Source organism: Singulisphaera sp. GP187, assembly GCF_900129635.1.
Classification (GTDB): domain Bacteria; phylum Planctomycetota; class Planctomycetia; order Isosphaerales; family Isosphaeraceae; genus Singulisphaera.
This window is the reverse complement of record NZ_FSRB01000001.1, coordinates 2,095,859-2,326,544: the sequence shown is the minus strand read 5'-3', so window position 1 is coordinate 2,326,544 and position 230,686 is coordinate 2,095,859. Positions and strand designations below refer to the sequence as shown.

General features: G+C 61.8%; 169 protein-coding genes, 1 tRNA gene and 1 pseudogene (2 of these 171 cut by a window edge). 95 read left to right on the top strand and 76 right to left on the bottom strand.

Annotated elements, in window-relative coordinates; translation table 11 throughout:
* From BUS42_RS09070 to BUS42_RS09055, 4 genes are all read left to right on the top strand, one after another.
* Positions 1–177: the 3' end of an HK97-gp10 family putative phage morphogenesis protein gene (locus BUS42_RS09070; protein ID WP_074306629.1), read on the top strand. It extends 240 nt beyond the left edge of the window; 177 of the gene's 417 nt are visible here — the last part of the coding sequence; its start codon lies beyond the left edge, outside the window; it ends in the stop codon at positions 175–177.
* Positions 174–746: a hypothetical protein gene (locus BUS42_RS09065; RefSeq protein WP_254053404.1), complete on the top strand. Its 573-nt coding sequence runs from the start codon at positions 174–176 to the stop codon at positions 744–746. The genes BUS42_RS09070 and BUS42_RS09065 overlap by 4 nt, the downstream gene beginning before the upstream one ends.
* 137 nt (positions 747–883) lie before the next feature.
* A tRNA-Arg gene (locus BUS42_RS09060) sits at positions 884–951 on the top strand.
* Positions 952–1,216: 265 nt separating this feature from the next.
* Positions 1,217–1,699, top strand: coding sequence for a VOC family protein (locus BUS42_RS09055; protein WP_074306628.1), 483 nt, complete (start codon positions 1,217–1,219; stop codon positions 1,697–1,699).
* A gap of 105 nt (positions 1,700–1,804) precedes the next feature.
* On the opposite strand, the gene BUS42_RS09050 is transcribed toward BUS42_RS09055, so the two are convergent.
* The 6 genes from BUS42_RS09050 to BUS42_RS09025 form a co-directional block, all read right to left on the bottom strand.
* Entirely contained in the window at positions 1,805–2,458 is a 654-nt protein-coding gene (locus BUS42_RS09050) for a response regulator (RefSeq protein WP_083670111.1), read from the bottom strand.
* 409 nt (positions 2,459–2,867) lie between these two features.
* On the bottom strand, positions 2,868–4,100 hold the full coding sequence (locus BUS42_RS09045) for a hypothetical protein (RefSeq protein ID WP_143206274.1): 1,233 nt from the start codon (positions 4,098–4,100) through the stop codon (positions 2,868–2,870).
* 471 nt (positions 4,101–4,571) lie between these two features.
* Positions 4,572–5,702, bottom strand: a complete 1,131-nt coding sequence (locus BUS42_RS09040; RefSeq protein ID WP_074306627.1) for an arsenate reductase/protein-tyrosine-phosphatase family protein — start codon at positions 5,700–5,702, stop codon at positions 4,572–4,574.
* A 159-nt stretch (positions 5,703–5,861) separates the two neighbouring features.
* Positions 5,862–6,146, bottom strand: a complete 285-nt coding sequence (locus BUS42_RS09035) for a YbeD family protein (RefSeq protein WP_074306626.1) — start codon at positions 6,144–6,146, stop codon at positions 5,862–5,864.
* Positions 6,147–6,564: 418 nt separating this feature from the next.
* Positions 6,565–7,026 carry a response regulator gene (locus BUS42_RS09030; protein WP_074306625.1) on the bottom strand — a complete coding sequence of 154 codons (462 nt, stop codon included), beginning with the start codon at positions 7,024–7,026 and terminating at the stop codon, positions 6,565–6,567.
* Between the two features lie 50 nt (positions 7,027–7,076).
* A complete protein-coding gene (locus BUS42_RS09025) occupies positions 7,077–8,000 on the bottom strand; it encodes an NAD(P)-dependent oxidoreductase (protein WP_074306624.1) in 924 nt (307 codons plus the stop codon).
* Positions 8,001–8,394: 394 nt separating this feature from the next.
* Here BUS42_RS09025 and BUS42_RS09020 point away from each other — a divergent pair, with 394 nt between their 5' ends.
* Entirely contained in the window at positions 8,395–8,757 is a 363-nt protein-coding gene (locus BUS42_RS09020; protein ID WP_074306623.1) for a rhodanese-like domain-containing protein, read from the top strand.
* 34 nt (positions 8,758–8,791) lie between these two features.
* Here the strand turns inward: BUS42_RS09020 and BUS42_RS09015 are convergent, their stop codons facing one another.
* Positions 8,792–9,484, bottom strand: coding sequence for a 3-keto-disaccharide hydrolase (locus tag BUS42_RS09015; protein ID WP_074306622.1), 693 nt, complete (start codon positions 9,482–9,484; stop codon positions 8,792–8,794).
* Between the two features lie 314 nt (positions 9,485–9,798).
* Between BUS42_RS09015 and BUS42_RS09010 the strand changes: the two genes are divergently transcribed.
* The 5 genes from BUS42_RS09010 (at position 9,799) to BUS42_RS08985 (ending at position 17,064) form a co-directional block, all read left to right on the top strand.
* The gene (locus BUS42_RS09010) at positions 9,799–10,119 is read left to right on the top strand and encodes a hypothetical protein (RefSeq protein WP_074306621.1); all 321 of its coding nucleotides are present in this window, start codon (positions 9,799–9,801) and stop codon (positions 10,117–10,119) included.
* A gap of 69 nt (positions 10,120–10,188) precedes the next feature.
* On the top strand, positions 10,189–11,412 hold the full coding sequence (locus BUS42_RS09005) for an FG-GAP repeat domain-containing protein (protein WP_074306620.1): 1,224 nt from the start codon (positions 10,189–10,191) through the stop codon (positions 11,410–11,412).
* Positions 11,413–11,630: 218 nt separating this feature from the next.
* A complete protein-coding gene (xylA, locus tag BUS42_RS09000) occupies positions 11,631–12,944 on the top strand; it encodes a xylose isomerase (protein WP_074306619.1) in 1,314 nt (437 codons plus the stop codon).
* Between the two features lie 858 nt (positions 12,945–13,802).
* Positions 13,803–14,090: a hypothetical protein gene (locus BUS42_RS08990; protein WP_074306617.1), complete on the top strand. Its 288-nt coding sequence runs from the start codon at positions 13,803–13,805 to the stop codon at positions 14,088–14,090.
* Between the two features lie 313 nt (positions 14,091–14,403).
* Complete coding sequence (locus BUS42_RS08985; RefSeq protein WP_074306616.1) at positions 14,404–17,064, top strand: amidohydrolase family protein; 2,661 nt, start codon at positions 14,404–14,406, stop codon at positions 17,062–17,064.
* A gap of 110 nt (positions 17,065–17,174) precedes the next feature.
* On the opposite strand, the gene BUS42_RS08980 is transcribed toward BUS42_RS08985, so the two are convergent.
* Positions 17,175–18,776, bottom strand: a complete 1,602-nt coding sequence (locus BUS42_RS08980; RefSeq protein ID WP_074306615.1) for an outer membrane beta-barrel protein — start codon at positions 18,774–18,776, stop codon at positions 17,175–17,177.
* A 1,264-nt stretch (positions 18,777–20,040) separates the two neighbouring features.
* Between BUS42_RS08980 and BUS42_RS08975 the strand changes: the two genes are divergently transcribed.
* Positions 20,041–21,156 (top strand): hypothetical protein, encoded by a 1,116-nt coding sequence (locus tag BUS42_RS08975; RefSeq protein ID WP_254053403.1) that lies wholly within the window; start codon positions 20,041–20,043, stop codon positions 21,154–21,156.
* Between the two features lie 27 nt (positions 21,157–21,183).
* Here BUS42_RS08975 and BUS42_RS08970 read toward each other — a convergent pair whose 3' ends face one another.
* On the bottom strand, positions 21,184–21,384 hold the full coding sequence (locus tag BUS42_RS08970) for a hypothetical protein (RefSeq protein ID WP_074306614.1): 201 nt from the start codon (positions 21,382–21,384) through the stop codon (positions 21,184–21,186).
* Between the two features lie 155 nt (positions 21,385–21,539).
* On the opposite strand from BUS42_RS08970, the gene BUS42_RS08965 reads away from it, so the two are divergent.
* From BUS42_RS08965 to aroA, 3 genes are all read left to right on the top strand, one after another.
* Entirely contained in the window at positions 21,540–22,235 is a 696-nt protein-coding gene (locus BUS42_RS08965; protein ID WP_074306613.1) for a YggS family pyridoxal phosphate-dependent enzyme, read from the top strand.
* Positions 22,232–22,537, top strand: coding sequence for a DUF167 domain-containing protein (locus tag BUS42_RS08960; RefSeq protein WP_074306612.1), 306 nt, complete (start codon positions 22,232–22,234; stop codon positions 22,535–22,537). Before BUS42_RS08965 ends, BUS42_RS08960 begins: the two co-directional genes overlap by 4 nt.
* Positions 22,538–22,652: 115 nt before the next feature.
* A complete protein-coding gene (gene aroA / locus BUS42_RS08955) occupies positions 22,653–23,942 on the top strand; it encodes a 3-phosphoshikimate 1-carboxyvinyltransferase (RefSeq protein ID WP_074306611.1) in 1,290 nt (429 codons plus the stop codon).
* Here the strand turns inward: aroA and BUS42_RS08950 are convergent.
* Positions 23,900–25,057 carry a M28 family peptidase gene (locus BUS42_RS08950; RefSeq protein WP_074306610.1) on the bottom strand — a complete coding sequence of 386 codons (1,158 nt, stop codon included), beginning with the start codon at positions 25,055–25,057 and terminating at the stop codon, positions 23,900–23,902. The genes aroA and BUS42_RS08950 overlap by 43 nt on opposite strands.
* 341 nt (positions 25,058–25,398) lie before the next feature.
* On the opposite strand from BUS42_RS08950, the gene aspS reads away from it, so the two are divergent.
* Positions 25,399–27,159 carry an aspartate--tRNA ligase gene (gene aspS / locus BUS42_RS08945; protein WP_074306609.1) on the top strand — a complete coding sequence of 587 codons (1,761 nt, stop codon included), beginning with the start codon at positions 25,399–25,401 and terminating at the stop codon, positions 27,157–27,159.
* Between the two features lie 32 nt (positions 27,160–27,191).
* Here the strand turns inward: aspS and BUS42_RS08940 are convergent, their stop codons facing one another.
* Positions 27,192–28,295: an acyl-CoA dehydrogenase family protein gene (locus BUS42_RS08940; RefSeq protein WP_254053402.1), complete on the bottom strand. Its 1,104-nt coding sequence runs from the start codon at positions 28,293–28,295 to the stop codon at positions 27,192–27,194.
* 63 nt (positions 28,296–28,358) lie between these two features.
* Here BUS42_RS08940 and BUS42_RS08935 point away from each other — a divergent pair, with 63 nt between their 5' ends.
* Positions 28,359–28,991: an NUDIX domain-containing protein gene (locus BUS42_RS08935; RefSeq protein ID WP_074306608.1), complete on the top strand. Its 633-nt coding sequence runs from the start codon at positions 28,359–28,361 to the stop codon at positions 28,989–28,991.
* Between the two features lie 19 nt (positions 28,992–29,010).
* On the opposite strand, the gene BUS42_RS08930 is transcribed toward BUS42_RS08935, so the two are convergent.
* The 5 genes from BUS42_RS08930 to BUS42_RS08910 all read right to left on the bottom strand — a co-directional run bounded on the left by BUS42_RS08930 (position 29,011) and on the right by BUS42_RS08910 (position 39,007).
* Positions 29,011–29,502 (bottom strand): acetolactate synthase, encoded by a 492-nt coding sequence (locus BUS42_RS08930; RefSeq protein ID WP_074310879.1) that lies wholly within the window; start codon positions 29,500–29,502, stop codon positions 29,011–29,013.
* Between the two features lie 281 nt (positions 29,503–29,783).
* On the bottom strand, positions 29,784–32,153 hold the full coding sequence (locus tag BUS42_RS08925; protein ID WP_074306607.1) for a c-type cytochrome domain-containing protein: 2,370 nt from the start codon (positions 32,151–32,153) through the stop codon (positions 29,784–29,786).
* 239 nt (positions 32,154–32,392) lie between these two features.
* Positions 32,393–34,906 (bottom strand): DUF1549 and DUF1553 domain-containing protein, encoded by a 2,514-nt coding sequence (locus BUS42_RS08920; RefSeq protein ID WP_074306606.1) that lies wholly within the window; start codon positions 34,904–34,906, stop codon positions 32,393–32,395.
* Positions 34,907–34,986: 80 nt separating this feature from the next.
* The gene (locus BUS42_RS08915) at positions 34,987–37,437 is read right to left on the bottom strand and encodes a peptidase (RefSeq protein WP_074306605.1); all 2,451 of its coding nucleotides are present in this window, start codon (positions 37,435–37,437) and stop codon (positions 34,987–34,989) included.
* A 262-nt stretch (positions 37,438–37,699) separates the two neighbouring features.
* The gene (locus BUS42_RS08910; RefSeq protein ID WP_074306604.1) at positions 37,700–39,007 is read right to left on the bottom strand and encodes a DUF1501 domain-containing protein; all 1,308 of its coding nucleotides are present in this window, start codon (positions 39,005–39,007) and stop codon (positions 37,700–37,702) included.
* Positions 39,008–39,590: 583 nt separating this feature from the next.
* Here BUS42_RS08910 and BUS42_RS08905 point away from each other — a divergent pair.
* From BUS42_RS08905 to BUS42_RS08885, 4 genes are all read left to right on the top strand, one after another.
* Entirely contained in the window at positions 39,591–41,486 is a 1,896-nt protein-coding gene (locus BUS42_RS08905) for a M1 family metallopeptidase (protein ID WP_254053401.1), read from the top strand.
* A 48-nt stretch (positions 41,487–41,534) separates the two neighbouring features.
* A complete protein-coding gene (locus BUS42_RS08900) occupies positions 41,535–42,563 on the top strand; it encodes a methionine synthase (RefSeq protein ID WP_074306603.1) in 1,029 nt (342 codons plus the stop codon).
* A 912-nt stretch (positions 42,564–43,475) separates the two neighbouring features.
* Positions 43,476–45,233, top strand: coding sequence for a cation:proton antiporter (locus tag BUS42_RS08890; protein WP_074306602.1), 1,758 nt, complete (start codon positions 43,476–43,478; stop codon positions 45,231–45,233).
* Positions 45,234–45,457: 224 nt separating this feature from the next.
* Positions 45,458–46,045, top strand: coding sequence for a DUF3124 domain-containing protein (locus BUS42_RS08885; protein ID WP_074306601.1), 588 nt, complete (start codon positions 45,458–45,460; stop codon positions 46,043–46,045).
* Between the two features lie 66 nt (positions 46,046–46,111).
* Here BUS42_RS08885 and BUS42_RS08880 read toward each other — a convergent pair whose 3' ends face one another.
* Positions 46,112–46,459, bottom strand: a complete 348-nt coding sequence (locus BUS42_RS08880; RefSeq protein WP_074306600.1) for a hypothetical protein — start codon at positions 46,457–46,459, stop codon at positions 46,112–46,114.
* A 157-nt stretch (positions 46,460–46,616) separates the two neighbouring features.
* Here BUS42_RS08880 and BUS42_RS08875 point away from each other — a divergent pair, with 157 nt between their 5' ends.
* From BUS42_RS08875 to BUS42_RS08845, 7 genes are all read left to right on the top strand, one after another.
* Positions 46,617–47,465, top strand: a complete 849-nt coding sequence (locus BUS42_RS08875) for an MBL fold metallo-hydrolase (protein ID WP_254053400.1) — start codon at positions 46,617–46,619, stop codon at positions 47,463–47,465.
* On the top strand, positions 47,462–49,006 hold the full coding sequence (xylB, locus tag BUS42_RS08870; RefSeq protein ID WP_074306599.1) for a xylulokinase: 1,545 nt from the start codon (positions 47,462–47,464) through the stop codon (positions 49,004–49,006). The genes BUS42_RS08875 and xylB overlap by 4 nt, the downstream gene beginning before the upstream one ends.
* A gap of 17 nt (positions 49,007–49,023) precedes the next feature.
* Positions 49,024–51,114: an ArnT family glycosyltransferase gene (locus BUS42_RS08865; RefSeq protein ID WP_074306598.1), complete on the top strand. Its 2,091-nt coding sequence runs from the start codon at positions 49,024–49,026 to the stop codon at positions 51,112–51,114.
* A 93-nt stretch (positions 51,115–51,207) separates the two neighbouring features.
* On the top strand, positions 51,208–52,440 hold the full coding sequence (locus tag BUS42_RS08860) for a hypothetical protein (protein ID WP_074306597.1): 1,233 nt from the start codon (positions 51,208–51,210) through the stop codon (positions 52,438–52,440).
* A gap of 193 nt (positions 52,441–52,633) precedes the next feature.
* Positions 52,634–53,689 carry a sugar phosphate isomerase/epimerase family protein gene (locus BUS42_RS08855; protein WP_074306596.1) on the top strand — a complete coding sequence of 352 codons (1,056 nt, stop codon included), beginning with the start codon at positions 52,634–52,636 and terminating at the stop codon, positions 53,687–53,689.
* A gap of 92 nt (positions 53,690–53,781) precedes the next feature.
* Positions 53,782–54,930 carry a Gfo/Idh/MocA family protein gene (locus BUS42_RS08850; RefSeq protein ID WP_074306595.1) on the top strand — a complete coding sequence of 383 codons (1,149 nt, stop codon included), beginning with the start codon at positions 53,782–53,784 and terminating at the stop codon, positions 54,928–54,930.
* A gap of 269 nt (positions 54,931–55,199) precedes the next feature.
* Positions 55,200–56,048: a sugar phosphate isomerase/epimerase family protein gene (locus BUS42_RS08845; protein ID WP_074306594.1), complete on the top strand. Its 849-nt coding sequence runs from the start codon at positions 55,200–55,202 to the stop codon at positions 56,046–56,048.
* A 69-nt stretch (positions 56,049–56,117) separates the two neighbouring features.
* On the opposite strand, the gene typA is transcribed toward BUS42_RS08845, so the two are convergent.
* The 5 genes from typA to BUS42_RS08820 all read right to left on the bottom strand — a co-directional run bounded on the left by typA (position 56,118) and on the right by BUS42_RS08820 (position 62,068).
* Entirely contained in the window at positions 56,118–57,944 is a 1,827-nt protein-coding gene (gene typA, locus BUS42_RS08840) for a translational GTPase TypA (RefSeq protein WP_074306593.1), read from the bottom strand.
* Between the two features lie 163 nt (positions 57,945–58,107).
* Positions 58,108–59,163, bottom strand: coding sequence for a glycosyltransferase family 2 protein (locus BUS42_RS08835; RefSeq protein ID WP_074306592.1), 1,056 nt, complete (start codon positions 59,161–59,163; stop codon positions 58,108–58,110).
* An 8-nt stretch (positions 59,164–59,171) separates the two neighbouring features.
* Positions 59,172–60,089 carry a sugar phosphate isomerase/epimerase family protein gene (locus BUS42_RS08830; protein WP_074306591.1) on the bottom strand — a complete coding sequence of 306 codons (918 nt, stop codon included), beginning with the start codon at positions 60,087–60,089 and terminating at the stop codon, positions 59,172–59,174.
* Positions 60,090–60,267: 178 nt separating this feature from the next.
* Positions 60,268–61,167: a rhomboid family intramembrane serine protease gene (locus tag BUS42_RS08825; protein WP_074306590.1), complete on the bottom strand. Its 900-nt coding sequence runs from the start codon at positions 61,165–61,167 to the stop codon at positions 60,268–60,270.
* Positions 61,168–61,372: 205 nt separating this feature from the next.
* Positions 61,373–62,068, bottom strand: a complete 696-nt coding sequence (locus tag BUS42_RS08820) for an aspartyl/asparaginyl beta-hydroxylase domain-containing protein (protein ID WP_083670108.1) — start codon at positions 62,066–62,068, stop codon at positions 61,373–61,375.
* Between the two features lie 419 nt (positions 62,069–62,487).
* On the opposite strand from BUS42_RS08820, the gene BUS42_RS08815 reads away from it, so the two are divergent.
* From BUS42_RS08815 to BUS42_RS08805, 3 genes are all read left to right on the top strand, one after another.
* A complete protein-coding gene (locus tag BUS42_RS08815) occupies positions 62,488–64,059 on the top strand; it encodes an amino acid permease (RefSeq protein WP_074306589.1) in 1,572 nt (523 codons plus the stop codon).
* Between the two features lie 33 nt (positions 64,060–64,092).
* Positions 64,093–64,923: a CDP-alcohol phosphatidyltransferase family protein gene (locus BUS42_RS08810; RefSeq protein ID WP_074306588.1), complete on the top strand. Its 831-nt coding sequence runs from the start codon at positions 64,093–64,095 to the stop codon at positions 64,921–64,923.
* A gap of 243 nt (positions 64,924–65,166) precedes the next feature.
* A complete protein-coding gene (locus BUS42_RS08805) occupies positions 65,167–70,008 on the top strand; it encodes a PVC-type heme-binding CxxCH protein (RefSeq protein WP_254053399.1) in 4,842 nt (1,613 codons plus the stop codon).
* Between the two features lie 11 nt (positions 70,009–70,019).
* Here BUS42_RS08805 and BUS42_RS08800 read toward each other — a convergent pair whose 3' ends face one another.
* Positions 70,020–71,480, bottom strand: a complete 1,461-nt coding sequence (locus BUS42_RS08800) for a FecR domain-containing protein (RefSeq protein ID WP_074306587.1) — start codon at positions 71,478–71,480, stop codon at positions 70,020–70,022.
* A complete protein-coding gene (locus BUS42_RS08795) occupies positions 71,477–72,049 on the bottom strand; it encodes a sigma-70 family RNA polymerase sigma factor (protein ID WP_143206273.1) in 573 nt (190 codons plus the stop codon). Before BUS42_RS08795 ends, BUS42_RS08800 begins: the two co-directional genes overlap by 4 nt.
* A gap of 407 nt (positions 72,050–72,456) precedes the next feature.
* Between BUS42_RS08795 and BUS42_RS08790 the strand changes: the two genes are divergently transcribed.
* The 7 genes from BUS42_RS08790 (at position 72,457) to BUS42_RS08755 (ending at position 85,917) form a co-directional block, all read left to right on the top strand.
* Positions 72,457–73,536, top strand: coding sequence for a DUF1559 domain-containing protein (locus BUS42_RS08790; protein WP_074306586.1), 1,080 nt, complete (start codon positions 72,457–72,459; stop codon positions 73,534–73,536).
* A 428-nt stretch (positions 73,537–73,964) separates the two neighbouring features.
* Entirely contained in the window at positions 73,965–76,808 is a 2,844-nt protein-coding gene (locus tag BUS42_RS08785) for a DUF1553 domain-containing protein (protein WP_074306585.1), read from the top strand.
* A 46-nt stretch (positions 76,809–76,854) separates the two neighbouring features.
* Complete coding sequence (locus BUS42_RS08780) at positions 76,855–78,273, top strand: DUF1501 domain-containing protein (protein WP_074306584.1); 1,419 nt, start codon at positions 76,855–76,857, stop codon at positions 78,271–78,273.
* Positions 78,274–78,678: 405 nt separating this feature from the next.
* The gene (locus BUS42_RS08775; protein WP_074306583.1) at positions 78,679–79,596 is read left to right on the top strand and encodes an alpha/beta hydrolase; all 918 of its coding nucleotides are present in this window, start codon (positions 78,679–78,681) and stop codon (positions 79,594–79,596) included.
* A gap of 60 nt (positions 79,597–79,656) precedes the next feature.
* Positions 79,657–81,030 (top strand): 3-keto-disaccharide hydrolase, encoded by a 1,374-nt coding sequence (locus BUS42_RS08770; protein ID WP_074306582.1) that lies wholly within the window; start codon positions 79,657–79,659, stop codon positions 81,028–81,030.
* Positions 81,031–81,253: 223 nt separating this feature from the next.
* Positions 81,254–84,379 carry a PVC-type heme-binding CxxCH protein gene (locus tag BUS42_RS08760; protein ID WP_074306580.1) on the top strand — a complete coding sequence of 1,042 codons (3,126 nt, stop codon included), beginning with the start codon at positions 81,254–81,256 and terminating at the stop codon, positions 84,377–84,379.
* Positions 84,376–85,917, top strand: coding sequence for a hypothetical protein (locus tag BUS42_RS08755; RefSeq protein ID WP_074306579.1), 1,542 nt, complete (start codon positions 84,376–84,378; stop codon positions 85,915–85,917). The genes BUS42_RS08760 and BUS42_RS08755 overlap by 4 nt, the downstream gene beginning before the upstream one ends.
* A gap of 23 nt (positions 85,918–85,940) precedes the next feature.
* Here the strand turns inward: BUS42_RS08755 and BUS42_RS08750 are convergent, their stop codons facing one another.
* From BUS42_RS08750 to BUS42_RS08730, 5 genes are all read right to left on the bottom strand, one after another.
* Complete coding sequence (locus BUS42_RS08750) at positions 85,941–87,374, bottom strand: transglutaminase-like domain-containing protein (protein WP_074306578.1); 1,434 nt, start codon at positions 87,372–87,374, stop codon at positions 85,941–85,943.
* 249 nt (positions 87,375–87,623) lie between these two features.
* Entirely contained in the window at positions 87,624–89,399 is a 1,776-nt protein-coding gene (locus tag BUS42_RS08745; protein WP_074310869.1) for a sulfatase-like hydrolase/transferase, read from the bottom strand.
* Between the two features lie 278 nt (positions 89,400–89,677).
* A complete protein-coding gene (locus tag BUS42_RS08740) occupies positions 89,678–91,120 on the bottom strand; it encodes an arylsulfatase B (protein WP_074306577.1) in 1,443 nt (480 codons plus the stop codon).
* A 247-nt stretch (positions 91,121–91,367) separates the two neighbouring features.
* A complete protein-coding gene (locus tag BUS42_RS08735; protein WP_254053398.1) occupies positions 91,368–92,315 on the bottom strand; it encodes an SGNH/GDSL hydrolase family protein in 948 nt (315 codons plus the stop codon).
* 92 nt (positions 92,316–92,407) lie between these two features.
* Entirely contained in the window at positions 92,408–92,962 is a 555-nt protein-coding gene (locus BUS42_RS08730; RefSeq protein WP_074306575.1) for a gamma carbonic anhydrase family protein, read from the bottom strand.
* A gap of 340 nt (positions 92,963–93,302) precedes the next feature.
* Here BUS42_RS08730 and BUS42_RS08725 point away from each other — a divergent pair, with 340 nt between their 5' ends.
* Positions 93,303–93,596, top strand: coding sequence for a hypothetical protein (locus BUS42_RS08725; protein ID WP_074306574.1), 294 nt, complete (start codon positions 93,303–93,305; stop codon positions 93,594–93,596).
* 36 nt (positions 93,597–93,632) lie between these two features.
* On the opposite strand, the gene BUS42_RS08720 is transcribed toward BUS42_RS08725, so the two are convergent.
* Positions 93,633–94,754, bottom strand: coding sequence for a glucose 1-dehydrogenase (locus tag BUS42_RS08720; protein WP_074306573.1), 1,122 nt, complete (start codon positions 94,752–94,754; stop codon positions 93,633–93,635).
* 301 nt (positions 94,755–95,055) lie between these two features.
* On the bottom strand, positions 95,056–95,415 hold the full coding sequence (locus BUS42_RS08715) for a cupin domain-containing protein (RefSeq protein WP_074310867.1): 360 nt from the start codon (positions 95,413–95,415) through the stop codon (positions 95,056–95,058).
* Positions 95,416–95,676: 261 nt separating this feature from the next.
* Between BUS42_RS08715 and BUS42_RS08710 the strand changes: the two genes are divergently transcribed.
* Positions 95,677–96,180, top strand: a complete 504-nt coding sequence (locus BUS42_RS08710) for a DUF2127 domain-containing protein (protein ID WP_254053396.1) — start codon at positions 95,677–95,679, stop codon at positions 96,178–96,180.
* Here BUS42_RS08710 and BUS42_RS08705 read toward each other — a convergent pair.
* Both BUS42_RS08705 and BUS42_RS08700 read right to left on the bottom strand, forming a co-directional pair.
* Positions 96,166–97,020, bottom strand: a complete 855-nt coding sequence (locus tag BUS42_RS08705) for a YiiX/YebB-like N1pC/P60 family cysteine hydrolase (protein ID WP_254053395.1) — start codon at positions 97,018–97,020, stop codon at positions 96,166–96,168. The genes BUS42_RS08710 and BUS42_RS08705 overlap by 15 nt on opposite strands.
* Positions 97,021–97,261: 241 nt before the next feature.
* Positions 97,262–97,678 carry an STAS domain-containing protein gene (locus tag BUS42_RS08700; RefSeq protein ID WP_074306572.1) on the bottom strand — a complete coding sequence of 139 codons (417 nt, stop codon included), beginning with the start codon at positions 97,676–97,678 and terminating at the stop codon, positions 97,262–97,264.
* Between the two features lie 477 nt (positions 97,679–98,155).
* Here BUS42_RS08700 and BUS42_RS08695 point away from each other — a divergent pair, with 477 nt between their 5' ends.
* Both BUS42_RS08695 and BUS42_RS08690 read left to right on the top strand, forming a co-directional pair.
* The gene (locus BUS42_RS08695; RefSeq protein ID WP_074306571.1) at positions 98,156–99,097 is read left to right on the top strand and encodes an aldo/keto reductase; all 942 of its coding nucleotides are present in this window, start codon (positions 98,156–98,158) and stop codon (positions 99,095–99,097) included.
* Between the two features lie 136 nt (positions 99,098–99,233).
* A complete protein-coding gene (locus tag BUS42_RS08690) occupies positions 99,234–100,520 on the top strand; it encodes an IS4 family transposase (RefSeq protein WP_254053394.1) in 1,287 nt (428 codons plus the stop codon).
* A gap of 203 nt (positions 100,521–100,723) precedes the next feature.
* On the opposite strand, the gene BUS42_RS08685 is transcribed toward BUS42_RS08690, so the two are convergent.
* A complete protein-coding gene (locus tag BUS42_RS08685; protein ID WP_074304734.1) occupies positions 100,724–102,091 on the bottom strand; it encodes a transposase in 1,368 nt (455 codons plus the stop codon).
* Positions 102,092–102,662: 571 nt separating this feature from the next.
* On the opposite strand from BUS42_RS08685, the gene BUS42_RS08680 reads away from it, so the two are divergent.
* From BUS42_RS08680 to BUS42_RS08655, 6 genes are all read left to right on the top strand, one after another.
* Positions 102,663–103,697, top strand: coding sequence for a GlxA family transcriptional regulator (locus BUS42_RS08680; protein ID WP_074306569.1), 1,035 nt, complete (start codon positions 102,663–102,665; stop codon positions 103,695–103,697).
* Positions 103,698–103,826: 129 nt separating this feature from the next.
* The gene (locus BUS42_RS08675; RefSeq protein WP_074306568.1) at positions 103,827–104,468 is read left to right on the top strand and encodes an HD domain-containing protein; all 642 of its coding nucleotides are present in this window, start codon (positions 103,827–103,829) and stop codon (positions 104,466–104,468) included.
* 850 nt (positions 104,469–105,318) lie between these two features.
* On the top strand, positions 105,319–106,716 hold the full coding sequence (locus BUS42_RS08670) for an efflux RND transporter periplasmic adaptor subunit (protein WP_074306567.1): 1,398 nt from the start codon (positions 105,319–105,321) through the stop codon (positions 106,714–106,716).
* A gap of 63 nt (positions 106,717–106,779) precedes the next feature.
* Complete coding sequence (locus BUS42_RS08665) at positions 106,780–110,124, top strand: efflux RND transporter permease subunit (RefSeq protein WP_074306566.1); 3,345 nt, start codon at positions 106,780–106,782, stop codon at positions 110,122–110,124.
* A 187-nt stretch (positions 110,125–110,311) separates the two neighbouring features.
* A complete protein-coding gene (locus BUS42_RS08660; protein ID WP_074306565.1) occupies positions 110,312–110,743 on the top strand; it encodes an Rrf2 family transcriptional regulator in 432 nt (143 codons plus the stop codon).
* 155 nt (positions 110,744–110,898) lie between these two features.
* A complete protein-coding gene (locus BUS42_RS08655) occupies positions 110,899–113,853 on the top strand; it encodes a PVC-type heme-binding CxxCH protein (RefSeq protein ID WP_254053393.1) in 2,955 nt (984 codons plus the stop codon).
* A gap of 147 nt (positions 113,854–114,000) precedes the next feature.
* Here the strand turns inward: BUS42_RS08655 and BUS42_RS08650 are convergent, their stop codons facing one another.
* Together BUS42_RS08650 and BUS42_RS08645 are read right to left on the bottom strand one after the other, a co-directional pair.
* Positions 114,001–115,209 (bottom strand): serine hydrolase domain-containing protein, encoded by a 1,209-nt coding sequence (locus BUS42_RS08650; protein ID WP_074306564.1) that lies wholly within the window; start codon positions 115,207–115,209, stop codon positions 114,001–114,003.
* A 377-nt stretch (positions 115,210–115,586) separates the two neighbouring features.
* Complete coding sequence (locus tag BUS42_RS08645) at positions 115,587–116,024, bottom strand: hypothetical protein (RefSeq protein ID WP_074306563.1); 438 nt, start codon at positions 116,022–116,024, stop codon at positions 115,587–115,589.
* A 296-nt stretch (positions 116,025–116,320) separates the two neighbouring features.
* On the opposite strand from BUS42_RS08645, the gene BUS42_RS08640 reads away from it, so the two are divergent.
* The 4 genes from BUS42_RS08640 to BUS42_RS08625 all read left to right on the top strand — a co-directional run bounded on the left by BUS42_RS08640 (position 116,321) and on the right by BUS42_RS08625 (position 118,670).
* The gene (locus BUS42_RS08640) at positions 116,321–116,878 is read left to right on the top strand and encodes a DNA-3-methyladenine glycosylase I (protein WP_074306562.1); all 558 of its coding nucleotides are present in this window, start codon (positions 116,321–116,323) and stop codon (positions 116,876–116,878) included.
* Between the two features lie 90 nt (positions 116,879–116,968).
* Entirely contained in the window at positions 116,969–117,865 is an 897-nt protein-coding gene (locus BUS42_RS08635) for a DUF3472 domain-containing protein (RefSeq protein WP_074306561.1), read from the top strand.
* Complete coding sequence (locus tag BUS42_RS44920; RefSeq protein ID WP_074306560.1) at positions 117,862–118,302, top strand: SGNH/GDSL hydrolase family protein; 441 nt, start codon at positions 117,862–117,864, stop codon at positions 118,300–118,302. The genes BUS42_RS08635 and BUS42_RS44920 overlap by 4 nt, the downstream gene beginning before the upstream one ends.
* A gap of 125 nt (positions 118,303–118,427) precedes the next feature.
* Positions 118,428–118,670, top strand: coding sequence for a hypothetical protein (locus BUS42_RS08625; RefSeq protein ID WP_074306559.1), 243 nt, complete (start codon positions 118,428–118,430; stop codon positions 118,668–118,670).
* A 202-nt stretch (positions 118,671–118,872) separates the two neighbouring features.
* Here the strand turns inward: BUS42_RS08625 and BUS42_RS08620 are convergent, their stop codons facing one another.
* Positions 118,873–120,603, bottom strand: a complete 1,731-nt coding sequence (locus BUS42_RS08620; protein ID WP_074306558.1) for a TPM domain-containing protein — start codon at positions 120,601–120,603, stop codon at positions 118,873–118,875.
* 275 nt (positions 120,604–120,878) lie between these two features.
* On the opposite strand from BUS42_RS08620, the gene BUS42_RS08615 reads away from it, so the two are divergent.
* From BUS42_RS08615 to BUS42_RS08605, 3 genes are all read left to right on the top strand, one after another.
* Positions 120,879–123,311: a TolC family protein gene (locus tag BUS42_RS08615; RefSeq protein ID WP_074306557.1), complete on the top strand. Its 2,433-nt coding sequence runs from the start codon at positions 120,879–120,881 to the stop codon at positions 123,309–123,311.
* A 22-nt stretch (positions 123,312–123,333) separates the two neighbouring features.
* Positions 123,334–124,836: an efflux RND transporter periplasmic adaptor subunit gene (locus tag BUS42_RS08610; protein ID WP_254053392.1), complete on the top strand. Its 1,503-nt coding sequence runs from the start codon at positions 123,334–123,336 to the stop codon at positions 124,834–124,836.
* Positions 124,837–124,905: 69 nt separating this feature from the next.
* Complete coding sequence (locus BUS42_RS08605) at positions 124,906–126,186, top strand: ABC transporter permease (protein WP_074306556.1); 1,281 nt, start codon at positions 124,906–124,908, stop codon at positions 126,184–126,186.
* Positions 126,187–126,226: 40 nt separating this feature from the next.
* On the opposite strand, the gene BUS42_RS08600 is transcribed toward BUS42_RS08605, so the two are convergent.
* The gene (locus BUS42_RS08600; protein WP_074306555.1) at positions 126,227–127,378 is read right to left on the bottom strand and encodes an AraC family transcriptional regulator; all 1,152 of its coding nucleotides are present in this window, start codon (positions 127,376–127,378) and stop codon (positions 126,227–126,229) included.
* Positions 127,379–127,707: 329 nt separating this feature from the next.
* Here BUS42_RS08600 and BUS42_RS08590 point away from each other — a divergent pair, with 329 nt between their 5' ends.
* From BUS42_RS08590 to lon, 3 genes are all read left to right on the top strand, one after another.
* Positions 127,708–128,178 (top strand): hypothetical protein, encoded by a 471-nt coding sequence (locus tag BUS42_RS08590; RefSeq protein WP_143206272.1) that lies wholly within the window; start codon positions 127,708–127,710, stop codon positions 128,176–128,178.
* Positions 128,179–128,329: 151 nt separating this feature from the next.
* Positions 128,330–129,295: a DUF1559 domain-containing protein gene (locus BUS42_RS08585; protein ID WP_074306552.1), complete on the top strand. Its 966-nt coding sequence runs from the start codon at positions 128,330–128,332 to the stop codon at positions 129,293–129,295.
* Positions 129,296–130,246: 951 nt separating this feature from the next.
* Positions 130,247–132,811: an endopeptidase La gene (lon, locus tag BUS42_RS08575; protein WP_074306550.1), complete on the top strand. Its 2,565-nt coding sequence runs from the start codon at positions 130,247–130,249 to the stop codon at positions 132,809–132,811.
* Between the two features lie 154 nt (positions 132,812–132,965).
* On the opposite strand, the gene BUS42_RS08570 is transcribed toward lon, so the two are convergent.
* Positions 132,966–133,577: a hypothetical protein gene (locus tag BUS42_RS08570; RefSeq protein WP_074306549.1), complete on the bottom strand. Its 612-nt coding sequence runs from the start codon at positions 133,575–133,577 to the stop codon at positions 132,966–132,968.
* Positions 133,578–133,984: 407 nt separating this feature from the next.
* On the opposite strand from BUS42_RS08570, the gene BUS42_RS08565 reads away from it, so the two are divergent.
* Positions 133,985–134,686, top strand: coding sequence for a copper homeostasis protein CutC (locus BUS42_RS08565; protein WP_074306548.1), 702 nt, complete (start codon positions 133,985–133,987; stop codon positions 134,684–134,686).
* Positions 134,687–135,146: 460 nt separating this feature from the next.
* Here BUS42_RS08565 and BUS42_RS08560 read toward each other — a convergent pair whose 3' ends face one another.
* Positions 135,147–135,806, bottom strand: coding sequence for an HAD family hydrolase (locus tag BUS42_RS08560; protein ID WP_074306547.1), 660 nt, complete (start codon positions 135,804–135,806; stop codon positions 135,147–135,149).
* Positions 135,807–135,994: 188 nt separating this feature from the next.
* On the opposite strand from BUS42_RS08560, the gene BUS42_RS08555 reads away from it, so the two are divergent.
* Positions 135,995–137,008 (top strand): sugar phosphate isomerase/epimerase family protein, encoded by a 1,014-nt coding sequence (locus BUS42_RS08555; protein ID WP_074306546.1) that lies wholly within the window; start codon positions 135,995–135,997, stop codon positions 137,006–137,008.
* Between the two features lie 158 nt (positions 137,009–137,166).
* Positions 137,167–137,349, top strand: coding sequence for a hypothetical protein (locus BUS42_RS08550; protein ID WP_074306545.1), 183 nt, complete (start codon positions 137,167–137,169; stop codon positions 137,347–137,349).
* Positions 137,350–137,404: 55 nt separating this feature from the next.
* Here BUS42_RS08550 and BUS42_RS08545 read toward each other — a convergent pair whose 3' ends face one another.
* The 3 genes from BUS42_RS08545 to BUS42_RS08535 all read right to left on the bottom strand — a co-directional run bounded on the left by BUS42_RS08545 (position 137,405) and on the right by BUS42_RS08535 (position 140,987).
* Positions 137,405–138,187 (bottom strand): LuxR C-terminal-related transcriptional regulator, encoded by a 783-nt coding sequence (locus tag BUS42_RS08545; protein WP_074306544.1) that lies wholly within the window; start codon positions 138,185–138,187, stop codon positions 137,405–137,407.
* Between the two features lie 237 nt (positions 138,188–138,424).
* Positions 138,425–139,522: a DSD1 family PLP-dependent enzyme gene (locus BUS42_RS08540; RefSeq protein ID WP_074306543.1), complete on the bottom strand. Its 1,098-nt coding sequence runs from the start codon at positions 139,520–139,522 to the stop codon at positions 138,425–138,427.
* Positions 139,523–139,727: 205 nt separating this feature from the next.
* The gene (locus tag BUS42_RS08535) at positions 139,728–140,987 is read right to left on the bottom strand and encodes a Gfo/Idh/MocA family protein (RefSeq protein ID WP_074306542.1); all 1,260 of its coding nucleotides are present in this window, start codon (positions 140,985–140,987) and stop codon (positions 139,728–139,730) included.
* Positions 140,988–141,359: 372 nt separating this feature from the next.
* On the opposite strand from BUS42_RS08535, the gene BUS42_RS08530 reads away from it, so the two are divergent.
* From BUS42_RS08530 to BUS42_RS08520, 3 genes are all read left to right on the top strand, one after another.
* Complete coding sequence (locus tag BUS42_RS08530; RefSeq protein ID WP_074306541.1) at positions 141,360–143,267, top strand: CocE/NonD family hydrolase; 1,908 nt, start codon at positions 141,360–141,362, stop codon at positions 143,265–143,267.
* Between the two features lie 495 nt (positions 143,268–143,762).
* A complete protein-coding gene (locus BUS42_RS08525) occupies positions 143,763–144,827 on the top strand; it encodes a DUF1559 domain-containing protein (RefSeq protein WP_074310861.1) in 1,065 nt (354 codons plus the stop codon).
* Between the two features lie 112 nt (positions 144,828–144,939).
* Positions 144,940–145,410, top strand: coding sequence for a hypothetical protein (locus tag BUS42_RS08520; RefSeq protein ID WP_254053391.1), 471 nt, complete (start codon positions 144,940–144,942; stop codon positions 145,408–145,410).
* 728 nt (positions 145,411–146,138) lie between these two features.
* Here the strand turns inward: BUS42_RS08520 and BUS42_RS08515 are convergent.
* Positions 146,139–146,390: a hypothetical protein gene (locus tag BUS42_RS08515; RefSeq protein ID WP_074306540.1), complete on the bottom strand. Its 252-nt coding sequence runs from the start codon at positions 146,388–146,390 to the stop codon at positions 146,139–146,141.
* A 997-nt stretch (positions 146,391–147,387) separates the two neighbouring features.
* Between BUS42_RS08515 and BUS42_RS08510 the strand changes: the two genes are divergently transcribed.
* The 5 genes from BUS42_RS08510 (at position 147,388) to BUS42_RS08495 (ending at position 151,071) form a co-directional block, all read left to right on the top strand.
* A complete protein-coding gene (locus BUS42_RS08510; RefSeq protein ID WP_074306539.1) occupies positions 147,388–148,491 on the top strand; it encodes a DUF1559 domain-containing protein in 1,104 nt (367 codons plus the stop codon).
* A gap of 142 nt (positions 148,492–148,633) precedes the next feature.
* Entirely contained in the window at positions 148,634–149,092 is a 459-nt protein-coding gene (locus tag BUS42_RS08505) for a hypothetical protein (RefSeq protein WP_074306538.1), read from the top strand.
* 855 nt (positions 149,093–149,947) lie between these two features.
* Positions 149,948–150,274, top strand: coding sequence for a hypothetical protein (locus BUS42_RS44915; RefSeq protein ID WP_254053390.1), 327 nt, complete (start codon positions 149,948–149,950; stop codon positions 150,272–150,274).
* Positions 150,240–150,488 (top strand): H-X9-DG-CTERM domain-containing protein, encoded by a 249-nt coding sequence (locus BUS42_RS44910; protein ID WP_254053389.1) that lies wholly within the window; start codon positions 150,240–150,242, stop codon positions 150,486–150,488. Before BUS42_RS44915 ends, BUS42_RS44910 begins: the two co-directional genes overlap by 35 nt.
* Positions 150,489–150,636: 148 nt before the next feature.
* Positions 150,637–151,071, top strand: a complete 435-nt coding sequence (locus BUS42_RS08495; protein ID WP_074306537.1) for a hypothetical protein — start codon at positions 150,637–150,639, stop codon at positions 151,069–151,071.
* 22 nt (positions 151,072–151,093) lie between these two features.
* On the opposite strand, the gene BUS42_RS08490 is transcribed toward BUS42_RS08495, so the two are convergent.
* The 3 genes from BUS42_RS08490 to tyrS all read right to left on the bottom strand — a co-directional run bounded on the left by BUS42_RS08490 (position 151,094) and on the right by tyrS (position 154,678).
* Positions 151,094–152,089 (bottom strand): lysophospholipid acyltransferase family protein, encoded by a 996-nt coding sequence (locus tag BUS42_RS08490; protein ID WP_074306536.1) that lies wholly within the window; start codon positions 152,087–152,089, stop codon positions 151,094–151,096.
* Between the two features lie 143 nt (positions 152,090–152,232).
* Entirely contained in the window at positions 152,233–153,297 is a 1,065-nt protein-coding gene (locus BUS42_RS08485) for a Gfo/Idh/MocA family protein (protein WP_074306535.1), read from the bottom strand.
* Positions 153,298–153,454: 157 nt separating this feature from the next.
* On the bottom strand, positions 153,455–154,678 hold the full coding sequence (gene tyrS / locus BUS42_RS08480; RefSeq protein WP_074306534.1) for a tyrosine--tRNA ligase: 1,224 nt from the start codon (positions 154,676–154,678) through the stop codon (positions 153,455–153,457).
* 145 nt (positions 154,679–154,823) lie between these two features.
* Here tyrS and BUS42_RS08475 point away from each other — a divergent pair, with 145 nt between their 5' ends.
* Positions 154,824–156,089 carry a CPBP family intramembrane glutamic endopeptidase gene (locus BUS42_RS08475; protein WP_254053388.1) on the top strand — a complete coding sequence of 422 codons (1,266 nt, stop codon included), beginning with the start codon at positions 154,824–154,826 and terminating at the stop codon, positions 156,087–156,089.
* A gap of 1,212 nt (positions 156,090–157,301) precedes the next feature.
* Here the strand turns inward: BUS42_RS08475 and BUS42_RS08470 are convergent.
* Positions 157,302–162,014, bottom strand: a complete 4,713-nt coding sequence (locus BUS42_RS08470) for a beta strand repeat-containing protein (RefSeq protein WP_074306533.1) — start codon at positions 162,012–162,014, stop codon at positions 157,302–157,304.
* 649 nt (positions 162,015–162,663) lie between these two features.
* Here BUS42_RS08470 and BUS42_RS08465 point away from each other — a divergent pair.
* On the top strand, positions 162,664–165,447 hold the full coding sequence (locus tag BUS42_RS08465; RefSeq protein ID WP_074306532.1) for a PA14 domain-containing protein: 2,784 nt from the start codon (positions 162,664–162,666) through the stop codon (positions 165,445–165,447).
* Positions 165,448–165,518: 71 nt separating this feature from the next.
* Positions 165,519–167,000, top strand: coding sequence for a DUF7133 domain-containing protein (locus BUS42_RS08460; RefSeq protein WP_074306531.1), 1,482 nt, complete (start codon positions 165,519–165,521; stop codon positions 166,998–167,000).
* 19 nt (positions 167,001–167,019) lie between these two features.
* On the opposite strand, the gene BUS42_RS08455 is transcribed toward BUS42_RS08460, so the two are convergent.
* A complete protein-coding gene (locus BUS42_RS08455) occupies positions 167,020–168,084 on the bottom strand; it encodes a serine/threonine-protein kinase (protein WP_074306530.1) in 1,065 nt (354 codons plus the stop codon).
* A gap of 557 nt (positions 168,085–168,641) precedes the next feature.
* Positions 168,642–168,971, bottom strand: a complete 330-nt coding sequence (locus BUS42_RS08450) for a hypothetical protein (protein ID WP_074310855.1) — start codon at positions 168,969–168,971, stop codon at positions 168,642–168,644.
* Positions 168,972–169,450: 479 nt separating this feature from the next.
* Between BUS42_RS08450 and BUS42_RS08445 the strand changes: the two genes are divergently transcribed.
* The 3 genes from BUS42_RS08445 to BUS42_RS08435 all read left to right on the top strand — a co-directional run bounded on the left by BUS42_RS08445 (position 169,451) and on the right by BUS42_RS08435 (position 173,064).
* Positions 169,451–170,953, top strand: a complete 1,503-nt coding sequence (locus BUS42_RS08445; protein WP_074306529.1) for a circularly permuted type 2 ATP-grasp protein — start codon at positions 169,451–169,453, stop codon at positions 170,951–170,953.
* 1 nt (position 170,954) lies between these two features.
* On the top strand, positions 170,955–171,920 hold the full coding sequence (locus BUS42_RS08440) for an alpha-E domain-containing protein (protein ID WP_074306528.1): 966 nt from the start codon (positions 170,955–170,957) through the stop codon (positions 171,918–171,920).
* Between the two features lie 94 nt (positions 171,921–172,014).
* Entirely contained in the window at positions 172,015–173,064 is a 1,050-nt protein-coding gene (locus BUS42_RS08435) for a transglutaminase family protein (protein WP_074306527.1), read from the top strand.
* A gap of 21 nt (positions 173,065–173,085) precedes the next feature.
* Here BUS42_RS08435 and BUS42_RS08430 read toward each other — a convergent pair whose 3' ends face one another.
* Positions 173,086–173,958: a transglutaminase-like domain-containing protein gene (locus tag BUS42_RS08430; protein ID WP_074306526.1), complete on the bottom strand. Its 873-nt coding sequence runs from the start codon at positions 173,956–173,958 to the stop codon at positions 173,086–173,088.
* Between the two features lie 220 nt (positions 173,959–174,178).
* Between BUS42_RS08430 and BUS42_RS08425 the strand changes: the two genes are divergently transcribed.
* Positions 174,179–174,922 (top strand): proteasome-type protease, encoded by a 744-nt coding sequence (locus BUS42_RS08425; RefSeq protein WP_074306525.1) that lies wholly within the window; start codon positions 174,179–174,181, stop codon positions 174,920–174,922.
* Positions 174,923–174,972: 50 nt separating this feature from the next.
* On the opposite strand, the gene BUS42_RS08420 is transcribed toward BUS42_RS08425, so the two are convergent.
* Positions 174,973–176,115 (bottom strand): DUF1349 domain-containing protein, encoded by a 1,143-nt coding sequence (locus BUS42_RS08420; protein WP_074306524.1) that lies wholly within the window; start codon positions 176,113–176,115, stop codon positions 174,973–174,975.
* Between the two features lie 497 nt (positions 176,116–176,612).
* On the opposite strand from BUS42_RS08420, the gene BUS42_RS08415 reads away from it, so the two are divergent.
* Positions 176,613–176,936: a hypothetical protein gene (locus tag BUS42_RS08415; protein ID WP_074306523.1), complete on the top strand. Its 324-nt coding sequence runs from the start codon at positions 176,613–176,615 to the stop codon at positions 176,934–176,936.
* 666 nt (positions 176,937–177,602) lie between these two features.
* On the opposite strand, the gene BUS42_RS08410 is transcribed toward BUS42_RS08415, so the two are convergent.
* Positions 177,603–178,226: a PEP-CTERM sorting domain-containing protein gene (locus BUS42_RS08410; RefSeq protein ID WP_254053386.1), complete on the bottom strand. Its 624-nt coding sequence runs from the start codon at positions 178,224–178,226 to the stop codon at positions 177,603–177,605.
* A 218-nt stretch (positions 178,227–178,444) separates the two neighbouring features.
* A complete protein-coding gene (locus BUS42_RS08405; protein WP_216821018.1) occupies positions 178,445–179,659 on the bottom strand; it encodes a cysteine desulfurase-like protein in 1,215 nt (404 codons plus the stop codon).
* A gap of 383 nt (positions 179,660–180,042) precedes the next feature.
* On the opposite strand from BUS42_RS08405, the gene BUS42_RS08400 reads away from it, so the two are divergent.
* Positions 180,043–181,524, top strand: a complete 1,482-nt coding sequence (locus tag BUS42_RS08400) for an ArnT family glycosyltransferase (RefSeq protein ID WP_074306520.1) — start codon at positions 180,043–180,045, stop codon at positions 181,522–181,524.
* A gap of 90 nt (positions 181,525–181,614) precedes the next feature.
* On the opposite strand, the gene BUS42_RS08395 is transcribed toward BUS42_RS08400, so the two are convergent.
* Positions 181,615–182,412 (bottom strand): inositol monophosphatase family protein, encoded by a 798-nt coding sequence (locus tag BUS42_RS08395; RefSeq protein WP_074310853.1) that lies wholly within the window; start codon positions 182,410–182,412, stop codon positions 181,615–181,617.
* Between the two features lie 125 nt (positions 182,413–182,537).
* Positions 182,538–183,869 carry an MFS transporter gene (locus BUS42_RS08390; RefSeq protein ID WP_074306519.1) on the bottom strand — a complete coding sequence of 444 codons (1,332 nt, stop codon included), beginning with the start codon at positions 183,867–183,869 and terminating at the stop codon, positions 182,538–182,540.
* A gap of 471 nt (positions 183,870–184,340) precedes the next feature.
* Here BUS42_RS08390 and BUS42_RS08385 point away from each other — a divergent pair, with 471 nt between their 5' ends.
* Entirely contained in the window at positions 184,341–185,081 is a 741-nt protein-coding gene (locus BUS42_RS08385; RefSeq protein WP_083670106.1) for a protein-L-isoaspartate(D-aspartate) O-methyltransferase, read from the top strand.
* 67 nt (positions 185,082–185,148) lie between these two features.
* On the opposite strand, the gene BUS42_RS08380 is transcribed toward BUS42_RS08385, so the two are convergent.
* The 3 genes from BUS42_RS08380 to BUS42_RS08370 form a co-directional block, all read right to left on the bottom strand.
* Positions 185,149–186,000, bottom strand: coding sequence for a sulfotransferase domain-containing protein (locus BUS42_RS08380; RefSeq protein WP_254053385.1), 852 nt, complete (start codon positions 185,998–186,000; stop codon positions 185,149–185,151).
* Between the two features lie 282 nt (positions 186,001–186,282).
* Positions 186,283–187,695 carry a nicotinate-nucleotide adenylyltransferase gene (locus tag BUS42_RS08375; RefSeq protein ID WP_074306517.1) on the bottom strand — a complete coding sequence of 471 codons (1,413 nt, stop codon included), beginning with the start codon at positions 187,693–187,695 and terminating at the stop codon, positions 186,283–186,285.
* Positions 187,696–187,987: 292 nt separating this feature from the next.
* Positions 187,988–190,024, bottom strand: coding sequence for a hypothetical protein (locus BUS42_RS08370; RefSeq protein WP_254053384.1), 2,037 nt, complete (start codon positions 190,022–190,024; stop codon positions 187,988–187,990).
* 389 nt (positions 190,025–190,413) lie between these two features.
* Here BUS42_RS08370 and BUS42_RS08365 point away from each other — a divergent pair, with 389 nt between their 5' ends.
* A complete protein-coding gene (locus BUS42_RS08365) occupies positions 190,414–191,427 on the top strand; it encodes a 3'(2'),5'-bisphosphate nucleotidase (RefSeq protein WP_074306515.1) in 1,014 nt (337 codons plus the stop codon).
* 23 nt (positions 191,428–191,450) lie between these two features.
* On the opposite strand, the gene BUS42_RS08360 is transcribed toward BUS42_RS08365, so the two are convergent.
* Entirely contained in the window at positions 191,451–191,852 is a 402-nt protein-coding gene (locus tag BUS42_RS08360; protein ID WP_173878238.1) for a winged helix-turn-helix transcriptional regulator, read from the bottom strand.
* 192 nt (positions 191,853–192,044) lie between these two features.
* On the opposite strand from BUS42_RS08360, the gene BUS42_RS08355 reads away from it, so the two are divergent.
* On the top strand, positions 192,045–193,106 hold the full coding sequence (locus BUS42_RS08355; protein ID WP_074306514.1) for an SDR family oxidoreductase: 1,062 nt from the start codon (positions 192,045–192,047) through the stop codon (positions 193,104–193,106).
* 174 nt (positions 193,107–193,280) lie between these two features.
* Here BUS42_RS08355 and ychF read toward each other — a convergent pair whose 3' ends face one another.
* The gene (gene ychF, locus BUS42_RS08350) at positions 193,281–194,372 is read right to left on the bottom strand and encodes a redox-regulated ATPase YchF (RefSeq protein WP_074306513.1); all 1,092 of its coding nucleotides are present in this window, start codon (positions 194,370–194,372) and stop codon (positions 193,281–193,283) included.
* Positions 194,373–194,926: 554 nt separating this feature from the next.
* Here ychF and BUS42_RS08345 point away from each other — a divergent pair.
* The 3 genes from BUS42_RS08345 to BUS42_RS08335 all read left to right on the top strand — a co-directional run bounded on the left by BUS42_RS08345 (position 194,927) and on the right by BUS42_RS08335 (position 201,025).
* Positions 194,927–197,275 carry a DUF1592 domain-containing protein gene (locus tag BUS42_RS08345; RefSeq protein WP_074306512.1) on the top strand — a complete coding sequence of 783 codons (2,349 nt, stop codon included), beginning with the start codon at positions 194,927–194,929 and terminating at the stop codon, positions 197,273–197,275.
* An 89-nt stretch (positions 197,276–197,364) separates the two neighbouring features.
* Positions 197,365–198,702 carry a DUF1552 domain-containing protein gene (locus tag BUS42_RS08340; RefSeq protein ID WP_074306511.1) on the top strand — a complete coding sequence of 446 codons (1,338 nt, stop codon included), beginning with the start codon at positions 197,365–197,367 and terminating at the stop codon, positions 198,700–198,702.
* A 151-nt stretch (positions 198,703–198,853) separates the two neighbouring features.
* Entirely contained in the window at positions 198,854–201,025 is a 2,172-nt protein-coding gene (locus BUS42_RS08335) for a HEAT repeat domain-containing protein (protein WP_074306510.1), read from the top strand.
* 98 nt (positions 201,026–201,123) lie between these two features.
* On the opposite strand, the gene BUS42_RS08330 is transcribed toward BUS42_RS08335, so the two are convergent.
* From BUS42_RS08330 to BUS42_RS43565, 7 genes are all read right to left on the bottom strand, one after another.
* Entirely contained in the window at positions 201,124–201,324 is a 201-nt protein-coding gene (locus tag BUS42_RS08330) for a hypothetical protein (protein WP_143206271.1), read from the bottom strand.
* Between the two features lie 269 nt (positions 201,325–201,593).
* Positions 201,594–205,091, bottom strand: a complete 3,498-nt coding sequence (locus BUS42_RS41785; protein WP_083670105.1) for a protein kinase domain-containing protein — start codon at positions 205,089–205,091, stop codon at positions 201,594–201,596.
* Between the two features lie 75 nt (positions 205,092–205,166).
* Positions 205,167–205,760: a sigma-70 family RNA polymerase sigma factor gene (locus tag BUS42_RS08315; RefSeq protein WP_074306508.1), complete on the bottom strand. Its 594-nt coding sequence runs from the start codon at positions 205,758–205,760 to the stop codon at positions 205,167–205,169.
* A 380-nt stretch (positions 205,761–206,140) separates the two neighbouring features.
* The gene (locus BUS42_RS08310) at positions 206,141–206,593 is read right to left on the bottom strand and encodes a hypothetical protein (RefSeq protein ID WP_074306507.1); all 453 of its coding nucleotides are present in this window, start codon (positions 206,591–206,593) and stop codon (positions 206,141–206,143) included.
* Between the two features lie 540 nt (positions 206,594–207,133).
* Positions 207,134–207,784, bottom strand: a complete 651-nt coding sequence (locus BUS42_RS08305; RefSeq protein WP_074310845.1) for a class I SAM-dependent methyltransferase — start codon at positions 207,782–207,784, stop codon at positions 207,134–207,136.
* 394 nt (positions 207,785–208,178) lie between these two features.
* Positions 208,179–209,069, bottom strand: a complete 891-nt coding sequence (locus BUS42_RS08300; RefSeq protein ID WP_074306506.1) for a glycosyltransferase family 2 protein — start codon at positions 209,067–209,069, stop codon at positions 208,179–208,181.
* Positions 209,070–209,640: 571 nt separating this feature from the next.
* Complete coding sequence (locus BUS42_RS43565; RefSeq protein WP_159452190.1) at positions 209,641–209,811, bottom strand: hypothetical protein; 171 nt, start codon at positions 209,809–209,811, stop codon at positions 209,641–209,643.
* 123 nt (positions 209,812–209,934) lie between these two features.
* Here BUS42_RS43565 and BUS42_RS46385 point away from each other — a divergent pair, with 123 nt between their 5' ends.
* The 7 genes and pseudogenes from BUS42_RS46385 to BUS42_RS08260 all read left to right on the top strand — a co-directional run.
* The gene (locus tag BUS42_RS46385; protein ID WP_216821017.1) at positions 209,935–210,150 is read left to right on the top strand and encodes an SEC-C metal-binding domain-containing protein; all 216 of its coding nucleotides are present in this window, start codon (positions 209,935–209,937) and stop codon (positions 210,148–210,150) included.
* Positions 210,151–210,613: 463 nt separating this feature from the next.
* Positions 210,614–212,722 (top strand): TerD family protein, encoded by a 2,109-nt coding sequence (locus BUS42_RS08285; RefSeq protein WP_074306504.1) that lies wholly within the window; start codon positions 210,614–210,616, stop codon positions 212,720–212,722.
* Positions 212,723–213,399: 677 nt separating this feature from the next.
* Positions 213,400–214,245, top strand: coding sequence for an ATP-grasp domain-containing protein (locus tag BUS42_RS08280; protein WP_074306503.1), 846 nt, complete (start codon positions 213,400–213,402; stop codon positions 214,243–214,245).
* A complete protein-coding gene (locus tag BUS42_RS08275) occupies positions 214,238–215,152 on the top strand; it encodes a hypothetical protein (protein ID WP_143206270.1) in 915 nt (304 codons plus the stop codon). Before BUS42_RS08280 ends, BUS42_RS08275 begins: the two co-directional genes overlap by 8 nt.
* 31 nt (positions 215,153–215,183) lie before the next feature.
* The gene (locus tag BUS42_RS08270; RefSeq protein WP_254053382.1) at positions 215,184–215,603 is read left to right on the top strand and encodes a hypothetical protein; all 420 of its coding nucleotides are present in this window, start codon (positions 215,184–215,186) and stop codon (positions 215,601–215,603) included.
* A 318-nt stretch (positions 215,604–215,921) separates the two neighbouring features.
* Positions 215,922–217,673: an IS1634 family transposase gene (locus BUS42_RS08265; protein ID WP_083670021.1), complete on the top strand. Its 1,752-nt coding sequence runs from the start codon at positions 215,922–215,924 to the stop codon at positions 217,671–217,673.
* Positions 217,674–217,746: 73 nt separating this feature from the next.
* Positions 217,747–218,241: pseudogene (locus BUS42_RS08260) on the top strand (HEAT repeat domain-containing protein); the annotation flags it as partial.
* Positions 218,242–218,422: 181 nt separating this feature from the next.
* Here the strand turns inward: BUS42_RS08260 and BUS42_RS08255 are convergent.
* Complete coding sequence (locus tag BUS42_RS08255; RefSeq protein WP_074306501.1) at positions 218,423–219,496, bottom strand: hypothetical protein; 1,074 nt, start codon at positions 219,494–219,496, stop codon at positions 218,423–218,425.
* Positions 219,497–219,637, bottom strand: a complete 141-nt coding sequence (locus BUS42_RS43560) for a hypothetical protein (protein ID WP_159452189.1) — start codon at positions 219,635–219,637, stop codon at positions 219,497–219,499.
* A gap of 320 nt (positions 219,638–219,957) precedes the next feature.
* Between BUS42_RS43560 and BUS42_RS44305 the strand changes: the two genes are divergently transcribed.
* Both BUS42_RS44305 and BUS42_RS08245 read left to right on the top strand, forming a co-directional pair.
* Positions 219,958–220,203 carry a hypothetical protein gene (locus tag BUS42_RS44305; protein WP_074306014.1) on the top strand — a complete coding sequence of 82 codons (246 nt, stop codon included), beginning with the start codon at positions 219,958–219,960 and terminating at the stop codon, positions 220,201–220,203.
* Between the two features lie 5 nt (positions 220,204–220,208).
* Entirely contained in the window at positions 220,209–221,165 is a 957-nt protein-coding gene (locus BUS42_RS08245) for an ISAzo13 family transposase (RefSeq protein WP_254053738.1), read from the top strand.
* A 175-nt stretch (positions 221,166–221,340) separates the two neighbouring features.
* Here BUS42_RS08245 and BUS42_RS08240 read toward each other — a convergent pair whose 3' ends face one another.
* Positions 221,341–221,847 carry a hypothetical protein gene (locus tag BUS42_RS08240; protein WP_074310843.1) on the bottom strand — a complete coding sequence of 169 codons (507 nt, stop codon included), beginning with the start codon at positions 221,845–221,847 and terminating at the stop codon, positions 221,341–221,343.
* A gap of 175 nt (positions 221,848–222,022) precedes the next feature.
* The gene (locus tag BUS42_RS08235) at positions 222,023–222,214 is read right to left on the bottom strand and encodes a hypothetical protein (RefSeq protein WP_074306499.1); all 192 of its coding nucleotides are present in this window, start codon (positions 222,212–222,214) and stop codon (positions 222,023–222,025) included.
* Positions 222,215–223,827: 1,613 nt separating this feature from the next.
* Here BUS42_RS08235 and BUS42_RS43555 point away from each other — a divergent pair.
* Entirely contained in the window at positions 223,828–223,992 is a 165-nt protein-coding gene (locus BUS42_RS43555; RefSeq protein WP_159452188.1) for a hypothetical protein, read from the top strand.
* A gap of 317 nt (positions 223,993–224,309) precedes the next feature.
* Here BUS42_RS43555 and BUS42_RS41780 read toward each other — a convergent pair whose 3' ends face one another.
* Positions 224,310–225,380 carry an IS630 family transposase gene (locus BUS42_RS41780; protein ID WP_083670104.1) on the bottom strand — a complete coding sequence of 357 codons (1,071 nt, stop codon included), beginning with the start codon at positions 225,378–225,380 and terminating at the stop codon, positions 224,310–224,312.
* A gap of 362 nt (positions 225,381–225,742) precedes the next feature.
* Here BUS42_RS41780 and BUS42_RS08205 point away from each other — a divergent pair, with 362 nt between their 5' ends.
* Both BUS42_RS08205 and BUS42_RS44905 read left to right on the top strand, forming a co-directional pair.
* A complete protein-coding gene (locus BUS42_RS08205; RefSeq protein WP_074306495.1) occupies positions 225,743–226,036 on the top strand; it encodes a helix-turn-helix domain-containing protein in 294 nt (97 codons plus the stop codon).
* 692 nt (positions 226,037–226,728) lie between these two features.
* The gene (locus BUS42_RS44905; protein ID WP_074306494.1) at positions 226,729–227,589 is read left to right on the top strand and encodes a PEP-CTERM sorting domain-containing protein; all 861 of its coding nucleotides are present in this window, start codon (positions 226,729–226,731) and stop codon (positions 227,587–227,589) included.
* Between the two features lie 431 nt (positions 227,590–228,020).
* Here BUS42_RS44905 and BUS42_RS08195 read toward each other — a convergent pair whose 3' ends face one another.
* The 3 genes from BUS42_RS08195 to BUS42_RS08180 form a co-directional block, all read right to left on the bottom strand.
* The gene (locus tag BUS42_RS08195) at positions 228,021–228,227 is read right to left on the bottom strand and encodes a hypothetical protein (protein WP_074306493.1); all 207 of its coding nucleotides are present in this window, start codon (positions 228,225–228,227) and stop codon (positions 228,021–228,023) included.
* 765 nt (positions 228,228–228,992) lie between these two features.
* The gene (locus BUS42_RS08185; protein WP_074306491.1) at positions 228,993–229,883 is read right to left on the bottom strand and encodes an SDR family oxidoreductase; all 891 of its coding nucleotides are present in this window, start codon (positions 229,881–229,883) and stop codon (positions 228,993–228,995) included.
* Positions 229,883–230,686, bottom strand: partial view of a DUF1501 domain-containing protein gene (locus BUS42_RS08180; protein ID WP_143206269.1) — the 3' portion only. The gene runs 606 nt beyond the window's last position; 804 of the gene's 1,410 nt are visible here — the last part of the coding sequence; the start codon falls outside the window, past its right edge — the gene reads right to left on this strand; it ends in the stop codon at positions 229,883–229,885. Before BUS42_RS08180 ends, BUS42_RS08185 begins: the two co-directional genes overlap by 1 nt.

Sequence of the window (230,686 nt, the reverse complement as noted above, 5' to 3'; positions counted from 1 at the left end):
ATCGGCGACCACAACTTCAAGGGGGCGACATTCTACGGGGGCTTCCAGGAGTTCGGGACGAAGAACATGGAGGGCCGGCACTTCATGGAGAACGCGTTCAGGGCCAAGGCGCCCGAGGCCGTGGCGACGATCATGGACCTGGTGGCCAAGGGCATCGAGCGGGAGGCCAAGGCGTGACAGACCCCGAACTCGCCGCGCTCGAAGCGATCATTGCCGCTCCCCTGGCATGGTCCCCGATTGCCGACCTTGTGGCGGCCGGGCATGCGCTCGAGACATTGGCCGGCTTGCAAGTCCTCGGCCTGGTGGAACCCTGGGGAGCATCCGCCGATTGTGTGTGGACGTTGACCCCATGGGGTGCGACGGTGCTCGAGGTCGTCATCATCGAGCATGGGCCCAACGAGGTGCCGCGCTGGTCGCAACCCTGGAATGCCCCTAGGTTCGTTCGAGTACCGAGGCACCGCCACGAGATGCGTTGGCCTTGGATGGAGGAGTTGCCGTCCCGGGACCTGGGGCCGCTCGACGTGCTCATCCTCGGAGAGGACGCCAAGCCGTTGCTCCTGTTCGGCCGGACCGTCGTGAAAGACAAGCGGATCAAACCCCCTCCTAAGGCGAAGAAGAAAAAGCTTCTCACTCCCGCACAGCGAAGTGAAGCCGCGGTGAGGGGCAACGCAACGCGACGTCAGAGGAGGGCGGAAGCGCGTCGGCAGGCGGGGGAAGCCGCGTTTTCAAGTTCAGATGTTCTATAAGCGGTCGCTTGCGAGAGTCGTTCTAACTGTCGTTCTACGTCTTGATTCTGGGCTAAATCAGTGGTATTATTTGACGTTAGTCGCAACCTCAATTCGCCGCAACCCTTTGACAATTCGCCAGTTGGAGTGACACGAAGACATGGGGATTTGCTGGTATGTCGGTCTTCGGAACCGAAGGTTGTAGGTTCGAGTCCTACCGGGTGTACTGACAAAAAACCCCTGGGAAACCAGGGGTTTTTTATTGGGCTGAGGTTGCTTCTGGTCGTTTGTTCACTGGAAATCCGTGGAGGCACGGCTTTGCTGGGGGCCATATCTGCATGCCGTCATGCGGATAATGCGTTTTTTTTCGAAATAACTGTACAGACGTTGACAGGATTCCGATTCCATGTTTGTAAACACGAATCCGACCCAAAACCTGTTCGTGTGAACAGGAAAGGTTGGGATCTGAAGCCTTCAATCTTGAGGGAACCATGGCTCATCCAATTCCTGCCGGTCATCACGCAATCACTCCGCACTTGGTGGTCAAAGGTGCATCCGAGGCGATCGAGTTTTATAAGAAGGCCTTCGGCGCGGAGGAGTTGGGCCGGATGCCCTTTCCCGGGCCGGACGGGCAGGTGAAGCTTGGGCATGCCGAGCTCAAGATTGGCGACTCGCGGCTGTTCCTGGCGGACGAGTTCCCCGAACATGGAGCGACGGGACCGAACGGGAGTTCGCCCGTGACGATCCACCTCTACGTGACCGACGCCAACGCCGCGTTTGACCGGGCCGTCGCCGCGGGCGCGACCGTGCGGATGCCATTGGCCGACATGTTCTGGGGCGACCGCTACGGCACGCTCGTGGACCCGTTCGGACACAATTGGTCCATTGCCGAGCACCTCGAGGACCTTACGCCCGAGCAGATGCAGGCGCGGATGGCCGCTGCCTTTGGCGGGCAGCCTTGCGGCTCGGAGTAAGGCCGGTTTCCGACGAAGTTGGCGAAACCCGCCGAGCGGGAGGTCAACGAGACGCAACGGTCTCTTGGCCTCTGTCTCGGCGGCGGTGCGGTGTGACGCACGCTTCTATTCGTCGGATGTGATGAGCCCCACCCGGATGGCGTAACGGACTAAGCCGGCGACGTCGTGAATGCCCAACCGTTCCATCAGCAAGGTGCGATGCGACTCGACGGTCTTGATGCTGAGGCCCAGATTTTGGGCAATCGCCTTGGTGGTCTTTCCCTCGGCGACTTGACGGAGCACTTCGAGTTGCCGCTGGGTGAGACCACCGGCGAGCCCCGTTTCCGTGGCGGCCTGCCTGCGATAGTCGGCCACGAGATGTTTGGAGACGGCCGGGCTTAGATAGGTCTCTCCCCGCGCCACGGCGCGCAACGCCAGCCCGAGTTCCTCGGTGTCCGAGTCTTTCAATAAGTAACCCGACGCACCTGCCAGGATGGCGCGACGGACATAAGCCTCGTCATTGTGCATCGTGAGAATGATCACTTTGACCTCGGACTGCTCGTGCTGGAGCCGCGCCGCCACGTCCAACCCACTTAATCCCGGCATGGCGATGTCCATCAGGACGATGTCGGGACGGAGCGTCTCAACCAGTTCGAGCGCCGCGCGGCCATCGGCGGCCTCGGCGATGACCTCGATTCCCTGCTGATCCTCAAGGAGGGCGCGGATGCCGGCCCGGAGGAGATTGTGGTCATCGGCAAGGACGACGCGGATATTGGGCACGGACGATTCTCCGATGGGTTGGTCATCGGCGCATGAGGGCCTCTTTGACGAAAAGCGGATCGAGTCCGATCACCACAGTCCCGTTTTAGGTGACCGATTCAGTTCGAGTGTCGGAAGAATTCGCCTTTTCGGTTTGCAAAAGCCATGGATTTCTCAAACAGCGGATTCACGTTCTTCGATTCGATGACTTCGCCCTCCTGTCAGTCTCCGTCGCCGACTCGCCCAACGCAAGCGATGATTCTGAAACGACTCGAACCATTTGAGTGCGGGTGACAAAGACACGCCTCTCCGAGCTCGAGGTAGGCTGACCGGCCGAAGGGGGGTACAAAACGATGGGCGGGAGATTCTCTCTTGGGTTGCTCCCCACCCGGTTCGATGGGGAGCAGCGGCTTGTCCGGCACGACCAGGACTACTTCAAAAGGATTAGCCCCAGCGCATTGACCTCTTTCCCCGCGCGCCCTTGCAGCCCGACGGGAATGCTGCCGTCGCTCTCCACGTCTTTCGGACTCCCCCCATTTCGATCACCCAGCCACGGTGAGTTGTATGTATCACTCGGGTTGAGGTGGTTATCATCGATCTTCATGAAGACCATCCCGAAGCCATCGACCGTGAGCCCGGTGTGCGTCTTCAAGGCTCCGACCCCGTAGCCCGGCTTGGCGATGGCGGTCGTCAATGGGCTGAGCACTTGCCCGTACACTCCACCCTCGCGAAGGACCTCGCCCGACCGGTAGATCGGCTGCACCGAGCTGATCTTGCGACCACCGAACTTCGTCACATAGCTCACGCGAACCCCGACCAGGACGCCGCCTTTTGAAGCCACGTCGTGAAACCGGTCGCGATCACCGCCGAAGAACGACGTGGGGAGGTCGTCCACCTCATCGCGAGAATAGCCCGTCTTCGACCGTTTCGAGGCGGACCGCCCCAAGATTTTCGGGTTGGTCCGAGGGAGCGACGCCGGGTCGGGAAAGTCGGAGGTGGCGAGTACCATCGCCGATGGCCCCTTTTGCAGGTCAGGCTGCGCGACCTTTCGGATTCCGATGCTCTGCTCGATCAGGGTGGTGAGATTGTCCGTCTTGCCGGTCTTCAGCACGCTCCAGCCTGGATCGGTTTCGTCCAGACTGAGCACCTCGATCTTTGTCACCTTGGAATTCCCGAGCGGCGTGGTCAGCCGGTAGACCACGTGGGCTTTTTGCTCGCCCTCGGGGAGTTGTCCCAACGGCTCGACCTTGCTCGCGGCGTAGTTGAATTGAGGAAATTCGGATTTCCCCTTCACTCGCAGTTTCAATGACTCAATCGTCGCCTCGACAGTCCCACTGAGGAGCATGCCCCAGGTTTCCCCATTCTTTCGGAGGCTAATCACTTTCACGGTATCAATATTCTTGCCGCTGAATGGCAGGTTCGTTCGATAGACGACGTGTTGCAACGCCTTTCCGTCGGGGACGTGGCCAAGCGTCTGCACCGTCATCTTGGCCAGGGCCTCCTTGAGCTCCGGCTTAACTTTCAACTCGTGTCGCACGAACGACGTAAAGAACGCCAAGTCATCGAGCTTCTTTAAGTCATCAGCACTTTTGACGCCCTCGAAGAGCGCAAGGACCTGCGACGATTGCTTGGCCTTGGACGCCGCATCGAGGAGTACCGACATTGTCGATCGAAACTCCCTCAGGGCCTCGGGATGCATCGTCTTGGCCAAGTCTTCGTAACGCTCGGATTTGCTGGCGTCGACGGCCGCGAGCGCCACCTCTTCCGAGGACGGAGCCGCCGCCCTTGCACGGCCGGGGGATGAGCGATGAGACAGGCCATTTCCAGGCACGCGATCCCGACAAACCATCGTCGCTTCATCATCGAAACGCTCCCCGCGCAGGAACCCTGTTTACAGATCTGCAAGCAATGACATGAATCGGCGTTAATCGCCGTCAAATCAAGCGGTTCATTCACGTCATTGAACACGATGCGTGAGACTTTATCCACGAGATTTTGACGGAAATCAACCTGTTCCAACGCGAAGTTCGCGCAAGGGGAACTTCATTGCACGACTCGAACGCGTCGCGGGTCCCTGGTTGTTGGGCCGAGTTTTGGAGGGGGGGGACAAGGGGGAGACGCGTGGTTCGTTGGCTTACAGGCCCAGGTCGTCGAGCAATTGGACCAGGTAGGCCTCGATCATGCGAGCGGTGCGCTGATAGGTTTCGCGATCGGCGCCGACCGGATCGGCGACGTCGTCACCATGAGGATGAAGCAGGCGAGCATGCGGTGCGCACTCGGGGACCTGGTCGAGCAGGGCCTCGAGATGGTCGTTGGTCATGGTCACCAGATAGTCGGCGTGGCGAATCATGTCGGGGGTGAGCTGGCGGCTGGCGTGGTGTTGCAGCGAGCCGCCGCGGGCGCGGACGACTTCGACGGCGTGAGCGGCGGCCGGCATTCCGTTCGAGGTTGCGATCCCCGCGGAAAGGATGACGAAACCACGCTCCTCAAGGTCGTCGATCGAACACCCGAGCCGCTGGGACAATAGGGCCTTACAGATCGCTTCGGCCATGGGGCTGCGGCAGGTGTTTCCTGTGCAGATAAACATGATGATCGTCCCTGCCATGCGGGTCAGGTACGATGCGTCGACAACCCCGGGACGGACGACTCGGTAGCGATCCCCTTCCACGACGACGGATGTCGAGACATTGCCCAGTCGGGTGGGGCCGTCGTCCAGGATCAGGGAGAGCCCGCTGATCGGGTCGAGATCTTCGACCGTCGTCGCGACCCGGCCGCCGGGTCCCACACCTCGGGAGATGACCAGGGGCGCGGGGAGGAGCCGGAGGATTTCGCGAATCAACGGGTGGGCGGGCGAGCGGAGTGCAACCGCGCCATCGGGGAAGATCAGCGGTCGGACGCTTTCGGGAAGGCGCAACGCCAGTCCGCGCGAGTCGGCCTTGGGAAAGATCAAGGTGACCGGCCCTGGCCATGCTCTGCGCGCGAGTCGCCAGCCGAGTGCGCTCAGGCCGGGAACCCAGTCGGCCACTTCGACGGGGCCTTTCAGCAGGAGTGTGAGTGGGACCGGCTCATCGCCCCCCTTGATTTGCCGGAGTCGGGCCACGGCATCGGGTTGCAAGGCGCTGGCGGCCACGCCGTAGACCGTCTCGGTCGAGAGGCCGACGAGCCCCCCTTGGGCCAGGCAAGCCACGGCGCGGTGGACAACGTCGCGCCGATCATCGGCCTGCGCCAGATCAATCCGCTCCGGCTGCGAGGACGACTCGGTCATCGTTTCAAGTGGCTCTGGAGTGACGAGAGCGAGTCCCTTCAGTGGGTTGACTCGCGGCCTTGGGCCTGCTCCTCAGGCTACTCGATGGGCGCGATTGCAACCAGATCAACCCAGGTCGGCGCCCCGAGAAAAATCGTGGCGGAGGCGTGGTGGATCCGATCAGAAGAGGAGCGTTAATCCCTTGAGTTCACCAAGTAAGGCGTAGATCTCGCGCACCTGTTGCGCGGATTGCACGGTCGCGTCGATCGTAATCGCGATGTGTCGGCCCCCTGGCGTCGTCCGGACCGTGTAATCGATTTCCGACGGGCTTGCCAGTTGTAAGCCGACGACTTCGATGACGCGGGCCTCGAAGTTCTCATCGGTGATTCCGATGGCCTTGATCCGGTAGACGCCCGGAAAAAAATGGGTGGATTCCAACAAGTCGAGCGATGGGCGCGTATCCATGGGTCGGCTCCTTCACCCGGTTCACGGGCGGTCAAGACTGGCTCTCCTCAATCGTACGACCCGTGTTGGCATTCGCCAACGCGAAATCGCATACCGGCAGGCGCTGAAGCACCAACGGAAAAAACCCCGCCAGGCTCGAAAGCCCGCCGGGGCGAGGTTGTTTTCTTGGCGTCTTCTTCGGTCCACGCCGCAACGGAAAAAAAAGAAACGGATGCAGGGTGGATCGGAATCGGCCTATTTCTTTCGGTGCCGGATCCTGCTGCGCATGCGGCGCTTCTTCCGTCCGACTTTGCGGCGACCCTTCCCTCGACGGCGGCTGGCCATGCGTTCTCCTCAGGGGCTTCGGCGGACCACTTTCGACCGAACATTTTTCATAGTTCGTCAAAGCTCGACATCATACCCGACTCATCCGCGCGGCTCAAGGTGTTCCCTCGCCGCCTTCGTAACTCGGTGCTTGTGATCGCGTGGTGGGGGGCACGGGGGACTCAGGAACTTCTCGCAGTTTCAAGAGGAGTTCGTTGACATCCAATGGCTTGGTGAAGACCCAATCAATTCCCCATGACGCCTTGTCTCGGAGGTCACGTTCGAGATCCCATCCGGTAATCAGCGCGATCCGGGGGGCTGGAACGAGCTGGCGGGCCCTCAAGGCGACCTCCCGACCGTCGAGGTCGGGAAGTCGTAAATCGGTGAGGACAAAGTCAGGCGGGGGACTCGTCCGTAACGCTTCCAGGGCCGAGGTGCCGTCGATGACCACGTGAACTTCGTAGCCCATCGCGATCAGAAACTTGGACAGGCCTTTGCTCGCGGCGTCATTGTCCTCAACCAAGAGGATGCGTTGCGGGGTCGGTCGGGGCGAATCGCCGGGTTCGGGAGTGCTCACGGAATCGTCACTCCGTTAACGGCGTCGATCGCAACCCAGGGAACGCGTCATCACGACGACGACGACGACTTCCAATCGACGTGAGAAAGCTGGGCCAGCGCCAGCAAAAGAGCATGAGTTCCCTTTCGCCCCAAACCTTGAGCCGCCACGGCGCGGTAGAGCTGTTCGGCCAGGGCGAGGCCGGGGAGCGCCAGGTTCATCCGACGGGATTCGGCCAGCGCGATTCCCATGTCCTTCAAGAAGTGCTCGACGAAGAACCCCGGCTCGAAATTCCCCGCGATCATTCGCGGGCCGAGATTGTTCAGGCTCCACGAGCCGGCCGCGCCGCTGCCCACACTCTGCATGACCTGGTTCAGGTCGAGCCCCGCCTTGTAGCCGTAGAGCAAGGCCTCGCAGACCCCGATCATGTTCGTCGCGATCAGGATCTGGTTGACCATCTTGGTATGCTGGCCAGCGCCCGCGGGCCCTTGGTGAACGATCGTTTTTCCCATGAGCTGGAACAAGGGGTCGAGCCGCTCAACCACCGCTTTCTCGCCACCGATCATGATCGAGAGCCGCGCCTCGCGCGCACCGATGTCTCCCCCTGAGACGGGAGCGTCGACCGAGTGGACCCCGTTGGCCTGGGCCGCTTCAAAAATCTCACGCGCCAGAGCAGGCTCGCTCGTCGTCATGTCGACCAGCACCGTGCCCGCTCGAGAACCGGCCAAGGTCCCCTCCGCCCCCAGCGTGACCTCCCGGACGTCTGCGGGAAATCCGACGATCGTGAAGATGACGTCGGATGACTCCGCGACCTTCTTGGGCGAATCGGCCTCAATCGCGCCTCGGTCCACCAGCGGCTTCGACTTCGACCGGCTCCGGTTGTAAACCGTGGTCGGGTAACCCGCGGCCAGAAGGTGCCCGCACATCGACGAGCCCATCACTCCGGTCCCGATCCAGCCAATCCGCGTCTTCCCTGGTGCGATCTCCAGTGCCATCGTCTACCCCGTACAGTTAAGTCGTTTCCTGATGTCGCCAGACTTCTCCGCTCGATTCAAACCCTACCAAACGAACGATTTCGATGATAGGTGGATACTCGGCCGGAACGGTAGTCCGCGAGCACTCCGAGAACCAGGGCATTTACGGTGATTGTCATGCGATGGCTGAAATCACGAAACATGAAACAACGCTGAATAAATCTGGTCTTCCGGTCGCGGTCGCGGCCCGAGTCGCTTCCCAAGCCCGTTGATCTCCGGGATTCAAGCTCCTGCCCGATTCGGATACAATGCACGGCCCGAAGCGCGAGCGGTTCGGTCTTTTCACTCAGCGTCCGCTGAGACCAGCTCTGCGCCGTTTGAGGATTCCGGCGTCACGAAACGATCTGGACGGCCCATGCCCAATCCCATGTCTGACATCGGTCGTATCGCGGCCGAGGAACTTAAAATTCGGTTCGATCGCGGTGAGCCATTTTTGCTCCTGGACGTACGGGAGCCGGTCGAGCGGGCGTTCTGCGCGATCTCAATTCCGGCGACGGCTCACGATCTGCACGTGCCGATGGGGGAACTCCCCACCCGTCTCGAAGAGATCAAGACGGCTCAAGGGGAGCGGCTCTTGGTCGTTTACTGCCACCTGGGGGTGCGATCCAGGCAAGCCGCCGGTTGGCTGGCGCATCAAGGGCTGTCCGGACTGGTCAACCTCGAAGGCGGGATCGAAGCCTGGTCGGTCGACGTCGACCCGGATGTCCCGCGGTACTGAACCTTGCCACGCGCTCGACTCAACTCACTTCAGGTCAGAGTGGTTTGGCCTTCACCTGGCGGAACTCGATGCGGTAACGCTCTGCTTCGAGGCCGACGAAACCCGTGGGCACTTCGCAATCGTGCCAGTCGAGAGTCACGGCGCCATTGACCCAGAGGCTCATGTCCTTTCCCTTGCAGGTAATCTCAAAGGTATTCCATTCTCCGGCCGGCTTCACCCGGCCATCCCGCACCTGCTTGGAAAGGTTGACCCGCTCGATTTTACCGTGGACCATGGTGTCGCCGAAAATGTAACCCCCTTTGGCGTCGCCCGTCTGGGCCTGGTGCCAGACCTTGGCGTCCGCCGAGTTCCGCACATAGATTCCCGAGTTATACGCCTTCTTGCCCGTGACCACTGGTGTGAACCGCCACTCGACGTGGTAGATAAAGTCCCCCAACTCCCGGTCCCAGCGCACCCAGTCGTGTCCTCCCGTGCCTTCGCACGTCAGGATGCCGGTCAGCGGGTCGAGCTTCCACTGCGATTCGGCGTCGAGTTTGCCTCCGGGGGGAATGGAACCGCGCGTCCAGCCCTTGAGTTCAGGCCCGGCGCCATCGAGTAGGTTGATCCAGCCTTGCGGGTCTTGGTCGAGGGCGCTCGACGTTGGCTCGGGTGCAGCCGCGGTCAGAGCCAACGACAGGCTCACACCGAGGACGGTCAGGATCATTCGGATGCGGAAGACTCGAGGCATCGGAATTCCTTTCGAATGAAGGGTGGCGGCGCGATCGCCAATGCGAAGCGATGAGCGGAGTCTAGCCGAGAGCGAGCGCGGAAGAAATCAACTCACGGACCGCACCGGCGTCCGGTTCGGATCGTCGGGCATTTCGGAGTGGGCTAGCCCGCTCGGGATTGTGCCGACTAGGGATGGGCGAAAGCGATCGGTCCCAGGGGGACGTCGCTTGTGATTGGCTTCTATCTTTGTTACGAACGCGGAGTGCGAAGGCGAAGCTGCTCCGACGTCGGCCGATGAATTTTTGCCGTTCCCCGATGGGATTGAGACTGGACATGATCGAGTTGCTCGCCATTCCTGACTGGCAGACCCCGCCGAGAACCCTTGACGACTGGGTGGCTCAACTCTCGACCCTCGCGGGTCGTGTCGAGGTCTCGCGCGAATCGACCGGTGTTTCCTGGCTGGAAATTGGTTCCTTGCGGTTGCGCGGCTACGCCGTCCTTGACGGCCTGCGCGTCGAGGCGATCAATTTCGAGTTGAACGACCCCGATCCGGGACCGGCCACCCGCGTGATCGAGGCGGCCGCCCAAGCGTTGGGCTTTGAGGTCCATCCCGACGACCCTGATGATGAGTCCGACGACGAAGACGACGATTGATTGATCGATTGATCGAGGTCGATTCCGAGGTCTCGACCCTTGACTGGAATCCTACGAGGAGTGCGATTGATGCCCATGGCCCGTTCTATTCCCGCCCTCATCGCGTGCGTTTCCCTGATGAGCGCCGTCGCCATCGCTGAGGAGCCAACGTTCAAGACGCATACGGTCAATGGTAAGAGCGGCTTCGAGTCAGCGGGGGTCTTCGACGTCGATGGCGATGGGCAATTAGACATCGTCTCGGGAGACACCTGGTATCAGGCGCCGAGTTGGACACCTTCCAAGGTTCGCGAGGTCACTCGCCAGGGGACGTATTATAACGAATTCGCGACGCTGCCGATCGACGTCAACGGTGACAAGAAGATGGATTTCGTGACGTGTGCTTACTTCGGCAAGAACGTCGGATGGGTCGAGAACCCGGGAGCCAAGGGGAAAGATTGGACCTATCACGAAATCGATCTGCCCGGCACCAGCGAGGCGGCGGTCCTGGTTGACCTGAACGGCGACGGCAAGCCCGACGTCTTGCCCAACGTGACCACCCGGGTCGTTTGGTATGAGCTCGAGCAGGCCGCCGCGAAGCCGGTCTGGAAGAAGCGTGACTTCGGGACCGAGGCGGCGGGCCATGGCGTCGGCTCGGGCGATGTCAACGGCGACGGCCGGGTCGATCTCCTCACCCCCAAGGGCTGGTTCGAAGGGCCTTCCGACCCCAAGGCGGAGACCTGGACCTGGCATCCCGAATGGAACCTGGGCGCCACCGGGATCCAGATCTTTGCGCGTGACGTCGACGGCGACGGGCTCTCAGACCTGGTCTACGGCGTGGGTCATGACTACGGTCTCTACTGGATGAAGCAAGCCAAAGGCCCCAACGGCGAGCGAACTTGGGAGAAGCACGCGATCGATAAGTCGATCGCGTCGGTCCACACGCTCCTCTGGGCCGACCTCAACGGCGACGGCCGTGACGAGCTCGTCACCGGCAAACGTGTCTATGCCCATGAAATCGAGCCGGGCGCGACCGATGGCTCCGTCGTGGCCTCGTACGATTTCGATCCCAAGAAGCAGACCTGGGTCAAGCAGGTCCTCTTCCAGGGGGAAGCCGCCAAGAATGCACCTGAAGGCCCCAAGCGGGACGCCTTGAAAGATTTTCCCGCGGGTACGGTGGGCACGGGTCTGCAAATGACCGCCATCGACATCGACCAGGATGGCGATATCGACCTGGTCTGTCCCGGCAAGAGCGGACTCTACCTCCTCGAAAATCTCCGCGGGTCCAAGTCCGCCGTCCGAGGCGAGGCGAACTGATCTTCCGCCGTTGTCGATCGCTCCCAACTCACCAAGTTGCGGGCGATCGTCAGGCTGCTCCTCTCCCCGATCGGGTGCCTTCGGAACGAGTGAGCCCCTCGCTCGTTCCGAAGAACGAATGGGGCGGGGGCTTGTTCGAGCCACTCAGGCTCTCTACATTATCCTGTTGCCCTCAGTTGACACTCTCAAGACCACCAAACGTTGGGTGAGACCAGCCGATGTCCGAGTACTTCCCGGAAGTTCCCAAGATTGTGTACGGGGGCCCGACCTCTCGGAACCCCTTGGAATTCAAGCACTATAATCCGGACGAGGTCGTCGGCGACAAGACGCTGAAGGAGCACCTTCGTTTCTCGGTGGTCTATTGGCATACCTTCAGCAATCCGCTCTCCGACCCGTTTGGTGCGGGGACCGCGGTTCGCCCCTGGGACGACGGCAGCAACTCCGTACCCAACGCCCAGCGCAAGGCCCGCGCGGCGTTCGAGTTCTTCGAGAAGTTGGGCGCTCCCTTCTACGCGTTCCACGACCGCGACGTTGCCCCCGAGGGGAAAACCCTTCGCGAGAGCCATGCCAACCTTGATGAAATCGTCAAGGTTTTCAAAGAGGAACAGGCTCGGACGGGCGTGAAGCTGCTCTGGGGGACCGCCAACCTGTTCAGCAACCCCCGCTACATGCATGGTGCGGCGACGAGTCCGAATCTCGATGCGTTCGCGTACGCCGGGGCCCAGGTCAAGAAGGCGATGGAGGTCACCCACGAGTTGGCCGGTGGTGGATACACCTTCTGGGGGGGGCGCGAGGGCTATTCGACGCTCCTCAACACGGACATGAAGCGGGAGCTCGACCACCTGGCCCGGTTCCTCCACCTGGCGGTCGACTACAAGAAGCAGATCGGTTTCACCGGCACCTTCTACATCGAGCCCAAGCCGAAGGAGCCGACCAAGCATCAGTACGACTCCGACACCGCGGCCTGTCTCAACTTCCTGCGAACCTACGACTTACTGCCGCACTTCAAGCTCAACCTCGAGTCCAACCACGCCACCCTGGCCGGTCACGAGATGATGCACGAGCTCGAGGCGGCCATCGGCGCGGGCGCCCTCGGCTCGATCGACGCCAACACCGGCGACCCCTTGCTGGGCTGGGACACCGACCAGTTCCCGACCAGCATCTACCTGACGACCCAGTGCATGCTCTGCATCCTGGGGATGGGCGGGTTCACGACCGGCGGTGTGAACTTCGACGCCAAGGTTCGCCGTGAGAGCTTTGAGCCGATCGACCTTTTCCACGCCCACATCGGCGGAATGGACGCCTTCGCGCGCGGCCTCAAGGTCGCTCACGCGATCATCGCCGACGGTCGACTGTCGGCGTTCGTCACCGAACGCTATCGGAGCTGGGACAGTGAGTTGGGCCGCCGGATCGAGTCCGGCAACGCCACGTTGACCGAGCTCGAAGCCTACATCCTCCCCAAGGGAGAGGCGAACAAGAATTCCAGCGGCCGGCAAGAGATGCTCGAGAATCTGATCAACGAGTTCATTTGAAGTCAGCTTCCAGCGGTTTACCAATGGGTTGAGCACGCGGTCGCCTCGACATGGCGTTGCCAACCCGCCCATGGGAACGCTCGCCAGCACACTGGTGCCATGATGACCAGCCCCGAAGGGGCGACCGTTCATCGCCCGGGACGCAAGTCCTGGGGAGTTCTCGAACTGATCCGAGACCCTGTAACCTCCATCGCCGCGGCGGACCAACCGTCCTGCCGCGGCGATGGTGGTTGCAAAAATGAACAGGATATGTAGTTTTATTGGATTTCAGGGACTTGCGTCCTTGGCGAGGAATGGTTGCCCCGGACCAATCCAGGGACGCAACCCATGCGTCTGATGTGATTTAGAGTTCGCACATATTGGACGATTGGAAAACCAGGCTGACGACCAAGGCGAACCTGGCGGGTCGTCGAGAACAGGTTCATGTCACGCTCCACCTGGCTTCAGGGCGGCCAGCTTTGTCGGCGGGTTCATCAAGTTCTTCGCCGGTTTCACGCTTTGGGTCTGCGAGTCCTCGCAACCCTTCACAAAACCGAGAGCGTCTTTCGTTTGGGACCTTCCTCGAAAGGCGCGATCGAGATGATCCGTCAAGAGTCGAGTGAGTCAACCGAACGGTTTTTGGTTTGCCCACGATCCGAGCACAACGATCTGTCGCCAACTGATTCGTTTGCCGACTACCTTTGGTCGCAGTAGCAAACCAGGACCCGCAACAGCGGCGTTCCGGACAACATCCACGATTGGATGTGGCTGCTCGCCCGCCAGCGGTGGACCGCGTGTTGAGCCTGGCGAACGAAACGCTCCACAAGGCGCTGCCGAGGTGGAACGACAAGAGGTCGATGCGAACGACAGGACCGTGACATGACCGACGCCGAATCACGATTCCCGATTCCGAGAGGGCCGTTCTTCAGTGATGACGGGCCCTCCGACGGCCTCGTCATGGTTGGTGAATCGCCCTTCCTGAAAGTGCTCGATCGAGAGCGGAACCAGGTCGGCACCGCCTGGCCAGTTGGGGTCATCCCGAGTCGCAAGGGAATGGCCCAACTTTGGTATCTTGAGATTGACGAGATCGGATTGCCCGGAGTCTACGTCTGTCGTCGGCAGACGTTCGTCCGGATCATGGACACGGCTGAGGATGGGCCTGATTGACGGACCTCCTTGACAAGACCCTTGCGCGGCGTTTGACTCGAGCGGGAGGGGTGGAGGGAGGATCCTCGTAACGATTAATCGACATTCAGAGAAGTTTATAATTGCGATTTGACTCCGAGTGGCGCATGACAATACGTTTGGCAATATGCAAAATTGATTGAATTCAAGAGGGGAGCTGATCGCATCACAAGCCAAGCGCCATCCGACGGTAAACCGCTGTAGACTGAATGAACTTGCGTCGAAGCGTCGACATGCCACTTGCCTGTGTCTACGATCGGCGAGTAGGGTGGTGGAACCTCCTCGGAGAATTCCAATGATCCCAGCCGATTCTGTCCGCTTTGCGTGTCTCCTGTTCACGTTCCTCACGACTTCGGTGGTTGCGGGCGAAGCCGATCCGCCGATCGCGCACGAGAAGATTCGCGACTCGGTGCGGCGAGGTTTGGAGATCGTTCAAAAGGCGGCGACCCGGTATCCGCTCCATCGGGACTGTTTCTCGTGTCATCATCAGACCTTGCCGATGCTGGCCATGGTCAAAGCCCGAGCTCACGGCCTGGCGATCGAAGAGGACTTGCTCCACGAACAGGCCGATTTCAGCGTCGAGTCGTTCCGCGAAAAGCTCCAGGAGATGACGCAGGGCAAGGGGGTTGGTGGCGCCGCGATGACGGTGGGCTACGCGCTCTGGGGCTTGTCCCTGGCCGATTGGCCGTGTGACGAAGTCGCCGAGGGGATGGTCGCCTACCTGCTGAAGACACAGAAGCAGGACGGGCACTGGGGGACGGCGGGGCGGAGACCACCGCTCGAAGAGTCGGCGATTACCTGCACCGCGCTGGCGGTCGAGGGTCTCAGTCGCTATGGCGATTTTGATCAGAATCACTCGGTTACCGACGCGATTGCGAAGGCAAAGACGTGGTTGTCCGAGACTCATGTCAAGAACCAGGAGGATCGGAATCTTCGACTGCGCGGACTGCTCCGGGTGAATGCCGATCGCTCGTTGGTCGACCAGGCGCTGAGCGCGGTGTTGGACTCGCAGCGAGCCGACGGCGGCTGGCCCGCGCGAGATGACCTGCCGAGCGATGCTTATGCCACCGGCCAGACCCTGGCCGGTCTCGAGGAGGCCGGACTCAACGTCGCCACCGAGGCCTATCAGCGCGGGCTTCGGTTCCTACTCGATTCCCAGTGCGACGACGGCTCTTGGAAGGTGGAAACCCGGGTCAAACCGATCCAGGTCTACTTCGACAATGGCGACCCCCATGGTAAGCATCAGTTTATCTCGATCCCGGCGACCGCTTGGGCCGTGGTGGCGCTGGCCGTGGCTCTCAAGGCGGAGGAGCCCATTGCTCAGCCGTACGACCTCCTGATTCGCGGCGGTACGATCGTCGATGGCACAGGGAACCCCTGGTACCACGGTGACGTCGCCGTACGGGGCGAGAAGATTGCCGCGCTGGGCCAGATCCCTGCTGACGCCCCCGCGCGCCGAACGATCGACGCCCGGGGCCTGGTCGTGGCGCCCGGCTTTATCGACATGCACTCACACTCCGATCGGCCCTTGTTGGAAGATGGCAACGCTCAGAGCAAGATTCGCCAGGGGGTGACGACGGAAGTCCTCGGCGAAGACAGTTCGGGGGGGCCGTCCAAGGGCAAGCGGGCTCCCGACTCGTTTCGCCGGGAGGGCAAGACGAGGGAATGGACCACCTTGGGAGGCTATTTCGTTGCGCTGGAAGACGGGGGTATCGCCACCAACGTCGCTTCCTACGTTGGGCTGGGCACGCTCCTCGGCTGCGTGATGGGGGATTCACTCGACCGTCCCGACGCCCAGCAACTCGAAGCGGTGAAGGTTCTCCTCGAAGAGGCGATGAACGACGGGGCGTTCGGACTCTCGACGATGCTGGCGGGGCCTCGCGAACTGAATGTCACGACCGACGATCTCGTCGCGCTCTGCAAGGTGGTCCGGCGGTATGGCGGGACCTACTCGTCGCATCTGAGGAATGAGGGAACCACCGTCCTCGACGCGGTGAAGGAAGCGATCGCCGTCGGCGAACGCGCGGGCGTGCCGGTGGACATCATTCATGTGAAGATCGCCGAGCAGACGCTCTGGGGCCGGATGAACGAAATCGTGGGTTTGATCGACGAGGCCAGGCTTCGAGGCGTGAACGTTCAGGCCAATGTTTATCCCTACACACGCGGGAACAATGACCTCGTCACCATCCTTCCACCCTGGGCTCACGAGGGCGGGAAGGTGGAACTGCTCCGACGGCTCAAGGATCCGGACGACCGCCGAAAGATGAAGAACGAGATCCGCAACGGCCGACCCGGCTGGTACAACCACTATACGGCCGTCGGCGGTGACTGGGGGCGAATGCTGATCAGTGCGAGCTTGTCGGAGGCGAACAAGAAGTTCCAGGGGATGACGATGGATCGGATCCTGGCCGAGCGAGGGCAAGGGCAAGGGCAGGCTCCGAATCCGGACCCGATCGACCAGTTTTTTGACTTCCTGGTCGAGGAAAACGGCTCGATCAGCACCATTTATGCCCACCACACCGAGGAAGATATGAACCTGGCGTTGCGCCAGCCTTGGTGCTCGATCGGCTCCGACGGCTCGGCGCTCGCGATCGAGGGCCCGTTGCGGCGAGGAAACCCGCACCCGCGCAATTTCGGGACGTTCCCCCGTGTCCTGGGCGTGTACGTGCGTGACCGGCACCTGCTCACCCTGGAAGACGCGGTTCGCAAGATGACCTCGCTGAACGCCGCGAAGATCGGCATCGTCGACCGCGGCCTGCTTTGCCCTGGTCAGTTCGCCGATATCACGCTGTTCGATGCCACGAAAGTGATCGATAAATCGACGTATCTTGAGCCGTTTCAGTACGGTGAGGGAATCGAGTACGTCATCGTCAATGGCAAGCCGGTCCTCGAGCGAGGCGTGCACAATGGCGCACGCCCCGGGCACGCCCTGCGTCGATCGGCGCGAACCGATTGAGACGTGAGGACCGCGACCGGGGCGAGACGCTCAAGTCTATGGCGAGGATGCGACCGGTCCGACGACGGCATCGTCGTCGAACGCGACGCTCGTTCGCTCGTGGCGATCGATCAGTAGAGCACGATCGCGTCGATCGCGAGCGTAAACTGGCTGCCGCGGGTGCCATCGTTATAGGGAGTGGTGAACTGAGCCCAGTCGTAGCGGGCTTCCGGGCGGAGCCAGAGCCACGGCTTTGGCTTGTAGATCAAGCCGACCGTCTGTTCGTAGAAGTTGTCCGCGAAACCGGTGCGGACGCCATTGTTATCGCGGAAGACTTCCGAGCGCCAAACGCCGGTCAACTTGTCGTTGAAGCCGTAGAGGAACCAGTTGCCGAAGCTCTGCCAACTGGCGTTTTGGTTGGTTCCACTCGGCCCGATCCCTGGGATGTTGTTCTCAAAGCCCTGGTCGGTTTCCATCACCTGGGTCAGTTTGTCGGTCCACTTGTAAGAGAGAACCGAGGTGATCGTCGTCCGCCAGTTATCGGCATAGCCGAGATTGCGCCGGCCGGCGAGGAAGTTCGGCCTTAGGACCCCGGTTTGCCCGGGGAAAGTGATCTGCGGGTTGTTGGGGAAGTTGGGGTACTGGTTTGGCCCGAAGATATAGGAGATCGCGAGGTTGGCTTTGCCGTTCTTGGAGGTCCAGGAAACGCCGCCAAGATAACTCCACTTGTAGTTTTGATTGATCCAGCGGTCCCATCCATTGACCGCACCGTTATAGACGTTGACCCGGTCGGTGAGATGCAGGGTTGACAGCATCCCGAAGTGGGTGAACGGTTGGCCGTAATTGAACATGTAAGGAACGGAGAGCAACGGCCTACCGGTCGCGGGGACCACTTCGTAGCCAAGGATGGTGTAGAACCGGCCTCCCTTGATGTCGATCCCCCCCTTGGTCAGGTAGGGGAGGTGGACCTCGGCATAGAATTGGGCGGGATCATAGCCGGCGAAGTGGTTCAGCCGGAACGAGCTGTCGAACAACCCACGCATGTGGTTGAACTGCCAGTCGTTACCGAAGAGGTTGTCGACGCGAAAGCCGAAGTTGATCTCATCGTTCTGCTCGAGGGGATTCTCGAAGATCAGGTAGTATTGGTTGCCCATCCAGCGATTGGCGAGGAAGTTGGGATTCACGCCGAAGTTCGTGGCGCTACGGGGAACGCCGTTGGCATTCCCCGTATAGCTGTTTTGGATCCAGCCATAAATCTTGACCGGGGAGTCAGCTCGACCCAGGGCGTTCATCAAGAGCTTCGATTTGTCGACCTCCGCCTCTTCGGCCGGCGCGGTTTCCGTGGCCGCCTCGGCTTCGGTCGGCTCGCCGCCTCCCCCTGCGCGTTCGGACTTGGGGAGCGCGACATCGGTCGCGTTGGCGGTGCCACCGGATCCACTCGGCGAATAGGGTTCCGTGAGTGGTCCGCTCTGAGCGGGGGCGGTCGGAGCGGGTGTATCCGGGTGGGGGACCCCATCCGGAAGCTCCTGAAGCGTGGACGCGAACCGCGCGGGGCGTTGGTACCCGCCTGGATAGAGCAGTCGCGGGGTCAGGCCTGGGGCCGGGGCGGTCGCACTCCGGAAGCGGGACGGCGGTGGGATCTGGCGTCCCTCGGTCTGAGCGAGGCTATCGGCCGCAAGGAATCCGCAAATCAGGGCAAAGAATTGAGCCCCGCGGATCAATGGTGATTTCATGGTCATCCTCCTGAATGACTTCGCAACCCACGAATCCTCCGTGGGTTCGCTTTCAGCGCGGGCTTCCCTGAGAGGGGCCCGAGGAGCCTAGCTCCACTCCAATGTCCCGGCCGATGACGTCACGGCGTGTGCAATCGTCGTGATTCCGTTCCTTGACCGATCGGGCGAAGGACTCGAGGTCGAGTCGCTTCGGGAGAGCCGATCATTGCAGGAGGACTAACATCTCGTTGAGTGCACTGGACCATCTGGGGGGAACCGTATGCTTCTTCTCACGACCCACCCCGTGCGAAGCACGACGAAAACGCTTCGGCTCAATTCATGAGGAATGAAGTTGAGCTTCCAGCGGCGTGCGATCGGGTTGGTCCTTGGAAGATACGATCCGACTGATCTGTTTTATCGGCGGCGATCGACGAGGAACTGAGCCATTTCGTCAAGGAAGCGGGAAAATCGGTGAGAGCGAGAAGTTCGGTGGAATGGGTCGACAAGTCATGGCTTCGAAATACTAAGCCGGCCAGATCGCATCAGTCCTCGTCCACCACCTCTCCCATGGCGACTCGGGTGATACTGTCTGGCCGGCTAGTCGGGTCGTGGATTCCCCTCGGGGAAACCCACGGTTGTGAGAAGAGAGAGCGAGCGGGTCGTCGTGCGAAGGCAACCCGCTCGCTCTTTGGCGGTAAGCTCTCTGCTTTAAAAGCCTAAAGCTGTCGCCGGAGGAGTGTCTTGTGAAGCTCCGTCGAAACCACCGAAACTCAAATCAAAAATCATTTTGATTTCACATATCTCGGTTTTTCGTGCTTCGCTTCTGGATTTAGAAGTAATGCAAGAGGTGTGCCAGAGTGTTCTTGAGCTGTTCGTGATTCTCGTGGCAATGCTTTAACCGATGTTGCAGAAATGGGTTGCGACAAAAGAAAATCCTCAGATAATCCCTGCTCGAGGACCAGGATCGCCGAGAGAACCGAAATGATAGCCAGAAAAACGGGCGGTCCTGCCTTTTGAATGTGCAAGGCCGTTGTAGGAGGCCAATCCTCTCGTCGACAGGGCAAGCTGGTAGAATAGAAAAGATCGGAAGACGAGCCGTGGTTTTGAGGAGAGAGCGAGAGTGGGATCTATGGTTCCGGACGCGACCGTTGATGAAGCGACTCATACTTCCGCGGTGTATCAGGACTTATACCGGGTCGCTGCCTCGTCTGGGCAACGAGACCGAGTGGACCGACTTGGTCGTTGGTTGGATCGGGAACTGGATTCGGAGGGAACACCCCGACGCTTGCCGGTTCGCGAGTGGTCCCTCTGCCTGACCTTGCTGGCCGAGACGCGGCAACGGCTCGGAGCGAGTTGGTCGACGGAACTCGACGCCAGGGTCGAAGGCTTTTTCCTCGCGACCTTGCGGTTCATGCGGCCCGATGGTTCCATGATGTTTGGCCCGAACGGGATTGCCGACCCGACCAAGCGGGCGCTGCGGTCGTGGGCCGAGCACCTCTCGGAGCCCGGTTTCAAGACCGTGATCGATTGGTGGTTCCCCGGGCCCGAGGTGATTCATTCGCCTCCCCCGTTGCCCGCGTCGGCCCGGACCGAGCACCCGTTAGCGAGTCTCCGCGCTGACTGGTCAAAGTCGGGGGACCTGATGGCCATTGACCATCGTCCTCGCGGGGCGGAGACCGGTTTCGAGTTCATCGGTCTGGGGCGGACCTGGCTGGGACCACATTGGGCCTCGGGCGTCGATTCGGTGGCCGCCTTGGGGCGCGCGAAGCCAAGTCTCTGGGTCTCCAATTACTCGGTCGACCTCGTGGAATGGTCGTTCCGGGTGGGCAACCTCAGGGTCGACCGCACGGCCCTCTTATTCCGGGGGCGTCGGCTCGCGCTCCTGGCCGATCAAATCGACGGCAAGCCGGGCGTCGGCGCGATGCGGGTCGGTCTGCCCGATGGGATTGACGTGATCCCCGCCGCGGTGAATCGCAGCCTGGCACTCACGGTCGGTGCGCGTGTGGTCTCACCGCGGTTGATCCCGCTCGGCCTTCCCTATCGCTCCTCGGGCGGGGAGCGGGGCACGTTTCAGCGCGAGGGAAACGAGGTCGTCTTGCGTCAGCCGATCGAAGGCAGGCGCGGCTGGCTGCCACTCCTGATCTCCTGGGAGTCGGGACGGAATCGCAAGACGCTCGTCTGGAAACCGTTGACGGTTTCGGAAGGTCCAAAAATCTGTGGGGCCGAAACGGCCGTGGCGTATCGGGTCGCATGGGGACGCGATGAGTCGTTGGTGATTTATCGAAGCCTGGCCCGACCCGTGCCCCGCTCATTTCTGGGCCATAAGACCGCGGCCCGCTTCCTCATTGGCTTTTTTACCAAGGAAGGGAACGTGGAGCCGATCCTCACGGTCCAGGCCTGAACGGGTCCGATCCTCAGCGAAATCCGTTCAAGGTCGCTTGGGGAGCGAGGCGATCTTGGGCAACGAAAGGACGATATAGACCAGGGCGACCACCACCGTCAGGTAACCGGAATGCTGGTGCCGTTTGATCCATTCCGCCTGACCGCTCAGGATCAACTGGCCCATCACTAGTTGCGCAACGATCAAGAGAGCTGATAGAATTCCCAGAATCATCAAAAGCGGTTTCATCGCGATGTGGATCCTCTTCGTAACGTCGCTCGACACCTGGGCGGGTTTGCTGGAGGCTGTGGCGAGTCAACCTAGAATAGTCGATCGGCCAGCCCACTTCGACTGCGAATTGGGGCCAGCCGTTCGCATGGACAGGATTTCAAGACACCCGACCTATGGATACTGCCGTTCTTCGTCACAACCTCGATACGGTTCGCCAGCGAATTGCCGAAGCCGCTCAACGCTCGGGTCGGTCTCCCGACGAGGTCAGGCTGGTTGTGGTGACGAAGCGCCACCCCGTCGAGGTCATTCCTCCGCTCGTGGCTCTTGGGGCGTTGGATCTCGGTGAAAACTATCCGCAGGAACTTTGGGAGAAGGTAAACAGTCTCGGCGATTCGCCGGTGCGCTGGCATCTCATCGGCCATCTCCAGAGCAACAAGGCCAAGAAAACGGTGCCGATGGTGGAGATGATCCACGCGGTCGATTCGCTCCGGTTGCTCCAGACGCTCGATACGCTCGTGGCCGATCCCGAGACCGGTCCGAGCGTTTGCCTGCAGGTCAACACGTCGAACGAACCGGCCAAGCATGGCTGGTCTGTCGACCAGATTCTCGCCGATGCCGAAGCGATCGCCGCGTGTCGGAAGCTGCGCGTGGCCGGCCTGATGACGATGGCCGCACTCGACACGACGAGCGCCACGGCTCGGCCCTCATTCATCATGCTCCGCGAGGTGCGTGAGCGACTCAAGCAGAGAACCGGCCTGAGGCTGGAGCAACTCTCCATGGGGATGTCGAACGACTTCGAGACGGCCATCGAAGAAGGGGCCACGATCGTGCGCGTCGGCTCGGCGATTCTCGAAGGGGTCTTGCCATGATCGAACTGACCGATCACCCGCGCGGGACCGTCCTCCCGGTCCGGGCGCGTCCGGGCGCGCGGAAGAATGCCATCTTGGGCGAACACGCGGGCTCGCTCCGGGTGGCGGTCGCGACGAAACCCGAAGGGGGCAAGGCGAACGTCGCGATCCTCGGCGTACTGGCCCAGGCCCTCGGATTCAAGACGTCGCAGATCGACTTGTTATCCGGGCAAACCTCGCGTGAGAAACGGTTCTTGATCGTCGGCCAGACGATTGACGAAGTTCGCGGCCGGCTCGATGCGTTGACCAAGGAGCAGGTCTGAATCGGGGATCGAACGGACTGAAGGGCCGGAAGTTGGCCCGCCGGACCGACGAGTCTTGGGATCGTTGTCCTACTTTTGAGATCAAACTTTAACGACCGTTGATGGGAATGCGCTGATGACTGAGAACGTTCGAGAACTGACCGTGCAGCCTTGGGTCGGTTCGCCGCCGACTGCGAAAATCCGGGTGCCCGGCTCCAAGAGCCTGACGAACCGGGCCCTCATCGTCGCGGCCATGGCCGACGGTCGGAGCGTCTTGTCGGGAGCCCTCGATTGTGACGACACGCGCGTGATGGTCGACTCGCTGCGCAAGCTCGGGATCGCCGTTGAGCATGACCTGGAAGCAAAGACACTGACGGTGCCGGGATGCGGCAACAAGATCCCCAACCGGGAAATTGATCTCTTTGTCGGGAATTCCGGGACGAGTCTGCGATTTCTCACGGCCATGGTGGCCACGGGGCAGGGGACCTACCGGCTCGACGGCACTCCTCGGATGCGTCAGCGCCCCGTCTCCGATCTCCTGATGGCGCTCAACGGGCTTGGATCCGACGCCAGCAGTGACCTCGGCACGGGCTGCCCTCCGGTGACAGTGCGGGCTCGCGGACTCGACGGGGGAAATGCGTTCGTCCGGGGTGACGTCTCGAGCCAGTTCCTCAGCGGACTGCTGATGGCCTTGCCCTACTCCCGGGAAACGACGACCGTGGAGGTGGACGGGCCGCTGGTCTCCCTCCCCTACGTCACCATGACGATCGAGGTCATGGAGTCGTTTGGCGTGCGGATTGGCAATCGCAAGAACCGCCGATTCGACATCCGCCCCGCGCGTTATACCGGGCGGCCTTACGCGATCGAACCCGATGCTTCGGCCGCGAGTTACTTCTTCGCGCTGGCGGCGGTGACCGGCGGATCGCTCACCCTCGAAGGGCTCGGGAGCGAGAGTATCCAGGGCGACCTCGGCTTCGTCGACATCCTCGAGCACATGGGGTGCAAGGTGGTCCGCGAGCGCGGGGCGACGACCGTGACGGGAGGGTCATTGCGCGGGGTCGACGTCGATATGAACGCGATCAGTGACACGGTCATGACCCTGGCGGTGGTCGCTCTCTTCGCGCAGGGGGTGACGCGAATCCGCAACGTCGCCCACATCCGCCACAAGGAGACCGATCGCATCGCTGCGCTGGCGACCGAGCTCCGGAAATTGGGCGCTCGGGTCGACGAGCATCCCGATGGGCTCGTGATCGATCCGCCGGCCCGACTCACTCCGGCCCGGATCGCGACCTATGACGATCACAGGATGGCCATGTCGTTTGCGATCGCCGGCGTGAAGGCGGAGGGGGTCACGATCCTCGACCCCGATTGTGTGGCGAAAACCTACCCTGGCTTTTGGGATGACCTGGGCACGCTCGCGACCTGAGGTGGTTGGGCCTCCTGCCGAGCCCAGCGCATCGCGACCTCAGTCGCCAGTTGCACGGTGGCCGCGAGGCAGGCCGGCTCAATTCGCGTTCCTTTCCGATCTCCGGCCAGACTGATGGCCGGGATTCGGTTGAGGGCAAACGGCCGATGATCGAGGCAGCAGAACGCCCGCTGACTCACCTGGTAAGGGATCCAGAGGTCCTTGGCGGCCCCCCGCGCGACCTCGAGACCTTTCCCTTTCCCAAGCAACCTCACTGTGGGTCCAAGCCCTGGGGAATCGAGGTTGATGACGAGCGTTGGCTTGGGGGGCCAGCGGCGGCGAATGTCGTCGGCGAGGGCCAGCGCTCCCGGTTGACCCGCCGAACTGCCACCGACCGCCACCAGGCGGATCTCAACCCGGTCGTGTAGCCGCTTTGGGAGCGACTGGGCCAACTCCGCAAGAATCGCGAGCCCCGTCCGATTATCCCCGACCGACGGGCGTTCGGCTCGCAGCCAGTACCGCGCCTGGAAGAGGAGCGAGACCAGAAAAATTCCGGTCGCCGACCACACGGTCCAAACGGGCGAAAGGCCGACGAACACGAGTACGATCAGGCCGACGAGGATCGCGTTGCTGATCCCATCCTCCCAGTTGGCAACCCGCAGTGGGGTGTCGAGATGAGTCAGGATGAAGACTCGGCTGGGCCGATCGCTTGAGCCGGGCCGGTCGGCGATCAGGTTGACCATCCGGGACGGCTCCTTGGCCGATCGCCAGGCCACGAACCGCTCCCGGGCGATCTTCACGCCATGGCGTCCCACCGCCAGCCTCAGCAGGCCCCCGAGCAGGAGGAAGGCCGCGAGGAGCATGCCCGCGCGCGACCTTCGTGGAAGACCCGGAAAGCTCAGTTGAAGGGCCTTCCAAAGAAAATATTCCTCGAACAGGAGCGTCAACAGCAGGATCATCACAAGCGTGGAGAGACGGCACCCCGTCCGCGTCACCGCTCGGCTGACACGCCAGCCCGACGTTTCCAGAGGCCCCGTCAACAGGTCGGCGGCATGGCGTTCACCTTCGCTTCCGGTTCCCCTGGGGAAGTCGAACGTCTTGACCCAGCCCATGGCCCGATCGATGTCGAACTTCATATTCGGAATTTACCTTATCGCTGGGCCGAGAGGACCGGCCGGGTTGCATTCCGTCCATTGTGCTCAGAAGGCGTCTTGCCTCACAAGTTTCTCCTCCGAGTCCGACGCGTTTCATCCGATCCGTCCGTGCGTTTGTGCCGAGCGCTGGGCGCGAACAGCCAAGCGGATGCCCGAGCCTCGGGGTGGGCGATCCATCCAGAGCGCGAACGAACCAAACCTCCGGGACGATTGTCTTAACCTTGGGTTTGCTTGACGGTTTGCGTGAACTCGGGTTACTCTGAAACCCCGATGAAAATGACCGAACTATCCGAACGCACGAGGCGGCCGAAGACGCGACGACCATGCTCAAACGGACACATACTTGCGGTGATTTGACACTCGACCATGTGGGACAGACCGTCACGCTCAACGGCTGGGTCGACTCCTGGCGCGACTTTGGGGGGCTCGTCTTCATCGACGTGCGCGACCGTTACGGGCTGACCCAATGTGTGTTTGAGCCCGAGGTCGGCGCCGAGCTTCAAGCGGCTGCACGCGAGCTCCGCAGCGAATATGTTGTCGCGATCCGCGGCGTGGTCGCTCCTCGACTCGCCGGCAAAGAGAATCCGAACCTCAAGACCGGCGGTCTGGAAGTCCGGGCCAAGGAGCTCGAGGTCCTCAACGCGACGCCGACTCCCCCGTTCGAGATCAAGGGGGCCGAGGCCAACGAAGAGCTTCGCCTCAAGTATCGCTACCTCGACTTGCGTCGACCGGCGATGCAGCAGGTCTTCATCATCCGCCACAAGATGGCCCAGGTGATGCGGAATACGATGACGGCCGGAGGTTTTCTCGAGATCGAGACGCCGATCCTCGGGCGGAGCACTCCCGAAGGGGCGCGTGACTTCCTCGTTCCGAGCCGGGTCCACGCCGGTCATTTCTACGCCTTGCCCCAGTCGCCTCAGCTTTACAAGCAAGTTTTGATGGTGGCCGGGTTCGACCGCTACTTCCAGGTCGCCCGCTGCTTCCGTGACGAAGATCTCCGGGCCAATCGCCAGCCCGAGTTCACTCAGCTCGACATCGAGATGTCATTCGTCGAAGACGAAGACGTGATGACCGCGATGGAGCCGATGGTGGCCTCGTTGGCCCAGGAGTTCACCGGCGAAGCGCCGACGCTCCCCCTGCCTCGGTTCGAGTACCACGACGTGATGGAGCGGTACGGCAACGACCGGCCCGACCTGCGCTACGGGTTAGAACTGAAGGACCTCGCCGACCTCGCGGCCGAGACCGAGTTCAAGGTCTTCCAGCTCGCTCTCGAAAACGGCCAGCGGATCCGCGGGATCTGTGCTCCGGGGGCCGGGCAGAAGTACAGCCGCAAGGACCTTGACGGTCTGACCGAGTACTCCGCCACGTTCGGCACCAAGGGCCTGGTCTGGCTCAAGGTGGAAGAGGCGACCCTGACCGGGCCGACCGCCAAGTTCTTCACGCCGGAAGTGCAAGCGAAACTCCGCGAGCGGTTCGATGCCAAGCCGGGCGACCTGATCTTGATCGTGGCGGATAGTCAGGCCGTCACCAGCCAGGCGCTCACGAACCTGCGAACGCGTCTGGCCACCGAGCTGAAGCTCTACGACCCGAAGTCGTTCCATTACTCGTGGGTCACGCGCTTCCCGTTGCTTCACTGGGACGCCGAGGAAGGGCGTTACGCCGCGGAACACCATCCGTTCACGATGCCCCTGGCCGAAGACCTTCCCTTGCTCGAGACCGACCCGGCTCGGGTGCGCGCTCAGGCCTACGACCTCGTGATCAATGGCGAGGAAGCCGCCGGCGGCACGATCCGCTGCCACGACTCCAAGATCCAATCGAAGATCTTCAGCCTCCTGGGCTTGAGCCCCGAGCAAGCGGAAGAAAAGTTCGGGTTCCTCCTCGGAGCCTTGCGCAATGGAGCTCCGCCCCACGGCGGGATCGCGTTTGGGTTCGATCGGCTCGTGATGCTCTACGCCGGCCTGACCAACATCCGCGATTGCATCGCCTTTCCCAAGACGGCTCGCGGTACCGACCTCATGACGGGCGCACCAGGCGGCGTCGACACCCGGCAATTGCGTGAGTTGAACATCCGCCTGGCTGATTAAATGATCCGGTCGGTCTTTGCTCCCTTTTCCCTTTAAATGGAGCAAAGGCCGGCGAGGTCGCGGATAGCCGCCTGCGCGACGGGGCTCGGGCAGGACCAGACGAGGAAGAACAGGGCCTGACGCGCCCAGCGTTGCGCGGGTTCGCTTCGGAGGAAGCCGGTCCCCTTGCGCGCCGTGAGGTAGGCCTGGGTACTCTTGAGTACCAGGGCATTGGCCTGGGAGCGGATCTGGCCTGGGGTCAACGCGTCGGCCTCTTCACGCGCGGTCTGCATTAGGGCGAACCAGAGTTCGTTCCAGGTGGAGGCCAGGGCGTCGGCAGGCTCATCAAGTTCGCTTCGTGACGAGACCTCGGCGATCAAGGCGTTCAGGGCGGCCCGGGCGAGTCCCAAGGCGAGGGCCGAGGTCTCCAGGCCGCCGGTGCCGGCCGCACCCGGGGTGGCGATCACGTTCGGGGAAGGACCGGCGAGAATCTCGTCGGCCTTGATCTCGACCGCGTGGCAAACGACCTCAGTGGTGCGTGACGCCTGGAGTGCCGCCAAGTCGAAGGCGAGCGGGATCGTGAGGCCGGGTCGATCGGTTGGCAGCGCGATCAGCAACTGCTGCCCGTCTTCCAGGACCGCGCCCGTCACGAGGACGTCCGCGTGTTCCGCCGCGGTCACCCAGGGCATCGTCCCATCCAGCCGGTAGCCACCCCCTGGGCGTGCGACCGCTTTCATCGCCTGTGCTCCGTGCCGGCGCGAGGTCGTCAGTTGCGAGATCCCGACGGTCGTGAACGCGCCTCGGTCGGCGATCGCGCGGATCCAGGCTTCCGCCACGGGGCGGTCGCGAGCGGCCAGCAAGCGGCGCACTCCCGAGTCGTGCTGAGTCAGGATGAACGCGGCGGTCATGCTTCCCTCGGTGACTCTTGCGTATCGCTCGAGAAGTTCCGTGCGCCCGCACTCGTCACCGCCGATACTCTTAGGGAGCGCCCAGCGCGGTGCCCTGGCGTCCGTCAAAAGGCTCCAGAGTGTCTCGGGCCATGTGCCCAACTCGTCCGCCGGCCCATCGGCCTCTGCGAGTTGCGCGACACAGCGCCGCAGACCTTGATCATCGTTGGTTTCGGGCCAAGAAATCAGCTTCGCGGATGGATCGTTCATGAAGGTAGTCTGACGAAATTTCCGTCCGCCGCCAACCACAAAACGACCGGAGACGCGATCTCGATGGCTGCGACATACTGCTATCAATACCCGCGCCCCGCGGTGACCGTCGACTTCGTCGTCTTCACCCTGATTGGGGAAACGCTCAAAGTTCTGCTCATAAAACGCAAGCACGACCCGTTTGCCGGTTCATGGGCCATCCCCGGAGGCTTCCTGGAGATCGATGAACCCATCGAAACCGCCGTGCGCCGCGAATTGCACGAGGAAACGACGCTCGACTACCAGGGGCCGGTTGCTCCGATCGGAGTCTTCGGCGCCCCAGGGCGCGACCCTCGAGGAAGGACGATCAGCCTGGCCTACGCCACGGTCCTCCGGCCGCCCCTTCCTGAAGTGGGTGGTGCCGACGACGCCGCGGAGGCGGGCTGGTTCGAGCTCGGAGCGGCCCTTCCTTTGGCGTTCGATCACGACGCGATCATGGAAGCCGCCTTGGCCTGGCTCAGGCGCGACGTGGTTGAAGGCCAGGCAGGGCTGGCGATTCTTCCCCTTGAGTTCGCCGATCCCGAGGTTCAGAATCTGTTCCGCGCGATCGGCAAAAACGGACGATCGGCAACCGCCTGGCGGAACCGGCTCTTGCGCGAAGAACGTATCCGACCGGTTCCTCGTCGCAAGGGACGGTATCGATCCATCGAGAAATAAACAGGAATTCCCTGCAAAGTCAGGCCGAGAGGTCGGCCTCGCAAATGATCTCGAATCCCATCGCGTGAAGCGCTGTGCCTGCCTGTTCGATACTATCGACGTGCAGCGCCACGGCGCAGCGGCCGTGGGGATGAATAATCAACGGGTAGGCATAGTGAATGTTGATTTCTGCCTGGAGTAACGCCGCGCAGAGGTCGGCTAATGACCCTGGACCCGCGGGAAGCTCGGCCCCAAGCAATTCGTTCTCGGCGAATGCAAGCTTGTGTAAGGCGAGGATCTCGCGGCCTTGCTCGGGATGACTCAGAACGAGCCTGAGAATCGAGCAATCGGCCGAGTCGGAGATGGTGAGTCCGACAATCTTGACCTTGGATCCGTGAAATGCGCGGATCACTTCAAGCAACTGCCCGACCCGGTTCTCCAGGAAGACCGAGAACTGAGTCAGCGAGGGCCAGTTACGACCCTGCATCGTTTCAAAGTCGACTTCGCTGCCGGCACCCTCGCCAAAGCTCATGGCGATCCTCATCAAGTCGTCGGCCGTGACCAAAGCCGAATATGGTTACGTATTCCTCACCGAAGTCTAATGCCGAAAACGACTCCGGTCAATGCCCACGCCCGTCAATCGACCGGAGCCGATCGGGGGATCCGCTTGCCGTTCCGAGGAAGTGACCTGAAAGCAAATCGAGCGGATTTCGCAGCCCGGGGACCCTGCCTTCCCACTGAGACCAGAAGACTGCGGGCAGGTTTGCCCGCAGTCTTACGTGGGAGCGCCAGCGATTTCAGAAACCGATCAAGTCAGGAGCTGGGAGCTGGATTGGTGGCAACGGAGGCGCGGGCGGCTTCCTGAGTTTTCTTTTCGAGGGCGAGCGCATCGCGTTCCGCTTTGAGCGCCGCTACCTTGGCCGCGGCGGCATCACTGGCGGCCTTGCTGTCGGCGAGTGCCTTATCGACGGCCGCCTTCTCGGCGATTACCCGGTCGAGATCCGCCTTGCGGGCGACGGCCACGGCGGTGGCAGCCTGGATCGCGGGCTGGGTAGCGGTTTTGGCCGCGTTGAGTGCCGCCTCGGCGGTCGCACGCTCGGTGATGGCGACCTGCTCAGCCTGCTTGGTGGCCTCGGCCGCGGCATTGGCGGCAGCGACTTGCGCGGTGACTGTCTCCACCCCCTTCAGGGCGGCTGCTTTCTCAAGGCCGGCTCGCTCGAACAGAACCTGGGCGACGGCCTGGCGGATCGTCGAGGTCTCGAATTCCGCGTGAATTTCGGTGGATCGCTTGACCTTTTCGGTGAGTCCGGCAACCACCCCGTCGAACGCGGCTCCGGCCGCCGCCGTTTTCAGGCCCGCTAGGCCCTCGGCAATCGCCTGCTGTTGCGCAGCTTTGGCGACCTTCGCTTTTTCAACTGTCATTCCCGCCGCGGCGAAGGCTTCCTGGGCCAATTTCTCGGCCGCGGTTCGATCGACAACCGCCTTGTCCGCGACCCCCTTGTCATCGGTTGCCTTCTTGGCGGCCGCCTGTGCCGCGGCCAGAGCCACCGCCGCGGCCTGTCTGGCTGCGTCCTTCGCTTTGAACGCTTGGTCGGCAACGTTGACCGGCGCGGATTGCTCGGCGACCGCCTGCTCGGCCGCCTTCAGGGCCTGCTGCGCCGCGGCCAAGGCGACCGCTTTCTCTGTGGGAGCCGCGGTAAGTGGAGCCATTGCTTTCGCGGCCACGTCGGCGGCGGCTTCGGCGGCGGCGAGAGCCTGGATCGTCTGTTCGAGTCGGGTCGCCAGCGCCGCGGGATTGGCCACGAGGTTCGCCCGGCGGACTCCCGTGCCGGCGTCCCAGACGCGGACCTCGCCGGACCAATCTCCGCCGATGACCGCGGTCGAGTCGTGCGTGAACACGGCTTCGAGGGCGAGGTCGTTGAACGCTTCGAGGTCCCGTTGCTTGGCCCCAGCCGGGTCCCAGACGCGGGTCATTCGATCGCGGCCGGTGGTGACGAGGCGTCCGTCCTTGCCGAAGCGGACCGAGGCAACCCCGCCCGGATGCGCCGCGATATTCTTGATGGCGGTTCCCCCCTCCATTTCCCAGAGGCGGACGGTTCCGTCTTCGCTGGCCGAGGCGACGACGTTGGAGTCGAGCCGCCAACTAATGTCGGTGATGGCGAGCGTGTGTGCCCGGAGGTCGTAGAACTCGCGACCGGTGACCGCTTCCCAGACGACAAGTCCGTTATTTCGGTCACCCGAGGCGAGCAAGACACCATCGGGGCTGAATTCCAGGGCAGTGACCCACTCGGTGTGCTTCTTCGACTCGTAGACCAGTTGACCGTCGGCCGTGTTGTAGACGCGAAGGATTTTACTCGGCCCACCCAAGGCGACCAGGCCGTGGTCGGGGCTGATGTCAGCCGCCAGCACGCTGTCGTATTCCTTGCCGATCTCGAAGACCCGCTTGCCCGTCTTGACGTCCCAGGCCACGGCGATGCCCGACTGACCTCCTCGTCCCCCTCCCGCCAGGAGTAATCCGCCGTTGCGGCTGAACTTCAGGACGTGGATCGTCCCCTCCGGAAACGGAATGACACCGACCAAATGGTTGTTCGTGGTCTGGTAGAGGAGTACTTGTTTGTGGCCTCCAACCGCGACGAGCGGAGCCCAAGGACTGCTGGCCATGGCGATGACCGCGTTCGGCTTGGCGGAGACGATGACCGGCTCGGTCGCGAGGTTCTCCGGCATGGCCGGGGGACCGACCGGCTTACCCGCCGAATTCGGGTCGAGCTTGAACTCGAACTTGGGCTTGGCCTTGACCGCGGCCATGCTTCCTGAGGCCTCGAGTGCTCCCCCTTCGATCCAGGCCTTGATCGTCCCGAGCTCGGCGTCCGGGAGTTTGGGGGCGTTCGGTGGCATGTTCGGCTGCTCGCTGTGGGTCACGAGCTGATAGAGCGTGCTCGAGTCGGGGTCGCCCGGTTCAACGACCTTCCCCGAGCCGCCGCCTTGCATCGCGCTGGAGTAGGTCTCGAGATTGAGACCCCCCTTTTGCTTGTCGGCGTTGTGGCACGAGTTGCACCGGTTCTTGAAGATCGCGGAGACCTGGTCCTGGTAAGTGACCTTGGCCTTGGCATCCGCTGCCAGTGAGAGGGAAGGCGCGAGGGCGATGAGGCCGCTCAGGATGATGCCGGTCGTGTTCAGTCGCATGGGTCTCGAACCTCGCCATAAGAGTCGTGCTCGGCCGCTCGAAAGCCTCGCGGCGGTCTTCGTCGGGCCACCCGTGCCGACTCGACAAGAGAATTCGGATCGATACTGTTTGGTCGGGTGGGCACGGCCCACCGGTCTCCGCGCTCGGAAGCCAGGGAGCGATCCGCTCCCCGCTCGCCTGTCCTGGTTTCCAAAAGCAGGTTCCATGGTGGACTGAGTCCACGCCACGGAAGCTTAGCTTAGTGATTGAACAAGAACTCACGGCTATTGAGCAAAGCCCAGAAGATATCTTCCATCGCCTGGGTCTGGTTCGCTCCTTCGCCGAGGACCGGCTGGAGCTTTTCGAGCTCTTCCTTGGTCGGCTTGCGCGAGAAGCAGCGGATGTAGAGCTCGAGGATCCGCTCCTCGGGGAACTTCTTGGTCGAAGCCAGCTTGGGGATGAGTCCCCCCGCGCGGATCTTGGCGTTCACCGTCTCGCCGTTGAGCAAGTGGAGCGCCTGGGAGAGGGTCGGCTCCATCTTGACCTCGCAGGAGCAGACCGTCTCACGGGTCGCGCGACCGAAGGTTGTGAGGAAGTAGGTTGAGCTCTTGCCGTCGGCAATCTGGACGGCCCGCGCACCGAGGGGGAGGCCGCTGAACTTGTCTTTCGTATCGGTGACGGAGCTAATCGTGTCGAGCAGGTTCTCGGCCTTGATCCGTCTCAGGTTGGCGTGGGCGAAATTCAACTCGTCGGTCGCGTTGCTTTCGTTCCGTTGGGTGGATCGCTGGTAGGTTCTCGAGTTGCAGATGTCGCGGACGATCGTCTTGAGGTCGTATTTCGCGTCGGTCAGCCGCTTGCCAAGCGCAGCGAGCAGTTCCGGGTTGGAGGCGGGGTTGCTGACCCGGAAATCGTCGATCGGCTCCACGATCCCAGCGCCCATGAAGTGGGCCCAGACTCGGTTGGCGAACGAGGTGGCGAACCAGGGGTTGTCGGACGATGCGAGCCACTTGGCGAGCACGACACGGCGGTCTTTACCCGCCACGTCGGGCGTTTCGCCCCCCAGGAACTTTGGCTTCATCACGCGGCCGTCGACCGGATGAGTGACCTCACCCGCGCCTGAGTTGAACACGATCGACTCGCGATAGTCCTCGCCGACCTTACGACCGATTTGCGAGAAGAACGAGGCGAACCCGTAGTAGTCATTCTGGGTCCAGCGGTCGAACGGATGGTTGTGGCACTGGGCGCACTGGATTCGCATGCCCATGAAGACTTGCGCGACGTTCTCGGTCAGAAGGAGATTACCCCCCGTTCCGCTATAGAAATTGGTCGCTGGGTTCTTGAACGTGCCACCGTTGGCCCCGAGCAGGCTCTGGACCATCTGGTCCATCGGCATATTCTTCGAGAGGCTTTCCACGAGCCAGTTATAATAGAGGAACATTGCCTTATAGCTGACTTCGATCGATGACTTGACCTGGAGCAGCTCGGCCCACTTGTTGACCCAGATCTCGGAGAACTCCTTGCGCTCGAGGAGCTCATCGATCAACTTGGCGCGCTTGGTCGGGTCGGTCGACGTGGTGAACCGGTCGTATTCGTCGACGGTCGGAGGCAGGCCGACGATGTCGAGCGAAACCCGGCGGAGGAACGTCTCGTCGTCGCAGATCCCCGACGGGATAATCCGCAGCTTTCGGAGCTTGTCGGCGACGAGCTTGTCGACGTAGTTGACTTCGGGCTCGGTGGGCGACTCGAACTTGAGCCCCTTGGGCAGAACGATCATCTCCGAACCGACGGTGAAGGCGTCGTAACGTGCCATGACAAACGCTTCGCCACGGTCGTCGGCCGTGACGAGCCCCTGCGAGTCGATGGCGGCGGAGCTCTCGTTGTTCGTGAGGAAGAGACAGAGCCGAGTGACGTCGCGGTCGGATCCGTCCGAGTAGCGGGCCCGGGCGGTCATCTGCTGCGTCGTACCCTTGCCGTCGAGCACGGCTTGCTTGGGATAGAGTTCGACGGAGAGGACCTTGGGAAGTGTGGCCGCGTCATCGTTGGGGACGCCCAACTCGATCCAGCGGTGGAGCGTCTGATAGATCTCGCTGCCGGGCTCGACCCGCTTGCCGCCCGTGTGCTGGACCGCGCCGGTGGCTTTCTCAAGGAACGTGCTGTCCGCCGGAACCGCGAGATTGATCCGCCGACCGCTCATTTCGCGGGTCAGGCGGAAGTGGTCCCCCTCGGGGTCGAAGCCGAAGATGGAGAGGCGAAATCCATCCTTGCCGCGTGACGCCCCGTGACAGCTCCCGGTATTACAGCCGGACTTTAAGAAGATCGGCATGACGTCCAGCCGGAAGCTGATCGGAGTTTGCACGGTCGCCTGTGCGACTTTGATCGGCAGCACCTGGGAGAGGCCGCCAAAGGCAACCGTCAAGGTGGTTGCCCCGTCGGCCACGGGCCAGAAGGTCGTGCCATCACGGCGGACGAGCTTGGCGTCGGCGACGGTCATCGCCGCTTCACCGGTGACATCGCGGGTGATGCCGTCCGCATAGGTGGCCTGAACGACCACCGCCTGGCGATCGACGGCGGTTGCCAGTTGGATGTCGGCGGGAAAGACCTCAATCTTGGTGAGGGCCGCCTGCGGGGCCGGTGCGGCCGGTGCGGCCGGTGCGGCCGGTGCGGCCGGTGCGGCCGGTGCGGCCGGCGGCGCCTGGGCCATGGCCAGACCCGTGAACGGAGAGAGAGCGATCACTCCGATGAGTCCGCGGGCGAGTCTCGTTGCGATCATCATCTCGTGTCCTCAAAGCGCTGCGCGGGTGGGAAGGGGGAACGATGCCCGGTCAGGGCGTCGCGCTTCAACTCGGGGCGGGCTTATTGGCTTGCGGCCGCGGCACGCTGTTTGGCCTCGAGCCGGAGTTGCTCGAGCCGGCTGAGCGGGCGTGCCGGAGCGGCCGCAGGCATGGGAGCAGGAGCCGGGGCGGCCGCGACCGGCGCGGCGGGCTTGGCGGCTTCGGTGGGTTTGGGGGGGATCGGCACGTCGATCCGCAGTTCTCCCGTTCCGATGTTGTGGACGATCGGCTCACCGTTCTTCGTGATCACGACCTGGCAAAACAGGCTGGCATGTTTGCCCGCGGGTGATGTGATGTCGGTCTTGATCGGAAAGACGAGGTCGGTCGTGGTCTTGTTGATCGTCTTCGGTTCCGTCGTCACTTTGTTGGGCAAGCCGATCAGGGCCACGGTCGCTTCGCCGTCGAAGTCGACGAGCTTGGCCACCTTGACCACCAAGGGGACCTCCTTGCCTTGGTCGACGGCGGCCGACTGGTAAGTCAACCCAACGAAGGGGGTGGCGATGGTCAGGGCAGCCAGTTGCGTCGAGACCAGGACCGGGCCGGTCGGCCCGTTGGAGGAGCCGTTGACCACGATCTTCCAGGTCCTCACTTCCGACCCGACCGCCGCGTTGATCGGGATGAGCGCCTCGTTCTGGTTCTCGGCGATCGCTATCCCACCGGCGGAACTGATGCCGGGAGGGTTCCAGGGGAGCGAGATCGCGATCGGGGCCGTGAAGCCCGGCTTGCGCTTCGCCACCACCTTCAAGTTCATCGACCCACCGTGAACCAGCGGGACCTTCGGTTCGACGATCTCGATCGAGTAAGGAGCTTCCTCGGTGACGGCGACGGCCAGCGAGTCGACCGTGCGGGTCCAGAATGGAATGTTGTTCTGCCCGAGGACGAGCTCGATAATCTGGCTGAATTGCGAGGGGACGACGACCTTGGGATCGACCGGCTTCCCCGCGAGCAACGCCAGCGCGGCCGCGGGGGCCGCGTCCGGCTTGGCCGTGAACAGTACGGGATAAGTCGCGAGGCTGGCCGCCATGGTGTCTGCCTCGAAGGTCACACCGGCCGGAAGGTTCGAGACGCTGATTGCGAGGTCGCCCCCGAAGTCAGCGCGGCTCGCATTGACGAGGATTGCCTGCCGGTTTCCTTTGGGGACCGCCACGGCGATCGTGCCCGTTCCTCGAATCAGCGACTCGCTTGGGACGCTCAGGTTGAGCTTGGCTTCGACTGGGCTCACCTCGATCCGGTAGGCGTAATTCGGCCCACCGTTGAGCAGTTGGTCCTGAACCCAAATGACATATTCACCGTCGGCCGGGGCCCCGAATCGAATGTAGCTATCGGGCCCGGCGCTGTCATCGTTCCCGGCGATCACGCCACCACTCCGCGCTCCAATGTAGAGCACCGAGTCCAGCGGTGAACGAAGCGAGCGGGCAAACACACGGATGTCGAAGGCCTGGCCCTTGACGGCCTTGAACACGAACCGGTCGATGTCGCCCGGCTTGCCGATCACACCGTTGAGGGCCAGGGGAGGGCTGAACGGAGTTGCGGTCCCGTTGTCGTCGTTGGGCTCGACCTCGAGCACATTGCCGAACGGCGAGAGCCGGAACGTGTTCGCATAGGGGGCGGAACCTTTGTCGTCGCTGGCAACGATTCCGTAGTCAGGCTGGGGGGCGGTTGGCAGCGTGACCTTCGTGGTTCGATCGCCCGTGACGTCACCGATCCAGGTGATGTCGACGGCCTCCCCCAACTTTCCTCCCGAGGGCAGGGTCGCGGTCGGTCTCGGGTAGTTGCCGACATGCACCCGGTAGAGGCAGTTGCCGTTCCCGGCATAAGCACTTTCGCGAACCTGGATGATGTAATTGCCATCCTCGGGAGCGATGATCGACGCCTGGGCGTCCTGCCAGACCAGCGCGGTATCGTCACTCGAGGCGAGCTCGAAGCGCTTCGCGTCCATGATCGCGACGTACGGGTCAAAGAGCGCGATCCCGAGTCGAATTCCCTCGACCTCTGCCGTGATCCGCTCGCCTTTCTTGGCGTCGACGACGAAGTAGTCAACGTCCTCGTTCTCCGCGACCCCGTTGACGGTCGAGTTCATCGCGATCGCTTGCGGCTTGGTGAAGTCGTTGTTGGGCTCGACTTCCGCGGCCTCGGGCAAAACGCCCACGCTGAACGATCGGGCTTCGCTGATTCCCGTGTCGGTGCGAAGCCGCAACTCGTGGAGTCCGAGCGGGCAGTCCGGGGCGATCACCAGGGTGGCCTTCACCTGGGTATCACTCGGTGCCTCGATCTTCGTTGCCTTAATCCCAGGGTGATAAAAGACGAGCTCACGCGCGTCTTTGAGCCGTGCGCCGGAGAGCGTGATCTCGAGTTCCGTGCCTCGACGTCCCCCCATCGGCCGGATCGCCGTCATGCTGGGTGAAGCTGCCTGGGCCAACGATGGACCGAGGAGAAGGACCACGAGGAAAATCGGCGGATTCGGACGCATCATGGAAGTCCCCTCAGGTAGGGTCGACGAAGCTCAGGCAGGTCGACGCTCGCAACGAACGGAAGGCCCGAGGCGAGTCGGATCGGTTCGGGGTCGGCGGGGTTCTCTGGCAATTTCGAGGCGAGGCCGGCCAAAAAAATTAGGGGGAGGCATGACCGCAAGCAGAATGGAGCAAATCTCAGATCATCGGCGATCGGAGGGTTGGTCGCGGCGGAGACACGCCCAACGCGGAATGGTTGGGCGTGTGTCCGCGTTGAGATTGGGCTCAGGCCAGCAGTTCGGTGCGAACTTTACCGCCGTCGACGATTTCGATCGGGCGGCCACCAGGGGCCATCAGTTCCTTGTCGGCAACGATCCCAAGCTGGTGGTAAACCGTCGTCGCCAGATCCTCGGGTCCGATCGGATCCCGGTCGGGCTCGCTGGCCGTGGCGTTGGAGGCGCCATGGATGTAGCCCTTCTTGACTCCGCCCCCGGCGAGGACCACGCTGAAGACCTTGGGCCAGTGGTCGCGGCCGGCATCTTTGTTGATCTTGGGAGTCCGCCCGAACTCGCTCGAGACCATCACCAGGGTGCGGTCGAGCAAGCCGGTCTGATCCAGGTCGGTGATCAGCGCGGCGAAGGCCTGGTCGAAGGCGGGCATTTGCGCCTTCATATTGGCGGCGATGCCAGTGTGCAGGTCCCAACCACCGTATTGCAAGCAGACCAGGCGGGCCCCCGCGGCGACGAGTCGCCGGGCCATCAACATCCGCTGCCCGGCCGCGTTCCGGCCGTAGGCGTCGCGGAGCGGAGCGGGCTCGGCATCGATGTTAAACGCCTCACGCGCTTTCTGCGAGCTGATCAGGCTGTAGGCGCGGTCGTAAAACGTATCCATCGCCTCCAGGCCGTCGCTCTTCTCTTTCTTGGCAAAATGGTCGTTGACCGCCCCGAGAATGTTGCGTCGAGTCGCAAATCGCGAGTCATCGATGCCGTTGGGCAGATTCAGGTCCTGAACCTTGAACCCACCCACCGCGGGGTCGCTCCCCAGGCTGAACGGCGAGAACGAGGAGCTCAGATAGCCGGTTCCCGCGTACTCGTTGGGGATGCTCGGGATGCAGACGTACGGCGGGAGGTTGTTCCGTGGCCCGTACTCGTGCGAGACGACGCTGCCCATGCTCGGATACTGGAGGGCGGGGCTGGGCCGGTAGCCCGTGAACATGTTGTGCGTGCCCCGCTCGTGGGCCGCTTCCCCGTGGGTCATCGACCGGATCACGGTGATTTTGTCGGCGATCTGCGCGGTCTTGGGAAGCGTCTCGGAGAACGATTCCCCTTCAATCTTGGTCGCGATCGAGTTGAGCTCGCCTCGATACTCGATCGGCGCGAACGGCTTGGGATCGAACGTCTCCTGGTGGGCGATCCCCCCGGGCAGGAAGATGTGGATCACCGAGTCAGCCTTGGCGGCGATGGGGGCATAGGTCTTGAGGTCGGCCTTCGCCTTCAATCGAAAAAGCTCGCTCAAGGTCAGGCCGAAGCCCACCGAGCCGACCGTCAGAAATCCTCGGCGACTGAAAGGGCCTCTCAGGTAGGCATCTGCCATCGATGGTCTCCTTTTGTGAGAATTACGAGGTCGTGCGATCCCACGCCAAGGCCGAAGGTCAGGCCTTCGTCCCACCGATCCTCCGATCGCTCGACTCGACAAGTCGTAGGGCGACCTATCGATCGCGTCGTCGCGTTCCAAACGGAGGGTTCAATCACCGTTCCCATTGATCTGTCGGTCAGGTCAAGGGATTGGCCAGGCAAGAGGGTGGCAGGAGGTCAAACTCAAGAACGAACGCGGAAGGTCAGCACTTCCATCAGCGGATTCGTGTCACGCCAATGTTCAACAAGGATCGTCAACTTACTGTGACTTACGGCATTAATGCAAGCAGCGTTGGCGCTTTTTTGGATCAATTTTCCAGGGCACCGATTCCGCGTTTCCCGCGAGCGAAATTGCCTGCGATTCCGGTCGTCACCCTGGGATTAGGATAGGCCCCGGATTCGCAGCCGTGGAAATGGTGGTGATGGCTCGCGAAGTCCGTTAGATTCAGCAATTGGGGCTCCCCCAACGCGTCGAATCCGCCATCGTTTCCCGGAAGGTCCTGATTATGCCGATCGGAATTGTTGCAGCGACGGGAATGATCATGCTGGTCCTCATCGGTTTCGACCAGGTGGTCGATGCCGGCCAGGTGGTTCCAAGCCGGCCGGCGGATCGCGACCTTCATTCGCTGGGAAATCCGGAACAGATTCGCGTCAGCCGAGTTGAGCTCGACCTGAGCGTCGATTTCGCCAAGAAAGAGCTGCAAGGGACGGCGACGCTCGCCTTCCGACGGATGCCGGGATGCCCGTCGGGGATCCCGCTCGATCTCGACACGCGTGAACTCAAGATTGAGCGCGTCGCGGCGGGCGTCACCGATGAGGCGTTGACCGAGGTTCGCTTTGAACTCGGTCACGAAGGAGCCGACCCCGTGCGGCCTGAGTCAGATTTGAAGCGAGAGCGGCTCCTGGGGACCCGCCTGAGGATCTTCGTGCCGGATGACGCGACCCGGGTGCGCGTGACCTATCGGACCGCGCCCACGGCCAGCGCCTTGCAATGGCTCGATCCACCGCGAACGGCGGGGCGCAAGCAGCCGTTCCTCTTCACCCAATCCGAGGCGATCCACGCCCGATCTTGGATCCCGCTTCAGGACTCGCCGGGAGTACGGATCACCTATGCCGCGACGATTCGGGTTCCCGAGGGCCTCCGCGCCGTGATGAGTGCGGACCAATTACCGGGACGGGAAGGGCAGAGCGACGCGCGCTTCGAGATGACCCAGCCGATCCCGCCGTACCTGATTGCCTTGGCCGTCGGCGACCTCGCGTTTCGCTCGCTCAGCCCGCGCACCGGGACCTACGCCGAGCCCTCGGTGGTCGCTGCGGCCGCGAGTGAGTTCGTCGATACCGAGGCGATGATCAAGGCGGTCGAAACCCGATTCGGTCCCTACCGCTGGGGACGGTACGACCTGCTCGTTCTGCCTCCCAGTTTCCCGTTCGGCGGCATGGAGAACCCCAAGCTCACCTTCGCCACGCCGACGATCCTCGCGGGCGATCGGTCGCTCGTCTCCCTGGTGGCTCATGAACTGGCCCACTCATGGTCAGGCAACCTCGTGACCAATGCCACCTGGCGCGATTTCTGGCTCAACGAGGGTTTCACCGTCTACCTCGAACGGCGGATCGTCGAAGACGTCTTCGGCCCCGACCGCGCGGCGATGGAAGCCGTCCTCGGGCTTCGGGAACTGCGCGAGGAGCTGGCCGCGTTTCCCCCTCGCGACCAGGTGCTCCATATCGACCTCGCCGACCGTGACCCCGACGAAGGGATGACCCGAATCCCTTACGAAAAAGGGGCCTTGTTCCTTACCACAATCGAGCACGCGTTCGGTCGCGAGCGATTCGATGCGTTCTTGCGAGCTTACTTTGACCACTTCGCGTTTCAGAGCATCACGACCGCGGATTTCGAGCGTTACCTGCAGGCCCAACTCCTCGATTCCGACCCGGCCGCGGCCGCGAAGCTCAACGTTCAGGCCTGGCTCCACGAACCTGGCTTGCCTCCCGGCTTCCCGGAGCCGACGTCCACGCGTTTCGCCGTTGTGACGACCGCGGCGCGCGACTGGCTCGAGGGCAAGATCCCCGCGGAACAACTGGCCACCCGCGACTGGTCGACCCACGAGTGGCTCCACTTTTTGCAGGCGCTCCCCTTGGAGTTGCCCCCGGAGAAGATGGCCGCGCTCGACAAGGAATTCGCGTTGACCGGAACCGGAAACTCCGAGATCACGCAGCAATGGTTGCTGATGGCGATCCGCAATCACTATGCGCCGGCGGACGCTCGGCTCGAGTCGTTCCTGACCTCCATCGGCCGACGCAAGTTTTTAATGCCGCTCTATGGCGAGCTGAAGAAGACCGCGGAAGGAACGACTCGCGCCAAGGCGATCTACGCCAAGGCGAGACCGTTCTATCACCCGATCGCCGTGGAGTCGGTCGATCGACTCCTGGGGACGAAATAAGTGTTCGGGATCGACTAATGAGAGGCGCCGAACCGGAGAATCGCGATCATGCCTGATTTGCTGATCCCCGCCACCGTGATCGGAAGCTGGTCCTTTCCGGGCTGGTATGAGAAGTTCGTGGGCGACGTCGCCGCGGCGCCTGAGCAGTTCGGGCCGATCGACCGCGAGGAAGCGCTTCGCGACGCCGTCCGGCTCGCGATCGACGACCAACTGCGCGCGGGCCTGGAACGGATCACCGACGGCGAGATGGGGCGGGTTGACTTCAACCTCGGTTTCTACGACTTCTTGCAAGGGATCGAGCCGCTCGGAACCCTCCGAAAGCTGGGAGCCCCCGCCCACGACCAGCGAGCTAAATACCGTTGCGTCGGGCCGCTCTCCGCGCCCGACGGCCTCGGGATCGTCGAGGAGTATCACCGGCTCCGGGCCTTGACCGATGCCCCTGCCAAGATGCCGATCCCCGGCGCGTTCACACTCGCCGGATGCATTGCTGGGGGCGAACTCTATCCCAGCCGCAACGCCGTGACCGAGGCCCTGATCCCGATCGTCAACGCCGAGCTCAAAGCCGTCGTCGCCGCGGGAGTCGATTTCGTCCAGCTCGACGAGCCGAGCTTTGCCTGCCACCCTGACGACCCCGACTATTTTCTCGACGTCATCGCACGCACGGTTGAAGGGGTAAAAGCTTATATTAGCATGCACGTGTGCTTTGGAAACTATCGGGCCCGGGCGGTGGGCTGGCGATCGTATCGCCCACTGTTCCCCCACATCGGCCGCGCGCCGGTGAACCAGCTTGCGATGGAGTTCGCCAGCCGGGAGATGGTCGAGGTGGAGCTCCTCAAGGAATTGCCCGAATCAATGCAAGTCGCGGTCGGCCTGGTGGACGTCAAGAACACCTGGATCGAGCCCCCGGAATTGGTCGCCGAGCGGCTGCGGGTCGTGCTCAAGCATGTGGGGGCCGAGCGAGTCTCGGTCACGCCGGATTGCGGTTTCTCGCAGACGGCGCGTCATATCGCCGTTGCCAAGGCGAAGGCCATGGCCGAAGGGGTTCGGATCGTCCGCGCCTCCCTCGGCCAACGTTGAGATTCGGTGGAGGCCGCCCGGTGAATCCCGTGGCCTGAATCGGCTTCCTCCGCTTTCGCAGGCGGCCCGCCCGGGCCGCCCGCCATTCTCAACGAGAACAGCCGACCTTTTCCCAGGCGGTTTCCGGGGGTAGAATATCGAGAAAATGGGAGCGATCGCGTATGACAAGGATGCTTAAACCGGAGCGGACGCCACCCCCCGAGGGTTGATCGTCCCGGCTTCATGCGCGGTCATTCTCGCGTCGCTTCTTGCCCACCATTTTTCCCCCACCTTGAGATTATCCCACGCATCGTCTCGTGGGGATCAACGAGTCGTCGAGCAACCCAGTCTCTGCTCCGAGACCACCCCTCATCCGCCCGGCCTGACGATTGGGCTCGAGTGCGACGGCCATAACGCGGACGACGCAGCGCGGGGACATCGCGATCTCGTGTCGCGAATCGTGGTGGCTCGCCACTTCAAACCGGCCGCGAACCTCGACGCTTTCGAGCCGAGTCCCTGGCCCGAACATCGCGACCTCAGCTTGAGCGGGTCGCCGCTTCGGTCGGTGCAATACTGCCTCACATCAGTCCAGGTCCTCTTCTGTATCTGGTTGACGTGACCGACTCGCCGCCCATTGGCTCAGTGCGGGAAAGCGCGCGGGGTGCCTGAGCTCGGGGCACGAGGGGGATGGCGATGAGTCTCACTCCTTCGGGTTCGCTCGTGAGCTCGATCGTCGCGATCGGCGAACCCGCCGAGATCGGGTCAAGTCGAAATAACTCCATCGACGCTCTACCCGCTCGTCTGTCAGTGTTCGACTTCATTTCCTGGTGAGTTGACCTTGCGGAGTCGCGGTCCGGTGGATTGCACACGGATGGCGACCGTGCCGTTAAAACATGCAATAAAATTGATGATTCGAAGAATGGAGGGATCACCGTGCATGATGTTTCGCTGATTTTGCTCATCACCATTGGGCTTGCGTTCGCCCTCCTCTTTGGCGCGATCACCAACCGGCTGGGTCTCTCACCGATCGTGGGTTACCTGCTCGCCGGGGTGATGGTTGGGCCCTACACGCCTGGATTCGTCGGCGATGCGAACATCGCGTCCCAGCTCGCCGAGATGGGTGTCATCCTGCTGATGTTCGGGGTGGGGCTCCATTTCCACGTGGAGGATCTGATCCGTGTCAAGGCGATCGCCGTTCCTGGCGCGATCGTTCAGATCACGGCCGCGACGGCGCTGACCGCCGCGATCGCGTTCCTGCTCGGCCGTCCTTTGACCACCGGTCTCATCCTCGGAGTGGCGGTCTCGGTCGCGAGCACCGTGGTGCTCATTCGAGTGCTGATGGACAACGGCGTCTTGCACACGCCCCAAGGGCACGCCTCGGTCGGTTGGCTGCTCGTTGAGGACCTGTTTACGGTTGTGGTCCTGGTCGTGCTCCCGGTCTTGAAGGATGCCGCCGCGGGGGGGAGCCTGGCGGTGGTCGGGACCTCGCTCCTCATGACCGCGGTCAAGATCATCCTGCTGGTTTTCTTGGTTTTGGTCGTGGGCAAGCGGGTGCTGCCTCTCTTGATGAATTCCATCGCGCGAACACGTTCCCGCGAACTGTTCACTCTCTCGGTGCTGGTCGTTGCCATGGGTGTCGCGGCCGGGTCGGCCTTGGTCTTCGGGGTCTCGATGGCCCTTGGCGCCTTCCTTGCCGGAATGGTGGTCGGTCGGTCGGACGTGAGCCACCAGGCGGCCTCCGACGCCCTCCCGATGCGCGACGCATTCGCGGTCCTCTTCTTCGTCTCGGTGGGGATGCTCTTCAATCCGGCGGCGACGCTCGCGAACTGGGACCTGACCCTCGGCGTGTTCGCGGTCATCTTCATCGGCAAGCCGCTCGCCGCACTCGGTATCGTGCTCATGCTCGGTTATCCGCTCCGCACCGCACTTACAGCGTCCATGGCACTGGCTCAGATCGGCGAATTCTCATTCATTCTGGGTGAGGAAGCCCGTTCGCTCGGCTTCCTGTCCGCGGCGGAAACCAGCGTGTTGGTGAGTTGCGCCATCGTCTCGATCACCGTGAATCCGCTCATCTTCCGCCTGATCGGCCCCCTGGAACGTTGGATTCAGGCCAGACCTTTGCTTGCGCGATGGCTGAGGGTGCCCTCGGCGGACGACGCGCTCACATCGCTCGACGAGTCGGATGCGGGCGAGGCCTCATCCGCGAGCGCCGTGGTGGTGGGCTATGGCCCGGTCGGCCAGACCCTGACCCGGATCCTCAGGGACTTCAACATCAATCCCGTGATCATTGACCTGAATGTGGATACGGTCAGGAAGTTGCATGCGTCGGGAATCCGAGCGATTTATGGTGACGCCAGCAGCAAGGAGATTCTTTTAGCGGCCAAAATCGAAAGGGCTGAGTTCCTCCTGGTGGCGCTCCCGGATCGATCGGCCCGAATACCGATCATCAGCATGGCGTTGTCCCTGAAGCCGGACCTGAAGGTGCTGGTTCGAGCCCGCTATATGAACGAACGGGACACGTTGGAACGATTGGGCGTTGCGGCGGTCGCGTACGAGGAAGCGGAGGTCGCGGTCGCCTTGGCCGAGATGCTGCTCCAGCAAATCGGGGTCAGCGAGGAAGTCCTCCAGACGAGGGCCGCGGTGATCCGAGGCGAACTGGCGGTCATTCGCCCTCGGGCCGAGGTCCATTGACGGAGATCGCAAGGCTCGTGAGGAGCGTCCTGGGCAATTCGCAGTCCGCCCCCAAACCCAACACCCCGCAACTCCTGGTTTGGGTGAATAACCTTTGGCACAATAACCAACGGAAATCCGGCCTTTTCGTTTCAAGGGGCGTTGTGACGAGATCCCGGAACGCGGGGACTGCTGGCGGATCTGCCAGGCCCGGCCCATTTCCAATCTGGATGAGGATCTTGGTGATGACGAAAACTCCGACCTATACCGCAGTCGCCCTTGCGATGACTCTTTTCCTGAGCGTGCTGATCTTCGCTTCCCCTTCGTCCTGTCATCGAGATCAGCCCGCCGAGATCCACGCGCCGGGAGCGAAGGCGCGCAAGGCGGTGGTGGAAATCGAGTCGACCGAAGGCATGAAGGTCGTGGCCGGACAATCGATCTATGTACCGTCGTATTCGTCGATCTATACCTCGGATCGAGCGAACACATTCTTCCTGGCGGCCACACTCAGCATCCGGAACACGGACCGGAGTCAGCCGATCGTCATCACGACGGCGCGCTACTACGACCAGGACGGCGAGGTCATCCGCGACTACCTCAAGAAACCGCTGCGGATCGGCCCGATGGCCTCGATCGAATTCTTCGTCCCGGAAAGCGACACGAGCGGCGGGGTCTCGGCCAGCTTCCTCGTCGAGTGGGTGGCCGACCAGAGCGTGAACGCGCCTCATGTCGAGTCGGTGATGATCGGGGCCGCGAGCACTCAAGGGGTCGCGCTCACCAGCCCCGGTCGCGTTCTGTCGGATCGAAGCCGCGACAATCCACCAGGAAAATAATACCCATGTGAACCAAAGTCATTGCCGAGATGGCTTGTTTCAGGCCAATCCTCATCATCCAAGGGACTATTTGACGGGAGGCGTTGCGGCTCCCGAACTGGTCGACTTCGTCGCACCAACGTTCACGTCGACGTTGACCTTCTCGGTCAACTCCTTGGTGACCTTGACCGGAGTCGTCTTCGTCGTCTCGTGAATCGTCTCGCCAGTCTTGGCGTCGATCACTTTCTCACTGTCGACGATCTGCAAATCACGCGTTGTATTAACCGACTTCGTTGTCTTATTGTCCGTGATTCCAATGGCGTTCTCGGCAATCTTGGCGTTGGGATTATCCGACTCATTCACGCAGCCGACAATCAGTCCGCCCACGCCGAGTACGACGACCGAGAAGATTGAGGAACGGAACACGTAACGCATAGACCAAGCTCCTTTGATAACGGCATCCATTCGTCGAATCCTCCACCAGGTTTCCATGCAGTTTTGATGCCAGAACCATCAGGCTGGCTCAATGGGATCAGCGGACGACATCCCTTCAGGGCAGGCCCCAGAGCGGCCCGTGGCGCGGAGCGTTAGCATGATGATCGAGCCGATTCAAGCCGGTCCTGTGTTTTTGAACGACGTCGATTCGACCCAACCGGAACCGGGATCGCTCGCGGTCTGGTGGCTCGGTCAGAGCGGGTACGTCGTCAAGTCCCCGATCGGGACGTTGGTCATCGACCCCTATCTCTCCGAGCACCTGACGACAAAATACCAAGGGACGGCCAAGCCCCACGTCCGGATGACCCGCTCCCCGTGTCGGGGGCCTGATCTCCGCCACCTTGACTTGCTCCTCGCGAGTCACAAACATTCCGACCACTTTGACCCCGGAACGATGCCCGGATTGTTTGAGGCCTCCCCCGAGGCGACGCTCGTTCTGCCCGCCGCCCTGATCGAGCATGCCGTCGGGCTCGGTTTACCCGCGGATCGGCTCGTCGGACTCGACGCCGGCGGGGAGTTTCACCATCGTGGCTTCCGGATCCAGGCGATCCCCTCCGCGCACGAGGAACTCGACACCGACGACATGGGACGGCACCTCTATTTGGGTTACATTATCGAGGTGGAGGGACTTCGGCTGTATCATAGCGGTGACACCTTGTTCTACGATGACCTGGTCGCGCACCTGGGAGACCGGCCGTTCGACGTCCTCTTCCTGCCGATCAACGGGCGAGACCCAGCGCGGGGAGTGGCGGGGAACATGTCGGCCGCCGATGCGGTGGCGCTGGCGACCGTCGTCCGGCCGCGCTACCTGGTTCCCCATCATTACGAGATGTTTGCATTCAATACGGTCCCGATCGGTGATTTCGAGTCCGAGGCCCTTCGCCTGCCCGCGGGAGTGAACCCGCGGGTCTTGCGGTGCGGCGAGCGCTGGGAGATCAAGCGGTGAGTGTGACCCTGGGAATCGATATCGGCACGTCCGGGACCAAAACCCTTGCGATCGACGAGAGCGGCAGAGTGCTGGCGTCGGCCTCGGTGGAGTATCCCTGCTCGCATCCCAGGCCGGGATGGTCGGAGCAGGACCCCGAGTTGTGGTGGACCGCGACGATCGCGACGGTGAAACAAGTGCTCGCCAAGGCAGGGCTGAAACCGGCGGACGTCGCTGGGATCGGGCTGAGCGGTCAGATGCACGGCTCGGTTTTCCTCGACTCCGGCGGGGAGGTCATTCGTCCCGCCTTGCTCTGGAACGACCAGCGCACCGCGGCGGAGTGCGTCGAGATCGAGCAAAGGGCAGGGGGGCGCGAGAACCTGATCCGGATGGTGGCCAATCCGGCCCTGACCGGCTTCACGGCCCCCAAGCTGCTCTGGCTTCGTAACCATGAGCCGAGGGCCTGGGAGCGGGTCCGACAGGTCTTGCTCCCCAAAGATTACATCCGCTATCGCCTGACCGGAACCTATGCCACCGAGGTCAGTGACGCGTCGGGAACCCTCCTCCTCGACGTCGCCAACCGCCGCTGGAGCCGGGAACTCCTCTCCAAGCTCGAAATCGATCCCGCGCTCTTGCCCCCTTGCTACGAGAGTCCGGAAGTGTCGGCCAAGGTGAGCGGTCTCGGCGCCGCCGCCACGGGGCTGGCCGTGGGGACGCCGGTGGTCGGCGGCGGTGGGGATCAACCGGCCGGCGCGGTCGGCAACGGGATCGTCCGTCCCGGCGCGGTCGCGGCCACGATGGGGACGTCGGGGGTCGTGTTCGCCCATACGCAGGAGCTTGGTTTCGACCCGCTCGGTCGGCTTCAGCGCGGCTGCCACGCGGTGCCGGGGGCCTGGCACGTGATGGGGGTGGTCCTGGCGGCCGGGGGAAGTTTGCAGTGGTATCGCAACGAACTCGCCAAGGCGGAGATCGAGGCGGCCAAGACGCTGGGGGTTGACCCCTATTTCTTGCTGAGCGATGAGGCGGCACTCGTCGGCCCAGGCGCGGAGGGTTTGTTCTTCCTGCCCTACCTGACCGGCGAACGCACTCCGCATTTCGACCCTGACGCCAAGGGGGCCTGGATCGGCTTGACGGTCCGGCACGGCCGACCGCACCTGATTCGGAGTATTCTTGAGGGGGCGGCTTATGCGATGCGTGACAGCCTCGAGCTGATCCGCGAGATGGGGGCGAGTATCGAGCAAGTCCGCGTGTCGGGCGGTGGGGCGCGGAATCCGCTCTGGCGGCAGATTCAGGCCGACATCTACGGCCACGATGTTCATACCCTCGAGTCGACCGAGGGGCCCGCCTTCGGGGTGGCCCTGCTGGCCCAGGTCGGCACGGGAGGGTTCGCCTCGGTGCCCGAAGCGTGCGACGCCACGATCCGCCTGGCGGAACGAACGGAGCGCGATCCCAAGGTGCAGCCGTTCTACGATAGCGCCTATGCGCTCTACCGGCAGCTTTACCGCGACCTCCGCGGCTCCTTCGCGGCGATCAGCAACCTCGTCAAGTCGTACGGCGCCTGACTTCGGGAGTGGAAATCTTGTCGCGACGACTCAAGCAGAGGCCACTGGCCCCGGTGAATGAGCCGGTCTCTACTCCATCGCTAACGCCGACTCCGCCCGCCGGGGAATCGTTCTGGAATCGACGGCGACTGGTCCTTGCGGTGGTCTTGCTTCTGGTGGTCCACCTCACACTCGCCGTCCGGAGCCTCGTCGAGGAGAACCCGACGATCGACGAGGTCATCCATTTACCAGCGGGAATCACCTACTGGCAAACGGGTAAGTTCGGGCTCTACCACCACAATCCGCCGCTCATCAAGCTTGTCGCCGCTCTCCCTGTGCTCGCGTTGGGCGCGGTCGAAGTCCCGTTCAATGACCCGTCCTGGCGGAACGAACCGCAGAACAAGGCGGTCTTCGCTCATTTATTCCAGAGCGATAACGCCCGGCAATACTTTGAGCTTTTCGCCCGGGCCCGGCTCGTCATGCCCCTCTTTTCCGTGCTCGGGGGCCTGGTCATCTTCCTTTGGTCAAAACGGTTGTACGGCCCGGGCGGAGGGCTGCTGAGCCTGGCACTCTGGTTGTTGTGTCCCAATATCCTGGCGCATTGCCGGCTGGTGACAACCGACGTCGGCTCGGCTTCCCTCGGTGTCCTGGCGACGTTCGTCTTCTGGCACTCGCTCCAACAACCCACCTGGTGGCGGACGGTTCTCGCGGGAATTTGTCTGGGGCTCGCACAGCTCAGCAAGTTCAGCATGGTCCTACTCTACGGCCTCTGGCCCCTCCTTGGATTTCTGCACCTCTTTACGGGAGCGGACGACGAGTCGCTGACGCGTCGAGTGGGTCGAAGCCTCGGCAAAGGTCTGCTGATCTTGGGACTGAGTGTCGTGGTGATCAACGTCGGCTATGGCTTCGAGGGGGTTGGTATTCCGCTCGGCCAACACGAGTTCCTCAGTCAATCCTTGACTCGTCCGGTGCCGCCGGGGATGTGGCGACCGCCGAGTGCGGATCCGTTGATCAATGCCCTCCACCAACGCCGGGTCAATCGATTTCGCGGGACATGGCTGGAAAATCTCCCCGTCCCTTTCCCGAAGCACTACGTTCTTGGCTTCGACGATCAAAAGTTCGAGGCCGAGGGGGTGCCCGCGAATCTTTTCAATCCCCAAATCGAGAGCGATGAAGTCGAAGGTTATCCGGTCTATTTGAACGGTGAAGTTCGCCAGAAGAGCTGGTGGTATTATTATCTGCTGACCCTGGTTTACAAGGTGCCCGAAGGAACCTGGGCGCTCTTTCTTGCTTCGGTCGTGATCCTGGTCGCGTCTCCGCGCTCCCGCGCGTCCTGGTTCGATGAAATCACCGTGCTTGCGTTGCCGGTGATCGTCATCCTCGTGATGAGCGTTCTCACGAACATCAATCTTGGCCTGCGTTACGTCCTGGCCAGCTTCCCGTTCGTCTTCATTTCGATCGGGAAGGTCGTTCCGTGGGCCACGGGCCTGAACGATCGGGTGCGTCGTCGCGCGGCGGAAACGTTCCTCGGCGTCGCTCTGGCGGCGACCTTGGCGGCGACACTTGTCATCACCCCTCACTATCTCGCTTACTTCAACTGGGTTTCGGGAGGAGCCTCAAACGGCTCATCGCACCTGATCGACAGCAATATCGACTGGGGGCAGGATCTGGTCGGTCTGAGGCGCTGGCTCCAAATGCATGCTCCAGACGAACCGGTGGGCCTGGCCTACTTCGGCCAGATCAATCCCAACATTTTCCTGTTCCGGAGCGAGGGGGGATTTCCTTGGTTTCTCCCTCCGCCCCGGCCGGGAACAATCCGCGATGACGAACTCCCCCCGCGCTATCGCAAGCAAGGTCTCGAGGGCCTCAAATTCCAACCTGGACTCTATGCGGTGAGTGCCACGTTGCTCCAAGGTCTGCCGTGGCGGGTGTATGACGACGAGTTACCCCGGTGGCTCCCCCGATCGGTCTGGGCGGGTGGCTTCACCTACTTCAAGGAATTGAAGCCGATCGACCAGATTGGGCATTCGATTTTGCTGTACCGGGTCACGCCGGCCCAAGCCGAGATGCTTTCGTCGAAATACTGGTTGCCTCCCGCCAGCAGGGAATTCGCGGGAGGTCGGAAGTGAGTTCTGTCTTGCGTCTTGAACGCCTTGGCTTTACAACGATGAGTCCCGGCGCATCGTGCTCGGGTCAGATCTTGGGGCGGGAGAATCGGACGGATGAGCGATCAGCAACTCGCCGCGCGCGCTCGCGCGGCGCTCGATGCCGGTGAAGGTATTTTGCGGTTGGCCCCGACGTGGGTTCCGCGCTCGTTCCTGATGCCTGGTGGACGGCTCAAGCTCGCCCCGCAGGACCTCTACGCTCTGGGCACCCATCGTGGCGGGATCGACGAGCGCTGGTTCGCCTCGACGACCCCGGCCGCCAACGAAGGCGCCCCCGCCGACGAAGGGCTGAGCTACGTCGTCCACAACGGGGACAAGTTCACCCTCAAGGACGCGGTCGGCCTGCACGGAGCCGAAATGATCGGGTCCGCATTGTGGGACAAGTACAAGAAGTGGCCCGTTTACAGCAAGTTTTTCGATAATCTGGGACCGATCCCCCACCACATGCACCAGACGGCCGAGCAGGCCGCGCTGCTGGGGCGCGAGGGGAAACCGGAGAGCTACTACTTCCCGCCCCAACTTAACTGGACCGGCAACAACTTCCCCCACACGTTCATGGGCCTCGAGCCGGGAACGACCAAGGAAGACATTCGCCGCTGTCTCGAGCGCTGGGATGAGGGGGACAATGGGATCCTCGACTTCTCGAAGGCGTACCGGCTCAAGCCGGGCACCGGCTGGCTGATCCCGCCCGCCGTGCTGCACGCCCCCGGGTCGTTGGTCACCTACGAGCCGCAGTGGGGTTCCGACGTTTTCGGCATGTACCAGTCGATGGTCGAAGGCCGACGCGTCCCTTGGGACCTGCTCGTCAAGGACGTCCCGGCCGACAAGCACAAGGACCTCGACTACCTCGTCGAACAACTCGACTGGGAGAAGAACGTCGACCCCAACTTCAAGGCCAACAACTATCTCGAACCGATCGTCCATGCCGGTTCCCAAGCCGAAGGCTATGTCGACAAGTGGATCGTCTATGGCAAGGTCGACGGCAAGGAATACTTCAGCGCCCGTGAGCTGACGGTTTACCCAGGCCAGTCGGTTACGATCAAGGATCAAGGGGCCTCCGGCCTGGTCGTCACCCAAGGGCGCGGCACAATCGGTAAACTCGACGTGGATTGCCCTGCCTACATCCGTTATGGCGAGGTGACCAAGGACGAGGTTTTCATCACCGAGAAGCGTGCCAAAGAGGGCGTGAAGATCACGAACACGGGGACCGAAGTCTTCGTCAGCCTTCGTTACTTCGGCCCCGGCGTCCATCCCAACGCGCCCAACGTCGGTGATGCCCGGAAGAGCTAACTCAGGCCTCGGCCTCGCCCCGGTCGGTCGAAGCCTCGGCCGGCCGATCCCTCCTTTTTTTGATTGAAATTCGACCTGATTTCATGGGGCCGGGGAAGGCTTGCGCTTTTCCCGGCTGTATGACCCAGCTTGCAAGACTCGCCCCGAGCCTGGCCGGCGTACCGGCGTATTGTTCGAGAGAAAGGGATTATCCATGAGCGGCAGCCATCCCAATAACTTCCCGAAGCTGCACAATGCGGCTTGGCCGGGCGTGGTCGGTAAGGGTGATGAGTCGGAACCGGTAATCGCCCTGGATACGTTGCTCGACTTGACGGCGGTGGCCGAGGTTGACGGTATCAAGTTCGACGGTGTCGACCTGTTCTTGTTCGCCCCGCACGTCGACATCGACGCGACCGACGAAGACCTCAAGGCGCTCGCCGACAAGGTCCGGGCACGCGGGCTGACGATCGGCTCGGTGGTCGCCCCGGTCTGGCCGCCGACCGGCGGTGGGTCGGCGATGGATGAAGGGGAAGGCCGCACCAAGTTCCTCACTCAAGTTCGCAAAGCGACTCATATTGCGAAGCGTTTGCGCGAACTCGGGGTCCGACCTTACGGGGTCGTGCGGTTCGATTCGGCCTGCGGACCGGGGGACTGGGCGCAAGACCCGGCGGGCAATCAGGCGAAGATCGCTCAGACCTTCAAAGAGGCGGCCAAGATTGCCGCCGACGCCGGCGAGCGACTGGCGGCCGAAGGGGAAATCTGCTGGGGTGGCATGCACTCCTGGCGGACGATGGTCGACCTCCTCGAACGGGTGGGCGAACCCGACCGCGTCGGCTTCCAGGCCGACATGGCCCACACCCTCTTGTACACGTTGGGGGAAAACGCCCCTCAGGATCGGATTTTGCCCGCCGGTTACGACTGGAAGGACCCCGTCGTGCTCGACGAGGCGCTCAAGACGCTCACCGCCGCGCTTCGCCCCTGGACGATCGACTTCCACGTCGCCCAGAACGACGCCACCGTCTTCGGCTCGGGGTCGCACGATCACACGGGTCGGCATTGCCTGGCGACCGACCCCAACGGCAAGCTCGACATCCCGCGCCATGCCGGATTCTGGCTCCGCGACGAGAATGGCCAATTGACCAAGGCATTCAAGCATATCTGCTGGGACGGCTGCATGTTCCCCAACGCCGTCATGATGAAGCCGCAGACGTGGAACGACATCCTGGCCAAGATGATCGCCGTCCGTGACGCCCACGGGTGGGCGGAATAAGCCTGGGATCGCCAGGTCGCGAACTCACACAGGCGATGGTCGGTCGAAGAGTTGTTCATCAACATCGAAAACTTAGCATAATCAGGTGATTCATGGCGGCGAAGAAACCTTTGAACATCGGCCTGGTGGGCTACGGCTTCATGGGCCGGACCCACTCGAACGGCTACAAGCGAGTCAATGACTTCTTTGATCTCGAATACCGCCCCGTGCTCAAGGCGGTGTGCGGCCGGAGCGCGGAGAACGCCCAGACGTTCGCCGACAAGTGGGGCTATGAGTCGATCGAGACCGACTGGCGGAAGCTGGTTGCGCGGAAAGATATCGATGCCATCGACATTTGCACGCCCAACAATACGCACGCTGAGATCGCCATCGCGGCGGCCGCGGCCGGCAAGATGATCTTGTGCGAGAAGCCGCTGTCGATGGATCTGGTCGAAGGCCAGACGATGGTCGAAGCCATCGAGAAGGCGGGCGTTCCCAACACGGTTTGGTACAACTACCGCCGCGTCCCCGCGGTGACCCTCGCCAAGCAACTGATCGACGAGGGGCGGCTTGGCCGGGTCTTCCACTATCGGGCCAACTTCTTGCAGGACTGGACGATCTCGTCCGACCTGCCTCAGGGGGGCGCGGGGCTCTGGCGGCTGGATGCCGCGGCCGCGGGGTCCGGGGTCACCGGCGACCTCCTCGCCCACTGCATCGATACCGCCCTCTGGCTCAATGGTGGGATCGCGAACGTCTCCGCGATGACCGAGACGTTCATCAAGGAGCGGAAGCACACCGCCAGCGGCAAGCTCGAGCCGGTGAGCATCGACGATGCCTGCGCGTTCCTCTGCCGGTTCGAGAACGGCTCGCTCGGGCTGTTCGAGTCCACCCGCTACGCCCGCGGTCACAAAGCGCTTTACACGTTTGAGATCAACGGTGAGAAGGCGTCGATCAAGTGGGACCTGCACGACCTGCACCGGCTCGAGTACTTCGACCACGGCGACGAGTCGAAGCTGCGCGGGTGGCGGTCGATCCACGTGACCGATAGCGACCATCCTTATATGAAGCACTGGTGGGTGCCTGGCCTGCAGATCGGCTACGAGCACACCTTCGTCCACCAGGTCGCCGACTTCCTTGAGGGCCTGGCCGCCGGTAAGCCCACCAGCCCCACCTTCCGCGAGGCGCTCGCGACTCAAGCGGTTTGCGACGCCGTGCTCGACTCGGCCGAAGTCGGCCAGTGGCAAACGGTCGTCCCTGTCTAACGCCGTTTCTGAGCACGGTCTCGTAGGGTCCGCTCTTGCGGACCATCTTCAATGGTGGCCTCGTTAGAAGATTGGTCCGTAATAGCGGACCCTACGAAAGGAGAACGATCTCATAGGGTGGGCACGGCCCACCTTGTTTTTTGAGAGGCTTGGCGATGAAGCGGGTGGGCCGTGCCCACCCGACAAAAGTCGAATTGCCTTCTCAACACACGCTCAGAAGTGTGGCCCGCCCACGTTGCCCGACATCCACGAACGACGAGGACGTCTCCATGAAGATCGGTATGAACTTGCTGCTCTGGACGACCGAGGTCACTCCCGAGCACGACGGCCTGCTCGATCAGCTCAAAGCGATGGGGTTCGACAGCGTCGAGGTTCCCGTATTCGCCATTGATGACCCCGCACCCTACGAACGACTTGGCAAACGGCTCAAGAGCCTTGGGCTCAGCGCGACTGCGGTCACGGTCATGTCGCCCGAGACCAACCCGATTTCCCCGGACCCGCAAATTCGCCAGGCCGCGGTCGCCCAGCTCGAAAAGGTCTTGGACCGTTGCGCGGCCTTCGACTGCGAGATCCTCTGCGGACCGCTCCACTCGGCGATCGGTCAGTTCACGGGCAACGGACCGACGGAAGACGAGTTCAAGGCCGGTGTCGAGACGCTAAGCAAGGTGGCCGAAAAAGCCCAGGCGCGAAACATCCGGCTCGCGGTCGAGTATCTGAACCGGTTTGAGAACTACTTCCTGACGACGGCCGCCGATACGGCCCGATTCGTCCGCGCGGTGAATCATCCGTCGCTCAAGATGATGTACGACAGCTTCCACGCGCATATTGAAGAGAAGAACCAGGCGAAAGCGATCGCCTCATGTGCGGCCGAGACGATCCACGTGCATGTCTCGGAGAATGACCGGGGAATCCCCGGCACCGGCCAGGTCGATTGGGATTCGTACTGGTCCGGCCTGAAGGCGAGTGGCTACGACGGATCGCTCACGATCGAGGCGTTCGGTCGCGCCTTGCCCGCCTTGGCCGCGGCGACCAAGGTCTGGCGCGACCTCTTCCCCGACCCGCTCGGCCTCTGCCGAGACGGACTCAGCTTCATCAAAAGCCGCTCAGGGATCGCCTGAGCGGCTCGCTGACTGACTGACTCATCGGAGGCGTGTTGATCGGACGAGGGGTGGTTTGGCCCCCTCCGATCAGACGCTCACCGTCTTGCCGCCGCGACCGGATCGCTTGCGGCCTTCCTCGGTCAACTCCTTCTTACGGAGCCTGATCTTGGTCGGGGTGATTTCGACCAGCTCGTCCGACTCGATGTATTCGAGCGCGATCTCGAGCGTGAGCTCGCGGGGGGGCTTGAGCAGGACGTTCTTGTCCGAGCCGGAGGCCCGCATGTTGGTGAGCTTCTTCTCTTTGCAGGGGTTGACGACCATGTCGTCGCCCCGCGCATTCTCGGCGACGATCATGCCGGCGTAGATATCATCGCCCGGCTTGACGAACATGGTCCCGCGCTGTTGCAGGCTATCGAGGGCAAAGGCAACCGCCTGACCGCGCACCATGCTGATCATCACGCCGTTGCTCCGCTTGGGGATCTCCCCACGGAACGGCTGATAGTCATGGAAGTTATGGTGCATGATGGCCTCACCCTGCGTTCCACTCATCAGCCGCGTACGGAGGCCGAGCAGACCGCGGGCGGGAATCATGAACTCGAGGTGGGCATAGGCGCCGCGGACATCCATCTTGGCCAGCTCGCCGCGCCGCGCGCCGACGAGTTCCATGACCGGTCCCATCTGACCGTGGGGGACGTCGACCACGAAGTACTCGTAGGGCTCGTGCTCGACCCCGTTCATCCGCTTCATGATGACTTCGGGCTTGCCGACGGCGAGCTCGTAGCCTTCACGACGCATCGATTCGATGAGCACGGACAGGTGGAGCAGTCCGCGACCCGACACCGTGAACGAGTCACGCTCTGCCGTCGGCTCAACCCGGAGCGCCACGTTGGACCGCAGCTCGCGATCGAGCCGATCCTTGAGGTGGCGCGACGTCAGGTACTGGCCCTCGCCGGTGAGCGGCGAATCATTGACGGTGAAGAGCATGCTCAAGGTCGGCTCGCCGACCTCGATCCGCGGCAGAGCTTCGGGTCGGTCCGTCGAGGCGATCGTATCGCCGATATCGACCGATCCGAGCCCGACCAAGGCGACGATGTCGCCGGCCTCGGCGGTCTCAACCTCAACCCGTCCCAGCTTCTCGAAGACGAGCACGCTGTCGATCGAGCCGGTCGTGGTCGCGTTCTCGGCCTTGATCAGAACGGCTTTCTGGTTGCGCTTGACGCGGCCTGAAGCGATCCGGCCGATGGCGATCCGGCCGACATACTCCGAGAAGTCGAGCGTGGTGCAGAGCATCCGGAAGGGAGAGTCAGGATCGACTTCCGGCCCTGGCACCTTCTGGACGATCAGGTCGAGCAGGGGGCGGATGTCCCCCGAGGTCGCCTTCGGGTCATGCGAAGCGAACCCGCCTCGGCCCGAGGCGTAGATGTAGGAGAAGTCGAGCTGGTGTTCGTCGGCGTCGAGATCGACGAAGGTGTCAAAGATCTCGTTCAAGACCTCGTGAGGGCGTGCATCGGGGCGGTCAATCTTGTTGATCACCACGATCGGCCGGATCTTGTTGGCGAACGCCTTCCGCAAGACGAACTTGGTTTGGGGCATAGGCCCCTCAAAGGAGTCGACCAGGACGAGTGCCCCGTCGGCCATCTGCAAGGTTCGCTCGACCTCACCGCCAAAGTCGGCGTGCCCGGGCGTGTCAATGATGTTGATCTTAACATCGCCGTAGTTGATCGCGATATTCTTGGCCAGAATCGTGATACCGCGTTCACGCTCCTGGTCGTTCGAATCGAGGATGCAATCGCCTACAAGTTGGCTCGCCCGGAATTGGCCGGACTGACGGAGCATGGAATCAACCAGAGTGGTTTTGCCATGGTCAACGTGGGCGATGATCGCCACATTTCGGATGTCGTCGCGTCGAATCATTGGGATGGAGTCCGCCGAGAAGGGGGCGGGCCTTGAGGGATGGGCATACGGCGAACACTGCCGAGGGATTCAGCCTGTTCCAACGAATCATAGCGATCCGAACCCCGATCGGCAAGGGCGGATTGTATGTCAGTCTTGTCTGCGCAAGGATGAGTGACCTCGATCAGGCTGATTCCAAGGCGGCGGAATCCGCGGGAGTCGCGGGAAAACTTTGGCGAATCTCACCGATCAGGTAGGTCGTTTTCGACTGGGATTCATAGTAGGTCCGCATGATCATCTCGGCGAGGACGCCCATCAAAATGCTCTGCACTCCCATCATGAAAAAGAAGACGACGAGAAGCGGGAGTGGCGTTTCGATGAACGTTTTTGCCTTGTCGCCGGTCAAGGCGGTGTGGAAATATTTGTAATAAAGCATTCCGCCGAACATCAGGAAGCTGAGTGCGAGCGACCAGAGTCCGATCTTGCCGAAGAGATGGATCGGGCGCTGGGCGTACCGCTGGTAGAAGATGATCAGGATCAGGTCGAGTACCACGTTGAACGTTCGCCCGAGGCCGTATTTGGTATGACCGGCAGTGCGAGCGCGATGATGAACCTCGAGCTCGGTGACCCTCGCCCCTTGCCAGGTGGCGAAGACGGGGATGAACCGGTGCATCTCGCCGTAGAGGCGGACCCCTTCGAGCACGCGGCGGCGGTATGCCTTCATCGTGCAGCCGAAGTCATGGAGCGGCACGCTCGAGAGCCGGGCCACCAGCCGGTTCGCCACCCACGAGGGGATCTTGCGAGAGACGAACGCATCCTGCCGCGCCTTCCGCCAGCCTGACACCACGTCAAAACCTTCGTCGAGCTTCTCGAGCAGGCGCGGGATATCGGCCGGATCGTTCTGAAGGTCGCCGTCCATCGGGATGAGGATGTCTCCTCGCGCCAGGTCGAGGGCCGCCGAGAGCGCGGCGGTCTGCCCACAGTTCCGGCGCAGGAAAACGACCCGGACGTGTTCGGGATCACGATCTTGAATCTGGGCGAGTTGCTCCCGAGTCCCGTCGCTCGATCCATCGTCGACGAAGATCAACTCATAGCGCAACGCGAGCGCGCTAAGAACCTGGTGCAGCTCCCGATGGAGCGGCCCCACATTCTGAACTTCGTTATAGACCGGGATCAGGACGGACAGGTCGAGCGACGGAGCATCGTTCGCTCGACCGGTCTCGGTCGATTGGCTCGCCATGTCAGAGGTCAGCCGCCGAGGTATTGGAGGAGGTAACGCCGACTGATCACCAGCGATTCGAGTCGCTTCTCGAGGGAGCCTTCGAAAGCGCGGTCCTCGACCTCGATCGCGACCGGTCCGTCGTAGCCGACGTCGGCCAGCGTGCCGAGAAACGGCCCCCAGCGGACGTCTCCCTGGCCCGGAATTTTCGGGGTGTGCCAGAGCTTCGGAGCGCTCAGCACTCCGTGATCGTTGAGTGCCGCGTGCTCGATCCGGGCATCCTTAGCGTGGACGTGGACCAGTCGCGCGGCGAACTCCTTGAGCGGCGCGAGGTAATCCATCTGCTGCCAGATCATGTGCGACGGGTCGAAGTTGAGTCCAAAGCTGAGGCTCGGGATCTCCGCGAACATCCGCCGCCAGATCGCCGGAGTCGTCGCGAGGTTCTTGCCCCCGGGCCACTCATCGCTCGAGAAGAGCATCGGGCAGTTCTCGATGCCGATCCGAACCCCGCGCTGCTCGGCATGGTCGACCAAGGGGCGCCAGACCTCGAGAAACTTCGGCCAGTTCGCCTCCACCGACAGGGCGGGGTCTCGACCCACGAACGAGTTGACCACGTTGATCTTCAACTCCGCGGCGGCGTCGATGACCCGGTGCAGATGAGCGATCGCCTGCTCGGACTCGGCGCGATCGCTCGCGAGCGGATTGGGGTAATAACCGAGCCCCGAGATCGTCACGCCGTGCCGGGCGGTGAGGTCCTCCACGCGCTTGATCGCGGCGGGCGAGAGGTCGGCCGCGTCCAGGTGGGAAACCCCCGCATAGCGGCGCTCGGCGCGGCCGGTCGGCCAGCACATCACCTCCACGCTCGAAAAGCCAGCCTCGGCGGCGAAGCCGAGCACCTGGTCCAACGAATACTCCGGAAGTACCGCCGAGACAAAGCCGATTTTCATCCCCGAACGTTCCCCTCTTTTAGATCAGGATCAATGGCGAGGCGACTGTCCACTGGGCGAGCATTGTTCCCTATTGTGGGACCTCGAGCCTGCCTTCGCAACCCGCTGCGAAAGATCCCTCGGATCACGTCTCCGGACCATCACGTGACCGCCCCCGGGCTTCGTTTGTCCCGTGCGCTCAAATTCGAGCGAGTCCGAGAAACATCCCAGCGACCAACCCGACCAGGTGGGCGGCGTTGGCGACATTACCGACCGCGCCCGAGAAACAGAGGACGAGCCAGAAGAGCATCATCTGGACCGTCCGGTAGTCGAGCGTCATCCCCAGCTCCGGCTCCTGCCGCCCCCGCATCCAGACATACCCGAAGACCGCGTAAACCACCCCCGACATGCCGCCGAAGAGGGCAAGCTCATGGCCGATCCGCACGTCATAAAAGAATTCGCCCAGGTTTGAGGCGATCGCCGAAACGAACACGACGGCCGCCAAGCTGGCTGTCCCTCGTCGGACTTCGACCAAGGTACCGAGCGTCCAGAGCCACCACATGTTGAACAGAATGTGAAGAATGTTGAAGTGAATAAAGATGGGGGTGATGAGCCGCCAAACCTCGCCTTGCAAGATCGGACTGAGACCGAGCGAGTGGCGGATGCCGAGTTCGTCAACGACCTGCACGCTGAAGGCGAGGAAATTGACGGTGGCCCAGCCGTAAGGGCCGTTTTGGAGCAGGTAAACGACCACGGAGATCGCGATCAGAGCGGTCGTCAAGGGGCGGCGTTTGAGGGTCGGACGGTTCAACTGCCCGGAGAGGTCGCGGACGTTCTTGCGGTATTGGCGATCGAGCCGGTCCGCTTCACGACGGATGGATTCCGCCGATTGCGCCGCGACGTGGTAACGCGCGTCGTGAGGATCCTTCAGGAACTGTTCGAGCTCCTGTTTCGCCAGCGGGATCTGGTCCTCGTGGTGAACCCAGACGGCTGCGCCCTCGGGGCGACTGTCAACCTTGGTGGTCACCCCCAGGGTGAGTAGATGGTCGGTCAGTCTCTTGGGGTCGAGAGTCGGCGGCAGCGTTCCGATTTGGCGCAAGGCATCGTTCCTCGGAAATGCGGAGGCTCCGCGTCATGATCGATTCCCAAATGAGCGTCGGCGTCGATGGAAACCGACGGCGACGGACGCTCCACCGTACCAAACGGGCTGGGGCGCACGTCAAGCGCCTTGGGGCTCATGACGCCGAGGTTCCCCGCCCTGGAGGTGTTCCGGCGACCGTGGGACGCGCGTGAATCGACCAACTTCACGTGAGCTTTTTGAGGATCTGCTTCCCGTAAACCAGGCGCATCACCGACTCGACGAATCGGTTGAACATGGCAAACGGAAGCGGCATCGGGCGACGAATATCGACGATCAAGACGACCCGATCCCCGGCGCATTCATTATAGACTTCATGGTTCCAGCTATCGTCGAACAGGATACTCTCTCCCACTTTCCAGGTGTAGTGCTCGTCCTTGATCCGGATCGAGGGCGGATTCTCGTCCGGGACAACGAGACCAAGGTGATAGCGGAGATATCCACGGTACGGTCCGTGATGGGCGGGGATCGCCTTGCCGCCGTCGAGGATCGAAAAGAACGCTTGAAACAGGCCAGGCACCTGATCCAGCAACTTCGAGGTCTCGGGGCATTTCGCCCGATTCTCGAGCGGCTTCTCGCCCATGATATAGAGGTAGAAAATCTTCCAGGACTTCTCGGGATCACCGACCGCCGAGATTCGCTTTTGCATTTGGTCGAGATCGTGATACCGAGGAATGAGCGACTTCTCCGGGAGCAAGGCCAGCAACTCCTCGCGGATGACCTGGGCCTGGAGGTCCAGCGCAGCCAGGGGAGGACAGGTCGCCGCCTTATCGAAGAAGACCGGCCGTCGCGGTCCCCCGGTGTGGAGGTCGAAGACGGAGTTTACGACATCGAGAATTCCGACTAAATTGATATAATTCAATCGAAGTACCCTACCGTTTGCGTCCTCGACGGCCGCGTTGTTCCCACCATGTCGGCGGTCAAGGACCCACCTTGAGTTCACAGGATTGTCGAAACACGAAGGAACCCACTTGCCGGAATTTCCTTCCTGGGTCACACAATCCCCTTAAGCTGCCTAGCTAATCAGAATGGGAATCGGCCAGAAAAGCAAGCGTTTGACGGTTCGATCTCCCGCCAATAAACTCGGCCGCCACCCCTGTGATCCACTCCAACTACTTACAGGGATTGGTGGTTGGATCGATGATAAAATGGGATGATCGATCAGGGACGCGGCTCCCCACGCCTCATCGACCCGCATCGCCATGAGGCGTTGATTGATCGATCGATCGGCTTGTCTCATTGGGTTTTGAAGACTCCTTTTTTCGAAAGTAGGAAACGTTTGTGGCAAATCGGGACCTGGGTCGAGATTCGAGTGACCTCGCCGCGTTTGGTTACCGCCAGCGGCTGGATCGGACCCTCGGCAGTTTTTCCTCCTTTGCCGCCGGGTTCTCGTATCTCTCGATCTTGACCGGGCTGCCGCAACTCTTCTACCTGGGCTACGGGGCAGGGGGCCCTGCCTTTTTCTGGACCTGGCCGCTCGTCTTTGTCGGCCAGTTCTTTGTCGCGCTCTGCTTCGCGGAGCTCGCGGCCCGATACCCCCTGGCGGGGGGAGTCTACCAGTGGTCGAGGCAGATCGGCCCGGCTTGGGTTGGTTGGATGGCGGGGTGGGTCTACCTGGCCTGTGCGGTGATCACGCTGGCGTCGGTGGCCCTGGCGCTTCAGGCGACCCTGCCGCAGATCTCGCCCTGGTTCCAGATCGTCGGCCGGATCGACAGCCCGGCCGATGCCGCGCGAAATGCGGTTCTCCTCGGCTGTGTCCTGATCGCCTTCAGCATGCTGATCAACGCCGTCGGCGTTCGGCTCCTCGCCCGAATCAATAACGTGGGCGTGTTCGCCGAGATGGTGGGCACGCTGCTTTTGATCATTCTGCTGACGAGCAAGGCGCGACGGGGAATCGGCGTGGTCTTCGACACGCAAGGCCGAGGGGGCACCGGGCCGTTCAGTTACCTCGGACCGTTCTTCGCGGCGGCCTTGATCCCCTCCTTCGTGATGTACGGCTTCGATACTGCGGGCTCGCTGGCGGAGGAGACCAACGACCCGAGGCGCCGCGCTCCACGCGCCATCCTGGGCGCACTGGCGGCCGTGGGAGGGGCCGGGGCCCTCCTGATTCTGGGAGTCTTGAGGGGGGTCGAGAATCTTGCGGATCCCCAACTGGGCCAGATCAGCGGGGGGATGCAGCATGCCATCAAGCAAATCCTCGGTCCGTTCCTGGGCATGCTGCTGCTCTGCGTTGTGGCCCTGGCGATCCTGATCTGCACCTTGACCGTACACGCGGCCGCCGTTCGATTGGTCTTCTCGATGGCTCGCGACAACAATCTCCCGTTCTCGCACGCCCTGGCCTGGGTTTCCGGCACCTCGCGAACGCCCGTGCTGCCGGCCATCCTGCTCGGCCTGTTCGCCGCCTTGATCCTCGGGGTGAACGTGAATTTCCCGCAAGTCATCGAGGTCCTGGTCTCGGTCTCGATCGTTTGGGCCAACCTTGCTTATCTCCTGGTAACGATCCCCATGTTATGCTCACGGCTCCGACGCGGGGCGACCGAGACGCGTCCCCTCGAGCCCGGAATCTTCAGGCTGGGCCGGTGGGGACTCTTCGTCAACTTCGTGGCCGTTGTCTGGGGCGTCCTGGTCGTGATCAACATTGGCTGGCCGCGGCAAGAGATCTATGGGACGATCTGGTATCGTCGTTACAGTGCTCCGATCGCCACGGCCCTCCTCTTGATCGTCGGCGCCCTCTTCTACCGACAGATCCGACGCGGGGAGGACCGTGTGCTCGAAGCGCACCGGGCTCCTGAAAACGATCACAAACACAAACGCGAACCGCACGAGTCTACCGGCCGACGAACGATTGGCTGATGTGGCAAGGTCACGAGGAAAAGAGCAGTTCCCATGCAGGATCCGTCAAAAAAGAGGAAGCGTCGCGGCAATCAGGACGGCATCCGTCCTGCCTTATGGTTTGCGGCCTGGTGCGTGCACTTATATACAGCGCTCGGTTTGGTGATCGCGGCCTGGATCGCCATGCTCCTGGTCCGCGGCGGTCCCGACGCGTTTCGACTCGTCTTCCTGCTCATGCTGCTCGCCACCTTCGTCGATGCCACCGACGGCACCCTGGCGCGAAAAGTTCGGGTCAAGAAGGTCTTGCCTAACTTCGACGGCAGGAAGCTAGATGATATCACTGACTTCTTGACATATACCTTCTTGCCACTGATGCTCATCTGGCGCGCGGATCTCTTGCCCGCCGGCACCAACGGCTGGTTGGTCTTGCCCCTGCTCGCCAGCGCCTATGGGTTCTGCCAGGTCGAAGCCAAGACCGACGACGGCTACTTTCTCGGGTTCCCGTCGCTCTGGAACATCGTGGCCCTTTACCTCTACATCCTGCAACTCCCCGGCCTGTTTGCGCTCGGCGTTGTGATCGTGCTCAGCCTGCTGACGTTTGTGCCGAGCCGCTACCTCTATCCGTCGCAGCCGGGAGCGTTCAACATGCTGAACAACGTCCTGGGCGCGGCTTGGGCGGCGTTTTTGACCTGGCTCCTCGTTCAATTGCCCGCGGCCCAAGTCCCGCCCAGTCAGGGTTCGATGTGGAATCTCGCCGTGGCCTCGCTGTCGTATCCGGCATTTTATATGCTCGCATCCTGGTTGATTACGCTCAACCACTGGCGGAAGCCGCGACACACGCTTGAGCCCGTCGGCGCGGGCGCCGGCCACCTGCCGACGCACTGACTCACCCTCCAACAGGCCAGACTTTTTTTCCGGCGTAACCCTGTTCAGAGCGGTTTGATGGCTCGGTTGCGTTTCCTGGGACCGTGGGGGCTCTGCCCCCATTCTTGAATCCTGTCCGGAAGGATCGGTACCAGGCCTCCGAAAACCGCTCTCGATCGATCCACCCACCTGGCGATCACGATGAACACCCCATCATCCCTTCCTCGTGAGCCCCGCCTTGTCGGGTGCTTTCTCAAAAACTCAGTGAGTCGACTTGCCGCAAGCTGGGCCGTCGCCGTCGCTCTGACGGCCGCGGCCCCCGCTGACGTTGAGTCCCTGATCTTCACGCCGTCGGGCTTCGATCGCCCCGGCCTTGTCGCGATCGCCCCCGAAGACTCGAGGGCGCATCTGGAAATCGTGGTCCTGGACAAAACCAAGGGGAGCCCCACCCCTTGCCGGCTCAACGTCATCGGGGCCGACGGCCAGTACTATCAGCCGGCGGACGGTCCGCTTACGCCCTACAGCTTCACGGGTGAATGGCCGAAAAGCGGTAAAGGGAATCGTCAGGGAAAGGCGCCAATCCGTTACCTCGGACGGTTTTTCTACAGCCTGGGGAAGGTGGAAATCGCTGTCCCGCCGGGCGCGGTCCGGGTCGAAGTGTGGAAGGGGTTCGAGTATCGGCCGCAGACGTTCAGCACCCGGGTCGTCGCGGGCGAGCGGAGGCAGGTATCGATCGCCCTGGAGCGGTCGGTCGACATGGCTGCGCAGGGATATGACTCAGGCGATACCCATCTGCACTTTAAGCGAGAGAATGACGCGGACGACCAGGTGATCTTCGACTTGCTGGAAGCGGAGGATATCCGCTATGGCAGCCCGCTCGGATACAACGAGCCGGCCGGCCCTTACGTCGGAGTTCGCGAGCGGCTCGACTATCCCCAGCTCCGCGGGCTCGGGTCGAAGTCCGAGCGTCGTCGTGGCGACTTTCGGATCCTTTCAGGCCAGGAGTATCGCAGCTCGACGTATGGGCACTTGAACCTGTTCCTTCGTGACGATCTGGTCCTCGAGGGCCAGAGCCTGAACGCCAATAACTGGCCGCTGTACGGCCTTGTCTCACGTGAGACGAGGCGGCACGGCCAGCGCACATCAAATTGCCCATGTTTCCAGGGAAAAGTCGGCCGTTTGGCCTCAGAAGAAGCCGATTTTCTACGACAGAATTCGCAGAAAACCCTTGATTTCAAGCAATTTGATGTGCGCTGGCCGTGGACGAGGCGGCGCGGTGGGTTTGCGATCATGGCCCACGGAGGTTACGCCCAGTCGATCTACGCGGACTACGTTCAAGGGGATCTCGACGGTGTCGAGCTCCTCCAGTTCGGCGTTTATCGAGGGATCGGGATCGACGACTGGTATCGGATCCTCAACATCGGCTACCGCTTTCCCTGCGTTGGGGCAAGCGACTACCCCGCCTGTCGCAAGCTCGGGGACAGTATCACCTACTCGGCTCGCAACGGCGCCGACGCCCCCGACTTCGCCGGCTGGCTCCGAGCGACCTCCGAGGGCCGCAGCTTCGTGACGACCGGCCCGCTGCTCCTCCTCGAAGTGGACGGGCAGCGGCCAGGCGCCTTGATCCAGAATGAGGGAACCGCTCCTCGAAAAGTCCGTGCCCAGGTCAGGGTGCTCTCGGCGGTCGCCCCGGTGACGAATCTGCAACTGATCGTCAACGGCCGCGTGCTTGAGGAACTCAAAATCCCGGCGCACCAAGGGCAGGGAAACTGGCTCGAGTTGAACCGGGAAGTTGCGCTCGAGTCTTCATCCTGGATCGCCGCCCGAGCGTTCGGGACCGCGAGCACGGGTTCGCCCGATGCCGAGTCACATACCAATCCGGTTTACGTCTATCTCGACGGTAAGGCTCCCTTCAACCGGTCCGACCTCGATACCCTGGTGGGCAAGCTCGACGGCCAGATGGAGACGCATCGCACCCGCGACTTTCCGGAAAAGGCGAAGGTTCTCGACTACTTCCAGAAGTCGCGCGACATCTTGACTAAGATTCGCGAGCGGGGCGGCCTGGGCGCCGAGGGGGTTCCCGCCGCCTGGATCGAAGCCGAGACCCCGGCGCGGATCGATCCCAGCGCTCGAACGCACACCAAGGAAGCTCTGGGCGAATTCTTGAAGCCACTCCACCCGAAACCCGCCGCCGAGGCGCTCAATACGTTTGAGGTCATCGATGGGTTCCGCATGGAGCTGGTCGCGGCCGAGCCTCTGATCCACAGCCCGGTCGCAGGTGCGTTCGACGAGAACGGCAACCTGTACGTCGCCGAGATGACGGACTACCCGTTCAAGCCCAGAGCGGGTCAAAAACCGCTCGGCGCGATCCGCCTCCTGCGTGACCTCGATGGCGACGGCCAGTTCGATGAGAGCCACGTCTTTGCCGACGGCCTGCTCTGGGCGGCGGGAATCGCCCCTTGGAAGGGGGGAGTCTTCGTGACCTCGCCGCCGGAGATCTGGTACATGAAGGACACGGATGGCGACCACCACGCCGACGTGCGCCGAAAGGTTTATACCGGATTCGGCACCGGCAACGAGCAAGGCATGCTGAACAACTTGACCTTTGGGCTCGACCACAGGATCTACGGCTCGACTTCGGTGAACGGCGGGACCATCAAGTCCGCAACCGACCCGAATGCGCCCGCGGTCGCGCTCGCCGGCAAGGACTTTCGGTTTGACCCGAGGAACGAGGCGCTCGAGGCGATCACCGGGACAGTTCAGTTCGGCAACACGTTCGACGACGATGGGAACCGTTTTCTTTGCAGCGAGTCGCGTCCCCTGATGCACGCGGTTCTCCCACTCGATGCGCTGGCACGAAACCCGTTCCTCCCGGTCGCCTCGGCGCTCGAGAACGTGGGCGGGGGGAACGTGCCGATCTTTCGGATCAGTCCGCTTGAAGGCTGGAGGCAGATCCGCTCGAGCCGGCGGATTGCCCACGGCGAGCGGTCGGCGGATTCCGCGGGGGCCAGCCACCATGTGGTGGACGCCGCCTCGGGGGTCACCGTCTACCGCGGTGCGGCCTACCCGGAAGCGTTCTACGGAGACGTCTTCGTCAGCGATGCTCAGAACAACCTGATTCATCGGATGCGGCTCAAGCCCAATGGACCGACGTTTACATCCAGTCGGGTTGATGAGAAGACCGAGTTCGTCCGGTCGTCGGACAACTGGTTCCGGCCGGTGAATTTGCTCAACGCGCCTGATGGCACGCTGCACGTCCTGGATATGAGCCGCGAGATTATCGAGGCGATCCACATCCCGCTCGACGTCATGGAGCACCTCGACCTGCGACGAGGACGCGACCAAGGCCGGATCTACCGGATCGCCCCCGTGGGCTTTCAACCCCCTCCAACTCCGCGTCTCGGTTCTGCAACTACGGAAGAACTCGTCGCGGTCCTCGAGAATCCGAATAGCTGGTGGCGCGAGACGGCGCATCGGCTGATCTTCGAGCGACAGGATCGGTCGATCGTACCCTCCCTTCGCCGACTCCTGGCCGCGGGCAAGCAACCGGTGACACGAATCCATGCGCTCTGGTCACTTGATGGATTGCAGGCGTTGACCGCGGCCGACTTACTTGCCGCGATGGCGGATCCCTCACCGCGGGTCGTGGTGCAAGCGATCCGCCTGGCTGAGCCGCAACTCGACCGATCGCCCGCGGTGTTCGCGGCCGTCTCCGACCATGCCAACGACCCCGACGTCCGCGTCAGGTTCACGGTCGCGCTTCATCTGGGCGCATCGAACCAGTCGCTCACGGCGGTTCCCCTCGCCGCGATCGCACACCGTGATTCCGCCAACTCCTGGATGAGGCTGGCGGTTCTGAGCTCCTCGGCGCCTGTGGCCCACTCGCTTCTCACCGACCTGGCGAACGATCGAAGGTTTGCGACTGACCCGACCGGGCAGGCGTTTTTGGTTCAGCTCGCCGGAATCATCGGTGCTCGGCGGCAACCGGACGAGATCCAACGCACCCTGGCAACCATCGCGTCGCACGCGGACGACTCCACCGACTCCGCGCTGGCGAAGGCGCTCTTCCTGGCGCTGGGCGGCAGTGTAAGACAGGCGGGGGGACACCTGAGCATCATTGAGCCTCCCGCCACCAAGCTGGACCATTTCGTCGCCGGAGTCTTCGATCAAGCCATCAAAGAGACGGGGAATGACGCCCTGGAGGTCGGTCGTCGGCTGAAAGCGATCGAGCTCCTGGCTTGCGGACCGTTTCCCCTCGTCCACGCTCCGCTGGCTCCCTTGATCGACCCGCGCCAGCCCGAGGCCGTCCAAATCGCGTCACTGCGTGCCCTGGCCGGCTTCGACGAGCCGCAAATCGCCGAGCTTATCCTTGCCAACAATCGACAACTCGTCCCGTCGGTTCGTACCGAGGCGGTTGCAACGCTCCTGGCCCGTGAATCCTGGACCTTGGCATTGCTCAAGGCGATGGCGTCGGGGGCCGTTGATCCTGGTCAGATCGACCAGGCGCGGCGCCCGCTGCTCGTCAATCACAAGAACGAGGAGCTTGCCGCCCTGGCCCGCGTTGCGTTTGGAAAGGAGCAGGCCGTTCTGTCCAGCGATCTGCAAGCCACAATCAAGGCGGCGCTGAAGCCGACCGGCGATCGGCGCCGCGGCGAAGAGGTTTTCATAAAACAGTGTATGACCTGTCACAAGGTCGGCGACAAGGGGCACGCCGTCGGCCCGGACCTCACCACCACCCAGTTCCGTGAGCCTGAATCGTTCCTTACCCACGTTCTTGAGCCCAATCGTTTCGTGGCCCCCAACTATGTGCAATACATCCTGGGCGATCGCGGCGGGCGTGTCTTCACCGGCTTGATCGCGTCGGAGACGGCTTCGAGCGTCACCATCCGCCGGGCGGATGGGGTTGAGGATGTGATCCTTCGGAGTCAGATCGACGAGTTGACCAGCACCGGCAAGTCGCTCATGCCCGAGGGGCTCGGGTCGAAGCTGACCCCGCAGGAGTTGGCCGACCTGGCGTCCTTCGTGCTGGCGTCCCCCGCAAAAGTCGCGGGGGACGAGAAGCTCGATGTTGGCTCATTGCCGGGACTGGTCGAGCCGGAGAAATGAACATGTCATCGTCACGGGCTCGACCGCGGCACCGTCGTGAGTTTGAGCGTCGGAGGCAGGAGTTGGGGGTGGTGCCTGCCGGCAAACCCATGGACCAGATCCATGCGACCGCTCCCCTTCGTCTCGCGGACGATGATGAGTGTGGCCATGCCGTTGGTGTCCTGGTTCAGGAAGTCGGCCAAGGCTTGCCCCGCGATCGAACGGGTACCGCTGAGTACGCCTTGGATGATCTCAAACCGACCCAGCAAGACGACCTTGTCGAGGGCGAGCGCCGCGCCTCCCGAAAGGTTGGCCGGAGCATTTTCCCAGCGAATCGAATCCTCTCCCCAACCGTCGAGCGATTCGTCACTCAGGCCGTACACGCTGAACGTTGCATCGGGCACCTCGGAGGCGAACCCTAGCTCGCTTGGGGCAAACGTGAGACTGAGTGTCGCCTCGACAACCTTGAGGTCGGCGATGGGTGAAAGGTCCATCCCGAGATAGGCCTTTCTCCCGTAGTCGTCATTGGTGGTGTTTTTGACGAGGAGCAAGGCTTCTGGGCCATTTCCCATCGGGATGGGTCGACGAATATAAGCGTCTTTGCCGCGCCCGGTGGCTGTGGAAATCTGGAGTAATCGGGTTTCCGCGTCGCCCCGTTTGAGGTCGCGATCGGCCGAGGGTCGTTCGACCATCGGGTTGAACCTCGCGAACGAATCGGGCGAGAATCGCAGGTTTTCCCCGCTCCGCATGTGCGCGAGTTTACCGGTCTTGAGATGGTGGACGTCCACCAGGCCCTCAAAGACTTGGACGTCGGCCGCCTTACCCTTGACGACGTTGACACCGAAGGCGGTGCCGAGATCCTCGATCAAGGCGGTGGGCGTTTTCACCGTGAACCCAATGGCGTCGGGGGGCACTTTGGCGACGAGCCGCCCCGCGTGCAAGACGCAATGGTCCGGAGTGACCAGTTCCAGGTCCGCGGGCGCTTCCAGGGTGATCTCCGCGCCGTTGGCAAAGGTGATCTTGGCCAGCCCCTCCGCCAGGCGCAACCGGCCGGCCGGGAGTTTTGCTCCCGACACCGTCGGCAGCGATCCTCCGTCCCACTTGCAGGCTTTCGCCTCGGCGAGCGTGGCCACCGTGGGCGGTGTCCGGACGCGCCATGGATTCAGACCGATCCCGAGTCCCAACAACAACGCGGCCGCTGCCGCCAGACCGGCGATCCGGAGCGATTGCCGCGGACCCCGGCGCGAAGTGTCCCGAGGCGTCTTCAAGGGGGATTGGTCTCCCCCCACCAACGACAAGGTCGCTGGCAGAAACGCGGGCTCGGCCGCCGCCCAGTGCAGCGAGGCATGCTGATGGAGGTACTCGACGTAAAACCGTCGAGCATCGGGGTCGCTCAAGACCAGCGATTCGAGCCGAGCCGCGGAGTCGACGGTCAACCGCTCCTCAATGGCTGCTTCGCAAAGCGCTTGAAGTTCATCCCAACGCCCGCTCATGTTCGTTGTCCTTGCGTCAGTGTCTGGGTCACACAGTCATGAAGCGTGTGACGGATCCGGCTCAGCGAGCGGTAGACGGCCGCCACGGTCCGGCCAAGTTCCTGACCGATCACCTCGACCCCCCGGCTCTCGCCGTATCGGGTGCGGAGGAGACGACGGTGAGGCTCGGGGAGTTTTTCAATGCAATGAGCCAGTGCACGGGTGCGCTCCTCGAGTCGATCCGCCTCGGCGGTCGACTCGGCGGCGATCGCTTCCAGGAACTCGGGAGTGAATTCGAGCCGGTCGCGCCGCTTCCGCTTCCGCCAGGCCATCGTCTGGTTCAGGGCGACCCGGCAGGCCCAAGCGGCGAAATTGGTGCCACTCTGAAAATGGTCAAACTCCCGCCAGAGCAGAAGATTCGTCTCCTGAATGATCTCCTCGGCGTCGTTCAGACTGGGCACCATGCTCATCACAAACACAAAAACCTTGCGCTGATTTTGGCCGAGCAGTCGGACGAACTCGTCCACCCGTTCCGACGAGGACGGGACCGCTTTTTCGCCGTCGGATTTGGTTTCATGGAAATTCAGCATGCCATCCTCCTCGCTTCACTTATAAAACAAAGTGCCCCAAAAGACAATTTTGGACAAATCTGAGGTGGCTTGCGTAATCTTGGAATCTAAGCCATTACCCTATTATGATTTAGAATAATTGCGATTTTCAGTGTCCAATCTGTCCGGTTTCGGCACTGTCTTTAGTGGGTTATCTTCTCTTCAATCTGTTGCCGCTACTTCGATCCATGGAACGGCGAACCTGGTCGATGGTCTGTACGCGTTGCGTTTGACCTCGATTTTGGTTGTGGTTCTCTGCGGGGGGATTCGAGAATCCGTCTTCATCGGATGGTGCGGACGAGGAATCCCTGATTGTAAGTGGGGCGCGGCATGCAGGACTTCACGGAAGCCCTGTTTCTCTGACTCATCCATATCGGAAGGGACTGGTCATGAATCGACGTCGAGGATTTACGCTCATCGAGTTGCTTGTCGTGATCGCCATCATTGCGGTTCTAATCGCGCTGCTTTTACCCGCGGTTCAGGCCGCGCGTGAGGCCGCGCGCCGAAGCCAGTGCGTCAACAACCTGAAGCAGATCGGTCTGGCGATCCAGAACTATGTCGATGTCAATGGCTCGATCCCTCCTCACGCCATGAATCCGACATTTCCGGCCGGTATCGGTCCGAGGAACGACTTTTCGATGAAGGCGCGGCTTCTTCCCTTCATGGAGCAACAGACCGTCTATAACGCATTGAATCACAGCTTCGGCTTCAACGCCGCCGAGCACCCCACGGCAGGTGGTACGAAGATTGCGACCTTTCTCTGTCCCTCGGACTCGAACAAGGTTGTCCGTGTCGGCACCTCGTACAATGGCCTGGACTTCGGCGATACCAATTATTTCAACAATCTCGGAACCCTGTTCACACTCAGCGGCGGCGTCTTTGATGGACCTGCGTACATCATGGGGAGCCCGAACCCGAGTTCAACCGTCAACTATGGGACAGAAGTGACGTTGGCCAAGATCGTCGACGGCACCTCGAACACGGCGATCTTCAGTGAGGGCCTGATGGGCAACTCCTCCTCACTGGTCGGTCCGTCGTCGGTTTATGTGGCGACGGTCGCGATTAACACCACCTCCCCCGCCAACCCAAATCTGGGATCGTTCGGCGCGAACCTGAGCAGTATCAGTAAGACAACTTGCCAGGGCTCAAAGACCCTCAGTGTCATGAACACCAGGGGATTCAGTTGGCTGTCTCAAGGTCTCCTCGAAGGGGGTGGGTACAGCCACGTCAATCCCCCGAACTCGAAGTCGTGCATGGGGCAGGGGCAGGACACGGCGTCGCCGAATGGCGTGAATATTATTTATATATACAATAATATGATATCGGCCTCGTCGAACCACTCGGGCGGCGTCAACATGGCGTTTATTGATGGGTCGGTTCGATTCATCAAAAACACTGTCGATCCAGGGACCTACGGCGCCATCGCTACCATGGGCGGGGGTGAGGTCATTAGTTCCGACGCGTACTGAGCCGAGTCGCGTTCATCTGTGTTGGCATAATCCGACATCTGTCTGCGGGGTGCCGCCTGGCTTGACCGGCGGCATTCGGCTTTCATCCCGCCGATTCACGACCGCCCTCGAAACGGTTTTCGTCCCCTTTCCCAAGGGGGCGTTCTCGACCCGGTTCGCTTCCGGAGTCGCATTCCAGGCTTGGGTAGGGAACACGAGGCATCACTCCGCGAACGGCCTCGCCGGCCCAATGCCGACTTCATTCCCGCCCACGCTGGCCGTGCCAAGCGTTTCCGGATGACCGCTCTGGCCGGTACGGTGTCTCTTGGAAAATGACCGAGGCCCGCTACTTTCTTGTCCAAACCAGGCGGATCCGGCTCTAATCAAGAGGAACCGATTGTTCCCCCCGCGAAACGTCCCCACCGATTACCCGCCTGAGGACTCCTGGCATGAAGGCAACGGGCTTGTTGGGCGGATGCCTCGTTTGGCTCGTCGCGCCTTTGGTCTCGAGTGCGGCCGACCCGGACGGCGTTGCGTTTTTCGAGCAAAAGATCCGGCCCGTGCTGGTCAAGGAGTGCTATTCCTGTCACTCGGCCGACGCCAAGGCGCTCAAGGGGGGGCTTCGCCTCGACTCGCGTGCTGGGCTGCTGACCGGAGGCGACTCGGGCCCGGCCGTCGTGCCTGGGAAGCCCGAGGAGAGTCCCTTGTTGGACGCCTTGCGGCACGACGGGATCGCGATGCCGCCCAAATCGAAGCTCTCCGAGGCGGTTGTGGCCGACTTCGAGCGCTGGATCAAGATCGGGCTGCCCGACCCGCGGGTTGTGACGACGGAGGCGGGTAAGGCGAAGTCGAAGGCCCTGACCAGGATGAGTGTCGAGAACGGACGCTCGTTCTGGGCGTACAAACCTCCCCGCCGGGTCGCGGCTCCCGACGTCAAGGACCGGGCCTGGCCGAGCGGAGAGCTTGACCATTTCATACTGGCCGCGCTCGAGTCGCGAGGGCTCAAGCCGGTTCGCGACGCCGATCGGGCCACGCTGGCGCGTCGACTCTATTTCGACCTCATTGGGTTGCCCCCCACGCCTGAAGAAGTCGACGCGTTCGTGAATGATCCGTCGCCGATGGCCTATGAGTCGCTCGTGGATCGTCTGCTCGCCTCCCCTCATTTCGGCGAGCGGTGGGGCCGGCATTGGCTCGACGTCGTTCGCTATGCCGAGTCGCTCACGCTGCGCGGCCTGGTCTTCAAGCAGGCCTGGCGGTTTCGCGACTTTGTGATCGACGCGTTTAACAATGACATGCCCTACGACCGCTTCGTCCGCGAGCAAGTGGCCGGCGACCTGCTGCCCGCGGCGAATCTCGACGATCGCCGCGAGAAGCTGATCGCAACCTCGTTTCTCACCCTCGGCAATACGAACCTCGAGGAGCAGGACAAACCGCAACTCGTCATGGACGTCGTGGATGAACAGGTCGACACCATCGGCAAGGCGTTCCTCGGCCAGACGATCGGCTGCGCACGGTGTCACGACCACAAGTTCGACCCAATCCCAACTCGCGACTACTATGCCATAGCCGGCATCTTGCGAAACACGAAGACGTTGGAACATGCCAACGTGTCGGCATGGCTCGAACGCCCATTGCCGGTGATTGGCGAACGGGAACGCATTCTCAAGGCGCACGATCAGCGTCTCGCCGCGCTCGAGACCCAGATCAAGGCGGCCCGTGGCAAGGTCGGATCGAACAAGGGGAACGTCAAAAAGCCTGTGTTCGCCATCAGTGACTTGCCGGGGGTCGTGGTTGACGACTCTCAGGCCAAGAAGGTGGGCGCGTGGCATGTGTCGCAGCGCTCGCAGTCTTACATCGCCACAGGCTATCTTGATGACATGAACACTGGCAAGGGGGAGAAGACCCTCACCTTCATGCCCGAGCTCAAGACTGCGGGCACGTATGACGTCTGGCTGGCTTATTCGCCCGGCTCCGGCCGCTCGAAGGCCGTGCCCGTCGCGATCCTGAGCGCCGACGGCGACACGATGGTCAACGTCGATATGTCGGTGGCCCCGCCGATCGATGACCGCTATATTTCGCTCGGTCGCTATCGGTTCGAGAACAACGGTCAAGGCTATGTGATGATCTCCAACGAAGGAACGACCGGCCACGTCACGGCCGATGCCGTTCTCTTCATTCCGACGGATCCGGGCGCCGTGGCCAATCCGTCGAAACCCGTCGACAAAGCGGCGCGGGAGGCGGCCCGGCTTGTCACGCGGTTGGAGAAGGAGCTCAAGCAACTGAAGGCCGAGGGGCCGACGCGGGACCTCTTCATGGGGGTTGAGGAAGTCCCCGAGATCGAGGACATTCGGGTCCATGTCCGGGGGAACGTCCACACCTTGGGTGAGCCGGCTCCGCGCGGTGTGCTGACCGTGGCGACTTACGGCAACGCTCCGACGATGCCGAGTCACGAGAGTGGCCGGCGCGAGCTCGCCGACTGGCTGGCCGATGAACGGAACCCGCTGACCGCTCGTGTCTATGTCAACCGCGTCTGGCACTGGCTCTTCGGCACGGGACTCGTGCGGACGACCGACAACTTCGGTACCACGGGGGAGACTCCGACTCATCCCGAGCTGCTGGACCAGCTCGCCCTCCAGTTCATGGAGGAGGGGTGGTCCGTCAAAACGCTGATCCGCCGCCTCGTGCTTTCCCGCACTTATCGTCTCTCCTCGGTTGACGAGCCCAAGGCGTTGGCCGCCGACCCGGAGAACCGCCTCCTCGGGAAGATGAGCCGTCGCAGGCTCGACGCCGAGTGTATTCAGGATACGATCCTCAGCGTCAGCGGAACGCTCGACCCGCAAATGAAGGGTTCGTCGTTCCGGTCGGATCTCGCCGCGGACTACGGGTTCGCGCATGAGGAGAAACGCCGGAGCGTCTATTCACCCGTGTTTCGGAATGCACTTCCGGAGCTGTTCGAGGTGTTCGACTTCGCCGACCCGAGCATGGTCGTTGGCCGGCGGAACGTGAGCACAGTCGCTCCCCAGGCCTTGTTCTTGCTGAATCACCCGTTCGTGCTCGAGCAGTCGAAGCGAGCGGCCCGCCGACTTCTGGCCCGGCCCGGGCTGGACGACGGCGGTCGCATCGACCGGATTTACGAGCTTGCCCTCGGGCGGAAGCCGACGGAGTCGGAGCGGCGGATCGGTCTCTCGTTCCTCGCTCAGAATGCGAAGGAAGGGACGCCGACCGACGAAGGCTCATGGGCCTTGCTCTTTCAGGCGGTGTTCGCCTCCATCGACTTTCGTTACGTGAACTAAATCAAGAGACTGGCTCCATCGCCCGTTGGAGGTGGATAACGTGGATATGCCGATCAGTCGTCGCGAGATGCTGCGTAGCTCTGCCTGTGGGTTCGGCTATCTGGCACTTGCCGGTCTCGCCGCGGAGCGTGCGGCGGCGGAGTCGCTCAACCCGCTGGCCCCGCGGATTCCGCACTTCGCGCCGCGTGCCAAGCGGATGATCTTCCTGTTCATGCAGGGGGGGGTGAGCCAGGTCGACTCCTACGACTACAAACCGAGCCTCGAGAAGAACGACGGCAAGAGCCTGGCGTTTGACGACGCCCGGGTGCTGGCCAATACCGGCAAACGCGGTTCGTCTCAGAGTGTCATGAAGCCGTTGTGGAAGTTCGCCCAGCACGGCCAGAGCGGGCGGTGGGCGTCGGACCTCTTTCCCGAGACCAACGCGCACGTGGATGATCTCTGCTTTATCCACTCGATGCATACCGAGGGGGTTGCGCACGGGCCGGCGACTCTCTTCCTGCATTGCGGCGCCACGAATGTCGTCCGCCCCTCGATGGGATCCTGGATCCTCTACGGGCTCGGATCGGAAAATGAAAACCTCCCGGGATTCGTCTCCATCGGCCCGTCGGCGGGCAATGGTGGCGCTCGGAATTATGGGAATGCGTTTCTCCCCGCGATGTATCAGGGGACCGCTCTCGGCCGCGCCGGGGGTGCGGCCGAGCAGGCCACGATCCGCAACCTCGGCAACGCCGTGCTCTCGCCGGCCGATCAGCGCAGGCAGTTCGGCCTCCTCCGCGAGTTGAACGCCGAGCAACTGGGCCGGACTCCCGCTGACTCCGAAGTCGAGGCGATCATCGCCTCCTACGAGCTGGGCTGGCGGATGCAGAACAATGCCCCGGGAGTCCTCGACACCAAGGGTGAGTCGCAGGAGACCTTGGATCTCTACGGGATCAGCCAGTCGTCGACCGACAACTTCGGCAGGCAGTGCTTGATGGCCCGCCGTCTCTGTGAGTCCGGGGTCCGATTCATCCAGGTGACCTACGGCGACAGCACCGCCAATCCCGCCTGGGATCAACACTCAAATATGCCTCAGCACGCCGTCCACGCCAAGAACGTCGATCGGCCGATCGCCGGGTTGCTGGCCGATCTGAAGCGGCGGGGCTTGCTCGACGACACGCTCGTTTGGTGGGGGAGCGAATTTGGCCGGACCCCGTACGCCCAAGGGAAGGGAACGGGCCGGGACCACAACCCCAACGGTTTTACCGTTTGGCTGGCCGGGGCCGGGGTCAAGCCGGGCTTCGCCTTCGGCGCGACCGATGAACTCGGGCACATGGCCGTCGAGGACCGGGTCCACATGCACGACCTTCACGCCACCATTCTCCACTTGCTCGGGCTCAACCATGAACAGTTGACCTACCGCTACAGTGGCCGCGACTTCCGACTCACCGACGTCCACGGCCGTGTCGTCGAAGAAATCCTTGTCTGAACCCTCGGCCGACGACCCGCCAGCCCGCCACTTCGTGGGGATGCTTAAAAAAATCGCAAAGGCCGGCCCGGCCGTTGAGGAATCGCGCCTGGTGAACCACCGGGGGCATTCCCCAACGACCGGGCCGGCCTTGTTACTACGGGAAGAGGCAGGATGCCTGGTTGGCGAATGATCGTCAGAGGAACCATTCGGCGGACGACGGCGAATTAGGTACGGCCGAAGAATCTCGACCCTTGCGTTTTCGCTGGAACGATGGGAAAACAAGCGGACGAAGAACCTTCCCGCGGCGGGTGGTCCATGCCCCCTCCTTCGGATCGTACGCCATGCGAGACCATGCCACCCCAGCGCGTGATCGTCCCGGATCGCCTGATTCGGGACGTTCCCTAGGGCCGAGGAACAACTCCGATGCACCATTCGTTGCGTTGTTACGGGCCGATCGCGACCGCGCTGGGCTTTCTCCTGCTGCTGCAGCCGCTCGCTAGCCGGGCTGAAGAGGCGAAGGCACTTGCCCCGATTCTCCTCTGGCCGTCCGGTGCGCCCGGCGAGAGTCGCGACGTCGACCACGAGGCGCAACAACCGCTCAAACCAGGCGATTCGACGATCCGGATTACCGACGTCACGCGGCCCACGATCACCGTCTACCGGCCCAAGCCGGAGCAGAACACCGGCGCGGCCGTCTTGATCTGCCCCGGCGGGGCCTACAAGATTCTGGCCTACAACAAGGAGGGAACCGAGGTCGCGGAGTGGCTCAACACGCTGGGGGTGACCGCCGTCGTCTTGAAGTATCGCGTACCGGCCCATGCCGGACGTGAACGGCACGAGGCACCCATCCAGGACGCCCAGCGGGCGCTTCGCCTGATCCGACATCGCGCTCAGGAATGGAAGCTCGACCCCGATCGGATCGGCGTCCTCGGATTCTCGGCCGGCGGGCATCTGGCCGCTCTCTTGAGCACCGACTCCATGCCACGGACCTATGAACTCGGGGACGATGCCGATCGACTCAGCTCCCGGCCGAATTTCACCCTCCTGGTCTATCCAGCCTACCTGGCGACCAAGGACGATGCGCTCGCTCCTCCCGTGAAGGTGGATGCGCAGACGCCTCCCACGTTCCTGGTACAGACCGAGGACGATGGCGTTCGGGTTGAGTCGAGCATCGTCTACTACCTCGCCTTGAAGCAGGCGAACGTGCCGGTCGAGATGCACCTCTACCCGCGCGGTGGACATGGCTATGGCCTGCGGCCCTCCAAGGATCTCGTCTCGTCCTGGCCCCTTCGAGCCGAAGCCTGGATGAAGTCGGCCGGGATTTTCAAATCCGCAAATTGAAGAATATTGAAAACTTCAAGTGACAGGATTGATTCCCTCTCCCCTCGAAAGGAACGACGCGTGCGGAATTTCTCAAGACAGATTGGCCCGCTGGCCGTGGGCCTTGCGGTGCTCGGCATTCTGGGGGTCGGTTCGAGCGGCCGGGCCGTCGAGCCGTCGACCGAGAAGTGGGTCGAGCTGTTCAATGGCAAGAGCCTCGCGGGTTGGGTCCAGCAGGGGGGGAAGGCGAATTACCGGATCGACAATGGTGAGATTGTCGGTACCACGGTCCCGAAGACCGGCAACTCATTCCTCTGCACCACGGGCTACCACGGAAATTTCATCCTCGAACTGGAATTCAAGGTTCAGGATGGACTCAACTCGGGTGTTCAGATTCGCAGCCATAGCTACGACCGGAATCAGGAAGTCACGGCTAATGATAAGGTGCTGAAAATTCCGGCCGGTCGGGTCCACGGCTACCAGGTGGAAATCGATACCACCCCCCGCGCCTGGACGGGTGGAATCTACGACGAAGGCCGCCGAGGCTGGCTGAACAACCTCGAGAAGAATGAACCGGCCCAGAAGGCGTTCAAGCACAACGACTGGAACACGTTTCGAATCGAGGCCAAGGGCGATTCGATCAAGACCTGGCTCAATGGAGTGCCGGCCGCCGACCTGACCGACTCGATGACCCCGACCGGCTTCATCGCGCTCCAGGTCCACGGCGTTGGCGACAAGACCGAACCGATGGAAGTGCGCTGGCGGAACATCCGGATCCAGGATCTGCCGGACTCCGAGGATCCGTCCAGCCCGCCCAAAGCGTTCCTGGACGGGACGGGACCGGGTTGGAAGCTGCTGGGCGAAGCCGACTTCGCCCACGTCAACGGCGCCCCGGACACCTGGACCTGGAAGGATGGCGGCGTCTTCTGCACCGGGCAACCGGTCGGGGTCACTCGGAGCGCGAAGCCGTACGAGAATTTCGAGCTCGTTGCGCGTTGGAAGCACCATCGCTCGGGCGGGAACTCCGGGATCTTCGTCTGGGCTCCCGAAGCCGCCCTGGAGGGGATCAAGCCCGGGACGCTCCCGCGCGGAGGGATCGAAGTGCAGATGCTCGACCACGGCTACTTCGACCTCTACAAGAAGCAGACCGGCAAGGATGGAACCTTCTTCTCCACCAATGGAGACATCTTCCCGGTGGGGACGTCCAAGTTGACGCCGTTCCCTCCGCTCTCCCCCGACGGCTCCCGCAGCTTTCCCCGGAAGAACCTCAGCAAGGGGGTCGGTGAGTGGAACCATTACTACGTCCGGGCCATCAACGGTGAGGTTCGGCTCTGGGTGAACGGCGAGGAAGTGTCGGGCGGTAGCGGCGCCGTGCCCGCCAAGGGCTATCTCTGCCTCGAATCCGAAGGGTCACCGGTTGAGTTCAAGGATATCAAGATCCGAGAACTTCCCTGAGCCCTGACTGCACCCCAGTTTCGATTTCGTAAGGAATGAACCATGCCGTCGCGTCGAGTCGTTTCGACGGCGACGGCATGGACTCATGCCGGGAGTCGCTTCGAAGAGTCGATCGTCGCTTGCCCCGGCCAACTCTTGCTCGATACGATGCAATTGTCGCAGCCCCGCCTTCTCCCGGTCGATCTGCAATCCTCCTTCCTCCACCTGCACGGGAGCATCCTGGATGACCATTGGTGTCGATCTCGTAACACCGGCGCCGCGGCGTTGGCGTGTCTTGAACAAGCTCGGTCGCTCGAAGATTCCCGTCACGCTGGCACTCATGGGCGCTCTTCTGTTGAGTGTTGCCGTGATGGCGCAAGCACCCAAGGAGAGTGCGAAGCCGGACGCGCCCGCACCGGCGCCGGAGGGACCGTTCGCGCCGGAGAAGGCTCGGCAGTCGTTCCAGCTCCAGCCTGGTCTGCGCCTGGAATTGGTGGCGAGTGAGCCGCTGATTGCAAGCCCGGTGGCGATGGCATTCGACGAGCGAGGGCGGCTCTACGTGGCCGAGAATCGCGGCTACCCGACCGGACCCGGCGAGGGCCGGCCCGCGATCGGTCGCATTGCGCTTCTGGAAGACACCGACGGCGACGGAACGATGGACAAACGCTCCGAATTCGCCGAGGGTCTGACTTTTCCCAACGGCGTCTTGCCTTGGCGTGGTGGCCTCATCGTGACATGTGCACCTGACGTGCTCTACTTGCGCGACACGGATGGTGACGGCAAGGCCGACGAACGGCGGGTGTTGTTCACCGGCTTCGACACCAAGGGGTCGACCCAGCTCCGCGTGAGCCATCCCACGCTTTCGATCGACAATTGGGTCTACGTCACGAGTGGGCTGCAAGGGGGCCAGGTCCACGCGCCTTCGGTCTCGGATTCAGTTGCCCTGAGCCGCACCGACTTCCGGTTCCACCCCGACGGAACGTCCGGCGAGGCGGCCGACGGCGGGGCTCAGTTCGGGATCACGTTCGACGAGTTTGGACGCCGGTTCATCTGTTACAATCGAGTGCAAGTGCAGCACGTGGTGCTCTCGTCGAAGACGCTCCGACGCAACCCGCATCTCGCCTTTTCGGGTACAGTGCAAAACTGCCCGGCCGAGACCGTCGCCGAACCGCTCAAAGGGCATGGCGCCGCGGCGAAATTGTTCCCGATCAGCCGCAACGTCACGACCGCCGATTCTCATGCCGGAACGTTCACCGCGGCCTGCGCCGTGACCGTGTTTCGAGGGGATGGACTGCCCGACGCGTATCGAGGCCAGGTCTTCTCGTGCGACCCGACCGGGAACCTCGTGCACGTCGATCGCCTTGACCCGCAAGGCGCCACCTTCGCCGCGTATCCGGCCATCAAGGGGGCGGAGTTCCTGGCGAGTCGCGACAACTGGTGCCGGCCCGTCTTCCTGACAAGCGGTCCCGACGGAGCGCTCTACGTTTGCGACATGTACCGCAAAACGATCGAGCATCCCGACTACCTGCCCGTCGAGATTCGCAAGCGAACCGACTTTGAAGGGGGCAAGGGGATGGGACGGATCTGGCGGGTCGTCCGCGACGATCTCAGCCCCGACCAATTGAAAGTTCGCCGGAAAGTCGCGCTCGGCGACGCCACGACCCAGGAGCTGTGCGAGACGCTCCGCAATCAAGTCGGCTGGAGGCGTGACACCGCCCACCGTCTGCTCCTCGAGCGTAAAAATGGGGAGGCCGTCGCGCCCCTCCGCGCGATCGTCGCCGATCCCAAGGCCGATCCGGTCGCGGTCGTTCATGCCCTTCATCTCCTCGAGTCGTTCGACGCGCTCACTGATGACACGTTGAGGCCCCTTCTGAAACACGCCGCGGCGCCGGTTCGTGAGCATGCCCTCCAACTCGTCGAGACTCGACTCGCAACGAACAAGGGATGGCTTGCGGATGTCTTGCCATGTGCGGACGACAATGATCCGCGGGTCCGGTTCCAGACCGCGATCACCCTGGGCGCGATTTCGGCGGGGACCGCGCCGACCGCCGAGGCCCCCGCGATCGCTCAGGCCCTGGCACGGATCGCCGCCCGTGATGGGGCGGACCGTTGGCTCCGAGCCGTCGTTTTCAGCTCTCTGTCCGGTCGCGAGACCGGGTTCCTGACCGCTCTGCAACAACGTCCGCGCGACACCGCCTCCCCAGCGCCCGAGCTCCTCAAGGAATTCGGGCGATTGCTCGGCGACAGCCAGCCGACCGAGGCATGGCCCGCCTTGATCCGCCCCCTACTCGCGGACTCCTCGAGCTTCTCCCCGGCCGAGCAGGCGGCGCTTCTCACCGGACTCTGTGAGGCGGGGCGAGGCCGTCTCAAGGGGGGCCAATCGGGCAGCGTGCTCGATTCGGTCGTGGGCCATGATCCCGAGAACCAGGCCTCGGAGGGGGCGGCTCGCAAGCTTCTGACCGCGATGAATGAATCGGCCCTGGACCAGGGGCGGGCCGTCGAGCAACGCGAAGCCGCCGTCGGCCTGCTCGCCTTCGCCGACTTCGCTCAAGCGGGCGAGACGCTCCTGACGTTGCTCGCCCGGCAAGATTCACGGGAGATCCAGGTTGCGGCCGTTCGGGCGCTCGGCGTGCAACGCGATGATCGAGTCGCGGAGGCGCTGCTGGAACCCAGCCGGTTCGCTTCGTTTTCTCCGGCGGTTCGTGATGAAGTCCTGTCCGCCTTGATCTCCCAGTCCCAGCACATCCCGGGCCTGCTGACTGCGCTGGAGTCGGGACGTGTTTCCCCGGGGGTCATCGACGCGCTCCGGCGCCGCCAGCTCACCCAAAGTCGAGACGTCAAAATTCGCGAGCGAGCGAACGCGCTTTTCGGCGCGGTCGCGGGGGATCGGGCGAAGGTTTACGACGAATTCAAGGATGTGGTGAGCTTGAAGCCTGACCCCGCCAAGGGCTTGGTCGTCTTCCGTCGCGAGTGTGCGTCCTGCCACCGCCTGGACCGCGAGGGATCGGCCGTCGGCCCCGACCTCTTCGGGATTCGCAACCAGGAGAAGCCGGCGATCCTGCTGCACATCCTCGTGCCTGATCATGAGATCACGCAAGGCTTCGCCGCGTACACGGTGGCGACCAAGGACGGTCGCGTCCTGACCGGCCTGATCGCTTCGGAGACGCCGACGAGCCTGACGCTCCGCCAACCTCTGGGCAAGGAAGACACGATCCTCCGCACCGAGGTGGAAGAGCTCGCGGCCAGCAAGCAGTCGCTGATGCCGCAAGGGCTGGAGAAGAACATCTCGAAGCAGGAGTTTGCCGATCTGCTCGCTTATTTGAAGGGTGAAGGCGAACTCGATCGACCCCAAGAGGAACCCGCACGATGAGACCGTTCCTAACCCGCGCGCTCGCGCTGAGCCTGCCACTGCTGGCTTCGGCGGGCCTCGCCGCCGAACCGGAGAAAGCCCCCGCGGCGCCCGTCTTCAAGTCGGGCTTTGCCGAGCGGGACATTACCCCCGACATCGGCATGGAGGCTCCTGGCGGTTACGGCAAGTCGTACCACAAGACGGTTCATGATCCTTGCAAGGTCCGGGCCTCGGTCTTCGATGACGGCCAGTCGAAAGTGGCCGTCGTGGGAATCGACGCACTCGGGATTCGCCGGGACACGGTTTTGAAAGTTCGCAAGGCAGTTCATGAGAAGACCGGGATTCCCGCCGACGCGATCTTGATCGGTGCGTCGCATTCGCACTCGTCGGGACCTTGCGGTTGGATGCTCCCCGGCGAGTTCGATCACGCGTCACCACTGGTGCAGGAACTTGCCTACAAGCAGTCGACCAATGCGGATCCGGTCTACCTGGCCAAGGTTGACCAGGCGTTGATCGACGTGATCTGCGACGCCCACGACCGTCGCGTCGAAGCCCGCGCCGGGGTTGGCAAGGGGGTTGAGGACCAGGTTGCATTCAATCGGCGGTTCCTGATGCGTAACGGTCGATCGGTCACGCACCCCGGGCTGGGCAACCCCGAGATCGTCAAGCCGGCCGGTCCGGTGGATCCCGAGGTGGGTGTGATCGGGGCCTGGGACGCGAAGGATCCGAGCAAGCTGCTCGGTTGCATCGTGAATTTCTCTTGCCATGCGACCACGAGCCCGGGGGGGATCTCAGCCAATTATATCTACTACTTGGAGAAGGTGATCCAGGGGTACTACGGCAAGGACTGTGTGGTCGTGTTCGTGGCCGGGGCGTCGGGAGACGTCACGCAGGTCGACAACCAGAGCCCGTTCGTCTACCCGACCGGAGATCGGTGGGCGCAGCTCGTCGGCGGCAAGATCGGCGCTGAGGCTTTGAAGACCTTGCTCACGATGGAGCCGGGGATCCTGACTCCGATTGCGTCCAAAACCAAGGTCTGGGAAATCAAGCGCCGGGTGCCTGCGCCGGAGCGAGTGAATGCCAGCCTGGCCCTGATCGAGGGCGATAAGGCGAAGGCCGATCCGACCGAATGGACCTTCGCCAAGGAAACGCTGATGCTCGACGCCTTGCTCAAGAAGGAGCCGGCGGCCGAAGTCGAGGTGCAAGTGGTTCAGGTTGGGCCGGCCGTCTTCGTCACCAATCCGGCGGAATACTTCTGCCGCTTCGGCCTCGATATCAAGAAGGGGAGCGGGTTCCCGTTCACCTTTCCCGTGTCACTCGCCAACGGTTGCGTGGGTTATGTGCCGACGGAGGATGCGTTCGACGAGCATGGTGGCGGATACGAAACGCGACTGACGAGCTACAGCAACCTCGAGATCACCGGCGGGAGCCAGATGCGCGACACCGGGATCGAGCTTGCCAAGCAGCTCAAGCCGGGCGTTGTGCCCGAGCCGGCCCGCCGCCCCCTCTTCAAGGGCAAGCCCTGGCCCTACGGCGATGTCGCACCTCAGCGGCAATGAGCTGAGGAATTGAAGCAGAACGGCTACCGCGGCGTGGGAGTGCTCCTCATCGATTCGGCCAATCGGTTGAGTCGAGAGGGCGCTCCGACCTCGCGGACCTGCCAATCCTGGCGGACGCGCGGATTCACGAGCGACCCGCTGCCGACCACCCAGACGCCGAGCCCGCCGTTGAGGAAGGGGGTCGGCTGCGGTCCGAAGTGGACCGTGTCGAGGACCAGGTCGGGGTCCACGTGCAAGGTGAGAAAGTCACCCTCGTCGTGCCCGAAGTTGCGCAGGCCCTCGGCGGACTGGTCGTAGACGAGGCCCGCGGCGGGGTCGGCTGGGATCCAACCCACCCCATCTGCGTAGAACTCCGCTTTCACGTGCCACTGGTGATAGGCGGATCCACCGAGCTGGGCGCCCGGTTCGGCGGACTTGGCCCAGCGGCCCACCAAGATTCGGGCCGGGATCCCCTGGGTTCGCAGGGCCGCGGCGAAGAGAATCGACAACCCACCGCAATCGGACCGTCGCGCCGCGCAGACGCGCGAGAGGCGGCGATCCAGGGTCTCATGGTATTCATAAGTGAAGCTTCGCTTGATGACGAGAAAGACGCGCCTGGCATAGTCGATCTCTGACTCTTGCGGCTGCATCGCCAACGACTCCGCGCTCATCCAGCGGCGGAACTCGGGTGCGTCCGACTCATAGGTTCCGCCTTTCGCCAGGGCGCGTCGTCGTTCCTCGGCTCCCAGCGGAATCGCGTCAGTCTCCGTCCCCTGATCACCGGCCTGTCGTCGATCGAGGTGGCGCGACATGAGGGTCGAATGATACTGGACTCGTGCCGTGATTCTGTTGGTATTCTCGTGTGCGTTCGCGGCGATCCGACTGACCAGCAAGGGACGATGCCCGGGGCTCAAGTCCCAGGTGGGATGGCCTCCTGGATCCATGGACGAGCGAGCGTTCATCTGACCGGGCAACTCAGGCGCCTGGGCCGCGACCACCACCCACTCGGTCGCCCTCACACCGGGCACCATCATTTCATACGATAATACCGCCTCAATCGACCTGACCGTTGCAGTCGTTAGCCCATAGAGGCGGTTGGCATCCGCCCGCGTGGCGACCTCTTGAATCACGGGGGCTGTCGTCAAAGCTGCGCCGGTGGCCGTCGGGGACACGACAACCTGGAGTTTCTTGATGGTTGCGGTCTCGGCCTCAAGCGTGACCCGAACCAACTGGCCGACGCCCAGCCCCGCCCACTCTTGCGATCCAGGAAGCCCGGCGACGACGGACTCACGGTCGATTCGCAGGGTCCGGTCCGCTCCGGAACCGAGCGCTTGAACGTTGACGGTACGAGCGATCCTATCGATCGAACGGATCTTTCCGCTCAGCGTCTCGCCCGAGGTCGACCCGGAGAGAATCACCAGGAGTGCGGTGAGGAGCGGTCCCAGGCGAGTCGCTCGAAGAAACGTGGCCCCGGCCATGCCGACAGATTCCCGGCGCCTCGCATACCCTGAAAACCCGCGCGGGGACAACCGCGCCGGGTCTTTTGTCGAGGCTTCCGTGCGAGATTATCGGACTCGGCTCTCGCGGCGAGAGATGGCGTTTACACTCGGATTACAGCGAATCGCAGGTCGCGCTGCTGAATCCGCCACCTTCGTTAAAGGTCCCGCGATTTGACATTTGAGGTGAAACCCCGACGTGTAACTTCCGGGAGTCCGGACGGCCGGCGATCAGCCTGGACCGTCCGGCTCGATGAGTCTGAGCACAACCGATCGCACGTCAATCACCTGTTGGCTGGGAACGGCCAGCGCGCGGAGCGTGAGCAGCCCGCGTCCCGGCTTGAGTGAGGTAATCCCGAGGCTCAACGGTTTGAAGTCTTTCACATAGGACTCACCACCACGGGGTACGCGGTCGTGCTCTTTTCCCCGGAGCGGCGGATCGTAGGCCTCAATAACCTTGCCTCGAAACCGTTGTTCATTCAAGCTTAACTCGATTTCGGATCCAACGTCCGCGGACGCACAGGTGTAGTGGATGACCGCTTCGTAGCGCCCCCCGGTGTTCACTTCGATGTCCCAGGTGATCCGGTCGTCGGTGCTGCTCCAGTTCGTGAAGTACGAGCAGTTGGGCGCATTGGCGCTTCGTCGCACCTTGCCGTGGGGCAAGCCGTCACGAGCGGGGAGGATCGTCGAGGGGAACTCGCGATAGCCGACGGGGAATGGGCGGTCATCCTGCTTGTTAAGCTCGGGGAGGACGTCCGCTTTCCAGCCGGCGACGGCCTGAATCAGCCGTGCGGAGACCTCGGGGTGATCTGGTGTCACGTCGCGCTGTTGCCCCGGGTCGCGCACCATGTCGTAGAGCCGATTGGCGGCGTCGAGGCGGTACTCCTGGGATCGGACGCTCACCTTGCCGTTCCAGTGCGAGAAGATCATTCGGTCCGGCTGGTTCTCGAGGGCGGTGCCAAGCAAGAGAGGCGCGAGGCTGATGCCATCGAAGGGCTTGACGGGTTTGACCGGAATGCCCGCTAGGTCGGCGAGGGTCGGCAACAAGTCGATCGCCCCGGAGATCCTCTTCACGTGGGTCCCCGGTCGAATCTGTTCCGGCCATCGGATCAACAAGGGAGAGCGCACGCCCCCCTCGTCGGTGGACCCTTTCCGCCCGCGCATTCCACCGTTCCAGCGCCAGCTATTCGGCCCATTGTCGGAGAAGTAGAGGACGATTGTGTTCCGATCCAGGCTCAATTCCTCGAGGGTCTTGAGCACGCGTCCGACATTCTCATCAATATTTTCGCACAGGGCGAGCGCGACGCGGGTCATTGCCAAGTCTTCGCGCTCCGATCCCAGGGCACGCAACTTCAAATCGGCGTTTTTGAATTTGTCGTAAGACCGGTCGGGCACTTGCATGGGGGAGTGGGGTGTATTGAACGGCAAGTAGCAAAAGAAGGGGCGGTCCTTGCTGGCTTTGATGAACGTAATCGCATGATCGGTCAAGTCGTCGGTGATGAAACCGTGGCCTTGGACCGGCTGGCCGTTATGCTCGAGGGGCGGGTTGAAGTATTCGCCCCAATGTCCTGAGGTGAATCCATAGTATTCGTTGAATCCACGGGCATTGGGGTGGTAGGGAAACTGGGTGCCGTTATGCCACTTGCCGAAGGCACCCGTCGCGTAACCTGCGCTTTTGAACGTATCTGCGATAGTTTTTTCATCCAGGTCGAGGCGTTCCCCACCGCTCGTCACCCCGCGGACGCCGCCCCGAGGGTGGTATCGTCCCGTGAGGAACTCGGCCCGAGTCGGTGCGCAAACAGGGCAGACGTAGAATCGTTCGAACCGGGCGCCGTCACGTGCCAGCGAATCGAGGTTCGGAGTCCTGAGGTTGACGTTACCGTTGACACTCAGGTCTCCCCACCCCTGATCGTCGGACAGGATCACCACCACGTTGGGCGTTTCTGCCGCGAATGCGGAATGATGCAGAAACAGGACCCCAAGGAGGAACCAGGTGCGAGCGCTCACGGTGACGTCCTTCTTGATGGAACCGGCCGGCCTTTGCCCGAGGAGCACCCTCGGTCGATTGACTCACGGACTCGTTTCAGTCCGGTGGCTTCGTCGCGATGATCGGCGCTCAACCCGAAATTCAATGGTCGGATTGATCGCGAGTCGGTTGAGGTGTCAACGCATTTTGCGGCCCCAGAGAGGCAACCGTCAGCGCCGGCGATCGGCGATTGACTGCGCCGCCTCGGGGTCGCAACGAACGGACTTATCAGAAAGAATTCAGATGAAATTCACGTGCATTACTTTTCGGTCCGACGCTCGTCCGACTCGCCCCAGACTTTGGGAACGTGAAAGTCTTTGGCCATGGGGGCGATCTTGGGGGCGACGGCCTCGGCGGCGAACTTCTCGTAACGCGCCTTGAGTTCTTTGACCTTCTCCGGGTACGCGGATGCCAGGTTCTTCTTTTCGAAGAGGTCTTGAGTGATGTGGAACAGTTCCACGGAGTCGCGTGGGGCTCTCGCTTTTTTGGCGGCGGTCACTTCACCCCCCTGATCGCCCCGAGGGGCATTGAGGAGGAGCTTCCAGTCGCCGACGCGAATCGCGCCTGAATCCGGGGTCGAGTTCAGCAGAATGGCGTCGTGCGGCGACGGCCCATTGTGGGCGATGGCGGCCCAAGCGTCGCGTCCATCCGTCGGTAACGGCTGGTCGAGGGGAGCACCCACGAGGGTCAAGAGCGTCGGAAAGAGGTCGACGATATGGAGCGGGGCATTCGCGACGGTCCCGGGACGGAGGTGCCCCTGCCAGGAGATGAATGCAGGGACGCGGACTCCCCCCTCATAGAGAGTGCCTTTCTGACCGCGGAGGGGACCATTGCTCGTCACCTGCCCGGGCGCCGGCCCGCCGTTGTCGCTCGAGAAGATGAAAATCGTGTTGGACCGCATCCCCTTGCGGTCGATGGCCTCGGCGATCTGGCCCACGGCTTCGTCCATCGCGGCAAGCATTCCCGCATAAGTACGCCGTGGTTCCTTCAGCTTGGCATAAGGTGTTTTGTACTTCTCGGGAACCTGGTGCGGCGCATGGACCGCATTGAACGGAACGTAGAGGAAGAGAGGCTTGGAAGTGTCGTGATGGTCGACGATCCGCGTGGCCTCTCGACCGATCAGGTGGGTGCTATACCCTTCATCGCGATTGACGCGATCGTCGCGGTGCCAGTCGAATCCGCCGTCGCGAATGTGCGTGAAGTAGTCGAGCGCTCCGTTGTAGTGACCGTACTGGTGGTCGAACCCGCGATGGGTGGGTAGGTACTCCGGTTGGAAGTGGCCGAGGTGCCACTTGCCCGTGATTGCCGTCTCGTAGCCGACCTCCTTCAAGGCCTGGGGGAGAGTCCGTTCGTTCAAGGGCAGACCGTACTGCGCCCAGGGACGGACGACGCCTACCTGAAGTCCATGACGCATCGGATACCGACCCGTCATCAGGGCCGCCCGAGTGGGTGAGCAGACGGGTTGAACATAGAACTGCTCGAGCCGAGTCCCGGAGGCGGCAAGCTTATCAAGGTGTGGGGTTTTGATTTCACTGTCGTGCCAGCCGACGTCACCCCATCCCAGATCATCCGCGAGGATCAGGACCACGTTCGGCTTCGCCGGTTTGGCCGGCTCGTCCGCGGCCCCCGCCCATGCCGGAATGACCAGTGCCAGCACGAAAATCGTGCCAAGGCGACGGAACGGAATTCTCTTCAAATGCATCGGCCATTCTCCGGGGAATCGACGTCGCCGGGATCACCACGACGGCGCGTCAGTGATCCAAAAGAGGCTTGGGTCGCGTCGATCGTCGACCCTTCTGAAAAAGCGAACCACGCGGAACATCAGCCAGACCCGAAGCCAGCGGATGGGGGAGGGGGGGGGGATCAGGTCGACCAGTTAAACCCAGCTCGACGGCTCGGGTATCGCTCCTGGAGCCGAATTCTATCGGAGCCGGCAACCATCGCGAACTTCACTGTTTCGGTGCAATCAGGGCCGCGATTTTTGCTTCGATCTCGGCGGCCTGGCGCTCGGCCTGGGGGAGGGGGATACCTTGCTTCATGCCGGGGCGGGTGTGGCCCGTCGCCGTGAGCCAGGAGTCCTTGCGCATTCGCTGACGCTGCTGGACGAGTTTCAGGAGTTCGGGGCCGTGGGGCAATCCGGCCATGGCTTGCTCGCCGGTCGGCGCCGTGAGGGCGTCGGCAGGCACATTCCAATGCGTCAGAAGGGCTCGAGCCAGGATCCAGTGCCCGGTCGAATTCATGTGAACTCCATCACCGGCGAAGACAAACTTGGGGTCGTTGATCCGTTGCTTGACGAGGTATTGAGACAAGGGGCTGCGAATATCCACCACATCCCACCCTTGGGCTCTCTGGCCGAGTAGCCATTCGGAGTAGCGGTCGAGCACTTCGTTATAGCCCTGGAATGGCTGCCGGTACTCCTCAAGGCCGGCCGGCAAGGTCTTCGCCAGGATCGGCAACGGGTCGAAGACTGGCGGCGTGAGGTGGAGGACCTTGGCACCTTTGGCTTCGGCTCGTCCCCGCACGAAGTGAATCCCTTCCTGGAACTTCTTGAATCGCGCGTCGTCGAACGGAGAATAAATCCCGTCATTCATGCCGTAACAGACCACAACGAACGAAGGCTTCGTCTGGTCCAGGATCCGTTCGAGCCGTTCGTGGAGGTCGGGGCGGGGGAATTGGCCCCCGGCGTGTCCGGGCTCGGTCAGTCCGGAGACCGTCTCGCTCGGCAGTCCCAGGTTGAGGAATTCGCAAGCGAGGGATGGATCTCGCGCTCGCAGCACCGACTCGACGTACTCGAGGTATTGCCCCGAATACGTGATGCTGTCACCCAAGAACACCACCCGACGCACCCCTTCGAGGGGAGAATCCGCGCCTCGGACGCCCGGGACCAGGGTAAGCATCGCCGTTCCGAGAACCAGGCATGCGACCCATGATCGGTTCCTGGGCCTGGGGTTCCCCTGGTGCTCACTACTTGTGATTTTGCGACATGAGGTCATGAACCTGTTCCTTCCGTCCGTTCGAGGTCTCTCCCAGAAACCGCTTGACCGTCCGTTACGGAATAGGTTGGAAACCGGCCAAGGCGGTGCGTCTCGGCCAGCGCCACGTAGTGACGCCAGGTCCGGTCGATGCGTTCTCTCATGGGCTCGTCGACCTCACGAACGATGCGTCCCGGAATGCCAACGACCAGGGATCCCGGGGGAACGACCGTCCCCTCGATCAGGACGGCCCCCGCGCCAACGACCGAGCCGCGACCCACCCGGACACCGTTGAGGAGGATCGATCCCATGCCAATTAAGCAGTCGTCTTCAACGGTGCATCCGTGAAGGATGACTCGGTGTCCCACCGTGACCCGATTGCCGATCAGGCAGGGGAACCCGGGGTCGGCATGGACCATGGAGAGATCCTGAATATTGGTCTCGTTGCCGACGACGATTCGCTCGGTATCGCCACGAACCACCGCGTTATACCAGAGGCTTGCAAACCTCCCGAGGTGAACGTCGCCCAGGACGATGGCCGCTCGAGCGATGAATGCCGTGGAGTCGATCATGCGTAGCGAATCCCAGCGGAAATGCGGAGGCGTCCGAGCAAGCTCACTCGACTGTTGTCAGGTGACCGGGAACACGGAGCCGCCGCGACCGCGATTATGACAGACCCGAATCCCGGTCGACACACCTTGCTTCCGGGTAGTCAGACGAGGCAGACGTCGTGACAATGAGTAAAGCGGAGCCGTTGCGGATTCGCTCATTCCCCTCGACCGAGCGCTCGGGAGGGCCGGAGTCTTGGTTCTTAACTTTGAATCGATTCGGCCGCTCACGGAAACCTTCTCTGAGGATGGCCGGCTCAATCGCAGCGCGAGGGTTTTTACCGGACGGAAGGGATTAAAGAGCATGGACGAGTTTGCAGGCCCGATCGAAAGACCCGTCCCTCGAGTTCGGGAATCGCCCGAGTTTCGCCGGACCCATTATCGGGTCTACGACGAAGACGGTTATGCCACGTCGTTCTCGATCGAACCTCCGCTCAAGGCGACCCTGGAGCACGTGACCGCCTTTCTCTGCGAGCGGTTTCAAGGGACGGGCGGGACCGGATTCGATTCGAAGGACCTCGTCGTGCTCCTGGGACCTCGGATCGTGGCCGTCGTCCGCGGCGATTCCCACGGAGAACCGCAAGTGACCACCTTTTAGTTCGGTCGACGGCCAACGATCCTCAAGACGCCGCGGTTACTTGGCGACGTCGACGTAGACTTTGAGCGCTTGATTATCTTCGAGAATTTTCATCATTTCCTGGTAATTCTCGAGGCCCGCGACGGGGTGGGTGAGGATTCGCTCAGTGACGCCCGGATAGGTGTGCTCCCCGTGCGAGAGCGCCTGGATCCCCAACTCAAAGTGCCGGCGGTTGCCGTTGACGCTCGAGACGAGCAACTTGTTGCCGAGGACCCATTCGAGGTTGATCTTGGCGGCATCGACGGACACCTCGTGCTCGCCTCCGGTGATGCTCGTCCAGATCAAGGCGCCATTGTGCGCGAGGACTTCCATCGCACGGAAGCAGACCTCGGCGTTGCCGGTGGCCTCGAAGATGAGGTCGGGTTTGCCGACCTGTTCAGTGAGTTGCTTCATCGACGTCTGCTTGGTGCTCACATAAGTGGCCCCGTAGGCCTCGGCGAGCTCGGACTTGAGGTGGGGACCTGGCTTGGTTGCGAGTGTGAACACTTGGAGACCACGAAGCCTGAGCATCATCGTGGCGAGTAGGCCAATTTGGCCCGACCCGAGGACGAAGGCGCGGAGCGGGTTCCAGACCTGCAACCGCTGCTGGGCGAGGTACGCCTGTTCGATCGCCTTGGCGCAGACGCTCGCCGGTTCGGCAAGCACCCCGAGATGCTTGAGGTTCTGGGGCACCTTGACCACATATTCCGCATCATCGACGAAGTATTCCGTCAAGTAGCCGTGGCAGAGGTTGATCCCTCGCTCGTAGTAAACTTCTTCGCTGGTGATGTCGTTCCGGCCGATCTTGTCGAACAAGGAACCGCCGGGCCGACGCACCGTGCAGGTCACGTAGTCGCCTGGCTTGATCTCGATCACCTTGTCGCCAACCTCGACCACCTGCCCGAAGCTTTCGTGGCCGATGACGAGATGCTTCCCACCCGGCGGGGCGTTGCCGTAGAGCGCTTCGTTGATCTCACGATCGGTCGCGTCGACGCCAATCTGAAGGACCTTGACCAGCACGCCGCGCCCTTCAGGGATCCGACAGACGTGCGGGTGCGGCTGGTCGGTGACCTTGGGCACCGGGATCTCTTGGAGATGGACGCTGTTTGGTTGACCTGGCAGAACGGCAACGGCTTTCATCGGGGAATCGACTCGTCATAGAGGAATAAAAACGTATGTGTCGTCACGCGACGACCAAAGGCGCGAGGCGTGCAGCACCCGGCTCGGTGAATATTCGTTCGTCATAACCCGGCCACAACAAACAGGATCCGGCATTCAGACCAGACTGGTGCCGTGGACTCCAGGCCTCCCAGGCGTCGTACAAAGTCCTATACTGCAATAATCTCGACGAATTGAGAAGCATCCACGAGGGAATCGACACGAGCCCACGAATCCGACCGTGTCGGTCAGGGGCAGGTCCGCCGCGGTTCAGCCTCCGAGTTTAATCGAACCATTCGTCGTCGGGGTCGAATTTGGGTAAGACGACGATCAAGACCTTCATCTTGCCCACGGCGCGGTGGCGCACTCCCGGCGGAATGACGACACAGACTCCCGGCTTGAGCGGAACCTCTTCATCGTCAAGCTGGATCGTGGCATGCGGTTCGCATTCCAGGATGTAATAGGTCTCGGTCAGCCGCCGGTGGTAGTGACGCTGGGCGGCCGCCGAGATCTCGGTCACGTGGACCGTCCCTGGAAATGCGTCGACGTCGGCGAACGCCCTCCGGGCCGTGCCACATGGGCAAGGGACACCGGGGATCGTGGAAAAGTCGACGACGTGACATCGGCCGGCGCGGGGGGGCATCGGTGCAACCTCCTGAAAATGCTCGTGGCGAAACGCCCAGATCACGGCGACCGTCCGCCCCTCGCTGTCCTTGCCCGCGCCCTTGTACAATTCGGTGACAGGGTGAGGCACTCCCGAGCATTCAACGTTGTCGCAGTCGATCGTATCCTGACGTCGACCCGCGTGCCAGGGGCGGTTCCCCTCGCCTTGGTCGCTCGAACCGGAAGCCGGGGCCGGCGCGATCGATTCATTCGCGAGTCATGAAGAAGGCGGTCGATTTCGATGAGTCAAGACAGCCACCGTCGACGTTGGGGACTCGCGATGATCGGAGTCTACAAACTCGCGAAGGCCGCCGTATTGCTGATTGGAGGCGCGTTCGTCCTCCGGCTCAAACCGAACGATATTCTCGACGGCGTGATCCGTATCGTAGCACGGTTCCGGTTCGACCCCGAGGATGAACTCATTCACGCGACCATCGCGCGACTCTCCGGACTCAGTGAAAAGCGACTCGTCGCGATCGGAGCGGGGATCGTTTTCTACGGCCTTCTTTACTTGGTCGAAGGGGTCGGCTTGCTCCTCCAAAAGCGGTGGGCCGAGTATCTCGTTGTGGTCACGACCGGTTTGCTGATTCCGCTTGAGGTCTACGAGGTCTTCAAGAAAGGCAGTCCGCTACGGATCGCCGTCCTCCTGGCAAACGTCGCGATCGTGGCCTACCTCATCCGCACGATCCAAGTCGAAATGAGGAGTCGAGACGCGCAGCCCCCGGGAACATCACCTCAGGATTGAGCCGGAGTTGCTGTGGGCATCAGTGGACCTTGCGGTCACTTCCCCTGGTTCAGCGTAGGGGAAGCGAGCGTCGGGCGCCTCGTAGATCAGCGTCAGGGCGCGGCTCGACCAGATTCCGATCGAGTCGTTGCCGATGACGAAGGCCGATTGATCGGGCCGGACCGGCGAGAAGTGGCGCGCGAACCAGACGGCCTTGGGAAAGTGTTGATAGCGCGGGAGGTGGTCAATGCGGATCGGTTCCGAGAGGACCAGGCCCGCCGATCGGTAGGCCCGCTCCGTGAGCTCGATGCAGTAGAACTGGTCCTGGTCCAGTGAGAGTCGTCGGTCAAATGGGACTTGGCGTTGATAAGTATCCCGGCAGAACACGAGAGCACCGCTCACGAAGCGCTGGTTGTTGGCGTCTGGGCGTTTGACGGCGATGCCCCCCGCGACATCCAGGACCCAGATCGGAAAGGGCTGTTTACGAGGCCCCAACTTATTCGTGTCGTAGACAACGGGTTCACCGTTTTCCCACGCGACGATCCCGGTGTGAGAATACCGGCTGTCGGCCATCTCGGCCGAGATTTGCGAGAACGGATAGAGCCCACACGCAATCCGGGCGTCCCCCATCCGGAAGACGATATCGCCGTCGCGCAAGTGGCCCCGGCCCCAGGCGTCCCAAGCCGACATCGAAGGGTTCGACGGGATCGAGGGGAGCCGTCCGCACCGGCGGGCCGCCTCGGCGTCAGGGCCCCACGGGTTCCCCCGCCAGGAGTGGGGGATCATCTGGCCGGTGATGTCTCCTGTGTTCAGGCACCCGGCTTGGCTCACGAGCGCAAAAAAGGCCAACCCCCATGACATTCGAACCGCTCGCGAGAATAAAGGCCTCATGCGCGAGGGCTGCTGCTCAAACGTCACGGCTTCCATGCCTTCTCCCGACGACGCGCATCCCTCGAGCGTCTCTGACGCCTTGCAGAGATGATCGTCACGAGCCCAAGGATCTCTTGAAACTCGGCCCTCAAGGGGCGCCGGGAACCCTCGAACGGACCGCCGAGTGGCGTTGGGACGACACTCGGCTTGGCCGGTCCCGAAACCGGCTCAGTTAATTTTGGGAGCCCCCGAACCCTCCGAAGATTTTCGAAATCCAGCCCGCCCCCGACTTACCCTGGATCGAATGGATCGCCGCCTGTTCGGTCGGCTGAATCTTGAAGATCTGGTCCATCTTCGTGAGTTCGAAGACCCGGAGGACTTGAGGGTCGACCGAGCAAAGCCTGAGATCCTTATCGTGTTCTTTGAGCCGCTTCTGAAAGTTGATCATGACGCCGAGCATCGAGCTCTGGAATACTCGGATGTTCGTCAGATCGAGGACGACACCCTGGGATGTGGCGTCGCCGCCAAGGCTGTCCGCCAGCTTGTAAAACGTCTCTTTTTCATCTTTGAGGAGTTCGGGATCGAGGACCGTCACGATCGAAACCCCATTGGTCTGTTTCACTTGATAGTGGGGAGAATCTGGCGACATCGAATCCGATCTTTCTGGAAAACAAGAGCGGAGTGAACGCGTCCGTACACCGCACGATTGACGCGGTCCTTGCGCCTTTTATTTTTGACGTCTCGGTAAGCCTTCGAGGATTTTCAGACGCGTGACTCAACGCGGCTGATTTGGTCCCCCCATCTATCATAAGGACGTCAGGCCTCTCAGGTCGTGGCAATTTCTCTCAAGAGGTTGGGAGATCAGCGAGAGTTGCGAAGCCTGTAATGATTTTAAGGAATTTGCAGGGCGGTCGATGGCTGGCGTCTCTGATTCCTTTCTTTCACATGAAGGAACATGCCGGGCTTCACCTCACGATGCGAATTGGGAGGGGGCCCGATCGGTCGCCGGGCCGACACGATGGAATCGGACGGCAAGTTGCCGTCATCGTCGGATTCTCTTAACCTTGGCTGGGGTGAAGCGTGACTGGCGCGACGCCGGGGCTGTGTCGACGTTTGAGGTCAAAACATGAAGACGTGCATGCTTGGCAAGTCGGGTTTGGAAGTCGGTCCGTTGGCCTTCGGTGGCAATGTGTTCGGCTGGACGATCGACGAGGCGACGTCGTTCCGCTTGCTCGACGCGTTCGTTGCGGCCGGTTTCAAACTGATCGACACCGCCGACGTTTACTCGCGCTGGGCTCCCGGGAATCAAGGGGGAGAATCCGAAACGATCATCGGCAAGTGGCTCAAGCAAAGTGGAAAGCGCGATCAGGTGATCCTGGCGACCAAGGTCGGTATGGCGTTGGACAAGCGTGGTCTCGGTGGGCCGTACATCAAGCGATCCGTGGAGGATTCGCTGAAACGGCTCCAGACCGACCACATCGACCTGTACCAGGCGCACAAGGACGACCCGGAGACGCCTCTGGAAGAGACGCTCGGGGCTTTTCATGAGTTGATCCAGCAGGGCAAAGTGCGCGTCATTGGCGCCTCGAATTACTCGGCGGAACGGTTGTCCGAGGTGCTCAAGGTCAGTCGAGACAACGGCCTGGCGGCGTACCAAGCCCTCCAACCGGAGTACAACCTCTGCGAACGGGCCGGATTCGAGGACGCGCTCGAGCCGGTTTGCCGCGAGGCAGGGCTCGGCGTCATCCCCTACTATTCGCTAGCCAGTGGGTTCCTCACCGGAAAGTATCGATCCGAGGCGGATCTCGCCAAGAGCGCGCGAGGGCAGGGGGTCAAGAAATATCTGGACGACCGTGGTTTCCGAATCCTCGCGGCGCTCGACGACGTCGCCGGTCGCTACTCGTCCACGCCGGGCCGGGTCGCAATCGCCTGGCTCCTGGCGCGACCAAGCGTGACGGCCCCGATCGCCAGCGCGACCAGCGTCGCACAACTCGACGATCTGATCGAGGCCACGAGGCTGGAACTCGACGGCCCAGCGATCGAACGTTTGAACCAGGCGAGCGCCTAATCAGGTGGACATGGCCTTCCGTGCTAATTATTGAATAATGTGAAAGCCATGGGTGCCACGGGTCAATAGTGTCCGGGATCGACCTTCATCAAATCTTCGCTTGCGCTTTTGGTTACGGTCGGCCACAGTATTCGTCATGGCGGCCAAGAAACCACCCCTGGTTGACACTCCCCCTTCCCAGCGACCTGAACGGGTCGGGGCACCGGGGTGGCTCTCTCGTGATTTGCCCATCTGGCCCGATCAAGTGGTCGGGGCCAAGCACATCCATTCGATCGAACGGCTCATCGCACAACTTCGCGACCAGGACTCCCATGGCAACCGCGACCTCTTCCTCGACGACGTCTTCGTTGCCGTGCTCCTGGCCTTCTTCAACCCCACCCTGCGGACCCTCAGGACGAGCGAGGATTTCAGCCAAACCCGACAAGCCCAAAAATTCCTCTCGATCCAGAAACTCTGCAAAAGCACCCTCTCCGACTTCAATAAGTTGGCCGACCACACTCGCTTGCAGCCGATCCTCGATCAGCTCCGACGCAACGTTCTCAAGCCCAGTCCCAACCCAAACCAGGCCGCCGATCCCCTGAGCTCGCTTCACCGCCAGGTCCTCGCCGTCGATGGCACCTTCCTTCATGCCGCCGCCTCAGTGGCCTGGAGCGTCCGCCGCCGCGGCGGCAAGACCGGCGCTCGCCTCGACTTCCATGTCGATGCCCAAACCTGGCTCCCCGAGCTGATCGTCGTCCCCGAGGCCGGCCAGAGCGAGGCGACCACCGCCGCGTACTCCATCACCCCCGGGGCGATCCATCTCTACGACCGGGGGATCTTCAGCTTCAAGCTGATCAAGGCCCACGTAGAGCCGGCGGCGGATTTCGTGATGCGGTTCCGGAAACCCGGAGAACGCACCCCCAACCTCGAGACGACCGAGACGAGGGAACTCACCCAAGAGGCCCGCGACGCGGACGTCATCTCCGATCGACTGGTCCGTTTTCCCGGCTCGACGCATCGCAAACCGCTGGGCATCGTCCTTCGCGAAGTGGTCATCGTCCCCAAGGATGACCCCGAGAATCCGGTCTACCTCTTGACGACCCTGCTCGAGCCCGACGCATCAATTATCGGAGTATTATATCGTCATAGATGGCAAGTTGAACTGTTTTTCCGCTGGCTGAAAAGCTACGCGCGGTTCGATCATCTGATCAGTCACAGCCGCGAGGGTGTGCTGTTGAGCTTCTACGTCGCCGTGATCGGCGTCACGCTCATGTACATCCATACAGGGAATCGCCCCAGCAAGTATATGTTTAGTCTGCTGGGAATGGTGGCCAACGGAACGGCGACGATGGACGAGATCATGCCGATCCTTCGCGAGCGGGAGCGTCAGTGCCAATTACAGCGTGACCGCGTTGCGCGGAAGCGTGCCGAAAAACCCAAATAAGCGATCAGGGCCCGTCCACGCGCTGCGGACGAGGTCATGCCGCGGCATGCGCCGGGATCGCCCTCCAAACCGAAGGAGGCGGCTGCAAGGCTGTTCAAATCGAATTATTCTGGGATGTCCTGACGAAAAGCCTCCTCGCCATCAGGAATCCCGGACACTATTGTGAGTACAACCCGTGGCACCCAACGTCGATTACTGATGCCTCATCCTACTGCACTCATGTGCTTGTTTAGCAAGGCTTTCTGTTCCTGAGTCAGGGTGTGGAGCACAGGCGGTTTCGGCGGCTTATGCGGTTTGCGACGAGGCCACTTGCGTGTGGCTTTCGGGCTCTTCTGCTTCCGGCACCCGGCGCGGCAGCCCGCGAGTCGCTTGTGGTAACACTTGGCCTTGGGTTTCACGGCCGCGTCGATCTCCTTGCGGATCTCGATCAGAACTTTGCGGGGGCTGATCACTGGGCCATCGGTCGCCGACGCCGACGCCGGCCGAAGCGCCAGGTCGGCATGCGCCAGGAGGATCTGCGTGGCCAGCAGTGACAACTCGGCCTCGCGATGCACCAAGGCCACCGTGCGGCTAGCGAGTTTCAATTTATTGATTATACGCTTGTATGTGCGAAATAGTCCTTCATTACGCCATCTCCAGCGGTAGAATTTGGCGGCCGTCGCCGCCGACATCCGGGCTGGGTCGAGGACGTCGGTCAGGAGCCAGACGTCGCGTTTGACCGACCCCTTACCCTTGCCCTTGGCCGGGATCCGGATCAAGCGGCATTGGATCGGCGCTTCCCCTTTCTTCTGGACATAGTTCGGCCAGTACAAGACAGGGCCTTCGGTCCAATCCTCCAGGTTCGCCACTTCGAGGGTGTAGAGGTCGACCCGCGACGACATCCGGAACAGGAACGATCGCTTGACACCGAGGATCGCCCGGACCAGATCGAAGCCCATATAAGCGGCGTCGCAGACGATCAGGGCCTCGGGCGAGAGGGTGGCGAGCAAGTGCCTCAAATGCTCTTGCTCGGCCGCGGTGCCCGGGCCGAGTCGCCACGACCAAAGCAGTCCCGTGGGCAAGTGGACGAACGCCGTCAGCCAGACGTTGGGGGCCGCGTCGTTCTTGCCGGCCTGCCCGAGTCCCCGTTCCAACTCGGGGGTGCGGGGGCACTCGATCCGCGAGCCGTCGCAGCCCATCGGCTCGAAGCCGTCGACAATCCGCCGCGACCCCAGTCGGGCGTGGATCTGTTGCCGAACCCCCGCGGCCAACGCCCTGAGTTGTCGCATGGGGACGCGTCGCATCGCTTTCTGGAAGCCGACGAGGGTCTTTCCCGGGCGTCTTCGCGACTCATGGCAGGCGACGTAGTATCCCCGGGCCTTCTCAAACCTCTCGGACTCGGAGTCGCCGGTGGCCCAGGTCATGGCGAGCATGACCACGACCAGTGGCTGGAGATCCCACCGCGGCGCCGACCGCCTTTGAGGAACAACCCCTCGGGCTTGCTTCCAGACCGTCGGGGTGAGAAACTGTCGGACATAGCCGATCAACGACTGCGGTTGCTGCAAGCCTTGCAGCGTCCGAGCTGCCTTCATCGCCGTTCTTCCTCAATCCAGGTGAGTGCCGGTTGCTAGCCGCACCCATCATGACGAAGAACGGCGATTTTTTGCCCCCCCTTCTCTCGAACGAACCGCAGCCACGGAGCGGCAGTAATTCTCTGGTCCGGTGAGAGTTACATCCGTTGTTGACGACGCCGAGTTACTGACGTTGCGTGGCACCCAGTGGGCTATGCATCACGGCCGTCACCCATCACAAAATCAAAGAAACCCGTACCGACGGCATAGAACCTTTCTCGTTGGCTTATTGATAGTTGATGCCATTATGATGATTTCATAATACTAATGTTTCTTAGCGCATCGCAACAGGGATCATTGAGGCTTTTGCAAAAAAACAGATTTAGTTATTGTTAAATGTTAGACTATAAAATGCGATCAATTAATGTTAATGCAAAGAGCGATGGCTTGGCTTGATGACTGCTGTTCAACCCGAATCGTTTGAAGACGCGACTGAGGTTGGCAGGATTCGTCGGGCCTTTGTCATTTTAGACAAGGTGCGATCACGCGTATGATTTCCCCTGGCGGCATCAATCGTCATGGGAGGTGAGGGATGGGAGCGTCGTGGGATTGCGAAATTGGGTCTGAGAGTCAGCCAGGGTCTCTGCGACGGCGAATCGTCATCGTCGCCTTTCCGCGGGTCAACCTTCTGGATGTGGCGGGGCCTTGCGAAGTTTTCAGTTCGTTGAGCGAAGCGCTGGGGGAAGAAGCGACGGCGGGCGGCTATACCGTGGAAGTGGTGACAACCACGAGGGGGTCGCAGATTGAATCCTCCAGTGGCGTAGGTTTGGTGGCCGCACGCCATTGCTCCTCGGTACGGGGAGTGGTAGACACGCTGCTGATCGCGGGGGGAACCGGCGTCTGGGCGGCGATGAAGGACGAGGCCTTTTTGAGTTGGCTCCGCCGCGCCGGTCCCAAGGTTCGACGGGTGGGTTCGATCTGCACCGGAGCGTTCGTGTTGGCCGCCTCGGGATGGCTCGACGGTCGGCGCGCGACCACGCACTGGCGCTGGTGTGACAGACTGGCTCGCGAGTACCCGGCGGTGGCCGTTGAACCTGACTCGATCTTCGTCCGCGACGGAAACTTGCATACGTCCGCAGGGGTTACCGCCGGAATCGACCTGGCGCTCGCCCTGGTGGAAGAGGACCTCGGGCGCGAGGTTGCGCTTGCGATCGCACGCCACCTGGTCATGTTCGTCCACCGGCCCGGCGGCCAATCCCAATTCAGCCCGTTGTTGGAGTTGCAGGCGGCCAACCGCCGTCCGCTCCGCGACCTCCAGGCTTGGGTGGCCGAGCACCTGGCCGAGGACCTCTCGGTCGACATCCTGGCTGACCGGGCGCACATGAGCCCCCGGAACTTTGCGCGGGCCTTTCATAAGGAAGTGGGTTGGACCCCCGCGCGATTCGTCGAGCGGTTGCGGGTCGATGCCGCGCGACGTCGACTTGAAGAGACTGATGCCGGACTCGAACGGGTGGCCCGCGAGTGCGGATTCGGCAGCGCGGACGTGATGCGGCGCTCCTTCTTACGGGTGCTCCAAGTCGCGCCCAGTGACTATCGCGGCCGGTTTCAGGCTTCGTCCGCCTCGTGATGGCGGCGGTTTAGGTTCAGCGTCTCGTGCAAGCGGCCCCGTATCCCTTGAGTGCATGACGTGTCCCGTTCCAATCCACTGACAAGGCGACCTGACGACCGACCACACGGATCGCCTGGAGGAACTCCGATGATTCCCAAGCAGATTGCGGGCGTCCTGATCCCCGACAGCAAGCTGGCCGTCGAGGCCACCGAACTGGTGCGGGACACGGAATCCACGCTCCTGTTCGACCATTCGTTGCGCGTCTACCTGTTCGGCGCCCTCCAGGGCCGTCGACTCGGGCTGAGCTTCGATCCCGAGCTCCTCTACATCGGTGCGATCTTTCATGATCTCGGCCTGACGGAGCCATATCGCAGCGCCACCGAACGGTTTGAGGTGGATGGCGCCAATGCCGCTCGCCGGTTTCTCGAAAAGCACCAAGTCCCCGAGGCGTCGATCGACGTCGTTTGGGACGCCATCGCGCTGCACACCACCCCGGGGATTCCTCGTTGGAAAAAGGCCGAGGTCGCCCTAGTCACGGCGGGCGTCGAGCTCGACGTCCTCGGCCTGGGCTATGGCGACCTGCCCGACGACGTTCGAGAACAGGTGCTTGCCGCCTTCCCTCGGGTGGATTTCACACGACAAATCGTCCGTGCGTTCGCCGATGGGATCAAGCACAAGCCCGAGACCGCGTTCGGCAACGTCAAGGCCGACGTGCTGGAGAAGATGCTGCCCGGTTACGTTCGCCCGAACTTCTGCGAAATGATCGCGGCTTCCCCATTTCAAAACTAACTCGGTGATAAGCAGGGTAGGGGGCGCATCCAGGGAGTCGTTGCTTCGGTCGTGCGACCGGTTCAGCCGTGATTGGAAAATACGGCCGGACCGGTCTGACGACTTTTTGACCCGAGCCGCGCCGCAGTGTCATCGGTCACAGGCTGACGTTCCTTGATGCCGAGCGCGGCCAGATCGCGGATTCCACTGCCCGACGTGCGCGGCTCGGTTTAAGCTCGGGTCAGCGCCGGAATCGACCCAGACCCAATTTCTTAAGAAGTGCGTAAAGTGAATGTTTGACTCTGGTTGCACCCCATCAAGCTTGTCAAACGTGGCGTTCGGCTTGGGGTGGCTTACCTTTGTTTTGAAAAGTTGGCTTGCTCGCTCACCAGAGATGGTTATGCCTGCGGATGCTTGCAATTGATTCAGACACCGGCTCGAACGACTCACGGAACATGTCGGCTCATCCGCTCTCAAGTGGCTCGGGATTCGAGACACTTTTCCACTTCCGGTTGACTTCACCCTAACCGCAACTACCATAGTTACGATTCAGTGAGCAACGGCGGACTGAGTCTCGCCACTTCGCCGATGGAATTGACCCGACTGGGGATGACCCTGGCGTTGGGCCCAACCTCTGTGATGAAGATCGAGTGACTTGGACATCAAACTCTTTCTGGACTCGAATATTGGCTCTGAGCGACGGATCAATCAAGGTTCAGTGAGCCCTTTGTGACGCGAAGCATTTGACCTTACTAACGCACCGTTGAGCCGATTCGCATCCCCTCACGGTTTCGCCCAGCCACGCCGGGCGGAGCCGGACTGATTTCGGTCGGACCAACGACCGGATTGAGAACCATCAGGACCCGATGCCATGAGTGATCATGACCGTCCCCCCACGCGCCTCGCGAGTCGCGTTCTGAGTTTTTCGATCGTCGCCATGGCGATCCTGGCGTCGGCCGGTTGTCAGAAACCGGTGGCGCCCGCCCCACCCCCGCCGCCGACGGTCGGCGTGGTTGAGTCGAGACGGATGAACATTCCGGTCCTCGTAACCCCGAATGGAACGACCCGCGCGCTGGAAGTCGTCACCATTCGCGCTCGGGTCCGTGGCTTCCTGACCGAACGCCATTTTGACGAGGGGGCGTTCGTCAAGAAGGGCCAGCTCCTCCTCGTGATCGACGAGGAACCTTACAAGATTGCCCTCCTCTTGGCACGGGCCCGGCAGGCTGAGGCCGCCGCCGCGCTCAAGAAATCGGAAGTTTCGAAGGGCCGCGAGGTCGCGTTGGCCCAGCTTGAGCTCGACCGGGCCCAGCTCCTGCTCGCCAACATTCAGGAGCGGAGAAGCCGGTCGCTCTTGGCTCGCAATGCCGGCTCGAACGAAGAATTAGATAAAGCGGAGGCCGATCGCAAGAAGTGGGAGGCGCAAGTCGAAGCCGATCGCGCGAATCACGAGCAGGCGAGCGCTGACTTTGAGGTCGGGATCGCGTCCGCTCGCGCCCAGGTCGAAGCGGCGAACGCGACGGTCCGGGATGCCGAGCTGAACCTGGGCTATTGTCGGATGGTTGCGCCCCTGGATGGGCGGATTGGCGAAGCGAAGGTCAAGGTCGGAAACCTCGTGGGGCCCGAATCAATGGGCGGCGGGACTTATTCTGACCTGGCGACCATTCATCAACTCGACCCGATCGGGATCGACGTTCGGCTCAGCTCTCGCGACCTTGACCGGACCCGGGAGCTGATCGACCAGGGGCTCTCGGTCCGCCTGGCCCGTTCCGGCTCGTCGGGCGAGCTCGAGTTTCCGGAAGTGGGAACATGTTACTTCATCGACAATACGATCGATGAGACCACCTCCACCTTTCTGGCCAAGGCGCGGATGCCCAACCCCGGTGGAAAACTCTTGCCGGGCGAATACGTCAAGTTGCGGATGGTCGTCGACCGCCTCGAGAATGCCGTCGTCGTCCCCGCGCCTTCGGTGCTGGAGACCGAAGTCGGCACGATCGTGCATGTGGTCGATGGGAAGGGCAAGGTGGTCGTTCAAAAGGTCGACGCCGCCCAGACGTACGAAGGCATGCGAGTCATCACCAAAGGGCTTGATGTGGGTGTGTCGGTGATCGTCGAAGGACTGCAATCGATCCGCCCGGGAATCGCCGTCAAGACGGCGCCTGCGGCCCTGACCCGAAAGATTTCCGAAGGCTCGAAGGTCACCTCCGCGCTCTCGTCCGGGGAGCACACGAGCCAAGCGGACACTCAGCTCGCAGGTCCACCGAAGTCTTGAGCCGGGAGACAGGCTTCCGCTCCGAGACCCACTTCGATCCAAATATGAGAGCCTCGACGAGCCATGGTCGACTTCTTTATCCGCCGGCCGATCTTTGCCACCGTGTCGGCACTCTTGATGCTCCTGATCGGCGGGATCTGCGCGTTCCTCCTACCGATCGCGCAGTATCCTCAGATCGCCCCGCCCCAGGTGCAGGTGACGACCACCTACACCGGGGCTGATGCTCTGAGCGTGGCCAGAACCGTGACCACGCCGATCGAGCAACAGATCAACGGAACCAAAGGGCTGATCTATTACAGCTCCGACAGTACCAGCAACGGTGTGTCGAACATCGTGGCCACGTTCGACGTCGGCTACTCGCAAGACATGGCCGCCGTCGACATTCAGAACCGAGTCCAGACAGCGCAGGCCCAGCTCCCTCCCGAGGTCAAGCAGTATGGCGTGTCGATCAAGAAGACGTCGACCGACATGGTCTGCGTCGTCAACCTGATCTCGCCCGATGGCCGGTATGACTCCAACTTCCTCGACAATTACGGTCAGATTTACGTCGCCGACGTGCTCAAGCGAATCAACGGGATCAGCGACGCCACGGTGATCGGCCGCAAATACGCAATGCGAATCTGGATCAACCCGGACCGCATGGCCAACATGCGGATCTCTCCGTCGGAGGTGATCCAGGCGATTCAGCAGGAGAACGTCCAGGCGGCCGCCGGTAAGATCGGCGGCAGGCCCGTTCCCAACGGACAGGATTTCGAGCTCCCGATCACGGTGAAGGGACGGCTTGAAAAGGCGTCTGAGTTCGAGGAGATCATCGTCCGCCGCAATAACGACGGGTCGATCGTACGCGTCAAGGACATCGCCCGCGTTGAACTGTCGTCCGAGAATTACGAAACGTCCAGCTACATCAGCGGCAAGCCGGCCGGTGGTATCCTGATCTATCAGTATGCCGATGCGAATGCGTTGGCGATCGTGAACCAGATCCGCGCTGAGATGGACAAGATCAAGAAAAGTTTCCCCGAGGGACTCGACTACAAGATCGTGTACAATACCACGGAGTATGTGCACGAGAATATCAGCGAAGTCGAACATACGCTGCTCGAGTCGTTCGCCCTCGTGATGATCGTCGTGTTCATCTTCTTGCAAGGATTTCGCGCGACGATCATTCCGATGCTCGCGATCCCGGTCTCGTTGGTGGCCACCTTCGCGGTGATGGCCGCACTTGGGTTTTCGATCAATTCGCTGACGCTCTGCGGGCTGGTCCTCGCGATCGGCTTGGTGGTCGACGACGCGATTATCGTCGTGGAGAACGTCGAAAAATACTTGCACCGAGGATTTGCGCCACTTGAGGCGACTCGTGCGGCGATGGCCGAGATCACGACCCCGATCGTGACGATCACCCTGGTGCTGGCCGCGGTGTTCGTCCCGGTTGCGTTCATGCCTGGCATGACCGGGAAGCTCTACAACCAGTTCGCGATGACGATCGTGATCTCGTTCGTCTTCTCGGCGTTCAACTCGCTGACCTTCAGCCCGGCGATGGCACGGTTGTTCCTCAAGCCGAAGCATGGCGAGACCAAGTTTTTCCTCTTCCGCTGGTTCAATGCCGGTCTGAAGTGGATTGAAGACTCGTACGACGCGGTCCTCGAGTTTACGGCCCACCACTGGTGGACGATCGTCGTGCCTTCGGTCTTCCTGCTCGGGCTGACCGTCTGGATGCTCGCCGCCCGACCGAAGGCGTTCATCCCGACCGAAGACCAGGGGTACTTGCTGGTCGTGGTTCAGACGCCCGACGGGACCAGCGGCGAGACCACCGCGCGGGTCCTCAAGCGGGTCGAGGCAATCTGTCGGGAGGTCGAGGGGGTCAGGGATACCGTCTCGATCGAAGGATTGAACGTGATCAATTCTTCAAATCAGAGCAACTGCGGCGTCATCTTCCCGGTCCTCGAAGAGTGGTCGCATCGGAAGACTCCGGGGCTCCGTGCCCAGGGCCTCGCCGGCGCACTCCAGGCCAAGATGGCCGCCGAGATTCGCGACGCCCAAGTACTCGTCTTGCTCCCCCCGGCGATCCGCGGCTTGAGCCCGACTGGTGGGTTCGAGATGATGATCGAGGACCGCGCGGGCAAGGGAGTCGAAGCCTTGCAACGCGTCGTCGACAAGTTTCAGGACGAAGCGAGAAAGCGTCCGGAGCTCGCCGGCGTCTTCTCAACTTACTCGGCCCGGGTGCCCCAGCTCAAGTTCGACGTCGACCGCACCAAGGCCCGTCGGCTCGACGTGCCGATCTCGGACATTTTTGCGGTCCTTCAAGCGAACCTCGGCGGCTACTACGTCAATGACTTCGACCTCTACGGCAAGGTCTGGAAAGTCATGATCCAGGCGGAGGGGGGCGTGCGCTCGAAGCCCGAGGATATCCAGAACCTCTATGTTTTGAACCGCCAGGGGAATCGCGTTCACCTCAGTTCCCTGGGTGATGTCCACTACGCACTGGGGCCGATCGACGTTCCGCACTACAACCTTTACGCCTCGGCCAAGATCAACGGGGGAGCCGCCCCGGGATTCAGCTCGGGCCAGGGACTCGCCGCGATGGAAGCGGTCGCGGCCCAGGTGCTCCCCGACGGGTTCGGGTACGAGTGGACCGGAACCACGTTCCAGGAGCAGAAGACCGGCAACCAGGCCACCTATATCTTCGCCCTCTCCGTGGTCTGCGTCTTCTTGTTCATGGCGGCGCTCTACGAGAGCTGGATCCGGCCGTTGGTCATCATTCTGACGGTGCCCCTGGCCATGTTCGGCGCCGTCGTGGGGCTCTGGCTCTATGACATGCCGCTCGACGTCTTCGGGCAAATCGGCCTGGTGATGCTGATTGGCCTGGAGACGAAGAACGCCATCCTGATCGTCGAGTTCGGCGTCGAGATGCGCCAGAAGCACGGGATGTCGATTCTCGAGTCGGCCAAGATTGCCTCTCGCGAGCGGTTGCGGCCGATCCTTATGACCTCGTTCGCCTTCGTTATGGGGGTTCTGCCGATGGCTCGAGCGACCGGGGCAGGGGCGTATAGTCGAAACTCACTGGGCATCGTGATCGCGTTCGGAATCGCCGTAAGCACCGTGCTCGGACGGTTCGTCATCCCGATCTACTACGTCCTGGGCGAGCGTTTGATCGACTGGTTCTCCGGAGCTCGAAACGGAGCCGACGGCAATCCCCCGCACGCTCCGAAGCTGAGCCATGAGCCGGAGGGGGGACGACTCCAACCCGTTGCTTCGTTAGCCGGGATGTCGATGCCCTCGACCAACCACGGAATCCTTGAAACCGAGGCGGCGGGTTCCCATCACAAGCCGGGGTCGTACCATCCCTCCAGCTTCGAGGGGCCCAGCCCGCGCGAGGGGATACTCCATCGTGAAATCGATGACACGCACTGACCCGCGTAGGTTCCGAGGCGCAGGGCTGACCCGGACCGGTCCTGCCCTCGGAACCCGCGATGCTCGCCGGCGGTTTCCGGGCCCGGGGGTTGAAGACCAATGCAACCCCCCTTAAGCTGATGACCAGCGCGTTCCTCATTCAAGCCGTTTCGCTCCAGCCCTGAACCAACACGGGAGAGGTGTCGAGTTGAGCTTAAGCTCAAAGCTGAGCGTCGGCATCCACATCCTGACCATCCTCGCGTTAAAGCGAGGCGACCCCTTGACTTCGGAATACATCGCCGGGAGCGTGTGCACCAACCCGGTGGTCATCCGCCGGTTACTGGGCCACCTTCGCGCCGCCGGCTTTGTCGAGTCCAAAACGGGCGTCGGAGGCGGCTGGTTGCTCGTGGCCGACCCTGCCGAAATCAACTTGCTCGAAGTTCTCCGGGTGGTCGAGCCGCAGCACCAGATGTTTGCGCTTCACCATGGCGAGCCGAACCCCGAGTGCTTCGTGGCCTGCAATATCCAAAAAGTCTTAATGGATATCTATGACGAGGCCTGGGAGGGGATGGCCAAGCGACTGGAACGCTCAACCATCGCCAGCGTCACGGCCACGCTTCTCGAACGATTGCAAACCTAAACATTGTTCCACTTCGCGACGTGGGGGAAAGTCGCTACCGGCTTGATCTCGCGACGACGATCCTCGACGATCTCGGTGGCGGAAAAGCAACCAGGCCATCGAGGACGACGAAGATGCTCAGTTGGGGAAGGCTCGCGATACTGAGGACGGGAGTGGTGATCGCAGGGATGGCGGTCGGGACAAGCCGGGCCGAGGACGCCCAGCCGCGCCCCTTGCCGCTCGCGGAATCGGCGCAGAAGATGACGCTGCCCGAGGGCTACAAGGCGACCCTGTTCGCCGGAGAGCCGGACGTTCACCAGCCGATCGCCTTCACGATCGACCCGAAGGGCCGGCTCTGGATCGTCGAATGCTACTCCTACCCGATCTGGCTCAACGGGCCGCGGCAAAAAGACCGCGTGATCATCCTGGAAGACACCGACGGCGATGGTCGGGCCGACCAGCGCAAGGTCTTCTATGAAGGGGGGACGAGCCTGACCGGAATCACGCTCGGCTTCGGGGGCGTCTGGCTCGCCGCTACCCCGAACCTGCTCTTCATCCCGGATGCCGACGGCGACGACACGCCGGACGGACCGCCCGTCGTCAAGCTCGACGGCTGGGATGAGAAGGCCCAGCACAATATGTTCAATGCCCTGAATTGGGGGCCTGATGGCTGGCTCTGGGGCTGTAACGGGATTCTCTCGAACTCACGCGTCGGCAAGCCCGGCACGCCGGATCAGAAACGGACGGCGCTCAACTGCGGTGTCTGGCGCTACCACCCGACCCGGGAAGTCGTCGAGGTCGTCGCACACGGCACCACCAATCCTTGGGGACTCGACTTCGATGAGCGGGGTGAGGCCTTCATCACCAACTGCGTGATTCCTCACCTGTTTCACGCCGTGCCCGGTGCCCGATTCCAGCGGATGTTCGGCCAGGACTTCAACCCGTTCAGCTACGAATTGATGCCCACCTGCGCGGACCACGTCCACTGGGACACGACCCAGAAGTGGAGTGATATCCGACGCATCGGCGTGACGCGAACGACCGATGAGGCAGGCGGAGGCCACGCGCACGTCGGGGCCATGATCTACCTCGGCGACAATTGGCCCGACGCCATGCGGGGTTCCGCTTATACCTGCAATATCCACGGCCATCGGGTCAACCGCGACAAACTGGAACGAGTGAAGTCAGGCTATGTCGCCCGCCATGAGAAGGATTTTCTGCTGGCGAATGACACCTGGTTCCGTGGCCTGGAGCTGAAGTATGGCCCCGACGGCGGGGTGTACCTGACCGACTGGTCCGATATCGGCGAGTGCCACGAGAACGATGCCGACAACGCGCACCGCGAGAATGGTCGGATCTACAAGATTACCTACGGGGATACGAAGCCGACGAAACGAGACCTGGCCCTACTGAACGACGGTGAGCTGGTCGACCTCCAAAGCCATAAGAATGAGTGGCAAGTCCGCACGGCGCGACGACTCTTGCAGGAGCGGGCGACATCGGGCAAGGACGTCTCGGCCGCGCGCAGCCAACTCGAAGCGCTGCTCAGCTCGGATTCGCCGCCGGCCCGAAAGCTTCGGGCGCTCTGGACCTTGAATGCGATCAGCGGGTTGACCGAGGGTTCACTGACCGCCGTGTTGGGTGAGGCCCACGAAGACGTCCGCTCCTGGGCGGTCCGGCTGCTCGTCGACGCGAACACGCCGTCCGCTGGTGCGCTGACCCGCCTGGCGGAACTGGCGAAGTCGGACCCCTCACCCAAAGTCCGTTTGACCCTTGCCTCCGCCTTGCAACGGTTGCCTGTCGAGACACGCTGGCCGATCGCCGAGGCTCTTGCCGCGCATGCTGAGGATGCCGAGGACACGCCGCTGGTCCTGATGACCTGGTACGGCATCGAGCCACTGGTGTCGGCTGACCGAGCCCGGGCGGCGTCCCTGGTGGAACGCGCGGCGATCCCGAAGCTACGGCAATTCCTCACCCGCCGGATCATCGCGGCCGATGTGGAGCAAGGCCTGGCCGTGCTCTTGCCGAAGACCGAGACGGCCGACGACACCACGAGGCGCGACCTCCTGGCCGGGATGCACGAGGCGCTTCGTGGTCACAAGCAGGTGCCGATTCCCGCGAGCTGGGCGAAACGGTTCGACCTCCTCTCCCGGAGCAAGGACGCGTCGGTCCGCGAACAGGCGGCGATGCTCGGTCTCCTGTTCGGCGACTCCAAGGCCGTCAAGACACTGCTGGTGACGCTCGGGTCGAAGACGGCTGATTCGGGCGAGCGGCGTCGTGCCTTGGATGCGCTGGCCGAGCGCCGAGTGGCCGAACTGGTGCCCGCACTCCAGCGGCTCCTGGACGATTCCGCCTTGCGTTCTCCGGCGATCCGGGCCCTGGGAGCCTACGGTGACCCGGCGATTCCCCCGAGTTTGCTCGAGCGGTACCCGACGCTCAGCGAGGCCGATCGCGATGATGTCGTCGCCACGCTTGCCTTGCGGCCCGCCTCGGCAAAGGTCCTCCTGGAAGCGGTTCGATCGAAGGTCGTCCCGCGCCGCGATATCTCGGCAACCGTCGCCCGCCAGATTCTCGCGTTCAATGATATGGAATTAAGCAAGCAACTGGAGTCCGCCTGGGGCACGCTCCGTGGGACATCGGCCGATAAGGTCGCGCTGATGACGAAGTACAAGGCCGCGCTGACCGCCGACGCCGGCCGCACGGCCGACCCCAGCCGTGGCCGGCTCGTCTTCAACAAGACGTGCCTCCAATGCCACAAGCTCTTCAGTGCCGGCGGTGACGTCGGACCCGAACTGACCGGATCCGATCGGGCGAACACCGACTACATCCTCGAGAATGTGCTCGACCCCGGCGCGGCCGTCGGACGAGACTTTCAGCTCACCACGATCGCCACGACCGACGGCCGGCTACTCAACGGGATCATCCGCGAGCAGAACGAGGCCTCGATTACGCTCCAGACCGCCAACGAGCGGCTGATCCTCCCCCGCGAGGACGTCGAGGAGGTGAAAGTCTCGAATGCCTCGATGATGCCCGAAGGTCTGCTCGACAAACTCTCCCCCGAGGAGGTCCGCGACCTCTTCTCCTACCTGTCCGCCCCCGCTCAGGTGCAGCCGGCGGAAGGACAAGAGTAGGATCATGCCTCGTTGTTCGGCTCCGTCAACAAGACTTGAGTGATCGGGACTACAAATTGGCGAGCAGGGAGCATCGGCTCCCTGACTCGCCTTTAACAATTTGCTCCCTTGTTCTCGCAGTGGCGAGAAGATCGTGGCCGACTCACATCAAGGGCTGTTTCCCTCTGACGTTGCTGCCTTCTGAAACGATTCACGGACGTCGGAAGCATCAGCGTTGGGAAAGTTTTCCCGCTGGACCATCAGTATGTAGATTCGCTCCTTGGCGGGATCGATCCAGGCCTGGGTCCCGTAGGCTCCGCCGTGGCCGAACGTTCCGGGCGAGAGCATGGCGGTGACCCCCTGCGGCTCACGGACAACGCACCAGCCCAGACCCCAGCCATTGCCTTTCGTGAAACCGGTTTGCAGCTCCTTCGTCTGGGGCAAGGTCATCAGCTTGACCGAGTCTGGTTTCAGGTAACGGACGCCGCCGAATTCGCCACCTCGAAGGATCATGCGACAGAACCGCGCGTAGTCCGGGGCCGTCGAAAAGAGGCCCCCGTTGGCCGCGGGGAACCGATCGCGACTGGTCGGGGCCTTTCCGTTGAGGATTCGGTTCTCGGCGATTTCAAGCTCGCCCTGGCTCGTCCTGTGATACGACTTCGCCAGCCTTGAGAGTTGCTCGTCGGAGAGGTAGAACGTCGTATCCTTCATCCCGAGCGGTCCGAACAGACGGCGATCGAGGAAGGTGTCGAAGGGTTCGCCCGTGACGACCTCCACAACCCGCGCCGCGGTGTTGATCCCGGACTGGCAATAGACCCATTTTGACCCCGGCTCAAACGCCGTACGCTTGGTGAGATATAACGGGATCAGGCCGGCCAGATTCTTGATTTGACCGGCCTCGTTGCCGGAGATCTCGCCCATTCCCGAGGTGTGGGTTAGAAGGTGGCGGATGGTGACCCGGGCCGGTTCTCCCTTCTGGGTTACGAGCTTCGCAAACTCCGGCAGGTATTTCTCGACCGGGTCGTCCACGGAAAGCTTGCCTTCCTCCTGGAGCATCAGGACGGCTGTCGCCGTGATCGGCTTCGTCATCGAAGCGATCCAGAAGATGGTGTCGGGACGCATCGGCGTTGCTTCAGCGATGTCCGCCATGCCCGAAGCGTCGAGATGCACGGTTCGGTCGGGCGTTGCGACGAGCGTCACGGCGCCGGAAATCTCCTTGGCGTCAATCGACTTGCGCATCTGCCGGCCGACAGCGGAGATCGATCCGGGTTCGTCTCGTTTCACCGTCTCCTCGGCCCCCGTCACGCTGGTCGTGACCAGGACAGCCGTGATCGAGGCAACGGTTCCGAGGACCTTGGTTGCAAAACAGTGACTCATGCAAAATCCTTAGCTATTGCCGATTCGTGAAACTTAGAAACAAATAGATGCCGCTAAACGTAAATGTCGCTTCCACCCCACGGCCGTGACCAATGCCTTAAGCAGTTTACCCTCGAGTGGTTGACGTCAGGGTGGCTGGGGTCGATACCCGGCCCCCGGTCTTCATGATGGCCTCCGCACCGGGGTCCGAGTACCGACCCCAGCCACTCTGATCGCTCGAGCTGTGGTTCACCCGAAGGTAACCGACTGTACCGGCCCGGACAGTGGACATCGTCCACCAGGTGGCGGAGTTGGCACCTGTCATTGCCGTAACCGGGATTGGCGACGCCCCTGCGGCCTGCTGAACGCCGAGTGCTCGCCGGAATTTTCGCAAGGAATTACGGTGTCGACAATGTCGTCAGGTGATAGTCATAGCCTCGATCCGTCAACTCGAAGGAGATGAATGCACGCTGAATCGTCGCGTAGGATACCTCTTTCCGTTGAATCATCATGTCGACGAACCGTCTGGCTTCAGCGCGGTCTGGTTCAGAGGCCTCCGTCAAAGTCGTCTTGAAAAAATGATCAATCAAGGGTTGCCGCCGCTTTTTAGGCAACAAGGCGGCGTTCCATGCCAAGACTGCCAGTATGAACAGATTGCGAAGTTCGTATTCATCGTCGGCCATGTCATGGTACGGCCCGAGGTATTCCCTCAAGATATCGGACATGCTTTCAAGACCCAGCCTCTCAGAGGTAGTCGTGAGGATGACCGGTGTCGCGGGCCGGCGATCCCGTTTGAGCATCCGGCGGGGCGGTTGGTGTTTCTTATGGGACGCCATGCTCTTACTTCCTTGTGGGTGTCTGAGTTTGACGTTTCTCCCTCCCTGTTGCTTCGCCCATCGCGCGAAGCCAACCGATCGTCGTTTCCCAAGGAATGGTGTTGAGAAGCGACCCTGTCACGCTCCATTGTCTCCAGTACGATTCGAGCGAGCAACCGGTGACCACGCGTTGCGAGTCTCCCAGCTGGTCAGAGAGCAAAATGCGATCGGACCGACTCCACTCCTCGACTCAGGCTTGCTTGGAGTAAGATACTCAGCCTGAATGACGGTGAGTCCGACGAAACGGAGGTCGACTGATGCACCGGTGCGACTGGGCGACGAATGAGCTGTCGGTCCGCTACCACGATGAGGAGTGGGGTGTCCCGGTCCACGACGATCCGCGTTGGTTTGAGTTCCTGATCCTCGAAGGGGCCCAGGCGGGCCTCAGTTGGGACACGATCCTCAAGAAGCGACCAAGCTATCGAGCCGCCTTCGATGGTTTCGATCCGGCGCTCGTTGCCCGCTACGAAGCGAAGAAAATCGATGCCCTACTCGCCGATCCAGGAATTATTCGCAACCGCCTGAAGGTCAATTCCGCCATCAAGAATGCCCGGGCGTTTCAGGAGATTCAGCAAGAGTTTGCCAGTTTCGACGCCTACATCTGGGGTTTTGTCGGAGGAGCACCCGTCACGAACGCTTGGCGGGCACGCGACGAGGTTCCGGCCCGGTCGGAACTGTCCGACGCCTTGAGTAAGGCCCTAAAGCGCCGTGGTTTCACCTTTGTCGGGTCGACCATCTGCTATGCTCTGATGCAGGCGACCGGCCTGGTCAACGACCACCTCGTCGATTGCTTCCGGCACACCCAGGTCGGATGATTGATCCTGGGCGCAGTGGTACGCTCGGCCGACGGTGGTCTCGGTCTCGGTCCGGGTTCAGGTTTGGCGGATCAAAAAAGGATGCGATTCATGACTCAATCGGTTCGCGGCCTCGCCGGTTTTCTTGCCTTGGGGACCTTGGTGCTGGGCCTCTCGGTGGCCCAGGCGGATGAACGGCTCAAGGACATTGCCTGTCGCTCGGTCCATCTCGGCTACCCCGCGCCTGAGGGCGTTCTCTTTTACAACGAAATCACGATCCAACAGTCAGCCGTGGGCAGCTACTTCATGGTCTGCGGCTGGGACAAGGGTTACTTCGGCTTACAAGAGCTCGGCAACGGCAAGAAGTTGCTCATCTTTTCGGTCTGGGATTCCAACCAGAACGATCCCAAGGCTGTCAAGGAAGACCAACGCACCAAGCTGATCAGCAAGGATGAAAAAGTACGGATCGGTCGGTTCGGTGGCGAAGGAACCGGCGGACAATCGTTCTTCGACTATGACTGGAAGGTCGGCGCGACCTACCGCCTTCTCGTGACTGCGAAAGTCAACGACCAACGTACTGAGTACTCGGGTTACTTCTTCGTTCCCGAGACCCAAGACTGGAAACATCTGGTCACTTTCTCAACGGTGACAGGCGGAAAAAACCTAAGTGGCTACTACGCGTTCATCGAGGACTTCAAACGCGACGGCGTTTCCGCGACCAAGGCCCGTCAGGCCCACTTCTCCAACGGTTGGGTGATGACCAAAGCGGGGGACTCCGTCTCGCTCTCGAAAGCCCGATTTACCGGCGACTCGAACCCGGTGATGAACATTAACGCGGCCGTCGATGGCGAGCGATACTTTCTGGCGACCGGCGGGGACACCAAGAATACCGGGGCGAAGTTGCGTGAAGTCCTGAGCCTGCCCACCGGAGAGAAGCGGAAACCACCGGTCGGTCTGCCTCGCGTGGGAAGCTCAAGCCGGACCTCATCATCATCACCTGTGGGATGAACGACGTCGGGCCCCGTAACCCCGAAGCGTACAAGGCCAACATCAAAACCATGCTGACTCGGATTCAGGAGGCGGCTCCGACGACCGAAGTCGTCCTCGTCGCCACGATGACCGGCAACCCCGACTGGATGGCCACCCCACCCGAGAGGTTCCCGGTCTATCGGGACGTGCTTGCGTCGCTCGAAGGGCCAGGCGTCGTGCTCTCCGACCTCACTGCCACCCGGCAGTGGTTGCGGAAGCGGAAACGCCATTTTGATCTGACCGGCACCGGCGTCAATTACCCCAATGATTACGGTCATCGAGTCTACGCCCAGGCGATTTTGGCGTTGCTGGTCGATTCCGAAGCGCACGATCGTACCCCCAAAGCCGCTCTGAGCGTTTCTCGTCACCGGCCAGGTTGTAGTCGGAGAACAACGATGGGGTTATCGGAGAGCTGATGAAATCCTCCAAAACCGGGAACAATCGACGCGATCTCGACGTAAGAGTAGTAGGGACGTTGAGGCTGTCTTCAATCCCCCCGATTCGACAAAAGATCACTCCGAGCCGCCACGAGGAGGCCGCTATGATGACCACGATCTCCGAAACGACCGTGTGGCAGCGTAATCTCGCGTCCGTGATCCGCTCAGGCCTGATCGATCGGGCCGAGGTGGTCGACCTGCGCGGGCTCCATGCCGTTGTGGGAGTGTATAAGGACGGTTCGTATTCCGCCCCGCTGGCCAAATACAGCGAACGCCGACGAGCGGAAGATGCCGTGGCCATCGTCCATCGCCTCGCCGAGCCTGCGGCTCTGGTCGAAGCCAACTGAGTTGTTGCCCCTGCGATGAAATCGAAAGAACGCCCGCCCCGGTCGCAACGGACCGGGGCGGGCGTTCTTTTTTGGGGGGGAAGGCCGTCCTTGCCAAACCCGTGATCCCGACTTCAGAGCGATCGGCCGTGGCGTCATCGTTGGTCCAACGATTCCCGTAGGGTGGCCACTCCATTGGCCTTAGGTGAATACGGGTTTAGGGCTACCAGCTTCCGCCTTGTTCCTCGCTGTTCGGGTCGTCGGTACCTCCGCCCCAGTCGCCACCAGGTTCGGCCGGTTCGTCGCTGCCTCCGCCCCAGTCGCCGCCGGGTTCGGCGGGCTCGTCAGTGCCGCCACCCCAATCGCCACCAGGTTCGGCGGGCTCGTCGCTGCCGCCGCCCCAGTCACCACCGGGTTCGGCCGGTTCGTCGCTGCCGCCACCCCAATCGCCGCCTCCTCCAGCCGGATCGGCCTCGGGTTCGGTGCCCTCGGGAGTGGAGCTGCCCCAGTCGGCCCCGACGCCGGCGTTCGGGTCGTAATTCTCGGAGGCTGGTCCGCCTCCGTGATTGGCGTTCGGGTCGATCGGGTGATCGCTCTGGTCCTGGTGGGGGAAGGCACCCCCTTGTGAGTGAACCGGACCCTGGGGCTCGTGCGGCCGGCCAAATTTATCGTAGAGGAGATTGCCCGCGATCGCTCCGGCCGCGCCCCCGAGGGCACCCGTCATGAAACCGCCGGCTCCGCCACCTTGTGGGGGGGGCATCGGGGCACCGTAGCCACCTTGACCATAACCCGGAGAAGGCGGCGGGGCTCCATAGCCGGGTGCGGGACGAGGGCCGGGTGGGTAGCCCGTCCCCGGAACAGGCCGCGGCCCGGATCCGCCGTCGGCCATCGCCTGGGGGGGAATCATCTGGGACTGAGGACTCCGGGAGCGCCGGAAGATCAGCCAGAGAACCAGGAGCACGATGCCGCCAGCGATCAGAATCGTCGTCGTGGTCACGCCTTCGGATTTGACCACGCCGGGGTCGATCGGCGCGGGTACCTTGGGAACGTCCGCGCCGGCGGGCTCGGCCTTTCGGGGCAGGAGGGTCGGCTCGGGCTGGGACAATGCGGTGGCCGCGGGCGCGGCCTCGGTGTCCTGGCGGATGACCTCGACAGCCTCGCGCAGGCCTTGGTCGAACGCACTTTTTTTGAAGGCCGCCGACATGGTGTTCTCAAGCGAACGGGCCTTCTCACGGGGGAAAACCGCTACGGCCGACTCGCTCGGCTGGGCATAGATTTTGTGCTCTTTCTTGGCGATCAGGATGTAGAGTCCGTGAACTTGCGTGGCACGAGCCTGCTCCACCGCGGCGTCGCGGAGCGACTTGTCACCAAGCGTCTCGACCGTTTCGATCACGGTTCCCCAGGGGGTCTTGAGCCGGATCGCTTCGAGAACCGCGTCGGCCTCCTTCACCGCTTCGGGCGAGAACATCTTGGCGTGGTCGCGAACGCCGACTTTCAGAGCGGCGCGGCGGATCTCGGCCACCGCGGCGAGCAGTCCCTCATCGTTTTCGCCCTTGCGGAACGACTGGGTGAAGGCCGCCTTGACGAGTTCCAGTTCTCCCTTGGTAAAGATCCGCCGGACCGACTCGCTCGGCTCGATGTCGAGCTTGTGCTCCTTCTTGGAGATCGCGATTGAGAGGCCCCGGAGGTTGGCCCGCTTGGCGTTGTCGATGGCCACTTCCCTGGGTTGGCGATCCCCGAACGTGTCTTCGGTCTCGATCAGGACTTGCGAGTGCTCCGAGCTCTCGAGCTCTCGGAGCACGGCCTCGGCCTTTTTGACGGCTTGGGGCGAGAACATCTTGGCCCGGTCACGGATGCCTGGTCCGTCCGGCGGAGCCTGTGCCTGTGCCAGACCCAGGGCCGACGCGCCGAGGACAACCACGACGGCTAGGGCAGTCGGTATCGTCCGTTTCATCCTCGCACCTCTTTCCACGTGTGTCAGGAACGGTCCGGTCTGCGATAACCACCGAGAACGGAACTGGCTCTGGTCAGTTCGCTACCGCCGCTCCGTTCTTCCATCGTAAACCGGGAGAAACCCGGAATCCTGGAAGAATCGCGTCCCACGATGAATTTGCTAGAACTTTCCATTGCCGCTTGTCGGACAACTGTTATAGTGGTTTAACAATCCCAAGGACAGTTGTCGGTCGGCCAAGGATGGCCGATCGGGACCGCTCGCGAGGAACCGAGTCCATGCCGGCTCAGGATGAGCAAAGGCGAGGGCGGCGTTTGCGGCATGTTTGCCTGATGGCAACGGTCGGGGCTCTGCTACTCATGACCATTGGCTGCACGCGGCGTTACTACCGTGACTTCGCCGACCGGGATACGTACCGGATCGTCGAGGACCGGCTGACCGACTGGCGCTGGGACCTGCCGCCCCGCCCGGTCGAGGCCAGTCCGAAGTCGCGGATGGGTGACGTTTACGACCCGAACCACGAGCCGATTCCCTATGACGACCCCGGGGCCCGCCCGTACCAGATCACGGCGGGACGCCCGTTCGAGTTTCACGGCCAGAAGAAGCGTGGTTGGGCGCCCGTCGAGAATCTCAATTGGATGAACGGGATTCCACGCGACGCCGACGGCGCCCTGGTGCTCAGTGGCCCCTCGGCCATGCAGATCGCGCTTGCGAACAGCCGGGACTACCAGACCAATATTGAGGATGTCTACCTGAAGGCACTCTCGTTGACTCTGGTCCGTTTCACCTTTTTTCCGCAAATCTTCAGTAGCCAGACCGCTCAGTACCGTCACTTCGGCGCCAACGCCAACGATAGCAATCAGTTTCAACTTCTGGCTCAGGACAGCCTGAACTGGACGTTCTATTCCGGAGCGCAGCTCCTCGTCAACTTCGCCAATAACCTGGTCTTCGAGTACAACGGCAAAGGGTTCCAGACCGTCAATTCAGGGCTTGCCATCAGCCTCACTCAACCCCTTTTGCAAGGGGCGTGGGCGAGGAACTTCACCCAGCCGTTGTCGCTGATCGAGCGCCAGACGCTTTACACGATCCGCAATTTCGCATCGTTTCGCCGTCAGTTCTACGTGGACATCGTCTCGAGCTATCTGGGTCTCATGGCGACGCTTCAGCAAGTTCGCAATACCCAATACCAGGTCGACCAACTGAAACACAGTCTTGAGGAACAGGAAGCGCTGGTGAAAGCCGGCCTGGTCGATCCTTTGCAACGCGACACCGTGGCCCAGAATTACCAGCAAAGCCGCTCGGGCCTGCTCGGGCAGGAAGCCAACTACCAGACGTTACTCGACACCTACCGAGTCACTCGGCTGGGCCTGCCCGCCGATTTTCCGGTGAAGCTTGACGAGGTGCTGCTCAAGAAGTTCGAGCTGAACGACCCCCGGCTCGACTCGTTGCGCAAGGACAACGAGTCCCTCTACCTCGAGTTGCTTCAGCACGACGGCCCCCCGTCCCAAGACATCATGGTTGATGCCGGCAAACGCTTGCTCGACGATTTCGAGGAACTCAAGGAGGTTGCCCTGGTCGTGGGCAAGGAACTGGAAAAGTGGCTGGCACGGATCAAGTCACAGGAAGGCAAAGTGGGGACCGGTCCCGGGCCGCTCGAACAGGATGAACTCGCCAGCTATCAGAAAGAAGTCGAACTCTCGGAGAAGCTCTCACAAGCCTACAGCCTTTCACGTGATGCGATGATAAAGAGCAGTGAGGAGACGCAGAAGTTCTTGGATGGAGTCGCGAAGGCCGACCCCGAAGAGGCATGGACGAAGCTTCGCCAAGGACTTGTGAGCGGAGACTTTCGTGCCAGAATGACCGAGCAGCTTGTGATCCAGAGCCAGGTGCGCGTTTACTTGATTGAAGTGAACAAGGTCGACCTGACGCTCGAGCAGGCGATCGCCGTAGCCCTGGCCAATCGGCTCGACTTGATGAATAGCCTGGCGCAGGTGACCGACGCCTGGCGTCTGGTCGAGTACGATGGCAACCAACTCCTCGCCGGGCTCAACATCTTCTACAATGGCGACCTCCGTTCCGACCCGAAGAGCCTGGGCCTGGTCCGGTTCGACGCCCATGATAGTCAGCACATTGTGGGAATCCGCTTCAATGCGCCGATCGTTCGGCGGCAGCAGCGGAATGCTTACCGGGCCGATCAGATCGGCTACCAGCGTGCTCGGCGTGCCTACATGCTGAACCACGACACGATCGTCCAGCAAATCCGCCTGGACATGCGTCTGTTGAATCTGAACCGGCAACAGTTTGAGATCAGCCGCGATGCCCTCTTGATCGCGGCTCGCCAGGTCGATCAAGCCGAATTCAACGCACGGACGAGCCAGGGAGCCAGCTCGGGCCAAGGGCAGACCGTCGGTACCCTGTTGGTGAGTGCCCAGCAAGCGTTGGTGACGAATAAGAATAGCCTGATCGGAAATTGGGTCTCGTACGAGATCGCGCGGATGACGCTTTTTAAAGATTTCGATATCATGAATATCGATGCTCAGGGGGTCTGGACTAATGACAGCAGCGTACCAGCCTTCAACGGAGGACCCGTTCCCACCACTCCTGACCCCGTCGGAGCCCCGGTCGAAACCCTCCTCCCCGCCCCCGAGACGCCCGCGTCTTCGCTCCCTCCTCCCCCGTCCGCTGCGGCGAGTCCGTTCGCCGCTCCGTAAGCCGCCGGTACGGTTTCTTGTCGTGTTGGCGGGCGCGGCGGTTGTGGCGGGGGTCGGTTACTTTGGGTTGGTCCCGAGTTGGGGAGGAGCCTCGAACCCGAACAAGCCGCTTTCTGTGACCGTCAGCCGAGGCACCCTTCGCATCGTCGTCACCGAGCGAGGCAACCTCGAGAGCGTGAAGACGGTCGACGGCATCTGCGAGTTGGGAGGCTATCAGAACAAGATCATCCAGCTCACTCCCGAGGGCAACCGCGTCGAGAAGGGGGACATTGTCTGCCGGTTCGACTCGGCCGAGATCGACAAGAATATCGCCCAGCAGGAGATCAAGGCGAAGCAAGCCGCGTCCAAGATCGAGACGAGTCGGCAAGAGGTTGAGATCGCCAAGAACAAGGGTGAAAGCGAGATCATCGCTGCCACTGTCGAACTCCAACTGGGCGAGCTCGACCTCGAGATGTACCAGAAAGGAACCTACATCTTTGAGACCGACGAGATCAAGGGGGACATCGGCCTGAAGGCCAAGAAGGTCGAGGAGTCGAAGAACAAGCTCGAGCAGTTTCAGAATCTCCTCAAAAAAGGGTTCAAGAGCCCCAGCGATGTCCGCGCCGCGCAGAGCGAGCTCGACGGCGACGAGCTGACGCTCAAAGGGGCCAAGGCGAAGCTCATGGTCAAGGAGAAATACGAGTACAAGCGCAAGTCGACCGAGTACAAGTCGAAGGTCGACCAGTCGCGCAAGAAGGTGGCGCAGGCCACCGCCACGGAGAAGGCCTCGGTTTCGAAGGCGGACAGCGAATACGAGTCGGCCAAGGCCACGCACACGATCGAGGATCAGCAGCTCAAGGAGTACCTGAACCAGAAGGCGAAGACCATCATCAAGGCGGACCAATCCGGCATCGTCGCCTATGCGAATGAAGCCTGGTACGACTCGAGCCGGCAGGTGCGTGAAGGGGCGACTGTCTACTCGAGGCAGAAGATTTTCAGCCTCCCGGACCTCTCGTCGATGCAGGTCAAGGTGAGCATCCATGAGTCGTTGATCAAGAAGATCAAGCCGGGCCAGCTGGCTGAGATTCGGGTGGACGCCTTTCCCAACGTGATCATCGTCGGCAAGGTCAAGACCGTGTCGCAACTGGCCGACTCCAACCGCGGCTGGATGAGCGGCGGGGTCAAGGAATACAGCACGGTCGTGGCGATCGAAACGATGCCCAAGGAAGAGCTCCGCCCGGGGATGACCGCCGAGGTGAAAATTCTCGTCGGTGAGCTGCCGTCCGTCGTTCTCGTGCCCGTTCAGGCGGTGGCCATGCATAAGGGGAAGTTTTATGCGTTTGTCGTCACCTCGACCGGAGTCGAGCGTCGGGAGGTGAAGGCAGGGGAGACGAATGAGTTTCAGATGCAGGTCTTATCGGGCCTGAAGGAAGGGGAAACGGTTGCCCTCGATGCGCGATCACGCGTGGATGACGAGTTCAAGGATGAGGAGAAGGACGAATTGACCAAACCCGACTCCAAGCCCTCGATTCCAGTAGCGAAATGATCATGTCATCATTGTCAAAATGAGACATGATATCAGAAACCAAGATCTCAAAATTCGCGGTGGCTGCCCATGAACAAGGTCTGGAACATCGTCCGCTTGGCGGTCCGAAATCTGGGCCTGCACAAGCTCCGGGTCTTACTGACTGCGCTCGGCCTGATCTTCGGGGTCTCGTCGGTGATCGCGATGTTGGCGATCGCCGAGGGCGCGAGCGCCGAGGCGCAAAAGCAACTGGCCGAGTTGGGCGCGACCAACGTGATCTTGAAGAGCACCAAGCCGGTCGACGATGTCAACCCCTCGAAACAATCCAATGACAGTTTCGTCTTCAACTATGGACTGACGAAGAAGGATTTCGAACGGATCATGAACACGATCCCGACGGTGGTGGGGGCGACTCCACTCCGCGAATTCCGGAAGAACGTCCGCCATCTCGATCATGAGCTGGAAGGCCGGATCGTGGGGGCGAACCCCGACTGTCTGAAAATCACCGGACAGAAGCTGGCCAAGGGGCGATTCTTGACCGACCTCGACATGAGCCTGGCCACGAACGTGGCGGTGATTGGGGCCGAGGTCTCCAAGAAGCTGTTCCCATTTGGTGACCCGCTGGGAAAGGCCGTGCGGCTGGGCGAGAGCCACTACTATCGGATCATCGGCGTGACCACCTACAAGGCCCCCTCGGGCGGAACGGGAAGCAGCCTCTCCGCGCAGGACTTAAATAAAGACGTTTACATTCCGTTGACCACCGACCGCGCACGCTTCGGCGAGGTCCTCATGGGTGAGAAGCAGGGCCAGTTCTCGGCCGAGCGGATCGAACTCAGCCAGATCACCGTGACGGTCCGAGGGATGGACGACGTCAAGTCCACCGCCTCCGCCTTGGAGAGCATGCTACGACAGTTCCATCCCAAGGTGGACTACAGCATCACGGTCCCCCTGGAACTGCTCGAGAAAGCCGAGGCGACCAAGCGAATCTTCAACCTGGTGCTGGGGTCGATCGCGGGAATCTCGCTGATCGTGGGAGGGATCGGCATCATGAACATCATGCTGGCGACGGTCTCGGAACGCACCCGTGAGATCGGCATTCGTCGCGCCTTGGGGGCCAAGCGGCGCGATATCATCCTCCAGTTCCTCATCGAGACCGTGGTCATCTCGGCCTCGGGCGGCGGAATCGGGGTGATCCTCGGGATCGCCGTTCCCCCGCTGGTGTCCCACTTCTCGGGCGTCCCGGCCGTGATCCGCCCCGAGTCCCCGTTCATTGCATTCATCATCGCCCTGGTGATCGGCGTCGTCTTCGGTGTTTACCCCGCGCGGCGTGCCGCCATGATGGACCCGGTCGAGGCGCTTCGCTCGGAGTAGGCGTAGCGCGAGCAGTCGATCTCGCTCGAGTTTCAGCGCATCAGGGGCGGCTCCGGAACTGTTGGCGATAGGCGGAGGGGGTCCGTCCCGTCTGTTGGCGGAAGGCGATGGAGAGGTGTCGCGCGTTCGAGAAGCCTGCATGCTCGGCGACCTCGGACATCGAGAGTTCCGTGCCGGCCAGCATGTCCCGGGCCCGTTCCAAATGGACGCGACGGATCTCTTCGGAGATCGACCGATTGAAGATCGTCCGGAATCTCCGTTCCAGCGAGCGCCTTGAGATCGAGACCGCGCGGAGGAGATCGCCAACCCGGATCGGCTGATGGCCATGCTCATGGATCAGGCGAATGGCCGCCGCCACCTCGGGGTCATCGATCGCCAGGATGTCCGAAGATTGGCGGATGGCGACTCCGGTCGGCGGGAGCAGCACAGGGCGGTCGGGCGGCTTCGCCCCCGCCATCAGGCGATCGAGCAGGACGGCCGCCTCGTAGCCAATCCGCTCGGCCGGAACTACGACGCTGGAGAGGGAAGGGCGGGCCAGTTCGCAGAGGAGGTCGTCGTTGCCCATGCCCACGATGGCCACGTCCTCGGGCACCCGCAGCCCGACTTCGCGGCAGACCTCCGAGAGCTGTAGCCCCCACATGTCATAAAACGTGGAAATGCCGACCGGCTTCGGGAGCGAGTCAACCCACCGTCGAAAGCCCTCGCCGAGCGCCCAGCGGTGGAGCCTCGAATCGAATTGCTGGCGACCGGTCTCGTGGTAATAGGCCGCGGTATGGTGCGCCTGGTCGAGCGTTCTCCGGAAACCCTCCTCGCGACGCGCTGAGCCGGCATGCTCGGCGTGGCCGATGAAACCGAAATGCCGGATGCCACGGTCCAGGAGGTGGGTGGCGGCCAACTGACCGATGAGCAGGTCGTCGGGTCCCACGCGCGGGATTCCCACGTCGGGCGTGACACCGCAGACGTTCACCCAGGGGGTCCGCAGGCTCGTCAAGATCTCGAGCAACGACGTGCGGAAAACCCAGGTGATGATCCCATCGGGCTTGACCTTGGAGAGCATTCGGATCGCTTTTGCATCGGAGACTACAGGCATGAGCACCCAATTCTGCCTCGACTCCGCATACCGCTTCATTCCCCGAAGGACGCCGCGACAGTAGCTTGTGCTGTAATCGAAGACCAGGCCGATATGGACCATGGAATGCCCTCGTCCTCTGTCGCAAAATGTCAAAAAGTTTGCGCGTTATATCATAGCGTGTCTGGTCTGAATGCGATAAATTCATTGTGTCCAGGAAATCAGCGAATTTCCGACAAGTGAGTCAGCAAACCATCCCTCTCCGGATTCCAATTCCTTGATGGTCGAGCTGGGCACAAGTTTCCATTGGCGATGGCTTTCCGCCTCTGATTGCATCGTCTGCTTGAAACCGATGCGGAGTTGACTGAAGGACAGGGACCCGTCCAGGGGCGGGCTGATCGCACGAAGTCGTGTCCGAAGCACTCAACAAACTCCTTTGTGGACGCAAGCCAATGCGCACACGAATCTTGAGATCCGTGAGGTGGGCCGGGACGTTGGGAATCCTCGGCCTGGGTGGCTGCGGCGCCGCGATCGATGGCCTCCCCCGCCAGGAGATCTCGGGGACGGTCACCATGGACGCAGCGCCGCTGCCTCGCGGAACGATCCAGTTTTTACCCGCCGCGGCCGGAGCCCCGTCGGCGGATTCTGCCGCGGCCATACCGGAAGCGGGCGCGACAGCGATTTCGGTGCTGATCACCGATGGCAAATTCGCGATCGAGCGGGCGCGCGGGCTCGTTCCCGGCGCTTACAAAGTTCAGGTTTTCGGGACGGACATCACCGCTGCCCCCGCCGATGTATCGCCCGGCCTGGAACCTCCTCAGCCCAAGGAGACGATTCCCAAACGCTACAACACCGCCACCAAGTTGACCGCCGTGGTCAAGGAGGAGGGACCGAACACCTACGAATTCCAACTCACGAAATAAGTCCCGCGTCGACCCCACGACTACGGGACTCAGACGATCCGCTCACGTTTCTCGATCACCTCTCCGCGACAACCCGGCACGCGGTTCGTCGCAGCTCGCCGTCGACTCAAGTGGTTCTCGATTGGGATCGATCATCGGCTAGGAGACGATCATGAACGTCCGTCATCGCGGTTTTACCCTCATCGAATTGTTGGTGGTGATCGCTATCATCGCAGTCCTCATCGCCCTGCTTCTGCCGGCAGTGCAGGCGGCCCGCGAGGCCGCGCGTCGCGCCAAGTGCATCAACAACCTCAAGCAGATGGGTGTTGGTATGCACAATTACGAAAGCACAAACAGTTCATTGCCCCCGGGTAAGAACGAGTGCTGTTGGGGCACCTGGACCAACTATCTACTGCCCTACATGGAGCAGACCGCGTTGCTGAATAGCTGGAACTTCGGCAACCGCAAGGTCGATCCCGCCGGGAACTACTTCGTTTATAGCGGAAAGGCCAATATTACGGCAACAGTGACCATTATTGGTGTTTATGTCTGTCCGAGCGACTCGCAAAATTTCTACAGCACGAATTACCCCAAGTACAATTTCGCCGTGAATTGGGGAAACACGAGCATCGGTCTCTATCCCTACGGAGTCAACCCGAATCCTGGCCTCGACCCGGTCAAGGTCCTGAAAGGTGTCCCGTTCGCCGGTGCGCCGTTTGGTGAAATGAGCACGGTGGGAACGATTCGGTTCTCATCGATCATTGACGGCCTCAGCAACACGCTCATGGCTTCGGAGGTGATCCAAGGCAAAGGTCCCCTCGACATTCGCGGGTTCACGATTTGGGGTGATGCCTCGGGGTTCACAAGTTGGCTGACACCGAACAGCCTGCTCCCCGACGTTCTCTATCAGGCTGCCAAGTGCCAGTTTGGAACCTTGAACAATCCCCCGTGCGTCGGCTATCAAACGTCGGACACCGACCCGAGCTACTATGGATCTCGGAGCCTTCACCCTGGCGTTGTGAATACCCTCTTTTGCGACGGCAGCGTCAAGTCGATCAAGAATTCGATTAGCCTCGCGACCTGGCGTGCGCTGAGCACCACCCAGGGGGGCGAAGTCGTCAGTAGTGATTCCTACTGAACGTGGATGATTCGATTTCCGACCGGAAGCGCCGCTCGGCGCGAGCGGCAATTCCGGTCGTAATACAACAGGACTTATGCACAACAGGCCATGTGGCCACACTGAACGACGTTTCGCCCTTGGCCAGAATTGCTGACTCGGTCATCCCAGGTTTTAGATTGACCCGCCGCTTCTTGCCCTGATCGCCCCACTTCCGGTCCACTCCCACGTCAAAGTCCTGCTGGTGATCGTTCTCGATGCCACCCCGATCCTGATCGCCTCTCATTTCTTGGTGAGTTCGACGTTCCTCGGCGGCGTAAAACCTCGCCGAACCCGATTTCCTCTTCTTCGGCGCGATCGGCCGTGGCGTCGTCGTTGGTCCAACGATTCCCGTAGGTTGAGCACGGCCCCTCATCTTGAACTTCCCTCTTGGCAAAGAGATCGGGATGGTGGGCCGTGCCCACCCTACGGGAAGAATTCGATCATGGCATCTGACAAATCTTAAATTGTTCATAATAAAGTTATTTGCTCGACGCGGCTGGCTCAATGGCCGATGCGATCCATTTCGTATGCCCTGGCCCGAAGCCGGAGGAGCGCCCTTGGCAGGAATCGCTTCGTCGATTGGATGCGAGCGTCAGTCGATGAGGAAGAGAGCAGGATGGCCGCAAACTCAACACACGTAATCATGTGCAGATGAATTGTTTTGTGATTGGCGAACGTCCTGAGTTTGAGGGTCGTTTTGTCGAGTTTGGTGACTTACGAGTCGACGCGCCTAGAATGAATCGAGGGAGCGGCGACCCGGGTTCGACTCAAAGAGTTCGACCCGGTGAACCGACTATCCCTCGACTTTTGATCGCCACGGGTTTGCCACGAACAACTGGACAGCCGACAACGTAATAGAGCGGTACACGAAAAAAAAGCAACGTAAAACGATACCCGGACACCGAGAATTCCGCCGGGACGAAAGGATAGGTGAATCCCTTGGCCAACACACAATCACTTCCCGTCCTCCCGCTCCGAGGAACGGTGATTTTCCCTGGTTTGACCGTGCCGATCGCTGTCGGACGACCGGGGACTCTGCGTGCGATCGAGGCGGCCATCAAAGGTGATGGGCTCGTCTTTGCCGTCGCCCAGCGCGATTTCGCCGAAGAGCCCGCGCCGGAACAGCTCTATGTGAACGGCGTGATCGCCCGGATCGGTCAGATCCAGCGCGGACTCGGCGGGGCCCAGTTGCTCCTTCAAGGAGAAGAACGTGCCCAATCGCTCCACTATGACGTTTCCGAAGGCTTCCTGAAGGCGACGGTCGCGTCGATTGCGGAGATGCACCCGCTCAACCTGGAGGATCCTGCCTTCGCGGCGCTCTACCGAGAAACCCGCGAGCGGGCCATGGAGCTGGGCGAGCGCCGAGGACTTCCCGAGGAAGTGCTCCACCAGGTCATGGATTCCGTGACCGATCCGGCCCGGTTCGCCGACCTGGTCGCCGGCTACATCGAGTTGTCGGTTGACGAGAAGCAGAACCTGCTCGAGACCCTTGGCGTCGAGGACCGGCTCCGCCGCGTCCTGATCCTGGTTCAGCGCCAGATCGGGATGCTTGAGGCGCAGGACCAGATCAAGTCGCAGGTCCAGTCTGAGTTGGGCGAGCGACAAAAGGAGATGTATCTCCGCGAGCAGATGAAAGCGATTCAGAAGGAGCTGGGCGACGACGACCAATCGCGTGAAATGAAGGACCTGCGCGGCAAACTCGCCGCCCTCGAACTCCCCCGCGACGCGAGAGCCGAGGTGGAACGCGAGCTCGGTCGCCTGGAACGATCCGGGCGCGAGTCGATGGAAGGGCAAGTCATCCGGACCTACCTTGAGTGGGTTGCGGAACTCCCCTGGAATACCCGTTCCGATGACGACCTCGACCTCCAGCACGCCTCAAAGGTGCTCGACGAGGACCATTATGGACTCGAAGACGTGAAGGACCGCGTGCTCGAATTCCTCGCCGTCCGCCAACTCAATGCGCGGCGGCTCGCCAAGGAAGTCGAGACCACGGGTGAGGCTCAGGTCCGTGCGGCCGAGGACGAGGAGCGTCCCGTGGCCGTGAAGGACGCCACCGAGGCCAAGGCACGAGCGATGGCACGTGGCCCAATCCTCTTGTTCATCGGCCCGCCAGGCGTGGGCAAGACGTCGATCGCCAAGTCGATCGCTCGTGCCCTGGGACGGAAATATGTCCGGGCCGCGCTGGGAGGCGTCCGTGACGAGGCCGACATTCGAGGCCATCGGCGAACCTATGTGGGGGCGATGCCCGGTCGGATCATCCAGGCGCTCAAGCAGGCCGGCACCAAGAACCCGGTTTTCCTCCTGGACGAAGTCGACAAGCTTGGCGTTTCGCATCAGGGCGATCCCGCCAGCGCCTTGCTCGAGGTGCTCGACCCGGCTCAGAACGACTCGTTCACGGACCATTACCTGAACGTCCCGTTCGACCTGAGCGAGGTCCTCTTCATCGCCACGGCGAATTTCATGCAGAACATCCCGGCACCGTTGCTCGACCGGATGGAGGTGGTTGACTTCTCGGGTTACACCGAGCGTGAGAAGGCCGAGATCGCCAAGACGTACCTCGTCCCGAGACAGATTGCGGAGTCCGGCCTGGCCGAGGAGCAAGTGACGTTCACCGATGATGCCGTGATGGAAGTCGTGAGCCGATACACCCGGGAGAGCGGCGTCCGCCAGCTCGAGCGGCAAGTCGGCGCCGTGACCCGCAAGCTCGCCCGTCGGATCGCCGCGGGTGAACCGGTGGAACGGACGATCACCCCGGTGCGGATCCGCGAGCTGTTGGGACGCCCCCGGGTCCATCCCGAGCACGTCGGGACCGCCAACGAGGTGGGAGTCGCGACCGGGATGTATTACACCCCGAGCGGCGGCGACATCATGTTCGTCGAGGCCGCGATTCGCAAGCTCCATGGTCCGAGCCCGTCGGAGGGAGCTGGTCCTCGTGGCGGCTGGGGCACCGTCAACCTGATCCTGACAGGTCAGCTTGGCGACGTCATGAAAGAGTCGGCCAGGGCGGCAACGACCTACGCGGCGAACCATGCCCCCGAGTTGGATATTCCTCCGGACCGGCTCGGTTCGATTGAAGTCCACGTGCATGTTCCCGCCGGGGCGATCCCCAAGGACGGCCCGTCCGCAGGTGTCGCCATGGCCACGGCGATCATCTCGGCGATGTCCGGTCGACCGGTCCGCCGCGATGTGGCGATGACCGGTGAGATCACCCTCCGCGGGCGCGTCTTGCCGATCGGCGGAGTCAAAGAGAAGGTGCTGGGAGCCCACCGGGCTGGCTGCACCCACATCCTTGTGCCCAAGGACAACGAGGCCGACCTCGACGACCTCCCGGAGGACGTTCGCCAGGCCCTGACCTTCCACTGTGTCTCGACCTTGGATGAAGCCCTCGAAATCACCCTCTCGACCCCAGCCTTCTCGGGGTCTTCGGGGACGGCCTTCGAAGCTCGATCCCGACGGGAAGATTCAGGTCTCGCTGACATGCGTGTCGCCGTCTAAGCTTGAGCGGCTGGGAGGGGCTGACTTTCCCTCAGTCAACATGTCACCAAGTGCATTAGGCCCATCGTCACCGAGCGAACACGCTGGGTGATGATGGGTCTTTCTTTTGTTTTTCAGGGGTAAAATCCACATCGGCACGCGAACGCGAGTGGGTTCAACGGGCTTTCTTCGTGACCGCTCGCTTCGCCGGAGCCTGGGTCGGCTTGTCGTCGCTGGCTTTCGACTTCGTGGCCTTGGCCTTGAGTGCGGGAGTTTTCGCCTTCGATGCCGAGGAGCGCTTGGGTTCGGACACCTTGGCGGCGGGGTCGGGTTGGGAAGACGTGGCTTTCGGCTGAGCGGCCTTGGGCGTGGCGGGCTTGCTTTTCGGGGTCGAAGGTTGGACCTTTGATGCGGTGGACTTGGGCGCCGCGGTCTTGGGTTTCGACGTCGAGGCTTCGGCCTTCGGGGCGGAGGCAGAGGCTTTCGACTTCGAGGTCGCCGGTTTGGTGGGCGACTTCGTGGCTTGCGCCTTCGATGCGGTGGCCTTGGGCGTGGCGGGCTTGCCATTTCCTTGGGGAGCTTTTCCCTTCGCGGCGGTCGACTTTGCCTTCGACGGACGCGACGACTTGGGCGCCGTGCTCAGGGAGGGGAGTGCGGCTCCAATTCCCGCGATCGCGTTTGAACCCGCCTCCTTGATCGATTCCGCTCCATCAGCGAGGATTTCGCCGAGCGACTCGAGTGCGGTGCCGACCTTCTCGATCACGGTCTTCTTCTTCGCCTTGCTCATGGACACCTCAAGGGATAGGGATTCATTCGCGTTGAACGCTCTACGGGACGGTGCGGAGGGAGAGGCCCTGATGATCAACATGCGTGGTGCGGTCGGGACGATCCTGAGTTGAGTGAGGGACCACCCGTGCGATCAGGTCCTGTTGAACTTGAAATCACGATCGCCATCGCCTCCGTCGCTCGGAGGCAACGGCGAGTCGGGTTGATTCGCCCTTGAACCAGGATCGCAAACGCCGAGATCGAGACAATCGGAATAAGGCGGAAATCCAAAGAAAGGTATCGTCCAATACCGGAAGATTCTTGATGGGACAAGTCAATGCACGATTCAGGTCGGTGGTCCTCTGACCGTGTCGACGAGCGGTAACCGAACCGCCGAACGGTCGTTCGTTACAAAACAAGGGGGATGACATGAACATCGTGGTCGAAATCTGCGTGCAAGGGATCGAGTCGGCGCTGGCGGCTCAAGCCGGAGGAGCCGACCGGATTGAACTCTGTGAGGATCTGGCCGTCGGTGGCGTCACTCCCAGCGCGGGAACGATTGCCGTTGCCTGCCGTCGGTTGGCAATCCCGGTGCACGTTCTGATCCGGCCCCGCGGGGGCAATTTCGTCTATTCCGAAGCGGAGTTCGAGGTCATGGAGCGCGACATCGCGATGGTCAAGTCACTGGGAGTCGCGGGTGTCGTGATCGGCCTCCTGCGACCTGACCGTTCCTTGGACCAAGATCGCCTCGCCCGGCTCGTCGTAGCGTCCCGGCCGCTCAACGTTACGTTCCACCGAGCGTTCGATGAGGTGACGAACCCCTTCGACGTCGTCGACGAGCTGATCGGTCTCGGGGTCGAACGAATCCTGACTTCAGGTGGTGCCGTTCGGGCCGCGGACGGCCTGGTGCGGCTTGCTGAAAGCACTCAGCGGGCGCGCGGGCGAATCGCGATCGCGGCGGGGGGGCGGATCACCGAAGCCGACCTCCCAGCCATCCTCGGGGCAGGTCTGAAGGAATTTCACATTGGCTCGGCGGCGTGCTCGGGGGGCATGGTTCTCGCCGATAAGGTCAGGCGATTGGTGGAGGTGGCGAGGGGATTGCGTATTTCGTATCGTGACATTTCAAAATAAAAACAAATTGAACGCATGACGATTCTCATATCAACGGCTTCATTGATGTCATAAAATCGAATCTGTTTATATCAATGCATGACACGTAAACAGCATGGCAGCAAATATTTAAAATAAAAAAAACGCAGATTGGATGATTTTTCGTAATTGTGTGCCTTATACACTTCGAGGGTCTGTAGCTCGAATTTTCAGACGAACAAAAAAATGCGGGCGGGGCGCCCGCGGTCCCAGGGGGGGGGAACGGTCGGGAGGGGCGTGGGCCTGTACCGTGTTCTTGCCTCAGGAAGACAGGGAGCTGACGCTCCCCGCTCGCCTTTCAGGCGAGCGAGCGCTGACCTCTATGGTGGATTTCGCGAGCCTGAATGGCGAGCGGGGAGCGTCAGCTCCCTGTCCCTCGACTTCAATGGCGAGACCTGGTATTCCCTGGGACCGCGGCAGAAGAAAGATGATGTCTGTGTGTTCAAGGTTCGCCGAGGCCGAGTAGGGAGATCAGCTTCGGGAGATTCGTCAGGTCGTCCACGAAGTCAGCCGCGCCCACCCACTCGCCGCGAGGCAGGCGATGTCCCACGGCCAGAGTGGCGAGGCCGGCCGCACGGGCGGAGGTCAGGCCGGTCGGGGAGTCTTCCAGAGCGATGGCTTCGCCAGGGGCGAGCTCGAGTTTTTGAAGGGCGAGGCGATAGCCTTCGGGGTCGGGCTTGACGAGGGTCACGTCTTGCTTGCCGACGACGATTGGGAAGGCGTCTTCCAGACCGGCGGCTTTGAGGACGATCGCGATGTTTTCTCTCCAGGTCGTCGAGACGACCGCGAGCTGAACCTTACCGGTGAGCGACCGGACCAGGTCGACCAGGCCCGGATAGAGCCGGGGAGAGGCGGTGAGCATTGCGGCCGTCAGCTCTTGCTTGGTGCGGACCCAGCCTTCCACGTCCCCGTGTTCGATCTTTCGCTGCGCGAAGAGATCGGCGAGGAAGATCCGATCGTCGACCTCGACGGCGCGAGCGCAGACGTCGTCGGGGACCTCCCAGCCGAGCCGCGCCAGCGTGCGCTGCCAGGCGGCGATGTGAATATTCTCAGTGTCAGCGATGACACCATCGAAGTCGAAAAGGACAGCGCGTGTCGGCATGGCGGAAAACTAGCTCGTCGGGGCGTTCGATGACCGTCCGATGGGTGGATTATCACCTTCGGACACTGGGGCCGTCAAATCGTTGACTTTCCCGCCAGCGGTCCCTATGGTTGCCTTTTTCCCCACAACTCACTTCCGCCGTGTTCCACCGGCGCGATTGATCACCCCGATCCGCGAGGCACGCACCCATGGCACGACCCGTCACCTTGTTCACTGGCCAATGGGCCGATCTGACGCTGGAAGTGATCTGCCAGAAGGCTAGCCAGTGGGGATACGACGGTATCGAACTTCCCTGCTGGGGCGACCACTTCAACGTGCAGAAGGCGCTTCAAGACGACAACTACTGCCAGGAGCGGCACGACCTGCTCGCTCGCTACGGTCTCAAGTGCTGGGCGATCTCGAACCACCTCGTCGGGCAGCTCGTGCTCGACGTGCTGGATTCAAGGACCGACGACTGGGTGCCCCCCGACCTCCGAGGGAACTCCGAGAAGAAGCGCGACTGGGCGATCCAGGAGATGAAGGACACCGCCCGGGCCGCGCGAAAGATGGGCGTCAAGGTCGTCAACGGCTTCACCGGGTCGTCGATCTGGCACCTGCTCTATTCGTTCCCGCCGGTGCCCGACTCGATGATCGCCGATGGCTTCAAGCTCCTAGCCGAACGCTGGAACCCGATCCTCGACGTGTTCCGGGAGTGCGGGGTCAAGTTCGGTCTGGAGGTCCACCCGACCGAGATCGCGTTTGACCTCTACACCGCGGAGATGGCCCTCAAGGCGCTCGACTTCCGTCCCGAATTCGGATTCAACTTCGACCCGAGCCACCTGCTCTGGCAAATGGTCGACCCCGTCGCCTTCCTCCGCGCCTTCCCGGACCGGATCTTTCACGTCCACGTGAAGGATGCAATCCGGACGCTCGACGGCAAGTCGGGGATCCTCGCCTCGCACCTCAACTTCGGCGACTCGCGTCGCGGTTGGGACTTCCGGTCCCCCGGCCGCGGCCAGGTCAATTTCGAGGAAATCACCCGCGCCCTCAACCAACTCGGCTACGAAGGGCCGCTTTCCGTCGAGTGGGAAGACTCGGGGATGGATCGCGAATACGGGGCCGCCGAAGCCGCCCGGTTCGTCAAGGACAAGATGGGCTTCCCGGCCTCGGGGCGGGGCTTCGATACCGCCTTCGCCGACGCTCAGACGCCCAATAAGCGCTAAGCCGATCGTCGACGCTCCCCAACCGCCGACCTCGACACGCCGCGCTTGACGAGGCTCTCTCAACTCAGAACACTAGAGAGAGCGATCCCAAAACGGGAGCGGCGTGTCGCGCATCGGCTTGACTGACGCGCCCTCTCCTCCAAACGGAGTTCCCCACGATGAGCGGTCCGATCATTCGCAAGTACGGCTTCCCCAACTTCGAAAACATCTTCGGCGCACGCCCGCTCGAGCACGGGGTCGACGAGCAAGGCCAGGCCGAAGCCGCGACTCCCGCCACCTCGGACTCGAAATCAGAAAAAGCCAAGGCCAAGCCGGCCCCGAAGTCCAAGAAGTCGTCATAAGCGATTGGTGACGCTTCGCTTCGGGAGAGTGAAACGCCGGCCTCGACGCGGGCGATCAGTCGAGTAAGTCGGCGGTGAGGGTATCCCGAAGCTTCTGGATCACCCGGGTCTTCTCGTTGCTGACGGTCTTGGGGGCGACACCCCACTGCGACGCGATCTCGGCCGGTGTCTCCCCCTTGAGGGTCGCGTAGATCAGCGCGGCCTCGCGAGGGTTGAGCGACTGGTCGATCGCCTCCTGAAGCGCGTTCCGCCAACCGGCGTTCGCGTCCACCTCGGTCGCCGACCCCGCGGCCACGGCGGAATCGAGCGGCTGATACGTCCGCTCCCGCTGCGCCCGCTTCTTGACCGTGTCGATCGCCCGGAAGAAGTCGGGGCCATCGGCCGTCTCACGGCTCAAGACGTCGCGAATCCCGACCTGCCCGATCTCACTCAGCAGCGAGTCGAACCGGCTGCGCCCCAGATTTTGGAGGAGCGTCACGTAGACGGCCTGCGAGCAGTCGTCGTGCATCTGGACCGCGACCCCCGCGCGATACCAGGCCCGGCTGAGGTATCGATTCAACTGCAGCAAACCGGATGAGACCGCCTCGGGATCGACGTCATGCGTCGACGACCCGAGGATATCGGCAAGATGAGTTTGCCCGAGCGCTTCGTCCCAGGCGGCGTCGGCGAGACCGGAGGACGGGGCCTCGAACGCTGGGGGAGTGAAAACGACGTCGCGCTCAACGGCAAGGTCAGGAAGAGTTTGCGCTGTACTGCTCAGAAGCCGGAGCGCTTCGAGCGCCTCGACTGCCGGTCGGTAAGAACGCCGTTTCTTCCCGTCTCGTTTGCCGCTCAGCACGCATTTCCCTCCTCGTTCCTCGCGCCATCATCCCAAAAAAGGGGGCGAGAATCGAACCTCAATCGCACTCAGGTCGAGTCAGACCGACAAGAAAATCTTAGGACGTGGTTTCTCGGCAGCAACTCCGATGTCATGCCACCGTATCCAAATCCGTCCCATCCTTCGAGATCAATTCGCGCTGACTTCCCTACAATGATAGCATGCACGCATTGATAAGTCGAGGGTTCGGCCCAGGAATTATTGGAGCATTCCGCGGGCCAGCAGCGGCCAAACCACTTCCACGAGGCCCCAGCGATGGCCGAGGACTCGGTCGTGGAGTACAAAGGTAAAATCGCTATATCCGGGGATGACCGCCACTTTTTTTCCGATCGGGAAATCTTCGCCAGGGGCAAGTTCGACGACGGCATGCTCGGCCGAGAGGCCAATCACCGGGCAATTGTCGTAGTCGCGGAGGATGGGAGGGGTTCGATATTGGCTGACGGATTTGTGGCCAATGTCGAGGATCGCGCGATCGGCGGCGGGTCGACTTACGACCGTGGCGAGGACCGCGAGCGCAGGCCGGTGGCCCTCAACCCCGCAGACCTGCGTGTAATATTGACAGGCGAAAATCCCGCCTCCCGCCTGGATCTCGGTAATTCCGGGAAGATCGGCCGTGTACTGGTACGATCCGGTGCCCCCCGCGGAGATGATCCGGCAGGTGAGCCCCGCGCGTTCGACGACGTCTTTGGCGGTGAGCAGAGTCCCGATCGCCTCCTGGATGGCCGCCTGCTTTTGGTCGTGGTCGGGGATCATCAGGGTATGTCCCTCGTACCCCATGAGGCCGTCGAAGCGAAGGCCGGGGGTTTCGGAAACGAGGCTCGCCAACTTCAGAGCGTCCGCTGCCGAGGCCACACCGCAACGATGGAGGCCGAGGTCGACGTCGACGAGGATCCCGATCGTGACTCCGGCGGTGCGGGCGGCCTCGCCGAGCGGGGCGACGTGGTCCGGGTGGTCCACGGTCGCCTTGACATCGGCGTAGCGCTGGAGTGCGGCGAGCCGTTTCGTTTTGTGGGGGCCGACGACCAGGTGGGCGATCAGGATGTCCTCAATCCCGGCGGCCGCCATGACCTCGGCCTCGGAGACCTTGGCGACCGTCACGCCGATGGCGCCTGCTTTGCGCAACTGATGGGCGATCGCGGGGGACTTGAATGCCTTGGCGTGCGGACGCCAGGCGACCCCTCGGGATTGAAAGTGATCGGACATCTTGGCGATGTTCTGCTCGAACCGGTCGAGGTCGAGGAGCAGGGCGGGGGTGTCGAGCTCCTCCACCGGGACACCGATTGCGCTGAGCTGCATAAACGGGATTCCTCGGTCTGGGTCACCGTCGACCGGTCGGGGAGGTTCGGTAAGCAAAAGGGCGGGGACACTCGCTCGCCCGGCCTTTTTTTTCCTCTCCCCATAGGACCGTGGGCGGGGCGTCCACGGTCCTAATGGGAGGAATGAAAACCAGGCCAGTTCAACGGCCAATCGTACCTACGGTCCCCAATCGGGTTTGGGTCACTCAAACTTGCGAGGGCATCTCGATTCGACTGCCGTACTCACGGCTCAGGAGCTTATTGGCCTCGGGATCGTTGGCGAACGACTCGGAGGCGGCGTCGAATGTCAACTTCCTCCCCACGCGATGCGCGATGTTGCCCAGGTGGCAGAGTCGCGTGCTCAGGTGGCCGATCTCGATCTCGGCGTTGGGCTTTTCGCGTGACTTGACGCAACCGAGGAAGTTGGCGATGTGCTCGCTGACATCCCCTTTGGGCTTGCCACCGGCCTCCTTGCCATCCTCGACCCGCCAGCCCTTGTCATCGATCAGTAACGTGCCATGATCGCCATAGAAAGCGACGCCGAAGCCGGCCCCCTCGGTGCCGTGCTTGGACCACATCCGGTGTTCCCAGACCAGGGCGGCTTCCGGGAACTCCCAGGTGACGATCTGGGTGTCCGGCACTTCCTGGTCGTCATCGAAGACGTACTTGCCGCCGCCGGAGGTCACGCGGAGCGGGGCTTCGACCCCCAGGCCCCAGCGCGCGACGTCGAGGCCGTGGATCCCGTTGTTGCCAAGCTCGCCGGTGCCCCAGTTCCAGAACCAGTGCCAGTTGTAGTGGAATCGATTGGCCATGAACGGACGGTCCGGGGCCGGGCCCTGCCACATCGCGTAGTCGACCCCTTCCGGAACGGGCCCGGGCGTGCCGTGGCCGATCGGCTTGCGGACCTGGTGGATCCAGGCGCGCGCCATGCCGACCTTGCCGATGGAACCGGCGTGGATGTACTCGACCGCGTCCTTGATGTGCTCCATGCTCCGGCGCTGGGTGCCGACCTGGACGATCCGGTTGTATTTGCGCGCCGCCTCGACCATCCGTCGTCCTTCGACAACGTTGTGGCTGACCGGCTTCTCAACGTAAACGTCCTTGCCCGCCTGACAGCCCAGGACGGTCAAGAGCGCATGCCAGTGGTCGGGGGTGGCGACCACGATGGCGTCGATCGACTTGTCGTCGAGCAGCTTACGGTAATCCTTTTCCTGCCGAGGCGCTTTGAGATCGGCCGCGTCGATCGCCTTGAGCGCATTGGCGAATTTGGCGTCATCAATGTCGCATACGGCGACAATCTCTGCGTCTTTCTGCTTGATGATCGTCTTCGTCAGATCGGTCCCTCGCCCGCTGAGCCCGATCACTCCGAGACGGACCTTCTCACTGGGCGCGGCCGAGGCCGAGCGACCCGCCAACGCGACCATTCCGGCCATCCCCAGAAACGTCCGCCGATTCGGCTCGGTCATGATTGTGTTCCCCCTCCGGCACCATGAGATTAAGTCGATGCAACCCAGCCGGTTGCTTGCACGATTACTAATGAGCATAGCGCCCTGCGTGGTGCCAAGGCAAGCGCTTACCCGGCCTGCCGCGTTGATTCTCAGTACCGGTATCGAGCCATCCCGCCGTCGGTGTGGAGTCTGCCTCAACCCGCCTTCGGAGCCGCGAGGCTCGTGAGTCATTGCCCGCGATTGCGGGGCCGAGTAGCTTGGCCAAGGAAACTCATGCCAGGACAATGAGACATAGGCCGCTGCAACCAAAACATGCGAACATGACGGCTTTTATGTGCGTTGGCCAGGGTGAACCGTAACGAACGAATAAAACTGTTGAGGAGCATGAGAATGGGAAGGAGTCGGTGTTGCTCGCTCGGTGACTTCGTCGTGCCACTCTTCTTGGTTTCGAGCCTCCAGATTGCCTGGGCGGAGCCTCCCCAAGTCGCTCATCGCGCCCCCGAATTCGACGTGGTCGTCGAGACCGACGTCAAGATCGCCACGCGCGACGGCACCAAGCTCGCCGCCGACATCTATCGCCCCGCCCGGGATGGCCAGGCGGTTGCCGGTCGATTGCCGACCCTGTTGACCCGCACTCCGTACAACAAGACCGGGACGGCGGCGGATGGCCGTTACTACGCCAAACACGGCTACGTCGTCGTGGCCAACGACGTACGCGGTCGCTACGCAAGTGAAGGGACCTGGAGAATGATGGTGGACGACCCCGCCGACGGTTACGACGTCGTCGAGTGGATCGCCGCGCAGCCCTGGTCGGACGGCAAGATCGGTACGTTTGGGGTCAGTTACGGGGGCGGAACCCAACATGCCCTAGCTGAAACCAAGCCTCCCCACCTGACGACCATGATCCCCATCGATGCCCTCTCGAATTGCGGGATCAGCGGGATGCGCCATGGGGGGGCGTTCGAGCTCCGGTTCATGAACTGGATCTTCGATCAAGGAGCCACCAACAGCCGCGCGGCCTTGACGGAGCCAGCGCTCAAAACGGCCCTGGTCCAGAACGCCCGGCAGATTCGCCAGCACGTCGACAACCTGCCGTTTCGCCCCGGCACAACGCCGCTCCGGGTGGTCCCCGAATACGAGAGCTGGCTCGCTGAGGCCCTGCGAACCGGCCCTGAATCGCCGTTCTGGAAGATCAAGGGAATGTCGGTCGTGGATCAACTGCCCGACTATGCCGACGTCCCGGTCCTCCACATCACCGGCTGGTACGACTCGTGGACCCGGCAAGTCGCCCTGAATTACGAGGCGCTCTCGAAGGCGAAGCACGCTCCCCAGCGCTTAACAATCGGGCCCTGGGTTCACGCTTCGCAGCAGTCGAACTCCGCGGGTGAGGTGGAGTTCACCGCCGACGCGGGGATCGACCTGCCCGCCTGGAGGCTCCGCTGGTACGACCGCTGGCTGAAGGGGGATCGCAACGGGGTCGACGACGACCCGCCCGTCCTGATCTACGTGATGGGGACCGGCGATGACCGCAAGTCGGCGTCCGGCCGGCTCAAGCATGGCGGTTTCTGGCGGGCCGAACAGGAATGGCCGCTCGCCCGCGCCCGCGCCACGTCTTATTTCTTGCGGAGTGATGGAACCCTCGCGACGACCGCCCCCGTGGAGGATTCCTCCAAGTCGACCTACACGTTTGACCCGCGCCACCCCGTACCGACGATCGGCGGCAACATCTCCTCGAACCAGGGCTTGATGACCAACGGCGGCTACGATCAACGCCCTCGGGACGACACCCACGCGGCCGAGAATCGCTTGCCCCTCTCCGAGCGCCGCGACGTTCTCGTGTTCCGGACCGAACCGCTCGCCGAAGACCTCGAAGTGACCGGTACCGTCACGGTCAAACTCTGGGTCTCCTCCACCGCCCCGGACACCGACTTCACCGCCAAGCTGATCGACGAGATCCCCCCCAACCCGGACTATCCCTTGGGGTTCGACCTGAACATCGGCGACTCAATCCTTCGCGCCCGCTATCGCGAGTCGCTCGACCAACCGAAGCTAATGGTCCCCGGCACGGTCTATCCATTGACGGTTACGCTTTACCCGACATCAAATGTTTTTAAGAAAGGGCATCGCATTCGGGTCGACGTGTCGAGCAGTAACTTCCCCCGGTTCGACGTCAATTCCAACACGGGTGATCCGTTGGGCGCATCGCGACGATTGGTAGCGGCGGACAATTCCATTTATCATGACGCCCTGCGCCCGTCACAACTCGTCCTGCCGCTCGTTGCCACAGAGGCTCACTAGCCCGCGACTCCGTTCTGGGGTGCTCGTCACGGTCCTCCAATAACTCATGAGTGGATGGTTCTGTGAGTGGCTCGCTCACCGTAAAGCTGATGGGGACGCGGTGAGCTTTTTCCTGAGCTTCCGAACAGGACCACGAATTCACTCGATGTTGCGAGAATCCATCAAAATTGAGGTGGACGACTTGAAATTTTCAGGGTTGTCACTTAACAATAGGTATGCCCTTTCAGGAATTGGGCGGCACGTAAACACTCGATTTGCAAGATCCACAAGATGGATCACCGTTTTCGGATTTCTGCATTTGACTCGCCTTGATCGTCAGAAAGAAGCGATGTCGAGTTTTTGCGACAACCGCCCGCCTCTCTCACCGTTCTTATTCTGATCCTTTATAGTGTCCGCAGTTTCGCCACTTTCTCCCCGAGGAGATATGGGTTGAAACTCTTTCGGAAGGGATCGGAGATCCGTTTCCCCCCCACCAAACCTGGAGTCGAAAGAAGCATGAGATCCATCCGTCGCGCATTCACACTGATCGAGTTGCTGGTCGTCATTGCCATTATCGCCGTTTTGATCGCCCTCTTGCTCCCCGCCGTTCAAGCTGCGCGTGAGGCTGCTCGTCGCTCTCAGTGCACGAACAACCTCAAGCAAATTGCATTGGCGACCATGAATTTCGAGAATGTCAACGGAAATCTGCCACCGGCGTATGGTCCCTACGCAGCCGCGGACTCTGGAACCAGTCGCGCGAACACTCAGGCCTTGATTCTCTCGTTCATCGAGCAGGCCGCGATGTACAATGCGTTCAACTTCCAGCTTGATGTTCACAGCAACAAGGCCAATCAAACGGCCCAAACGCAAATCGTAAGCACGTATGTCTGTCCGTCAGATGCTTCGAGTGTTCGCATGACCGGGGGTTCCGCCAGCCTTCCCCTCGGATATAACAACTACATGACGAGCAGTGGCGCCTCCGCTTCGCCCGAAGGAGCCAGCAGTTCGGTCCTGGGGTTCCAGGAGACCAACACGGCGCTTTTCGGGCCGTTCAGCTTTCCCGGGCTCGATCGGACTGGAACGGCTGCAACGAATCCCAATTACCGCGTCGCCAAACCGGCCAGGCTTGCGGACATCACCGATGGGACGAGCAACACCGGGATGTGGTCTGAAACGAAACGGTCACGCTCCTCCACGGGAGGAGCGGCCGAACTCCCCGCGAACGACCCGCTGATCGTGATTCAGTTGGCGACGATCAACAACCAGGTTCCCGATGCGGCCTGTTCCGATCCCAATCCCTCCAAGTACATCACGTATCGGGGGCAGGTGTACTATCGCGGAGCCATTAGCTGGACCCAATACTACAGCCATACCATGACGCCGAACTCGAAGATCCGCGACTGCACCTCCGACTCGTTCGTCAACGGTCATATCGCCGCACGAAGCTACCATTCGGGCGGTGCCAACGCGGCCTTCTGCGACGGCTCGGTCCGGTTTTTCAAGGATACGATCTCCCTGAATACCTGGCGAGCGTTGGGTTCACGAGCCGGCGGCGAGGTGATCAGCGCGGACAGTCTCTGACATCCAATCAGGGTCCGTCGATTGAACTCAGTGCGGGTACGTCGTATTTGCCTGACCTTGTGGTGTCGATTCCAGGTGGTGTGCGGTCCGATCTTGTCCGGAGTGTGTGACGATGTTGCTGCGAAGAAGCTGGGGGGTTGGTCTCTTGCTGATGGGGGCCACCGTCCAGTTGACGACAGGTTGTGGCGATTCGACGGCTCCTCCCCCAAAGGCCGTGATCGAGAGCATCAATCTTCGTGAAGTGGGCGACGCCTACCGTACCTACGTGCTGGCAAAGAAGGCCCCTCCGAAGAAAGTCGCTGACATTCGAGAGTACGAAGCCGGCTATCCGATGGCGTTCGCCGGCCTCAAGGCAGGGGAGCTCGAGGTCTTCTGGGGTGGGGAACTCCTCCAGCCCGAGGCGGTTGTCCCGGATGTCAAATCCGACACGATTCTCGCGTTCGAATCCAAAGTCCCCAAAGAAGGGGGCTATGTTCTTTTGACCAACCGCGAGATCAAGAAGCTGACGCCCGAGGAATTCAAGGCCGCTCCCAAGGCGGCCGAGGCGTCCTCGAGTACCGGCGTTGCCAAGTCAACTCGATAGTGCCTGCGCGAATGTCCTGATTTTGGGGAGGCGGAGGTCTTTGGGGTGACTCAACCCAAGTCCTCCGCCTTCTTAAATTTCGAAGCGTTACCGCTTTGCGAAAACTCCGTCCAACGCGATGGAACAATACCCCTGGGTTCACCGAAGCGTTTCTGAATGCGTTCGCTTCTGTGTGGCTGGGGTCTCTGCCCCCGGTCGTTTGGCCTTCGCACCGGGATCGGAGACCGCGGACACACAGAGCGCGATTGCGGCGTGCGTTGAAAGAGTTGTTCGAGGTGACCCACCGACGTGAGGAACCGTCGGCAGTTGTCTTTGAGCGGTAACTGGAAATGGCCCGCGATGTGGTACTGGCTGCCGGCATGACGGACGTGCCGCCGACTGGGAAGGCAAAAAACATGGCCCAGCGATTTCACAAACACGGCGTGGCGTTCGTGTTGCAGATCCCAGCCTGGGGTCAAAAATTACTGTATAGTATGTGATGCTTATAGTCTCATTAACAAGAAGCCCAGCCTTAATGATGTCTGAGGCGAGGTGCCGCCCGATGCGCAGGCTGCCTCGCTGGTGCCTAAGAGACGATGCAGCGGCACACGCTGACCTGGAAACGCGGCTCGGCGTTCGCCGGCTCGATCCCGACCAAGGTCGGCCGCCCCCAAAAAAAGGTCTCATCGATCGCATGGGGTTCGCCCCAGCCGACACACGCCGGGTCGAAAGCCTCCAGGATTTCGCCTTCACGTTCGGACTCGTCGACCGAGGGTCGAATGGTCGGAGACCTGCTGGGCGGCCAGGAGCACGCCCAGTAGGTCGTCGACCTGTCGCGAATTGACGCCCATGGCAAACGCGGCACTGGCCAAGTGCCGCAGCTTGTCCTTGTCGATCAGGACCCGGCTTTCAGCCTCGCTTGGCAGCTTAACGATCGCCTCGTGGAGTCGTTGATTCACATTGCGGAGTTCGGCCGCCGCATCGGCATCGGCAGCGGTCACTGTTGCAAGCCATTGCTCCCCCTCTCGGGTGTGCTCAGCCACCCTCTTAACGATTGCAGCCGGACTGTTCGGCTTGTCGAGTGACCGTTCCGTGATGACGCGATATGGCGGCGGCCTATTCACAATCGATTCGCGGTGTGGATCGAATCCCTCTCCTGGGGTAGGCAAGGCCCACCATCCCGATCTCGTTGTCAAATCAGAGGTTAAGATGGTGGTCCGGCCGCGCCCACCCCACGGGACTCGTTGGGCTTCCCGACGACTCCAGGGCCGATGACGCCATAGCTGAGAGAAACGGGTTCGACGAATCCTGACGGCGAAAGTTTCTGCTGAAACGAGACGATCCCGCCGAAACCGGAGAGCCCTCCTGAACAAATTGTTATGGCAACACAACTTAAGTCAGGTAGTGCTCCTCGATTTCAACCCAAGGTTCCTGCCATCGGGCCGTGCCGACCCTTCAAGAGCCCGACTCATTTCCCACACACGCTCTACGCAGGATCGCATTGCGGCGCAACACCACTCCGACGGCAATTCATCCATCTTCGGTCGCTTGCCATGAACGTGCTCGAGCGCAACGCGATGCGGTGCGAAAGGTCGGCTAGACGGGCAAACTCCTCGTCGCGAGAGAGAATGACGAATCTCTCAAATGTGTTTATTTTAGCTTAAAACTTGTTGGTGTCATGACCCCGGGGACAGTCCGCCTTTCCCGGTCGATGATTTCGCGAACTCAACGTGGGCCGACCACTTTCCATTTAGATCTTAAAAGTCTAGAATAGCCTGCACGTAGCAACCGTTTTTTGAATCCGCTTCGTCGCAGAGATGGATCGGGCGAGGCATTACCTTCCCTTAATCGCTACTCGCGGGTTGCGCTTCCTCGACGATCGGTTGTTCATCAACTCCTCTCAAGATCCTTATTTTTCTCCGTAGGACCGGGTCTGGTGCGAATGCTGGGAAATCCCAGATTCGACCCTGTCCACATTTTTTCGGCTGGGGTTTGTTCATGCAGCGCGTACGTCTCCGTCGAGGTTTCACGCTCATCGAGCTCTTGGTAGTCATCGCCATCATCGCAGTGTTGATCGCACTGCTTTTGCCCGCCGTTCAAGCCGCACGTGAGGCCGCGCGTCGGTCACAATGCACGAATAACTTGAAGCAGATGGGCCTCGCGGCGATGAATTTTGAGTCGACGAACTCAAATTTGCCCCCGTGCTGGACTCAGTACCCCGGCATGAGCGGCGGAGGCAGCCGGGCCAATGTGCTTGCCTACATGTTGCAGTTTCTTGAGCAAGGGGCCCTTTACAACACCTGGAATTTCGCCGTCGATAGCAACGGTGGTTCAGCCTGCTGCGGAAAATTCAATCAGACCGCCCGAGTCACGCAGGTGAATGCATACCTTTGCCCATCGGATCCCAACACGGGATCTCAGTTGGATGTCGGTGGCAGTGGCCTTCCTTGTGCGCACACCAATTACTACGCGAGTCTTGGGAATACTGCGGCCCAGTACTACAACTCTCCTGCTGACACCACCACGCTCCGAGAGACGAACGGGGCCTTTCTTGGGTTGTTTCCGGTCACGCTGGATCTGAGTCAGTCACAGTATCTCTCGGGTACCACCCCGAACCCGGCTTATCAGCAATGTTTTGGCACGAAGCTTTCCCAGATCGTGGACGGTACATCCAATACCGCCATGTTCGCGGAGATCAAGACCTCGCGGTGGTCGACCACCGCGTTGCCCGCGCCTGACCAGAACAACAAGATTGATCCAATTCAAGGAGGGGTGGCTGCCCTCAATCTCCAGACTCCCCCAGCCGCCTGCGACGTCATGACGACCAATCGAATTGGGTATCGTGGCAATCAGTACTACCGTTTTATCCCCCCCACCACGAACTATACCCACACGGTCCCTCCCAACTACACGGGAGCCGACTGTGTGGATTCTGGTTTCGTCGCCTCGCACATCGCCGCTCGGAGCTATCACTCGGGAGGCGTGAACACCGCTTTTGCTGACGGTTCGGTACGGTTTATCAAGAGCTCCATCAACCTGGCGACCTGGCGAGCACTTGGCTCGCGGGCCGGCGGTGAGGTCATCAGCGCCGATTCCTACTAAGAGTCGAGTCGTCTGTCGAGCTGAGACAACTCTCTCCTGAACTCATAAAGGCTTTGCGGCCGCTCACGTAGGACCTGAGGATCGATGACTGAGGGCCGGCCCCAGTTGGGGCCGTCCCTCACCTTCTTTTGGGATGCTTGTCATGTTTCGAGTTGTTCGCGTCGGCGTGGTGCTGGGGATCTTGGTCAGCGGATTTCTTTCCGCCGGCTGTGGCTCGGGCACGCCAGTCGCCCTACCACCGGAAACGGCGGAAGACCTCGCTCATAAGTCAAAAATGACTGAGGTTGGCCTGCTCCTCAGCAGCTACAGTGACGAGAAGGGAAAACCCGCCACACGAGTGGCGGACCTGGCGAAATACGAGAATGGCTATCCTTCCGGTTTCATCCAGGTCAGGCAGGGGGGAGTCGTCGTTCTCTGGAGCGTTCCCACCGTGAAGACGGCCGTCGATACGATCATCGCGTACGAAGCGGAAACGCCCAAGTCGGGCGGGTATGTCCTGATGCAAGATGGGACGACCGTCAAGAAGCTGACCGCGGAAGAGTTCCAGACCACTCCTAAGGCCGCCGAGTTGCCCTCGTCCGAGAAACCTCAGAAGAAGTGAGACGCGGTATCGAGCACGTGTCGCACAGCCTCGTTGTGCAAAGCAAGACCTGATTCTCTTCGCACTTGTGGGGTACGGTCGTATCCCACAAGTCTTGCTTTGCCGTGGTGGGTCTCTCTACCTGCGGATCTCGCTGACTTCGTCTCCTCATTGTCGCTGATCCAACCAGAGCATCCCGGCGTAATCCGGCTCCAGCATTGCCAGCGGCACATCGTAGCCTCAACTTGGGGCCAGGTCATTCTCCGTCGTGTCCGCCATCCTAAGAGTTCCGCAACCCGTTGCCCGGCTCTCCCGCCTACCAGCTCGTCTCGACTCCAGAGTCACATCGCTGACACAAAACTCCACAATTAATTGTTCATGATTTGAATTAGCTTGTTCGCAGTTCGTTCCAGACACTGGACCTCCCCCCCCTCGGCGGTCAATCTCAACCCGGCGAAGTGCCCCAGGACCCGGCAAGTCGAACGAGTGGTCAGGCCGATCTGTTTGCTTGGGGTGATCGCCAAAGTTTGGATGTGGTGGCCGAGTTGGGTCCGGGTCGCATTGGATAAAATGCAAGCGAAAATCGCTATATAGGCCGGGCCGGGCCGCGACGTTCGACGCGCCGGTGCCGTGCGTCGTCGATCGTGACGATGGCAGGCAATGCGGTCGCTGACCGCGGGCAGTTCCGAAGAACCATACCCTGTCTTGGTCGCTCGGCAAACCTCAACGATTCTCTGGGATCGCGGTTCCGTTGTTCGACCTTCGCCAGCTCAACCGGCCGTTGGTACCGGTTCGATGCCTTGTCGAGAGTGGCTATATTGAACAATGGGTCTACTGCATTCGGATGTGCAGTGAGTTTGATTCGGAATCTTCCAGGTGAGCTTCATCACGGGGCAACCTCAGTTCCTCGATCCGCCGGGGACGCAGCCCAACCCTTCTTATCTGATGTGCAAGGGCACCAGTCTCTCGGAGATCGTCGATGGGACCTCCAATACGGCGATGTACTCCGAGATCAAGCAGTCTCGTTACGGCAGCACCATGCCGGCGATCGATCAAACCAATAAGATCGATCCTGTTCAAACCGGCACCGACGGCGACTTCGCGACCACGCTCGGTCGGCAAATTCCCGGTACAAGCTGCCAGACCATCACGAGTCGGATCGGCTACCGTGGCCCGCTGGATCCCGCAAACGACGAAATATAGCCACACCGTTCCCCCGAATTACACGGGCCTTGATTGTGGCAACGGGTCGTTCACAGCCGCCCACTTGGCCGCACGGAGCTATCACTCCGGAGGGGTCAACGTCGGATTCGCGGACGGCTCGGTGCGGTTCATCAAGAGCACGATCAATCTCGTGAACTGGCGGGCCATCGGGACCAGGGCCGGCTCCGAAATCATCAGTGCCGACTCGTTCTAAGTCGATGACGCGATAGACATGGATCCGGTGGTTCTCGTGACGGTCAGGAGAGTACCAAGGCCGGGGTGCGGTCGGGAGTGTCATTGAGCTCAACGAATCAGGGCGGCCCGAGATTCGGGTCGCCCCTTCTTTTTACAGAGTTTTCCCAATGGTTCGCGGCGGAATTCGGTTGATCTGTGGGCTGGTGGTGGGACTTCTCTTGACCGGCTGCAACTCGGAGCAGGGTGGGTTGGCCCCCGACGATGCCGCGGAGCAGATCAAGCAGAACAGCCTCGTGGAAACGGCCGAACTGCTCCGGCTCTACAACGCCAATCATCAGAACAAGTCCCCCTCCAAGGCTACTGATCTGGCGACTTATGAAGTGGGCTATCCGAGCGGTTACTTGAAGGTGAAGCAGGGGAACATCGTGGTCGTCTGGAACACGCGCTTCGAGGAAGGAGCTTCGGACAAGATCATCGCCTACGAGAAGGAAGCTCCCGAGTCCGGCGGGTATGTCCTCATGCAAGACGGGACCACCGTCAAGAAGCTGACCGCGGATGAATTCAAGGCCGCCCCGAAGGCGGCTGGCGCCGGCGCGAAGTGAGCGGGAGACCAGGCTCCCACGCTCAAGTCATTGACGTGCCCCCCGATTCACCCGACTCCCGATTGTCCGAGGCGTTGGGGACTTCTGCAACCTTACGACCCGTTCGCTTCTTCGGCTGATGCTTCCAGCGGCGATGGAGCCAGAGGTACTGCGACGGGTCGCGACGGATGATCGTCTCGAGGGCGGATGTGAAGCGTTGGGTGATGAGCCGGGCGTCATCGGCGGTCCCGGTCAGCTCGTCAGGGTCAATCACGACTTCGCATCCAACCTCGTAGCGGAAGCCCGGACCGACCCGACGTGCATAGCCGACGACCACCGGGGCGTGATGCTCAATCGCGAGCAACGCGATCGCTTTGTGCGTCGATGCGGGGCGGCCGAAGAAGTCGACGAACATGCCATTCTGGCCGGCATCCTGGTCGGCCAGGAACGAGAGCATTTTGCCGCTCCGGAGCACCTCGAGCATCTCGTCGTAGCCCCCCGTCTTGGGGATCATCTTCTGGCCGGTTCGCTCCCGGAACGACTTCAAAAAGCGGTCGAGGTACGGGTTGTCAAGCGCCCTCGCCACCGAGTTCGGGGGGAACCCGAACACGCCGAACAGGTAGCCCGCCATCTCCCAGTTGCCGTAGTGGCCGGTTAGCATGATCACGGGACCGCCGTTCAGCAGGCGGTCGAGGACTTGCACCTTCTCCTGGCCGACGAGCGTGATCCGATTCCGCCAGGTCGTCGGATGGAGCTTCCGGGGGATCTGGAGGATCTCCATCAGCATCATCGCGAAATGGAGGTAAACGCCGCGCACGATCTGGTCGCGCTGGGCTTCGGTGTAGCGGTCGCCGAACGCGATTTCGAGGTTCTCCATCCCGACCTTGCGGTGTCGCTTATCCACCCGGTAGAGAATCGCCGCGAGCAGTCGTGCGAAAGAATAGGCCTGCTCGATCGAGAGGGCCTGGGCCACTCCGACGATCAGGCGCACGCCAAGATAGACGGCATAGTCGAGCAGGGGGGAGCGTCGTCGTCGCATCGGTCACTCCTTCGACCTCAGAGCTCAATCTTCCAGGAGCTCCGCTCGATCCGAGCCCGCCAAGAGGCGTTCCCGAATCTCAGAGGGGGTTCTCCCGCCCCTTCGCGGGGCGAGAGAAGGGATCGCGCGGGCCTGATCTCAGATCAGACATCATGGAGTGGAAGTCGAACGGCCCGGCCAGTCTCCGCCGACCGATAGATGGCGCGGATGATTTCAACCGACTTGCGACCTTCGCGGCCATCGACCCGAGGGTTACCGTTGGTGTCGATCGCGTGGAGGAAGTCGGCGAGCTGGTCGCGATGGCCCGTGTGATTGATTCCGCGAGGGTCACTCGACCCCGCGGTGAAACCGGTCGCTCCGCTCAAGGCCTCGAGGATGACGTCGTCGCCGGGTGCCTCGGTGGCGAACGACCAGAGCGTGACGTCGTCCTGCTCGACCCGCGCGGAGCCGAACTCACCATGAATCTCGGTCCGCTTGAGCAGGCCCGGATAGGCGCTGGTGGCGGCCTCGATGATCCCGAGCGCGCCGTTTTTGAACCGGACGGCCGCGACGGCGGTGTCTTCGACCTCGATTCGGTCGTGGACGAGGGTGGCGGTGAGCGCCTGGACCGAGTCGACGTCCCCCATCAGCCAGTAGAGGAGGTCGACATTGTGGATCGCCTGATTCATCAGGGCTCCGCCGCCGTCGAGCGCCCAGGTCCCGCGCCAACCGCCCGAATCGTAGTATTCCTGGGTCCGCCACCACTTGACGTGCGTATCGCCCAGGGTCAAGCGGCCGAACCGGGCGTCGTCGATGGCCTGCTTCAGGGCGAGATTGGCGGGCGAGAACCGCGATGGGAAGATCGTGCAGAGCCGAACACCTCCGGCTTCGCAGGCCTGGATGATGGCGTCGCAACGGGGCAGAGTGATTTCGAGCGGCTTCTCGACGACCACGTGTTTGCCCGCCCGCGCGGCAAGCACGGCCGGGTCGAGATGCGCTCCGCTCGGGGTGCAGACGCAGACGACATCAATGTCGGTCCGGGCGAGCATCCGGTCGAGATTGTCATAGATCGTGCAGTCACCCCCGGCCAAGGAGGCGATCTTGGCGCCATTGGATTCGGAGCGACTGAAGGCGGCGACGACGCGGGCCCCTTCGATCTCGTTAATGGCCCGCGTGTGGAACTCGGCGATCATGCCGCAACCGATGATTCCGAAACCGTGCTGACTCATCCTGCTGGCTCCGGCGTCATGGACTCTTCAAGGATTAAAGCCGTTGAACTTCGGGCTGCCTGCGCCTTTTGAGGTGGGGTCGAGTGGGGAGAGGCCGGGTTTGGCCCCCAACCCTTCCGGTTCGCTCGAACTCTGATCCACCCGAAAGTCCACGGTTCTAGGCGAGGGGGCGACGAACTTTCACGATCTTGTGCTTACCGACGCGGACGATCAGGCCATCGCTGACGTCGATCAAGGCCTTCGGATCTTTGATGACCGTACGATCGGCACCGAGGGTGACGCCGCCCCCGTCGATCACGCGACGCGCATTCGACGTGCTGCTCTCCAGTCCCAGGGCGACGATCAGGCGGGGAATCGGCATACGTCCGTCGTCGTCCAACTGGTCGGCCGGGACGTGGACCTCGGGGATTTCCACGGGGTCTTCGCCCTTGGCTCGTTTGCGGAACTCCGCAGCGGCCGTGTCGGCCTCTTCGGAGGAGACGAGTCCGGTGATGATCGCCTTGGCCAGGAGCTCTTTGACGTTCCTCGGGTTGACACCCGGCTGGAAGAAGCCCTCGATCTCGTCCATCGGGATGTCGGTCAGGAGGGTCAAGTATTGCTTGAGCGGTTCGTCGGGGATGCTCATGAGCTTGCCGAACAGGTCGTTGGACGGGAGCCCGATCCCGATGTCGTTGCCCAGGCTCTTTCCCATCCGCCGGGTGCCGTCGGTGCCGACCAGGATCGGCATTGTCAGGGCGACCTGAGGGCGCTGGCCTTGCGAGTGCTGCAAGTCGCGGGCGACCATCAGGCTGAACAGTTGCTCGGTCCCACCGAGCTCAACGTCGGCCCGGATCTCGACCGAATCCCAGCCTTGCATCAGCGGGTAGAGACATTCGTGGAGGTAGACCGGTTTCTCGGCGGCGATCCGCTTGGCGAAGTCGTCGCGGGCCGAGATCTGCCCGAGCGTCATCTTGCGGGTGAGGTCGAGGACGTCGAGAAACGACCACTTCGCGAACCAGTCGCCGTTGTGATGGACCTCGGCCTTGGAGAGGTCGATGATCCGGCCGACCTGGCGGAGGTAATCTTTGGCGTTCTCGGCCACCTGGGCTTCGGTCAGCGAGGCTCGGGTCTCGTCGCGTCCCGAGGGATCGCCCACCAAGGCGGTGTAGTTGCCGATGATGATGACGGCAGTGTGTCCCAACTCCTGGAACTGGCGGAGTTTCCGGAGCGGCACCGTATGCCCGAGGTGGACGTTGATCCCGGTAGGGTCGATCCCGTATTTCACGCGGAGGGGGACGTTGTCACGGATCGATCGTTCGAGCATCTTGACGAACTCCCCTTCGGGGACGATCGCCTCGACACCGCGTCGAAGTATCTGGAGCTGGGCATCAAGATCCGACATCGGCGGAGGAACTCCTTCGGTTGCGTTCGCGATCGCCGATTTTAGGGAGTCGAGAGATTTCGGGCAAGGTGGCCGATGAGAACGCCGCTATGATACGATAAAAGTTGGACACTTGACATTCGTGCGCCCCGGGGTCCCGAGCCCGATGCCCGTCTCCTCCATGCTTGCGAGCCTGTTCGTTCTCCTGATCTTTTTCTTGATGCTCTGTGGGGTCATCGGATCTTGGAGTTGGCTGATCTGGCGGGTTCGGAGCGGTCAAACGATCGTCCCCCAAATCCTGGAGCCCAAAACCGTCCCGTGGGGATTGGGATCGGTCATGCTGGTCGTTTTGACCTGGCTGGCGATCAATCTCGGCCTGATCACAGTGTACATGCTGGTGACGGCAAGCGGGGCACCCGCGGCTGCGCCTGCCGTCGCGAAAGCCGGTAAGGCCGTCGCGAAAGCCGGTAAGGCGGTCGCGAAAGCCGGTAAGGCCGTCGCGCCGGCGGTCGAACGGACGCTCGGATTTACGGAGCAGATGGTCGTGACCTCGCTGATCAACGGCGCCTTGCTCCTGACCCTCCCCTTGGTCTTGCGGTTCACCTCCGGGGCGCGCCTCGCCGACCTCGGAATCGAACGCCGCCGGCTCGGCGAGCAGTTTCTCGTGGGAACCGTGGCCTTTTTTGTGGTCTCTCCGTTTGTCTATGCACTCAACGGGCTGGCGATCTTGGTCTGGAAACCCGAGAGTCACCCCCTCGAAAAGATGATTCGCAACGAGTCGTCGATGGGGATCGCCGAGTTGGCGGTGCTCTCCGCGGTGCTCCTGGCCCCCGCTGCCGAGGAGCTGATCTTCCGAGGCGTCATTCAGCGCTGGCTCTCGAAGCTCTTCAATCCGAGGCCGGTCGAGGAGGTTGGACTCGAAGAACTGGCCGAGCCACGCGAAGCCCCGCGGCTTTCGGAAGCGGAGACTCAGCTCGAATTGGCTGCGACGCCGGCACATGCCTCCGTCACCGGGTTTGACGAGAACCCGTTCTCCGCCCCTTCCAGCCCGGTGGGATCCTTCGCGCGAACCTCCAGACGGATGCCGATGCAACCGATTGTTCTGACCTCGACCCTGTTTGCGCTGGTCCATTTCCCCCAGTGGCCCGCCCCTTTGGCGATCTTCTTCCTCTCCCTCGGGCTCGGCTTTGTCTTCGAGCGGTCCGGAAGTCTGATTGCGGCGATGGTCATGCATGCACTCTTCAACGGGCTCGGAACGCTCCTGCTCTTCGTGATGATCCTGGTCGGAGGGGTGCCCGCCGCCGACGCCGAGCCCAAGAAGGAGAAGGTCAAGGTGAATCCCCCTCCGAGTTTCATCGTCCCGGAACCGACACTTCCCAGGATCTTCCCCTCACAACGGACCGGAACAATTCCACACTTTTGGGCTCCATAGATTCACTTTGCTCTTGCATTGGCGCATGCCAATTGCTCTGGTAAAATCTGGCTGTCTCCGGTTCTCTCGCTCGGTCCCGATTGCGAAGCGAATTACGAGGGTGCTCGTTGCGAAAGCATCCATCCTCTCTGCCCATTGGGGAACTCGTCCGATTTTTCGGAGGAGAGGGGTTAAGCGTAAGGCGCTGGATGTCCGATGAGATGGGGACGCGAACTTCAATTTCATGAGGATCGAAGCGTCGAGTGGTCCGGCGGAGGCCGTGACCGCGAGATGACTTCGATCGTGGTGTCGATGGAACCAGCCTTGAGGGCGTGGTTCCTTGGACACTCCGGCAACCAGCATCAAGGTCGATGCGGCACGTCGAATGGGATTCGAGCTCTTCTCGATTCTACGGACTTGTGAAGCCGGCTCCGACCGAAATGGAGATGGTTTCCCTCGTGGGAGTTAGATTGATGAACGAGTCAAATTCTGCCAAAAACGCACCGATGCATTCTGGCTTCGTGTGGGCGGGCACTGTGGCGAGGATCCGTCGTGGTGGCAAGTCGTCGCGGGCTGGCCGTCGCTCCGCGGTTCTGAGCATGCTGACCTCCGCCTATGTCAACTCTTCACGTGGCGGTCGCTCCGCCGCTCTGACCAGCGCCGAATCTCGACCTGGTTCCGACCGCTCCTGATCCTGACCTGACCGCAAACCGATCGTTCGCAGGGTCGACACCTCTGCCTTGGTATCCATCGGACAGTATTAGACCGCCGGACCCATCCCACATGTGGAGGGCCAGGCGGTTCTTTGTTTTGTCCGTCAGGCCTCGCTGATGACGACATTCTGACAGGGTCACGCTGTGTCATCTCCCGTGCGCTCCACTTCGGCGAAATCGGCCTTGGCGTCCTCGTGGCTCCAACGATTCCCATCAGGGCAGGTACGGCCAATTCATTAAGATCTTAACCACGAATCACACGAATTAAACGAATAATTAAATTAATTAAATTTTTATTTTATACAATTTATTGAATTTGCATTTATTCGTGTAATTCGTGGTTAAACTCTTGATTGCTTTTGCTTTGACAAGGAGATTGGGATGGTGGGCCGTGCCCACCCTGCAAGATAAATCAACATTTCACATATGATTGCATTGTGAATTTGGCGAGGAATTGCCGGCTGGTTAGAACGAGCGTTCAAAGCGTTGGCTCGCTTCACTTCGTACCGCCCCGAATTGCTCAGCGTCGGCCCCGAGGCCGGCGTTGAGCGGACGGTTTGCCGACAATTGCGACGGGAGCGAAGACGCCGTCGACGGCTGGTGGGGAGAAGAACCGGCGATTGAAGGGCATGTGGCCCACGAGGATGGTCGGTGAGCTCATGGTCACGCGGACTGCGCCGAAGGCTCCGAGTCCCGTGATCGACGCGAACGAGGTGGCGTTCGCTCCGCCTCGGACTCGCCCCGTGAGCACAGTCCGCTGGGGAATCGGGTTAAGGACTTGCAGTCGTTCACCGTCTCCGTTGGCGTAACGAGTCAGGTCGAGGAGTCCGCCTCCGGTGACCCCAATCGAGACGACGGTCTGTTGACTGTCGAGGTATTGCAGGCTCGTGCCCCGCACGAGATAAGCGCCGAACTGGTTCGTTGCGATTGCCCCTGGACCCGATACCAGCAGGTTTCCAACAATATCCCGTATCCCAGACGCTTGGACATAATAAAAACGATTGGCGAGTAAGGGAGAGACGGGCACGAGGGTAACGGTATTATTGGTGGGGTCGTAGCTGGGTGGTAGGAGCGGGACCGGGCGATCGTCGGCGGTGCCGAAACGGCCGTCGGGTCCGACGTCGTAGAGTTGGTAGCCGGCGGCCGAGGATGCGGTGACGGAGTTCAGCTTCTCGCTGAAGAACAAGGTGATGTACTGGATCGAGCTGGCCGGACCGTACAGGCGGATTTCCTGGACGCTCGGGCCGGTGAAATCCGGGTCGAGGTCGCGAATGATCAGGGAGGTTGAAATCAGGGAGCCAAGGACGGCCCCCCCTTGAGGATCGCGCAGGACGAGGTGAACGGTACCATCCCGGTTGGTGTACGGGTTCGCGAGGACCGGCACGGTAAACGTCTTGGTAGTCTCCCCCTGCTCGAACACCAACGTGCCCGAGACCGGGATGAAATCGAGGCCGGGCGTGGCGGTTCCCGACAGGACCGTGTAATAGTTCACCGCGACTCGGCCCTGGCGGCCATCGGTGCGCTGGACGACGATTGTCGCGGTCCCCGCGTCTTCGGGCACGGTGACCGTGGGCGAGGCAAACTGAAACGTGCCCGGCCGCTCGATCACCTGCACGTTGACGATGGCCTGGTTGTCGGCCGGGTTTGAATCGAACTCGAGTCCGCTCACCGTGGCCCGGGCAGTCCCGGTGCCGGCGACCGTCGGGTTCACGATGATCGTCACGGAAGCGGTTGCCCCCACCGCCAGGTCACCGAGCCGCGCGGTCACCAAACCGTTGCCCGAGGAGACGCTCCCCTGGCTCGCGGTCACCGCGACGATCGACTGGCCCAGGGGCAAGGTTTCATTGAGGAGGACCCCGGTGGCCGTCGCGGGGCCTTGGTTCGTCACGGTCAGCGTATAGACCAGGCGATCGCCGGTCGTCACTTGCCCCCGGTTCGTCACCAACTGCACCGCGAGGTCGGCGGCCGGAACCACGACGGTCGAGAACGTGGCCGTGTTATTGGAAGGATCGTCGTCGTTCTCGGTTCCGCTAACCGATGCCGACATGTCGAATGACCCAGGAGTCATCGCCATGACGACGATCGTCAGGGTCACCGAAGCTTGCGAGGCGAGGTCGCCGATCCCGTCGATCAGACGGCCGTTGACCGGCGTCAGGGAATTTCCGAGGCTGTCGATCGCCGAGACGAACCTGACGCCGGTGGGCAAGAGCTCGGTCAAGCTGACACCGGTGGCCGGCGAGGGTCCATGGTTCGTCACCGTCACCGCGTAGGTCAGTTCGCGGTTCACGAGCAAGCGACCGGCCGGGGGCCTGATGCTCACGGCGAGGTCGGTCCGCGGCGTGACGGTCGTGGTGGTCGTGACACTGTTGTCGTCAGGTGTGGGGTCGGGCAGGTTGGACGACACGGTCGCGGTGTTGATCATCGTTGGCGCGTTGTTGGCCGACGTCTGGATCACGATGGTCATCGTGGCGAACGCGTTGGCGCCCAGCGCCCCGATGTTGCCGATCACCTGTCCCGGCAGCTGCGTGGTCTCGCCTTGGCTGACGGTCACCGAGGTGACGGTGACGTTCGCCGGCAGCAGATCGATCAGAATCACACCGGGCGCGGGCGATGGTCCGCGGTTGGTGACCGTGATGGTGTAGGTCAGCGACCCACCGGCGCCCACCTCCGCGGCGTCGGCCGCGACGCTGACCGAGAGGTCGGAAGCCGGATTAACCGTCGTGTCTACGGATGCCGAATCGTTGGTGTGATCCGGGTCCACCGTGAGGCTCGTGACCGACGCGCGGTTGGTGAGCAAAGCCCCGGAAGCGAGCGTGGGCGTGACCACGATCGTCAGGACGAACACGCTGCCGGACGCCAAGGACGCGAACTCATCGGTGACAACGCCGTCACGGATCGTGAGCGTCCCCCCGACGTTGTCGCTCGCCGAAACCAACAAGACGCCGGTGGGCAAAACGTTGACCAGGGAGATGCCGGTGGCCGTCGACGGCCCTTGGTTCGTCAGCGTCACCACGTAGGTCAGGGGCTGTCCCACCAGCGTCGCAACGAGTGGGTCCTGAACGCGGACTTGCAGGTCGGCCAAGGGCGTGACCGTCGTCGTGACGGACGCGAAATTATTCGCCGCCAGAGCATCCGGCTCGTTCGCCGAGAGGCTGGCAGTGGCGGTAATCGATGCGAGGGTCGTTGCGTTGGTGGCCACCACAATGGTGAGAACCAGCGGAGTTGAATTGGCGTCAAGGGTCGGAATCAGGGTCGTGAGCGTGTTCCCCTGGATCGAAATCGTCCCGCGCGACGCTTGCGCCGAGACCAAAGTCACGTTGTCGGGAAGGAGATCGATCAGGGTCACTCCGGTCGCCTGAGAGGGGCCGAGATTTCTCACCGTCACGATGTACGTCACGTTCTGACCGACGGGAACCGGGCCGGTCGGTCCTTGCATCGCGACCGCGAGGTCGATCAACGCATTCACCGGAACGGTGACCGAGGCGGAATTGTTGCTCGGATTCGGGTCGCCTTCCAGGCTCGTGACGCTCGCCGAGTCGGTGATCGAACTCCCGGACGCGGTCGACGTCTGCACCACAATTGTCGCGGTCCGAGACTGACCGACCTCCAAGCCGCCGAACAAGAACGAGATCGAATTCGGACCTGGCACCGCGATGGCGTCGGCTGAAGTGGCGGAGATCAGCGTCACCCCGGGGGGGAGCTGGTTCGTCACCGTCACCCAGCGGGCCACGGTCGATCCATAGTTCGTCACGACCAAGGTGAACGTGACCGTGTCGCCAACCTGGACCGAGGAGGAGGACGAGGTCACCGCAACACCGACATCCGCCGTCCCCTTCGTCGAGACGTTCAGGGCGAACTGCGACGTGTTCCCCGTCGGATCCGTGGCCGTCGCGCTGATGAACGCCCCGGCCGCCACGCCGGCGGGGAGCGATACGTTAAAAACGGCGTTCCCCGCGTGGTCCGTATTGACCTGCATCGTGCCGAGCAACGTCTCGCCTTCGCCGAATCCGGTCGGATCGGGCGTGGCATTCGCGAAGAACTGAATCGAATACGCCGCGTCCGGGCGACTCCCACTCAGCATGCCGCTGACCGTGGTCGAATGTGCGTCGGTACTCGCCGCACTCAGCGAGGGGGCTTGCTGGCTCCGATTCCCGCTTCCGCCTAAATCGATTCCAAGCTTAATATTCGAGAAAATTGCATTTGATAAGATTTTATTGTTGGACACGTTGAGGATTAAGGAGACGCCTGCGCCGATGCCGATTCCCGGGTTGCCGTTGAACGCGATGGTGTTACCCGCACCAGGCTCCAGTCCGCCGATCGCATTGTTGCTGCTGAAGAGATGGACCCCGTCGACCAGGTTTCCGAGGTCCAACGAATGAGAGCGGTCGGTGCCGATCGCGTTCCCTTGCACGAGCAGGCCGTCGGTCAATCCGAACGTCTCAATCCCGTGGGCGCTGTTGCCGGAAATCACGTTGCCGGCGAACCCACTCGTGCCGCCGATCCGGTTATTCAAGGCGTTCCTCACCAAGATCCCGCCCGCGGAATTGCCCCGCTTGAGCGTTCCGCTGCCGTCGACCCCGACAAGATTCCCCTCAATGACATTAGCTGTGGCGCCGTCGAGCACGATGCCGTAGCCCAGATTCCCTGAGACCAAGTTCCCCTGGTTCGCTTGCGCGCCGCCGATCTGATTGTTGGCGCTGCTGGCATAGATCCCGTGGCCGCCATTGGCCCCCACGGCCGACCCATTGGGCATCATCCCCAGGTAGTTGCCCTGGATGACGTTGTTTCCGGCACCGGTCAGGTGGATCGCATCCCCCTGAAAGCCAACGATCGCGAGCCCGACGATCGTCGTCGTTCCCCCGAGCGCACTCAGGCCGTTCACCCCCGCCCCGGCGCCCGATCCATCGAGTTGGATGAGCGGAGTGCCCGCGTAATTCGGCTGGGTCGTGCCGTCGATCGTCACCGGAACCGAAAGCGTCGGCAGTGCGGCGCTGAGATGGATCGTCTTGACGCCCGTCCCCGGGATCGCAAACGCGATCGTATCGCCCCCGTCGCCGCCATTCACCTGGCCGATCGCCCAGCGCAACGTGCCTGGCGAGAGGCTGTCAAGCGTGTCGGTCACCGGAAAGATCGTGAGCAGGAGCCGATCTTCCATCAACTCCAAGCGGGGCCGGACCGCCTTGCGGCGCGTCGGGGTCGACCGCTCGAGGAGAACCAATGATCGCGTGCGCATGGACGAGTTCTCTCACTCAAGTGTCTTGAGATCGAAGATGCGCGACCCTCGCCGAAGCGTCGAATCCGAAGCAGGCCGCTCTTTTCAGGACTTCTACGTCCGTCATACGAGGTATGGCACGACCCGCGTCATTGAAAAATATACAGAGGGGATACCTTAGTGTCAAAAAGAAACGCTTATAGCAAGAAACAGATCATTCGCGACCATCACGGTTTTAAGCGAAACGACGGCTTCCAAAGCAATCGCTCGAACCGGGAAACGATCCGCGGGTCCTTACGGTCTCCTGAAATCCCCGTCGCAACCGTACATCTCTCTCCTAACAAATTCATTCTGAACGAGATTGTTTGCAAAGGGAAGCGAAAAGTATTCGAAAAAAATGGGAATCAACGCTCGGTGCGGGTCGGGATGGGGGCTCCCTCAATTGGAATGCAACGGTCGCCTGGACTCACGAGCTAAGTTGTACCAAAGAGGGGCGAAACCATTGTTTTCGGAGCCGGGCTCGCTACGCTAGGGAGCCGATGCGATTGCCCACCCGCTGTCCAAAACGATCGCAAAATCACGGACCGACGCGTGCCGTTCGTCGATCTGCCCGTCGTTGTCCCGCTCGCGGTTTCAGGCTGGCTGACCGGTTGTCCGGGGGATCCACTTGATGAGCGCTGAGGCTCGGAAGACGTTTTTGATTCTGGTGAGTGGGTGGGTCATCCTGGCTTCCTCGCTCGATTCAGTGACCGCGACGGCGGCGGAATCGGCTCCCGACCACCCGTTGATCGCGGGCTACGAGCGATTCTTCGTCGATCCCAGCTCCAACGCCTCCGAGGCGGGACGCCTGCTTTTCGGCGAACTAAACTGCAACTCCTGCCACCAAGCTGGGAAGGCTGGGGAAACTTCGCCGGAACCCAAGCAAGCGCCGATCCTGGACGCGGTCGGAGCGCGGGTCCGGACCGAATACTTGCGTTCCTTCCTTTTCGACCCGCAAGCCAAGAAGCCGGGGACGACGATGCCCAACCTTCTGGCCCATCTGCCGGAGGGGGAGCGACGATCGGCCGTCGAGGCGTTGACTCACTTCCTCGCTTCGAGCGGGCGACTGGTTGGAATCAATCCGACCGCCAAGGCGATCGCGAGTGGTCGGGTCCTCTATCAACAAGTGGGCTGCCTCGCCTGCCACGGTTCGCTCGAGGCGAACGCGGCTCGGATCGCGACGTCGGTGCCACTCGGTAACCTGGCGGAGAAATACACGCTGGGAAGTTTGACCACCTTCCTCAACGACCCGCTCAAGGTACGGCCGTCGGGGCGGATGCCCGCGCTCGGGCTCACCGGGAACGAGGCGGGGGAGTTGGCGGCCTACCTGCTGCGCGACCTCCACGAAGCGGCCGAGCCGAACTTGAAGTACTCCTACTTCGAGGGAACCTGGGAAAATCTCCCCGACTTCGCCGCACTGACGCCCCTCAAGACGGGGAAGACGGTGGGGATCGACCTCACGGTGGCACGCCGGTCCGACAACTTTGCGCTCTTGTTCGAGGGATTCTTCAACATCGATCGCGACGGTGACTACACCTTTTACCTCAAGTCGGACGACGGCAGTCGGTTGCTGCTGGACGGAAAGGTGGCCGTCGAGAACGACGGGATCCATGCGCCGAAGGAGCGTCGGGGCACGATTCGGATGGTGAAGGGGACGCACCCGATCGCCGCCTCCTTCTTCAACGGTGGGGCGGGGGCGGAGTTCGACCTGGATTATTCGGGCCCCGGGATTCCGCGACAGCCCATCACCGGGACGCTCTCGCTGACCGATCAGCCCCGCTCTCCCGAGTCGAAGACGCCTGAGGAGCGATTCGTCGTGGAGGAGTCGCTCGTAGCCCGAGGACGCGAGTTGTTCGCCACGGTCGGCTGTGCGAGTTGTCACAAGGTGCGCCATGACGATTCACCGATCCCATCCCGCCTGACGGCAACAGCACTCGCCCAGCTTGAGACCCAACGCGGGTGCCTCGATCCCGCGCATCCGGCAAATGCGCCGGTCTATCCACTCACGGACCGGCAGCGGGAAAGCCTGGTCGCGGCGATTGAGACCTTAAAGCAACCGGCCGGTTCCCACCCCACGCCCCTGGAAGAGGTCTCGGCAACGTTCCGACGCCTGAACTGCTACGCCTGCCACCAGCGCGGCGGCGTCGGCGGCGTCGAGGAAGCTCGTAATCCGTTCTTTCAGACCAAGCAGCAGGAGATGGGCGACGAAGGACGGATTCCCCCTTCGCTCGACGGGGTTGGAGCCAAGCTCACGGCCGACTATCTGGCCCACATCGTCAGCGAAGGAGCGAAGGACCGACCCTACATGCTGACGCGAATGCCTCGGTTCGGGAAGGCGAACGCCGGCGGTCTGATCGCGGCCTTCGAGAACGTCGACTCCATGGAGCCGGTGAAGGCGGTCGAGTTCCACGTCCCGCCGCGCCGGATCAAGTCGGAGGGTCGCTACCTGACTGGGAGTGAGGCCCTCGCCTGTATCAAGTGTCATACGTTCAAAGGGGTTGAGACCGAAGGGGTGCAGGCGATTGACATGACGATCATGACCAAGCGGCTGAAGCGCGATTGGTTTCACCGCTACCTGGTCGATCCGCAAGTCTTCCGTCCCGGCACCCGGATGCCGGTGGCCTGGCCTTCGGGCAAGAGCCTGTTGCCGAAGGTGCTCGGGGGGGACACTCGTCAGCAGATCGAGGCGATCTGGCAGTTCCTGGCCGACGGCTCCAAGGCGGTTGAGCCCCACGGCTTGGGGCGCGACCCGATTCCGCTCGTTGCCGAGGGCGAGCCGATCCTCTACCGCAACTTCATTCAAGGGGCGGGACCGCGTGGGATCGGGGTCGGATATCCCGAGAAGCTGAACCTCGCGTTCGACGCGAACGAAGCGCGCATCGCCCTGATCTGGCAAGGAGCGTTTATTGACGCCTCGCGCCATTGGTCCGCGCGAGGCGCGGGGTTCCAAGGTCCGCTCGGCGACAACGTCTTGGGTCTGCCGGAGGGTCCTGGTTTCGCGACTCTCGAGACGGGGTCCGCCCTTTGGCCAACCCAGCCCCCGAAAGAGGTCGGCTACAAGTTTCGTGGATATCGCCTCGACCCCCAGGGGCGTCCGACCTTCCTCTACGACTTCAAGTCGGCCCGGATTGCCGACTTCCCTGAACCAGGCCTGTCGAAGGAGTTGTCGACCTTGCGGCGGACCTTATCGATCAAGGCATCCAACCCGCCCAGCGACCTCTGGTTCCGCGCGGCGGTTGCCGACAAGATCGAGTCGCTCGCCGAGGGGTGGCATTCGGTCAACGGCGAATGGCGGATCCGGATCGAGACGAATGCGGAGCCGTTGATCCGCAGGTCGGCGGGAAAGGCCGAGCTCCTGGTCCCCCTCATTTTCGCGGGGGATGAGGCCAAAATCATCGAGCAGATCGACTGGTGAGCTCGGCTCGCCAGACATCTTGAGGCGACACGCGACGCCAAGGCCAATTCAGTCACGTCGGGAACCGACTCATGCTTCGACCTGTCTTTTGGGCATTGACCGTCGCGAGTCTTTTGTTCGGACTTCCCGACATGGCGCGGGCGGGCGATCCGGTTCCAACGGAGGCGGATTACTACCCGCTCGTGACGCTCCCGATCCCGGAAGGGGTCGTGCTCGAAGCGGGCGCACTCGAGATGTTGCCCGATGGCAAACTGGCCGTCTCCACGCGTCGGGGCGAGATTTACCTGGTCGCCAACCCACTCGCAGACGATCCAGCCCAGGTGAAGTTCGCGAGGTTTGCCCACGGACTGCACGAGGTCCTCGGCCTGGCCTATCGCGATGGCTGGCTCTACGTCACGCAGCGCGGTGAACTGACCCGGCTCAAGGATACGAACCAGGACGGCCGAGCCGACCTGTTCGAGACGGTCAGTGACCTCTGGGAAATCAACGGCGACTACCACGAGTACGCGTTCGGCTCGAAGTTCGACCGGGACGGGAACATCTGGGTCGCGCTCTGCCTGACCGGCTCATTCACCAGCGAGAGCAAATATCGCGGCTGGTGCTTCCGGATCTCTCCCGAAGGGAAGGCGATCCCGACAAGCAGCGGCATCCGCTCGCCCGGAGGGCTCGGGATGAACCTGGCCGGCGACATGTTCTATACCGAGAACCAGGGCCCTTGGAACGGGGCCTGCAGCCTCAAGCATCTCAAGCCGGGGGCATTTCTTGGCCATCCGGCCGGACTTCGTTGGCATCAGGCTGCCGGGATGGCCGGCCCTCGCCCCAAGGAGCCGGAGAGCGGCAGCCGAATGGCGATCGAGGTCAAGAAGATCCCGGAACTCCTGGCCCCTGCCGTCTATTTCCCTTATCCCAAGATGGGGCAATCAGCGAGTGGCATCGCGTCAGATTTCACGAGCGGTCGGTTTGGGCCGTTCGCCGGCCAAATGTTTGTCGGCGACCAGGCCGCGAGCACCGTGATGAGGGTGGTGCTGGAGGAAGTCGATGGGCGTTACCAGGGGGCCTGCCTCCCGTTCCGCAAGGATCTCGCCTCGGGCTGTTTGCCGCTGCTGATGACCAAGGAGGGCACCCTGCTGGTCGGTGGCACGAGCCGAGGATGGGGATCGCGCGGCGGCAAGCCGTACGCGCTCCAACGGCTCGCCTGGAACGGCAAGGTTCCGTTCGAGATCCACGAGATCCATGCGCGCCCGGACGGCTTCGAGCTTTCGTTCACCAGTGCCGTTGACCGGGTGTCGGCGGCCAATCCCAAGTCTTATGGGTTGACCACCTACACTTATATCTACCAGTCCAGCTACGGGAGCCCCGAGGTCGACCCGACAACTCCGACGATCGATCGGGTCGAGGTCTCTGAGGACGGCAAGGGCGTACGCCTCCGCGTCAGCGAGCTCCAACGAGGGCACGTCCACGAGTTGCATCTCGATGGCGTTCGCTCGGGCGCGGGTCAGCCGCTGCTCCATCCGGAGGTCTATTACACGCTGAACGCGATCCCGGTGAAATAAGACCGAACCGGCCAAAGTCTCAGCGCGGGCGAACCGCACTGGCACCGAGCTCACCCGCGGAGAGTCGTTCGAGATCATCGGCCAAGGCCGACGCGGAGGGATAGCGCCGCGCTGGATCGCGGTGCATCGCCTTCAGGATCACGGCCTCGAGTGACTCGGGCACGCGAGGGTTCACCGCACGGGGGGTACTCGGCGTGGCCAGCGCGATATAGGCGATCCAATCCGAAGGGGCGAGGCCCTCGGGGATGGTCAGCGGATGAACTCGCGTGACAGCCTCGAACAGGGTGACTCCCAGCGCGTAGACGTCGCAGAGCGTGTCGTCGGACGGGCAGGCCGCCAGTTTTTCGGGGGCCATGTATAAGGGGGTTCCCGTCCCGTAAAGCGCGGTCAGGGGAGGGGGACCGTCGAGGTCGCGGCTCAGGCCAAAGTCCGAGAGATAGACACGACTTTCGAGCTGACGGTCCATCAGGATATTGGCCGGTTTGACGTCCCGATGCACAACCTGATTGGCGTGGGCGACCGCCAAGGCCCGAGCGACCCGGCTCATCACCCGAACCATCGCACGGATGTAGGCGTCCTCGGTCAGCCACGACCACCAAGCCCAACACCCCTCAGGCCGCCTGGCTCGGCGCGACCTGATCTGAACGATGACCTCATCGAGCGAGATCCCGTTCACGAGAGGCATCGTCATGAAAACGATCCCGTTCACCTCGCCAAACTCGTAAGTTTGCAAGAGCGAAGGGCTTTCGAGCTGGGCACCAACCTCGGCCTCGCGATGAAACTGGGCCAGTCGCTTCGGATCGTGGGCGAGGGCCGGGGAAAGGAGCTTCAACGCCACCGTCTCGACAATCGGTTCGAGCTGAATCGCCTTCCAAACCTGCCCCTGACGTCCCGAGCCAATACGCTCGACCAGGTGAAAGCGGCCGAATTGCTGGTCCGACAGGCTCCTCCGGCCCGGATCAATCCGGTTGACCGCACCAGGACGGCGTTGAGGGGTCGGTTCGGAAATTCCCGAGCGTTCTGGACCCAATCGCGAATCACCACCGTGGAACGCGCCGTTCTGGGACTCCACCGAATCGATCATGCGACCCCCGGCCGCATGACTAGGCGGGTGAGTGTGACTGTCTGTCCAAGCTGACGCGGAAACAATGTGAACCAAGGGTGCGCTCCGGAATGCGGCAACTCTCCCTCTCCTGGAAAGTTTACCCTACTTCTCGGACGAGCACCATTCATTCGATCGTGTGTCGGACTGAGGCAAACGGTAACGTTCCTGCCACCGTCGTCGTCGGATTATCATGCGAAGTCCGTCGCCCTCGAACGCTCGCGTGACGAATCCGTTGGGCGACTTGCGCTAAGGTTAAGGTCGCGGTTCCGCGCACCAGGATGCACTGGACCTGGGACCGATCGCGCAAAGGCGTGATCACGATTCTGCGTTTGCGATGCCAGGTTGAAAAAAATCATCCTTCGCTCTTCGAGCCAAGTTGACACAACCGGACGACCGCCGCTTTTCGACACACCTCGGGGGGGGGACTTGGCCCCCTCGCAATCCCCAATCCTCAGCGGGCACTCTTACCCCGTGACTCATCGCGGCCCGCCCTGAGCGTGGACGCCCATGGTGATTACCCGCCTGCCGGCTGCGGCCTAACGCTTGGCTCGGGAGAGTAAGAACATCGCGGCCCGAGTATCCCCTTCGAGGGCGGCGACGTAGAGCCCCGTGTACAGGTTGTCCAACCGAAGTTGCTCGACGTGCACGACGGCCTCACGAAAGGAAGGGCTCTGGGCCATCGTCCGTTTCAGGGTGGCCCGACTGATTCCTAACTGCGATGCGGCCATCGTCCGGCCGAGCCCATCCTGGAGCAAGCGAAGAAATTCAACGCGCTGCTGATGGTCGACACTCCTCGATTCGGGCAACGGTTGGAGCGGACCGGGCCGCCATTCCCTCTCGTCGTCTTCGTCATGGTCGTAAAGCACGATGAGCCTCTTCAATCGCGTTCGAGGAATGCGGTAAGGCGGTCTGAGCAAGCTGAAAAGCAGCCAAGTGGCCCATCGTTCGACGGTCCTCTCGGTCCATTTCCAGTCGACGCCCCCTCAATGCAAAAGTAGGCCACTTTTTACCGATCGGTCGAAACTTTCGACGCTTTCCCGATGTCCGAACGCACCGGCACGAACCGCGCACACGACGGGGCAAAAAAATGTTCACATACGAAATCAAACGCAGCGCCGACGTTCAATCCGCTCCAAGGGCCGGCAACCCCGAGTGCCTCCCGATCAGGCATATCTCAAGAATATCGTGCCTAAAATTTGCGCAACCGGAGAATATCGGCGTCACGATTTGTTAATCTAAGGCCAAATTTTCTATATACTTAGATCGAAATAAAGCTCCGGCCTCACATTTGCAATGCACAGAGCAAGGGATTCACCCAAGGGTCGTTGGGGACATCACGTTGTCGATGCGTCAAGGGGCCGTCTCAAGTCTCTTTGGAGACTATGCGATGACCGGTTTCGACGAGATGTTCGTCGGAGCCGGCCAAGTGCGTCCGCATTACGCCGCGCTACTGGAGAGCTTGGCGATGCTCGGGCCTGCCGAGTTGGAGCGTCGTCGCCGCGCGGCGGATCTCCTGATGCGGCATCAAGGGATTACCTTTACCGTGTATGGCCGCGACCAAGGGGTGGAACGAATCATCCCCTTCGATCCGGTCCCTCGGTTGATCGCGGACGAAGAGTGGCGTTTGATCGAACGCGGACTCACCCAGCGGGTTCGTGCGTTGAACCTGTTCGTCCACGATATTTATCACAAGCGGCAGATCCTTCGGGACCTGGTCATTCCGGCCGAGCTCATCCTCGGCGCCTCGAGCTATCGCCGCGAGTGCGTGGGGTTGCGAGTCCCACGCGACATTTATATCCACATTTCTGGGATTGATTTGATACGCGGAGCGGACGGACACTATCTCGTCCTGGAGGACAATGGCCGGACTCCCTCGGGGGTGAGTTATGTATTGAAGAATCGACAGGTCATGAAGCAGGTCTTTCCGTTCCTCTTCGAACAGTACAACGTGCGCCCGAACGACGACTATGCGGCGAACCTGCTCGCGATGCTCCGCTCGATTGCGCCCGAGGGATGCGACGACCCGACGGTGGTCGTCCTGACGCCGGGCGCTCACAATTCCGCCTATTATGAGCACACTTATCTCGCCCGCCAGATGGGCGTCGAGCTGGTGGAAGGACGCGACCTGTTCCTCGATAACGGCCAGGTCCTGATGAGGACGATCCAGGGGCCGAAGCGAGTGGACGTGATCTATCGAAGGATCGACGATGATTTTATCGACCCGTTGACCTTTCGACGCGACAGCCAGCTCGGTGTCGCGGGCCTTGTCGGCGCCTGCCGCGCCGGTCAGGTCGGGCTCGCCAATGCGCTCGGGACGGGGGTTGCCGACGATAAAGGGGTTTACCCGTTCGTTCCCGACATCATTCGCTATTACCTCAAGGAAGATCCGATTCTGGAGAACGTCGAGACCTTTCGCCCGCAGCTCCCCGCACACCGCCAGCACATTCTGGCGAACCTCGACAAGCTGGTGGTCAAGGCGGTCGACGGATCGGGGGGCTACGGCATGCTCATCGGCCCCGCGTCGACGGCCGCCCAGCGCGAGGAGTTCGCCGCCAAGGTCGAGGCGAATCCGCGCGGCTACATCGCGCAACCGACGATCTCCTTGAGCCAGCATCCCACGTTCGTAGGAGATCACCTTGAGGGCCGCCACATCGACCTGAGGCCGTTTGTCCTTTATGGCGAGGAGATCAAGGTCATGGCCGGTGGTCTGACGCGAGTCGCCTTACCTCGTGGCAGTTTGGTGGTGAATAGCTCGCAGGGGGGTGGCACCAAAGATACCTGGGTCTTGCGAGGCACCCCTCCCGCCTCGATCCCGAGCCCGGCCCGGTCCGACCAAGGAGTCGCCTGAGATGCTGAGCCGGGTGGCCGAAAACCTCTATTGGATCAGCCGTTACGTCGAGCGTGCCGAGAATGTTTCGCGACTCCTTGACGTCGGATTCCACCTGGAACTCGACGCGACCGGACTGAATGGAGCCGTCGATGGACCCGGGCCGATCGAAAGTGTCCTGACGATTCTGGCCTGCCGCGAGGCGTTCGAGAAGTCGCACGGAACTGAGGAGCGAGACCGGGACGATGTGCTTCGGTTCTTGACCTTCGACCGGCAGAACAGCCACTCCATCATCTCGATGCTGGGCCGGGCCCGGGAGAATGCGCGCGGGTCTCAAGAGACGCTCAGCGGCGAGGCCTGGAGCCAGGTCAACATGCTTTACCTCTACCTCGGCAGTTCTCGGGCTCGGAAGCGATTCGACGCCAGTCCGCCCCGGTTTTACGACACGATCAAACGGGCCTGCATCCTCTTCGACGGCCTGGTCGACGCCACTCTGCCGCGAACCGAAGTTTTCCACTTTCTCCAACTGGGACGGTATCTCGAGCGGGTGAATCAGGTGAGCCGGATCCTGAACGTCAAGCTGTTCGGGCTGCGCGAACCGGGGCTGGTCGAGGAGCGCGGACTCAGGCTAGTTCATTGGTCGAGCCTCTTGCGGAGCTGCTCGGCCTACGAAGCCTACCTTCGGGAGCACCACGACCGGATCGACCCCGAACGCGTGGTTCGCTACCTGGTCCTCAATTCCGACTTTCCTCGCGCCATGCGGTTCTGCGTCGCGCGCTGTTGCGAGTCGCTCCGCGAGATTGCAGGGGGCGACGGTGAAGAGTACGGCAGCGAGGCCGAGCGTCAGTTGGGCCGGCTGGACAGTGAACTCCGCTACATGGACGTGGAAGAAATCATTGGCGAAGGCCTTTCCCTGTTCCTGACCGACGTCCAAGATTCTTGCGACCGAATCGGCGAAGAGATCCACCAGGCTTACTTCTTCTCTTGAGCTCGAGTCGCGTCGCCTGCGCTTGATTGCCACGAACTCGGGGCAGATTGCCCCTTTGGCGTTCATCGTTTCCCTGGGGCCGAGGAATCGCGCGATGCTGCTACGAATCAACCATGAGACGAAGCTGACCTATTCCAACCCCGTCTCGGAAACGGTCTTCGAGCTCCGCATGGCTCCGCCGTCGAACGACGACCAGACCGCGATGGGGTATCATTTAAAGATCAGTCCCCAGACGCCCGTCACCTCGTACCGCGATGGGTTCGGCAACCGGGTCGACCTGTTCAATATCACGAGCCCGTACCGCGAGCTGGTGACTCAGGCGACGACCTACGTGCGCACCCACCGGCGCTCCGGGCTCGAGCGATTGGCGGGAGTTTCCTGGCCGGCCCCGGCGGCCACTTCCGTGGCAATCGAGGCTTTTGAATACCTCCAGGACAGCCCGCTCGTCGAACGCAGCCCCGCGTTGGCCGCGTTCGTCTCTACGCTGGAAGTCCCCAGCGGTACGCTGCTGGACGTGGTTTACGTGCTATTCAACGCTGTGGCCGCCCGTTTGAAGTACGAGAAGCGGGTCACGTCGGCGCGGACGCCGGTCAGTGAGGCGCTGGAACTGGGTAGCGGCGTCTGCCAGGATTTCGCGCACCTGTTCCTGGCGGCCTGTCGGGGCATTCATCTCCCGGCGCGGTACGTCAGTGGTTACGTGAACCACCCGGGGGAGATCGCCACCCATGCCTGGTGTCAGGTCTGGGGCAACCTCCAAGTGGGCTGGATCGACGTCGATCCGACCCATTCTTGTATCGTTGAGAATGACCACGTGGTCACTGCCGTCGGTCGTGACTACTCCGACGTGCCCCCCAACCGAGGACTCTGGAAAGGGCGATCGCAAGAGACGATGGGGGTCTCCGTCACGGTTGACCCCGTGGAGCAGGCCACGATGGAATGGAACGAGTGGTCGCCCCCGCGGCCGCGGATGACCGGGGGATTCGCCAACTCCCACTCCCACTCCCACTCCCACTCCCAGTCTCAGCGGCAGGGGATGGTCGGAGTCGCGCCCCGGCGTTCTTCGCGGAGCGCTTATCCCAACCAGCGGAGCCCTCGCGCGGGTCTGCACCAGCAACAAGGGGAGCAGCAGCAACAGCAACAGTGACCGCGCAGCTGCGGCCGACTCTCAGATCCTGACGATCCTGTCGGCCGCCGCGCGGATCAATGCTTGGGCAGGGGGCGAGAGCTCGGGTTCCTTCACCTCGTCGGTCCAGACGGTGAAGGACTCGAGCGTATTTGCGCCGAACGAAGTCGTTAGCGCGACGTCCACGGCGTCTCGTCCCCGCGCCATGACGACTCGGCCAATCCTGGGGATATTGTGACGCGCATCGAACGTGTACCACTGACCATCGAGATAAGCCTCAAACCAGCCGCTGAAATCCATCGGGCAAGGCTGAGCCGGGATCCCGATGTCGCCAAGGTAGCCGGTGGCATATCGAGCCGGAATATTCATGCAGCGACAGAAGGTCAGGGCGAGGTGGGTGAAATCCCGACAAACTCCGGTTCGCTCCACATAAACGTCGTACGCCGTTTTGGTCGGGCGGGCATAGGAATAGCCGAACTGAACGTGATGATGGACCCAGTCGCAAATCGCCTGAACTCGTCCCCAACCCGCCGGCGTCGAAGCAAACAGTTTCCAGGCGGTGTCCAGGAGCCGGTCCACCTCGCAATAGCGGCTCCCCAGGAGGTAGACCAGCACCTCCGCCGGCAACGCTTCCACCGGAAGTTGGCGCGCATTCGGGGCGACTCGATCGGGGGAACCGTCATCCTCCACGATCAGGTCATCTCCGAGGACCAACCGCCCCGGTGGAGCGACGATTCGACTCCCGAGATTCCCGAAGCCGTCGGTGAACGACTCGATCGGCACCACGGGATCCATCGTCATGCCGGCGGCCCGCCGGATCGAGGTGGCGCGTTCCGGCCGAAGTCCCAGCATCAGGATCATCGGACACGCCGCAGGAAGTTGAAAGACCAGCTCGTAGCCTATCCGTATGAGCATGTCTCTTGTTCGCCTCAGTGCGTCACCCTGGCGAAAGGTGAGATCATCAATTTGAAGCTTAAAGGTCAACATTCTCCGAGTCAATGGTCCACGTCGGGGATTTCGACCCATCGACAAAAGGTGGCTTGAATGAGCGTCCCTGCTCGTGCTATCACCTGATCAAGATCAATGAGAGCGCACAAGAAGTTTGGAGCGCTGGACCGGCTCAAGGGACACCGTGATGACGTATTGCGTGGGGATCAAGACGCGTGAAGGGTTGGTAATGGCTTCCGACTCGCGCTCAAACGCCAGCTACGACCAGGTCAACATTTGTCGCAAAATGCACACGTTCGTCGACCCGGGGGAGCGGGTCTTCGTGCTCCTGACTAGCGGCAGTCTCTCTTGCTCGCAGTCCGTGCTGACTTTGCTGCGGCGTGACTTCGACCAGGGGACGGGTCTGGCGACTGCGGGTTCGCTCTACGACGCGGCACGGATCGTCGGCGACCAGGTGCGCAGGGTCTCGGCCATGGATCGCCAGGCGCTCGAGCAGGACGCTTACAAATTCAATGTGCACATCCTGCTGGCGGGCCAGATTCGCGGCCAACCGCACGACCTCTACTTGATCTACCCACAGGGCAACCCGCTTCAGGCGACCGAGGACTCGCCCTTCCTTCAGATCGGCGAATGCAAATACGGCCGTCCCATTCTCGATCGTGGTGTGCGCTATGATCGCACGACCCTTGAGGACGCGGCGCGCTATGCCTTGATCTCGCTCGACTCGACAATGCGATCCAACGTCACCGTCGGCCCGCCCATCGACCTTTTGGTGTACACGCACAACGAACTTGAGATTCGCCGTCAGCGCCGGTTCATGGACAAAGACCCCGACCTGCTCGCGATCAATGCGCATTGGGAACAGGCCCTGCGCAAGGCCGTTCAGGAACTCCCTCCCGTCCGATTCGGAGCGGAGGAGACCCCCGACTGACAAGGAAGCGCCGAGCACTGGCCGTCGGATGCCCCGACGGCCAGGTTGATTTAGAAGGCCGGTGTGAGCACGAAATCGGCGAACCGGGCGGCGAACGCACGAGGCGAGGCGTTGTTCGCCGCAATTCCGACGCTCAGCTTGCGCGGGAGGCTGGTGGCAATGTGGTCAACCTTGAGAAACGTCTTACCATCGAGCGAGTAGGTGTAGTTGATCACATTGCTGCGCCGCTCGAGGCGAAGCGTGACTGCGCCGTCGCGAACATTCATCGGCTTCTTCGGTTTCGTGAGCTTCCCGTCCTTGCAGCTTTCCAAGTACAACCATTGAAGCCGCTCGCCCGTATAGGCGGACGCACGCTCGAACCGAACGTAGTTATCCTTGTCCTGCCAGAGCAGGAGTCCCGCTCCCTGGAACGTAAAGAAGAGACCTTTGAGTGGAACGGTCCCGGGCTGAAAATCACCGAGGACCTTCACTTCGGCGGTAAAGTCTCCCTCCACCTCGGCCAGGGCTCGGGGTGCGTCCACGATGTCGCGGGTGGCATCAAAAATATGAGCACCCGCGGCAACCTGGATCGTCAATGTCTCGTCGCTCTTCTTGAGCAGCGAATCCTGCAACGGGTCGATCAGGGGGCCCAGTGACGGGAAAAGAGCGAGGGGACTCTTCTCAACGGCTTCGACTTTGGTGGGCGTCGGCTCCGGAGTCGCCAACGCGACCGCTTTCGGCTCGTTACCGCGTTTGCGAGGCGCGTTTGTACTGGTTTTTGGGGCGGGTTCACTGGGGGTGACGGTTTGGCTGGCGAGTTTCGAGGGGATCGACGCCTCGGGTTCAACCTTCGCAATCTCGGGAGTCGAAGCGGGCGTCCCCTCGGTTTTCCCGGCCGGTTCCGTCACTGGCGTGGGCTTAGCTTCGGTTTCGATCTTGGGCGCCAGGGGGGGTTCAACAGGCCCGACGTTTGCATAAAGTTCGGCGGCGGCTCGGGCCTCCGCGCGATGCCGCTTGTTCGTCGACATCACGGCGAAGAGAAAAAGGCCGTAAAGAAACTCGAACGCAATCAGGCCCATGATGAACCCGGGCGAATTGAACAGCGACCCGGGCAGTTGATTCAATAGCTGCGGCTTGGCCGCGGGCGATCGGCCCACACCCTCTTCGATCGCACTGAGACTTTGCCGTTTTTTCGTGCTCGTTGAACTCGCCACGGCTGGTCAACCCCCTCGAGCGCGCCGGATTGTTTGAGATCGGCAATCGCGTCAATGGTCGATCGAAAACACCGAGAAATGTTGTGCGAACCAGAGAAATGCGCAACCAACGGTACGTTGTACCTGACTCATGCTAAGGGGGACGATCAACCTTTGTCAATCCTAGCTTAGTTCCCACTTGGGTTGAGTCGGGTGCGCCGTGGCAAGGAACTAAAAGGTGGCCTCAGCCTGAGTCTGTCTGGGATCGTGGCGGGACGCGTGCCGATTCGGTTCATCGGTTCCACCGATGGGAATCGGGAAGCGCTGGTTTGATGAAACAGAATTAGCGTGGCTTTTTTGGTGGCTTCTTGCCCACCGCGACTGCATTACTCTACCATTGGATTGGCTGCTGGCTTCTTCCAAGGAATGGTGATTGTGACGGAGGGATTCCGCGGACGAGTCCAAGAGGCCTGGGCAGGGTCGACTTCTCGGTCTTGCCTCTCGACGGAACTTTTCCCATGGCACGCAATCACTCTTCCTCGCCGCTGCCGGAAGATCGGTTCGACCTGAATGAGTTGCCGGTCGTCGAAGCCTGGACGAATGCCGCGACGCGGCGGGCCGACAGGCTCGCCGCGCCCGCTCAGGCCACCTACGGCGAGACGCGTCCGGTGGATGCCGTGGTCTGCCCTCGAATTCCGACCACCGCCGAGATCGAGTTGACGCTGGCGATGCAGCAGTACAAGAAGGACAGTGGTCGCCTCTATCCGACCTGGAGTGAGGTGTTGGCCGTCCTTCAAGATTTGGGGTATCACAAGTCGGACGAGGAACCCTCGGACGTTTGATCCCGATGAACTCAGGAATCTCGCCGATGACCGGTCACTGTCATCGTGGATTTCGAGGATCCGGATTGACGCTCCCGGGCAGGTTAAGTATCGTCCCCGTCGACCTGGGAGCGGTCACGAGAGTGGGCCGATTCAGGTCGATCGCATGCGGCCGATCACTCGGGATCCCGAGTCAGATCTTCGTCTTCGATACATCTTTTGACGCGCCTCAATGACGCCTCGGTCGGGCGCTTGACCGAACGCAATCGAGACAACGCTCGCTAGCGACCCCCCTCCGGATGCGCACCGGAGGGTTCTTTTTCACTTTTCCTGTCATCTCGAACCAGCTCCAGATCTCGATCGACTTTGCTTTGCGATCCAGTCTCGTTTGTCCCGTCCGCACCGAAGTACTTCGGTGAAGTGAGGCGTGGTGTCGTCAGTCCCAGTCGCGGGCGAATCCCGAGTCGTGGCCGAATCGAGCGTGCTTCCCTGTCCCGCAAGAGTCGCTTTTGAGGCTGAAGAAGGCAAATGTACAGATTTTGCAGCCTCGAAACAAACACTGCCGATCCACGAGCATCCGCGGACCGGATCAGCGACTACCCGGCCAGAGAGACGCTTGGGGGGGAAGCGACTCTAGGTCGGGTAGATGACGAATCTCAGTGGATATCAAGGCCTCAGTCGAGTCAATCAGACCGGGGAAGTGGTCCGGAAGCGGTGACGGAGTCCCAGGCCCGCGAGGGTCGTCAGGAACAGGGCGATCGTCGTGGGTTCCGGCACGGGGCTGGTGCGAAGGTGGGCCTCGGCCGTCGTCACACCTTCATTCGTCGTCGAGGGGACGAGGTAGATATCCGTGACGGGAAGGGTGAGCACATTCGCAAAGGCGCCGGTCATGAAGGGGACCTCGCCGATCGGATTAAACAGAGCCCGAACCGTCGACTGTTTCCCGCCGGTGACGGTACCGTCGAGCACGCCACTGATGACGATCGGGGTGCCATTGGGAACAGGCACGCCACCATCCACCTCGTTGGCGATCAGCGTGATGCTGAACGGCGTATTCTTGTAGACGGTCGACTCCCCCGCCGGGAGTGCCGCGACCTGGAAGTCGCCAAGGCTGAAGAAGGACGGCGAGTCGAACGACGCGTTCGTGAGGCTTTTGAACGAAATGACGCCCGAACCCGTCACACCACTTGACTCAACGGTTCCGCTGGTGCTGTAGGTGACCAGGGTACTCGCTGAAACGTTTCCACCCGCCAAAAACGCAACGCTCAAGGCAAGCACAAGCTTCGAAACACCGCTCCATCTGCGTACCATCCGCATTGTCATCCTCCTGAAGTTGAATGGCGCGATCCTAAAGTAGTAACGTCAGCTTCTCAGTGGTACCGTCGTGGTCCTCAAAGATGCGGTCGAGCGGGCCGGAAGATACTCAACATCACCACCCCTGTAAACCTCGATTTTACGGTTTCCCGGAGATTATCCTGGATTTTTCTCGCCGTCGTGCCGACGATTTCGTTCGGACCCGCCACCGAGAATTAACCGCAAAGCTCGCGAACCGCGACGATAAGCCGCTGGATCTCCCGCGGTTCCGTGTAGCAAGCGCATCCAATCCGCACGAGTCCGTCGCGCGACTGGCCAAGCCGCTCGACAACGGTTTGCGCATAAAAGTTTCCGTGTGACGCGAACAGGCCTTTGCCCGCAAGTTGCCGGCAAACTTCGCGAGCCGGAACACCCGGAACGGCGAACGAAATCGTCGGGGTTCGCGCGACCGCCGGCCCGGGACCGAAGAGCCGGATCCCAGGGATGGCGGACAAGTCGCGCCAGAGCTCGCCGATCAGGTCCGACCCCGCTTCATGCAAGGCATCAAAAACGGTCTGGAGCCGGGCACGCCGGGTTGGTCCGTCGGCCAGAGAAGCCAGAAAGTCGACCGCCGCGGCCGCACCGGCGATCCCCTCATGATTCTGTGTGCCGGTTTCGAGCCGCTCAGGTGAGGAGTTGGGGGCTGGTTCAAGCTTGGGAAGATCGAGCGACTGGAGAAGCTCGTGCTTGCCAAATAGCACCCCCACGTGCGGCCCATAGAACTTGTATGCCGAGCAGGCGAGGTAGTCGCAATCCCAGGCACGCACGTCGACGAGCCGGTGAGGCGCATAGTGGACCGCGTCGACGAAGACGGTGGCCCCCACATCATGCGCGAGCCTGGTGGCGGCCGCGACGTCGTTGATCGTACCGAGTGCGTTCGAGGCGGCGCCGATCGCCAGAACCTTGGTGCGTCGGTTGAGCTTGGACGTCAAATCCGCCCAGTCGAGCTCCCCGGACTCAGGTCGGACGGCGACCGTCCGAAGGGTCACTCCGCGCTCCACGACCAGGGCTTGCCAAGGGGCCACGTTGGCATGGTGGTCGAGTTCGGTCACCACGACCTCATCACCGGGTCCGAGGCCGCGTCCGAGGGCTCGAGCCAGGTGGAACGTGAGCGTCGTCATGTTGGCGCCGAAGGCGATCTCGGAGGGCGTCGCATTCAGGAAGTCGGCCAAGGCCGCCCGCGCCTGGGCAATGACCAGGTCCGTCTCCTCGCTCGTCGGAAATGCCCAATGAGCATTGGCATTGTGGTGGATCAGGTAGTCAGCCACCGCCTCCACCACGGTTTGGGGAACTTGCGTTCCGCCCGGACCGTCGAAGTAGGCCACGGATTGGCCCTCGACCCGACGCTCCATGGCCGGGAACCGGGCGCGGATCTCCTGAAGCGACGCCATGCCACGGGATCGTTCGGAATTGTTGGTCATCGTGAGGTCGAGTCGTTGGTTTCCAGGTGCGTACTCACCAGTTTCGCCCGACCATAGACTCCGCAATGCGTCTCCGTCAATCCAGGTCTCCGGAACGTCATCCCTTACCTGGAATCACTGACTTCACCAGAACCTTGAATCTCGCTACCCGAGGCGTTCGCCCGAACCCTTGCGCCACGCTCTGGTATCACGCCCAGATCCTGATGAAAATGGCACGGAACCCCGGTTGCCCCGATGGGATCGAGGGTTCGCATCGGTCGAGAGCCGGTGCTGTCCGATTGTTTTCGATGTCAGGAAGAGATTCGTCGTATGCGATTCCAAGACAAGTTGACGCGATTGACGAGCATGTCCTCATGATAGTACGGCGCAACTCGGGTGTCGGCCTGGCGGGTTTGTTCCTTGTGGCGTTGGTACTGATCTCGATTGTCCCGAACACCGGGTTCCGCTCGCCCCCCCGATACGACGGGGCTGGGTACGCAATCCTTGGCTGGTCGCTGTCCTCGGGACAGGGGTATCGGGACGGTTGTCATCCCGACACCCCGGCTCACACCCACTTTCCCCCGGTCTATCCGCTCGTGTTGTCCGTCCTCTTTCGGACGAGCGGGCCCTCGTTCCCCGCGGCCCATGCGCTCTCCGTCGCTTTCACGGTGGCCGCAACGATCGCGTGCTGGTGCTGGTTCCGGCGGATCTATCCTTCCGGAACCGCGTTCCTGCTCGGGTCAGCGCTCGCGATCAATTGGACCTGGGGACGAATGGGCGGCAGCATCCAGTCGGAGCCTCTCTACGGTTTGCTGAGTGCGCTGGCCTTGTTGCTGGCAAGCGGGCGACGACCGAACCGGCGTCAATGCGGGGTCGTTCTCGGCTTCGTATTGGCGGCGAGCATCCTGACCCGTCACGTCGGCGTCTGCCTTGCCGCGGCCGTCGTGCTCGACCTGCTGTTGCGGCGTCGCGTGGCCCTGGCGGTGGTTACACTGGTCACGACCGCGGCGGCCATGGTTCCCTGGCTGGCCTGGCTTCATCGCATCGGTCGCGGCTCGCAGGCCAACTTGTTCGAGTTCGACGGGTTGCTCACCTTGGTGGGGCACCAATGCCTCTTTTATGCGCGACGAATTCCCGACCAGCTCCTTGGGCCGTTTGTGGAAATCGCGACGGTCTATGCGAATCGCCCCCTCGTCTCGATCCTGGCCACGAGCGGCGGAGTCGGCTTCGCGGCGATCGTCACCTGGGGCTGGTGGCGGACACTGCACTCCCCGCGGCGACGACTGGCAGGTCTGGTGCCGTCGGGTACGTTGCTCTTGCTGGTCGTCTGGCCGTTCACCGAGGCAGGTCGCTTCCTCGTGCCGCTCGTCCCCTTTCTCCTGGTCGGTGCGGTCGAGGGATTTTCTGGCCTGTTCCGCCGGTTGCGGATCCGACATCCCCGAAGTCGGGCGGCGTGGCTCATTCTGATTCTGTCTCTGCCGTACCCGCTCTATTCCATCGCGACCGGTCGAGCCCTGGCTCAGAGAAACACCCACCGCGACTTCGACGCCGCCTGCGCCTGGATCGCCCACAACGCCACGAACCCGGGGCCGATCATGACGCACCATCCGGCGGACCTCTTCTGGCAGACCGGACGAAAAGCGTTGGAGCCCGGCTCACAGAACCCGGAGTCGATCGAGCGGCGGATCGATCAATATCGAGTTACCTACTTGCTGATTGACGAGCATCCCTTCACCAACGCAGTTGTGGATCCTCTCAGCCAATTTGTCATTAGCAAGCGTGAACGCGTTCGCCTGGACTGGGGACCACAAGGAGCCGTTTCCGTGTATTCGGTCAACGCGCCGGCACGCCCCTGATCGTCGGGTCGGGAACAATGGTCGGGAGTCACGTCCCTTGGTGTCGCAGGGGAGGGTAGCCCGGCCTTGTTTTGGTTCTGTCCGACTCCATCAGGGGGATTCGCCGGGGTGACGGGCCTGGACGATCGTGAGCATGGCTTCGTGAAGTGCGCCATTGGTCGCGAGGATGCCGGTGGGGGCCAAGGGGGGGATCTCGCCTCGGCAGGTCGTGACGCGTCCCCCTGCTTCTTCGACGATCAGCCGCCCCGCGGCGAAGTCCCAGGGGGAGAGCGTGTATTCAAAATAAGCGCCGAAGAGGCCGCGAGCGACCATGCAGAGGTCGAGGGACGCCGTGCCAAAGCGGCGGATGCCGTGGATCTGGCTCCGTTTGAGGTCGGAGATGGCCGCCAGTGTGGCTTCCATCATCACGTCGCGATCGTAGTAGAAGCCGACGCCCACCAGGGCCTCGTCGAGCCGGCGATGATCGGCGACCTGGATCCGCTCCCCATTTCGAAACGCGCCTTGCCCGCGCACGGCGGTGATCCACTCGTCCTGAAGCGGGTTGAAGACGACACCGGCCTCGGGTTGGCCCCCGCGGTAATAGGCGATCGAGACAGCGAAGTGAGGGATCTTATGGGCGAAGTTGTTGGTACCGTCGAGGGGGTCGACGATCCAGAGGTGCTCCGCGTTGGCGTCTCCCTGCTGTTCTTCCTCCCCCATCACTTCGTGTCCGGGGAAGGAGCGGCGGATCACGTCGACAATGGCCCGCTCGGCCTCAATATCGGCATCGGAGACAAGGTTGGAGATATCCTTACTCCGCATGGTGACGCCCTCACGGAAGTAGCGTGTGAGGATCGTGCCGGCGGCTCGGGCCGCCTGCTCGGCAACCGTCAATTCGAGGGTGGTCATCGTTCGCTTCTTTCTTTTCGCACGCACGGCGTGAATGCTCGACCGGTCGGGTCGAACTCTGGCTTTGGATCCAGAGGGGCGGTCTGTGTCTCGGTCGCACCACACGAAATCAAAAAAGAATGGGGCTATGCCAGGTCGGTCGCGGCCAGAGGCTCGCTCGAGTCTCCCAACGCTTCGGCGGCCGCGCCAAGGCTCAGGGTCGGGGAGGTCTTCAATGAATCCCCATGGGTGCGGACCCGTCCGGCGAGGAACAGGCTCAGAATCGTGGCCGCGGTCGCTATGGCGCCCACCCAGGGGAAACGTTGCAACGATCCGTCGCTGGCTCGGAGGATGATTCCGCCGCCGACATAGGCGCCCAGCCCCGTGGAAAGGTGCTGGATCGACGAGTTGGCGGTCATGAAGCTTCCCCGCCGCCTGGGCTCGACGCTCGCCATGACCATCGCCATCGCCGCGACCATCCGGCTTGCGTTTCCCACCATCAGGAGTGAGACGACCGTGATCGCGAACCAGAAGGAAACGCGCGGCAAGCAGGTGACCGCAATCATCAAGAGGCCGGCGATCGGAGCCGCGCAACGATAGACTCGCAGTTTTCCGTAACGATCGGCGAGCTTGCCGACCCCGGGAGCGGCGATCAGGGTCAAGCTTCCCCCAATGACGTAGACCCACGGGAGTTGCTTCTCAGTCACACCCACGTTCGCCACGAGGTAGGGACTGATATAGGGGATCACCGCGAAACTGCCGAACATCAAGGTCACAATCAAGGCAAACGCGCGAAGATGGTTGGGATGCGTGAGAGTCGCCACCATCTCTTGCAGGGGATGTCCCACCACCTTCCCAGGCTCAAGGTGGCCTCGTAGGGAAGGCATCGCCTTGACCGCGACAACCAGGATGGCCGATCCGACACCCGCAAGCAACAAGAAAGGGACGTGCCAACCATACGCCGTTCCCAATGAGAGCCCAAACGGCACACCGGCCACGGACGCCAGGGCAAAGGCGGACATCAGTGCGCCCGTCGCCGACCCGCGCCGATGCTCGGGGAAAACGTCGCCGATGATCGCCATGGCCAGGCCGCCCAGGATTCCCCCGAACGCCCCGGTCACGACGCGGGCCGCCAGCAAGGTGCGATAACCCTCTGCAAGACCGCAAAACAAGGTCCCGGCCAAGAAGCCGAGATAGAGGGTCAGGAAACTTAACTTGCGGTCGAAACGATCGATCAATGAGGCGGCCATTAACCCTGCGACACCGGCGCTCAGGGTGTACGACGAGACAATGAGCCCGAATTGCCCGGGGCCGATTTTGAGGGTCCGCATCAACTGCGGGCCAAGCGGCATCACGATCATAAAATCGACGATGTTCGTGAACTGAACCACGGCCAAAATGAGTAGGATGACCCGTTGTCGCCCGGGCTCAATCCCCTGATCCGACACTTCGAAAGACTCGTCGACAAACCCGGTCATACGCTCTCATCTCCCTGTCCCACGTCGCGACAACTCGACACAATGCTAGGGAACGAACGATCCGGCGACAAGCGCGACTCGCACACCCGGTCGACCCGACACGCCTGCGAAGGGGGGACTCGCTCAGGACTTGAGAGTTCTCGCAAGACGTTCGCATGGGAAAATCCCCTACCTTCGCTGGTGGACAGTCGGTGCATTGGATCCTCGGACCAATGCCTTGGCGCGGTTTCCCAATGAAGTGGTGATACCGCCCAACGCCGGCGGTTCGCCGTTTCCGGATTGAGGGCGCCCGCAAGGCAGGTCCGTCCAACCCGAATGGGTTGATTGACTCTCACTTCGCTCGCGAACATCATGAAGGAAGAGAGCAGGGGTGGTCGATCCGCTTGAGACGACCGACTCGCCGCCTGAACCAGGAATTCTGATCACCGAATCGTCGACGGTTGATCGGTCCGAGGTGACGGGACCGCAGTGATGAGAACGCCCACCGGGGGTTTGATTCGCGCTCTTATGGCCGCCGTTGCGGTTCTCGTGGTCTCCCTCGGAATCTTCGCCCTGGGAGCAGACGGGGACGATGCCGTGGAACGAACCCGCCGACTGCGGATGGTTGCCACGCAGATCGAGGCCCGGGGGATCAGTGACCCGGCGGTGCTCGCCGCCATGCGCAGCGTTCCGCGTCACCGGTTCGTGCCCGAAGCGTTCCGGGCCTGGGCCTACGACGACCGTCCCCTGCCGATTGGCCACGACCAGACCATCTCGCAACCGTTCGTGGTGGCGCTGATGACCTCGTCGATCCACCCGACTCGCGGAATGAAGGTCCTGGAAGTCGGGACCGGCTCGGGATACCAGGCGGCGGTGCTGGCGGGCTGCGTGGGCGAGGTGGAGAGCATCGAGTTGGTGCCGGAGTTGGGCCGCCGCGCCGATCTCCTTTTAAAGCAATTAGGGTACCGGAATGTCCACGTCCGGATCGGGGACGGTTACGACGGTTGGCCCGAGCGCGCGCCGTTCGACGCTGTGGTGTTGACCGCGGCGCCGGGCCGGGTTCCAAAGCCGCTCGTCGACCAGCTCCGAGTCGGTGGGCGGCTTGTCGCCCCGATCGGGCGGGGGGTCCAGAATCTCGTTGTGCTCACCAAGACTGAACAGGGCAACGTGACGGAAGTCATCGACACGGTTCAGTTCGTCCCGATGACCGGCAAAGCCGCGAAGGAACGGTGAGTGTTGGCCGCTGGCCGCAGTGTGCCCCTCGGTTTTGCCATGGAATTGCCCGGACGGGACGAGCAGCTCAACGATTCGGCTCACGGAGAGACAACCAGTTGCGGGTCGCCGTGGAGTCATCCATCCCCGGGTCGGGCTTGCACGAATAGCCGAGTTTCACGAAGACCTCGTGGTGGACTTCGGCGATCCGCCGCGCGGCATCGGCGGAGAGCAGGCTTCTCCAGAGTCCCGGCTTCCCCTGCCAGAAATGCCGGGCCGGGGCATCCACCCGTTGCCGCTCGGTCGATTGCAGCCGGTCGAGCTTATTGGCCTCGACCGACTCCTCGAACGGAACGCTGGGAGCGACTCCGAGCTTCTTCGCCAGTTGGGTGAGCGTCTGCAATGGGTTGTCAACGAGCGTTTCGTAACGGATCTGATGACACCCAGGAGCCGTCCACCACTGAGCGCTCACGGCCAGTAACGCCTGGGCGCGGGGGCTGGTTGCATATTCCAGAAACGCTTCGCTCTGGGGGCTGACATGAAAGATCGGCCATTCATCCCCGGCCATTCCCTCGAGCCAACGCAACGATCCTTCACAGGGCGCATACTGAAGGATGGAGAGCAAGACATCGAGCGGATGACGCGCCAGTGTCACGACGACGAACTCATGCTCCTTGAGCAGCGAGATCAGCGGCTCAACACGATGCCAGTGCGTCATCATCACGCAGCGCTCGGGAAGTGCCGACCACGGCGTCTCGAACGGGCTGTAAAGGTGCAATTCCCCATTGTCATGTCTATCGAATTGGTAGGCATTATTGAGCATGAGCCGCAGCCAGGTGTTCCCGCACCTCGGCGTGCTGATCACCGCGATCCGGACCTGATTGGAGCGGTTTTCATGCCGTTTGCCGCGGATTCGACTAAATAGGGAAAGCATTCGCATACACCAATTCGTCAGGCTTGTGGCGGCCCTGAACGACTCTTTTCCACTCGATTCCCTGAGCGGAAAGAGTTGACCCAATCACACTCTAGGCATTATCGCTCCGTTTCTCCCAAATCTTTAGTTCGGAACCCACGACTTGGTTAGGAGTCGACCTGAGATTTCGCCTCCGCACGCAACTCGTAAGTCCTCTCGAGGGCCGACCTATCATAATTTAAACAATTCATATATTTTAATTCTATTCCTCAGTCGCGTCGACAGAGGAACCAAGGGGGGAGATTCCGGTCACTTCTCGAACATTGCGGGATCGTACCCCATCAGGTGATCCTGACAGATCAGCAGGGCCACCCCGGGCGGTACCTCGTGAATCCAGTTGGGATCCCCATCGCGCATTCGCTGATAGACCTCGCGGGAATTGATGCTGAGATACTCGGCGGTGAAGTCGCGGAGCGGCAGAACGTGCTGGTTCTCGACAAGAAAATTGTAGAGATGCTGAAGGTTCGGAGCCACGCGAAGGTCGTTGGCCGTGACGATCGCTCCGGTCTCGGGATCGAGGCCAGGGTAGGCGTAGACCTTCAGGTCATTCTTGAACAGCCTGCCGAACGATTCAAGGATTCCGCCGGCCAGGTCGTTGTAGTAGCGCTCTTCGAAGACCTGGCGGAGGGTCGGGACGCCCATCGCCAGGCCGATCGGCTTGGAGGTATGGCGCTGGAGGTAGTTGGCGAGTCGGTAGAATTCGCCGTAGTTGGAGATCAGGACGGGTCGGCCCAGAGTGCGGAGGATGTCGACGCGGTCGAGGAAGTCGCGTTTGTCGATGGCGTCGCCTTGCAGGAGGTTGTTCAGCGTCATCTCGGTGACGACCAGGATCTCTTCGCCCTGGTTGGCCGGTTCCTGTTCGAACTGCGCCAGGGCGCTGTGAAGCATGTCCACGGTGACATTGGTCACGGGTCGGAAACTGCCGCGGAGGAGAAGAATCGGCCGTTTGTGAAAGACCTCGGCGGGCTGGATGACCTTACCACTGGGCGTGAACATCGCCGCGCCCGAGAGGCCGCAATGCACGAGCTCCAGGCTCATCAGCCGGTTATCGACATGTTCGAATGCAGGGCCGGAGAACTCGACCAGGTCGACCTCGAGCCGCTCGCCGGAGAGGCCATCAAGGAGTTGCCGGACCATCGCCTGGGAGTCGGCTTCATAGAACGCGGAGTGGATCAGGTTCACGCCCAGGACCCCGATCGCCTCCTGCTGCGAGACGGCCTCTCGATCGAGCAAGCTGACGTGGAGGACGATCTGGGAGGGCTCGGAACCCGGGCTGTCCTGGAACCGGATGCCCATCCAGCCGTGCCAATCGTCCTTGCGGGTATAGCTCTTGGCGGCGACCGTGTCCGCGAAGGCAAAGAAACGCGTGCCCTCCCCGCGCCGGGCGCCGAGGTGGTCGGTCAGGGAACGGAACTCGCAGTCGAGCATCGTCTCGAGGCGTTGGCGGCTGACGTAGCGTCCGCAAGGGCCGTAGATCGCGTCGGAGACGGTCATATCGTAGGCGGAGATGCTCTTGGCGATCGTACCCGCCGCGCCACCGACCCGGAAGAACCAGCGGGCCACTTCCTGCCCCGCGCCGATCTCGGCGAACGTGCCATATTTCGAGACATCCAGATTGATCTGGACGGCTTTCTGTTGGGTATCGAGGTTGTTCGATTGCATGGTCTGTCCAATCCTTGACAAGGGATGTCGCGTAGCCCGATTCCCCGTGCCGGTGATTGCGGAGGTCGCGACCAACGGATTCGAGCCAGAGTCCAGACCCCGAGTCGCCCGGCTCAAGACGATTCGCGGTGTTCCTTCCCGTTTTTTTGGGGGGGCAGGCCGATCCCGAGTTTTTTTTCGTCGCGCCGGCGCAGGTCGAAGCCAAGACGGAATTGCAATGCGCTCGACGACCGCATCATCGCGGAGGAACCAGGGAGGGGGCAACCCCTCCCTGGCGCGGAGACCACCATGGTCAGGGCTTTGGCAAGGCCCGAATGAACGCCGCACCGCGCGAACCCAGTGCCACGATGACCCCGTCCTCATGGTGCGGGTCGGGTGCCAGGGCGTAAACTTCACGCCCCCCGATCCCGGGCACGCGATCGAACGTTTCGAGGGTTTTTCCGCCCGCCTCGACCATCGCGACTCCGTACTTGCCCCCCAGCCAGAGCCGACCGAGACCATCGCGAATCAGCGTGTTCACAGACTGCGGAGGTTCCACAAAATCGACCTTCGAGAGTCTCTGAGTCATGGGGTCGTAGGTCCGCAGACCCGCGTCGGTCGCAAGGAGCAGCGCCGCGCTGGGCCCAGCGATCGCGGCGCGGGTGGAAAGCCTTTTTTCGCCTTCCCGAATCATGATCCGAGTCAGTTGCGGCTTGTCGCCTGGGACGCCTGGCTTCAGTTGCCAAAGGGACTTCCCGAAAGAATCGAGGAGCAGCCAGGGCGGACCGTTCGTATTGAGCGGATTCAGGCCGGAAGGGCTTTCGTCCCCCAACAACGGAGCCACGGTTTTCCACGAACCCTGCTCGAAACGCTTTAACCCGTCGGAGCCGGCATTCCACAGAGTACCGTCCGCGGTGAGGAACGACGCCGACGGGACCAGCGATGACGTTTCCCGGCCAAGTTGCAAGCTCTTACCCCCCACTCGGCGCGCCGTGGTTCGCGTCCCGTCGCTCACGCCGGTTCCGCTCACGGTGGAGATCGCCCCGTCCGGGCCCACGAGGATCCGGGTCTCGTACCACGACTCGGTGCCCTTCTCGATCTCCGCGGCAGCGCCGGCCGGGTCGATCTCGAAAGGCGGTGCGAGCGAAGCGATTTCCCACCCCTTCGGGCCGAGCGTCCAGGGAGGGAGTCGGTCGTCTCCCTCAAAGACGAGGGTCCCTTCCGCGGGATGCTCCACGGCGCAAACGTCCGTAGCGCCGAGTTGGCCAGGAAGACTCAGCGAGGTCGACTTCGTCAGCTCCAGACGCACGTAGCCGTCGGCGACCGTGGCCAGGAGATAAGGTTCTCCCACCTGACTCGGCGGATGAACCGTGATCACCGAGGGGTAAGATCCCACTGCGTCCGGCCGACCCCAGTGGTATTGGAGCTCGAGGGTGGCGAATCTCCTCCAGGAGTTCAACGTTTGTTTCACGCCAAAAACATCATCGTACGAAAATACGAGTAGACCGTTATCCTCTTCGATGATGTGCGTGATTGGCAAGCTCGGCCGACCGGGATCAGGCTCTCCCTCAGGATTACGGGGAGGCTCGAAGGCGTACAGAGGTTGCGGCTTCGCTCCGTCGACACGCGTGATATACCCCGAGTTGTAACCCATGTGCGAGCTCCCGCCGAACGACCAGACCTGGCCATCGCAGAGCTCGATGAACCCGTAAACGCCGTCCCAACTCGCTTCAGAGTCGGGGTCGCGAGCGGGGGGCGGCTTGATGGCTTTGATCGTTCCGTTCACCAGGTCGACCCGAGCGAGCCGGCCGCCCCACTCGCCTCGGTCGGCCCCGAGCCAGACCCTGCCCGCGCGGTCGAGCAGGAAGGTCGTGAACACCTCCTCAAGGGCAAATGTCTGTTTCGTCGCAAGGTCATGGACCATCGAATAGGGCAATTCCCTGCCCCCGCCGCCTTTGACGGGCTTGGTCGGCTCGGTCACGACCACCAGGCCTGCCGGTCGGTTTCCGTTCGCTTGCCCCCAACCCATCCAGCGCGGAGCGGCAGGGAGTTTGGTCACGTCCTTGAGCTCGAGAGTCGCCACGTCGACGCGACAAATCCGACCGTCACCGAGGCCCGCGAGGATTTCCTCGCCCTCACCATGGCCCAGGCAGGTGACTTCCTCGACATCGATCCGCTCCCGAACCAGCCGAACCGTGGGCAGTTCGAAACGCAGAAGCGTGCCCGAATTCGTAAGAGCGATGAGATCGTTCCCAAGCCGCACGCTGGCCCGCAGCGAGTTCCTGTCATAGTGGATCGTGTATTCGACGACTCGGCCACTTGCGAGTCGAACCTCACCTTGGGGTGGCATTGGCGGCTCATCGGCCCTGAGAATCGCCGGCAAGGCCATACTCTCAAAAACGGCGGAGAGGACAAGACAAACGGTCAGCCGCGTTATGATATTCACAAGTGATATCCTCACATGCGGACCTTCATCAAGGGGTGCCCGAACTCTCACTCCGGATCTGCCACCTCTGGTGCAAGCGTATCAAAAACCAAGCGGGCCAAGTGGATGATAACGAGCCATTTTTGAATCAGGGACGCTCAATCGTCCGGTCCACTCGAACGCGGAGCACTTCGATTGGCCCGTTCAAGACGAAAGGGGTATGGACAGGCCGAGGCAAACAAGGGAAAAAATGTGCGGGGCCGATCGCCCGCCGTGGTGAGCGGAATTAATTCAGGGAAGGGAGTCAAGTCGAAATGTTGAACACCACCTCGGGCCTTGCCTTCGAGAGAGAACGTGCCGTCGCCATTCAGGCGGTGCGGGACGCTGCAACTCTCTGCCGGGCCGTCCAGCGGGGTGTCAACCTCCAGGCGATGGACAAGAAAGACCGGAGTCCCGTCACCGTGGCCGACTTCGGCAGCCAGGCCCTGGTTTGCCGGGCCTTGGAGGAAGCATTTCCGGAGGACCCGGTCGTTGCCGAGGAGGATTCCCGAGAACTCCGGCAACCCGCGCATGCCGAATCGCTCTCCAAGGTCCTCCGGTTCGTGACCGAACTCCGGGCCGGCGTCGATCAGGAATCGGTCTGTCGCTGGATTGACCGGGGAGGGGCCCAGGGCGGCGGTTCCGAGCGATTTTGGACCCTCGACCCGATCGATGGAACCAAGGGATTTCTCAGGGGCGAGCAGTATGCCGTCGCCCTCGCCTTGATCGTCGGCGGGCGAATCGAGGTGGCCGCGATGGCCTGTCCGAACCTCCCCGCGCCCGACCAGGATGGATCCGCGGGGACGGGATCACTCCTGGTCGCAGTCCGCGGCCAGGGAGCCGAATTGTCTCCACTCGACGGACCTTGGTCCCCCACGCCGATTCGGGTGAGCGAGCGGGACGATTGGGGGCTCGTGCGGTTCTGCGAGTCGGTCGAGTCGGGCCATAGCGCCCACGACTGGTCGGCCACGGTCGCAGACCGGCTCGGAATCACCACCGCGCCCGTGCGTCTGGACAGCCAGGCCAAGTACGCGGTCGTAGCCCGAGGCGACGCCGATATCTATCTCCGCTTACCCACAAAGGCGGACTACCGCGAGAAAATCTGGGACCACGCCAGCGGAGCGCTAATTCTCGCGGAGGCGGGCGGCACGATCACCGACCTGGACGGCCGACCGCTTGACTTTACCTTGGGCCGCGAACTGGCGGGAAACCGAGGCATCGTGGCCACCAACGGCCCGCTGCATGACCGGGTCGTCGCCGCCCTGGCGGAGACCTTCCGGTCCGCCTGACCGTCACCATCGCTTGCGTCCGATCAGGATGGACCTTCCTCGGCATCGGCCGTGGAGGTCCGTTTCTTGCGCCGCTTCGTCAACTTTTGCAACGCCTCGCTATTTTGAGACGCCCAGGCATAGAGCAGTTCCAGCGGTTCGATGAATCGTTTGCCCAGGGAGTTTAGCGAGTATTCCACCATCGGCGGGACCACCGGATAGACCTTGCGGTCAATCAGGCCGTCCCGCTCCATCTCTCGCAACGTCTGAGTCAGCATCTTCTTGGAACAGCCGGGGAGGCTCCGCGCGAGCACACCGGTCCGACATGTGCCGCCGTTCTGGTGGAGCGAGTGGAGCACCATGGTCGTCCACTTGACGCTGAACAACTCCAGAATTCGGCGCTGCGCGCATTCCTCGTCGAGGACAATCAGGTTTCGATGGGGCATCGTTATGGGCACCTTTCAGTGACTACGTCTCAAAATCGTACCTACTTGATCGACTGGTGACAAGGATCTAGAGTTCGTTGAGCCCCTGAGCCGGAAAGGTTGGTGAGGCCTCAAGTCGTACGTGGCGAATTCTCAGGGACGATTTCCAAATTGTTTGATTGAACATATCGCTTAAAAACAGAGGACAACGCCATGGCCCCCCGAGCACTCGTTGCGGGCGCAAGCGGAATCGTCGGCGGCAACCTGAGCGCCCATCTCGTTTCCCTGGGCTGGGAAGTCTTCGGCCTGGCTCGCAAGCCACCCAGAGAACTGGCAGGGGTGACACCGCTCGCGGCCGACCTGCGCGAGCCGGAGTCGTTACGATCGGCACTCGCCAATATCAATCCAAACTATGTTTTCATTACGACGTGGCTCCGTCAAGCGACGGAGGCCGAGAATTGCACGGTGAACGGGGCGATGGTGAGGAACCTGCTGGGCGCAGTTCGCGACGATCATGCGCTTCAGCACGTCGCACTCGTCACGGGCGGCAAGAACTACTTCGGCTCGTTCGAGGAGGCTGGCAACTACGACGTGACAACTCCCTTCCGCGAGGAGCAGCCACGCAAGCCGGGGCTGAACTTCTACTACACCCAGGAAGATATTCTCTTCGAGCAGGCGCGGCAGATGGGCTTTTCCTGGAGCGTGCATCGGCCCCCCACAATCATCGGCTATGCGTTGGGCAACTCGATGAATATGGGTGTCACCCTGGCGGTTTACGCCAGCATTTGCAGGGAGACGGGACGTCCCTTCGTCTTCCCCGGCTCTCCCGAGCAGTACCATGGCCTTTCGGAAGTGGTCGATGCCCGAATCCTCGCGAGGCAATTGGCGTGGGCGGCGACGACTCCCGCGGCCCAGAACCAGGCCTTCAATATCGCGAACGGCGACGTGTTCCGCTGGGATTGGATGTGGGAACGCCTGGCGAACGCATTCGGACTCGAGGTTGCCCCCTATCCGGGGCAAGCCACTCCCCTCCAAACGCAGATGCGCGACGCCGGGCCGATCTGGGATGCGATTGTCCAGAAGCATGGACTCCGCCCCCATAAGGTGGATGAGCTTGCTCCTTGGTGGCATACCGACGCCGATCTCGGCCGCACCTTCGAGACGTTCTCGGACATGTCCAAAAGCCGGGTCCTTGGCTTCCTGGAGTACCAGAGGAGCGACACCACTTTCCTCGACCTCTTCGCTCGGCTTCGGAACGAGAAGATTATTCCGTGACTCGGCGTGGAGCCCTTGGGGTGATGCTTTCGAGGTTCGTGCCGTTCGACCTTGCCGACCTAACCAAAACCGAGAGGAACCTGGTAAAGCAGGTTCCCCTCGGCATGCGAAGGTCGGGAGAGTCTGGGGATTGGACGATGGGCGAGACTGGCGGCGGTCGATGCACGAAGCCGCTCAGTTGCTGAACAAGAAGTGGCAGATGTCGCCGTCTTGCATGACATAGTTCTTGCCTTCGACGCGAAGTCGACCGGCCTGGCGGATATCTTTCTCGCTGCGGTAGGTTTCGAGGTCGTTCAGGGAATACACCTCCGCGCGAATGAAACCCTTCTCGAAGTCGGTGTGGATCACCCCGGCGGCTTGGGGCGCGGTCGCGGCGATCGGGATCGTCCAGGCACGCACTTCTTTCTCACCGGCGGTGAAGTAGCTGTGGAGGCCGAGCACCCGGTAAGCCTCGCGGGTGAGGGTCGCGAGCGCCGGCTGCTGGAGGCCCGACGACGCCAGCATCTCGGCGCGGTCCGCCTCGTCGAGTTCGGCGATCTCGGCCTCGAGCTTCGCACAGACGGGGACGACGGACGCGCCTGTCTTGGCGGCAAACTCGCGGACCTGCTGGACGAGCGGACCTTGTCCTTCGAGGTCACTTTCATCGACGTTGGCGACATAGAGGACCGGCTTGGCGGTCATCAGGCCGTAGCTTGAGATCGCCTTGGCGTCGGACTCGTCGAGGATGAGCTTGCGGAGCGGCTCGTCGGTGGCGAGGTGGTCGAGGCACTTGCGGATCACGTCGACCCGCTGCTTGGCCTCCTTATCCCCCCCCTTGGCGGTCCGTTCGGCCCGGGGCAGGGCGTTGTCCAAGGTCTGGATGTCGGCCAGCATCAGCTCGATTTCGATGGTCTCGATGTCCGAGACCGGGTTCACCGTGCCGGCGACATGGACGACGTCGGGATCCTCGAAGCAGCGGACCACCTGGAGGATGGCGTCGACTTCGCGAATGTGGCTGAGGAATTTGTTGCCGAGGCCGAGCCCTTCACTGGCTCCCTTGACGATCCCGGCGATATCCACCAGCTTGAGCGCGGTGGGCACGAGCTTTTTGGGAACGATGTAGGTACTGATCCGCCTCAGTCGGTCATCGGGGACACTCACGATCCCCTCATTCGGTTCGATCGTACAGAACGGATAATTGGCGCTCTGCGCGGCCTTGGAGCTTGTGAGAGCGTTGAACAGCGTGCTCTTACCGACGTTGGGCAGACCGACGATGCCAGCTTTCATGATCCTCGACCACCTTGATCCCTACCAGGGGAGACGTGCGTTGGTAAAACGAACGAGACCTGCAACCGACAGGCCCACACAACACAAACGGTCGAAGACGCAACGCCTTCGACCGGAATCGCTCACGAAAAAATCAAATCGAGTCGGATGATTGCCGAACTGCGGGCCAAGGCCCATCCGGCTTTGAGGCGGGGGGATCCCGGACACAAGAGTCCACGACACGCGCACGAAACGGGTGATAAGTCCCCGCGCCGCGTTTCCGAAGTCCTCTCATTCTACCGAATAACCCGCCCGCAGCCAAGTTAACCGCTCGATCTTGAGGATGTTTCAACGCGACCGGCCGAACGAGCCGGGGCCGTCGCGTCCGACCAATCAGGCAACCGGCCCACCGACACCTCATTTTCAGAAAAGATCCGCTGGACGCGAGCGGAGGGTCCGTGTCCAATACTTATTCAAAGCGGTTCGTACGAACGAAAAGGGAACAGCCAGGCCAACTTCAGCGCTGATATTGGGCAGAAGACGCGACACGCCATCGACACGAGTCACCCATCACGATGAAGACGCTCAATTCCCAGTGGATGACGTATGGCGGAACGGCCTTCACAATCGTGGTCGTTCTCTCACTCACTGTCAGGATGCTGATCGCCCCACCACCGGCCACCGCACAAGAGCCGGTGACGGAGGACGCGTTTCAGAAGCAAGTGATGCCGGTCCTCGAGCGTTATTGCTTCGACTGCCATTCGACCGAAAACCCGGAAGCAGGGATCGCGCTGGATCGCTTCGACGACCAGTTGGCAGCCGTCAAGGACAGCAAGACCTGGCTCCGTGTTCGTGATGCGCTCGAAGGGCACATCATGCCGCCGGTGGACAAGCCTCAACCGACTTTGAAAGAGTGGGAGGGGTTGATCGGGTGGATCGAGAACGACTACCTGGCCGCCCAATGCGGTCCGCAGGAAAGTGTGGCACCGGTCGTAATTCGCCGGCTCAACCGGCAAGAGTATAATAATACGATCCGCGATTTGCTCGGACTCGAACTTCACCTTGCCGACGACTTTCCCCCGGACGATATCGGGTTCGGCTTCGACAACGTGGGCTCTGCGCTCAACATCTCACCGGTTCATGTCGAGAAGTATCTCGACGCTGCCGAGCTGGCTTTGGACAAGGCGATCGTCCTGCCCGAGGCCGACAAATTCCCGCCCATCGAGTTGATCGGCTTAAAGACCTATCCGCTCCCGCCGAACGCGGCGGTTGAGTTCAAACACACTTTGAAGCCAGGCCATTACCTGGCCGAATTCAGCCTGGTGCGGGTGGGGATCGCCGAATCTGTGCCCCCGCCTCGGTTGGTGATCGGCTTTGGCAAGGACCGCCGGACCGTGGATGCCGTGCGGGTCCAGGACGAGACGGTGGTCTATCGCTACTGGCTCAAGGTCGCGGAGGGGGACAGCCAGGTCCACGTCGCGCTCGCCCCCGGTCAGGCCGAGAGTGCCAATGTCGTCAAACCAAAAGTCGTCACGGCCAATGTAAGCGGAGACCAGCGCTACGCGGGGGACCGTGGCCTGCACGTGGACTCGATGGTCGTGCGTGGCCCCGTGCCGCTCGACACCGAACGACTTCCCGAATCCCATCGGAAAATTCTGTTTTGCACACCTGGGTACGGCGATCAATCGCGGCTCGATTGTGCCCGCCAAGTGATCGCACGGTTCACCGAACGGGCGTACAGACGGCCGGTGCAGCCGGACGAGGTGGACCGAATCCTGCAAATCTATCGACTGGCCCATGACCGTGGTGAAAGCTACGAACGTGGGGTCCAGATCGCGCTGACGACGGTCCTCGCGTCCCCCCAGTTCCTCTTCCTCGTCGAACCCGAAAAAACGCTGGCCGACCGTCCGCTGACCGAGTTCGAATTGGCGAGCCGGCTCTCCTTCTTTCTCTGGAGCAGCATGCCTGACGACGCCTTGTTTCGCGAAGCACGCGAGGGCACGCTCAGGACCAATCTCCGCCGCCAGGTCGTCCGCATGCTGGATGACGCCAAGTCCGACCAGCTGGTGGAGAACTTCGCCGGCCAATGGTTGCAGCTCCGCAGGCTCGGGGGGGTGGCCCCGGACAAAGACCTCTTCCCCGACTTTGACGACACGCTGCGGACCGCAATGGGCCAAGAGACGGAGCAGTACTTCGCCTACATCCTCCGAAACAATCGGAGCGTCCTCGAGTTGCTGGACTCCGATTACACCTTTCTCAACGAGACGTTGGCCCGCCACTACGGGATCGCCGGTGTCACGGGGAACGAGTTTCGCCAGGTGGCGCTGACCGATCGCCGCCGCGGTGGCGTGTTGACGCAGGCGAGTGTCCTCACGTTGACTTCCAACCCGAACCGAACCTCTCCGGTGAAACGAGGGCAGTGGATCTTACAACAGGTGCTCGGAACGCCGCCCCCTCCGCCACCGCCCGAGGTCCCCAAGCTGGATGATAGTCAAGCGGCCGCGGACGTGGGGACGCTGCGGGAACGGATGCAGGTGCATCGAGCCGACCCGAAATGCGCCTCGTGCCATCAACAGATGGATCCGTTGGGCTTTGCTCTGGAAAACTATGATGCGGTCGGGCGGTGGCGAACCAAGGATGGCCAATTCCCGATCGATCCCTCCGGAGAACTGCTCGGAGCACGCAAGTTTGCCGACGTTCAGGAGCTGAAACAACTCCTGGGGGCCTCGGCCACCAAGAAGTTTTCACGGACCCTGATCAAAAACATGATGACCTACGGACTGGGACGAGGCTTGGAAGTTTACGACTACTGCACGCTTGAAGAGATCCGCAAACAACTCGCCGCCGATGACTACCGGATTCGGACCATTCTCTTCGGGATCGTGGAGAGTCAGGCCTTTCAGTATCGTGGCGCTATGAAATAAGCTTAGTTTGATGCTTCTGACCCGGTGCAACCTCGATTCAGGTGTCCGGAATCGCCCACGTTTCTCTGCTCATTGAGGGGAAAGCTGACATGGCCATTCAGGTGAACCGACGAACGATGCTCCGCGGAATGGGAGCCGCTCTCGCACTTCCGTGGATGGAAAGTCTCGCCTCCGTCGGTCAAGCGGCCACCGGGTCGTCCAAGCCGCCGGTCAGAATGTGCTACTGGTACGTTCCCAATGGCGTGCACCTGCCAACCTGGTTCCCGGAGCACGACGGAGCGCTGGTGGATCTGCCCGAAACGCTCCGGCCGCTTGCGTTCGCCCGCGAGTCGCTGAACTGCTTTCATGGTCTGACCCACAATACCGCGCTCACCAACGGCGATCTCGACGGATGCGGCCACGGCCAAGGGGCCGCGAGCTTCCTGACCGGGGCGCAGGCCTATCGAACCCAAGACGCCGTTCGCGTCGATATTTCCGCCGATCAGCTCTATGCGCGACACGTCGGGAATGAGACCCGATTTCCCAGCCTCGAGTTGGGCTGCGAGTCCGCCCGCTCCGGAAACGCGTTCGGCTACAGCGGGACCTATAAAACGCACATCTCTTGGCGCACCCCGACCTCGCCCGCCCCGTACGAGATGAATCCCAAGGTGGTTTTCGATCGCCTGTTCACCAAAGGGAGCCGCGGCCTGACCCGAGCCACGGTGGCCGACCGTGATTTTTACCGTAAAAGCATGCTCGACTATGTGCTCGACGATGCCAATCGGATTCGCAATCGGGTCGCGGCGACCGATCAGCGCAAGCTTGATCAGTACCTCACGGGCGTGCGGGAAGTCGAACGACGGATTCAGCATGGCGCCTTGGCGATGGAGCTTTCCGGATCCGAGATTCCGCGCCCCGAGGGCATTCCGGAAGACTTCGACGAACACCTGCGGCTGATGTGCGACCTGATGGTCCTGGCCTTCCAGACCGACAGCACCCGCGCCTCCACCTTCATGGTCACCAAGGAAGCGACCGACCGGAATTATCCCTGGCTCGGTTTCACCGACGGGCACCACGAGCTTTCCCACCACGCGAACGAAGCCGAGAAGAACCGCAAGCTCCGTGAGATCGACCGATATCACATCTCGATCTTGGCCTACATGATTGAAAAAATGATGACCGTCGAAGAAGCAGGAGGTACGACCTTGCTCGACAACTCGTTGGTCCTCTACGGCAGTGGCATCAGCGACGGTGACCGTCACGACCATGTCAACCTGCCGGTCATTCTGCTGGGGAAGGGGGGAGGCACCCTGCGATCGGGCCAGCACCTCAAGTGTCGGCCGGAGACACCGATGTCCAACCTGCTGCTCGCCATGTTGCAACAGGCCCGCGTCCCGGTCGATCGCTTCGGCGACAGCACCGAGCCGCTGCCCGGCCTTCTGGCATGACGGGTGGTTACGTTGAGGGCATCGTGTCCAAAGCGGGCCCGTTCTCGAGGTATCGCGGACCGTGAATCGAATCAGCCAATCCGCGTGACGACTTCTGCACAAACACTCGATTCTGAAAACCTTGGAATCAGCATTATTAAGGAGCACCGTCGTGCGGATCCGAGGTCTCGGTTGGACACTCCTGGTCGTTGCCGTCTGCGGACCACTGGCCACACCGGGGACGGCCCAAGAGGGGGCCACTCCTGTTGACGTTGACGCCGCGATCGAAACGCTCCAGGCGGAGAATGTCGAGGTGCGCCGGAACGCGGCCCATCAAATTCGGTTGGCCGCCAAGGGCGTGCAGCAGAAGGCGTTGCCCGTCTTGATCGATCGCCTGATGAACGAAAAAGACGGCCAGGTGCGGCTCGCGGTGCTCGATGCCGTCACCGCGTTAGGACCCGACGCAGCCTCGGCCGTGCCCGCACTCGTTCATACCCTGCGGACAAACTATGGCGGCCAGGGAAAAGAGGAGTCGCACCAGGACTATCGTTCCGCCCTGGCGCTCGCGGCCGTTGGCAAACCGGCCGTCGAAGGTCTACGCAGCTTGCTGAACGAGCGCAAGGAAAGTGTGCGGGCCGAGGTCGTCATGGGCCTGGGACGAATCGGGCCCGACGCGGCTGCCGCCGTTCCGGACTTGCTCCCGTTGCTCGGAGCCAAGAATGAACGAATTCGCCAAGAGGCGTCCGTCGCTCTCGGTCGAATTGGTTCGGTCGCCCTCGAGCCATTGATCGCCGCGTCCTCGCATCAAGACCCCTTGGTTCGTGCGCGAGCCGTCGAAAGCCTGGGACCGTTGTCGACGTTGCATGAACCCGCGCAACAAGCGATCCTCAAACGCACGCATGATGAAGTCCCTGAGGTCCGGGCGGCCGCCTTGCGAACGTTGGCGAGATCCAAGTTGTCCGATGAGACCTTGCTGCCGATTCTCGGTGAGAACCTTCGACACCCGGACGATCAGGTCCGGCTGGCCGCAGTCAATTGTCTCGTCACGCGACGGGAGTTACTCGCACGCATGGCGCCGGAACTCGAGACGCTCTTGACGGCGGAGCAGGACGGTGTGTCGCGTCACGCGGCGTTCTTGCTTCGCAAGGTCGGCCTGGACGCAGTCCCCCGACTCATCAGGGCACTCCATCATAAGAAGAGCCGGATCGATCAGATCGCGGAGGCATTGGCCCAACTCGGGCCGCCCGTCGTTGCGTTGCTATTGCCGTCGGTCGAAGCGTCTGACCCCCGAATCCGTCGCGCCGCAGCCCTGGCTCTCGGACAGATCCGGCCGTTGGCTCCAGGTACGGTGCCCAAGCTGGTCGCTGGGCTGGATGACCCCGACCTTGAGGTCCAATCCGCATTCCTTGCCGCCATCCGTGGCCTCGGGCCACGAGCGAAGGAGGCCGTACCAGCCGTGCGCGCCCTGCTCCCCAATCCCGCCGCGGAGATTCGACTCCAGGCGATCGTCATCCTCGCCCAGACCGCTCCGCGCGACGAACTCCTGCTTGGGGATCTCACGGGCCTGCTCAATGACACCAACACGCGGGTGCAGCGACAAGCGATCGAGCTCATTCGAGGCCTGGGCCCGATCGGTCGCAAAGCATTGCCTACCGTCATCGGCAAGCTGGCCAGTCCCGACCCTGAGGTACGGTTCGCTGCCGCGGAACTGATCGGTAGTCACGGCCAGGCCGCCGCAGAAGCGGTTCCCGCACTCACGGCTTTGCTCGACGATTCGACGCCACGACTCCGGACGATCGCCGTACGAACCTTGGGCGGGTTGGGACAGTCGGCGCAACCCGCGCTGAGTCGCCTGATAGTACTGCTGGGCGACGAGCAGATCGAGGTCCGGGAAGCAACCGTGCTGACGTTGGGGAGTTTGGAACTCGACCCGGGGCTGATCCGACCTCATCTCGCCAAAGCGCTCCGGGACGATACGACCGAAGTGCGACGGGCCGCCTCGAAGGCGATTCAACGACAAGGGGTCCAAGGGGTGATCTTCCTCCCCGACATCATCCTACTTGCCGGAAACAAAGAGAGTTCCCGGTCTGCCGAGCGCTTGCTCCGCCCGTTCGAGCGAACGGGGCCGGATCCGCGGTCGCTCCCGGAACTCGTCGAGCAACTTGGACACGATCAGGATGCCGTGCGATTGCTGGCGATCAAATTCTTGGGACTCGCCGGCCAGAAGGCCAAGGACGCGATTCCCGCCCTGGAGCGGTTGCGCGAGGATCCGAGCGCCGAGGTCCGCAAGCAGGCCGAGGCTGCGTGCGAACAGATCAAGACCAAGGCGGTATCCCCTGGGTAAAGATCCATACGTGATCTCAATTTGAAATTAAAATGGACGCGACCTTGGATGCCACGGGTTGTACCCAACCCATGAATGCAGAAACCCAGGTTGTTGACTCACCATGCAAGGCCGCGGCGGTCCATCAGAAACCCAAGGTTTACCGTGTCCGTCTGCTTGACTGCCATTTCACCTGCTGAGGGGGAAATCCAGAGGGGCGTCGGCGCCCCTCTGGCCCCAAAATCGTTGAATTCGTCGCCGACGTCAGTCGTACCGCCATCGGAATCGACGAATTCGCGGAACTGGTCCGAACTCATCATCGAGCCCGATTCACCCTGCTCTACCATGCGAGAAAAGGGGATTGCGCGCCTCACTGAGACGATTCTTTTTTCTAACTTCCAACACGCTTCGCCCCATCCCGCGATCATCGAGGGCCAAGCCAGGACGTAACCTTGGGAGTGGCCTGTCGTTGCATGGAAATGGAGCACGTCGAGAGAGGTGCGGGCTCAGGGGCGATACGTTCGACTCCACTCCATTCCCCCCATGAGTCATAAACCAGGACCCGCTGCCTGGGCGAGGTTTTCCGCACTCATTCCTTCGAGCGCCAGAGCCTCACCGCGCCGTCGTAACTGCATGAGGCGAGCGTCCGGCCGTCGTGGGAAAACGCCAGGGCGTTGGTCGGTGCGTTGTGTCCCTCGAGGCTGAGTAAATCTTGTCCCGTCAGTGGATCCCAAAGGCGAATGCTCCCCGCCTCTCCGGCCGTGGCCAGGACGCGGCCGTCGGGGGAGAACGCCAAACTGCGTGGGGACCGATCCCCACTGTGGAGGCGCCGGATGATCGAGCCGGTCCGGGCCTCCCAGCAGAGGATTGTCCCTAACTCGTCCGTCGCGACCAGCATAGCCCCGTCCGGCGCAAAGTCGACCGCGGTGACCTCGATCGGATTGCGCAGGACACGCTTGATTTTCCCGGTCGTCACCTCCCAGAGCCGCACCGTGCCGTCATTACTCGCCGAGGCAAGGGTATTTCCGTCCGGGCTGAAAACGACCTGGCGCACTTTATCCGTGTGCCCTTTCAGCGTCATCAGAAGTTGACCATTCGCGCCCGACCACAGTCGGACCGTAGCGTCGTCTCCGCCGGAGGCCAACATCTTGCTCTGAGCACGAAATGCCACGGTACGAACCTTCGAGGAATGGCCCTTGAGGGTCTGCCGCAATCGGCCCTTGGCGGTCTCCCAAAGCCGGATGTCGCCGGACTCATCGAGATGCGTGGAAGCCAAGGTCGCGCCGTCAGGCGCGAATGCCAGCGATGATACGGTCCCCTCTCCACCGTTCCAGCCGAGTTGGAGTTGACCGGTGGCCGTGTCCCAGAGCCGGATCGTCCAATCGTCATCCGTGTCGTCGCTTCCGGTGGCCAGCATGTTATCGCGCGGGGAGAACACTGCGGCCCAAGCCTCGTCCGTGTGCCCGGCCAGCGACTTCGATGAACTGTTTTTGGGCCGCTCGAGCCACCAGCGCTGGATGCCGCTGTCGCCGTTCAGGAGGAGCGATCGGCTATCGGGAGAGAACGAGATTCTCGCATTGAAGAGTCGCTGCCCTGGATAGGTCCCCAGGAGATGACCGGTGGCCGTGTTCCAAACCGTCACCGGCCCCTGACCACCCCCATCATGTTTCGTATTGATGGCAACCCTTGTCCCGTCCGGAGAGAAGGCCGCTTGCTTCAGCAGGTGGTGCGCCGGGTCTCTCAGAGCAAGGTCTCGCTCCCGGTTCGATCCAACGGCGGCCAGATCGAACAACGAAATCCGCAGGGGGATGTGCTCGATGAGAAGCGTTCTCCCGTCGGGACTCACCAAAATATGTCCGACGGCCTGAGACGGTCGTGCGATGGGGACGCGGGTCCGTTCACGGCCGGTCGCAGCCTCCCAGATGACCGCGTCGCGGCCATCCTCGGCTTCCAGCCATTGGCCGCCGGCCGAGAAACTTGGCCAGGCGAACTCTCGATGGCGATCCGCGGTCGACCAGAGCGGTTTGAGTGTCTCGGTATCGAAGACGGTCAACGGTCCGTCAAGCGGCCGAGCGGCGAGGTACGGGCCTTCCAGAAAGTGGTTGTCATCCTCCCACCGGACGATCTGGCTTCGGATGAGGAGCGGCCGGCCTGATTTCGTGAAGAGGTCGAAGAGCTCAAAATGGATTGGCTCGCCCCAGGCTTTGACCCAGCCGGTGATGAGTCGACGACCGGAGCGGGAGAACGCGAGATTCAAGAGACTCCTCGCTTCAGTCGACTCTAACTTGGCGAGCGGCTTGCCCGTTGCGACGTCCCAAACCAAGACCTTCCGTTGCCGCAAGCCCATCGTGGGATTTTGAGCGGTCGAGCCAAGCAGACTCCCATTTCCTGAAAATGCAAGCATGCTGATTTCATGCTCGTGCCCCTTCAGCCGCAACCGAATTCGCCCGGTCGCCACGTCCCGAAGCATGATCGTTCCATCACTATAACCCGCAGCGAAGACGCGGCCGTCGGGCGAGAGAACGAGTGCAGAGGCATAGCCTTCATGCCCGTCGTAAAGTTCGATCTCGCGTCGGGCGAGCCGCCAGAGGTAGTGCCAGGCAAAGCCACGGGAGTCGGTGGCGCCGTCTTGGGGTCGAAGCGAGTTGAGGATCTCCTGGACCCGCTCGACCTGGCCCCGATTGAGCGCCTCCGCCGCCTGGCGAAGCTGAGATGTATACAGATGACGATGAGCAAGGCTCCGTTGCCTCTCCGCCACTGCCAGTGCGGCCGCCGTCCGTTTCTCGGCCCGGGTCGCCCGAATCGCCTGCCAGGTGCTGACAGCCGTCCCTGCAATCAGAGCGAGGGCCACGAGCGCGGTCGTGGTCAGGGCCGCTCGATTGCGTCGGGCGTATTTGGTGAACCAGTACCAGGTTGAGGGGGGGGACGCTTCGATCGGTTGGTCGGTGAGGTAACGTTCCATGTCGGCCGCAAAGGCGCCGACGGTTTCGTAGCGGCGGCGGCGGTCCTTCTCTAACGCCTTCATCACGATCCAGTCGAGCTCACCTCGGACGGTCTGGCCGAGCTTTCGCGGGTCGGCCTGACGGTTGGCCGAGACCGCCAGGAGTGTGGTCGACGGCGTGACCAGCCGCGTGCTGGGCGAAGGCGGCTCGTGTTCGCGAACGAGCCGGCGAACTTCATCGTAGGGGGCCTTGCCAAGTGTGTCCCGGTCGATCGGAGTCGTGCCGGTCAGCAGTTCGTAGAGCAGGACTCCCAAGGCGTAGATGTCGCTCCGCGTGTCGATATCGATCCCTGAGAACTCCACCTGTTCCGGACTCATGTACAGAGGAGTTCCGACCAGTTGTGTGAAACCGGTGACAAGCGTCTTGTCGGTCAGCGCTGGTCCGGTGGCCTTGGCGATCCCGAAGTCGATGACTTTGGGCACCGCGACGTTGTCGATCCGAGTGACCAGAACGTTCGACGGCTTGAGGTCACGGTGAATGATCCCCTTCTGGTGGGCATGCTGCACCGCCCGACAGACCCGGATGAAGAGATCGAGCCGCTCGCGGATCGAGAGCCGGTGCTTATCGCAATAGTCGGTGATGGGAATGCCCTGGACGAGTTCCATGGCAAAGTAAGGGCGGCCTGAGTCGGTGGTACCGCCGTCGTGGACCCGGGCGATATTGGGGTGGTCCATCATCGCCAACGCTTGGCGCTCCGCCTCGAATCGGACGATGACCTGGCGGCTATCCATCCCTGGCTTGATAATCTTGAGGGCCACGCGGCGCCGGAGCGGCTGGGACTGCTCGGCCAGGTAGATCGTCCCCATCCCCCCTTCGCCAATCTGCTCGAGCAGCCGGTACGGGCCGATGACGGAGCCCGGGCCCTCGACACCCATTGCCAGATGTTGGGCGAAGTTCGCCAAGACGGCCGGCGTTTCGAGGAACCGGCGGTCGACGAGCGACTCGGCCGCGAGCAGCCGCTCGACCCGCAGGCGCCGTTCGGTGTCCCGACCACAGGCGTCGTCGAGGTACGCCGTTCGTGCCCTCGGATCCGCAATCTGCAAGGCGTCGCAGAAGATTTCATCGAGGTTTTTGATCGGCCCCATGTGCGGATCCCTCGGTTGTCACGAGCCCCCCGCGATGCGTGCCTGCGCAGCGCGGAGGAGAGCAGGCACGCCTCCTCAATTCAGCGGCCCACTCGATCGATCCCGCTCATCGATTGGATGCCGCAACTCGCAGAACAGCCAGGTTTTGGCATAATGCCAGTGCCGGTCCGCCGTGGCCCGAGAAATGCCGAGGAGCTCGGCGGTATCGGCCACCGACAGCCCGGCAAAGTAGCGGAGTTTGACCAGCTCGGCCTTGTCGGGCTCCTCGGCCTCGAGCTTTGAGAGCGCCTCATTCAGGGCGAGCAGGTCGTCGGAAGGGGCTTTGGCGGTCACGTCCAGGCCGTCGATCCCCAAGACGTCGATGCGTCCGCCATGCTTCTCGGTCCGCTTGCGCCGGGCGCTATCAACGAGAATTCGGCGCATGGCCTCGGCGGCCGCAGCGAAGAAGTGGCCGCGTCCATCCCAGCGAACGAGCAACTCCCGGTCGACCAGGCGAAGATAGGCCTCGTGAACCAAGGCGGTCGCCTGAAGCGTCTGCCCCGGCCGTTCCTGCGCCAGCTTCTGGGCCGCCAGCTTGCGGAGCTCGTCGTACACCAGGGGCATAAGCTGATCGGATGCTTGCGGTTCTCCCCGCTCGATCGCCGCGAGTATCCGAGTCACGTCATTCATCGATAAGGGCCGCCTTGGGCCGCCCCTGTCTCGCCTTCGGATCGTGCCCGGGGTCCGTCGCCCGGGCGCTGGCATTCGCGGTTGGAGCAAGGGCGCCTTGATACCAACTTAGCCAACCCGCTCCCGCCGGGATAGTCGCAGATCGAACTCCGAAGCCATCAGCCTTGACCGCGAGTGGTCAAAAGCTTCCGTGGAATGCGTCTTCACGCCGGATCGTGTTTGAGCGAAGGGTGGGTTAAAGAGAGGGTTGCCCTTCGTTCGAAAACGCCGACCTCCCTCCGGTAGAAGCCTCGTTTGAGAAAAATGAGGCGGTGAGTTCCGATCGGAGGGCGGATCGTACGATGTCGAGATCGCAACGGACAGTTTCGACCTGAGTCCGCTCACTGCGACCGAAGCGACCAACGCGAACGAACCCGCTTCAAGGATTCGGAGGCGGCGGACAGGCCCCAACGACCCACCGGACGTGGTTTCCGATCGAAGTTTGGAATCAGTTCCGGACGAGGAGCCGGTGTCGGGGTGGCGCCGACAAGGCGGCGGATTACGGTCTGCAATTCGTCCCGCGCAGGATCACCGGGACGGAACCCGAGAATTTCTGGATAGACTTCCGGGCTCAAATCGTAGTTACGCGACAGCAGCACCATCGTCAAGGCGAGCTCATCGCGAAGCCGCTCGCGGTCATTGTCGGCGGAAATTACGGCCTTATGGAGCGAGAACAGAAGGGGATCGCCCGAGTTAATCGCCACATGAGGGAGCCACCACTGTTGGCCGTCCGCCAACTGAATGGACGTTACCTCTTGGAAAGAGGCCCGGCGGCGGTTTCGTTCGTCGATCATCGGCATCCCTCGTCAGAGAGCGATACTTATCTCAAGTGAGGACCGTCCCAAGCAAAGCTAGGACTCAAACGACGGGTTGTCCAACGCGACAGTCCAAAACGCGAATTCCCGAACCCCCAGAACGAGCCACCATGTAAGGTTAAGCGTAATCGCCCCCATTCACAAGTCATTTTTTCCCGGCAATTGGCCGACTGGATGCCTGATATTACGTTTTCGAGCGGTCTTCCAACGGGTTGGCCAGACGACCGCCTGACTGATGAGGACGGACTTGTGGTTGCTCTCCACAGTAGGGACTCACCGCGTTGAGCCGACGGGAACTCCCCGAGGAAATCCGGCCCTTCCTTGAGGAGCGTACCGCGAGGTGAACCGGGCGCGGATCGAAATTCCGACGAGCTCCGTGATGCGGTCGCCGTGAAAGTAAAACGCAGGGCAGGGTAGGAATGCTCCGAGAGCACGGAGCCAATGCCGTTCTCGACGATCACTCAGTTGCTGGTCGACGCGACGGAACGAACTCTCCCCTAAAGTCGGGAAGTTCGCCCCTCAGGCGCTTCGAAAACCGATCATTTTTCGCAGCATGAGCACGTCCTGATCGACCCGTTCGACGGTCAATCCGAATTGTGTCCCCAACCAAGCGAAGGTCTCGGGACTGTAGAAGCTGACGTGGGTGGGGTCATCCTTATAATGCCAGGTGGCGAATCGCTCCCGGTTGATGACGAGCTTGGTCATGATCCCCAGCCAACTCCCGGGATGCAGCAACGCGGTCAACCGTCCCCAGTCTTGCGCAGGATTGGAGAAATGCTCGACCACCTCGGTACAGGTCACAAAATCATACGTACGATTCAGCACGTCGGTTCTCGGTCGATAGAAAGGATCAAAGACCGCCATCGACATCCCGGCTTCTTCCAACATCACCGAGAGGGTAGGCCCCGGCCCACATCCATAATCCAACCCCTGCATCCCCGGACTCAAGCGACTCAGGAGCGGCCCGGCGAGGCGATTGAGAAAACGTCGATACCGCCAATCCGCCGGGTCATTCTGGTGCCGGTCGTACTCCGCCTTCTCCTCCGCTGCCTCCAACTGGCTCGCCGGGTCGGCAAACACCAGAGCACAGCGCAGGCATTGGAAGTAAGCTCGTCGTCGGTCCTCGACGTATGGCTCGGTTCGGTGCGCACAGAGGGGGCAGCATCGTATGCCGGAGTCGTCCCGGGTGGACTCGACGGAATCGATCACGATGCCGTTCCGATCGCTCGATTCATCAACGCGACCATTCCTACTTCGATAAGCTCACAGGCGAAGGTCGGGCACGCCTCGCACGTTCGCGAGGAAAAATGTTCTGCGGACGAGTATCCCAATCCGCGTCGATCGTCGCAAGCTTAAATTCCATAGGAAGATATGCCGGCGATGTGCCCGAACCCGATCCGGTTAGGGCCACTCAGTCACGCCTCTCCCCGGAAAACTGGCCGATGCCTCGGCATGCCGGCTGAGGCTCGAGCAAGACCTTGTATACATGCATATCATTGAATTATCACAGAATGTTCATAAATATTACATTTGTCGCAAATTAAATCATCAATGCATTTATGTTTCATGGACGGACGGGTACGTGCTGGAGATTCTGCCTCAAGTCCAGAAGCCGAGTCGGGACGAAGGTGCTCAGCCACAACGAGAGCGTCTCGAGGGAGGGGCTTTCTTGCAATGCTACCGTAAGAAAACGCCTCGCGAGGCTCAGATTGCGACCGTGGATGAGGACGCGGCCCTGCTGGATGTGAAGTTCGAGGATTCTCTGACGGACGGTCTTGGGATCCAGCTCCAGGAGTTTCCCGATCATCTCAAGGTTGGTGATCTTTGCGCGAGTGAATTGTTCGAATCGAAGCGAGAGACTTCCCTCATTTCGAGTGTAGTGGAACAGGTCCTCAGGGTAGGTGATGATTCGCCAGCCGGCCGCGGCCAAGCGGAGCCATAAGTTGTGGTCTTCGACGCTGATCAAGGCTCGACTTTCGTCAAACCCTCCCACCGCGTCCCAGGCCGTCCTGCGCACAACCGCCGAGGAGAGGCTGACGCAATTCTCCGTCCAAAGATTCTCAAACGTGACGTTCGGCGGCGCGGGGATGTAGGAGGACGGTCCGCGGGCATGGACCACGCCGACGTTCGGATCCGACATCAAAGTCATCTCGCGCTCGTGCTTGTCAGGCAGCCACGTGTCGTCGGCGTCGAGAAAGGCCACCCACTCGGCCGAAGATTCGCGCACGCCACGATTGCGTGCGGCGCCCGGCCCGGCATTAGCCTGTCGGACCACAACCACGGGCGACGGATAACGCGCAGCGACCGCGGCTGAGTCGTCGACCGATCCGTCATCAACGACGACGACCTCCGCGGGCGGGTAGGTCTGCGCCAACACGCTCTCGATCGCGCGGTCAATCGTGTCGGCACTGTTATAGACCGGAATTACCGCGCAATATTGATGATGTTTAAACATGATAAGTTGCTCGTAACTTGATTTGCTGTACGCGTACGCGATCACGCAAACCTTTTGAAGGGGAGCCGACTCACTTCAACAACCTCCCCGCGCAACGCAAGGGCTTTTTCCATCATCAGACGCTGTTGGCGAAGCCAGTGATCCGCTCCAAGCCGCGTTGAAACCTTCGTCGCGCGTGATTGATCGGGTTGGATCTCCCACCGCCACGCTCAGCGTGCCTACGTCTCGGGCCGCTGGGCCAGGTCGGCAACATTGAAGAATACCGGCTCGAGGCCGCCGAATCCAAAAAATGGAAAACTCCCGCCAACTCCCGGCCGCTTGCCGGTCCACGCGCCCGTCGACCACGTCTCGGAGTACGGTGGTGACTCGATGGTGACCGTCTTCAGTTCGGACGTCAACGCCGACGCCCTGCCGTGGCCGGTTGGAGTTGCCTCAAGATGCTCTGCCGCATCAATACGTACGCCCATGGCGAACAGGTGAGGCCATGGCTCATCGTATTCAACCCAGTCCCCGGTGACCGACAATCGGTGGGGAGAGCCAACCGGGGCAACCTCGATCGGGTCGATGTCCCTCAACTCTGCATGCAATCGCCGGATGGCTTCATGTCCCCGGCGATGTCCCACTGCCCGAACTCGACGACACCGTGGGGAACCGCAAGCGAATCCGCGACCACGATGACGGGTTCTGGAAATGTCGTGCCGACCGAAATGAGCACATTGCGGCCTGACCTGTCGGTTTCCATGAAGGCCCTTGGGCACAATCCCCGAACCTGATCCGACCGTACCGTGTCTCCAAAGCGGGGGAAGGTGAGGCAAGCCTCTCATTTTTGCCCACGACACGCCCCATCGACGACCAACGGACGGAGGTGTCCCATGCGACCCGATATCGACGATGCGCCCTGCTTTCGAGGTCATGTCCAAGCGGCGTCGGGGGTATCCTGAGCGAGACCCGCGTCAAGCGGGGCTCCAGGATCGTCCACGGCAACAAGGAACTCCAAGAGCGGCTCGGTCGTAACGACCTGTGTCCGTGTGGCAGCGGCCTGTTGTTCAAAAAGTGCTGCCGCAATGCGGGTTGCTTTTGATGGCGTGGCGCGGGATCACTACGAGCGATGAGGGTTTCGATCGCGATGATTTCCCCTGGAATGTCTCGGGGAAGCCGCTTCTGAAACCGACACCTGACTTCTATAATTCATGGACCTGGCGCGGGGCTGGGTTAAGTCCCTCCCCGTGCAATCGCACAGGCTATGGCGTGGGTTCCTTCTAAAATGGAAAATACCCACATCGCTTCCCTGTGCGTCTCTCCTCGTTACGACTCGCGTCCGGTCGGCGCCCCTTAGAGTGTCGGCTTGTGGTCAATCCGGCGGTCGGTCGATCCCTCGCCACGAGGGATCGATGTCCGCTCCTCCCGTAAGCTCGCGCAGGCTATGGTGTGGGTTCCTTCTCAACGATCAAACGGTCGTCACTTCCACCCATGTCACTTCCCTGCGCGTCGCTCATACGGCCCGGACTCGCGTTTCGCCATCGACTCTCGCGGAGGAAATTGCGATGGATCAGCCAATCACCGAGAGGGAAATCTATCTGACGAAGCGATTCCGAGTCATCCTGGACGAGGGCTCCGACGAGTGCCCTGTATCCGTGGTGGCCACGCTGGGCAAGAACCTCGAATCGCTCGGGTTCATCCCCTCCAAGGCCCTCTTCGAGAGGCTCCGCACGCTCTCCGCCGAGGAGGTGGCCCGGTTCTACGGCGAAGTTGTGCCGATCCTCGCCGCGATGGTCGGAGCGCATCGGCAGTTCGAGCCGATGTACCCTGATTTCCCCGCCCAGGTGATGGCGGCGTCCGACCTCGAACTCTACGTCAACGCCCTGGCCCACTACTGGGGCAGCTTCGTGGCCGACCTGACGGGCCGGACCGGCTATGTCATCCTGCCGAGATACCCGAAAACCGAACGAGATGCGCTCCAGGACGAGGTCCGACTCCGAGTCATCGACCTGGGATCGCCAGCCGATTTCGAACGGATCTTCACCGGCCTGATCGGGGCGAACTCATCGATCTCGGAGCGGGACAAGGCGATCCTCGCCTGGTTCGTCGAGAACTACGGCGATGACCTCCTGCGCCTGACGCCGGGTGACATCCCGCAGAAGGAGAACCTCGCCCTTCTGGCCGGTTTGCTACTCAATCGAACCGAGCCGATGTTCCTGCTCCCCCAACTGAAGACGGCCACCGACGTCCTCCGGGTCGCCGCCGTGATGTCGGGCGGCGACGTGTCGCTCGCCGCCCCCACCAAGTTCCGCAAGTTTTCCCGGCGGGAACGGCGGTTCTTCCTCCGGGCGCTGGAGGGTTGCGACGAGATCGCCGAGGATATGCTCCGCTGGAAGGGGTACTGGATCCGTCTGGGAGAGATCCTTCACCCGTCCGAGTACAAGGATCGGTATCCGCGAGTCCACGAGGCGTTCGACATCCTCCGCAACGACAGGCCGTTCGCGACTTTCAACGCGAAAGTCGAAGCGGGGCTGAACGGCAAAGACCTCGGCCCGACGATCGAACTGCTCCGTCAGCGGCCGGGAGTCTTCGCCCGGCGGCTCGACCACCTGCTGCGGCTGGGCGGCGGGCAGGAGGCCGTGGATGCGTTCTTGCTCGTGGCCGATCGGGTCGCCACGCCGGTCCTCGTGCAGGTCTTCCAGCACTTCAAAACCCGACCCGAGGGGCGGTCGCTCCGGGCCTTCTTTCCGAAGGGCAATGTCGCCAAGGTCCAGGTCCGGGAGGGAGCACTTCCCCCTCTGCCGGACGACCTGCCCGCACTCGTTGCCGATGGTGTTCGGGGCATCCTCGTCCGGCGTTTCGGTGCCCTGTCGCCGCTGGGCAAGGTCCGGGTGGACGATTCGTTGAAGTCCTACCTCGTCCCGTTCGCGATGCGGTCAGCCAGCAAGGCCCTTCGGACGATCGCCAGGGGGTCCCGGATCGACTTGCCCGAAGCGAACACCATCCGCTTCTTCCTTTGGTGGAAGAACGGCGACGAGCGTGCCGATATCGACCTGTCGGCCCTCTTCTTCTCGACCGACTGGGCTCGCTTGGGCCAGGTCGCTTACTTCAACCTGCGGGAGTCCGATTTCGGTTGCTTTCACAGTGGCGACATCGTGGACGCGCCGGACGGGGCCTGCGAGTTCATTGACCTCGACCGGAATGCGATGCTCGCGAACGGCATCCGTTACGCGGTGATGTGTCTAAACTCGTTCACAAGTCAGCCCTATTGCGACTTGCCGGAGTGCTTCGCGGGCTGGATGGCGAGGGAGACGCCCCAGTCGGGCGAAGTCTTCGAGGCCCGTACCGTCCAGGACAAGATCGACCTGGCAAGCGACACGACCGTCAGCCTCCCGGTCATCATCGATTTGGAACAATCCCAAGTCATCTGGACCGACGTGGCGCTCAGGAGTTCGGGGTGGATCAACAACGTCCGGGCTACTGGGGACAACATCGCCAGATTGGCAAGGGCGATGGCCACTCTGGATCGGCCCAACCTTTACGACCTCTTCCTGATGCACGCCGAGGCCAGGGGAGAGCCCGCTCCCAGCGACCGTGCCGACACCTTGTTCTCGGCCCACGAGGGACTGACGCCCTTCGACACCGACAAGATCCTCAGTGAATTCCTCGCCTGAGACGGTAGGTGACGAGTCAACGTGAACCTGATCAACGAACCCTGCCCTGAAGTTCGCTTCGCTGCGAAGCCTGTTGGCAATATCCAGAACTGAGGATGCATTTTAACTCTGGCGTGAATCATCGCCGGGGATGAAGCATTGCAATCCAGAAGCAACCGGAGTTTGATTCCAAACTCATGATTAGTTGCGGGTGACGGCAAATTCGTGACACAGGATGAACGCGATGGCGTTTTGGTCAGCCCATCGTATTATTGGGAGTCTCGTTAAAGTCGGAGGCGATGGCGGTCAGAGGAGTGAGCATGCTCAGAGGCCCGAGCCAGCCGCCGAAGACTCGCACACACAGTCGGATGCTCTTCGGCCAAGCTCGGAACGCCGAACGACGAGGTGGACTCCGACCGGCCCCATTATGGCACCGGCAAGTCACTCACGTCGATCACCTCACCCTTCTTCTCGGATTCCAGAGCTCGCTCCCAGACCGATTGGACATAATCCTGCGCCCGATGGTCATCTTGGGTTGAGAGCCCGCCGGTACTTCGGAGTTAAGCTCCAGTCGAAATTGGTGACGCCGTGCGATTGCGTGTCACGTTCGATCATAGCACCTGCGAACCTCGGGGCGAGCAGGTGCATCCACTGATACGGGCGGCGACCCTGGGTAGGGGATGCGCTCGATTCAACCAATGAGAGACAGGACCGAGGTGCTTGCCGTGGAATCGATCCTCCTCGTCGGGCTGGACGAACCCGAGATCACCGAACTCCGAAGTCGCCTCGCCCAGCCGGTCCTCGCCTACGAGACCTTGCCTCGTATCCAAGTGGATCGAGGACGGCTCATGGTCGAGCATCCTCACCGGATGAACCAGTTCGTCCCAGTCGGGCGTGTCGTCTTCCACGCCATCTTCGAGGAGGATTTCGATTTCATCACGGCGTTGGCCTTGTGGGGTGGGCCGTGCCTGCCGGGTGCCCGAGGCATGATGGACCTTCGACACCGGCTGCCGGGGCTGGTGCGGGCGATGGCTGTCACCCGCTTCGGACGGCTCCCCCGTGGTTATGCCGACCGGGGCACGACCGTCGTCGCCGATTCGGAGCGCGTCGCCAAGTGGGGCAACTGGCACTGCGGCGAGGACAAGAGCCGTTTCTCCGGCTCCTGGAACGCCAACCAGCCCACCCTGTTCGAGGAATACGTCGAGGGGGAAGCCGTCCGCATTGTCTTGGTGGGCGAGCGTGCCTGGCAAGTCCGCATGGCGGGGGATGGCTGGCTGAAGTCAATCCACCACCGGGACGCCGCCTTCATGCCGATCGACCCCGAGTTGCTCGACGACAGCCGCCGCCTTGCCACCCACTTCGGCCTGGAGATCGTCGGTGTGGACTATATCGTCGCCCCCGACGGCTCCCGGCACCTGCTGGAGGTCAACCACATTCCGAACGTTACGGTCTTCTCCGAAGTCCGAGAGGCTTACCTGGATCTGGTCGTCGAGTGGGCATCTCGCATCGACCTCCAGCCTGGGAAGGGTTTAGGACGTGGTTAAACCTCACCGACCGAGCGAAAGTCTGATCACCTGGGAGCGGGCACGGGGCATCTTCAATGATCCCAAGCCACCAGAAAGCGTGTGGGAACGCCAATTTGATTATTTCGACGACCAGTTGGATCGGTTGGCGAGGACTCCCTACTATCAAATCGACTTCGGTGACTTGTGGTACTATCACCATGACCTCGCCTACGTCGAACTCCAGCAAGACTTGTTCAACTACCTCTTTCCAGTCTGCCTGATGGACTGGCATGCCTCGCTCATGCAGAACCAGAGTTGCTCGCATGGCGATTCCGAGTTCCATTACGGCGTACTCAGCGGCAACATCCTTGAGAAGATGGTCACTCCACAGCAAAGGGGTGCCATCTTCGAGTTTATCCGTGACAGTTTTCTGGAGCGGCTCGATGCCGAGCGAGGATTCGCCTACGAGGGGTCGCGGACACCGGCCTACGGCTGGATCGGTCGGTTCAACTCGATCGGCTTGATCCTGCCCAAGATCGACCTGCTCTGGGAGCCTTGGTGGACGCTCGACACACCCGGTCGGGCCGTGGCGGCCCTTCAGTATTGCTCGGGACTGATGTACCTCGAAGGTGAGAACCCTCTGTGCGGACGATGGAAGACGGGCCAAGGTGGGGGCGGCCCCTATTTGTGGGAGACCGACAGCCTCATCCTCGACATGGGATGGAAGCCGGAGAACCTCGACTTCCTCTCCAGGACACTCACCGCCGACTTCGTGGATGATCGGGTCTTGAAGGCCGTGGCCCGGCTGGAGGGCGAGCCTGAGTGGGAGCAGGCCAGACGACTGGAAAATGACCTCCCTGAGAGACGGGAACTCGTCTCGCTCCGGGTGGCGGAACTCCCGAACCTCATCGCCAAGGATACGGGACCCGACGGTTGGAGCGTCTGAATTTTCCGAGTCTGCCGACGGAGATAATTCGATGGAGTCGCCTCACGATGATTCCCGATCCGTGGACGAGTTGATCTCGGCGGCCCTGAGCGAACCCGATGAGGATCTCGCCTGGAACGCCATCTGGGTCTTGAGATGGCGAGGCATTCGGGAGGTCTTCGATCGGGCCTCGGGGCTATGCCGGAGCTACTGCCCCGTTGAACGCAAGTTGGGGGCGGCCATCCTCGGGCAACTCGGGATTCCCAACCGTTCGTTCCCGAAGTCCTGTTTGGAAATCCTCCTGAGTATGCTGGAGGCCGAGCAGGACCGCAGCGTCATCAGTTCGATCCTTTATGCATACGTTCCGCACATCTCGCCTGCAATTTCTCGGAATTTTCACCTCCTGCTATTTCTGGCATACGCTGATGTATTGGCTCCCGCGACCCGCTCCTTCCATGATCTCCGCCACTGACTTGCTCACATCACGCCTCCTCGTCCCGCCAACCCATCGTGATCGTTCCCCATCGATTCTTCGCTTGTTTCCCATGCAAGGCAATGTCCCAACCGTTCCCTGCCTCCTTTCGGAGTCAAACTTGAGGATTCGCTTTTGACGTAAGTCTTGCGGGCCTAGACTTACGTCAAGGCGTAATTATTTCTGCAAGTCAACAAAATTTTCCACCTTGACCCGCTCGACTCTCGGACAATCATGCCGACGGGAATCACAACCCGACGCCTGTCGCCAATCGCGGGCATGTCGAGGACGATTTGATCCCTCTCGAGGCCATGGTCCATGCCAGAACAAAAACGACCGCGCCAGTCGAATCCCGCTCCCGATCTCAGTCCCGGCGAGGCGGCCCACACCGGCGGTCAGTCCCTCAAGTCCTTCCGGCTCGGCGCCCTTCCCATCCTCGATCGGATCATCCGCCGACTTCGACTGGATGACTTCCTCCGCCAATACCTTCCCCCCGAGGATGCCCGCCAAAAGATCGCCACCTCCACCGGCCTCCTTCTCTTGCTCAAGAACCTTCTCGTCTCCCGTGAACCCATGTATGGCGTCGGCCAATGGGCGAGTCGCCACCCCGCCGAGTGGTTCGCTCTGACCCCGGCCCAACTGCCCCACTGGAACGACGACCGCGTCGGACGTTGTCTCGACCGACTCTTCGACGCCAATGTCCCCTCGTTCACCCTGGCCGTCGCCACCCATGCCGTGGCGGAGTTCAACGTCGCATTGGACGAACTCCATAACGACTCGACCACAATCACCTTCCACGGCGACTATCGCGAGGCGGCCCAAGAGGACCTGATGCGGGGCCAGAAGACCCAGGCCATTACCTGGGGGCACAACAAGGATCATCGCCCTGACCTCAAACAACTGCTCTACGTCCTGACCGTCACTCGCGATGGCGGCGTACCGGTTCACTTCCGCGTCGAAAGCGGGAATACCACCGACGACCGCACTCATCGTGCCACCTGGGACCTGCTGTGCCAGTTGACCGGGCGACGGGACTTTCTCTATGTGGCCGACTGCAAGCTCGCCACCGCCGAGAACATGGCTTACCTGCACCAGCACGGCGGCCGATTCCTGAGCATCCTGCCTCGTACCCGCTCCGAAGATGGCGAATTCCGCGCGTTGTTGTACCAGGACCAGGTGACCTGGAAGCCGATCCATGAGAAGCGGGATGAGAAGGGAGTTCTCCTGGAACGCTACAGCGTGGCCGACCAGGCGACCCTCAGTGCCGAGGGCTACCGTCTGATCTGGTGTCACAGCACACGGAAAGCGGAAGTCGACGCATCATCACGTCATCAGCAAGTGGAGCGTGCGTTGCTGGCGTTGTCGGAACTGCGGTTAAAACTCAGCTCGCCGCGTAGCCGCTATCGCCAACTCGGAAAGGTCAAGGAGGCGGTCGCGGCCATCCTGGAGCCGCGGGACTTGGCCCGGTGGATCACAGTCGAAGTCGTGGAAAAACGGGAGGAAACTTACCGTCAGGAGGGGCGTGGCCGTCCCAACGACAAGACGCGCTACGTGAAAGAGGAGACCGTTCGCATCGCATTGACTTACCGCATCGACCATGTTGCTCTCGCGGCGGAAATGTGCGTCGACGGTGTCTTTCCCCTAATCACCAACGAGTTATTGCTTACTGAGGAAGAATTGCTATTAGCATACAAGCGTCAGCCGGTAATCGAGAAGCGGTTTTCGCAACTCAAGACAGACTTCGAAGTGGCTCCCGTGTACCTGCAGAACGTGGGGCGGATCCAGTCGCTGCTTTGCGTCTATTTCTTGGCCCTGTTGACCGAGGCGCTGCTGGAGCGGGAACTGCGTGCGGCGATGAAACGCGATGGTGTGAAGAGTGTGCCTCTGTACCCGGAAGGTCGAGCGTGCCATCGCCCGACGGCACGTCGGGTGATTGATTTGTTCGAGGAGGTGCAGCGTCATCAGCTGATCGTGGAGGGGCAAGCGCCAGTGGAATTCACGACCGAGCTCTCCAAGTTGCAACGCCAGATTCTGAACCTGCTTGGCATGGCGACGGCCTACGATCGCTGAAATTGCAGGCCGCCGGAAATTCGGAGATAATGAACCAGAGATGTGCGGAACGTAGGTTTATGCGCTCTCGCACCTCAGAATGCCCGAGGCCATCGGGCCTGCGGCGAGATTCCGAGAAGATGCCGATCCTGACGTGCGTGATGGCGTCGTCCACGCCATGATGGGGCACGAGGACCCGCTGGCCATCGAGGTCCTGATCGGACTCACCAGGGACCGGGAATCCTACATCCGGGACTGGGCCTGCTTTGCGTTGGGGACGCAGGTCGAGGTGGGCACGCCTAATTTGCGAGACGCCCTCGCCGAACGGCTCACCGACGAGGATGACGATGCCCGCCGCGAGGCGATGGTCGGCCTGGCCCGCCGGAAGGATCTGCGGGTGGTCTCGCCCCTCCTCGCAGCACTGTCGTCGAAATCGGTCTGGAGCATGGAGGTCGAGGCAGCCTCACTGATCGCCGACCCTCGGCTCTACCCGGAACTGATCGCCCTCCGGGGTTGGTGGGAGGTCGATGTCGAGCTACTGGAGGAGGCAATCCTCGCCTGCTCACCCCGCCCGGAATTCTCAAGCTGAATGGGGATCGGCGAATTCCTCTCGCACCAGGGCAAATCTTTCTTCGTGGTATGGCAGAATCGATGGACAACATCCAGGCCCACGAGGTCGTGCAGGCGCATCGAGCTTCTTCCCCCGGCCCCGGTCGGCCGTATCTCGGTTCGACGGTCATCGCAGCTTGACTTCCCGTTCTGGGTGTCCGTCAGAGCCACACGGGGTTGTTCCGGACGTTGCCCCCACAGCAGGGCCAGTGGGTCTCGGCCAGTGAGCCCAGTCCCTCACCCGCGAAGTCAGCCTCATAGCCGACGGAGAACACGAGCGAGCCGCCGGGCGACAGGAGCATCCGGCCAATCAGACCCTGCTCGGCGGCCAGCGGGTCCGAGTAGATGACCACTTTGGTCATCGTGTCGTCGATCAGGACGAGTTCCCCGTTCCTCCAGAAGGCGACGACGCCCTCACGGCTGATCGCCGGGTAGGAGGAATAATACCCATCCAATAAGGGGCCGTTGCCGACGCCGCCGTCATCTTGCAAGGTCACAAACCGCATACGTGAGGGCAGGCGGTTCTCCATCTCCAGGGAACGGACTCGGCCTTGTTCGTCGATCACGAGAAATCCATGGCTCTCCCATCGCCGTTGGACCGACCCGTCGTGGTCGAGCAGGCGGGTCTCGAAGGCCCCGTAACCCTGAAGGCCATGGTAGAAACGCCCCAGACCTGCGACGGCCAGCGTGCTCGTCGGGGCGGGTTCCGTTACCCAGAGCAGATCACCGCTCGCGGCGTCGAGGCCGTAAGAGCACCCGATCCCGCTCCTCGGGAACTCGTAAAGACTGGCGAGCAGGCGGTCGCCCGACAGCAGCAATGGCTCGGACCCGCCGTAGCGGATGGGCTCCCACGTCTCGGGCTGCCAAGGTCGCTTGGGCTTCATCTCCCAGCCAGTACCGCCCCCTACTTCGACTACGCCCGTGTAGCCGATCGCGCCGATCGGCAGTGTCGTTGACCAGAGGACCGAGCCGGATGGGCCGAGCTTCAGGACCCTGGGTCCCCAGGTGCGGGGAGCCCCCGGCCGGTACAGGCAAGCGTAAACGCCGTCGGGGGCGAGCAAAAAGCTGCCGAGCCGCTCCCGGTCATCCCGAGCGAGGTCGAGCGTCTTGAGGTTACGACCGTCGTGATCGATTTCGATGAGGAGGTCACCCAGACCGACCCAAGGTCGCCCGTCGTCGGCGACCCGCAGAGTCAGCGGCCGATGAGACCTTATCGTCCACTCCCGCTCCCACATTCACCTGCCCATGAGATCGATGCAGGCCAGCTTCCCCTGAGTGGTCAAGGCGAAGATCCTGCCGCTGGGCGACAAGGCGACCTGCGCGACCTGGCCTCCGACAGCGACCCGCTTCGGCCTCCTCGTATCACGTTTGGGCATTGGACGCATTCTCCTCTCAGAACCATTCGGTGCGGAACAGAGCGGGCACCTGATCAACTCACCCCGGCGGCGTGATCTCGACGTGGACATTGTTGGAGTCGAGATCGTCCAGGTTGCCCTGAAAGAACCGAAAAAGTTCCGTCGTGGGGTCTCGGAGGTCGGCGACCTGCCGGTCCGTCTCTTCTGGGAAATCCTGCGTGGAAGTCGATCAGAAGCGGCCAGAAATGCAGGACTGAGGAATAGGCCGGGAATAACTTCCGTGGTTGGCATCGGTTAGGATGTCAGACCAGATGTTTGGAGGGAGTATACGGGAGGGTCACATGGAAGCCTACACACCGACAGTCCAACGGATGATGAAACGGCTTTTCGGCTCGTTGAAAGAGAACGACCGGCGGCGGTATGCGGCGATTGAGGCCGCGAAGTTGGGGCACGGCGGGGTCGAGTACATCGCGGGTGTCCTGGAGTGTGACCCGAAGACGATCCGGTTGGGCCTCGGGGAATTGGAAGGCGAGGACGACCTGGACACGGGCCGCACTCGCAAAAAAGGGGCGGCCGGAAACGGTTGATCGAGGTGGACTCGGCCATCGAAGCGAACTTTCACAAGGTCCTTGAGGACCACACCGCGGGCGACCCGATGCGACTCGAAGTGAAATGGACCAACTTGTCACGGCGCCAGATCGCCAAGCGGATGGAGGAATTGGGGACACGCGTCAGTCGCGACATCGTCTCGAAGTTGCTCCGGAAGCATGGTTACCGCAGGCGGAAGGCGGTGAAGAAGAAGACGATGGGGCCGCGCCACCCGGATCGCAACGCCCAGTTCGAGAATATCTCCCGTCTCAAGAAGAGGTACTTGAAGGCCGGCTTGCCGGTAATCAGCATCGACACGAAGAAGAAGGAATTGCTGGGCGATTTCCAACGCGACGGGGTGATCGATACTCAAGAAACGATCGTGGTCAACGACCATGACTTCGGGAGCATGGGCTCGGGTACTGTGATCCCGCACGGGATCTACGACGTGGGGCGGAACCTTGGATTCGTCCACCTCAACACCAGCCACGACACCAGCGAACTGGCCTGTGACAGCATCGCGGCTTGGTGGGAATCTGACGGTCGGTCGGCCTATCCCGGGGCAAAGAAACTGCTGGTGCTGTGCGACGGCGGAGGTAGCAATAGTGCGTCGAGATATGTATTCAAGGAGCAACTTCAGAAGTTGGCGAATCGGCTGGGCATCGAGATCCGAATCGCCCATTACCCGCCGTACTGCTCGAAGTACAACCCGATCGAGCACCGCCTCTTCCCGCACGTGACGCGGGCCTGCCGCGGGGTGATCTTTCGAACGTTGGAGACGGTCCAGTACTACATCTCCAAGACCGAGACTGCCACGGGCTTGAAGGTGGCAGTGCGAATCCTTGAGAAGGTGTATCAGACCGGCATGAAGTGCGCCGAGGGATTCAAGGAGGGCATGAAAATTGTCTTCGACAAAGTCCTGCCCAAATGGAACTACCGGGCTCTCCCCAAACCAGCATGAAAACGGGAAGTTATTCCCGGCCTATTCCTGAGGGGTACGCCAAGCCGAGGGTCCATTCGGGTGTCTTGTGCGCCCGGCATCACCACGAGATGATTGGGAAAAAGCCGTCCCCGGACTATTGAGTCATAGGTAAATCTTGCTCTGGCCCGGTTTCGAGGATGCTCGGACCCAGGCGTCAGTAACGTTCGCCGGTGGGGTCGAGCCGCCGCCTGAGCCGTCTTGACTTGATTGTACCGTTCGGTAAGCAGGCCCGGCAGGGACATGGACGTGTCCGGTTGGCGTCAGGCTGATAGCGCCAGCCGATCACCTGACGGGGCGTGCGGAAGCGGAGGATCTCGTCGTTGCGGATCTTGCGTGGCACAATGACCTCGAACCCACGAGTGTCGGCCAACTCCATCAGCATCCCGATAGCCCCGCCCACGGTCGTCTCAGCGTGCGGGCGATTGTAATGCCCAACCCAGGCTGGGTCATCAGATCGGAGGCGGAAATCGACAGCCACGATCGTCCTCTGTCCCCGCCGCTTCAACTCCCGGAGCCATTGGTGCGTGGTGAAGTAGTCGGGAAGGACCGGCATGCAGAAGACGCCTCTGTATGTGCCGAATCCGCCGGTGGCCACCCTGATCCCGGACCGGCGAATCGCACCGGCATGCTTCTCGGAGGTCAGATGAGTGAGGATCGGCATGATCTCGGTACTCTCGCTGGGCGGGCCTGGGGTCCCTGACGTTTGCTCGACGTTATGGAGCGTGAAAGACCACGATCGGTTCGCCAAGCGAATCGAGACAGGGAGCAAATGGAGGCGACCGTCGCCGCAATTCCAGGCCCCGGAACCGGCCTCGGCCACTCCGAACCATGACTCGTCAGCGATCGGCCTCCAGCAGCTTCCGGTCCTCGTCGCCCCAGCGATCGAGCACCCAGCGGGCGATGTAATGGGGTTCCCGCTCCCCGTTCGATTTCGGCTCCCTATGGCGTGCTTCGATGGCTTGGAGCCGGTCCAGTGCGGCCCGATACTCGCCACGCTTCGCTGGCGTCATCGTCCCGTCAGACTTCATGGCCCGCACACGCTCCGTGCAGGTCAGTGGCGACGGCTGGCACTACGTCCGCTCTGCGGCGAAGACGGCCTGAAGTTCGAGGAAGTCATCGACCGCCTGCGGAGTCGATGCGTCCCCGAAAACCTCTCGGCCCAAGATTTCCTTGTAGCGCTCAAACGCCAGGTCGGGATTGCGGCTGAACTCCCGGTAAGCGCGATGCGGCTGACCTGCATCGGCAACTCGTCGTAGGGCGGATTAACAGGGTCCAGCCAGCCGAACCCCTGGGGCACCTGCCTCTTCCTCTTGAGCCACGCCTGTCCCTCCTCGGCCCCAGTGGTGACAAACGCCACCACGAACATCATTTGCCTTGTCATCATAGGAGGAAGTCTCCCAGGTCTCGACCCCTCGTTGACCTGACCGCGTGCCTCGCTTCTGAAGCCTCCACCCGTGGGAGCAGGGAAGCTTTCCCTCCTCACTGACCTGGGAGGCATCACAGCGTGACAACCGTTAGAAGAGGTTTTCGGGATCGATGGACGACGAGTGCCGATCGGTCCGGTTCGCAACCACGATTCGTCGAGCTATCAGGCCGGGCCCTCCGGTGAGCGGTCTCACAGTCGTGGGGGCATGACACCCTTCCCTACCCCGAGCCGAAGGCTCACCGAACGAGTCGGGCGACAGCGAAGTGCAATCGGAAGTCCCATAGGTTCCGAACGTCGGAAGGCCAACTCACGGTTGCCTGTCTGGACCGTCCTCAAACGGCACATGCTCAATCGGCTCCCCGCTCGAATGGTTCTCGCCTGGAATGTCATCGGCATGACCAAGGTCAAGGTGTGGTCAAAAGCGTTCGTAATGGAACGAGCGGAGGAGGCCCTTGGCGTCAAATTCGAGGTCGATCCAAACCAGGGATTGAGGCTGCGTGATTATCATCCAACTCGTCCCATCGGGCCTCTTGCCTTCAGAAGTCGGCTGTCCCACGATGGCCACGGCTTCCGGTTTCGTCATCCCGACTCGCAAGCCGTCCAATGACGGCAGTCCCCAGCCCTGACACGTCCAGGTGCAACTGGCGGGCAGAGCCAAGACGATGCCGAAGATGCAGGTGATCATGGTCCGACGTTTCATCGAGCCGCCGCGAGAAGTCGGGCTGTCAGCCATCGAATTTTTCCGAATTAGGGTGGTCTAGCTCTTCGTCCCACCAAGGCTCAATCGTACTTGGCTGGACCCATCCCTTGATGAGTCGGTGCTCCGCTATCGTCTCGCAACGTCGGCATCGGTGCCAACTTGAAGGTGGGGGCCGGATGACATTCACGCTGAGGCATTCCATCGTCCTGGCCCCGCACGACGGACACGCCTTTCGGCCCGCGATTATGCTGTACGGAGCCACAACAAGGGCGACGTAGAGGCCGTACACAAGGAAGGTCGAGATGGGAATCATGAAGAGGATCAGCGGCAGGGGATCGAACGGTGAGTTCAAGACCCCGAAAAAGAGGGCCACGAGAATCGTCGCCCCCATGAACCACCAGATCTTGAAACGAAGCCTCGACATCTCCCTGCCCCCTTCAGCGATCTCTGATTAGATCGTTCTGCCTGCCGCGAATCGCTTTCACCTGTTATCGTGGTGGCAGGAGGGCACCGCCATGAAGAAGTTTCGCATCTCAGTGGGCGGCTTGATGGCCGTCGTCTTGGTCCTCGCCCTCGGCATTGCCGCCCTTCGGTCCGCATCGGAGATTGTCGGGTCGCTCACACCTGAATTCGCAGAGGAACTGCCGAACCCGATCAGAGAAAGCCCCGCTCATTGGTGATTGGCCCGACTTGATTCCGCTGCCTTCCCGCCACAATCCGACTTGTCTTCTTCGCGATACCAGACGGTCACTATTAAGTAGGTTACCAGAAGTCTTTGCACAAACAAAACCTGAGCAGACCCTCTCTTGACATGAAGAAGCCGGAATTGCCGGGTTTTCTTCGTGGAGGTGTCGAAGACCCACTCTCCACACGCTCATTTGGTTATAGATAGGCATCCCTTTATTGAGAGACGACCTCTCATTCAGCTTGTTTTCCAGGTCCTCTGCGGCGTGCCTTTCGGAAACTATGGGTGGCCGGAAGTCCTTTGCCAAGCTCGCTATGACGTCAACCAGAAGTTCCCCGACAAGATCCCAGCCTGACGGAGTCGGTCTCGGGGGTTCAGGTCGGTGATGTGCTGGCAGGCGGCGAGGGCCGATCCGTCGATCGTGACTGTCTCCCGGTCACCCAGTGCCTCCCTCTTGGTGTGCTTCCACAGAGTGTCCATCGCGTTCAACTCCGGCGTGGCCTTGGGCAGCAGACGGAGCTCGATGCCCAACTCCTCGGCCCACTCGAGGCTGTCCGGTGACGTGTGCTGACTGGCCCGATCCTCGAAGAGGACGAGATTCCACCCTCGCCAGTGGGAGCGGATCATCGAGAGGAAGCCTTGATGGGTCTCCTTGGTCCACTCCTTGGTGATCAACAGCGAGACGTCCCCGGTCTTGATGTTGATCGCCCCATGAAGGATCCGCTTGGAGCGGTTCCCCGTGATCGGCACCCGGACCTGCTGGCCGATGTGGCCGTAGCAGGAGTAGAGCGGAGGCGTCTCCGTGATGATGGTCTCGTCGAGCATCAGCAGAACCGAGCGGATCTTCTGCTCCAGGCCGCGTTTGAGCCCCCTTTTGACTGCCGCCAAGTGTCCGAGCGACGGGCCAGTTGGTGACGGGGCCGCTTCCAGGTGACGGGGCCGCTTCCAGCGGAGGTCCAGGCGTGCCAGGGCACGCCTGACCGTCTGGCGCGAGACTTCGAGCTCATGATGATCCCGCAGATATCGCACCAGCAGGGGCGCGGTCCAGATCGTCTGATGGTAACCGAGCGTCCGCGGGTCGGTATCGATGACCTCGGCGATCCAGGGGTCGACACCACCGTCCCCCGTCCGCGGTCGGCCCGGGCGAGGGGCGTCGGCCAATCGCGGCCTCAAGTCAGGCGCGTCGCGGTGGTGGAACCGCTCCCGCCAATAATAGACCGTCCGGCGGCTGACGCGGAGGGACTCAGCGACCTGCTCGACCGTTTCGCCGTCGTCGAGCCAGAGTAGCGCCTGGGCGCGGCACCGCTCGTTGGCGATGGGGTTGTGGGAGGCCAGGTATTCCAACTCGGCGCGCTGCCGGGGGGAGAGGATGAAAGGGGCCATCGGTCCACCTGCGTCAAGGCGTTGAAGTCCGAGGGCTCATTGTAGTTGTGCAAAGACTTCTGGTCACCCATAGTTTCTGAAAGGCGCGCGCCGGAGAGGCTGGAAAACAAGCCAAAGAACGGGGCACCATTGAGAAATGAGTGCTCTCATGTAGTCATGCGACCTAATGATCACTCCTACTTCGACGCTGATACGCAGAAAACCCAGCAATTCCAGCCTCTTGGTGTCAGGGGAGGCTCTGCTCAGGTTTTGTTTGTGCAAAGACTTCTGGCCACCTACTTAGCTCCTCGCACCGGGGAACGTAGACGGGGTCTGTACAATTGAGAAGAGCCACTCATGTCCCGTCCCCGAGATTCGCGACCATGTCACGCGGCGTTACTCTCGACGCTCGGCAGCGCCGAGCGTTGCTCGATCGGTATCGCAAAGTCCATGATCCCGAGATCCGCTTCCGCTTGCATCTCCTCTTGCTCCTGGACGACGGGCACACCAGGTTCACCGTCGCCACGCTCTTGATCTGTAGTTCGCGGACCATCGACCGCTGGGTCAAGCGGTTACACGTCGAAGGGGTGGAGAGTCTGAGCGGGCATAAACCAGGCCGCCCCTTCGCTTCGCCGCCGAGTGGGTCGCCGTCGACGTGGACTGGGTCAAATCCCTGAAGCCCCGCGACTTCGGCTTCCTACGCTGGTGCTGAGAGGCGTGGTATTGCTGACGCTCCGGGAATTTGACCTGGAGGTCTCTCGCGAGACCGTTCGTCGTTGGCTGCATCAGGGGGGACTCGTCTACCGCCGCCCGACCATCAGCAGGATTGATTGCTGAGATCGGGGGGCGTCATGATAACGGCCCTTGCGGACACCGATAGATCGATCACAGCAAGAACTTGACCGTGGGTAACTATTTTCGAGTCTCCGGCCTTCAGGTGGGATGAAGTGCGGAATCTAGACCTGGGGGGGCCTGATTGCCCGATTCAGACGGTTGCTCGGACTGCGAGAATGCCGCCCAAACACTCTATCTCTTTCTTGTCAGTTCGCCCAGGCGTTTAAGACTCGTTCGTCATTAGCTCCGTGAGCCCGCACTCAGCCACCCAGCCATGCCGCCAAGTTGTCGAACTCCTGACTCTCGTGCAAGACGACCGGGAGCGGGATCGCTTGTCACCCAGGCGCGGCCCGCAATCGTCGCAGGCCTTTCCCGGGCCTGATCGGGCCAACCTCGCCGATCTTGCTACCTGGACGCAATCACCCAAAATTCCCGATTCTCGGGATCGACCTGTAACCTTTCGGTGGGACTTGCAGGATCAAGAGGAAGCGAGGCCCTGTGGGCCTGCGGACGAACATGGCCCAGGAGTTATTCGATGAAGAATTCTGCGAAGCAGTTAGGGCTTGCGGTGTCTATCGCGATGTTGTTCGTCTGTGCCGGGCGGACCTGCGCCGGTCCGGTCACCTCCTATTGGCTGACTGCAGGCGATCAAAGCAAGATTTATGAGGTCCAAGGCAACAGCCTTGTTCAGACCATCACCACCGGCACGGGTCTCGATCGCGAGTATCCCATCGCGGTCGGCAATACAATCCGTACCTACGCAGGTTTCCCGAACTCATTCGGGCGGGAGTATCTGCCGGATGGGACACTTACCGGGAGCACCTACACGAACACCGGCAGTTACTTTGGCGTCTGGGACGGGGCCACTGATGGCGTCGCGGCCAACTATTCGCTGGAGCAAGGTACGGGAACCGTGGTGCAGTACGACCGCAACTGGGCGAATGGCACGACACTCTTCACGGTGGCGGGTCTCACAGAGAGTGGCAACTGGGCCGGCATCACTTTCGACACGGTAACCAATTCCTTATGGTTGAACAACCGATCGAACAACGCCGAGTTCAGGAACTACTCACTCACTGGCACCCTCCTCTCCTCCTTCACCCTGGCGGGACAAGCGGCAGCCTGGGGCTTGGCCTACGAACAGTCGAGCGACTCTCTATGGAGCCTCGGAACTCGGAGCGGTCCTGACTGGTCGATCATTAATGTCTCAAAGAGCGGGACATTGCTAAGTTCGACGACCATCATCGGCCTACAGGGGAACATACTCGGTGGCGAGATGAGGATCGGCCCCCCCGCAGCCGTCCCCGAACCCTCCGCTATCGCATTGGTTTTCACCGCCCTCCCGATGGGCCTGGGCTTCGCCTGGAAGCGTCGTCGCAAGGCTGTGGCGGTCTGAGCCTGATGAGCCCTTGTAAGCCGCCCAGGCGAACCATCCTAGCCAACAACAAAGCCCCGTCGCTCCGCATGATCGCGGGCCGGCGGGGCTTTTCTGTGCGCAGGGGTTCTCGGGGAGCGTGCGGAGGACACGAGCGACCCCATGGCAGACAGATCGTCCGGCCGACCATGATTGGTGGGGTAGGGACGCCGCTACGCCTCGTCTCACTGGGTGGCCTTAATCGCCTTTGGGATTCGTTCCGCCCGGTTCGCTCTCCCGACCATGTTGAGTGTGCAACTGAAAGCCAGGTCATGGGGGCAGCCTGGCACCCGAACCGGCTGTTCGTGTGGACGACAATTCGGACGCCGGGACGCATTGCCATCCACGCGTTTTTGAACTCGGGCATGGCCAGTGAGCCACCCCGAGCTGGGAAGTCGTTCTATAGGACGTTCTCACTTGGCGGTCTGGCCCGCAGAGTTGGGAGGAGGATTCTCGCCGGTTGATTTGACCTTGACCTCGGAGCTTGAGGAGGTCGTCCCGCCCGGCCCCGTGACCGTTTCTGTCTTCTCCACCTTCGACTCATGGCCGCAGCCCACGAGGCCGATCGCGGGGAGCACGAGGAGGCCGAGGATCAGTGCTGTTGAAAGTGACCGTTTCATGAGTTTCCCTCCTGAAGCAACGAACCATTGGTGTCCGGGCAGCCTCACGATGAGTTTGCCCATCCCAACGAGGATCAGGCAGCGGCCCCGCCTCCTGCCAAAGATCATCGAGATCTCCAAAATGCGAGGCATGATGCTTGCAGGCCGCCGGGTCAGGATTGGTATGACCGCCACGGCCAGACCGGATCCGCCTCCCTCAGTTCCACTGATGCACTTTTGGTACCACTTCGGTGTTAGGGACATGAGGAATTGAAGCGACTTCTCATGAACTACCGATCGAGGACGGACATGGCAATTTTCCCCGAGGCCCCTCTCACGTTGTTCGTTTCATTTAAGCTGGCGGTGCCCAGCCTGAAGCTTATCGAGTAGGCGAGTGAGTGTCGAACGCGGCAAGGAACCGGGCCGTGATTCCGCCCGATACGGCGGCGATCAGCCCGACGATTGGATTACCGTAGGGTTCGGGACGGAGAGAATGAGGTCGCGGGTCCGACGACTTCGAAGGAGTGAATCTGAGGGCAAAGCAGCAGGGAGCCGCCGTGCGGGGGTATGTCGATGGAATGCCTCAGGATCGGGCTTTGGCCCCCGCTCTCAAGTTGGCACCGATGCCGAATCTGCGAGGCGACGATGGGGCACTGATTCAGAAAAGGATGGGCGGACGAGCGTTGAGTGGAGAAGTCGGTCACCTGTCGCCGTTGGTTAGCATTTGCGTGAGCCGACAGGCTTGCGGAAGTTCATCGCTTTTGGTTTTTCGATGTGTTGGTTGTTTTATGTCTTGGGTCGACCGAAAAGTGGATGAAAGCTTTGGGTTAGCTCTGCACTCCGCTCCCACAGTTTCCCCGCGACCTCCGGATCGTGGGAGGCGCGGGAGGATGCGATCGGTTTTTGCCGGTAGAAGTAACGTCCGGAGACTTCAGATACTTCCGGGGACGACCCGAGATAGATCGACGTCTCGGCGCCTTTTTCCGGGCTGATGGCGAACAAGCTGGCGCCTCGCCTCAAGAGCCAGCCGGGAATACCATTGCCGGCGAAGATGTTCGTGGCGACAAGGCCGGGGTGAAGTGCATTGGCGGTGACATGGGTACCTTCGAGCCTTCGCGCCAGCTCGAAGGTGAACAAGAGATTGGCCAGCTTCGATTGGGCATAGGCCCGGAAGCCGCGATAGCGCTTGCGGCCTTCGAGGTCGTCGAAGGGGATCTTGCCGGCCGAGCGGTGGGCTTCGGACGCGACGTTGACGACCCGGGAGGGGGGGCTCGCAAGCAGCAGGTCCAGGAGCAGGATCGTCAGTTGGAAGTAGGCGAGGTGGTTCAGGGCGAAGGTCAACTCGATCCCGTCCACGCTCTCGTGGCGTTCGAAGAAGAGGGCGCCCGCATTATTGATGAGGAGATCGAGGCGGCTCTTCCTTTCCCGGAAGAGCGCCGCGAGGTGGCGAATCGATTCCTGGGAGGAGAGGTCAGCCAGGATGAAGTCGACATCGGCGTCAAGGCTCGATCGCCGAATTCGATCGAGCGTCGCGATGCACCGTTCCTGGCTGCGCCCGACGATCGTGAGGTTCGCACCTTGCTCGGCCAATGCCCGCGCGGTGATCTCGCCAATCCCGGAGGTGGCTCCCGTCACCAGGCAAACCTTGCCCGCCATGGATCGTTTGGAATTGAGCATCAGGCGAAGATACTGAGGAGTGGGCTGCCGGTATTCACCCTCATTGGCCGTCCGATCGGGTCGTGAATCTCCGTGGCCGGGTCGACCCCGAGGGCGTGAAGGATCGTGGCGCCGAGGTCGTCGGGACTGACCGGATCACGGGCCGGGTAGGCGGCCCACCGGTCGGAAGCGCCGTAGACCAGGCCGCCGGTGACACCGCTCCCCGCCAGGGCGGCGGAATAGCAGCGAGGCCAGTGCTCGCGTCCCGCGTTTCCCTTGGTAATTCGAGGGGTTCGGCCAAACTCACCGGCCCAGACCACGAGCGTCTCATCGAGCAATCCGCGCGCATCGAGGTCTTCGAGGAGGGCGGCAAAGCCACGGTCGGCGGGGGGCATCAGGCGGTTCTTCAAGTTGTTGAAGTTGTCGCCGTGGGTGTCCCAGAAGTTTAAACCATCATTGTGCCAGTTGACGGTGACGAGCCCGACACCGGCCTCGACCAACCGCCGCGCCAGTAGGAGGGACTGTCCATGGATATGGCGGCCGTACCGGTCTCGAATTTTCGGGTCTTCACGGTCGACCTGGAACGCGGCCCGCGCCTGGGCCGAGGCCAAGGCATCAAGGGCTCGGCCTTGAAAACCATCCCAGGCGCCGGCGGACCGGCCTGAGATGCCGGCCGGATCGCGCAACGCATCGAAGAGGACGCGACGATCGACCATTCGCTCCGCGGTCAGCCCCTCGGGCAAACCGAGTCCACTCACCTGGAAGTCAGGAGCGTTCGGGTCGCCTTCAACCCCAAACGGATCGAACCCTTTGCCAAGCCAGCC

Bases quoted from the DNA above. Each gene is read 5' to 3' on its own strand.
- BUS42_RS08860 (WP_074306597.1), top strand. From the start codon at position 51,208: ATGAGCGATCAGCAACTCGCCGCGCGCGCTCGCGCGGCGCTCGATGCC.
- BUS42_RS08620 (WP_074306558.1), bottom strand. From the start codon at position 120,603: ATGAAACGGACGATACCGACTGCCCTAGCCGTCGTGGTTGTCCTCGGC.
- BUS42_RS08520 (WP_254053391.1), top strand. From the start codon at position 144,940: ATGTTGCTGCGAAGAAGCTGGGGGGTTGGTCTCTTGCTGATGGGGGCC.
- BUS42_RS08525 (WP_074310861.1), top strand. From the start codon at position 143,763: ATGAGATCCATCCGTCGCGCATTCACACTGATCGAGTTGCTGGTCGTC.
- BUS42_RS08365 (WP_074306515.1), top strand. From the start codon at position 190,414: ATGTTGAACACCACCTCGGGCCTTGCCTTCGAGAGAGAACGTGCCGTC.
- BUS42_RS08810 (WP_074306588.1), top strand. From the start codon at position 64,093: ATGCAGGATCCGTCAAAAAAGAGGAAGCGTCGCGGCAATCAGGACGGC.
- BUS42_RS08330 (WP_143206271.1), bottom strand. From the start codon at position 201,324: ATGATGAGTTCGGACCAGTTCCGCGAATTCGTCGATTCCGATGGCGGT.
- ychF (WP_074306513.1), bottom strand. From the start codon at position 194,372: ATGAAAGCTGGCATCGTCGGTCTGCCCAACGTCGGTAAGAGCACGCTG.
- BUS42_RS08415 (WP_074306523.1), top strand. From the start codon at position 176,613: ATGGCACGCAATCACTCTTCCTCGCCGCTGCCGGAAGATCGGTTCGAC.
- BUS42_RS08235 (WP_074306499.1), bottom strand. From the start codon at position 222,214: ATGAAGTCTGACGGGACGATGACGCCAGCGAAGCGTGGCGAGTATCGG.
- BUS42_RS08355 (WP_074306514.1), top strand. From the start codon at position 192,045: ATGGCCCCCCGAGCACTCGTTGCGGGCGCAAGCGGAATCGTCGGCGGC.
- BUS42_RS08850 (WP_074306595.1), top strand. From the start codon at position 53,782: ATGGCGGCGAAGAAACCTTTGAACATCGGCCTGGTGGGCTACGGCTTC.
- BUS42_RS08430 (WP_074306526.1), bottom strand. From the start codon at position 173,958: ATGCTCATACGGATAGGCTACGAGCTGGTCTTTCAACTTCCTGCGGCG.
- BUS42_RS08570 (WP_074306549.1), bottom strand. From the start codon at position 133,577: ATGAGCAAGGCGAAGAAGAAGACCGTGATCGAGAAGGTCGGCACCGCA.
- BUS42_RS08615 (WP_074306557.1), top strand. From the start codon at position 120,879: ATGCCGGCTCAGGATGAGCAAAGGCGAGGGCGGCGTTTGCGGCATGTT.
- BUS42_RS08780 (WP_074306584.1), top strand. From the start codon at position 76,855: ATGCCGATCAGTCGTCGCGAGATGCTGCGTAGCTCTGCCTGTGGGTTC.
- BUS42_RS08285 (WP_074306504.1), top strand. From the start codon at position 210,614: ATGGATCAGCCAATCACCGAGAGGGAAATCTATCTGACGAAGCGATTC.
- BUS42_RS08360 (WP_173878238.1), bottom strand. From the start codon at position 191,852: ATGCCCCATCGAAACCTGATTGTCCTCGACGAGGAATGCGCGCAGCGC.
- xylA (WP_074306619.1), top strand. From the start codon at position 11,631: ATGTCCGAGTACTTCCCGGAAGTTCCCAAGATTGTGTACGGGGGCCCG.
- BUS42_RS08735 (WP_254053398.1), bottom strand. From the start codon at position 92,315: ATGCTTACCCTGGTCCCGGGCGTCCGAGGCGCGGATTCTCCCCTCGAA.
- aspS (WP_074306609.1), top strand. From the start codon at position 25,399: ATGCTCAAACGGACACATACTTGCGGTGATTTGACACTCGACCATGTG.
- BUS42_RS08390 (WP_074306519.1), bottom strand. From the start codon at position 183,869: ATGACCGGGTTTGTCGACGAGTCTTTCGAAGTGTCGGATCAGGGGATT.
- BUS42_RS08625 (WP_074306559.1), top strand. From the start codon at position 118,428: ATGATGACCACGATCTCCGAAACGACCGTGTGGCAGCGTAATCTCGCG.
- BUS42_RS08970 (WP_074306614.1), bottom strand. From the start codon at position 21,384: ATGAAACCGCTTTTGATGATTCTGGGAATTCTATCAGCTCTCTTGATC.
- BUS42_RS08380 (WP_254053385.1), bottom strand. From the start codon at position 186,000: ATGCGAATGCTTTCCCTATTTAGTCGAATCCGCGGCAAACGGCATGAA.
- aroA (WP_074306611.1), top strand. From the start codon at position 22,653: ATGACTGAGAACGTTCGAGAACTGACCGTGCAGCCTTGGGTCGGTTCG.
- BUS42_RS08535 (WP_074306542.1), bottom strand. From the start codon at position 140,987: ATGACCGAGCCGAATCGGCGGACGTTTCTGGGGATGGCCGGAATGGTC.
- BUS42_RS08795 (WP_143206273.1), bottom strand. From the start codon at position 72,049: ATGCTGAATTTCCATGAAACCAAATCCGACGGCGAAAAAGCGGTCCCG.
- BUS42_RS08340 (WP_074306511.1), top strand. From the start codon at position 197,365: ATGGCCATTCAGGTGAACCGACGAACGATGCTCCGCGGAATGGGAGCC.
- BUS42_RS08510 (WP_074306539.1), top strand. From the start codon at position 147,388: ATGCAGCGCGTACGTCTCCGTCGAGGTTTCACGCTCATCGAGCTCTTG.
- BUS42_RS08685 (WP_074304734.1), bottom strand. From the start codon at position 102,091: ATGAAGGCAGCTCGGACGCTGCAAGGCTTGCAGCAACCGCAGTCGTTG.
- BUS42_RS08255 (WP_074306501.1), bottom strand. From the start codon at position 219,496: ATGTGGGAGCGGGAGTGGACGATAAGGTCTCATCGGCCGCTGACTCTG.
- BUS42_RS08905 (WP_254053401.1), top strand. From the start codon at position 39,591: ATGCTGGTCCTCATCGGTTTCGACCAGGTGGTCGATGCCGGCCAGGTG.
- BUS42_RS08835 (WP_074306592.1), bottom strand. From the start codon at position 59,163: ATGGCGAGCCAATCGACCGAGACCGGTCGAGCGAACGATGCTCCGTCG.
- BUS42_RS08590 (WP_143206272.1), top strand. From the start codon at position 127,708: ATGCGCACACGAATCTTGAGATCCGTGAGGTGGGCCGGGACGTTGGGA.
- BUS42_RS08495 (WP_074306537.1), top strand. From the start codon at position 150,637: ATGGTTCGCGGCGGAATTCGGTTGATCTGTGGGCTGGTGGTGGGACTT.
- BUS42_RS09055 (WP_074306628.1), top strand. From the start codon at position 1,217: ATGGCTCATCCAATTCCTGCCGGTCATCACGCAATCACTCCGCACTTG.
- BUS42_RS08195 (WP_074306493.1), bottom strand. From the start codon at position 228,227: ATGAAACGGTCACTTTCAACAGCACTGATCCTCGGCCTCCTCGTGCTC.
- BUS42_RS08635 (WP_074306561.1), top strand. From the start codon at position 116,969: ATGACTCAATCGGTTCGCGGCCTCGCCGGTTTTCTTGCCTTGGGGACC.
- BUS42_RS08665 (WP_074306566.1), top strand. From the start codon at position 106,780: ATGGTCGACTTCTTTATCCGCCGGCCGATCTTTGCCACCGTGTCGGCA.
- BUS42_RS44920 (WP_074306560.1), top strand. From the start codon at position 117,862: ATGAACGACGTCGGGCCCCGTAACCCCGAAGCGTACAAGGCCAACATC.
- BUS42_RS08965 (WP_074306613.1), top strand. From the start codon at position 21,540: ATGGATACTGCCGTTCTTCGTCACAACCTCGATACGGTTCGCCAGCGA.
- BUS42_RS08730 (WP_074306575.1), bottom strand. From the start codon at position 92,962: ATGATCGACTCCACGGCATTCATCGCTCGAGCGGCCATCGTCCTGGGC.
- BUS42_RS08605 (WP_074306556.1), top strand. From the start codon at position 124,906: ATGAACAAGGTCTGGAACATCGTCCGCTTGGCGGTCCGAAATCTGGGC.
- BUS42_RS08775 (WP_074306583.1), top strand. From the start codon at position 78,679: ATGCACCATTCGTTGCGTTGTTACGGGCCGATCGCGACCGCGCTGGGC.
- BUS42_RS08240 (WP_074310843.1), bottom strand. From the start codon at position 221,847: ATGCCGATCCTCACTCATCTGACCTCCGAGAAGCATGCCGGTGCGATT.
- BUS42_RS09045 (WP_143206274.1), bottom strand. From the start codon at position 4,100: ATGTCGGTACTCCTCGATGCGGCGTCCAAGGCCAAGCAATCGTCGCAG.
- BUS42_RS43555 (WP_159452188.1), top strand. From the start codon at position 223,828: ATGAAGAAGTTTCGCATCTCAGTGGGCGGCTTGATGGCCGTCGTCTTG.
- BUS42_RS08755 (WP_074306579.1), top strand. From the start codon at position 84,376: ATGAGACCGTTCCTAACCCGCGCGCTCGCGCTGAGCCTGCCACTGCTG.
- BUS42_RS09010 (WP_074306621.1), top strand. From the start codon at position 9,799: ATGATCGAGTTGCTCGCCATTCCTGACTGGCAGACCCCGCCGAGAACC.
- BUS42_RS08475 (WP_254053388.1), top strand. From the start codon at position 154,824: ATGCCCGTCTCCTCCATGCTTGCGAGCCTGTTCGTTCTCCTGATCTTT.
- BUS42_RS43565 (WP_159452190.1), bottom strand. From the start codon at position 209,811: ATGGAAACCGACAGGTCAGGCCGCAATGTGCTCATTTCGGTCGGCACG.
- BUS42_RS08875 (WP_254053400.1), top strand. From the start codon at position 46,617: ATGATGATCGAGCCGATTCAAGCCGGTCCTGTGTTTTTGAACGACGTC.
- BUS42_RS08310 (WP_074306507.1), bottom strand. From the start codon at position 206,593: ATGATCGACGAACGAAACCGCCGCCGGGCCTCTTTCCAAGAGGTAACG.
- BUS42_RS08760 (WP_074306580.1), top strand. From the start codon at position 81,254: ATGACCATTGGTGTCGATCTCGTAACACCGGCGCCGCGGCGTTGGCGT.
- BUS42_RS08915 (WP_074306605.1), bottom strand. From the start codon at position 37,437: ATGATGCGTCCGAATCCGCCGATTTTCCTCGTGGTCCTTCTCCTCGGT.
- typA (WP_074306593.1), bottom strand. From the start codon at position 57,944: ATGATTCGACGCGACGACATCCGAAATGTGGCGATCATCGCCCACGTT.
- BUS42_RS08465 (WP_074306532.1), top strand. From the start codon at position 162,664: ATGAGCGCTGAGGCTCGGAAGACGTTTTTGATTCTGGTGAGTGGGTGG.
- BUS42_RS08505 (WP_074306538.1), top strand. From the start codon at position 148,634: ATGTTTCGAGTTGTTCGCGTCGGCGTGGTGCTGGGGATCTTGGTCAGC.
- BUS42_RS08385 (WP_083670106.1), top strand. From the start codon at position 184,341: ATGAGAACGCCCACCGGGGGTTTGATTCGCGCTCTTATGGCCGCCGTT.
- BUS42_RS08600 (WP_074306555.1), bottom strand. From the start codon at position 127,378: ATGGTCCATATCGGCCTGGTCTTCGATTACAGCACAAGCTACTGTCGC.
- BUS42_RS08425 (WP_074306525.1), top strand. From the start codon at position 174,179: ATGACGTATTGCGTGGGGATCAAGACGCGTGAAGGGTTGGTAATGGCT.
- BUS42_RS08265 (WP_083670021.1), top strand. From the start codon at position 215,922: ATGCCAGAACAAAAACGACCGCGCCAGTCGAATCCCGCTCCCGATCTC.
- BUS42_RS08920 (WP_074306606.1), bottom strand. From the start codon at position 34,906: ATGATGATCGCAACGAGACTCGCCCGCGGACTCATCGGAGTGATCGCT.
- BUS42_RS08540 (WP_074306543.1), bottom strand. From the start codon at position 139,522: ATGCAGCTCAGCGCAATCGGTGTCCCGGTGGAGGAGCTCGACACCCCC.
- BUS42_RS08460 (WP_074306531.1), top strand. From the start codon at position 165,519: ATGCTTCGACCTGTCTTTTGGGCATTGACCGTCGCGAGTCTTTTGTTC.
- BUS42_RS44905 (WP_074306494.1), top strand. From the start codon at position 226,729: ATGAAGAATTCTGCGAAGCAGTTAGGGCTTGCGGTGTCTATCGCGATG.
- BUS42_RS08715 (WP_074310867.1), bottom strand. From the start codon at position 95,415: ATGCCCCCCCGCGCCGGCCGATGTCACGTCGTCGACTTTTCCACGATC.
- BUS42_RS08750 (WP_074306578.1), bottom strand. From the start codon at position 87,374: ATGGCCGGGGCCACGTTTCTTCGAGCGACTCGCCTGGGACCGCTCCTC.
- BUS42_RS08650 (WP_074306564.1), bottom strand. From the start codon at position 115,209: ATGAGTCACTGTTTTGCAACCAAGGTCCTCGGAACCGTTGCCTCGATC.
- BUS42_RS08940 (WP_254053402.1), bottom strand. From the start codon at position 28,295: ATGAACGATCCATCCGCGAAGCTGATTTCTTGGCCCGAAACCAACGAT.
- BUS42_RS08710 (WP_254053396.1), top strand. From the start codon at position 95,677: ATGAGTCAAGACAGCCACCGTCGACGTTGGGGACTCGCGATGATCGGA.
- BUS42_RS08400 (WP_074306520.1), top strand. From the start codon at position 180,043: ATGATAGTACGGCGCAACTCGGGTGTCGGCCTGGCGGGTTTGTTCCTT.
- BUS42_RS08560 (WP_074306547.1), bottom strand. From the start codon at position 135,806: ATGCCGACACGCGCTGTCCTTTTCGACTTCGATGGTGTCATCGCTGAC.
- BUS42_RS44305 (WP_074306014.1), top strand. From the start codon at position 219,958: ATGGAAGCCTACACACCGACAGTCCAACGGATGATGAAACGGCTTTTC.
- BUS42_RS08585 (WP_074306552.1), top strand. From the start codon at position 128,330: ATGAACGTCCGTCATCGCGGTTTTACCCTCATCGAATTGTTGGTGGTG.
- BUS42_RS08740 (WP_074306577.1), bottom strand. From the start codon at position 91,120: ATGCATTTGAAGAGAATTCCGTTCCGTCGCCTTGGCACGATTTTCGTG.
- BUS42_RS08900 (WP_074306603.1), top strand. From the start codon at position 41,535: ATGCCTGATTTGCTGATCCCCGCCACCGTGATCGGAAGCTGGTCCTTT.
- BUS42_RS09040 (WP_074306627.1), bottom strand. From the start codon at position 5,702: ATGACCGAGTCGTCCTCGCAGCCGGAGCGGATTGATCTGGCGCAGGCC.
- BUS42_RS08345 (WP_074306512.1), top strand. From the start codon at position 194,927: ATGAAGACGCTCAATTCCCAGTGGATGACGTATGGCGGAACGGCCTTC.
- BUS42_RS08550 (WP_074306545.1), top strand. From the start codon at position 137,167: ATGAGCGGTCCGATCATTCGCAAGTACGGCTTCCCCAACTTCGAAAAC.
- BUS42_RS08725 (WP_074306574.1), top strand. From the start codon at position 93,303: ATGGACGAGTTTGCAGGCCCGATCGAAAGACCCGTCCCTCGAGTTCGG.
- BUS42_RS08405 (WP_216821018.1), bottom strand. From the start codon at position 179,659: ATGGCGTCGCTTCAGGAGATCCGCGCCCGGTTCCCGGCCATGGAGCGT.
- BUS42_RS08370 (WP_254053384.1), bottom strand. From the start codon at position 190,024: ATGCCACCCCAAGGTGAGGTTCGACTCGCAAGTGGCCGAGTCGTCGAA.
- BUS42_RS08705 (WP_254053395.1), bottom strand. From the start codon at position 97,020: ATGTCATGGGGGTTGGCCTTTTTTGCGCTCGTGAGCCAAGCCGGGTGC.
- BUS42_RS08695 (WP_074306571.1), top strand. From the start codon at position 98,156: ATGAAGACGTGCATGCTTGGCAAGTCGGGTTTGGAAGTCGGTCCGTTG.
- BUS42_RS08270 (WP_254053382.1), top strand. From the start codon at position 215,184: ATGGAGTCGCCTCACGATGATTCCCGATCCGTGGACGAGTTGATCTCG.
- BUS42_RS08395 (WP_074310853.1), bottom strand. From the start codon at position 182,412: ATGACCACCCTCGAATTGACGGTTGCCGAGCAGGCGGCCCGAGCCGCC.
- BUS42_RS08670 (WP_074306567.1), top strand. From the start codon at position 105,319: ATGAGTGATCATGACCGTCCCCCCACGCGCCTCGCGAGTCGCGTTCTG.
- BUS42_RS08455 (WP_074306530.1), bottom strand. From the start codon at position 168,084: ATGATCGATTCGGTGGAGTCCCAGAACGGCGCGTTCCACGGTGGTGAT.
- BUS42_RS08470 (WP_074306533.1), bottom strand. From the start codon at position 162,014: ATGCGCACGCGATCATTGGTTCTCCTCGAGCGGTCGACCCCGACGCGC.
- BUS42_RS08435 (WP_074306527.1), top strand. From the start codon at position 172,015: ATGCTGCTACGAATCAACCATGAGACGAAGCTGACCTATTCCAACCCC.
- BUS42_RS08680 (WP_074306569.1), top strand. From the start codon at position 102,663: ATGGGAGCGTCGTGGGATTGCGAAATTGGGTCTGAGAGTCAGCCAGGG.
- BUS42_RS08830 (WP_074306591.1), bottom strand. From the start codon at position 60,089: ATGAAAATCGGCTTTGTCTCGGCGGTACTTCCGGAGTATTCGTTGGAC.
- BUS42_RS08885 (WP_074306601.1), top strand. From the start codon at position 45,458: ATGACGAAAACTCCGACCTATACCGCAGTCGCCCTTGCGATGACTCTT.
- BUS42_RS08485 (WP_074306535.1), bottom strand. From the start codon at position 153,297: ATGAGTCAGCACGGTTTCGGAATCATCGGTTGCGGCATGATCGCCGAG.
- BUS42_RS08530 (WP_074306541.1), top strand. From the start codon at position 141,360: ATGGGAAGGAGTCGGTGTTGCTCGCTCGGTGACTTCGTCGTGCCACTC.
- BUS42_RS08640 (WP_074306562.1), top strand. From the start codon at position 116,321: ATGCACCGGTGCGACTGGGCGACGAATGAGCTGTCGGTCCGCTACCAC.
- BUS42_RS08205 (WP_074306495.1), top strand. From the start codon at position 225,743: ATGTCACGCGGCGTTACTCTCGACGCTCGGCAGCGCCGAGCGTTGCTC.
- BUS42_RS08700 (WP_074306572.1), bottom strand. From the start codon at position 97,678: ATGTCGCCAGATTCTCCCCACTATCAAGTGAAACAGACCAATGGGGTT.
- BUS42_RS08800 (WP_074306587.1), bottom strand. From the start codon at position 71,480: ATGAGCGGGCGTTGGGATGAACTTCAAGCGCTTTGCGAAGCAGCCATT.
- BUS42_RS08925 (WP_074306607.1), bottom strand. From the start codon at position 32,153: ATGCGACTGAACACGACCGGCATCATCCTGAGCGGCCTCATCGCCCTC.
- BUS42_RS09020 (WP_074306623.1), top strand. From the start codon at position 8,395: ATGCCCAATCCCATGTCTGACATCGGTCGTATCGCGGCCGAGGAACTT.
- BUS42_RS09035 (WP_074306626.1), bottom strand. From the start codon at position 6,146: ATGGATACGCGCCCATCGCTCGACTTGTTGGAATCCACCCATTTTTTT.
- BUS42_RS08720 (WP_074306573.1), bottom strand. From the start codon at position 94,754: ATGAAAGCCGTTGCCGTTCTGCCAGGTCAACCAAACAGCGTCCATCTC.
- BUS42_RS41785 (WP_083670105.1), bottom strand. From the start codon at position 205,091: ATGGGGCCGATCAAAAACCTCGATGAAATCTTCTGCGACGCCTTGCAG.
- BUS42_RS41780 (WP_083670104.1), bottom strand. From the start codon at position 225,380: ATGGCCCCTTTCATCCTCTCCCCCCGGCAGCGCGCCGAGTTGGAATAC.
- BUS42_RS08445 (WP_074306529.1), top strand. From the start codon at position 169,451: ATGCGTCAAGGGGCCGTCTCAAGTCTCTTTGGAGACTATGCGATGACC.
- BUS42_RS08930 (WP_074310879.1), bottom strand. From the start codon at position 29,502: ATGAGCTTTGGCGAGGGTGCCGGCAGCGAAGTCGACTTTGAAACGATG.
- BUS42_RS08675 (WP_074306568.1), top strand. From the start codon at position 103,827: ATGATTCCCAAGCAGATTGCGGGCGTCCTGATCCCCGACAGCAAGCTG.
- BUS42_RS08845 (WP_074306594.1), top strand. From the start codon at position 55,200: ATGAAGATCGGTATGAACTTGCTGCTCTGGACGACCGAGGTCACTCCC.
- BUS42_RS08985 (WP_074306616.1), top strand. From the start codon at position 14,404: ATGATCCCAGCCGATTCTGTCCGCTTTGCGTGTCTCCTGTTCACGTTC.
- BUS42_RS08910 (WP_074306604.1), bottom strand. From the start codon at position 39,007: ATGGCAGATGCCTACCTGAGAGGCCCTTTCAGTCGCCGAGGATTTCTG.
- BUS42_RS08300 (WP_074306506.1), bottom strand. From the start codon at position 209,069: ATGTTTAAACATCATCAATATTGCGCGGTAATTCCGGTCTATAACAGT.
- BUS42_RS08555 (WP_074306546.1), top strand. From the start codon at position 135,995: ATGGCACGACCCGTCACCTTGTTCACTGGCCAATGGGCCGATCTGACG.
- BUS42_RS08280 (WP_074306503.1), top strand. From the start codon at position 213,400: ATGAGAGACAGGACCGAGGTGCTTGCCGTGGAATCGATCCTCCTCGTC.
- BUS42_RS08855 (WP_074306596.1), top strand. From the start codon at position 52,634: ATGAGCGGCAGCCATCCCAATAACTTCCCGAAGCTGCACAATGCGGCT.
- BUS42_RS08790 (WP_074306586.1), top strand. From the start codon at position 72,457: ATGAATCGACGTCGAGGATTTACGCTCATCGAGTTGCTTGTCGTGATC.
- BUS42_RS08950 (WP_074306610.1), bottom strand. From the start codon at position 25,057: ATGAAGTTCGACATCGATCGGGCCATGGGCTGGGTCAAGACGTTCGAC.
- BUS42_RS08565 (WP_074306548.1), top strand. From the start codon at position 133,985: ATGAACATCGTGGTCGAAATCTGCGTGCAAGGGATCGAGTCGGCGCTG.
- BUS42_RS09015 (WP_074306622.1), bottom strand. From the start codon at position 9,484: ATGCCTCGAGTCTTCCGCATCCGAATGATCCTGACCGTCCTCGGTGTG.
- BUS42_RS09005 (WP_074306620.1), top strand. From the start codon at position 10,189: ATGCCCATGGCCCGTTCTATTCCCGCCCTCATCGCGTGCGTTTCCCTG.
- tyrS (WP_074306534.1), bottom strand. From the start codon at position 154,678: ATGTCGGATCTTGATGCCCAGCTCCAGATACTTCGACGCGGTGTCGAG.
- BUS42_RS08990 (WP_074306617.1), top strand. From the start codon at position 13,803: ATGACCGACGCCGAATCACGATTCCCGATTCCGAGAGGGCCGTTCTTC.
- BUS42_RS08785 (WP_074306585.1), top strand. From the start codon at position 73,965: ATGAAGGCAACGGGCTTGTTGGGCGGATGCCTCGTTTGGCTCGTCGCG.
- BUS42_RS08440 (WP_074306528.1), top strand. From the start codon at position 170,955: ATGCTGAGCCGGGTGGCCGAAAACCTCTATTGGATCAGCCGTTACGTC.
- BUS42_RS08410 (WP_254053386.1), bottom strand. From the start codon at position 178,226: ATGGTACGCAGATGGAGCGGTGTTTCGAAGCTTGTGCTTGCCTTGAGC.
- BUS42_RS08490 (WP_074306536.1), bottom strand. From the start codon at position 152,089: ATGCGACGACGACGCTCCCCCCTGCTCGACTATGCCGTCTATCTTGGC.
- BUS42_RS43560 (WP_159452189.1), bottom strand. From the start codon at position 219,637: ATGCCCAAACGTGATACGAGGAGGCCGAAGCGGGTCGCTGTCGGAGGC.
- BUS42_RS08980 (WP_074306615.1), bottom strand. From the start codon at position 18,776: ATGAAATCACCATTGATCCGCGGGGCTCAATTCTTTGCCCTGATTTGC.
- BUS42_RS08690 (WP_254053394.1), top strand. From the start codon at position 99,234: ATGGCGGCCAAGAAACCACCCCTGGTTGACACTCCCCCTTCCCAGCGA.
- BUS42_RS08645 (WP_074306563.1), bottom strand. From the start codon at position 116,024: ATGGCGTCCCATAAGAAACACCAACCGCCCCGCCGGATGCTCAAACGG.
- BUS42_RS08960 (WP_074306612.1), top strand. From the start codon at position 22,232: ATGATCGAACTGACCGATCACCCGCGCGGGACCGTCCTCCCGGTCCGG.
- BUS42_RS08375 (WP_074306517.1), bottom strand. From the start codon at position 187,695: ATGCAATCGAACAACCTCGATACCCAACAGAAAGCCGTCCAGATCAAT.
- BUS42_RS08315 (WP_074306508.1), bottom strand. From the start codon at position 205,760: ATGAATGACGTGACTCGGATACTCGCGGCGATCGAGCGGGGAGAACCG.
- BUS42_RS09025 (WP_074306624.1), bottom strand. From the start codon at position 8,000: ATGGCACTGGAGATCGCACCAGGGAAGACGCGGATTGGCTGGATCGGG.
- BUS42_RS08185 (WP_074306491.1), bottom strand. From the start codon at position 229,883: ATGCTCAATTCCAAACGATCCATGGCGGGCAAGGTTTGCCTGGTGACG.
- BUS42_RS08935 (WP_074306608.1), top strand. From the start codon at position 28,359: ATGGCTGCGACATACTGCTATCAATACCCGCGCCCCGCGGTGACCGTC.
- BUS42_RS08880 (WP_074306600.1), bottom strand. From the start codon at position 46,459: ATGCGTTACGTGTTCCGTTCCTCAATCTTCTCGGTCGTCGTACTCGGC.